General features: G+C 73.0%; 227 protein-coding genes, 2 tRNA genes, 4 pseudogenes and 1 riboswitch (2 of these 234 only partly in view). Of the genes and pseudogenes, 115 read left to right on the top strand and 118 right to left on the bottom strand.

Annotated features, from left to right (window positions below):
• From uvrA to Q0795_RS03160, 11 genes are all read left to right on the top strand, one after another.
• On the top strand, positions 1-301 hold the 3' end of the coding sequence (uvrA, locus tag Q0795_RS03210) for an excinuclease ABC subunit UvrA (protein ID WP_298886377.1). 2,651 nt of this gene lie to the left of the window's left edge; the window shows 301 of its 2,952 coding nt (coding positions 2,652-2,952); its start codon lies beyond the left edge, outside the window; its stop codon occupies positions 299-301.
• Positions 298-780 (top strand): Rieske (2Fe-2S) protein, encoded by a 483-nt coding sequence (locus Q0795_RS03205; protein ID WP_298886375.1) that lies wholly within the window; start codon positions 298-300, stop codon positions 778-780. Before uvrA ends, Q0795_RS03205 begins: the two co-directional genes overlap by 4 nt.
• Positions 773-2,686 (top strand): excinuclease ABC subunit UvrC, encoded by a 1,914-nt coding sequence (gene uvrC, locus Q0795_RS03200; protein WP_298886372.1) that lies wholly within the window; start codon positions 773-775, stop codon positions 2,684-2,686. Before Q0795_RS03205 ends, uvrC begins: the two co-directional genes overlap by 8 nt.
• Before the next feature lie 52 nt (positions 2,687-2,738).
• Positions 2,739-3,662, top strand: coding sequence for an RNase adapter RapZ (gene rapZ / locus Q0795_RS03195; protein ID WP_298886369.1), 924 nt, complete (start codon positions 2,739-2,741; stop codon positions 3,660-3,662).
• Positions 3,659-4,621, top strand: a complete 963-nt coding sequence (gene yvcK, locus Q0795_RS03190) for a uridine diphosphate-N-acetylglucosamine-binding protein YvcK (protein ID WP_298886366.1) — start codon at positions 3,659-3,661, stop codon at positions 4,619-4,621. Before rapZ ends, yvcK begins: the two co-directional genes overlap by 4 nt.
• A gap of 92 nt (positions 4,622-4,713) precedes the next feature.
• Entirely contained in the window at positions 4,714-5,694 is a 981-nt protein-coding gene (gene whiA, locus Q0795_RS03185) for a DNA-binding protein WhiA (protein ID WP_298886363.1), read from the top strand.
• Positions 5,695-5,822: 128 nt separating this feature from the next.
• Complete coding sequence (gene gap / locus Q0795_RS03180; protein WP_298886360.1) at positions 5,823-6,827, top strand: type I glyceraldehyde-3-phosphate dehydrogenase; 1,005 nt, start codon at positions 5,823-5,825, stop codon at positions 6,825-6,827.
• Complete coding sequence (locus tag Q0795_RS03175; protein ID WP_298886357.1) at positions 6,827-8,050, top strand: phosphoglycerate kinase; 1,224 nt, start codon at positions 6,827-6,829, stop codon at positions 8,048-8,050. Before gap ends, Q0795_RS03175 begins: the two co-directional genes overlap by 1 nt.
• On the top strand, positions 8,050-8,859 hold the full coding sequence (gene tpiA / locus Q0795_RS03170; RefSeq protein WP_298886354.1) for a triose-phosphate isomerase: 810 nt from the start codon (positions 8,050-8,052) through the stop codon (positions 8,857-8,859). Before Q0795_RS03175 ends, tpiA begins: the two co-directional genes overlap by 1 nt.
• Before the next feature lie 113 nt (positions 8,860-8,972).
• Positions 8,973-9,215, top strand: a complete 243-nt coding sequence (gene secG, locus Q0795_RS03165; protein WP_058891036.1) for a preprotein translocase subunit SecG — start codon at positions 8,973-8,975, stop codon at positions 9,213-9,215.
• 126 nt (positions 9,216-9,341) lie between these two features.
• Entirely contained in the window at positions 9,342-9,704 is a 363-nt protein-coding gene (locus Q0795_RS03160) for an RNA polymerase-binding protein RbpA (protein ID WP_298886352.1), read from the top strand.
• An 8-nt stretch (positions 9,705-9,712) separates the two neighbouring features.
• Here Q0795_RS03160 and Q0795_RS03155 read toward each other — a convergent pair whose 3' ends face one another.
• From Q0795_RS03155 to tkt, 5 genes are read right to left on the bottom strand one after another with little or no spacing between them, the layout of a single operon-like run.
• A complete protein-coding gene (locus tag Q0795_RS03155; protein ID WP_298886350.1) occupies positions 9,713-10,843 on the bottom strand; it encodes a glucose-6-phosphate dehydrogenase assembly protein OpcA in 1,131 nt (376 codons plus the stop codon).
• On the bottom strand, positions 10,840-12,393 hold the full coding sequence (gene zwf / locus Q0795_RS03150) for a glucose-6-phosphate dehydrogenase (protein WP_298886348.1): 1,554 nt from the start codon (positions 12,391-12,393) through the stop codon (positions 10,840-10,842). Before zwf ends, Q0795_RS03155 begins: the two co-directional genes overlap by 4 nt.
• Positions 12,390-14,027: a glucose-6-phosphate isomerase gene (locus Q0795_RS03145; protein WP_298886347.1), complete on the bottom strand. Its 1,638-nt coding sequence runs from the start codon at positions 14,025-14,027 to the stop codon at positions 12,390-12,392. Before Q0795_RS03145 ends, zwf begins: the two co-directional genes overlap by 4 nt.
• The gene (gene tal / locus Q0795_RS03140) at positions 14,024-15,175 is read right to left on the bottom strand and encodes a transaldolase (RefSeq protein ID WP_298886344.1); all 1,152 of its coding nucleotides are present in this window, start codon (positions 15,173-15,175) and stop codon (positions 14,024-14,026) included. The genes Q0795_RS03145 and tal overlap by 4 nt, the downstream gene beginning before the upstream one ends.
• A 40-nt stretch (positions 15,176-15,215) precedes the next feature.
• Positions 15,216-17,417: a transketolase gene (gene tkt, locus Q0795_RS03135; protein WP_298886341.1), complete on the bottom strand. Its 2,202-nt coding sequence runs from the start codon at positions 17,415-17,417 to the stop codon at positions 15,216-15,218.
• Between the two features lie 219 nt (positions 17,418-17,636).
• Between tkt and Q0795_RS03130 the strand changes: the two genes are divergently transcribed.
• The 13 genes from Q0795_RS03130 to Q0795_RS03070 all read left to right on the top strand — a co-directional run bounded on the left by Q0795_RS03130 (position 17,637) and on the right by Q0795_RS03070 (position 28,732).
• Positions 17,637-18,611, top strand: a complete 975-nt coding sequence (locus tag Q0795_RS03130; RefSeq protein WP_298886339.1) for a heme o synthase — start codon at positions 17,637-17,639, stop codon at positions 18,609-18,611.
• Complete coding sequence (locus Q0795_RS03125; protein ID WP_298886336.1) at positions 18,608-19,660, top strand: COX15/CtaA family protein; 1,053 nt, start codon at positions 18,608-18,610, stop codon at positions 19,658-19,660. Before Q0795_RS03130 ends, Q0795_RS03125 begins: the two co-directional genes overlap by 4 nt.
• Positions 19,657-20,394, top strand: a complete 738-nt coding sequence (locus Q0795_RS03120) for an ABC transporter ATP-binding protein (protein WP_298886334.1) — start codon at positions 19,657-19,659, stop codon at positions 20,392-20,394. The genes Q0795_RS03125 and Q0795_RS03120 overlap by 4 nt, the downstream gene beginning before the upstream one ends.
• Positions 20,391-21,170, top strand: coding sequence for an ABC transporter permease (locus tag Q0795_RS03115; RefSeq protein WP_298886331.1), 780 nt, complete (start codon positions 20,391-20,393; stop codon positions 21,168-21,170). The genes Q0795_RS03120 and Q0795_RS03115 overlap by 4 nt, the downstream gene beginning before the upstream one ends.
• A gap of 67 nt (positions 21,171-21,237) precedes the next feature.
• Complete coding sequence (locus Q0795_RS03110) at positions 21,238-22,059, top strand: helix-turn-helix domain-containing protein (protein ID WP_298886328.1); 822 nt, start codon at positions 21,238-21,240, stop codon at positions 22,057-22,059.
• A gap of 1 nt (position 22,060) precedes the next feature.
• Entirely contained in the window at positions 22,061-23,482 is a 1,422-nt protein-coding gene (sufB, locus tag Q0795_RS03105) for a Fe-S cluster assembly protein SufB (RefSeq protein WP_298886326.1), read from the top strand.
• Positions 23,482-24,696 (top strand): Fe-S cluster assembly protein SufD, encoded by a 1,215-nt coding sequence (sufD, locus tag Q0795_RS03100; RefSeq protein WP_298886324.1) that lies wholly within the window; start codon positions 23,482-23,484, stop codon positions 24,694-24,696. Before sufB ends, sufD begins: the two co-directional genes overlap by 1 nt.
• Positions 24,693-25,031 (top strand): non-heme iron oxygenase ferredoxin subunit, encoded by a 339-nt coding sequence (locus tag Q0795_RS03095; protein WP_298886322.1) that lies wholly within the window; start codon positions 24,693-24,695, stop codon positions 25,029-25,031. Before sufD ends, Q0795_RS03095 begins: the two co-directional genes overlap by 4 nt.
• Positions 25,032-25,078: 47 nt before the next feature.
• Positions 25,079-25,837, top strand: a complete 759-nt coding sequence (gene sufC / locus Q0795_RS03090; protein WP_298886320.1) for a Fe-S cluster assembly ATPase SufC — start codon at positions 25,079-25,081, stop codon at positions 25,835-25,837.
• Between the two features lie 19 nt (positions 25,838-25,856).
• Positions 25,857-27,194: a SufS family cysteine desulfurase gene (locus Q0795_RS03085; protein WP_298886318.1), complete on the top strand. Its 1,338-nt coding sequence runs from the start codon at positions 25,857-25,859 to the stop codon at positions 27,192-27,194.
• A gap of 16 nt (positions 27,195-27,210) precedes the next feature.
• Entirely contained in the window at positions 27,211-27,699 is a 489-nt protein-coding gene (gene sufU, locus Q0795_RS03080) for a Fe-S cluster assembly sulfur transfer protein SufU (protein ID WP_298886316.1), read from the top strand.
• Positions 27,700-27,735: 36 nt separating this feature from the next.
• On the top strand, positions 27,736-28,059 hold the full coding sequence (locus Q0795_RS03075) for a metal-sulfur cluster assembly factor (RefSeq protein ID WP_010148516.1): 324 nt from the start codon (positions 27,736-27,738) through the stop codon (positions 28,057-28,059).
• 16 nt (positions 28,060-28,075) lie between these two features.
• Positions 28,076-28,732, top strand: coding sequence for an acVLRF1 family peptidyl-tRNA hydrolase (locus tag Q0795_RS03070; RefSeq protein ID WP_298886314.1), 657 nt, complete (start codon positions 28,076-28,078; stop codon positions 28,730-28,732).
• A 108-nt stretch (positions 28,733-28,840) separates the two neighbouring features.
• Here the strand turns inward: Q0795_RS03070 and Q0795_RS03065 are convergent, their stop codons facing one another.
• Entirely contained in the window at positions 28,841-30,196 is a 1,356-nt protein-coding gene (locus Q0795_RS03065; protein WP_298886312.1) for a dicarboxylate/amino acid:cation symporter, read from the bottom strand.
• A gap of 94 nt (positions 30,197-30,290) precedes the next feature.
• Positions 30,291-31,169 carry a neutral zinc metallopeptidase gene (locus Q0795_RS03060; RefSeq protein WP_298886309.1) on the bottom strand — a complete coding sequence of 293 codons (879 nt, stop codon included), beginning with the start codon at positions 31,167-31,169 and terminating at the stop codon, positions 30,291-30,293.
• A 167-nt stretch (positions 31,170-31,336) separates the two neighbouring features.
• On the opposite strand from Q0795_RS03060, the gene Q0795_RS03055 reads away from it, so the two are divergent.
• Complete coding sequence (locus Q0795_RS03055; RefSeq protein WP_298886307.1) at positions 31,337-32,935, top strand: ABC-F family ATP-binding cassette domain-containing protein; 1,599 nt, start codon at positions 31,337-31,339, stop codon at positions 32,933-32,935.
• 33 nt (positions 32,936-32,968) lie between these two features.
• A complete protein-coding gene (locus Q0795_RS03050; protein WP_298886304.1) occupies positions 32,969-34,816 on the top strand; it encodes an ABC transporter ATP-binding protein in 1,848 nt (615 codons plus the stop codon).
• A gap of 49 nt (positions 34,817-34,865) precedes the next feature.
• On the opposite strand, the gene Q0795_RS03045 is transcribed toward Q0795_RS03050, so the two are convergent.
• The 3 genes from Q0795_RS03045 to Q0795_RS03035 are packed head-to-tail and all read right to left on the bottom strand — an operon-like array spanning position 34,866 to position 36,344.
• Complete coding sequence (locus tag Q0795_RS03045; RefSeq protein ID WP_298886301.1) at positions 34,866-35,711, bottom strand: SURF1 family protein; 846 nt, start codon at positions 35,709-35,711, stop codon at positions 34,866-34,868.
• Position 35,712: 1 nt separating this feature from the next.
• Positions 35,713-35,934 carry a hypothetical protein gene (locus Q0795_RS03040; RefSeq protein WP_298886299.1) on the bottom strand — a complete coding sequence of 74 codons (222 nt, stop codon included), beginning with the start codon at positions 35,932-35,934 and terminating at the stop codon, positions 35,713-35,715.
• A complete protein-coding gene (locus Q0795_RS03035; protein WP_298886298.1) occupies positions 35,931-36,344 on the bottom strand; it encodes a DUF3099 domain-containing protein in 414 nt (137 codons plus the stop codon). Before Q0795_RS03035 ends, Q0795_RS03040 begins: the two co-directional genes overlap by 4 nt.
• A 28-nt stretch (positions 36,345-36,372) precedes the next feature.
• Here Q0795_RS03035 and fabG point away from each other — a divergent pair, with 28 nt between their 5' ends.
• Both fabG and fabI read left to right on the top strand, forming a co-directional pair.
• Positions 36,373-37,104: a 3-oxoacyl-ACP reductase FabG gene (gene fabG, locus Q0795_RS03030; RefSeq protein ID WP_298886296.1), complete on the top strand. Its 732-nt coding sequence runs from the start codon at positions 36,373-36,375 to the stop codon at positions 37,102-37,104.
• Positions 37,105-37,169: 65 nt separating this feature from the next.
• Positions 37,170-37,925, top strand: a complete 756-nt coding sequence (fabI, locus tag Q0795_RS03025; RefSeq protein WP_298886294.1) for an enoyl-ACP reductase FabI — start codon at positions 37,170-37,172, stop codon at positions 37,923-37,925.
• 64 nt (positions 37,926-37,989) lie between these two features.
• Here fabI and glgC read toward each other — a convergent pair whose 3' ends face one another.
• Positions 37,990-39,246 carry a glucose-1-phosphate adenylyltransferase gene (glgC, locus tag Q0795_RS03020; protein WP_298886291.1) on the bottom strand — a complete coding sequence of 419 codons (1,257 nt, stop codon included), beginning with the start codon at positions 39,244-39,246 and terminating at the stop codon, positions 37,990-37,992.
• A 64-nt stretch (positions 39,247-39,310) separates the two neighbouring features.
• On the opposite strand from glgC, the gene glgA reads away from it, so the two are divergent.
• Complete coding sequence (gene glgA, locus Q0795_RS03015) at positions 39,311-40,558, top strand: glycogen synthase (protein ID WP_298886288.1); 1,248 nt, start codon at positions 39,311-39,313, stop codon at positions 40,556-40,558.
• A gap of 7 nt (positions 40,559-40,565) precedes the next feature.
• Here glgA and Q0795_RS03010 read toward each other — a convergent pair whose 3' ends face one another.
• Positions 40,566-41,330 carry a hypothetical protein gene (locus tag Q0795_RS03010; RefSeq protein ID WP_298886285.1) on the bottom strand — a complete coding sequence of 255 codons (765 nt, stop codon included), beginning with the start codon at positions 41,328-41,330 and terminating at the stop codon, positions 40,566-40,568.
• A gap of 44 nt (positions 41,331-41,374) precedes the next feature.
• On the opposite strand from Q0795_RS03010, the gene Q0795_RS03005 reads away from it, so the two are divergent.
• The 3 genes from Q0795_RS03005 to Q0795_RS02995 are packed head-to-tail and all read left to right on the top strand — an operon-like array spanning position 41,375 to position 43,823.
• Positions 41,375-42,226: an ABC transporter ATP-binding protein gene (locus tag Q0795_RS03005; protein ID WP_298886282.1), complete on the top strand. Its 852-nt coding sequence runs from the start codon at positions 41,375-41,377 to the stop codon at positions 42,224-42,226.
• On the top strand, positions 42,223-42,987 hold the full coding sequence (locus tag Q0795_RS03000) for a sulfite exporter TauE/SafE family protein (RefSeq protein ID WP_298886278.1): 765 nt from the start codon (positions 42,223-42,225) through the stop codon (positions 42,985-42,987). Before Q0795_RS03005 ends, Q0795_RS03000 begins: the two co-directional genes overlap by 4 nt.
• Entirely contained in the window at positions 42,984-43,823 is an 840-nt protein-coding gene (locus Q0795_RS02995; RefSeq protein WP_298886276.1) for an RNA methyltransferase, read from the top strand. The genes Q0795_RS03000 and Q0795_RS02995 overlap by 4 nt, the downstream gene beginning before the upstream one ends.
• A gap of 203 nt (positions 43,824-44,026) precedes the next feature.
• Here the strand turns inward: Q0795_RS02995 and Q0795_RS02990 are convergent, their stop codons facing one another.
• Genes Q0795_RS02990 through Q0795_RS02980 form a run of 3 tightly spaced genes read right to left on the bottom strand, consistent with a single transcriptional unit; the run spans position 44,027 to position 46,099 of the window.
• The gene (locus Q0795_RS02990; RefSeq protein ID WP_298886274.1) at positions 44,027-45,007 is read right to left on the bottom strand and encodes a bile acid:sodium symporter family protein; all 981 of its coding nucleotides are present in this window, start codon (positions 45,005-45,007) and stop codon (positions 44,027-44,029) included.
• Between the two features lie 16 nt (positions 45,008-45,023).
• Positions 45,024-45,572, bottom strand: a complete 549-nt coding sequence (locus tag Q0795_RS02985) for a YbaK/EbsC family protein (RefSeq protein ID WP_298886272.1) — start codon at positions 45,570-45,572, stop codon at positions 45,024-45,026.
• Positions 45,569-46,099, bottom strand: a complete 531-nt coding sequence (locus Q0795_RS02980; protein WP_298886270.1) for a YbhB/YbcL family Raf kinase inhibitor-like protein — start codon at positions 46,097-46,099, stop codon at positions 45,569-45,571. Before Q0795_RS02980 ends, Q0795_RS02985 begins: the two co-directional genes overlap by 4 nt.
• 78 nt (positions 46,100-46,177) lie before the next feature.
• Here Q0795_RS02980 and Q0795_RS02975 point away from each other — a divergent pair, with 78 nt between their 5' ends.
• The 5 genes from Q0795_RS02975 to Q0795_RS02955 all read left to right on the top strand — a co-directional run bounded on the left by Q0795_RS02975 (position 46,178) and on the right by Q0795_RS02955 (position 52,151).
• Complete coding sequence (locus tag Q0795_RS02975; protein ID WP_298886268.1) at positions 46,178-47,593, top strand: DNA polymerase IV; 1,416 nt, start codon at positions 46,178-46,180, stop codon at positions 47,591-47,593.
• A 93-nt stretch (positions 47,594-47,686) separates the two neighbouring features.
• A tRNA-Leu gene (locus Q0795_RS02970) sits at positions 47,687-47,770 on the top strand.
• A 250-nt stretch (positions 47,771-48,020) separates the two neighbouring features.
• Positions 48,021-49,715, top strand: a complete 1,695-nt coding sequence (locus Q0795_RS02965; protein WP_298886267.1) for an AarF/UbiB family protein — start codon at positions 48,021-48,023, stop codon at positions 49,713-49,715.
• A 136-nt stretch (positions 49,716-49,851) separates the two neighbouring features.
• Positions 49,852-51,057: a hypothetical protein gene (locus Q0795_RS02960; RefSeq protein WP_298886265.1), complete on the top strand. Its 1,206-nt coding sequence runs from the start codon at positions 49,852-49,854 to the stop codon at positions 51,055-51,057.
• A 20-nt stretch (positions 51,058-51,077) separates the two neighbouring features.
• Positions 51,078-52,151: an AI-2E family transporter gene (locus tag Q0795_RS02955; protein ID WP_298886263.1), complete on the top strand. Its 1,074-nt coding sequence runs from the start codon at positions 51,078-51,080 to the stop codon at positions 52,149-52,151.
• Here the strand turns inward: Q0795_RS02955 and Q0795_RS02950 are convergent.
• The 4 genes and pseudogenes from Q0795_RS02950 to Q0795_RS02935 form a co-directional block, all read right to left on the bottom strand.
• Positions 52,101-53,119, bottom strand: a pseudogene (locus Q0795_RS02950) (M17 family metallopeptidase). The gene Q0795_RS02955 and the pseudogene Q0795_RS02950 sit on opposite strands and share 51 nt — an antisense overlap.
• A gap of 864 nt (positions 53,120-53,983) precedes the next feature.
• Positions 53,984-54,766, bottom strand: a complete 783-nt coding sequence (locus Q0795_RS02945; RefSeq protein ID WP_298886260.1) for an alpha/beta hydrolase family protein — start codon at positions 54,764-54,766, stop codon at positions 53,984-53,986.
• Positions 54,767-54,850: 84 nt separating this feature from the next.
• On the bottom strand, positions 54,851-55,456 hold the full coding sequence (locus Q0795_RS02940) for a pentapeptide repeat-containing protein (RefSeq protein ID WP_298886258.1): 606 nt from the start codon (positions 55,454-55,456) through the stop codon (positions 54,851-54,853).
• A complete protein-coding gene (locus Q0795_RS02935; protein WP_298886257.1) occupies positions 55,453-55,821 on the bottom strand; it encodes a hypothetical protein in 369 nt (122 codons plus the stop codon). The genes Q0795_RS02940 and Q0795_RS02935 overlap by 4 nt, the downstream gene beginning before the upstream one ends.
• Before the next feature lie 39 nt (positions 55,822-55,860).
• Here Q0795_RS02935 and Q0795_RS02930 point away from each other — a divergent pair, with 39 nt between their 5' ends.
• Positions 55,861-56,469, top strand: coding sequence for a nucleotidyltransferase family protein (locus Q0795_RS02930; protein WP_298886255.1), 609 nt, complete (start codon positions 55,861-55,863; stop codon positions 56,467-56,469).
• A gap of 63 nt (positions 56,470-56,532) precedes the next feature.
• Here Q0795_RS02930 and Q0795_RS02925 read toward each other — a convergent pair whose 3' ends face one another.
• Entirely contained in the window at positions 56,533-56,919 is a 387-nt protein-coding gene (locus tag Q0795_RS02925) for a GntR family transcriptional regulator (protein WP_298886253.1), read from the bottom strand.
• A gap of 69 nt (positions 56,920-56,988) precedes the next feature.
• On the opposite strand from Q0795_RS02925, the gene Q0795_RS02920 reads away from it, so the two are divergent.
• Together Q0795_RS02920 and Q0795_RS02915 are read left to right on the top strand one after the other, a co-directional pair.
• Positions 56,989-57,885, top strand: a complete 897-nt coding sequence (locus tag Q0795_RS02920) for a MoxR family ATPase (protein WP_298886251.1) — start codon at positions 56,989-56,991, stop codon at positions 57,883-57,885.
• Positions 57,886-57,895: 10 nt separating this feature from the next.
• Positions 57,896-59,041, top strand: a complete 1,146-nt coding sequence (locus tag Q0795_RS02915; RefSeq protein ID WP_298886249.1) for a VWA domain-containing protein — start codon at positions 57,896-57,898, stop codon at positions 59,039-59,041.
• Between the two features lies 1 nt (position 59,042).
• On the opposite strand, the gene Q0795_RS02910 is transcribed toward Q0795_RS02915, so the two are convergent.
• Complete coding sequence (locus Q0795_RS02910) at positions 59,043-60,737, bottom strand: M48 family metalloprotease (RefSeq protein ID WP_298886246.1); 1,695 nt, start codon at positions 60,735-60,737, stop codon at positions 59,043-59,045.
• A gap of 213 nt (positions 60,738-60,950) precedes the next feature.
• Between Q0795_RS02910 and Q0795_RS02905 the strand changes: the two genes are divergently transcribed.
• The 8 genes from Q0795_RS02905 to Q0795_RS02870 all read left to right on the top strand — a co-directional run bounded on the left by Q0795_RS02905 (position 60,951) and on the right by Q0795_RS02870 (position 68,810).
• Positions 60,951-61,487 (top strand): DUF6328 family protein, encoded by a 537-nt coding sequence (locus Q0795_RS02905; RefSeq protein WP_298886243.1) that lies wholly within the window; start codon positions 60,951-60,953, stop codon positions 61,485-61,487.
• A 33-nt stretch (positions 61,488-61,520) separates the two neighbouring features.
• Complete coding sequence (locus tag Q0795_RS02900; RefSeq protein WP_298886240.1) at positions 61,521-62,657, top strand: XdhC/CoxI family protein; 1,137 nt, start codon at positions 61,521-61,523, stop codon at positions 62,655-62,657.
• Between the two features lie 110 nt (positions 62,658-62,767).
• A complete protein-coding gene (locus Q0795_RS02895) occupies positions 62,768-63,250 on the top strand; it encodes a (2Fe-2S)-binding protein (RefSeq protein WP_298886237.1) in 483 nt (160 codons plus the stop codon).
• Entirely contained in the window at positions 63,247-65,763 is a 2,517-nt protein-coding gene (locus tag Q0795_RS02890) for a xanthine dehydrogenase family protein molybdopterin-binding subunit (RefSeq protein WP_298886234.1), read from the top strand. Before Q0795_RS02895 ends, Q0795_RS02890 begins: the two co-directional genes overlap by 4 nt.
• Entirely contained in the window at positions 65,760-66,614 is an 855-nt protein-coding gene (locus tag Q0795_RS02885) for a xanthine dehydrogenase family protein subunit M (protein ID WP_298886231.1), read from the top strand. Before Q0795_RS02890 ends, Q0795_RS02885 begins: the two co-directional genes overlap by 4 nt.
• A gap of 4 nt (positions 66,615-66,618) precedes the next feature.
• A complete protein-coding gene (locus tag Q0795_RS02880; protein ID WP_298886228.1) occupies positions 66,619-67,068 on the top strand; it encodes an SRPBCC family protein in 450 nt (149 codons plus the stop codon).
• A gap of 7 nt (positions 67,069-67,075) precedes the next feature.
• A complete protein-coding gene (locus Q0795_RS02875) occupies positions 67,076-67,387 on the top strand; it encodes a hypothetical protein (protein WP_298886225.1) in 312 nt (103 codons plus the stop codon).
• 70 nt (positions 67,388-67,457) lie between these two features.
• Positions 67,458-68,810 carry a M20/M25/M40 family metallo-hydrolase gene (locus tag Q0795_RS02870; protein ID WP_298886222.1) on the top strand — a complete coding sequence of 451 codons (1,353 nt, stop codon included), beginning with the start codon at positions 67,458-67,460 and terminating at the stop codon, positions 68,808-68,810.
• A gap of 29 nt (positions 68,811-68,839) precedes the next feature.
• Here Q0795_RS02870 and Q0795_RS02865 read toward each other — a convergent pair whose 3' ends face one another.
• Entirely contained in the window at positions 68,840-69,025 is a 186-nt protein-coding gene (locus Q0795_RS02865) for a DUF5703 family protein (RefSeq protein WP_058891083.1), read from the bottom strand.
• Positions 69,026-69,105: 80 nt separating this feature from the next.
• Here Q0795_RS02865 and Q0795_RS02860 point away from each other — a divergent pair, with 80 nt between their 5' ends.
• From Q0795_RS02860 to mshC, 6 genes are all read left to right on the top strand, one after another.
• Complete coding sequence (locus tag Q0795_RS02860; RefSeq protein ID WP_298886217.1) at positions 69,106-69,510, top strand: hypothetical protein; 405 nt, start codon at positions 69,106-69,108, stop codon at positions 69,508-69,510.
• Positions 69,511-69,513: 3 nt separating this feature from the next.
• Positions 69,514-70,563: an LLM class F420-dependent oxidoreductase gene (locus Q0795_RS02855; protein WP_298886214.1), complete on the top strand. Its 1,050-nt coding sequence runs from the start codon at positions 69,514-69,516 to the stop codon at positions 70,561-70,563.
• Positions 70,563-71,300, top strand: a complete 738-nt coding sequence (locus Q0795_RS02850; RefSeq protein ID WP_298886213.1) for an MSMEG_4193 family putative phosphomutase — start codon at positions 70,563-70,565, stop codon at positions 71,298-71,300. Before Q0795_RS02855 ends, Q0795_RS02850 begins: the two co-directional genes overlap by 1 nt.
• Before the next feature lie 5 nt (positions 71,301-71,305).
• Positions 71,306-71,866 carry a DUF3090 family protein gene (locus tag Q0795_RS02845; protein WP_298886211.1) on the top strand — a complete coding sequence of 187 codons (561 nt, stop codon included), beginning with the start codon at positions 71,306-71,308 and terminating at the stop codon, positions 71,864-71,866.
• 1 nt (position 71,867) lies between these two features.
• Entirely contained in the window at positions 71,868-72,692 is an 825-nt protein-coding gene (locus tag Q0795_RS02840; RefSeq protein WP_298886209.1) for an SCO1664 family protein, read from the top strand.
• Between the two features lie 61 nt (positions 72,693-72,753).
• Positions 72,754-74,031 (top strand): cysteine--1-D-myo-inosityl 2-amino-2-deoxy-alpha-D-glucopyranoside ligase, encoded by a 1,278-nt coding sequence (gene mshC / locus Q0795_RS02835; protein WP_298886207.1) that lies wholly within the window; start codon positions 72,754-72,756, stop codon positions 74,029-74,031.
• On the opposite strand, the gene Q0795_RS02830 is transcribed toward mshC, so the two are convergent.
• Positions 73,981-74,721: an HAD family phosphatase gene (locus tag Q0795_RS02830; protein WP_298886205.1), complete on the bottom strand. Its 741-nt coding sequence runs from the start codon at positions 74,719-74,721 to the stop codon at positions 73,981-73,983. The genes mshC and Q0795_RS02830 overlap by 51 nt on opposite strands.
• A gap of 88 nt (positions 74,722-74,809) precedes the next feature.
• Between Q0795_RS02830 and Q0795_RS02825 the strand changes: the two genes are divergently transcribed.
• Positions 74,810-75,667, top strand: a complete 858-nt coding sequence (locus tag Q0795_RS02825) for a PAC2 family protein (protein WP_298886201.1) — start codon at positions 74,810-74,812, stop codon at positions 75,665-75,667.
• On the opposite strand, the gene Q0795_RS02820 is transcribed toward Q0795_RS02825, so the two are convergent.
• Positions 75,653-76,477, bottom strand: coding sequence for a PD-(D/E)XK nuclease family protein (locus Q0795_RS02820; protein WP_298886198.1), 825 nt, complete (start codon positions 76,475-76,477; stop codon positions 75,653-75,655). The two genes, Q0795_RS02825 and Q0795_RS02820, sit on opposite strands and share 15 nt — an antisense overlap.
• Positions 76,478-76,500: 23 nt before the next feature.
• Between Q0795_RS02820 and Q0795_RS02815 the strand changes: the two genes are divergently transcribed.
• The 10 genes from Q0795_RS02815 to Q0795_RS02770 all read left to right on the top strand — a co-directional run bounded on the left by Q0795_RS02815 (position 76,501) and on the right by Q0795_RS02770 (position 87,582).
• Complete coding sequence (locus Q0795_RS02815; RefSeq protein WP_298886195.1) at positions 76,501-77,601, top strand: site-2 protease family protein; 1,101 nt, start codon at positions 76,501-76,503, stop codon at positions 77,599-77,601.
• A 9-nt stretch (positions 77,602-77,610) separates the two neighbouring features.
• Positions 77,611-78,633, top strand: a complete 1,023-nt coding sequence (locus Q0795_RS02810) for a tRNA (adenine-N1)-methyltransferase (RefSeq protein ID WP_298886192.1) — start codon at positions 77,611-77,613, stop codon at positions 78,631-78,633.
• Positions 78,630-80,270, top strand: coding sequence for a proteasome ATPase (gene arc / locus Q0795_RS02805; protein ID WP_298886189.1), 1,641 nt, complete (start codon positions 78,630-78,632; stop codon positions 80,268-80,270). Before Q0795_RS02810 ends, arc begins: the two co-directional genes overlap by 4 nt.
• 5 nt (positions 80,271-80,275) lie before the next feature.
• The gene (locus tag Q0795_RS02800) at positions 80,276-80,617 is read left to right on the top strand and encodes a DUF3054 domain-containing protein (protein WP_298886186.1); all 342 of its coding nucleotides are present in this window, start codon (positions 80,276-80,278) and stop codon (positions 80,615-80,617) included.
• 3 nt (positions 80,618-80,620) lie between these two features.
• Positions 80,621-82,648 carry an MFS transporter gene (locus tag Q0795_RS02795; protein ID WP_298886183.1) on the top strand — a complete coding sequence of 676 codons (2,028 nt, stop codon included), beginning with the start codon at positions 80,621-80,623 and terminating at the stop codon, positions 82,646-82,648.
• A 12-nt stretch (positions 82,649-82,660) separates the two neighbouring features.
• Positions 82,661-84,214, top strand: coding sequence for a depupylase/deamidase Dop (dop, locus tag Q0795_RS02790; protein WP_298886180.1), 1,554 nt, complete (start codon positions 82,661-82,663; stop codon positions 84,212-84,214).
• A gap of 51 nt (positions 84,215-84,265) precedes the next feature.
• Positions 84,266-84,472 carry a ubiquitin-like protein Pup gene (locus Q0795_RS02785; protein WP_298886177.1) on the top strand — a complete coding sequence of 69 codons (207 nt, stop codon included), beginning with the start codon at positions 84,266-84,268 and terminating at the stop codon, positions 84,470-84,472.
• A 10-nt stretch (positions 84,473-84,482) separates the two neighbouring features.
• Positions 84,483-85,889 carry a Pup--protein ligase gene (gene pafA, locus Q0795_RS02780; protein WP_298886173.1) on the top strand — a complete coding sequence of 469 codons (1,407 nt, stop codon included), beginning with the start codon at positions 84,483-84,485 and terminating at the stop codon, positions 85,887-85,889.
• 40 nt (positions 85,890-85,929) lie between these two features.
• Positions 85,930-86,973: an FKBP-type peptidyl-prolyl cis-trans isomerase gene (locus Q0795_RS02775; RefSeq protein WP_298886170.1), complete on the top strand. Its 1,044-nt coding sequence runs from the start codon at positions 85,930-85,932 to the stop codon at positions 86,971-86,973.
• A 210-nt stretch (positions 86,974-87,183) separates the two neighbouring features.
• Positions 87,184-87,582 (top strand): FKBP-type peptidyl-prolyl cis-trans isomerase, encoded by a 399-nt coding sequence (locus Q0795_RS02770; RefSeq protein WP_298886167.1) that lies wholly within the window; start codon positions 87,184-87,186, stop codon positions 87,580-87,582.
• A gap of 144 nt (positions 87,583-87,726) precedes the next feature.
• On the opposite strand, the gene Q0795_RS02765 is transcribed toward Q0795_RS02770, so the two are convergent.
• The 3 genes from Q0795_RS02765 to Q0795_RS02755 all read right to left on the bottom strand — a co-directional run bounded on the left by Q0795_RS02765 (position 87,727) and on the right by Q0795_RS02755 (position 90,634).
• A complete protein-coding gene (locus tag Q0795_RS02765) occupies positions 87,727-89,079 on the bottom strand; it encodes a cation:proton antiporter (RefSeq protein ID WP_298886165.1) in 1,353 nt (450 codons plus the stop codon).
• Between the two features lie 9 nt (positions 89,080-89,088).
• Positions 89,089-89,235, bottom strand: coding sequence for a hypothetical protein (locus Q0795_RS02760; protein WP_298886162.1), 147 nt, complete (start codon positions 89,233-89,235; stop codon positions 89,089-89,091).
• A gap of 226 nt (positions 89,236-89,461) precedes the next feature.
• Complete coding sequence (locus tag Q0795_RS02755; protein WP_298886618.1) at positions 89,462-90,634, bottom strand: DUF3866 family protein; 1,173 nt, start codon at positions 90,632-90,634, stop codon at positions 89,462-89,464.
• 90 nt (positions 90,635-90,724) lie between these two features.
• On the opposite strand from Q0795_RS02755, the gene Q0795_RS02750 reads away from it, so the two are divergent.
• The 7 genes from Q0795_RS02750 to Q0795_RS02720 all read left to right on the top strand — a co-directional run bounded on the left by Q0795_RS02750 (position 90,725) and on the right by Q0795_RS02720 (position 99,038).
• Positions 90,725-91,741, top strand: coding sequence for a WYL domain-containing protein (locus Q0795_RS02750; RefSeq protein ID WP_298886158.1), 1,017 nt, complete (start codon positions 90,725-90,727; stop codon positions 91,739-91,741).
• Positions 91,741-92,724, top strand: coding sequence for a YafY family protein (locus Q0795_RS02745; protein WP_298886155.1), 984 nt, complete (start codon positions 91,741-91,743; stop codon positions 92,722-92,724). The genes Q0795_RS02750 and Q0795_RS02745 overlap by 1 nt, the downstream gene beginning before the upstream one ends.
• 61 nt (positions 92,725-92,785) lie before the next feature.
• On the top strand, positions 92,786-93,076 hold the full coding sequence (tatA, locus tag Q0795_RS02740) for a Sec-independent protein translocase subunit TatA (protein ID WP_298886152.1): 291 nt from the start codon (positions 92,786-92,788) through the stop codon (positions 93,074-93,076).
• 76 nt (positions 93,077-93,152) lie between these two features.
• On the top strand, positions 93,153-93,929 hold the full coding sequence (gene tatC, locus Q0795_RS02735) for a twin-arginine translocase subunit TatC (RefSeq protein WP_298886149.1): 777 nt from the start codon (positions 93,153-93,155) through the stop codon (positions 93,927-93,929).
• Positions 93,926-94,813 (top strand): diacylglycerol kinase family protein, encoded by an 888-nt coding sequence (locus tag Q0795_RS02730; RefSeq protein ID WP_298886146.1) that lies wholly within the window; start codon positions 93,926-93,928, stop codon positions 94,811-94,813. Before tatC ends, Q0795_RS02730 begins: the two co-directional genes overlap by 4 nt.
• A gap of 15 nt (positions 94,814-94,828) precedes the next feature.
• Positions 94,829-97,780: a DEAD/DEAH box helicase gene (locus Q0795_RS02725; RefSeq protein ID WP_298886143.1), complete on the top strand. Its 2,952-nt coding sequence runs from the start codon at positions 94,829-94,831 to the stop codon at positions 97,778-97,780.
• 49 nt (positions 97,781-97,829) lie between these two features.
• On the top strand, positions 97,830-99,038 hold the full coding sequence (locus Q0795_RS02720) for an acetyl-CoA C-acetyltransferase (protein WP_298886141.1): 1,209 nt from the start codon (positions 97,830-97,832) through the stop codon (positions 99,036-99,038).
• A 16-nt stretch (positions 99,039-99,054) separates the two neighbouring features.
• On the opposite strand, the gene Q0795_RS02715 is transcribed toward Q0795_RS02720, so the two are convergent.
• Both Q0795_RS02715 and Q0795_RS02710 read right to left on the bottom strand, forming a co-directional pair.
• Entirely contained in the window at positions 99,055-99,708 is a 654-nt protein-coding gene (locus Q0795_RS02715) for a phosphatase PAP2 family protein (RefSeq protein ID WP_298886138.1), read from the bottom strand.
• A gap of 49 nt (positions 99,709-99,757) precedes the next feature.
• Positions 99,758-100,726 (bottom strand): 5'-3' exonuclease, encoded by a 969-nt coding sequence (locus Q0795_RS02710; protein ID WP_298886135.1) that lies wholly within the window; start codon positions 100,724-100,726, stop codon positions 99,758-99,760.
• Positions 100,727-100,761: 35 nt separating this feature from the next.
• Here Q0795_RS02710 and Q0795_RS02705 point away from each other — a divergent pair, with 35 nt between their 5' ends.
• Entirely contained in the window at positions 100,762-101,007 is a 246-nt protein-coding gene (locus tag Q0795_RS02705; RefSeq protein WP_298886132.1) for a hypothetical protein, read from the top strand.
• 10 nt (positions 101,008-101,017) lie between these two features.
• Complete coding sequence (locus Q0795_RS02700; protein ID WP_058891111.1) at positions 101,018-101,482, top strand: Lrp/AsnC family transcriptional regulator; 465 nt, start codon at positions 101,018-101,020, stop codon at positions 101,480-101,482.
• A 46-nt stretch (positions 101,483-101,528) separates the two neighbouring features.
• Here the strand turns inward: Q0795_RS02700 and ybaK are convergent, their stop codons facing one another.
• Positions 101,529-102,026: a Cys-tRNA(Pro) deacylase gene (ybaK, locus tag Q0795_RS02695; RefSeq protein ID WP_298886129.1), complete on the bottom strand. Its 498-nt coding sequence runs from the start codon at positions 102,024-102,026 to the stop codon at positions 101,529-101,531.
• A 147-nt stretch (positions 102,027-102,173) separates the two neighbouring features.
• Positions 102,174-103,646 (bottom strand): lysine 2,3-aminomutase, encoded by a 1,473-nt coding sequence (locus Q0795_RS02690; RefSeq protein ID WP_298886127.1) that lies wholly within the window; start codon positions 103,644-103,646, stop codon positions 102,174-102,176.
• Between the two features lie 443 nt (positions 103,647-104,089).
• Between Q0795_RS02690 and lnt the strand changes: the two genes are divergently transcribed.
• The 4 genes from lnt to Q0795_RS02670 all read left to right on the top strand — a co-directional run bounded on the left by lnt (position 104,090) and on the right by Q0795_RS02670 (position 107,556).
• A complete protein-coding gene (gene lnt / locus Q0795_RS02685; protein ID WP_298886124.1) occupies positions 104,090-105,610 on the top strand; it encodes an apolipoprotein N-acyltransferase in 1,521 nt (506 codons plus the stop codon).
• 9 nt (positions 105,611-105,619) lie between these two features.
• Positions 105,620-106,420: a polyprenol monophosphomannose synthase gene (locus Q0795_RS02680; protein WP_298886121.1), complete on the top strand. Its 801-nt coding sequence runs from the start codon at positions 105,620-105,622 to the stop codon at positions 106,418-106,420.
• Complete coding sequence (locus tag Q0795_RS02675; RefSeq protein ID WP_298886119.1) at positions 106,417-106,965, top strand: FxsA family protein; 549 nt, start codon at positions 106,417-106,419, stop codon at positions 106,963-106,965. Before Q0795_RS02680 ends, Q0795_RS02675 begins: the two co-directional genes overlap by 4 nt.
• Before the next feature lie 231 nt (positions 106,966-107,196).
• Positions 107,197-107,556 carry an RNA polymerase-binding protein RbpA gene (locus Q0795_RS02670; RefSeq protein WP_058891117.1) on the top strand — a complete coding sequence of 120 codons (360 nt, stop codon included), beginning with the start codon at positions 107,197-107,199 and terminating at the stop codon, positions 107,554-107,556.
• A gap of 69 nt (positions 107,557-107,625) precedes the next feature.
• Here the strand turns inward: Q0795_RS02670 and Q0795_RS02665 are convergent, their stop codons facing one another.
• On the bottom strand, positions 107,626-109,014 hold the full coding sequence (locus Q0795_RS02665) for an MFS transporter (RefSeq protein WP_298886116.1): 1,389 nt from the start codon (positions 109,012-109,014) through the stop codon (positions 107,626-107,628).
• A 118-nt stretch (positions 109,015-109,132) separates the two neighbouring features.
• On the opposite strand from Q0795_RS02665, the gene Q0795_RS02660 reads away from it, so the two are divergent.
• A complete protein-coding gene (locus Q0795_RS02660) occupies positions 109,133-109,315 on the top strand; it encodes a CsbD family protein (RefSeq protein ID WP_298886113.1) in 183 nt (60 codons plus the stop codon).
• 68 nt (positions 109,316-109,383) lie between these two features.
• Here the strand turns inward: Q0795_RS02660 and Q0795_RS02655 are convergent, their stop codons facing one another.
• Both Q0795_RS02655 and Q0795_RS02650 read right to left on the bottom strand, forming a co-directional pair.
• Positions 109,384-110,856 (bottom strand): AI-2E family transporter, encoded by a 1,473-nt coding sequence (locus Q0795_RS02655; RefSeq protein ID WP_298886111.1) that lies wholly within the window; start codon positions 110,854-110,856, stop codon positions 109,384-109,386.
• Positions 110,856-111,725 carry a D-hexose-6-phosphate mutarotase gene (locus Q0795_RS02650; RefSeq protein ID WP_298886108.1) on the bottom strand — a complete coding sequence of 290 codons (870 nt, stop codon included), beginning with the start codon at positions 111,723-111,725 and terminating at the stop codon, positions 110,856-110,858. Before Q0795_RS02650 ends, Q0795_RS02655 begins: the two co-directional genes overlap by 1 nt.
• Positions 111,726-111,803: 78 nt before the next feature.
• Between Q0795_RS02650 and Q0795_RS02645 the strand changes: the two genes are divergently transcribed.
• The gene (locus tag Q0795_RS02645; protein ID WP_298886105.1) at positions 111,804-112,862 is read left to right on the top strand and encodes an acyltransferase; all 1,059 of its coding nucleotides are present in this window, start codon (positions 111,804-111,806) and stop codon (positions 112,860-112,862) included.
• 1 nt (position 112,863) lies between these two features.
• Here Q0795_RS02645 and Q0795_RS02640 read toward each other — a convergent pair whose 3' ends face one another.
• From Q0795_RS02640 to Q0795_RS02625, 4 genes are all read right to left on the bottom strand, one after another.
• On the bottom strand, positions 112,864-113,226 hold the full coding sequence (locus tag Q0795_RS02640) for a single-stranded DNA-binding protein (protein WP_298886102.1): 363 nt from the start codon (positions 113,224-113,226) through the stop codon (positions 112,864-112,866).
• A 108-nt stretch (positions 113,227-113,334) separates the two neighbouring features.
• Entirely contained in the window at positions 113,335-114,159 is an 825-nt protein-coding gene (locus Q0795_RS02635; protein ID WP_298886099.1) for an aldo/keto reductase, read from the bottom strand.
• Between the two features lie 77 nt (positions 114,160-114,236).
• Positions 114,237-115,715: a cardiolipin synthase gene (gene cls / locus Q0795_RS02630; protein ID WP_298886097.1), complete on the bottom strand. Its 1,479-nt coding sequence runs from the start codon at positions 115,713-115,715 to the stop codon at positions 114,237-114,239.
• Positions 115,716-115,724: 9 nt separating this feature from the next.
• Entirely contained in the window at positions 115,725-116,816 is a 1,092-nt protein-coding gene (locus tag Q0795_RS02625; RefSeq protein ID WP_298886094.1) for a YhjD/YihY/BrkB family envelope integrity protein, read from the bottom strand.
• 147 nt (positions 116,817-116,963) lie between these two features.
• Between Q0795_RS02625 and Q0795_RS02620 the strand changes: the two genes are divergently transcribed.
• Positions 116,964-117,374, top strand: coding sequence for a cupin domain-containing protein (locus tag Q0795_RS02620; RefSeq protein ID WP_298886091.1), 411 nt, complete (start codon positions 116,964-116,966; stop codon positions 117,372-117,374).
• A 53-nt stretch (positions 117,375-117,427) separates the two neighbouring features.
• Complete coding sequence (locus Q0795_RS02615) at positions 117,428-117,670, top strand: hypothetical protein (protein ID WP_298886089.1); 243 nt, start codon at positions 117,428-117,430, stop codon at positions 117,668-117,670.
• A 151-nt stretch (positions 117,671-117,821) separates the two neighbouring features.
• Here the strand turns inward: Q0795_RS02615 and Q0795_RS02610 are convergent, their stop codons facing one another.
• Together Q0795_RS02610 and Q0795_RS02605 are read right to left on the bottom strand one after the other, a co-directional pair.
• Entirely contained in the window at positions 117,822-118,412 is a 591-nt protein-coding gene (locus tag Q0795_RS02610; RefSeq protein WP_298886086.1) for a hypothetical protein, read from the bottom strand.
• Between the two features lie 119 nt (positions 118,413-118,531).
• Positions 118,532-119,236, bottom strand: a complete 705-nt coding sequence (locus Q0795_RS02605) for an alpha/beta fold hydrolase (RefSeq protein WP_298886083.1) — start codon at positions 119,234-119,236, stop codon at positions 118,532-118,534.
• A 58-nt stretch (positions 119,237-119,294) separates the two neighbouring features.
• Between Q0795_RS02605 and Q0795_RS02600 the strand changes: the two genes are divergently transcribed.
• The 4 genes from Q0795_RS02600 (at position 119,295) to Q0795_RS02585 (ending at position 121,822) form a co-directional block, all read left to right on the top strand.
• Complete coding sequence (locus Q0795_RS02600; RefSeq protein WP_298886081.1) at positions 119,295-119,693, top strand: HIT family protein; 399 nt, start codon at positions 119,295-119,297, stop codon at positions 119,691-119,693.
• Positions 119,690-120,199 (top strand): DoxX family protein, encoded by a 510-nt coding sequence (locus Q0795_RS02595; RefSeq protein ID WP_298886080.1) that lies wholly within the window; start codon positions 119,690-119,692, stop codon positions 120,197-120,199. Before Q0795_RS02600 ends, Q0795_RS02595 begins: the two co-directional genes overlap by 4 nt.
• A gap of 44 nt (positions 120,200-120,243) precedes the next feature.
• Positions 120,244-121,404 (top strand): methyltransferase domain-containing protein, encoded by a 1,161-nt coding sequence (locus Q0795_RS02590; protein ID WP_298886078.1) that lies wholly within the window; start codon positions 120,244-120,246, stop codon positions 121,402-121,404.
• Positions 121,405-121,495: 91 nt separating this feature from the next.
• Entirely contained in the window at positions 121,496-121,822 is a 327-nt protein-coding gene (locus Q0795_RS02585; protein WP_298886076.1) for a hypothetical protein, read from the top strand.
• A 33-nt stretch (positions 121,823-121,855) separates the two neighbouring features.
• Here the strand turns inward: Q0795_RS02585 and Q0795_RS02580 are convergent, their stop codons facing one another.
• Together Q0795_RS02580 and Q0795_RS02575 are read right to left on the bottom strand one after the other, a co-directional pair.
• Positions 121,856-122,458: a rhodanese-like domain-containing protein gene (locus Q0795_RS02580; RefSeq protein ID WP_298886074.1), complete on the bottom strand. Its 603-nt coding sequence runs from the start codon at positions 122,456-122,458 to the stop codon at positions 121,856-121,858.
• 146 nt (positions 122,459-122,604) lie between these two features.
• A complete protein-coding gene (locus tag Q0795_RS02575) occupies positions 122,605-123,966 on the bottom strand; it encodes an MBL fold metallo-hydrolase (RefSeq protein ID WP_298886073.1) in 1,362 nt (453 codons plus the stop codon).
• Positions 123,967-124,070: 104 nt separating this feature from the next.
• Between Q0795_RS02575 and Q0795_RS02570 the strand changes: the two genes are divergently transcribed.
• Positions 124,071-124,328: a metal-sensitive transcriptional regulator gene (locus Q0795_RS02570; protein WP_298749287.1), complete on the top strand. Its 258-nt coding sequence runs from the start codon at positions 124,071-124,073 to the stop codon at positions 124,326-124,328.
• A gap of 53 nt (positions 124,329-124,381) precedes the next feature.
• Here the strand turns inward: Q0795_RS02570 and Q0795_RS02565 are convergent, their stop codons facing one another.
• From Q0795_RS02565 to Q0795_RS02555, 3 genes are all read right to left on the bottom strand, one after another.
• Positions 124,382-125,002, bottom strand: a complete 621-nt coding sequence (locus Q0795_RS02565; protein ID WP_298886071.1) for an L-threonylcarbamoyladenylate synthase — start codon at positions 125,000-125,002, stop codon at positions 124,382-124,384.
• A gap of 65 nt (positions 125,003-125,067) precedes the next feature.
• Positions 125,068-125,880 (bottom strand): alpha/beta fold hydrolase, encoded by an 813-nt coding sequence (locus tag Q0795_RS02560; RefSeq protein ID WP_298886069.1) that lies wholly within the window; start codon positions 125,878-125,880, stop codon positions 125,068-125,070.
• 9 nt (positions 125,881-125,889) lie between these two features.
• Positions 125,890-126,879 (bottom strand): GNAT family N-acetyltransferase, encoded by a 990-nt coding sequence (locus Q0795_RS02555; RefSeq protein WP_298886067.1) that lies wholly within the window; start codon positions 126,877-126,879, stop codon positions 125,890-125,892.
• A 72-nt stretch (positions 126,880-126,951) separates the two neighbouring features.
• Between Q0795_RS02555 and Q0795_RS02550 the strand changes: the two genes are divergently transcribed.
• Positions 126,952-127,671, top strand: a complete 720-nt coding sequence (locus Q0795_RS02550; protein WP_298886065.1) for a DUF421 domain-containing protein — start codon at positions 126,952-126,954, stop codon at positions 127,669-127,671.
• Here the strand turns inward: Q0795_RS02550 and Q0795_RS02545 are convergent.
• Together Q0795_RS02545 and Q0795_RS02540 are read right to left on the bottom strand one after the other, a co-directional pair.
• The gene (locus tag Q0795_RS02545) at positions 127,579-128,859 is read right to left on the bottom strand and encodes an APC family permease (RefSeq protein ID WP_298886063.1); all 1,281 of its coding nucleotides are present in this window, start codon (positions 128,857-128,859) and stop codon (positions 127,579-127,581) included. The two genes, Q0795_RS02550 and Q0795_RS02545, sit on opposite strands and share 93 nt — an antisense overlap.
• A gap of 14 nt (positions 128,860-128,873) precedes the next feature.
• Complete coding sequence (locus Q0795_RS02540; protein ID WP_298886061.1) at positions 128,874-129,305, bottom strand: OsmC family protein; 432 nt, start codon at positions 129,303-129,305, stop codon at positions 128,874-128,876.
• A gap of 18 nt (positions 129,306-129,323) precedes the next feature.
• Between Q0795_RS02540 and Q0795_RS02535 the strand changes: the two genes are divergently transcribed.
• On the top strand, positions 129,324-129,947 hold the full coding sequence (locus tag Q0795_RS02535) for a histidine phosphatase family protein (RefSeq protein ID WP_298886060.1): 624 nt from the start codon (positions 129,324-129,326) through the stop codon (positions 129,945-129,947).
• Here Q0795_RS02535 and Q0795_RS02530 read toward each other — a convergent pair.
• The 12 genes from Q0795_RS02530 to Q0795_RS02475 form a co-directional block, all read right to left on the bottom strand.
• Positions 129,944-131,491: a glutamate--cysteine ligase gene (locus Q0795_RS02530; RefSeq protein WP_298886053.1), complete on the bottom strand. Its 1,548-nt coding sequence runs from the start codon at positions 131,489-131,491 to the stop codon at positions 129,944-129,946. The two genes, Q0795_RS02535 and Q0795_RS02530, sit on opposite strands and share 4 nt — an antisense overlap.
• Positions 131,492-131,564: 73 nt before the next feature.
• Positions 131,565-134,471, bottom strand: a complete 2,907-nt coding sequence (gene gcvP, locus Q0795_RS02525; RefSeq protein ID WP_298886051.1) for an aminomethyl-transferring glycine dehydrogenase — start codon at positions 134,469-134,471, stop codon at positions 131,565-131,567.
• Positions 134,472-134,553: 82 nt separating this feature from the next.
• Positions 134,554-134,650: riboswitch (glycine riboswitch) on the bottom strand.
• Positions 134,651-134,709: 59 nt separating this feature from the next.
• Positions 134,710-135,258 (bottom strand): MerR family transcriptional regulator, encoded by a 549-nt coding sequence (locus Q0795_RS02520; protein WP_298886615.1) that lies wholly within the window; start codon positions 135,256-135,258, stop codon positions 134,710-134,712.
• Positions 135,259-135,406: 148 nt separating this feature from the next.
• Positions 135,407-135,904: a bifunctional nuclease family protein gene (locus tag Q0795_RS02515; protein ID WP_298886048.1), complete on the bottom strand. Its 498-nt coding sequence runs from the start codon at positions 135,902-135,904 to the stop codon at positions 135,407-135,409.
• Positions 135,905-135,968: 64 nt separating this feature from the next.
• On the bottom strand, positions 135,969-136,685 hold the full coding sequence (locus Q0795_RS02510) for a MerR family transcriptional regulator (protein ID WP_298886045.1): 717 nt from the start codon (positions 136,683-136,685) through the stop codon (positions 135,969-135,971).
• A gap of 59 nt (positions 136,686-136,744) precedes the next feature.
• Positions 136,745-137,206, bottom strand: a complete 462-nt coding sequence (locus Q0795_RS02505) for an FHA domain-containing protein (RefSeq protein ID WP_139721371.1) — start codon at positions 137,204-137,206, stop codon at positions 136,745-136,747.
• A 92-nt stretch (positions 137,207-137,298) separates the two neighbouring features.
• On the bottom strand, positions 137,299-137,688 hold the full coding sequence (gene gcvH / locus Q0795_RS02500; protein WP_298886039.1) for a glycine cleavage system protein GcvH: 390 nt from the start codon (positions 137,686-137,688) through the stop codon (positions 137,299-137,301).
• Between the two features lie 64 nt (positions 137,689-137,752).
• Positions 137,753-138,595 (bottom strand): DUF881 domain-containing protein, encoded by an 843-nt coding sequence (locus Q0795_RS02495; protein WP_298886037.1) that lies wholly within the window; start codon positions 138,593-138,595, stop codon positions 137,753-137,755.
• Positions 138,596-138,928 (bottom strand): small basic family protein, encoded by a 333-nt coding sequence (locus Q0795_RS02490; RefSeq protein ID WP_058891147.1) that lies wholly within the window; start codon positions 138,926-138,928, stop codon positions 138,596-138,598.
• The gene (locus Q0795_RS02485) at positions 138,925-139,854 is read right to left on the bottom strand and encodes a DUF881 domain-containing protein (protein WP_298886030.1); all 930 of its coding nucleotides are present in this window, start codon (positions 139,852-139,854) and stop codon (positions 138,925-138,927) included. The genes Q0795_RS02490 and Q0795_RS02485 overlap by 4 nt, the downstream gene beginning before the upstream one ends.
• Positions 139,854-140,486 carry a CDP-alcohol phosphatidyltransferase family protein gene (locus Q0795_RS02480; protein WP_298886027.1) on the bottom strand — a complete coding sequence of 211 codons (633 nt, stop codon included), beginning with the start codon at positions 140,484-140,486 and terminating at the stop codon, positions 139,854-139,856. The genes Q0795_RS02485 and Q0795_RS02480 overlap by 1 nt, the downstream gene beginning before the upstream one ends.
• A gap of 246 nt (positions 140,487-140,732) precedes the next feature.
• The gene (locus Q0795_RS02475) at positions 140,733-141,173 is read right to left on the bottom strand and encodes a hypothetical protein (protein WP_298886026.1); all 441 of its coding nucleotides are present in this window, start codon (positions 141,171-141,173) and stop codon (positions 140,733-140,735) included.
• Here Q0795_RS02475 and Q0795_RS02470 point away from each other — a divergent pair.
• Positions 141,172-141,774: a VOC family protein gene (locus Q0795_RS02470; RefSeq protein ID WP_298886024.1), complete on the top strand. Its 603-nt coding sequence runs from the start codon at positions 141,172-141,174 to the stop codon at positions 141,772-141,774. The genes Q0795_RS02475 and Q0795_RS02470 overlap by 2 nt on opposite strands.
• 39 nt (positions 141,775-141,813) lie before the next feature.
• Here the strand turns inward: Q0795_RS02470 and Q0795_RS02465 are convergent, their stop codons facing one another.
• The 3 genes from Q0795_RS02465 to Q0795_RS02455 are packed head-to-tail and all read right to left on the bottom strand — an operon-like array spanning position 141,814 to position 144,784.
• Positions 141,814-142,320 carry a DUF3830 family protein gene (locus Q0795_RS02465; RefSeq protein WP_298886021.1) on the bottom strand — a complete coding sequence of 169 codons (507 nt, stop codon included), beginning with the start codon at positions 142,318-142,320 and terminating at the stop codon, positions 141,814-141,816.
• Positions 142,317-143,789, bottom strand: a complete 1,473-nt coding sequence (locus Q0795_RS02460; protein WP_298886019.1) for an amidase — start codon at positions 143,787-143,789, stop codon at positions 142,317-142,319. The genes Q0795_RS02465 and Q0795_RS02460 overlap by 4 nt, the downstream gene beginning before the upstream one ends.
• Positions 143,786-144,784: a D-2-hydroxyacid dehydrogenase gene (locus tag Q0795_RS02455; protein ID WP_298886015.1), complete on the bottom strand. Its 999-nt coding sequence runs from the start codon at positions 144,782-144,784 to the stop codon at positions 143,786-143,788. The genes Q0795_RS02460 and Q0795_RS02455 overlap by 4 nt, the downstream gene beginning before the upstream one ends.
• Before the next feature lie 65 nt (positions 144,785-144,849).
• On the opposite strand from Q0795_RS02455, the gene Q0795_RS02450 reads away from it, so the two are divergent.
• From Q0795_RS02450 to Q0795_RS02435, 4 genes are read left to right on the top strand one after another with little or no spacing between them, the layout of a single operon-like run.
• Positions 144,850-145,623: an Asp/Glu racemase gene (locus Q0795_RS02450; protein ID WP_298886012.1), complete on the top strand. Its 774-nt coding sequence runs from the start codon at positions 144,850-144,852 to the stop codon at positions 145,621-145,623.
• Positions 145,620-146,840, top strand: coding sequence for a M24 family metallopeptidase (locus tag Q0795_RS02445; RefSeq protein ID WP_298886009.1), 1,221 nt, complete (start codon positions 145,620-145,622; stop codon positions 146,838-146,840). Before Q0795_RS02450 ends, Q0795_RS02445 begins: the two co-directional genes overlap by 4 nt.
• Positions 146,837-148,048: a PLP-dependent aminotransferase family protein gene (locus Q0795_RS02440; protein ID WP_298886006.1), complete on the top strand. Its 1,212-nt coding sequence runs from the start codon at positions 146,837-146,839 to the stop codon at positions 148,046-148,048. Before Q0795_RS02445 ends, Q0795_RS02440 begins: the two co-directional genes overlap by 4 nt.
• On the top strand, positions 148,045-149,259 hold the full coding sequence (locus Q0795_RS02435; RefSeq protein WP_298886003.1) for a M20 family metallopeptidase: 1,215 nt from the start codon (positions 148,045-148,047) through the stop codon (positions 149,257-149,259). Before Q0795_RS02440 ends, Q0795_RS02435 begins: the two co-directional genes overlap by 4 nt.
• A 42-nt stretch (positions 149,260-149,301) precedes the next feature.
• On the opposite strand, the gene Q0795_RS02430 is transcribed toward Q0795_RS02435, so the two are convergent.
• The gene (locus Q0795_RS02430) at positions 149,302-152,196 is read right to left on the bottom strand and encodes an FAD-binding and (Fe-S)-binding domain-containing protein (protein WP_298886001.1); all 2,895 of its coding nucleotides are present in this window, start codon (positions 152,194-152,196) and stop codon (positions 149,302-149,304) included.
• A gap of 78 nt (positions 152,197-152,274) precedes the next feature.
• On the opposite strand from Q0795_RS02430, the gene Q0795_RS02425 reads away from it, so the two are divergent.
• Together Q0795_RS02425 and Q0795_RS02420 are read left to right on the top strand one after the other, a co-directional pair.
• Positions 152,275-153,036, top strand: a complete 762-nt coding sequence (locus tag Q0795_RS02425) for a maleate cis-trans isomerase (RefSeq protein WP_298885999.1) — start codon at positions 152,275-152,277, stop codon at positions 153,034-153,036.
• Positions 153,033-153,755 (top strand): GntR family transcriptional regulator, encoded by a 723-nt coding sequence (locus tag Q0795_RS02420; protein WP_298885997.1) that lies wholly within the window; start codon positions 153,033-153,035, stop codon positions 153,753-153,755. The genes Q0795_RS02425 and Q0795_RS02420 overlap by 4 nt, the downstream gene beginning before the upstream one ends.
• Here the strand turns inward: Q0795_RS02420 and Q0795_RS02415 are convergent.
• Positions 153,743-155,260, bottom strand: coding sequence for an NAD-dependent succinate-semialdehyde dehydrogenase (locus tag Q0795_RS02415; RefSeq protein WP_298885995.1), 1,518 nt, complete (start codon positions 155,258-155,260; stop codon positions 153,743-153,745). The genes Q0795_RS02420 and Q0795_RS02415 overlap by 13 nt on opposite strands.
• Positions 155,261-155,324: 64 nt before the next feature.
• On the opposite strand from Q0795_RS02415, the gene Q0795_RS02410 reads away from it, so the two are divergent.
• Positions 155,325-156,575, top strand: a complete 1,251-nt coding sequence (locus tag Q0795_RS02410; protein ID WP_298885993.1) for an aminotransferase class III-fold pyridoxal phosphate-dependent enzyme — start codon at positions 155,325-155,327, stop codon at positions 156,573-156,575.
• A gap of 186 nt (positions 156,576-156,761) precedes the next feature.
• Here Q0795_RS02410 and Q0795_RS02405 read toward each other — a convergent pair whose 3' ends face one another.
• The gene (locus tag Q0795_RS02405; RefSeq protein ID WP_298885992.1) at positions 156,762-158,507 is read right to left on the bottom strand and encodes a BCCT family transporter; all 1,746 of its coding nucleotides are present in this window, start codon (positions 158,505-158,507) and stop codon (positions 156,762-156,764) included.
• Between the two features lie 131 nt (positions 158,508-158,638).
• Positions 158,639-160,189, bottom strand: coding sequence for a choline-sulfatase (betC, locus tag Q0795_RS02400; RefSeq protein WP_298885989.1), 1,551 nt, complete (start codon positions 160,187-160,189; stop codon positions 158,639-158,641).
• Between the two features lie 83 nt (positions 160,190-160,272).
• Between betC and Q0795_RS02395 the strand changes: the two are divergent.
• Positions 160,273-161,082: pseudogene (locus Q0795_RS02395) on the top strand (SUMF1/EgtB/PvdO family nonheme iron enzyme); the annotation flags it as partial.
• A gap of 38 nt (positions 161,083-161,120) precedes the next feature.
• Here Q0795_RS02395 and Q0795_RS02390 read toward each other — a convergent pair.
• From Q0795_RS02390 to xerD, 11 genes are all read right to left on the bottom strand, one after another.
• Positions 161,121-163,130 carry a BCCT family transporter gene (locus Q0795_RS02390; RefSeq protein ID WP_298885987.1) on the bottom strand — a complete coding sequence of 670 codons (2,010 nt, stop codon included), beginning with the start codon at positions 163,128-163,130 and terminating at the stop codon, positions 161,121-161,123.
• 192 nt (positions 163,131-163,322) lie between these two features.
• Positions 163,323-163,396, bottom strand: a tRNA-Pro gene (locus tag Q0795_RS02385).
• A 76-nt stretch (positions 163,397-163,472) separates the two neighbouring features.
• The gene (der, locus tag Q0795_RS02380) at positions 163,473-165,002 is read right to left on the bottom strand and encodes a ribosome biogenesis GTPase Der (protein ID WP_298885985.1); all 1,530 of its coding nucleotides are present in this window, start codon (positions 165,000-165,002) and stop codon (positions 163,473-163,475) included.
• Positions 164,999-165,487, bottom strand: coding sequence for a SufE family protein (locus Q0795_RS02375; protein ID WP_298885983.1), 489 nt, complete (start codon positions 165,485-165,487; stop codon positions 164,999-165,001). The genes der and Q0795_RS02375 overlap by 4 nt, the downstream gene beginning before the upstream one ends.
• Before the next feature lie 3 nt (positions 165,488-165,490).
• Positions 165,491-166,354 (bottom strand): sulfurtransferase, encoded by an 864-nt coding sequence (locus tag Q0795_RS02370; RefSeq protein WP_298885981.1) that lies wholly within the window; start codon positions 166,352-166,354, stop codon positions 165,491-165,493.
• A 9-nt stretch (positions 166,355-166,363) separates the two neighbouring features.
• Positions 166,364-167,098, bottom strand: a complete 735-nt coding sequence (gene cmk / locus Q0795_RS02365; RefSeq protein ID WP_298885979.1) for a (d)CMP kinase — start codon at positions 167,096-167,098, stop codon at positions 166,364-166,366.
• A 36-nt stretch (positions 167,099-167,134) separates the two neighbouring features.
• A complete protein-coding gene (locus Q0795_RS02360; protein ID WP_298885977.1) occupies positions 167,135-168,097 on the bottom strand; it encodes a pseudouridine synthase in 963 nt (320 codons plus the stop codon).
• Entirely contained in the window at positions 168,094-168,696 is a 603-nt protein-coding gene (scpB, locus tag Q0795_RS02355; RefSeq protein ID WP_298885975.1) for an SMC-Scp complex subunit ScpB, read from the bottom strand. The genes Q0795_RS02360 and scpB overlap by 4 nt, the downstream gene beginning before the upstream one ends.
• Entirely contained in the window at positions 168,680-169,501 is an 822-nt protein-coding gene (locus Q0795_RS02350; RefSeq protein ID WP_298886612.1) for a segregation/condensation protein A, read from the bottom strand. The genes scpB and Q0795_RS02350 overlap by 17 nt, the downstream gene beginning before the upstream one ends.
• Before the next feature lie 56 nt (positions 169,502-169,557).
• Positions 169,558-170,442 carry an AAA family ATPase gene (locus tag Q0795_RS02345; RefSeq protein ID WP_298885973.1) on the bottom strand — a complete coding sequence of 295 codons (885 nt, stop codon included), beginning with the start codon at positions 170,440-170,442 and terminating at the stop codon, positions 169,558-169,560.
• A gap of 56 nt (positions 170,443-170,498) precedes the next feature.
• Positions 170,499-171,542, bottom strand: a complete 1,044-nt coding sequence (gene xerD, locus Q0795_RS02340) for a site-specific tyrosine recombinase XerD (RefSeq protein WP_298885971.1) — start codon at positions 171,540-171,542, stop codon at positions 170,499-170,501.
• Here xerD and Q0795_RS02335 point away from each other — a divergent pair.
• A complete protein-coding gene (locus Q0795_RS02335; RefSeq protein ID WP_298885969.1) occupies positions 171,535-172,257 on the top strand; it encodes a hypothetical protein in 723 nt (240 codons plus the stop codon). The genes xerD and Q0795_RS02335 overlap by 8 nt on opposite strands.
• Before the next feature lie 9 nt (positions 172,258-172,266).
• On the opposite strand, the gene hisIE is transcribed toward Q0795_RS02335, so the two are convergent.
• The 9 genes from hisIE to Q0795_RS02290 form a co-directional block, all read right to left on the bottom strand.
• A complete protein-coding gene (gene hisIE / locus Q0795_RS02330) occupies positions 172,267-173,058 on the bottom strand; it encodes a bifunctional phosphoribosyl-AMP cyclohydrolase/phosphoribosyl-ATP diphosphatase HisIE (protein WP_298885967.1) in 792 nt (263 codons plus the stop codon).
• Positions 173,055-173,861 (bottom strand): imidazole glycerol phosphate synthase subunit HisF, encoded by an 807-nt coding sequence (hisF, locus tag Q0795_RS02325; RefSeq protein WP_298885965.1) that lies wholly within the window; start codon positions 173,859-173,861, stop codon positions 173,055-173,057. Before hisF ends, hisIE begins: the two co-directional genes overlap by 4 nt.
• Complete coding sequence (hisA, locus tag Q0795_RS02320; RefSeq protein WP_298885962.1) at positions 173,858-174,613, bottom strand: 1-(5-phosphoribosyl)-5-[(5-phosphoribosylamino)methylideneamino]imidazole-4-carboxamide isomerase; 756 nt, start codon at positions 174,611-174,613, stop codon at positions 173,858-173,860. Before hisA ends, hisF begins: the two co-directional genes overlap by 4 nt.
• Positions 174,614-174,653: 40 nt before the next feature.
• Positions 174,654-175,256: an imidazole glycerol phosphate synthase subunit HisH gene (hisH, locus tag Q0795_RS02315; protein WP_298885960.1), complete on the bottom strand. Its 603-nt coding sequence runs from the start codon at positions 175,254-175,256 to the stop codon at positions 174,654-174,656.
• Positions 175,253-176,323, bottom strand: a complete 1,071-nt coding sequence (gene hisB, locus Q0795_RS02310) for a bifunctional histidinol-phosphatase/imidazoleglycerol-phosphate dehydratase HisB (RefSeq protein ID WP_298885958.1) — start codon at positions 176,321-176,323, stop codon at positions 175,253-175,255. Before hisB ends, hisH begins: the two co-directional genes overlap by 4 nt.
• Positions 176,320-177,459: a histidinol-phosphate transaminase gene (gene hisC, locus Q0795_RS02305; protein WP_298885956.1), complete on the bottom strand. Its 1,140-nt coding sequence runs from the start codon at positions 177,457-177,459 to the stop codon at positions 176,320-176,322. Before hisC ends, hisB begins: the two co-directional genes overlap by 4 nt.
• Complete coding sequence (gene hisD / locus Q0795_RS02300) at positions 177,456-178,769, bottom strand: histidinol dehydrogenase (RefSeq protein ID WP_298885954.1); 1,314 nt, start codon at positions 178,767-178,769, stop codon at positions 177,456-177,458. The genes hisC and hisD overlap by 4 nt, the downstream gene beginning before the upstream one ends.
• Positions 178,766-179,674 (bottom strand): ATP phosphoribosyltransferase, encoded by a 909-nt coding sequence (hisG, locus tag Q0795_RS02295; protein WP_298885952.1) that lies wholly within the window; start codon positions 179,672-179,674, stop codon positions 178,766-178,768. The genes hisD and hisG overlap by 4 nt, the downstream gene beginning before the upstream one ends.
• 90 nt (positions 179,675-179,764) lie before the next feature.
• Positions 179,765-180,100: a YerC/YecD family TrpR-related protein gene (locus Q0795_RS02290; RefSeq protein ID WP_298885950.1), complete on the bottom strand. Its 336-nt coding sequence runs from the start codon at positions 180,098-180,100 to the stop codon at positions 179,765-179,767.
• Between the two features lie 115 nt (positions 180,101-180,215).
• On the opposite strand from Q0795_RS02290, the gene Q0795_RS02285 reads away from it, so the two are divergent.
• A complete protein-coding gene (locus Q0795_RS02285) occupies positions 180,216-180,905 on the top strand; it encodes a peptidylprolyl isomerase (RefSeq protein ID WP_298885948.1) in 690 nt (229 codons plus the stop codon).
• 31 nt (positions 180,906-180,936) lie between these two features.
• On the opposite strand, the gene hisS is transcribed toward Q0795_RS02285, so the two are convergent.
• On the bottom strand, positions 180,937-182,334 hold the full coding sequence (hisS, locus tag Q0795_RS02280) for a histidine--tRNA ligase (RefSeq protein ID WP_298885946.1): 1,398 nt from the start codon (positions 182,332-182,334) through the stop codon (positions 180,937-180,939).
• A 94-nt stretch (positions 182,335-182,428) separates the two neighbouring features.
• Here hisS and Q0795_RS02275 point away from each other — a divergent pair, with 94 nt between their 5' ends.
• Positions 182,429-183,127 carry a GTP pyrophosphokinase family protein gene (locus Q0795_RS02275; protein WP_298885944.1) on the top strand — a complete coding sequence of 233 codons (699 nt, stop codon included), beginning with the start codon at positions 182,429-182,431 and terminating at the stop codon, positions 183,125-183,127.
• 3 nt (positions 183,128-183,130) lie between these two features.
• Here Q0795_RS02275 and Q0795_RS02270 read toward each other — a convergent pair whose 3' ends face one another.
• A complete protein-coding gene (locus tag Q0795_RS02270; RefSeq protein ID WP_298885942.1) occupies positions 183,131-183,841 on the bottom strand; it encodes an MBL fold metallo-hydrolase in 711 nt (236 codons plus the stop codon).
• 100 nt (positions 183,842-183,941) lie between these two features.
• Between Q0795_RS02270 and Q0795_RS02265 the strand changes: the two genes are divergently transcribed.
• Positions 183,942-185,612 carry a DUF349 domain-containing protein gene (locus Q0795_RS02265; protein WP_298885940.1) on the top strand — a complete coding sequence of 557 codons (1,671 nt, stop codon included), beginning with the start codon at positions 183,942-183,944 and terminating at the stop codon, positions 185,610-185,612.
• A complete protein-coding gene (locus Q0795_RS02260) occupies positions 185,609-186,949 on the top strand; it encodes a M18 family aminopeptidase (protein ID WP_298885938.1) in 1,341 nt (446 codons plus the stop codon). The genes Q0795_RS02265 and Q0795_RS02260 overlap by 4 nt, the downstream gene beginning before the upstream one ends.
• Positions 186,950-187,006: 57 nt before the next feature.
• On the opposite strand, the gene Q0795_RS02255 is transcribed toward Q0795_RS02260, so the two are convergent.
• The 9 genes from Q0795_RS02255 to Q0795_RS02215 all read right to left on the bottom strand — a co-directional run bounded on the left by Q0795_RS02255 (position 187,007) and on the right by Q0795_RS02215 (position 197,236).
• The gene (locus tag Q0795_RS02255) at positions 187,007-189,325 is read right to left on the bottom strand and encodes a bifunctional (p)ppGpp synthetase/guanosine-3',5'-bis(diphosphate) 3'-pyrophosphohydrolase (RefSeq protein ID WP_298885936.1); all 2,319 of its coding nucleotides are present in this window, start codon (positions 189,323-189,325) and stop codon (positions 187,007-187,009) included.
• Between the two features lie 63 nt (positions 189,326-189,388).
• Positions 189,389-189,952, bottom strand: coding sequence for an adenine phosphoribosyltransferase (locus Q0795_RS02250; protein ID WP_298885934.1), 564 nt, complete (start codon positions 189,950-189,952; stop codon positions 189,389-189,391).
• Positions 189,942-191,144: a protein translocase subunit SecF gene (gene secF / locus Q0795_RS02245; RefSeq protein ID WP_298885932.1), complete on the bottom strand. Its 1,203-nt coding sequence runs from the start codon at positions 191,142-191,144 to the stop codon at positions 189,942-189,944. Before secF ends, Q0795_RS02250 begins: the two co-directional genes overlap by 11 nt.
• Positions 191,144-193,192, bottom strand: coding sequence for a protein translocase subunit SecD (gene secD, locus Q0795_RS02240; RefSeq protein ID WP_298885930.1), 2,049 nt, complete (start codon positions 193,190-193,192; stop codon positions 191,144-191,146). The genes secF and secD overlap by 1 nt, the downstream gene beginning before the upstream one ends.
• Positions 193,189-193,554: a preprotein translocase subunit YajC gene (locus Q0795_RS02235; RefSeq protein ID WP_298885928.1), complete on the bottom strand. Its 366-nt coding sequence runs from the start codon at positions 193,552-193,554 to the stop codon at positions 193,189-193,191. The genes secD and Q0795_RS02235 overlap by 4 nt, the downstream gene beginning before the upstream one ends.
• 303 nt (positions 193,555-193,857) lie before the next feature.
• Positions 193,858-194,964: a Holliday junction branch migration DNA helicase RuvB gene (gene ruvB, locus Q0795_RS02230; protein ID WP_298886609.1), complete on the bottom strand. Its 1,107-nt coding sequence runs from the start codon at positions 194,962-194,964 to the stop codon at positions 193,858-193,860.
• A gap of 44 nt (positions 194,965-195,008) precedes the next feature.
• Positions 195,009-195,626 carry a Holliday junction branch migration protein RuvA gene (gene ruvA / locus Q0795_RS02225; RefSeq protein WP_298885926.1) on the bottom strand — a complete coding sequence of 206 codons (618 nt, stop codon included), beginning with the start codon at positions 195,624-195,626 and terminating at the stop codon, positions 195,009-195,011.
• Positions 195,623-196,291 carry a crossover junction endodeoxyribonuclease RuvC gene (ruvC, locus tag Q0795_RS02220; protein ID WP_298885924.1) on the bottom strand — a complete coding sequence of 223 codons (669 nt, stop codon included), beginning with the start codon at positions 196,289-196,291 and terminating at the stop codon, positions 195,623-195,625. The genes ruvA and ruvC overlap by 4 nt, the downstream gene beginning before the upstream one ends.
• A 174-nt stretch (positions 196,292-196,465) precedes the next feature.
• Positions 196,466-197,236 carry a YebC/PmpR family DNA-binding transcriptional regulator gene (locus tag Q0795_RS02215; protein WP_298885922.1) on the bottom strand — a complete coding sequence of 257 codons (771 nt, stop codon included), beginning with the start codon at positions 197,234-197,236 and terminating at the stop codon, positions 196,466-196,468.
• Positions 197,237-197,495: 259 nt separating this feature from the next.
• On the opposite strand from Q0795_RS02215, the gene Q0795_RS02210 reads away from it, so the two are divergent.
• A complete protein-coding gene (locus Q0795_RS02210; protein WP_298885920.1) occupies positions 197,496-199,826 on the top strand; it encodes a cell wall-binding repeat-containing protein in 2,331 nt (776 codons plus the stop codon).
• 72 nt (positions 199,827-199,898) lie between these two features.
• Positions 199,899-200,432 (top strand): GNAT family N-acetyltransferase, encoded by a 534-nt coding sequence (locus Q0795_RS02205; protein WP_298885918.1) that lies wholly within the window; start codon positions 199,899-199,901, stop codon positions 200,430-200,432.
• Here Q0795_RS02205 and pdxT read toward each other — a convergent pair.
• From pdxT to Q0795_RS02190, 3 genes are all read right to left on the bottom strand, one after another.
• Positions 200,424-201,125 carry a pyridoxal 5'-phosphate synthase glutaminase subunit PdxT gene (gene pdxT, locus Q0795_RS02200; protein WP_298885915.1) on the bottom strand — a complete coding sequence of 234 codons (702 nt, stop codon included), beginning with the start codon at positions 201,123-201,125 and terminating at the stop codon, positions 200,424-200,426. The genes Q0795_RS02205 and pdxT overlap by 9 nt on opposite strands.
• Positions 201,122-202,021, bottom strand: a complete 900-nt coding sequence (gene pdxS / locus Q0795_RS02195; protein ID WP_298749140.1) for a pyridoxal 5'-phosphate synthase lyase subunit PdxS — start codon at positions 202,019-202,021, stop codon at positions 201,122-201,124. The genes pdxT and pdxS overlap by 4 nt, the downstream gene beginning before the upstream one ends.
• A gap of 656 nt (positions 202,022-202,677) precedes the next feature.
• Positions 202,678-203,226, bottom strand: a complete 549-nt coding sequence (locus tag Q0795_RS02190) for an HIT domain-containing protein (RefSeq protein WP_298885913.1) — start codon at positions 203,224-203,226, stop codon at positions 202,678-202,680.
• A gap of 81 nt (positions 203,227-203,307) precedes the next feature.
• On the opposite strand from Q0795_RS02190, the gene Q0795_RS02185 reads away from it, so the two are divergent.
• Together Q0795_RS02185 and Q0795_RS02180 are read left to right on the top strand one after the other, a co-directional pair.
• Entirely contained in the window at positions 203,308-204,126 is an 819-nt protein-coding gene (locus tag Q0795_RS02185; RefSeq protein WP_298885911.1) for a hypothetical protein, read from the top strand.
• 21 nt (positions 204,127-204,147) lie between these two features.
• Complete coding sequence (locus Q0795_RS02180) at positions 204,148-204,630, top strand: nitroreductase family deazaflavin-dependent oxidoreductase (RefSeq protein WP_298885909.1); 483 nt, start codon at positions 204,148-204,150, stop codon at positions 204,628-204,630.
• Here Q0795_RS02180 and Q0795_RS02175 read toward each other — a convergent pair.
• Positions 204,627-205,157, bottom strand: a complete 531-nt coding sequence (locus tag Q0795_RS02175) for a hypothetical protein (protein ID WP_298885907.1) — start codon at positions 205,155-205,157, stop codon at positions 204,627-204,629. The genes Q0795_RS02180 and Q0795_RS02175 overlap by 4 nt on opposite strands.
• A gap of 69 nt (positions 205,158-205,226) precedes the next feature.
• Positions 205,227-207,212, bottom strand: a complete 1,986-nt coding sequence (thrS, locus tag Q0795_RS02170; RefSeq protein WP_298885905.1) for a threonine--tRNA ligase — start codon at positions 207,210-207,212, stop codon at positions 205,227-205,229.
• A gap of 152 nt (positions 207,213-207,364) precedes the next feature.
• Here thrS and Q0795_RS02165 point away from each other — a divergent pair, with 152 nt between their 5' ends.
• Both Q0795_RS02165 and Q0795_RS02160 read left to right on the top strand, forming a co-directional pair.
• Positions 207,365-207,865, top strand: coding sequence for an NUDIX domain-containing protein (locus Q0795_RS02165; protein ID WP_298885903.1), 501 nt, complete (start codon positions 207,365-207,367; stop codon positions 207,863-207,865).
• Positions 207,866-207,912: 47 nt separating this feature from the next.
• Positions 207,913-208,455, top strand: a complete 543-nt coding sequence (locus Q0795_RS02160; protein ID WP_298885901.1) for a hypothetical protein — start codon at positions 207,913-207,915, stop codon at positions 208,453-208,455.
• A 78-nt stretch (positions 208,456-208,533) separates the two neighbouring features.
• Here Q0795_RS02160 and Q0795_RS02155 read toward each other — a convergent pair whose 3' ends face one another.
• The 4 genes and pseudogenes from Q0795_RS02155 to Q0795_RS02140 form a co-directional block, all read right to left on the bottom strand.
• Positions 208,534-209,073, bottom strand: a complete 540-nt coding sequence (locus Q0795_RS02155; RefSeq protein WP_298885897.1) for a DUF1697 domain-containing protein — start codon at positions 209,071-209,073, stop codon at positions 208,534-208,536.
• 33 nt (positions 209,074-209,106) lie between these two features.
• A complete protein-coding gene (locus Q0795_RS02150; RefSeq protein WP_298886607.1) occupies positions 209,107-209,607 on the bottom strand; it encodes a metallophosphoesterase in 501 nt (166 codons plus the stop codon).
• Between the two features lie 8 nt (positions 209,608-209,615).
• Entirely contained in the window at positions 209,616-209,855 is a 240-nt protein-coding gene (locus Q0795_RS02145; protein WP_298885895.1) for a hypothetical protein, read from the bottom strand.
• Between the two features lie 96 nt (positions 209,856-209,951).
• Positions 209,952-210,011 (bottom strand): annotated as a pseudogene (locus Q0795_RS02140) (hypothetical protein); the annotation flags it as partial.
• Between the two features lie 264 nt (positions 210,012-210,275).
• On the opposite strand from Q0795_RS02140, the gene Q0795_RS02135 reads away from it, so the two are divergent.
• A complete protein-coding gene (locus tag Q0795_RS02135) occupies positions 210,276-210,773 on the top strand; it encodes a carbonic anhydrase (RefSeq protein ID WP_298885893.1) in 498 nt (165 codons plus the stop codon).
• Between the two features lie 66 nt (positions 210,774-210,839).
• Here the strand turns inward: Q0795_RS02135 and Q0795_RS02130 are convergent, their stop codons facing one another.
• A complete protein-coding gene (locus Q0795_RS02130) occupies positions 210,840-211,271 on the bottom strand; it encodes a DUF6653 family protein (RefSeq protein ID WP_298885891.1) in 432 nt (143 codons plus the stop codon).
• 353 nt (positions 211,272-211,624) lie between these two features.
• Complete coding sequence (locus Q0795_RS02125; protein ID WP_298885889.1) at positions 211,625-212,257, bottom strand: maleylpyruvate isomerase family mycothiol-dependent enzyme; 633 nt, start codon at positions 212,255-212,257, stop codon at positions 211,625-211,627.
• A 76-nt stretch (positions 212,258-212,333) separates the two neighbouring features.
• Between Q0795_RS02125 and Q0795_RS02120 the strand changes: the two genes are divergently transcribed.
• Complete coding sequence (locus Q0795_RS02120) at positions 212,334-212,783, top strand: MarR family transcriptional regulator (protein ID WP_298885887.1); 450 nt, start codon at positions 212,334-212,336, stop codon at positions 212,781-212,783.
• A 317-nt stretch (positions 212,784-213,100) separates the two neighbouring features.
• Positions 213,101-214,351: a multidrug effflux MFS transporter gene (locus tag Q0795_RS02115; protein WP_298885885.1), complete on the top strand. Its 1,251-nt coding sequence runs from the start codon at positions 213,101-213,103 to the stop codon at positions 214,349-214,351.
• A 35-nt stretch (positions 214,352-214,386) separates the two neighbouring features.
• On the opposite strand, the gene Q0795_RS02110 is transcribed toward Q0795_RS02115, so the two are convergent.
• The 4 genes and pseudogenes from Q0795_RS02110 to Q0795_RS02095 form a co-directional block, all read right to left on the bottom strand.
• Complete coding sequence (locus Q0795_RS02110; protein ID WP_298885883.1) at positions 214,387-214,686, bottom strand: DUF4260 family protein; 300 nt, start codon at positions 214,684-214,686, stop codon at positions 214,387-214,389.
• A gap of 5 nt (positions 214,687-214,691) precedes the next feature.
• Positions 214,692-215,324, bottom strand: coding sequence for a maleylpyruvate isomerase family mycothiol-dependent enzyme (locus Q0795_RS02105; RefSeq protein ID WP_298885881.1), 633 nt, complete (start codon positions 215,322-215,324; stop codon positions 214,692-214,694).
• 130 nt (positions 215,325-215,454) lie between these two features.
• Positions 215,455-215,577: pseudogene (locus tag Q0795_RS02100) on the bottom strand (NAD(+)--rifampin ADP-ribosyltransferase); the annotation flags it as partial.
• A gap of 60 nt (positions 215,578-215,637) precedes the next feature.
• Positions 215,638-216,192: a MarR family transcriptional regulator gene (locus tag Q0795_RS02095; protein WP_298886604.1), complete on the bottom strand. Its 555-nt coding sequence runs from the start codon at positions 216,190-216,192 to the stop codon at positions 215,638-215,640.
• Positions 216,193-216,421: 229 nt separating this feature from the next.
• Between Q0795_RS02095 and Q0795_RS02090 the strand changes: the two genes are divergently transcribed.
• The 3 genes from Q0795_RS02090 (at position 216,422) to moaA (ending at position 219,061) form a co-directional block, all read left to right on the top strand.
• Positions 216,422-217,279 (top strand): VOC family protein, encoded by an 858-nt coding sequence (locus tag Q0795_RS02090; protein ID WP_298886601.1) that lies wholly within the window; start codon positions 216,422-216,424, stop codon positions 217,277-217,279.
• 229 nt (positions 217,280-217,508) lie between these two features.
• Positions 217,509-218,033: a MogA/MoaB family molybdenum cofactor biosynthesis protein gene (locus Q0795_RS02085; protein WP_298885877.1), complete on the top strand. Its 525-nt coding sequence runs from the start codon at positions 217,509-217,511 to the stop codon at positions 218,031-218,033.
• On the top strand, positions 218,033-219,061 hold the full coding sequence (moaA, locus tag Q0795_RS02080; protein ID WP_298885875.1) for a GTP 3',8-cyclase MoaA: 1,029 nt from the start codon (positions 218,033-218,035) through the stop codon (positions 219,059-219,061). The genes Q0795_RS02085 and moaA overlap by 1 nt, the downstream gene beginning before the upstream one ends.
• Before the next feature lie 6 nt (positions 219,062-219,067).
• Here the strand turns inward: moaA and Q0795_RS02075 are convergent, their stop codons facing one another.
• The 6 genes in view from Q0795_RS02075 to narH are tightly spaced (at most 12 nt apart) and all read right to left on the bottom strand, a layout consistent with a single transcriptional unit that may run on beyond the window.
• Positions 219,068-219,298 (bottom strand): MoaD/ThiS family protein, encoded by a 231-nt coding sequence (locus tag Q0795_RS02075; RefSeq protein ID WP_366942445.1) that lies wholly within the window; start codon positions 219,296-219,298, stop codon positions 219,068-219,070.
• Between the two features lie 12 nt (positions 219,299-219,310).
• Positions 219,311-219,991 carry an NTP transferase domain-containing protein gene (locus Q0795_RS02070; protein WP_298885873.1) on the bottom strand — a complete coding sequence of 227 codons (681 nt, stop codon included), beginning with the start codon at positions 219,989-219,991 and terminating at the stop codon, positions 219,311-219,313.
• Positions 219,992-219,993: 2 nt separating this feature from the next.
• Positions 219,994-220,377, bottom strand: coding sequence for a LuxR family transcriptional regulator (locus Q0795_RS02065; RefSeq protein ID WP_298885871.1), 384 nt, complete (start codon positions 220,375-220,377; stop codon positions 219,994-219,996).
• A complete protein-coding gene (narI, locus tag Q0795_RS02060; protein ID WP_298885870.1) occupies positions 220,374-221,120 on the bottom strand; it encodes a respiratory nitrate reductase subunit gamma in 747 nt (248 codons plus the stop codon). Before narI ends, Q0795_RS02065 begins: the two co-directional genes overlap by 4 nt.
• The gene (gene narJ, locus Q0795_RS02055; RefSeq protein WP_298885868.1) at positions 221,117-221,878 is read right to left on the bottom strand and encodes a nitrate reductase molybdenum cofactor assembly chaperone; all 762 of its coding nucleotides are present in this window, start codon (positions 221,876-221,878) and stop codon (positions 221,117-221,119) included. Before narJ ends, narI begins: the two co-directional genes overlap by 4 nt.
• A protein-coding gene (gene narH / locus Q0795_RS02050; protein ID WP_298885867.1) for a nitrate reductase subunit beta crosses the window boundary here: on the bottom strand, positions 221,875-223,300 show its 3' portion. The gene runs 353 nt beyond the window's last position; only the last 1,426 of its 1,779 coding nucleotides appear in the window; its start codon lies off the right edge, out of view — the gene reads right to left on this strand; the stop codon is at positions 221,875-221,877. Before narH ends, narJ begins: the two co-directional genes overlap by 4 nt.

Below are 223,300 nucleotides of genomic sequence, written 5' to 3'. Positions count from 1 at the left end.
GGGTCGCACCATCTACGTCCTGGACGAGCCGACCACCGGTCTGCACTTCGAGGACATCCGCCGCCTGCTGGGGGTGCTGCAAGGTCTGGTGGACAAGGGCAACACCGTCCTCGTCATCGAGCACAACCTGGACGTCATCAAGTCCGCCGACTGGGTCGTCGACCTCGGACCAGAGGGTGGCCGGGGCGGCGGAAAGGTGGTGGCAGAGGGCACACCCGAGCAGGTCGCCGGGGTCGCCGCGAGTCATACTGGTCGTTTCCTCGCACCCGTCCTCGGCCTGGAACGGAGGTCCAGCGCATGACCCGGACACCTCGTGGTCGCCACCCGGACGCGGCCTGCACCTCGGCCTGCGCGCACGGACCCGCCCGGCGTCGGCTGCTCGCCGGCGGCGGCGGGCTGGCGGTGGTCGGCTCGCTGGCCGCCTGCGGGGGCGGCCAGGACGATGCGCCGGGGCAGTCCGGAGCAGGCGACCCGGGCGCGTCCGGTTCAGGGACGAGGGTGCCGCTGGCGGACGTGCCGGTCGGCGGCAGCCGCTACCTCGAGGACGCCGACGTCGTGGTCGCGCAGCCCACGGAGGGTGAGCTTGTCGCCTACGACGCCACCTGTCCGCACCAGGGGTGCATGGTCTCCACCACGGGTGCGGGCGGCACGCTCGTGTGCCCCTGCCACGGAAGCGCCTTCGCCCTGGCCGACGGTGCCGTCGTGCAGGGTCCGGCGACCGAAGGGCTGGCCACCCTGACGGCCACGGTGGACGGCGCCGACGTCGTCATCAGTGGCTGACCCGCGCAGCTACCGGCCCCGACCCGGCGAGATCCCCACGGACCCCGGGGTCTACCGGTTCCGGGACCAGCACGGCCGGGTCATCTACGTCGGCAAGGCACGGTCGCTGCGCCCGCGGCTCTCGTCCTACTTCCAGGACCTCCGGGCGTTGCACCCGCGGACCGCGCAGATGGTCACCACCGGAGCGAGCGTGGAGTGGACGGTCGTCCGCAACGAGGTCGAGGCCCTGCAGCTGGAGTACTCCTGGATCAAGGAGTTCGACCCCCGGTTCAACGTCAAGTACCGCGACGACAAGTCCTATCCCTACCTCGCCGTCACCATGGGCGAGGAGGTCCCTCGCGCCCAGGTCATGCGCGGCAAGAAGCGTCCGGGCACCCGCTACTTCGGTCCCTACACGCACGCCTGGGCGATCCGGGAGACGATGGACACCCTCCTGCGCGTCTTCCCGGTCCGCACCTGCTCGGCGGGGGTCTTCCGCCGGGCGGAGCAGGTCGGGCGCCCCTGTCTGCTGGGCTACATCGACAAGTGTTCTGCCCCCTGCGTCGGTCGGGTCGACCCGGAGGAGCACCGCGCCATCGCCGAGGACTTCTGCGCCTTCATGGCCGGTGACAGCGCCCGCTTCGTGCGGGACCTCGAGGAACGCATGCGCCGGGCGTCGGCCGACCTCGACTTCGAGACCGCCGCCCGGTTGCGGGACGACCTGGGGGCCCTGCGCAAAGCCCTCGAGCGCTCGGCGGTCGTGCTGTCGGACGCGACCGATGCGGACGTCTACGCCCTCGCCGAGGACGAGCTGGAGGTGGCGGTGCAGGTCTTCCACGTCCGCGGCGGCCGGATCCGGGGTCAGCGGGGCTGGGTGAGCGAGAAGGGCGCCGAGTCCACCCCCGAGGTGGTCGAGCACCTGCTCCAGCAGGTCTACGGCGCCGAGCGCGGCGAGGACGTGCCGCGGGAGGTCCTGGTCCCGATGCTGCCGGACGGGCACGAGGAGGTGCAGGAGTGGCTCACCGGGCTGCGCGGCGCCCGGGTGGGCGTGCGGGTGCCCCAGCGGGGGGACAAGCGCACCCTCATGCAGACGGTCGCCCGCAACGCCGAGCAGGCGCTGGCGCGGCACAAGGTGGCCCGGTCCGGGGACCTCACGCTGCGCTCGCAGGCGCTGCAGGAGCTGCAGGAGGTCCTGGAGCTGGACGACGCGCCGCTGCGGATCGAGTCCTTCGACATCAGCCACGTCCAGGGCAGCGACGTGGTCGGGTCCATGGTCGTCTTCGAGGACGGGCTGGCGCGCAAGGGGGAGTACCGTCGGTTCATCGTGCGGTCGGGCACCGGTGACGACACGGCCGCCATGCACGAGGTGCTGACCCGCCGCTTCCGGCACCTCGCCGCCGCGCCCACCCCCGGGGCCGACGAGGAGGGCAGGCCGACGAAGTTCGCCTACCCTCCCAACCTCGTCGTCGTGGACGGCGGGCGCCCGCAGGTCCGGGCCGCGCAGAGCGCCCTGGCCGAGGTGGGGGTGGCCGACGTCGCCGTCATCGGGCTCGCCAAGCGGCTCGAGGAGGTGTGGAACGCCGACCAGGACTACCCGGTCGTGCTCCCCCGCACCAGCGAGGCGCTCTACCTCCTGCAGCGCGTGCGGGACGAGGCGCACCGCTTCGCCAACACCTTCCACCGGCAGCGTCGCTCCCGCAGCATGACGACGAGCGCCCTGGACGGCATCCCCGGTCTCGGCCCTGCGCGCCAGCAGGCCCTGCTCCGACACCTCGGCTCGGTCAAGGCGGTGCGCACCGCCAGCGTGGAGCAGCTCCAGGAGGTCCCCGGGGTCGGTCCGGCCCTCGCCGCCGTGGTGCACGAGCGGCTGTCCGGCGAGCAGCCCGCGCCTGCGGTTAACCTGAGCACGGGAGAGGTGCTCGAGTGACCCGGCGCCGTGCCGGACAGCTCTCCCGGCACGACCGACGGGAGGAGAGATCGTGACCTCACGCCGATCCGATCTGGGGGAGCAGCCGCCGACCCCTCCGGAGGCGACCGGCCGCTCCGACGTCGTCATCCTCACCGGGATGTCCGGTGCCGGCCGCACCACGGCGGGGGACGTCCTGGAGGACCGCGGCTGGTACGTCGTGGACAACCTTCCGCCCTCGATGATGGTCCACCTCATGGATGCCACGGCCGACGACCCGCAGCGCCAGCGGGTCGCGGTCGTCGTCGACGTGCGCAGCCGCGACTTCACCAGCGAGCTCTCGGTGGCGCTGGAGATCCTGGGCGAACGCGGGTGGCGCCCCCGGGTCGTCTTCGTCGACTCCTCCGACGAGACGTTGGTACGCCGCTTCGAGGCGGTCCGTCGGCCTCACCCCCTGCAGGGGGAGGGGCTGCTCCTGGACGGCATCCGCCGGGAGCGACGGATGCTCGGCGACCTGCGCTCGGACGCCGACCTCGTCCTGGACACCTCGAGCTACAACGTGCACGAGCTGTCCTCCAAGATCGACGCGCTGCTGAACGTCGACGCCGACGTGCGACTACGCCTGGCGGTCATGGCCTTCGGCTTCAAGTACGGCATACCCCTGGATGCCGACGTGGTGCTCGACCTGCGCTTCCTGCCCAACCCCTACTGGGTCCCCGAGCTGCGGCCGCACACCGGGAAGGAGGCCGCCGTGCGCGACTTCGTGCTCGGGAGCGACCTGGCGCAGAGCTTCATCGAGCACGCGGCCCAGATGCTCCGGACGGCGATGCAGGGCTACCTCGCCGAGGGGCGGCGCTACGTCACGGTCGCGGTCGGCTGCACCGGGGGCAAGCACCGGTCGGTGGCGACGGCGGAGGAGCTCACGCGGCGGCTGGCCGACCTGGAGGAGTCCGGCGTACAGCTGTCGACCTTCCACCGGGACCTGGGGCGCGAGTGAGCGGGCCGCGCGTCGTGGCCCTGGGGGGCGGCCACGGCCTGGCCGCGTCACTGCGCGCCCTGCGCCACCTCACCGAGGCCATCACCGCCGTGGTGACGGTCGCCGACGACGGCGGGTCGAGCGGGCGGCTGCGGCAGGAGTTCGACATCCTGCCCCCGGGGGACCTGCGGATGGCGCTGGCGGCCCTGTGCGAGGACACGACGTGGGGGCACCAGTGGTCCTCGGTCCTGCAGCACCGGTTCGGAGGGCACGGCGAGCTGTCCGGACATGCGCTCGGCAACCTGCTCATCATGGCGCTGTGGGAGCTCCGGCCGGAGGAGCAGGTCCGGGGGCTGGACCTCGTCGGGCGGTTGCTCAACACCCGCGGGCGGGTCCTGCCGATGGCGTTGGAGCCGTTGGACATCGAGGCGGTGATCGAGGCGGAGACGCCGGCGGGCACCGTGGCCCGGAGCACGGTCCGGGGCCAGTCGACGGTGGCCCGCCAGCCGGGTGTGGTGCGTTCGGTGCGGCTCATCCCGGAAGCGCCGCAGGCCTGCCCGCAGGCCCTCGAGTCCATCAAGCTCGCCGACCTCGTGGTCCTCGGGCCGGGGTCCTGGTTCACCTCGGTCATGCCGCACCTGCTCGTGCCCGAGCTGCGCCAGGCGCTCTGCGACACCCCCGCACGCCGGATCCTCACCCTCAACGTCAGCCTCAGCGACGACGAGGCGAACGGCTACAGCCTGGCCGAGCACGTCGTGGCCATCGCCGCCCACGCACCGGAGCTGACCTTCGACCACGTGATCGCCGACCCCCAGGTGGTGCGCTCGTCCGCGGAGCGGACGGCCCTGGACACAGCGGTCGAGCGGGTCGGCGCCAGCCTCGTGCTGACCTCCGTGGGCAGCCCGGGCCGACCCGGGGTCCACGACACGCTGCGGCTCGCGGCGGCCTACCGCGACGTGATCTCGGAGCAGGGTCTGTGAGCGCCGCACCGCCCCCAGCAGATAGCCTGCCGGGGTTGTCCCGGGGCACCGACCCGGCGCCCGCGACCGGCCGAGCGAGGAGGATGAGTGCTGTGGCGATGACCGCGAGGGTCAAGGACGAGCTCAGCCGGCTGCCCGTCACCAAGACCTGCTGCCGCAAGGCGGAGGTCTCGACCATGCTGCGTTTCGCCGGGGGATTGCACATCGTCGGGGGACGCATCGTCATCGAGGCGGAGCTGGACACCGCGCAGAGCGCCCGCCGCCTGCGGACCTTCATGGCGGAGGTCTACGGCTCCAGCAGCGAGCTGGTCGTCATGAGCCCCGGAGGGCTGCGCAAGCAGACGAGGTATGTCGTGCGCGCCACCTCCGACGGCGAGGCGCTGGCGCGGCAGACCGGGCTCATCGACCATCGCGGGCGCCCGGTGCGCGGACTGCCCCCCCGGGTGGTGGGCGCGGCCGCGTGCGACTCGGAGGCCGCGTGGCGAGGCGCCTTCATCGCCCACGGCTCCATCACCGAGCCCGGGCGCTCCTCGGCGCTGGAGGTCACCTGCCCGGGCCCCGAGGCCGCCCTCGCCCTGGTCGGCGCGGCGCGGCGCCTACGGGTCCAGGCCAAGGCGCGCGAGGTGCGGGGCGTGGACCGCGTCGTCATCCGCGACGGGGACGCCATCGGGGCCATGCTGACCCGGTTGGGGGCCCACGACGCGGTCCTGGCGTGGGAGGAGCGCCGGATGCGGCGTGAGGTCCGGGCGACGGCCAACCGGCTCGCGAACTTCGACGACGCCAACCTGCGCCGGTCGGCACGGGCGGCCGTCGCTGCCGGAGCCCGGGTCGAGAGGGCCATGGAGATCCTGGCCGCCGACGTCCCCGACCACCTCCGGGTGGCCGGGGAGCTGCGCCTGGAGCACAAGCAGGCCAGCCTGGAGGAGCTCGGCCAGCTGGCCGACCCTCCGATGACCAAGGACGCGGTCGCCGGGCGGATACGTCGGCTGCTCGCTCTGGCCGACAAGCGGGCGGAGGAGCTCGGTGTCGACGGCACCGAGGCCAACATCACGCCGGACATGCTGGAGGACTGACGTCGGGTCCGGCCGGTGTGGTGCGCCACGGTCGGGGCCGATAGGTTGGGAGGCGGACGACGGCGTCTGACCGACGAGCGGCAGGCACCCACCTGCCGCCGACCAACCAACGAAGAAGGGTGTCCTCCATGACCGTCCGCGTAGGGATCAACGGCTTCGGTCGCATCGGCCGCAACTTCATGCGGGCCGTGCTGGCCTCGGGGGCCGACATCGAGATCGTCGCTGTCAACGACCTCACCGACAACGCGACCCTGGCCCACCTGCTGAAGTACGACTCCATCCTGGGCCGGCTGGGCGGCGAGGTGACCAGCACCGAGGACGAGATCAGCGTCGACGGCAAGGCCGTCAAGGCGTTCGCCGAGAAGGACCCCGCAGCGCTGCCCTGGGGTGAGCTGGGGGTGGACGTGGTCGTGGAGTCCACCGGCATCTTCACCGACGCGACCAAGGCGAAGGCGCATCTGGACGGCGGGGCGAAGAAGGTCATCATCTCCGCGCCGGCCAAGAACGAGGACATCACGGTCGTCATGGGCGTCAACGAGAAGGACTACGACCCGACCGCCCACACGATCATCTCGAACGCGTCCTGCACCACCAACTGCCTGGCCCCGATGGCCAAGGTCCTCAACGACGAGTTCGGCATCGTCAAGGGTCTGATGACGACCATCCACGCCTACACCGCCGACCAGAACCTCCAGGACGGCCCGCACAGCGACCTGCGGCGCGCCCGTGCCGCGGCCCTCAACATCGTGCCCACCAAGACGGGCGCCGCCCAGGCCGTCGCCCTCGTGCTCCCCGAGCTCAAGGGCAAGTTCGACGGCTACGCCCTGCGCGTGCCCACCCCCACCGGGTCGGCGACGGACCTCACCTTCCAGGCCTCGCGCGAGGTCACGGTCGAGGAGGTCAACGCCGCCGTGAAGAAGGCCGCGGAGGGCGAGCTCAAGGGGATCCTCACCTACACCGAGGACCCGATCGTGTCGAAGGACATCGAGACCGACCCGGCCTCGTGCATCTTCGACTCCGGCCTCACCAAGGTGATCGGTGACCAGGTGAAGGTGGTCGGCTGGTACGACAACGAGTGGGGCTACTCCAACCGCCTCGTCGACCTCGTCGCGCTGGTGGGCAGCTCGCTCTGATGCGGACCATCGAGCAGCTCAGCGAGGAGCTCGGAGGCCTGGGCGGCAGAACGGTCCTGGTCCGCAGCGACCTGAACGTCCCCCTGGACGGGTCGACCATCACCGACGACGGCCGGGTGCGGGCATCGGTGCCCACGATCAGCCGGCTGCGCGAGCAGGGCGCCCGGGTCGTGGTCTGCGCCCACCTGGGTCGTCCGAAGGGCTCGCCCGACCCGCAGTACTCCCTCGCCCCGGTGGCGACGCGGCTGCGCGAGCTGTTGGAGGGCGAGGGCGAGGGTGGCGTGTCGTTCGTCGAGGAGACGGTGGGCGAGCGTGCCGCGGCAGCGGTGGCGGAGCTCGGGGACGGCGACGTCCTCGTCCTCGAGAACCTTCGCTTCCACCCGGGCGAGACCGCGAAGAACGACGAGGACCGGGCCGACTTCGCCCGGCAGCTCGCGGACCTGGCGGACGCCTTCGTCTCGGACGGGTTCGGTGTCGTCCACCGGGCCCAGGCGTCGGTCTACGACGTCGCGCGTCTGCTCCCGCACGCCGCCGGAGGTCTGGTCCGGTCCGAGGTCGAGGTCATGCGCGCCCTGCGGGAGGACCCGCAGCGTCCGTACGCCGTCGTCCTCGGCGGGGCCAAGGTGAGCGACAAGCTGGGCGTCATCGAGTCGCTGATCTCGGTCGCCGACCGGCTGCTCATCGGCGGTGGGATGGTCTTCACCTTCCTCAAGGCCCAGGGCCACGAAGTGGGCACCAGCCTGCTCGAGCAGGACCAGGTGGACACCGTGAAGGGCTACCTCGACACCGCTGCGGAGCGGGGCGTGGAGATCGTCCTGCCCACCGACATCGTCGTGGCCGACGCCTTCTCCGCCGACGCCGCCCACGACGTCGTGCCGGCGGACTCGATACCCGCCGACCGGATGGGCCTGGACATCGGGCCGCAGGCGCAGCGCCACTTCGCCGAGCGCCTCGCGGACGCGCGCACCATCTTCTGGAACGGCCCCATGGGGGCCTTCGAGATGGAGCCATTCGCCGCGGGCACCCAAGCCGTGGCGGCGGTTCTGGTGGAGCGCACCCGGGCCGGGGCCATGACGGTCGTGGGCGGGGGTGACTCCGCTGCCGCCGTCCGCGAGTTCGGCCACGCCGACGACGACTTCACCCACATCTCGACCGGGGGCGGGGCCAGTCTGGAGTATCTCGAGGGCAAGGACCTGCCCGGACTATCGGTGCTGGAGGACTGATGAGCGACACGCGACCCACCCGCACGCCGTTGATGGCGGGCAACTGGAAGATGAACCTCGACCACCTGCAGGCGACGCATCTGGTCCAGAAGCTGGACTGGACCCTGCGCGACGCCCGGCACGACCCCGCCGACGTCGAGGTCGTGGTGCTCCCTCCGTTCACCGACCTGCGCTCGGTGCAGACCCTCGTCCAGGGCGACCAGCTCTTCCTCCGGTACGGCGGGCAGGACCTGAGCCCGCATGACGAGGGCGCCTACACCGGCGACATCTCCGGTGCCTTCCTCGCCAAGCTGGGTTGCACCTACGTGACCGTCGGGCACAGCGAGCGGCGGGACGGCCACCAGGAGTCGGACGAGCTCGTCGGCGCCAAGGTGCGGGCCGCGCTGCGGCACGGCCTGGTGCCGATCCTGTGCGTCGGGGAGCCGTTGGAGGTCCGCCGCTCCGGTGACCACGTCGACCACGTGGTGTCCCAGCTGCGAGCCGCCCTCGACGGCCTGGACGCCGGGCAGGTCTCGCGCGTCGTCGTCGCCTACGAGCCGGTCTGGGCGATCGGCACGGGCGAGGTGGCCACCCCCGACGACGCCCAGGAGGTGTGTGCGGCGATCCGGGCCGCCGTCGGGGAGCTGGCCGACGAGGCGACGGCAGCCGCCGTGCGGGTGCTCTACGGCGGGTCGGTAAAGCCGGGCAACGTCGCCGAGCTCATGCAGCGCCCGGACGTCGACGGTGCCCTGGTGGGTGGTGCCTCGCTCTCGGTGGAGGACTTCGCCTCGATCTGTCGCTACCGCGCCCACGCAGGCTCCGCCGGCTGACGCGCGGCGGTTCGTCCTGCCGACACCCCGTCGGCTAGGCTGTCTGGTGCTCTGGGCCTCCGCGGCCCGGAGCCCCAGACCGCTGCCCCTCTCGACGACAAGGTTGTGCCCACGTGGAGTTCGTCCGATGGTTCCTGGACGCCCTGCTGGTGATCACCAGCTGCTTCCTGGTGCTGCTCATCCTCATGCACAAGGGCCGCGGCGGGGGCATGTCGGACATGTTCGGTGGGGGCATGAGCAGCAGCCTCGGGGGGAGCTCGGTCGCCGAGCGCAACCTCAACCGAATCACCGTGGCGATGGCGCTCGTCTGGGTCGCGGTCATCGTGGGCCTCGGCGTGCTGGTGCGCTTCAGCTGACGGCAGGAGTCTCGGCGCCGGCCCGCCCGCGGCGGGACGCGTCGACGCACCCTGGCCACGTCCTCCTCGGACGCCCGCGAAGGGCGTAGGGTGACCCTGACGTAGCGTCCGGCGAAACGAGGCACCATGGTCAACACCAACGCCATCCGCGGCTCGCGGGTGGGTTCGGGTCCGATGGGCGAGAGCGAGCGGGGTGACACCGCGCCCCGCGTGCGCATCAGCTACTGGTGCGCGCACGGGCACGAGACACGCCCGAGCTTCGCGGACAACGGCGAGGTCGCCATCCCTGACACCTGGGACTGCCCGCGGTGCGGTTTGCCCGCCGGCCGTGACCGGGGCACCCCACCCGAGGCACCGCGGACCGAGCCCTACAAGACCCATCTGGCGTACGTCAAGGAGCGTCGCAGCGACTCCGACGGGGCCGCCCTGCTGGACGAGGCCCTCACCAGGATGCGCGAGCGCGGCGTCGGCGGCGGAGCCAGGACCTAGCAGCCGTCTCAGCCGTCGTGCGCGACGCCGTCCTCGGTCTGCGCCAGGCCCTCCTGCACCGCTTCCTCGACCGCGTCCGTGCCGGGGGACTCCTCCGGCTCGTCGGCCCGCTCGAGGGCACGGCTGGCCACGGCGGCACGCCCTGACCCCTTCATCTGGGCCGGGCCGGCAGGAGACGTCCCGGCCCGCGCGGCCGCGGAACGGGTACCGCCCCGGCGGACCGCCGGCAGACCCGTGCAGAGGGCCCGGGAGTAGACCTCGTCGGCGTCCAGCCGCCGCAGCTCGGCGGTGAGCGCCTCGAAGGTCGACGGGGAGTGCAGGGCGACCAGCCGGGGCTGGCTCCCGGGGACCGACAGCGTCGCGGTGTCCTTGCCGTCGTCGGTGCGGACGAGGTCGATCGGGCCGGAGGCCCGGTCCAGCCGCACGCTCTGCAGCCCCGAACCGACCGGGGTCCTCACCACCTCCACCGGGCAGCGCAGGGAAGCGGCCAGCCATCCGGCCAGCAGGTCGCAGCTCGGGTGGTGTGCCTCGGCGGCCACGGTCACGGACAGGACCGGCTCGAACGGCTCGCTCTCCAGCGCTGCGGCGAGCAGCGCCCGCCACCGCGTCACGCGGGTCCAGGCCAGGTCGGTGTCGCCAGGCCGGTAGTGCTTGCCCCGGCGACGCAGCTGGGTGCCGGCCTCCACGTCGGGGGAGGCTGCCGCATCGGTGATGCGTCGGTGCGCCATCTGCCCCAGGGGGGATCCTGCGACGTCCGCCTCGACCCGGCCCGGCCACCACGCGACGACGGGGGAGTCGGGCAGCAGGAGCGGGGTCACCACCGAGCTGCCGTGGCGGGTGAGCTCCCCGTAGAGGCGCAGCACGACGATCTCGGAGGCACCGGCGTCGCCGCCGACCCGGATCTGGGCGTCCAGCCTGCCGCGTCCACGCGCGTTGGCGGAGACGACCACGAGGATGCGCGCAGGGTGCTGGCGGGTCGCGCGGGTGGCGACCTCCACCGCCTCGTCGGCCTGCTCCTCGTCGACCACGACGATGAGCGTCAGCACCCGGCCCATGGCCATGGCCCCGACGTCGTTGCGCAGCCGGACGAGGTTCTTGGCGACGTCGGCGGCGGTGCAGCTGGGAAGGTCGACGATCATGGGAGCCTCCACTCGCGTCCGTCACGCCGCATGAGGTCGTCGGCGTCGGCAGGTCCCCACGTGCCCGCCGCGTAGTCCTGGGGTGAGGTGTCCTGCCGGTGCCAGTGGTCGATGACCGGATCGAGGATCCGCCAGGACTGCTCGACCTCGGCGTGCCGGGGGAAGAGCGGGGGCTCGCCCAGCAGCACGTCGAGGATGAGCCGCTCGTAGGCCTCCGGGCTGGACTCGGTGAAGGAGGAGCCGTAGCCGAAGTCCATCGACACGTCACGCACCTCCATCTGGCTCCCGGGCACCTTCGAGCCGAAGCGCATGGTCATGCCCTCGTCGGGCTGCACCCGGATGACGATCGCGTTGGCGCCCAGCTCCTCCGTCGCGGTCGAGCTGAAGGGCAGGTGCGGTGCCTTCCGGAAGACGACCGCGATCTCGGTCACCCGCTTGCCCAGGCGTTTGCCGGTGCGCAGGTAGAACGGCACACCCGCCCACCGGCGCGTGCGCACGTCGACCTTGAGGGCGGCGTAGGTCTCTGTGTGGTGGCCCTCGTCGACGCCGTCCTCGTCGAGGTAGCCGGACACCTTCTCGGTTCCCTGCCAGCCCTCGGCATACCGTCCCCGTGCGGTCGCCGCGTCGAGATCATCCGGGAGACGGACCGCCGCGAGCACCTTCTCCTTCTCGGCCCGCACGGCGTCGGCGGTGAACGACACCGGTTCCTCCATCGCGGTCAGGGCGAGCAGCTGGAGGAGGTGGTTCTGGATGACGTCGCGGGCCGCGCCCACCTCGTCGTAGTAGCCGGCCCGGCCCCCGATGCCGATGTCCTCGGCCATGGTGATCTGCACGTGGTCGACGTAGTTGGCATTCCAGACCGGCTCGAACAGCTGGTTGGCGAAGCGCAGCGCCAGGATGTTCTGGACGGTCTCCTTGCCGAGGTAGTGGTCGATGCGGAAGACCGAGTCGGGCGGGAAGACCCCCTCGACGATCTCGTTGAGCTCCTGCGCGCTCTCCAGGTCGTGGCCGAACGGCTTCTCGATGACCACGCGACGCCAGGTGCCGGGGCTCGGGTCGGACAGACCCGACTCCTGCAGCCGCGTGCACACCGCCGCGAACCACGAGGGCGGGATCGAGAGGTAGAACGCGTGGTTGCCGCCGGTGCCCCGCTCCTCGTCGAGCGCGCGCACCGTGCGGGCGAGCAGCTCGAAGGCGTCGGGGTCGTCGAAGGCGCCGGGGACGAACCGGAAACCCTCGGCGAGGGAGCGCCACACCTCCTCCCGGAACTCCGTGCGCGCGTGCTGACGCACCGAGTCGTGCACCACCTTGGCGAAGTCCTGGTCCGCCCAGTCCCGGCGGGCGAAGCCCACCAGGGAGAAACCGGGCGGGAGCAGTCCCCGGTTGGCCAGGTCGTAGATGGCCGGCATGAGCTTCTTGCGGGCGAGGTCGCCCGTCACGCCGAACATGACCATGCTGCACGGCCCGGCGATGCGCGGCAGGCGCTTGTCGTCGGGGTCGCGCAGGGGGTTGGAGTCGGCGGTGACGGGGGCGGGTCTGGAGCCGCTCACCGGGCGAGCACGGTACGCAGCTGGGCCAGTCCCTGGTCCTGGTCGGTGAGGTGCACGCGCAGGACGGGGCGCCCGTGGTCGGCCAGGACGCCGGCGTCACCCGCGGCCTGGGCCGAGATGAACTCCCCGAAGGTGTAGTCCTTGCCCGGTACCGGCAGGTCCTGGCCGGGCGCACCGGTCACCTGGAGGTAGACGCCCTGGGCCGGGCCGCCCTTGTGGTACTGCCCGGTGGAGTGCAGGAAACGGGGGCCCCAGCCGAAGGTGACGGGCCGCCCGGTCCGCCGGACCAGGTCGCCCTGCACCTCGGCGAGGTCGGCGTGCTCCACGCGGTCGAGGTAGACCATGAGGGACAGGTAGCCGGTGCCGGGGTCGAGCTCACCCAGCAACGCGTCGACCGCTCCCTCCAGCGTGCTGACGCCCTCGGGCAACCACCCGCCGCCCGCGGCGCGGATCTCCACGGCATCGTCGACGAGGTCGGGGCGGCCCGCGCCGTCGGCGCCGTCCTCCATGATGTCCCGAGCCGCCTGCTTGGCGCTCTCGACGTCGGGCTGGTCGAAGGGGTTGATCCCCAGCAGACGCCCGGCCACGGCGGTGGCGACCTCCCACAGCAGCAGCTGTGCGCCGAGCGACCCGGACACCGCGACCAGCGACCCGACGCCCTCGACGGCGGGGACCTCCTCGTCGTCCCCGTCCTCGGGGGCCAGGACCACGACGGTGCAGTCGTCGGTCGAGCCCAGACCGGCGGTCGGGGAGTCGCCCGCGGGCGCGACGACGGGGAGGACCCCCGTGCCCTGCTTGCCGGTCGACTCGGCGATGAGCTGCTCGGCCCAGTCGGCGAGCCCGGCGATGCCCGAGCCGGCGTCGGTGAAGAGCAGCTTGTCGCGCAGCGGACGGGTGCCGGCCAGGGCGGCGCCCAGCCGCAGCCCGGGGTTGGCCTCGTCGTCCTCGGCGAGGAGGTCGGCGACCACCTCCGCCTCGTCGAGGAGGGCCCCGATGTCGGCACCGGCCAGGCCGGAGGGGACGAGCCCGAAGGCGGTCAGTGCCGAGTAGCGGCCACCGACCTCGGGGTCGGCGTTCACCACGCGGTACCCGTCGGCCCGCGACTGCTCGTCGAGCGGGCTGCCGGGGTCGGTCACGACCACGATCCGCTCGGTCGGGTCGATGCCGGCCTCGCTGAAGGCGTGCACGAAGGCGCGCCGCTGGCTGTCCGTCTCCAGGGTCGACCCGGACTTGGAGGAGACCACCACGGCGCTCCCGGCGAGGTCCTCCTGCAGGGCCGACCGCACCATGTCGGGGTCGGAGCTGTCGAGGACCACCAGCTCGACGCCAGCGGTGCCCGTGATGACCTCCGGCGCCAAGGACGAGCCACCCATACCGCAGAGCACGATGCGCCGGACCCCCCGCTCGCGCAGCTCCTCGCGCAGGGCCTCGACCTCGCCCACGAGCGGGCGCGAGCTGCGGTGCAGTCCGACCCAGGACAGCCTGATGGCCGCCTCGGACTCCGCGTCGGGCCCCCAGAGCGTGGCGTCACGGGCGAACAGCCGCGACGCCACCGCGTCCTGGACCAGGTCGGGCAGGTGGCGCTCGACCGCCTCGGCGGCGGCGCCCACGGCCTGGACCGCCAGGGCGCTCACCGGGCCTCCTCGCTGTTCTTGCCGCTCCCGCCCTGGCCGGCCTTGTCCAGCTCGTCCTGCACGGTCCCGAGCAGCTCGGACCACGACTTCTCGAACTTGTCCACGCCCTCGACCTCGAGCTGCTCGACGACCTCCGCGTAGGACACGCCGACCCGCTCGAGGTCGTCGAGCACCTGCTGCGCCTCGTCGTAGGTCCCGGTGATTGTGTCACCGCGGAGCTCGGCATGGTCGACGGTGGCCTCCAGGGTCTTGCCCGGCATGGTGTTGACGGTGTGCGGGGCGACGAGCCCGGTGACGTACATCGTGTCCTCGTAGTCCGGGTTCTTCACCCCGGTGGAGGCCCACAGCGGACGCTGAAGGTGGGCGCCGTCGTCCGCGAGGTTCTGCCAGCGCGGGGTGGCGAAGACCTCCTCGAAGGCCTGGTAGGCCAACCGGGCGTTGGCCAGGCCCGCCCGTCCCCGCAGGGCGAGGGCCTCGTCGGTGCCGATCTCCTCGAGCTGGGAGTCGATCTCGCCGTCCACGCGGGAGACGAAGAAGCTCGCCACCGAGTGGATGGAGGACAGGTCGCGACCCTGCTCGCGGGCCTGCTCGAGACCGGTGAGGTAGGCGTTCATGACCCCGCGGTAGCGGTCCAGCGAGAAGATCAGGGTGACGTTGACGCTGATACCGCTGGCCAGGGTCTGCGTGATCGCCGGAAGACCCTCGACGGTGGCGGGGATCTTGACGAAGAGGTTGGGCCGGTCGATCGTCGACCACAGCTGCTGCGCGATCTGCACGGTGCGCTCGGTGTCCTTGGCCGCGCCCGGGTCCACCTCGATGGACACCCGCCCGTCGACCCCGCCGGTGCTCTCGTAGACCGGGAGCAGCACGTCGCAGGCGTTGCGGACGTCGTCGGTGGTGAGCGCGAACACCGCGTCGTCCACGTCCGCGCCGTCGCCGGCGAGGGCGCGGACCTGGTCGGAGTAGGCGTCGCCCTCGGCCAGGGCCGACGCGAAGATGGTCGGGTTGGTGGTGACCCCCAGGACGCCGCGGTCCACGTAGGACTGCAGCTCCCCGGAGGAGATCATCGGTCGGTTCAGGTCGTCCAGCCAGACGGAGACCCCGGCGTCGGCCAGGTCGTGGAGGGTGGTGCGGGCGTGGTCAGTCATCTCGCTCCTCAGGTGGTGGTGGGAAGGCGGTGGGTGGGGCTCAGGCCCCGACGGTCTCGGTGCCGCCGTCGTCCGGGACCTCGACCCCGCCGGGCACCGGGTCGCGGGTGGTGTCGGTGAGGGAGTCCCGGGCGGCGGCGACCACGGCGTCGGTGGTGATGCCGAACTCGTCGAAGAGCCGCTGGTAGTCGGCCGAGGCGCCGTAGTGCTCCAGGCTCACGAGCCGGCCGGCGTCACCGACGACCTCTCGCCAGCCCTGACCCACGGCTGCCTCGACGCTCACCCTGGCCCGCACCCGCGGCGGCAGCACCTGCTCGCGGTAGGCGCGGTCCTGCTGGGCGAACCACTCGCGGCAGGGCATGGACACGACCCGGGTGGCGACGCCGTCGGCCTCGAGGCGCTCACGCGCTTGGACGGCGAGCTGCACCTCGGACCCGGTGGCCACGAGGATCACCTCGGGCTCACCGTTGCCCGCCTCCTGAAGCACGTAGGCGCCGCGCGCCGTCCCCTCGGCCGGCTCCATGACGTCCCGGTCGAAGGTCGGGAGGTTCTGCCGGCTCAGGACCAGCGCTGCGGGGTGGTCCTGGATACCGAGGACGGTGCGCCACGCCACAGCCGTCTCGTTGGCGTCCGCCGGACGGATGACGTCCAGCCCGGGGATGGCCCGCAGGGCCGCGAGGTGCTCCACCGGCTGGTGGGTCGGTCCGTCCTCGCCGAGCCCGATGCTGTCGTGGGTCCACACGTAGACCGGGTTGGCCTGCTGGATGGCGGCCAGCCGCAGCGACGGGCGCATGTAGTCCGAAAAGGTGAGGAAGGTCCCGCCGTAGGGCCGGGTGAGACCCTCGAGGCAGATGCCGTTGAGGATCATCCCCATGGCGTTCTCGCGGATGCCGAAGTGCAGGGTGCGGCCGTACTCGTCACCGGGGAACATCTCCGTGGCCTTGCCGCTGGGCACGAAGGAGGGGACGCCGGACATCGTCGTGTTGTTGGAGCCGGCGAGGTCGGCGGAGCCTCCCCACAGCTCCGGCATCACGTCGGCGAGGGCGCTGAGCACCTCTCCGGACGCCTTCCTCGTCGCCATGCCCTTCTCGTCCGCCGGGAAGGTCGGGATGGCGCCGTCCAGGCCGTCGGGAAGCTCGTGCCGCTGCAGGCGGTCGAGGAGGGCGGCGTTCTCCGGGTGCGCCGAGCGCCACGTCTGGTAGCGGTCCTCCCACGCGGAGTGGGCCTGCGCCCCGCGCTCGCCCACCCGTCGGGCGTGCTCCAGCACCTCGTCCTCGACGGCGAACGTGCGCCGGGCGTCGAAGCCCAGCAGCTGCTTGGTCGCCGAGACCTCCTCGGCCCCGAGCGCGGAGCCATGGGCGGCGCCGGTGTCCCGCGCCTCCGGTGCCGGCCAGGCGATGATGGTGCGCAGCAGGACCAGGGTCGGGCGGTCGGTCCGGGCCCGCGCGGCCTGCAGCGCGGCATACAGCTCGTCGATGTTCTCGGTGTAGGGGGCCTGGTCGCGCCAGTCGACCACCTCGGTGGCCCACCCGTACGCCTCGTAGCGCCGGGCCACGTCCTCGCTGAACGAGATGTCGGTGTCGTCCTCGATGGAGATGAAGTTCTGGTCGTAGATGACCGTGAGGTTGGACAGCTCCTGGTGCCCGGCCAGCGAGCTCGCCTCGGACGTGACGCCCTCCATGATGTCGCCGTCGGAGGCGATGACCCAGATCTGGTGGTCGAAGGGGGACTCCCCGGGGGCGGCGTCCGGGTCGAGCATCCCCCGCTGCCGGCGCTGCGCCATGGCCAGGCCGACGGCCGAGGCGAGCCCGGACCCCAGCGGTCCGGTGGTCATCTCGACGCCGGTGGTGTGGTGCACCTCGGGGTGCCCAGGGGTGGCGGACCCCCACGTGCGCAGCTGCTGCAGGTCCTCCAGCTGCAGGCCGTACCCGGACAGGTAGAGCTGGATGTACTGGGTCAGGCAGGAGTGCCCGGCCGAGAGCACGAACCGGTCTCGGCCCAGCCAGTGCGGGTCGGAGGGGTCGTGCACCATGACGTTCTGGTAGAGCAGGTAGGCCAACGGCGCGAGGCTCATGGCGGTGCCGGGGTGCCCGCTGCCGCACTTCTCCACGGCGTCGGCGGCGAGCACGCGGGCGGTGTCCACCGCGCGCACGTCCGCATCGGTCCAGCCGACCTGGGAGCAGACGGGGTGGGGCAGGGAGCTGTCCCGGCCGGCGGTGAGGTTCTCGGTGGAGGTGGTCACTGGTTCATCTCCTGACGGTGCGTGGGCACGTGGCGTCGGAGCGGCGCGATGACGCCCCGGTACACCCCGACCTTAGTCCCTGTGCGGCGGCGCGCGAGCCGGGCGGGCCCCCGCCGATCCCGGGCGCAGGGCGCTGGGGCGGGCGGCTACGATGGAGGACGCGTCGAGAGCCCCAGCGGCTCCACGCCCGACCTGCACCGCGACCCCCCGAAGGATGCCGTGACCACGCTCGACCCCCGTCCTGGCCGTCCCGGACGGACGCGGCCCGGGACCACGGGCGAGGGCCAGGGGGGTAGAGGCTGGCGGCAGGTCGTCGGCGACTACGTCGCACTGACCAAGCCGCGGATCATCGAGCTGCTGCTGGTCACGACCTTCCCCGTCATGTTCCTCGCCGAGCGCGGGGTCCCTCCCGTCTGGCTCATCGTCGCGACCCTCGTCGGGGGCACCCTCGCGGCCGCGTCGGCCAACGTCCTCAACTGCTTCCTCGACCGCGACATCGACGCCCGCATGCACCGCACCTCGACGCGTCCCCTGGTCACCGGGGCCGTCTCGCCCCGTGCAGCCCTGGTCTTCGGTGGCGTGCTCGGCGTGGCCTCGGTCCTGTGGCTGGGCCTGGTCGTCAACGCGCTGTCGGCGGCGCTGGCGCTCGGGGCGATCCTGCTCTACGTCGTGTTCTACACGATCGTGCTGAAGCGGCGCACCAGCCAGAACATCGTCTGGGGCGGCGTGGCCGGGTGCATGCCGGTCCTGATCGGGTGGTCGGCGGTGACCGGCAGCCTCTCCTGGGCGGCCCTCGTGCTCTTCCTCGTGGTCTTCTTCTGGACCCCGCCGCACTACTGGCCGCTGTCCATGCGGTTCAAGGAGGACTACGCCGCTGCCGGGGTACCGATGCTGCCCGTGGTCGCCGAGGACATCGCCGTGGGCCGGCAGGTCGTGCTCTACGCGTGGGTCACCGTCCTCACCTCGCTCGTCCTCGTCCCCGTCGCCCCGATGGGGTGGATCTACACCGTGGTGGCGGTGGTCGCCGGCGCGGTCTTCGTCATCGAGTCGCACCGGCTCCTCGCCCGCGCCCGGGCCGGGGTCACCGGGGCACCGCTGGGCGCGATGCGGCTGTTCCACTTCTCCATCAGCTACCTCACCCTCCTCTTCCTCGCGGTGGCGGTCGACCCGCTGCTGCACCTGCCGCTGTCATGACAACCTCCCTCGACCGCAGGCACGAGCCGGCCGCTCCCGCGTCGTCGCTGCTCGGTCGGCTGCTGCCGCGCACGCCCGGTCGTTGGCTGCGCGGCATGGCGCTGGCCTCGCTGCTCGCCAACTCCCTGCTCGTCCTGACCGGAGGTCTGGTGCGCCTGACCGGGAGCGGGCTGGGCTGCCCGACGTGGCCCCGCTGCACGGACGCGTCGTGGACCAACACGCCGGAGATGGGGGTGCACGGTGTCATCGAGTTCGGCAACCGGGTCCTCACCTTCCTCCTGGCCGCCATCGCGATCCTCACCTTCCTGGCCGTCTGGCGGCTGCGGCGCGAGCACCGCGACCTGTTCGTCCTCGCCCTGGTCATGGGGCTGGGCATCCCGCTGCAGGCGGTCCTCGGCGGGATCACCGTCCTCACCGGCCTCAACCCGTGGGTGGTCGGGGTCCACTTCCTGGTCTCGGGCGTGCTCATCGCGCTCGGGTCCCTGCTGGTCGTGCGGGCGCGCCGGGCGAGCCTGCCGCAGGCGGCGCACGCGCAGCGCCCCGGCCAGGTCGGCGCCGGGCGCCGGGCGATCCGGGCGCTCGCGGTCGTCATCGCGCTGAGCGCGGCCCTCGCCGTCTACCTCGGGACCCTCGTCACCGGCACCGGCCCGCACTCGGGGGACTCCGGCGAGGTGGCCCGGCACACCTTTGACGCCTACCTCGTCACGAGGGCCCACGTCGTCCCGGTCTACGTCCTGGTGCTGACCACCGGGGCGGCCGTGCTGAGTGCCTTCGCCCTGGGCTGGCCGCCGGTCGTGCGCCGGATGCTCCTCGTGCTGTCCGCCGTCCTGCTGGGCCAGGCCGCCGTCGGCTACTACCAGTTCTTCACCGGGCTGCCGGTCGCCGCCGTGGCCCTGCACCTCGTCGGGGCGGCGGCCCTCATCGCGGTCACCGCGATGACGGTCCACGTCATGTATGCCGTCAGCGCGCCCGGACCGGGCGCGACCACCGACGTCTCGGAGCCGGACGCGCCCGCGGCCGCGACGAGGGAACGCGAGCGGCAGCGGTGAGCGAGGGCGACCCCCGCCCGTACGCCGTCGAGCTGCGCGACCTGACCCGGAGCTTCGGGGCGACCACCGCGCTGCGGGGACTGACGCTGTCGGCGCGCCACGGCGAGGTCACCTGCGTGCTGGGGCCCAATGGCGCGGGCAAGACGACCGCCGTCGAGATCGCCGTGGGCCTGCAGCGGCCGGACGGCGGGCAGGTGCGGGTGCTGGGCCGCCGTCCCTACGGTGCGGGTGCCGACCACCGGGACCGCGTGGGCGTCATGCTGCAGGACGGTGGGCTGCCGCAGGCGGTCACCCCGCGTGCCCTGCTGCCGCACCTTGCCCGCCTGTACTCCACCCCGGTCGACGTCGCCGAGCTGGCCGGCCGCCTCGGCATCCCCGCCTTCGAGCGCACGACGGTCCGTCGGCTCTCCGGCGGCCAGCGGCAGCGGGTCGCGCTGGCCGCCGCGCTCGTGGGGTCGCCGGAGGTGGTGTTCCTCGACGAGCCCACCGCCGGCCTGGACCCGCACGCCCGCCGCGAGGTGCACGTGCTGCTGCGCGAGGTGGCCGCACGCGGGACGGCCACGGTGGTGACGACGCACTCCTTCGAGGAGGCCGAGCGGCTGGCCGACCGGGTGGCGGTCGTGGTCGGTGGCCGGGTGGCGGCGGCGGGAAGTGTCGACGAGGTCTGCTCCGGTGCCGGGGCCGCGGGCCTCGAAGAAGCCTACTTCGCGCTGACCGACGGGGTGTCGCTGTGACCGCCGCCGGGACGACCGACACGCGGCGGGAGGCGCCGGCGGTCCGTCGGGTCCTGGCCCAGGCGAGGTTCGAGGCGCTCGGGCTCCTGCGCCACGGCGAGCAGTTGCTGGTCTCGGTGGTGCTGCCCGTCCTCGCCCTCGTCGGGCTGAGCCTCGTGAGCTCCCCCCAGCTGGCGGTCGAACGGTGGTCCGACGCCGCTCGCATCGACGTCCTCGCCCCTGGCGTCCTCGCCCTCACCGTGCTCTCCACCGCCTTCACCGGCCAGGCCATCCTGCTGGGCTTCGAACGTCGCTGGGGCGTCCTCCGCCTGCTGGGCACCACCCCGCTCGGTCGCGGTGGCCTGCTCCTCGCGAAGACGACGGCCGTCCTCGCCGTGCTGGCCCTGCAGCTGCTCCTCCTCGGTGGGGTCGCGGGCGCCCTCGGCTGGCGTCCGGACGTGGCCGGCCTGCTCCCGGCGGTCGTGGCCGTCGTCCTGGGGGCCCTGGCCCTGGTGTCGCTCGCCGCGTGCCTGGGCGGCGCGCTGCGCGCGGAGGCCGTCCTCGCGCTGGCCAACCTCGTCTGGGTGCTGCTGGCCGGGTTCGGTGGGACCGTGCTCCCGGCGGTCGCGCTCCCCGGCGAGCCGCTGCTCTCCCTGCTGCCGACCGCGGCCCTCGGGGACGCCCTGCGCGACGCCTTCGTCCTGGGCGCCTGGAACGTCCGCGCGCTCCTGGTCCTGCTGGTCTGGGGGCTGCTGGCGGGACTGCTCGCGCGTCGGCTGCTGCGCTGGTCGGACTGACCGGCCCCGCCGTCCAGGGTGAGGGTGCCCTACCTTGGCACCGGTCACGCGAATACGTCACACTGTCATGGTGAATATCACGCAGGTGCCCGACGCCATGGCGGAGGTGCACGACGAGTCCCGGACCCGGGACCGCGTGCGTCGCGCCGTGGGGGAGCGGGCGCCGGTGACGGCGAGCGCACTGGCCAAGGAGCTGGGGCTGACCCCGGCGGCTGTGCGCCGCCATCTGGACGCCCTCGACGAGGCCGGGCTCATCGCCGAGCACGACGGCCCGCTGCCCGGCCGCCGGGGCCGTGGCCGCCCCGCGCGGGCCTATGTCCTGACCTCGCTGGGGCAGGAGCAGTTCCGCACCAGCTACGACGGGGTGGCGAACGCCGCACTGCACTACCTCGCCGACCGGGTCGGGGTCGCCGCGGTCGAGTCCTTCGCCGAGGCCCAGATCGCGCAGCTCGAGCAGCGCCTGCGCGCCTCCGTCGACCGCGCCGTCGCCGACGCCGGGAGCGACGACCTCCAGACGCGCACGGCCGCCCTGGCCAAGGCGCTCTCGCACGAGGGGTATGCCGCCTCCGCCCGGCCCGTGGGGGAGGGGACCGGGCTTGCCGGCCTGCAGCTGTGCCAGGGCCACTGCCCGGTGCGCGAGGTCGCGACCGAGTTCCCCCAGTTCTGCGAGGCCGAGACCAAGGCCATCGCCCGCATCCTCGACGTGCACGTCCAGCGGCTGGCCACGCTGGCCGGGGGCGAGCACGTCTGCACGACCTTCGTGCCGATCGGCGCCCTCGGGACCGCTCCGCCGAGTGCGGAAGAAAGAGCGAGTGCGCCACCGTTCGTCATACCGAGGACCCCGACACCACCTGACCCCACCGACCGCACCGCCGACGAGAGGACGTGACATGAGCACCAACATCGAGGAGCTCAACCCGGGCCTGAAGGACCTGGGCAAGTACGAGTACGGCTGGGCCGACCGCGACGAGGCCGGAGCCTCGGCACGGCGCGGGCTCTCCGAGGCCGTCGTGCGCGACATCTCGGACCGCAAGAGCGAGCCCCAGTGGATGCTCGACCAGCGGCTCAAGGCTCTGCGCCTGTTCGGCAAGAAGCCGATGCCCCACTGGGGCGCGGACCTGTCGGACATCGACTTCGACAACATCAAGTACTTCGTGAAGTCCACCGAGAAGCAGGCCACCAGCTGGGAGGACCTGCCGGAGGACATCCGCAACACCTACGACCGTCTCGGCATCCCCGAGGCCGAGAAGCAGCGGCTCGTCGCCGGTGTCGCCGCGCAGTACGAGTCCGAGGTCGTCTACCACCAGATCCGCGAGGACCTGGAGGAGAAGGGTGTCCTCTTCCTGGACACCGACACCGCCCTGCGCGAGCACGGCGACCTGTTCCGGGAGTACTTCGGGTCGGTCATCCCCGCCGGCGACAACAAGTTCTCCGCGCTCAACACCGCCGTCTGGTCCGGTGGCTCGTTCATCTACGTGCCCAAGGGTGTCCACGTCGACATCCCGCTGCAGGCCTACTTCCGGATCAACACCGAGAACATGGGCCAGTTCGAGCGCACCCTCATCATCGCCGACGAAGGGTCGTCGGTGCACTACGTCGAGGGCTGCACGGCGCCGATCTACAAGACCGACAGCCTGCACAGCGCGGTCGTCGAGATCGTGGTGAAGAAGAACGCCAAGGTCCGCTACACCACCATCCAGAACTGGTCGAACAACGTCTACAACCTCGTCACCAAGCGCGCGACCTGCGACGAGGGCGCGACGATGGAGTGGATCGACGGCAACATCGGGTCCAAGGTCACGATGAAGTACCCGGCCGTCTTCCTCCTCGGCGAGCACGCCAAGGGCGAGACGCTGTCCGTCGCCTTCGCGGGCGAGGGTCAGCACCAGGACGCCGGCTCCAAGATGGTGCACGCCGCCCCGCACACCTCCTCGACCATCGTGTCGAAGTCGGTGGCCCGCGGCGGCGGCCGGTCCTCCTACCGCGGTCTGGTGCAGATCAACGAGGGCGCGCACCACAGCAGGTCCTCGGTGGTCTGTGACGCGCTGCTGGTCGACCAGATCTCCCGGTCCGACACCTACCCCTACGTCGACGTCCGCGAGGACGACGTGCAGATGGGCCACGAGGCCACCGTGTCCAAGGTGTCCGAGGACCAGATGTTCTACCTCATGTCCCGAGGCATGTCCGAGACCGAGGCCATGGCCATGATCGTGCGCGGCTTCGTGGAGCCGATCGCCCGCGAGCTGCCCATGGAGTACGCCCTCGAGCTCAACCGCCTCATCGAGCTGCAGATGGAAGGAGCCGTCGGCTGATGTCTCTTCTTGTCGACGACAAGACTCATCAGGACCCGCAGGCCCAGATCGGCGGGGACCACCGCATCCCCGACCAGTCCCGGGCCGCCCGCACCAGGTCCTTCGACGTGGACGCCTTCGGTGTCCCCACCGGGCGCGAGGAGGAGTGGCGGTTCACCCCGGTCGACCGGCTGGCCGGCCTGTTCTCCGACACCGCGACCGACGACCGTGCCGGCGACGCCGCCGCGGAGTTCGCCGTCCGCGCCTCCGAGGAGGTGAGCGTCGCCACGCTGGCCCCGGGCCAGGCGCCCCGTGGCACCGTGCTGGTGCCCGAGGACCGTGGTGCGGCCGTCGCCTCGGCCAACACGCCGGAGGCGCTGCACCTCGCGATCGCTGCCGACGCCGAGCTCGCGCAGCCGGTGCGGGTCGACGTCGCGGGTCGCGGCGCGGGGCGCCGCTCCAACGCGCACGTGGTCCTGGAGGCGGGCGCGCACAGCAAGGCGCTCGTCATCCTCGACCACACCGGTGCCGCGGACCACACCGGCAACCTCGAGGTGCTCGTGGGTGACGGGGCCGACGTCACCGTCGTGTCCCTGCAGCGCTGGGACGACGAGGCGCTGCACCTCGCCCAGCACGAGGCGCTCGTGGGCCGGGATGCGAAGTACAAGCACATCGCGGTCTCCATCGGCGGCGGCATCGTCCGGATGAACTCCAACGTCCGGTATGCCGGCCCCGGCGGCGACGCGACCCTGCTCGGCGTCTACTTCGCGGACGCGGGACAGCATCTGGAGCACCGCTCCTTCGTCGACCACAACGCTCCCCGGTGCACCTCGCTGGTGACCTACAAGGGTGCGCTGCAGGGCGACACCGCCCGGACCGTCTGGGTGGGCGACGTGCTCATCCGCGCCGAGGCCGAGGGCATCGACACCTACGAGCTCAACCGCAACCTGGTGCTCACCGACGGCGCCCGCGCCGACTCGGTCCCCAACCTGGAGATCGAGACCGGTGACATCGCGGGTGCTGGTCACGCGAGCTCGACCGGCCGGTTCGACGACGAGCAGCTGTTCTACCTCATGTCGCGCGGCATCACCGAGGACGAGGCCCGGCGCCTGGTCGTGCGGGGCTTCTTCGCCGACATCGTGGCCAAGATCGGGGTCCCCGAGGTCGTCGAGACGCTCATGACCGCGATCGAGGAGGAGCTCTCGCTCACCATGGGGAGGACCCCCGCCGCATGAGCCAGCCCGTCCGCGTCTGCTCGGTCGACGAGCTGCCCTCCGAGGTGGGGGCGGTCGTCGCCGAGATCGAGGGTCGCCGCGTGGCCATCGCCCGTGACTCGGCGGGGCGTCTGCACGCCTTCGACGACACCTGCAGCCACGCCAACGTGAGCCTGGCCGAGGGCGAGGTCGAGGGCCAGCACATCGAGTGCTGGTTGCACGGCTCGCAGTTCAACATGACCACCGGGGCCCCGGAGCAGCTGCCCGCGACCATCCCGATCGCCGTGCACGAGCTGCAGGTGGACGAGGACGGCAGCGTCCTCGTCACCCTGCGGACCACCACGGCAGGCGTCTGAGACCGCCCCGCCCCGAGACCTACCCACCTGTTGCAGCAAGGAGAAGCATGACCACCCTGGAGATCAAGAACCTGCAGGTCAGCGTCGAGACCGAGGACTCCGCCAAGGAGATCCTCAAGGGCGTCGACCTCACCATCAACTCCGGCGAGACGCACGCCATCATGGGCCCCAACGGCTCGGGCAAGTCGACCCTGGCCTACGCGATCGCCGGCCACCCGAAGTACACCGTGACCGGCGGCCAGGTGCTGCTGGACGGCGAGGACGTCCTGGCGATGGGCGTCGACGAGCGGGCGCAGGCGGGGCTCTTCCTCGCGATGCAGTACCCCGTCGAGGTGCCGGGCGTCACCGTGTCCAACTTCCTGCGGACGGCCAAGACCTCGATCGACGGCGAGGCCCCCAAGCTGCGCCACTGGGTCAAGGACGTCAAGGTCGCCATGGAGTCGCTGCGCATGGACCCGGCGTTCGCCGAGCGCAACGTCAACGAGGGCTTCTCCGGTGGCGAGAAGAAGCGCCACGAGATCCTCCAGATGGAGCTCATCGAGCCCAAGATCGCCATCCTCGACGAGACCGACTCCGGTCTGGACGTCGACGCGCTCAAGGTGGTCTCCGAGGGCGTCAACCGGGTCAAGGACAAGACGGGGCTGGGCGTCATGCTCATCACCCACTACACGCGCATCCTGCGCTACATCCAGCCCGACTACGTGCACGTCTTCGTCAACGGCCGGGTGGCCGAGTCCGGTGGTCGCGACCTGGCCGACCGGCTCGAGGAGGAGGGCTACGACCGCTTCCTCACCGCCGGCGTCTGAGGACGGGAGGCACCGAGGTATGACGACGGGACAGCTGGCGGCGCAGCCGCTGAGCGAGGTGGAGATCGGCCGGATCCGTGCCGACTTCCCCCTGCTGCGCCGCACGGTGCGCGGCGGCCGTCCCCTCGTCTACCTCGACAGCGGCGCCACCTCGCAGAAGCCCCGGGTGGTGCTCGACGCCGAGCGCGAGTTCTACGAGCGGCACAACGCCGCCGTCCACCGGGGTGCCCACCAGCTGGCCGAGGAGGCCACCGACGCCTTCGAGGGCGCGCGGGCGACCGTCGCGCGCTTCCTCGGAGCCGACCCCGGCGAGGTCGTCTTCACCAAGAACGGCACCGAGGGCCTGAACCTGCTGGCCTATGCCTTCTCCAACGCGGGCGCGCCCGGCGCCCTCGACGGTGTGGACGAGTCCTGGGCGCAGCGGCTGCGGCTGGGCCCCGGTGACGAGGTCGTGGTGACCGAGATGGAGCACCACGCCAACCTCGTGCCGTGGCAGGAGCTGTGCCGGCGCACCGGGGCCACCCTGCGCTGGATCGGGGTGGACGACGACGGCGAGCTCGATGTCGCCCGGCTCGACGAGGTCGTGGGGGAGCGGACCCGCGTGGTCGCCCTCACCCACGTCTCCAACGTGCTCGGCACCGTCAACGACCTCGGCCCCGGGTCCCCGGTGGTCGCCGCCGCCCGCGCGGTCGGCGCGCTCGTCGTGGTGGACGCCTGCCAGTCCGCGCCGCACCTCGACATCCGCCCGCTCACCGCGGCGGACTCCGGGGTGGACGCCCTGGTGTTCACCGGCCACAAGACCCTGGGCCCCAGCGGGGTCGGGGTGCTCTGGGCGCGGCGGCGTCTGCTGGAGGCCATGCCCCCCTTCCTCACCGGCGGCTCGATGATCGAGGTCGTCCGGATGGAGGGGTCCACGTACGCCCCGCCGCCCGCCAAGTTCGAGGCGGGGGTGCCCATGGCCGCACAGGCCGTCGGTCTCGCCGCCGGGCTCGACTACCTCACCGAGGTGGGGCTGGACCGGGTGCACGCGCACGACCAGCAGCTCATGCGGCATACCCTCGACGTCATGGCCGACCGGCCCTGGCTCCGGGTGCTCGGCCCGCAGGACCCGCAGCGCCGGATCGGTGCGGTCGCCTTCGTCGCCGACGGGGTGCACCCGCACGACGTCGGCCAGGTGCTCGACGACTCCGGTGTCGCGGTGCGTACGGGTCACCACTGCGCGTGGCCGCTGCACCGCCGGCTGCGGGTGCCCGCCTCGACCCGGGCGAGCTTCGGGATCTACACCAGCCTGGGGGAGATCGAGGCCCTCGCCGAGGCCCTCGACCGGGTGCCCGACATCTTCGGACTGGCGGGATGAGAGGAGCGCGACGCTGATGGACCTGTACGGCGAGCTCATCCTCGACCACGCGAAGCGGCCGCAGCACGCCGGTCTGCGGGAGCCCTACGACGTCGAGGTCAACCACGTGAACCCCACCTGCGGCGACGAGATCAGCCTGCGGGTGCACCTCGACACCGTCGCCGGGGGCGCCCAGGACGGCGCCGCCGTGCTGCGCGACGTGTCCTACGACGCGCTGGGCTGCTCGATCTCCGTGGCGTCCGCCTCGGTGCTCGCCGAGGAGACCCTGGGTCGGCCGGTCGCGCAGACCTTGCAGACCTACCGGCACCTGCACGCCATGCTGACCAGCCGCGGGGCCGACCCCGGCGACGCCGAGCAGATCGGCGACGCCGTGGCCTTCGCGGGCGTCGCCAAGTACCCTGCTCGCGTCAAGTGCGCCCTGCTGCCCTGGACCGCCTACCTCGACGCCCTCGCGCGCGCCGGCGCGGACATCTCCGCCGCCAGCGAGCGACCCGAGGGCGCCTGACCGACCACCGACCCGACGCCCCCTCTGGAGGAACGCATGACCACCACCACCCCGCCCAACGTCGCCGACGTCGAGGAGGCCCTGCGCGACGTCGTGGACCCCGAGCTCGGCATCAACGTCGTCGACCTCGGCCTCGTCTACGGCGTCACCGTGGACGCGGCCAGCCACGCCGTCATCGACATGACCCTCACCTCGGCCGCCTGCCCGCTGACCGACGTCATCGAGGACCAGGTCGCGCAGAGCCTGGAGGGCCTGGTCACGAGCCACCGGATCAACTGGGTCTGGATGCCCCCGTGGGGCCCGGACAAGATCACCGAGGACGGGCGCGAGCAGCTGCGCGCGCTCGGCTTCAACGTCTGAGGCGCGAGCCGCGCCGATGGCCTCGACCCACCTCGTCGACGTCGCTCCCGAGCGGCTCGCGGGGTGGGTCGAGCGGTTCACGGACTCCCACGGGCCGCTGACCTGGTCGGTCGCGACCGACGACACGGGCGAGGCGTGGGAGGCGCGTGCCCAGGACGGGTCGTGGGCGCGGCTGCGGTCGTGGCGCGCCCCGCGGGCCGACGAGTCGGCGGGGCCGGCGCCGGGGTGGGAGCGGCCGCCGCCCCTGCTCGTGGTGCTGGTCCGGCGCGGAGGGTATGCCGTCGCCCTGGTCGGTCCGGACGGGTCCCTGGAGCAGCACAAGGTGGGCACCCGGCACGTGCAGTCGCGCACGGCGGCCGGGGGATGGAGCCAGCAGCGCTTCGCCCGGCGCCGGGGGAACCAGGCGGACGTGCTCGTCGAGGCGGTGGCGGGGCACACCGCACGGGTGCTGGGGGAGGAGCTGGCGGACCGGGGGGCCGTGCCCGAGGGCCTGGTCCTGGGCGGTGACCGCGGCCTGGCCGACGCCGTCCTGCGGGGGCTGCCGACAGCGACGGCCGGCGTGCGCGGGCTCCCGCGGCGCACGCTGTGGGACGTCCCGGACCCACGCCGCTCCGTCCTCGACGACGCGGTGCGGCGCGGGCGCGCGGTGCGGGTGCAGGTCCACAACGCCTGACCCACCGGACGCCGCGGATGGTTGCCCCGGACACGACGGGACGCCGCCCGTGGTGGCTGACCACCACGGGCGGCGCTCGGTCGGTGTCGGGTGTGCTGCGGCCGAGGGTCAGGCGGGGGAGGTGCTGGCTGCCGGCCCCGCCGGGGCCGGCTCCTCCGGCTGCTCCTGGGCCCAGGGCAGGCCGCGACGGTCGCCGTCGTAGACGTCCTGGTCCAGGATGCCCTCCCGCTTGGCCACGATCGTGGGGACGAGCGCCTGGCCGGTGACGTTGGTGGCCGTGCGCCCCATGTCCAGGATCGGGTCGACCGCGAGGAGCAGACCCACGCCCTCCAGCGGCAGCCCCAGCGTGGACAGCGTCAGCGTGAGCATGACGGTCGCGCCGGTGACACCCGCGGTGGCGGCCGAGCCGAGCACCGAGACGAAGGCGATGAGGAGGTACTCCGTCACGCCGAGGTCGACGCCGAAGAACTGGGCGACGAAGATCGCGGCGATGGCCGGGTAGACCGCGGCGCAGCCGTCCATCTTGGTCGTCGCGCCCAGCGGCACGGCGAAGGCGGCGTAGGCGCGAGGCACCCCGAGGTTGCGCTCAGTGACCGACTGGGTGACCGGCAGGGTGCCGATCGAGGAGCGCGACACGAAGCCCAGCTGCATGGCCGGCCACACGCCGGTGAAGAACTGCTTGACGGACAGGCCGTGCAGACGCAGCAGGACGGGGTAGAGGACGCCGACGACGAGCAGCAGGCCGGCGTAGATGGCCAGGGTGAACCGGCCCAGTGAGCCGATGGTCTCCCAGCCGTAGGACACGATGGCGTTGCCGAGCAGGCCGACGGTCGCGAGCGGGGCGAGCAGGATGACCCACCACAGGACCTTCTGCACGACGCTCAGGGCCGAGCGGGTGAAGGCCAGGAAGGGGTCGGCGTCCTTGCCGACCTTGACCACCGCGACCCCGACGGCGATGGCCAGGATGAGGATCTGCAGGACGTTGAACGACAGGTTGACGCCGTCCTCACCCTCGCTGGCGTAGATCCCGAGGCTGTTGGCCGGGATGAGACCGGTGAGGAAGTCCAGCCAGCCGCCGGTGCTGGAGGGGGCGGCCGCGTCCGCCGTGGTGACCCCGGCACCCTGGGCGGGGTCGACGACCCAGCCGAGGACCATACCGATGGACACCGAGGCCAGGGCGGTGATGGCGAACCACAGCAGCGTCTGCCACGCCAGGCGGGCCGCGTTGGTCACCTGTCGCAGGTTGGCGATCGAGGAGACGATCGCGAGGAAGACCAGCGGCGGCACGATGGTGCGCAGCAGGGTGACGAACGAGGAGCCGATGATGGACAACGTCTCGGACAGCCAGGTGGGGTTGTCGGCGCTGGCGCCGGTGGACCGGGCCACGAGGCCCAGCACGACACCCAGCACGAGGCCGATGAGCACCTGGGTGCCGAAGGACACCCGGCGAAGACGGGACAGCACGGCGGAACCTTCCGGTGGGGGATGAGGTGGTGCAACCCTCGTCCCAACAGGACGTTATGGCCCGGCTATTCCGTCCCTCCGGCTGTGACCTCGCTCACCCGTCGTAGTCGTCGACGCTGGCCGCGTTGAGGGTGTCGCACCGGTTGGCGTCCCCCGACTCGTAGCCCCGCATGAACCAGCCCATGCGCTGCTCGGAGCTGCCGTGGCTCCAGGTGTGCGGGGTGACCTGGCCCTGCACCCGCTCCTGGATGGAGTCGTCACCGACGGCCGAGGCGGCTGACAGCGCGGACTCGACGTCCTCCCGGGTCAGCTCCTCGAGCAGGGCGTTGCCCTCGTCGTCCTCGGTGCGGGTGGCGTTGCCCGCCCAGGCCCCAGCGAAGCAGTCGGCCTGCAGCTCGACCCGCACCGCCCCGGACTCCGGGCCGCGCGGGTCCTGCTGGGAGTACTGCAGCGCCCCGGTCCAGTTCTGGACGTGGTGGCCGTACTCGTGGGCCAGGACGTACATCTGGCTGAAGCTGCCGCCGTCCGAGCCCAGCTGCCCTTCCAGCTGGTCGAAGAAGCCGGTGTCGAGGTAGATCCGCCGGTCCAACGGGCAGTAGAACGGGCCGACCGCGCTCGAGGCGGACCCGCACTGCGTCTGGACGGAGCCGGAGAAGAGGATCGCGGTGGTGGCATCGGCATCGGGCAGCACGGCCGTCCAGTAGTCCTCCAGCGAGACCATCGTGGCCTTCATCCGGCAGTCGACGTCGGCGTTGGCGTCGGCGCCCGTCTGGCACTCCGCCAGGTCGACATTCTCCGCCTGCGGTGCCGCCTCCTGCTGCGAGCCGAGCACCTGGCCCGGGTCACCGCCCATGAGCATGACCACCAGCGCCAGCACGAGGGCACCCAGTCCGCCGCCGACCGCCACCTTGCCGCCACCGCCGGCGCGGCGGGCTCGCCCGCCGCCGATGTTGGCGTTCTCCCTGAAGGTCATGGGTGCTCCGTCCCCGTTCGTCCGCGCCGGTCGGGGGACCGGAGCCTCACCGCGTAGACTAGCCACCAGCCCCCCAGGACGCGACGCATCCCGATGCCGTCCGGGAGGCGTGACCCCTCCCGCAGCGCCGTTCCCGTGCTGCCCGCCGCCCGTGAAGGAGCCCGTCCGTGATCAGCGCAGCCGGTGTCGAGATCCGCGTGGGCTCCCGCCTGCTCATGGAGGACGTCACCTTCCGCGTCGGCCCGGGGGACCGGGTCGGGCTCGTGGGTCGCAACGGAGCGGGCAAGACGACCCTCACCCGGATGCTCTCCGGTGAGGGGCAGCCGGCGGGCGGCACCATCACCCGCACGGGGCAGATCGGCTACCTCCCGCAGGACCCCCGCACCGGGGACCTGGAGGTGCTCGGACGCGACCGCATCCTGTCCGCGCGCGGCCTGGACGAGATCATCCGCGGGTTGCGTCGGGCCGAGGAGACCATGGCCAGCGCCGACGGCGAGGAGCGCGAGCGGGCGATGGCGCGCTACACCCGGCTGGACGCGGAGTTCAGCAGCCGGGGTGGGTATGCCGCCGAGTCCGAGGCCGCCTCGATCGCCAGCAGCCTGGGCCTGCCGGACCGGGTGCTGGAGCAGCCCCTGCGCACCCTCTCCGGTGGGCAGCGACGCCGCATCGAGCTGGCGCGCATCCTCTTCTCCGGCGCCGACACCCTCCTGCTCGACGAGCCGACCAACCACCTGGACGCCGACTCCGTCGCCTGGCTGCGCGAGCACCTCAAGAGCCACACCGGCGGGCTCATGGTGATCTCGCACGACGTCGACCTCATCGAGACCGTCGTGACCAAGGTGTTCTACCTCGACGCCAACCGGCAGGTCCTGGACGTCTACAACATGGGGTGGAAGGCCTATCTCGCCCAGCGCGAGGCCGACGAGCGGCGACGCCACCGGGAGCGGGCCAACACCGAGAAGAAGGCGACCGCGCTGCTGGCGCAGGCCGACAAGATGCGGGCCAAGGCGACCAAGGCGGTCGCCGCCCAGAACATGGCCCGCCGGGCCGAGCGGATGATGGCCGGGCTCGAGGGGGAGCGGCAGAGCGACCGGGTGGCCAAGCTGCGCTTCCCGACCCCCGCGTCGTGCGGGCGCACCCCGCTCACCGCGGAGGGACTGTCCCGGTCCTACGGCAGCCTGGAGATCTTCACCGATGTCGACCTGGCGATCGACCGGGGGTCCAAGGTGGTGGTGCTGGGGCTGAACGGCGCCGGCAAGACCACGCTGCTGCGCCTGCTCGCCGGCATCGACGACCCGGACACCGGGGAGGTCCAGCCCGGGCACGGGCTCAAGCTCGGCTACTACGCCCAGGAGCACGAGACCCTGGACGTGCAGCGCAGCGTGCTGGACAACATGAAGTCGGCCGCCCCGGACCTCGACGAGACCGAGACCCGCAAGGTCCTGGGCTCCTTCCTCTTCTCCGGTGACGACGTCGACAAGCCGGCCGGCGTGCTGTCCGGCGGGGAGAAGACGCGGCTGGCCCTGGCGACCCTCGTCGTGTCCGCCGCCAACGTGCTGCTCCTGGACGAGCCGACCAACAACCTGGATCCCGCCTCCCGGGAAGAGGTGCTGTCCGCGTTGCGTTCCTACGAGGGTGCCGTCGTCCTGGTCAGCCACGACGAGGGCGCGGTGCAGGCGCTCGAGCCCGAGCGGGTCCTGCTTCTCCCGGACGGGGTCGAGGACCTGTGGGGACGTGACTACGAAGATCTCATCGCCCTGGCCTGAGGGCGTCAGGAAGGTGGCCCAGTGACGGTCGGTATGCGCGGCGGCACGTTCCGCAGCTTCGCCAAGGACCGCAGCGTCCAGGACCGCCGCATCGGGCGGGACACCGCGCGCCGGGTCGCGTCCTACGGACGCCCGTTCCTCGGCAAGATCGCGGCCTACCTGGCGCTGACGATCCTGGCCGGGGCCCTGGTGACGGCAGTCCCGCTGCTGCTGGGGCGGATCATCGACGACGGCACCGAGGTGGGGGACCGCGAGGTCGTCATCCGGCTCTCCCTCCTGGTCGCGGGCCTGGCGGTCCTCGAGGCCGCGGTGACCATCGTGACGCGCTGGTTCGGCTCGCGGATCGGTGAGGGCCTCATCTACCACCTGCGGCGCCAGGTCTTCGCGCACGTCCTGCGGCAGCCGATCGCCTTCTTCACCCGCGCCCAGACCGGGGCCCTCGTCTCCCGGCTCAACACCGACGTCATCGGGGCGCAGACCGCCTTCACCTCGATCCTGTCCGGCTTCGTCAGCAGCCTCGTCCAGCTGGTGCTCATCCTGGTCGCGCTGTTCTCCATGAGCTGGCAGATCACCCTGCTGGCCCTGCTTCTGGTACCGCTCTTCATCATCCCGGCGCGCTTCGTGGGCGCCCGGCTCTCCGCCCTCACCCGCCGCCAGATGGGGCTCAACGCCGACATGCAGGCGCGGATGACCGAGCGCTTCAACGTGGGTGGAGCCCTGCTCGTGCGGCTCTTCGGGAGGCCGGCGACCGAGGACGAGGAGTATGCCGAGCGTGCCGCCGGCGTGCGTGACTCCGGGATCGCCATCGCGGTGAACCGGGTGTTCTTCATGGCGGCGCTGGGCCTGGTGGCGGCGCTGGCCACCGCGCTCGTCTACGGCTTGGGCGGCCTCATGGTCGTCGCGGGGTCTTTGACCACTGGCACGCTGGTCGCGATGTCCACGCTGCTCACCCGGATGTACGGCCCCCTGACCTCGCTGTCCAACGTGCGGGTGGACATCATGACCGCCCTGGTGAGCTTCGAGCGGATCTTCGAGGTGCTCGACCTGCGCCCGCTGGTGGCGGAGGTCGACCGGCCCCGCGTCATACCCTCCGGTCCGGTGTCGGTCGACCTCGACGGGGTCAGCTTCGCCTACCCCTCCGCGGACGAGGTGTCCATCGCCTCGCTCGAGCAGCGGCCCGAGGCCGAGACCCAGGACGGGCACCGGGTGCTCGAGGGCGTGACCGCGACCGTGCCCGCCGGGTCCATGGTGGCGCTCGTCGGGCCCTCCGGTGCCGGCAAGACCACGCTCACCACCCTCGTGGCGCGCCTCTACGACCCCACGGCCGGCCGGGTGCGGATCGGAGGCGTGGACCTGAGGGAGGCGTCCTTCGACTCCCTGCGCCAGACCGTGGGCGTGGTGACCCAGGAGGCGCACATGTTCAACGACACGGTGCGCGCCAACCTGCTCTACGCCCGGCCCGAGGCCCAGGACACCGAGATCTGGCACGCGCTGGAGGGGGCCCGGATCGCCGACCTCGTGCGGCGGCTCCCGGACGGCCTCGACACCGTGGTCGGTGACCGCGGGCACCGGCTCTCGGGCGGGGAGAAGCAGCGCCTGGCCATCGCCCGCCTGCTGCTGAAGTCACCCGCCGTGGTGGTGCTGGACGAGGCGACCGCACACCTGGACAGCGAGTCCGAGGCGGCCGTCCAGCGGGCCCTGGACGAGGCGCTGCACGGGCGCACCTCGCTCGTCATCGCCCACCGCCTCTCCACGGTGCGCGACGCCGACCAGATCCTCGTGCTCGAGCACGGGCGCGTCGTCCAGCGCGGCACCCACGACCAGCTCCTCGCCGAGGGCGGCCTCTACGCCGCGCTCTACCGCACCCAGTTCCGCGACTGACCCGGCCACCCCGCACCGGACGCGCGGCAGGACCGCACGGGACGCGCACTCAGGCGTCCTCCTCGTCCCAGATCCGCACCTTGTGCCGGCGGGGCGGGCGGCGTCGCGCGGGGGAGGACGGCCGGGGTCGGGACCCCACCGGCACCGGCGGGTCGCCCGGCTCGGGCGCGAACTCGTCCTCGTCCTGCGCCTCGCGGCGCGCCATGACGAGGACGAGCAGGAGCCCCACCGGCACGGTGAGCCACCACTGCAGGGCGTAGGCCAGGTGGGACCCCAGGCCGGTGTCCGGCGCCGCCAGCGGCTCCGGCCGGGTGGCCGCGGCCGGCTGCTCCTCGTCCAGGACGAGGTATGCCGAGCGCAGGTCGAGGCCGGTCGCCGCCCCCAGGGCGCCCAGGTCGATCGAGGCGAGCTGTCCCTGGACCGGCTCCCGGCCCAGGTCACGCTCGGACGGCAGCAACCACCCGGTCACCGTGACCTGCCCGGCGGGGGCGTCCGGCACGTCCGGCAGCTGCTGCGCGGTGGGCGCGTTGGGTACCCACCCGCGGTCGACCGCGAGCGCGGTCCCGTCCGGCAGGGCCAGGGGCACCAGCACCTCGTAGCCGAAGACGCCCTCGTAGGGGCGGTTGCGCACGAGGTGCTGCTGGTCGGGGAGGTAGCGACCGGTCACCTCGACCCGGGTCCACCGCTGCGCGCCCGCGAGCTCGTCCTGCCGCCCCAGGGCCTCGTCGAGGGGCACCGGGGTCTGGTCGTAGTTGGCCTCGACGACCGCGCGGTCCTCGACCCTGGCCTCGTGACGGTTCCACTGCCAGGTCCCCAGGCCGGCGGTGATGACGGCGAAGAGGACGGCGAGCGCGAGGTAGCCGAGCCAGCGGGGGCGACGCAGGACCTGCCACACCTCAGCCGTCCGCCTCGGTGAGCTCGTCCACGCCGACGACCTCGAGGAGGAAGCCGCGCAGCTGCAGGAAGCCGCGCAGGTGCTCCTCGTGTCCCGGGCAGGCCAGCCAGACCTTGCGCCGCTCGGCGGTGTGCAGTGCGGGGTTGCGCCACACGACGGCTCGCTCGGCCTGCTGACGGCAGCCCTTGGCGCTGCAGACGAGCCCGGGTCCCGCCGGCGTCACGACGCGTCGGGGCCGCGTGGGGTATGCCGGTCGCTCACGACCGTGCCGGTGATGACGGCTCCGCTGCGGGCGCGGTCGGCGGCGCCCGGGTCCGGCGCGGGAGCGGTACCGAGCCCCCGGGTCGGGGCCTCGGGCGCCGACGCCGGGCCGCGTCTCTGGTCGACCGCGTTGGCGACCATGACCGCGAAGGCGGGGATGACCACGGCGAGGAAGACGGCGACCCAGGCGAGGGCATACCGCTGGGTGGTGAACGCCCAGACCGCGACGGGGAAGGACACCGTCCGGATGCCCATCGCCGTGAGGTACTGCCACATCCGGCGCTTGCGGTCCTCCTCGACGGAGCGTCGGGCGCTCGTCACCCCTTGTGCGCGACGTCGTGCTCCGGCGCGCGGGGCGGAGGAGGTGGGCACATCTCCACGATACGACTACGGTGGCCCCGTGACGAATCCCAGCGCCCCCTCCGCCCCCTCGGCAGTCCTCGTGACCGGTGGCAACCGCGGCATCGGCCTGGCCATCGCCCGCGCGTTCGCCGAGGCCGGCGACGACGTCGTCATCACCCACCGCAGCGGCGAGCCCCCCGAGGGGCTGCGCGGCGTGCGCTGCGACGTCACCGACGCAGCAAGCGTGGACGCCGCCTTCACCGGGGCGGAGCAGCTGCTCGGACGCCCGGTGGAGGTGCTCGTCGCGAACGCCGGCATCACCAAGGACACCCTGCTCATGCGGATGAGCGACGAGGACTTCGACGCGGTGCTCGACACCAACCTCGCCGGCGCGTTCCGGTGCGCGCGCCGGGCCTCCACGGGCATGATCAGGGCCCGGTCGGGGCGGATCATCTTCATCTCTTCCGTGGTCGGGCTCTACGGCTCTCCCGGACAGACCAACTACGCCGCGTCCAAGGCGGGGCTGGTCGGGCTCGCCCGCTCGATCACCCGCGAGCTGGGGGGCCGGGGCATCACCGCCAACGTCGTCGCCCCCGGCTTCATCGAGACCGAGATGACCGAGCAGCTGACCGCGGACCGGCGCGCGACCTACCTGGCCGGGATCCCCGCCGGGAGGTTCGCCCGCCCCGAGGAGGTGGCCGGGGCCGTGCGCTTCCTCGCCGGTCCGGACGCGGCCTACATCAGCGGCTCGGTGATTCCCGTCGACGGCGGGCTGGGGATGGGCCACTGAACCGGACCGGGCGACACGGGCCACGAGGCGCCGGATCCCGGCGGGGGACGCACTAGAGTTCCCCCATGCTCCTCGAGGGAAAGAAGCTCCTGATCACCGGTGTCCTCATGGACACCTCCATCGCCTTCCACGTGGCCCGGCTCGCCCAGGAGCAGGGAGCCGAGGTGGTGCTCACCTCCTTCGGCCGGACGATGAGGATCACCCAGGCCATCAGCCGCCGGCTGCCGCAGCCCGCGGCGGTGGTCGAGCTCGACGTGCAGAACACCGAGCACCTGGAGACGCTCGCGGACCGGGTGGGAGAGCACGTCGACCACCTCGACGGGGTGCTGCACTCCATCGGCTTCGCCCCGCAGGGCGCCTTCGACTTCCTCGGGGCGGACTGGGAGGACGTCGCGACGGCCATGCAGGTCAGCGCCTTCTCGCTCAAGGCGCTGGCGGTGGCGGCGCTGCCGCGCATGGGTGAGGGGGGCGCGGTCGTCGGGCTCACCTTCGACGCGCAGTACGCCTGGCCGGTCTACGACTGGATGGGGGTCTCCAAGGCGGCGTTCGAGGCGACCAGCCGCTACCTCGCCCGAGACCTGGGGCCGAAGGGGATCCGCTCCAACCTCGTCTCCGCAGGGCCCATCGCGACGACCGCGGCCAAGTCGATCCCGGAGTTCGACCAGTTCGCCCGGTGGGGCGAGCACTCACCGCTCGGGTGGGACGTCAGGGACCCGGTGCCGGCCGCCCAGGCCTGCGTGGCCCTGCTCTCGGACTGGTTCCCGGCGACCACCGGCGAGATCGTGCACGTGGACGGCGGCTTCCACGCCACCGGCTTCTGAGCCGAGGTCCCCTCCGGGCCGTCCTGCTCCGGGCCCCTCTCCTCCGAGGCCCTCCTGCGCCGTCCTACTCCGAGATCACGGTGCCCTTGCCGACGACGACGATGCCCGAGTCGGTGACGGTGAAGCCCCGGCGCCGGTCGTGCTCGTGGTCCACGCCGATGTGCACCCCGGCCGGGACCCGGATGCCCTTGTCGATGATCGCCCGGTGGATCTGGCAGGAACGCCCGACCTCGACCCGGTCCAGGAGCACCGAGCCGGTCACGTGGCTGAAGCTGTGCACCGTGACCCGGGGCGAGAGGACGCTGTCGGTGACGGTCGCCCCGGAGATGACGCACCCCGGGGACACCGCCGAGTTGACGGCGTGGCCCACCCGGTCCCCGGACCCGTGCACGAACTTCGCCGGCGGGTGCGGGCCGTAGTTGGTGAAGATCGGCCACTCCTCGTTGTAGAGGTTGAACACCGGGTGCACCGACACCAGGTCCAGGTGCGACTCGTAGTAGGAGTCGATGGTCCCGACGTCGCGCCAGTAGCCGCGGTCGCGGTCGGTCGCGCCGGCGATCTCGTTGTCCTTGAAGTCGTAGACCCAGGCGTCGCCCTTGTCGACGAACGCGGGCACGATGTCGCCGCCCATGTCGTGCTTGGACCCCTCGTTGAGGGCGTCCATCCGCACCGCCGCCTCCAGCGCCTCGGTGGTGAAGACGTAGTTGCCCATGGAGGCCAGCACCTCGTCGGGGGCGTCCGGCAGGCCGCGCGGGTCGGTGGGCTTCTCCAGGAACTCCCGGATCTGGCGGGGGTCCTCGCGCTGGACGTCGATGACCCCGAACTGGTCGGCCAGGCTGATGGGCTGGCGGATCGCCGCCACCGTGCAGCCCGCGCCGGTCTCGACGTGCTGCTCGACCATCTGGGCGAAGTCCATGCGGTAGACGTGGTCGGCGCCCACGACGACGACGATGTCCGGTCGCTCGTCGTGCACGAGGTTGAGGCTCTGGTAGATGGCGTCGGCCGAGCCGGCGAACCAGCTCTTGCCGAGCCGCTGCTGGGCGGGGACCGGCGCGACGTAGTTGCCGAGCAGCGTCGACATGCGCCATGTCTTGGTGATGTGGGCGTCGAGGCTGTGCGACTTGTACTGGGTCAGCACGACGATCTTGAGGTAGCCGGAGTTGACAATGTTGGAGAGGGCGAAGTCGATGAGCCGGTAGATCCCCCCGAACGGGACCGCGGGCTTGGCCCGGTCCGCGGTCAGCGGCATCAGCCTCTTGCCCTCCCCACCCGCCAGGACGATCGCCAGGACCTTGAGCCGACTGCCTCGTTGCGCTGCCATGGGACCAACCTAGACGTACCGTCAACCCCTGGCCAGGGGGAGGGCCAGGGGCTACGTTGAGGGCGTGCGCATCGACATCCTCACCCGCGAGTACCCCCCCAACGTCTACGGCGGAGCCGGCGTCCACGTCGCCGAGCTGACCCGCGCCCTGCGCGCCGTCGACGGGACCCAGGTCCAGGTCAGAGCCTTCGACGAGCCAGCGGACGAGCCCGGCACGACCGGGTATGCCGTGCCCGAGGACCTCGCGGACGCCAACGGTGCGCTGCGCACCCTCGGCGTCGACCTGCTCATGGCGCGCGACGTCGCCACCGGCGGTGCCGACCTCGTGCACAGCCACACCTGGTACGCCAACATGGGCGGGCACCTGGGTGGTGCGCTGGCGCAGATCCCGCACGTCGTCAGCGCGCACAGCCTGGAGCCCCTGCGCCCGTGGAAGGCCGAGCAGCTGGCCGGCGGGTATGCCGTCTCCTCCATGGTCGAGAAGGTCGCCTACGAGGGTGCGGCCGGCGTCATCGCCGTCTCCGCAGGAATGCGCCGGGACATCCTGGCGGCCTACCCCGGGGTGGACCCGGACCGGGTCCACGTCGTGCACAACGGCATCGACGCCGAGCTGTGGCAGCGGGACACCTCCGACGCCGCGGCCGAGTTCGTGCGGTCCAAGGGGGTGGACCCGCACGCGCGCAGCGTGGTCTTCCTCGGCCGCATCACCCGGCAGAAGGGGCTGCCGTTCCTGCTCAAGGCCCTGCGCGCCCTCGACGACGACGTCCAGGTCGTGCTCCTGGCGGGGGCACCGGACACCGAGGAGATCAAGGCCGAGGTCATCGCCCTCGTGGACCAGCTGCGCACCGAGCGCGGTGAGCAGGCGGCGCCCGTGGTGTGGATCGACGACATGCTGCCGCGCCACCAGGTCATCGCGGTGCTCTCGCACGCCACCGTCTTCGTGTGCCCCTCGGTCTACGAGCCGCTGGGCATCGTCAACCTCGAGGCGATGGCCTGCGGTGCGGCCGTGGTCGCGACCGCGACGGGCGGGATCCCCGAGGTGGTCGTCGACGGCGAGACCGGCTGGCTGGTGCCCATCGAGCAGGTCCAGGACGGCACCGGCACGCCCGTCGACGAGGACGCCTTCGTCGACGACCTGGGCAGGGCCCTCGTCGAGGCCTGCTCGGACGCCGAGGAGGCGCGCCGCCGCGGCGAGGCCGGTCGCGCGCGGGCGGTGGAGCAGTTCAGCTGGACCACGGTCGCCGAGCGTACGGTCGAGGTCTACCGCGCGGTCCTGGAGGGCCGGGCCCCCGACCTGCCCGAGCTCGGCTGAGGGCCCCTCAGCGCCAGCCGGCCAGGTGCAGGACGGCGGTGTTGGTCGCGTCGGCCAACGCGGTGGCGGCCACCGCCTGCAGTCGCCGCAGCGTCTGACCCCGCGAGGCCGTGGTCGCCAGATCGACCGAGTCCAGGGCGGGGTCCAGCCCGGCGTCGGTGAGCGTCAGGACGCCGGCAGCGAGGGCGATGAGCCGCTCGGCCCGGCCCGGCAGGCCGGCCGGCAGCCCCCACGGCTGGGCCTGCGACGTGCGCCGCAGCCCCGCGAGCCGCTCCTGCGCCGCGTCACCGAAGGGCACGCCCCCGGCGGCGAGGAGCGCCTCGGTGTGCGTGGCGAGCTCGGTCCGCAGGCCCAGCTCGACCTGACCGAGGTCGAGCGCCTGCGTGCGGTGGGTGGGGAAGGGCTCGGCGTCGTGCAGGGTCCAGCGCGCGGACCAGCCCTGGTCACCCGCCGGCCCGAACGGCGCGATCTCCGGCACCAGCGCCCCACCGAGGCCCGGGATGAAGACGCACTCGGCCGCCTCGCTCGCCGCCGCGAGGAGGTCGGCCGAGCCGCGCGGCATACCGGTCAGGTCACCGGGCCGGGGGAGGGCCACGAGCACGGCCCGCTCGCCCAGGCCCTGCCACATGCCCAGGGGCTCGGTCAGGCCCTCCACGTGGTCGAGGTCCGGCAGGGCGCGGTCGACGACCGTGGACACGTCGGCACGCCCGGCGAAGGCCGCGGTGGCCCACAGAGCCACCCGCACGCTCGCCGGCAGCTCGTGATCAGGCATGGGGGCGATGGTAGACACCTCGCTCCCGACTAGAGTGGCCCGCCATGAGCGATGTCCTCGAATTCGCCGGTGTCGGCGTCCGGCGTGGCACGACCGACCTGCTCAACGGGGTGGACTGGTCGGTCGAGGAGGGGGAGCGCTGGGTGGTCATCGGGCCCAACGGGGCCGGCAAGACCACGCTGCTGCAGCTCGCCTCCGGCCGCATGCACCCCACCACCGGCGTCGCCGGCGTCCTGGGCGAGGTGCTGGGGGCCGTCGACGTCTTCGAGCTGCGCCCCCGGATCGGGGTCTCCAGCGCCGCCGTCGCCGACCGGATCCCCGACGAGGAGCGGGTCAGCGACGTCGTCGTCACCGCGGCCTACGGGGTGGTCGGCCGCTGGCGCGAGCAGTACGACGAGACCGACGACCAGCGCGCCGCCGAGCTGCTCGAGGCGCTCGGGGTGGCGCACCTGGCCGCCCGCCGGTTCGGCACCCTCTCCGAGGGAGAGCGCAAGCGGGTGCAGATCGCCCGGGCGCTCATGACCGACCCCGAGCTCATGCTGCTCGACGAGCCGGCTGCCGGTCTGGACCTGCGCGGCCGGGAGGACCTCGTGGGACGCCTCAGCGTGCTCGCCGCGGACCTCGACGCCCCGGCCCTGGTGCTGGTGACGCACCACGTCGAGGAGATCCCGCCCGGCTTCACCGACATCCTCATGCTGCGGGAGGGCTCGGTGATCGCCGCCGGCCCGATCGAGCTCACGCTGACGGCGGAGAACCTCTCGGCCACCTTCGGCATACCGCTCGTGGTCGACCGGCACGGGGACCGCTGGTCGGCCCGCGCCGCGACGACGGTGGTGGCGGAGACTTCTGCGTCCGGCACGGCCGCGGCAGACACTGCGCCCCGCACCACCGCGTGAGCGTCCTCGAGGTCTGCGCCATCGTCCTGGCCGGGCTGGCGGCGGGCACCATCAACACGATCGTCGGGTCCGGCACGCTGGTGACCTTCCCGGTGCTGCTGCTCTTCGGGTACGCCCCGGTGTCGGCCAACGTGTCCAACTCCCTCGGCCTGGTGCCCGGTGGGCTGGCGGGCACCTGGGGCTACCGTCACGAGCTGCGCACGCTGGGGCCCATGCTGTGGCGCCTGGGACCGGCGAGCCTGGTGGGGTCGGTCATCGGCGCCCTCCTCCTGCTCGTGCTGCCGCCCGAGGCGTTCGAGACGATCGTCCCCGTCCTCATCCTCATCGCGCTGCTGCTCGTGGTCTTCGGCCCCAGGCTGCAGCGCTGGGCCGCCCGCCAGCACGCCGACCGCATCACCCCGGGGCGGTGGGTCGCCCTCATCGTGGGGATCCTGCTGTCCGGGGTCTACGGCGGCTACTTCGGCGCGGCACAGGGGGTGCTGCTGCTGGGCATCATGAGCATCCTGCTGCCGCTGGGACTGCAGCAGATCAACGGCATCAAGAACGTCCTGGCCACGATCGCCAACCTCGTGGCGGCACTCGTCTTCCTCGTGGTCGCCCCGGACCTCGTCGACTGGACGGTGGTCCTGCTCATCGGGGTCGGGTCCATCCTCGGCGGCGTCCTGGGGGCCCGGGTGGGACGCCGGCTGCCGCCAGCCGTGCTGCGGGCGGTCATCGTCGTCATCGGCACGGTGGCGATCGTCAACCTGCTGCTGACATGAGCGCGGCCCCGGCTGACCTGCCACCGGGAGCGGTGTGGGTCGAGGACCCCCGCGACCCACGGGTGCGCGACTACTTCCAGCTCACCGACGTGGCGCTGCGCCGGGTGCTGGAGCCGCAGGAGGGCCTCTACCTCGCCGAGTCCGACAAGGTCATCCGGCGCGCGCTGGCCTCGGGGCACCGGATGCGCTCCCTGCTCCTCACACCGCGCTGGGCGACCGAGCTCACCGAGCTGGTCCGCCCCGCCCTGGCGGACGGCATACCGGTGTATGTCGGGAGTCCGGGCGTCATCGAGGAGATGACCGGCTTCCACCTGCACCGGGGGGCCATCGCGGCCATGCACCGGCCCACCCTGCCCGGTGTGGGCGAGGTGGTGGCCGGGGCGCGCAGGGTCGCCGTCCTGGAGGACGTCGTGGACCACACCAACGTGGGCGCCGCCTTCCGGTCCGCCGCGGCCCTCGGGGTGGACGCCGTGCTGGTGACGCCGCGCTGCGCGGACCCGCTCTACCGCAGGGCGGTCCGGGTCTCGATGGGCACCGTCTTCCAGGTGCCCTGGACGCGTATCGACCCGTGGCCCGGGGGCGTGGGTGTGCTCCGGGAGGCCGGCTTCACCGTGGCGGCGCTGGCGCTCGCCCAGGACGCCGTCGACCTCGACGAGCTGGAGGCCCGGCCGCCGCAGCGCCTCGCGCTGGTGCTGGGCACCGAGGGCGACGGCCTGTCCCGCCGGACCGTCGAGGCGGCCGACCTGGTCGTCCGGATCCCCATGGGCGGGGGCGTCGACAGCCTCAACGTCGCGGCCGCCTCGGCCGTGGCGTTCTGGGCGGTCCGGCCACGCTGAGGTGGACGTGGCGGCCAGTTCGTGTGCAGTCGTGGCCCTCCAGGGGCCATAGCTGCCCACGGTGGCGGCCCGCTCGTGCAGATTCCCGTCGTGAGGCCGAAGACTGTGCGCGGGTGTGGCCCTCCAGGGGCCACGACCGCGCACAGCCGCGCTCAGGACCGCCTGTCGGTGCGGCAGGCCTCCTGTCACCGGGCCCCCCGCGCTCAGCCGTCCTGCTGGACGTCCTGCCGTGCGTCGCGGCGCCGGAACAGCCCCGCGAGGACAGCGCCGGAGAGGTTGTGCCACACCGAGAACACCGCACCCGGCAGCGCCGCCACCGGCGTGAAGAAGGTGGCCGCCAGGCCCGAGGCGAGCCCCGAGTTCTGCATCCCCACCTCGATCGCCATGGTGCGCGCCGACCGCTCGCCGACCCCGGTGACGCGGCCGACGGCATACCCGATGCTCAGGCCGAGCAGGTTGTGCAGGACCACGGCCGCGGCGACGAGCAGGCCCGCCTCGAGGAGCTGGTCGGCCGAGAGGGAGACCACGAGCGCGACGACCACGCAGATGACGAGGACCGAGAACCACGGCATCAGTGGGAGCACCCGCCGCACCAGTGACGGCAGGAGCAGGCGGACGAGCAGGCCCAGGACCACCGGCACGAGCACGATGACGACGATGGTGCGGGCCATGCCCCAGCCGTCCACCGGCAGCCGCTCGCCGACCAGCCAGAGCGTCAGGAGGGGCGTCAGCAGCGGAGACAGCAGGGTCGACACCGAGGTCATGGTGACCGACAGGGCCGTGTCGGCCCGGGCGAGGTAGGCCACGACGTTGCTGGCGGTGCCGCCGGGCACGCAGCCCACGAGGATGACGCCCGCGGCGATCTCGTCCGGGAGCCGCAGCAGGGTGACGACGAGCAGGCCCACGAGGGGCATCACCGCGTACTGCGCCGCGACCCCGAGCAGCACCGGCAGCGGGCGGCGCACGACGAGGGCGAAGTCGGGCAGGGTCAGGGTGAGCCCCATCCCGAACATGATGACGCCCAGCAGCGGGGTGATGAGTCCGGCGCCGCCGGAGACCGGGCCGGCGAAGGCATACCCGATCCCACCGGCGAGCAGGACCAGGAGCGGGAAGATGGTGACCGCGCGGTAGGCGCTGCGGTCCTCGGCCCGGGAGGTCGGCGTCGCGCCGTCGACGATGCTCATCGCGTCAGGGTGGCGCTCAGGCGGCGATCTCCAGGGCCAGGTCCGCCACGACCTCGGCACCCGGCAGCTCGGCCACCATCGCCCCGGGCAGCCGCAGCTTGCTGCGCCGCAGGCCCGACCCGACGACGACCTGCTCGCGCTGCACGACGCGGGCGTCGACGAGCACCGGCCAGTCCTCCGGTACACCGAGGGGCGTGATGCCGCCGTACTCCATGCCGCTGCGCTGCACGGCGTCCTCCATCGTCATGAAGGAGCACTTGCGCACGTCGAGACGCTTGCGCACGGTCTTGTTGACATCGGCCCGGGTATGCCCGAGCACCAGGGCCGCGCACACGCGCTCCTCCCCGGCGCGCGCCCCGGCGATGACGATGCAGTTGGCCATGTCGCGCAGGTCCCACCCCGTGGCCTCCACCAGCACGGCCGTGTCGGCGTGGTCGGGATCGATCTCGGTCACCTCGACGGCGGTGACGTCGTGACCGTCAGCCGCCATCGCCTCCAGCGCCTGCCGGACCGGCTCGGCGAGCAGGTCGGGACGGTCCAGGGCGGGGGTCCAGGTGAGGCTCACAGCTGGTAGGTGCCGGTGATCGACCCGCGGGCCAGCACGTTGCCGAGCGTCATGAACTGGGCCTTGGCGAGCGAGCTCGAGGCGTCGAGCCCGGTGTCGTCGGTGTCCAGCGCCCAGACGGTGAAGACGTAGCGGTGCGGCACGTCGCCCTCGGGCGGGGCGCAGCCGGCCCAGTCGTGGGTGCCGAAGTCGTTGGCGAGCGTCATGGCGCCCTCGCCGAGGTCGTGCCCCTCCTGCCCGGCACCGGTGGGCAGGGAGGTGACGTCTGCGGGAAGGCCGAGGACCGCCCAGTGCGAGAAGCCACCGACGACCGGGGCGTCCGGGTCGTGGCAGACGAGCAGGAAGGACCGGGTGCCCTCCGGGGCCCCGGACCAGGCCAGCTGCGGGGAGGTGTTGCCCTGGGCGTAGCCCGCGGACTCCGGCAACGGGGACCCCTCGGTGAAGTCCGTGCTGGTCACCTGCAGCTCGGCCGGCGCGGCCGGGAGGGTGTCGACGGGGTGGGGGGCAAGGGTGCGCTCCAGACTCATGCCCACGAACCTAACGCGAGCGCCGTGGGCCCGCACGTGGTGGTCAGGGTGTCGGGGGTGCGTGGCACAGTGGGCGCCATGGCGAGCGAGGGACGTCGGTGCATCATGCACCTCGACCTCGACGCGTTCTTCGCCGCCGTCGAGCAGCGCGACAAGCCCTCGCTGCGGGGCCGCCCGGTCATCGTCGGCGGTCTCGGCGGCCGGGGCGTGGTCGCCACGGCGTCGTACGAGGCGCGCCGTTACGGCGCCCGCTCCGCGATGCCCACCATCGAGGCCCGGCGCCGCTGCCCGCCCGGCACGGCCTTCCTCTCCGGCCGGTTCCCGGCATACCGCGCGACGTCGGAGGTCGTCATGGGCCTCCTGCGGGAGCGGTCAGCGCTGGTCGAGCAGGTGTCGGTGGACGAGGCGTATGTCGACCTCACCCCGCCCGAGGGTCCGCTCGGCTGGGACGACGCCTACCTCGAGCGGTGGTGCCGGGACCTGCTCGCCGAGATCACCGCGGCGACCGGCGGGCTGACCGCGTCGGTCGGCCTGGCGCCGAGCAAGATGATGGCCAAGCTGGCCAGCGAGATGGACAAGCCCGCCGGCGTGACGGTGGTGCGGCCGGGTGAGGAGCTCGAGGTGCTGCACGCCCTGTCGGTGCGGGCGATCCCGGGCATCGGGCCGGCGACGGGGGCTCGCCTGCACAGCTTCGGCGTCGACACCGTCGCCGACCTAGCCCGGATGTCCGAGCCCGACCTCGTCTCGATCTTCGGCACCGCCCAGGGCAGCGCCCTGCACCGGCTCGCGCGGGCCGAGGACGACCGCCCGGTGGTCGTCGAACGGGAGGCGAAGTCGATCTCCGTGGAGGAGACCTTCGAGACCGACGTGGTCGACCGGGGTCGTCTGGAGTCCGAGCTGGGGCGCATGTCGCAGGGTCTCGCGCGGCGGCTGGAGAAGTCCGGGGTCTTCGCCCGCACCATCACGGTCAAGGCGCGTCAGCACGACTTCACCACCCAGACACGGTCGGGGACGCTGCCCTTCGCCACGGGTGACGCCGGGATCATCCTGCGCGAGGGCCGGCGGCTCCTCGGCTCCGTCGACGTCACCAGCGGGCTGCGGCTGCTCGGGCTCGGCGTGGCCGGGCTGACCGCGCACGCCCAGGAGGAGCTCACGCTGGACACGGCCTACCCCGTGGCGGGGGCCGTGGAGCTACCCGACGTGGACGGGTCGACGGTCCTCGAGGACGGGGTCGCTGAGGCGTCCTCCGGCGTCGCGGAGGAGCCGCGGGCGGTCCCAGGACGCCTGCTGTCGGGGTGGCGCACCGGGCAGGACGTGCATCACGACCAGCACGGGGCCGGCTGGGTCTGGGGCAGCGGCAGGGGTGTGGTGACGGTGCGCTTCGAGGGCCCGCGCACCGGCCCCGGGCCGGTGCGGACCTTCGCGGACGACGACCTGGCGCTGCAGCAGGCGGACCCGCCGGAGTGGCGTGACGACCCGCGCGGGCCAGGGTGACGCCGCCCCACCGGAGTGGCGAGATGCACCCTCGGAGCGTGCTAGCCTTGACGGTCGTTGCGCACTTCCCACAGGTGTCGCAGCAACACCCTTGTCCGGGTGGCGGAATGGCAGACGCGCTAGCTTGAGGTGCTAGTGCCCTTAACGGGCGTGGGGGTTCAAGTCCCCCTCCGGACACGTCGTCCTCGTGAGGACGTGAAGGCCCCCGGACCACCGGTCCGGGGGCCTTCGTCGTGCGGCTCACACCCGCAGGTGCGTCCTCCTGCGCAGGTCCTGGTGACGCAGGCGTTCCCCAGGGCACGCACGCTCCGTGCCGGCGGGGAGCGCCCGTCGGCCCCGTCCGACCCTCTCCTACGATATGAGGTGACAGTTCGGTCACGTCCGGTCGGAGGACCATGGCTCTGGGCAGCACGACCCGCCGGACCCGATGAGGTCCGCCGACCTCCGCGTCCGTTACTGGCGCATCGTCCTCTTCTTCGGGCGGGTCACGGCTGGCTTCATCTGGTGGGAGATCGTGCTGCGCCGCCTGGGTCTGCGCCGGCTGACCGAGAGAACCCGGACCGAGCGGGCGCGGCGCACGGCCGTACGGTTCCGGGCACTGGCCGTGTCCATGGGCGGCTTGATGATCAAGGTCGGCCAGTTCCTCTCCGCCCGCCTGGACGTGCTGCCGCCGGAGGTCACCCAGGAGCTGGCCGGGCTCCAGGACGAGGTGCCGGCCGAGGACGTGGCCGCCATCCGGGCCGTCGCGGCGGCCGAGCTCAACCGACCGGTGGACCAGCGCTTCGCCTGGTTCGAGGAGACGCCGCTCGCGGCGGCCTCGTTGGGACAGGTCCACCGCGCCCGGCTGCGCCCGGCCGAGGCGGAGGAGCTGGGTTTCGCGGACGTCGTGGTGAAGGTGCAGCGCCCGCACATCCAGCAGGTCATCGAGGTCGACCTGGCGGCGCTGCGGCGCGTCGGTGGCTGGATGGAGCGCTACCGGCCCATCCGGCAGCGGGCCGACGTGCGGGCCTTGGTCGAGGAGTTCGCCACCACCACCCTGCAGGAGGTCGACTATGTCGCCGAGGCGGTCAACGCGGAGACCTTCGCGGAGAACTTCGCGGACGACCCGAGGGTGGGCGTGCCCGTTGTGGTGTGGGAGCTCAGCAGCCGTCGGGTGCTGACCCTGGAGGACGTCTCGGCCATCAAGATGGCGGATACCGCTGCGATCTCCGCCGCCGGGATCGACCGCGGCGAGGTCGCCCAGGTCCTGGCGCAGACCTTCCTGCAGCAGATCTTCACCGACGCCTTCTTCCATGCCGACCCGCACCCCGGCAACCTCTTCGTCACCCCACGACGCGGCACCGGGCCGGACGCCCCGGACACCCCGGACTGGACCCTGACGTTCATCGACTTCGGCATGGTCGGCCACATCCCTGACGAGCTGCGGGCCGGTCTGCGCGAGATCCTGGTCGCGGTGGGCCTGCGGGACGCGAACCGCTTCGTCGACGGGCTGACCCGGCTGGACCTGCTGCTCCCCGGAGCCGACCTCTCGCTGATCGAGTCCGCGGCCGAGCAGGTGTTCGACCGCTTCGGCGGCCTGCGGATGGACGAGCTCCAGGAGATCCCTCCCGAGGACCTGGTGCGCTTCGGCCTGCAGTTCCGTGAGCTGCTGCGCGACCTGCCGTTCCAGGTGCCGGAGAACCTGCTCCTGCTGGGTCGCTCGATGGGCATCCTCTCTGGCATCTGCACCGGCCTGGACCCCGAGTTCGACGCCTGGGGGACGATCACCCCCTACGCGCGTCGGCTGCTGGACGAGGAACGGCAGGGACTGCCTCGGACCGTGGCCGAGGAGGCCATGGCCCTCGGCCGACTCGCGCTGGTGCTGCCGGGCCGGGCGGACCGGGTCCTCACCCAGGCGGAGCGGGGCGAGCTGGTGGTCCGGACCCCCACCCTGAACGCCCAGGTGGCGCGGGTGGAGCGGTCGGTGGCACGGCTGACCTCGGTGCTGGTCTTCGCCGCCCTGCTGCTGTCCGGGGCCGTCCTGCACTCCTCGGACGAGGTGCTCGGTCGGCTCCTGATGGCGGCGTCGCTGCTGCCCCTCGGCTGGTCGTTCGTGAGCGGCATCCGTCGCGGGCTGTCCTGACCCAGAGGTGGCCGCAGGTGGAGCCGTAGCCTGCGACGGCCCAGACCGGGCCGGGCCACCCGAAGCGGGTGGTGCCGACCTCCTCCACCAGGGTGACGCTGTTCATGACCTGTCACCGCTCTCGAGGGGAGGACCGATGAACCCCGTCCTGGCCTTCGTCGTCGTCATGCTGGTCTGGACCGTGAGCGACCTCGTCGCGAAGAGGACCCAGTCGCTGCTGTCGTCACTGTTCGTCGCCTCGATCATCTTCCTGGTGGGCTTCCTCACCGACATCTTCCCCGAGGACCTGCTCACCAGCTCCTCGCTGCTCGGGCTGGCTGGGGTGGTGGTCGGCTTCATCATCGTGCACCTCGGCACGATGATCAGCCTCGAGGACTTCACCAAGCAGTGGAAGACGTTCCTCGTCGGGGTGGCCACGGTGCTGGGGATCGGGGTGTCCCTGCTGGTCGCGGGTCTCGTCTTCGGCCCCCGGATCAGCGGCACCGCCGCGGACGGGTATGCCCAGGCTCTCGACTTCATCGTCGCCGGCACCGGCTCGCTCAGCGGCGGGACCATCTCGGTGCTCATCGTGCAGGAGGCCGCCCTCGGGGTCGGGCTGACCAGCATCGCGATCTTCCCGGTCCTCATCGCCGCCCTGCAGGGGCTCGTCGGGTTCCCGCTCACCTCGCTCATCCTGCGCAAGGAGGCCGGGCGGCTGCGGGAGGAGTACCGCGCCGGTCGTCTCGCCGCGCCCGCGGTCGCGGATGAGGCCGAGGTCGCGACCTCACGCCTGCCGGCCGCGCTGCAGACCACCCCCGGCACCCTGGTGGTCGTCGGGGTCGTCGTCCTCGCCAGCCTCGGGGTCGACAACCTCACCGACGGCATCCTCAACACCTTCGTGGTGGCGCTGCTGCTCGGCATCGCGCTGCGCACCACTGGCGTCCTGCGTCCCTCGGTGCTCTCCGGCATCGACGCGCTCGGCCTGATGATGCTGGCCATCATGATCCTCGTCTTCGCCCCGCTGGCGACGGTCGAGCCCTCCGACGACGCGGCCCTGGCGCTCCCGCTGCTGCTGGCCTTCCTCTTCGGGGTGGTGGGGATCGCCGGTTTCGCGGCTCTGGTGGGCACGCTGGTGGGCTACAGCGTGCCGATGTCGGTGGCGATCGGCCTGACCTCGCTGTACGGCTTCCCCGGCACGATGATCCTGTCCCAGGAAGCGGCCAAGGGCGCGGGGGAGAGCCCCGAGGAGGTCGCCGCGATCGAGGGTGAGATCCTGCCGAAGATGATCGTCGCCGGGTTCTCCACGGTCACCATCACCTCGGTGGTCGTGACGAGCATCCTCGCCGGCGCCATCGGCCGCTGAGAATCACGGAGCCCTCGCGCATGGTCACCTCGACTCCGGCGGAGCGGCCCTCCCGGCTGCACCTGTGGGGGATCCGCGGCTGGCTGCTCGGTGGTGTCGCGGTGGGGGCGTCGGTCGTCGTCGCCGTCCTGGGCCAGGTCTCCGGACTGGCGGTGCCCCTGGTGATCGCCGTGGTGCTGGGCGCGTTGTTCGCACCGGCCGTCGACCTGCTGGCCCGGTACCGGGTGCCCCGGTCGGTCGGAGGGCTGCTGGTCATCACCTTCCTCGGCGGGGTGCTGACCCTGTCCGGCTGGCTGATGGTGGTCGGTGTCGCGGAGCAGGCGCCGCAGATCGGCGCGTCCATGGCGGCCGGCCTCGACGCGGTCGAGGAGTGGCTGGGGACGCGCGGCGTCCCCGTGGTCGAGGGGTCCCTGCGCGAGCAGGCCGCCGAGCTGGTCTCGGCCTCCCTCGGGGGCGCGTCCGCCTACCTCCCGGGCCTGCTCACCGGGACCGCATCCTTCGCCCTCGGCACCGCGGTCGGCACCTTCCTCGTCTACTACGTGATCACCGACTGGCACGCGCTGACCGCCTGGGTGGCCCGGCACCTGGGTCCGGACCCGGAGCTGGGGTCCGGGATCGTGCTGGACACGATCGGCGCGGTCCGCACCTACTTCGGCAGCCTGACCCTGTCCGCCCTGCTGACCGCGGTCCTCATCGGTGGCGCCGCGCTGGTGCTGGACGTGCCGCTGGCACTGACCATCGCCGTCATCACCCTGGTCACCTCCTACGTCCCCTACCTGGGGGCCATCTTCTCCGGCGCCTTCGCCACCCTCATCGCCCTGGGCGCCACCGACGCCCGCACCGCGCTGCTCATGCTGCTGGTCGTGCTCGTCGTGCAGAACGTGGTGCAGACGATCGTGCTGACCCGCCTCACCAGCACCGCACTCCGGCTGCATCCCATCGTCACCCTCGGGGCCACGATCGTCGGGGCGGCGCTGGCCGGTGCGCTGGGCGCGATGCTGTCCTCACCCGCGGTCGCCGTCTGGGTGCTCGTCCTGGGACGGCTACGGCGCTACGAGGAACAGGCTCAGGAACGCCGGACCGGCGGTGCGTAGAGCAAGGGCCACGGCGCGAGCGCCGCCAGCAGCAGCATCACCAGGGTCAGCGTCACCGGGCTCATGGCTGCCCGGCGTCGAAGCCCGTCGCCAGCTCCACCAGCAGTCGCGCACCGAATCCGGTCGGCCCCTTCGGCAGCCACCGGGTGCCGGCCTCGACCTGCGCCGTCCCGGCGATGTCGATGTGCACCCAGGGGTGCCGTCGACGAAGTGCTCGAGGTACAGCCCGGCCGTGATGGAACCGGCATACGGGCCACCGAGGTTGGTCATGTCGGCGACGGTGGAGTCCAGCTGTGAGCGGTAGCGGCGGATGAGCGGCAGCTCCCAGACGGGTTCGTCGGTCGCCTCGCCCGCGGACCGGACCAGGTCCACCAGCCGCGGGGAGTTCCCGAGCACGCGGGCGACCTCGGTGCCGAGCGCGCGCAGGCACGCCCCGGTCAGGGTGGCGATGTCGACGATGGCGTCCACCCCGTCCTCCACGCACAGCGCCAGGGCGTCGCACATGACCAGCCGCCCCTCGGCGTCGGTGTTCATCACCTCGACGGTGGTGCCGTTGCGGGTGACGAGCACGTCCCCGAGCTGGACGGCCGACCCCGAGGGCATGTTGTCCGTGCACATCAGGTATGCCGTCACCCGGCTCCGGCAGCCGACCTCACGCAGCGCCGTCATCGCCGCCAGCACGGCCCCCGCGCCCGACATGTCGTTCTTCATCTGGGAGTGCGAGGCGTCGCTGGGCTTGAGGTTGATCCCCCCGGGGTCGTACATGTGCCCTTGCCGACGAGACCGAGGTGGCCCTCGGACCCACCGCCCTCGGGCACGTACGACAACCGGATCATCCTGGGCGGCTGGACGCTTCCCCGGTTCACCCCGAGCAGGCCCCCGCAGCCCATCTCCTGCAGCTCTTCCGTGCCGGACACCTCCACCTCCAGGCCGGCGCCCGGACCCAGGGCCAGGGCCAGGTCGGCCATCGCGGTGGCGGTGAGCATCCCTGCCGGGCAGGTGGCCAGGTCACGGCTCAGCATCGCCACCCGGGCCATCAGCCGGCCACGGTCGGCACCCTCGCGGACCGCGGCCTCCTCGCCGGCCGGTGCCACGAGGGTCAGCGTGGCGACGTCGACCACCTCGGTCGCGCTGCTGCGCAGGCTGAACCGGTAGCGCGCGAGCAGCACCCCCTCGACGACCGCCGCTGCGGCAGCAGCCGGGCCGAGGCGTTCCGACACCGGGACCCGCGTCGCCAGCTGGGCGTCGAAGGGCACCGCCGAGGCGAAGGCCGCGGCCGCGTCCCGGACGCCGGCCGCGTCCAGCTCGTCGAGATCGCCCACCCCCACGGCGACAGGGACGGGCATACCGCCACCCGGGAACGGCAGCGCGTGTCCGACCGTGGGCCGGAACCCGGCCCGGCGCAGGCCCTCGTGGTCCACCCCCAGGAGCGGTGGCACCGGGTGCGTGCTGGTGACCGGCACGCTGACGGCCTCGATGCCGTCGAGCGGGTCGTCGTGGGCCACCACCCGGACCTGGACGGGATGCTGCAGGGAGGGGGCGACGGCGCTCACGCCGGTGAGGGTGTCCATGATGGCCAGCGTCCTCCGCCCCGCAGCAGCGGTGCCTACCCGTTTCGGGTGGTCCGCGGCGGCCGGGACCTGGTCAGCATGGGGCCGCGAGGGTAAGGTGCCCGCCGCCCGGCGGCGCAGCGTCCTGGGCGATCCGTCCTGAGTGCCGCCGGTCACACTCCGAACACGGACGCCACGTCATCACCGTCGACAGCGCGAGCACGCACGCCGTTGTCGCCCGCCCACGTCCGAGCCCTGCCCTGGCCGTGGTCCAGACGTGGCTCAGCCTGCAGAGCGGGGGTCGAGCGGCAGCCAGGCGAGGACCTCCTGGATCACCTCGTCCCAGTAGGCCCAGGTGTGGTCGGCGGGTGCGTAGCTCTCGGTGACGTCGAGGCCGCGTGCCCGGGCCTGCGCGACGAACCGCTCGGAGTGCCCCAGCAGGACGTCCTGGGTCCCGGAGGCCACGAACAGCTGCGGCAGCGCGTCGACCTCGGCCTCGGCGAGGAGGTGGAGGAGGTCGCCCGGGGTGCCCGTGACCGGCTCGTCGCCCAGCACGAGCCGCAGCGTCTCGTCGCGGTCGCCTCGGCGCACGAGGTCCCCCAGGTCGAGCGCGCCCGACAGCGAGGCGGCGGCGGCGAACCGCCCGGGCTGGCGCAGCGCCAGCTGCAGCGCGCCGTAGCCGCCCATCGAGAGCCCGGCCACGAAGGTCCGTTCGCGCGCGGTCGACACCCGGAAGAGCCGGGCGACGATCTCCGGCAGCTCCTCGGAGACGAAGGTCCAGTAGCGCCCGCCGTGCCGCATGTCGGTGTAGAAGCTGCGGTGCACCGCGGGCATGACGACCGCCAGCCCGAGCGCCTCGGCATACCGCTCGATCGAGGTGCGTCGCGACCAGATGGTGTCGTCGTCGCTCAGCCCGTGCAGGAGGTAGAGCACCGGCGGCGGCTCGTCCGAGGGTGGCGGCTCGTCGGTGCCGATCCGGGTCTGCACCCGTTGCGGCAGGACCACCGTCATCGAGGTCGACAGCTCGAGCGCGTCGGAGAAGAAGTCGCACCGGATGAGGGCCATGGGTGTCTCCTGGGTCTGGATCTGGTCCGGGTCTGGATCTGGGTCGGGGTATGCCGAGGGGTCAGGTCCGAGGGTAGGCGCCGGTCAGGTCTGGACGACCGCACCGAGGGACTCGGCCACGGCGAGCGCGCCGGCCAGGTCCAGGATGGTGCCGCGCAGGGCCGCGTCGGACAGGTCGGCGCCGCCGAGGCTCGCCCCGCGCAGGTCGGCACCCTCGGCGCGGACACCCCGCAGGACCGCGCCGGACAGGTCGGCGCCCTCCAGCGAGGCCTTGCGCAGGTCGGCACCGGCCAGGTCGGCCTCGGTCAGGCGCAGCCGTGAGAGGTCCTGGTCGCGCAGGTCGGCGCCCCGCAGCGACACGCCCCACCACGACCCGCCGGTCACGGTGATCGGGCGGAGGTCGCAGCCGGAGAAGCTGCTGCCGTCGAACCGGCAGCCCTCGAGGGTGGCGTCGAAGAAGGAGGTGTCGGTGAAGGTGCAGGCGGTGAACGCGGTCTGCCGGTGGACCGACGCGTTGAGCCGGCAGCGGTCGAAGGTGCAGCCGACGAAGCGGCAGCCGGAGGTCACCGCCTCGGTCAGGTCGACCTCGCGGAAGAGACAGTCCGTCCACGCCCGGCCGGTGAGCTCGACGGCATACCAGTCCTCGTCGAGGACGGTCTCACCCACGACCTCGGGGTTGCCGGCGCTCACGACAACGGCTGGCAGTCGTTGCCGCACCCCGTCGCCGAGGGCGGGGAGCCGGGGCGCGGGCGCCGGTGCAGCACGGCGTGGCTGGGCTCGACGTGGAGCTCCTCGCCGACCAGGCTGGCCTCGCCGTCCACGACCAGGGCGTAGCCACCCGGCTCGGCGGGGGGCAGCAGCAGCGTGACGGCGGGTCGCTGGGGGACCACGCGACGCGCCGTGCGCCCCGGGGTCGACAGGACCACCACGTCGCCGCGCATCGACACCTCGACCTCGCCGACGTGCGGCCGCCCGTCGCCGGGCAGCAGCAGGTAGGCCGTCGGGTGCCTCGTCAGGGCCTGCTCCAGCTCGGCCAGGTCGACCACGATGCTCATGAGCCCATCATGCCCGCCTCCCCTGACACACTGTCGGCCATGGGCACGACGTCGGCACGCACCACCGGTCTGCTGCTCGCGGCGGGCGCCGGGCGGAGGTTCGGCGGCCCCAAGGCGCTGGCGACCACCGCGGGGGTGCCGTGGGTGGTGAGCTCGGCGCAGGTGCTGCTCGACGGCGGGTGCGGTGACGTCCTCGTGGTCACGGGCGCGCAGGCGCAGCAGGTCGAGAGCCGGCTCGCGGAGGCGTTCCCGGGGGACCCGAGGGTGGCGACGACCTTCTGCGGCACCTGGGAGGAGGGGATGGGGGAGTCGCTGCGAGCGGGGCTCGTGTCGCTGGTCGCGCGCGGGCGCACCGTGCCGCTGGTCGCGGTCGCGCACCTCGTCGACCTGCCGGACGTCGGTGCGGACGTCGTCGCCCGCCTCCTGGACCGGTCGGGAGCAGGACCCGCGGACCTGGCGCGGGCGGCATACCGAGGCGTGGCCGGTCACCCGGTGCTGCTCGGGCAGGACCACTGGCAGGGGGTGCTCGCGGAGGCGCGCGGCGACCAGGGGGCCCGGGCCTACCTGCGCCGCGCCCGGCCCGAGCTGGTCGAGTGCGGCGACCTCGCCCGGGGCAGCGACGTCGACCGACAGGAGGAACGGACCTGAACAGCCGTCCCCGACGGACGTCCGCCACCCTGCGCGAGCGCCGGTGCCTGGTCGGGCGAGACCTCAGTCGGCAGGCCCGGCCGGACCGCTGACCGGCGACCAGCTGCGCCGCAGCAGGCCGATCGCCTGCGGCAGGTCCAGGCCCGATGCCCGGGCGGCGCGCACGAACTCCTCGGCGGCCACCCGGCCGGGCTGCGTCGGTGCCAGCTCGTCACGCACGAGGGTGCCCCCGCGGCCGCGGGTCTCGACGTGACCCTCCTCCTCGAGCTGCCGGTAGGCCTTGGCCACCGTGTTGGTCGCGATCCCCAGGTCGGCAGCCAGCCGGCGCACCGGGGGCAGCCGGTCGCCCGGCATCAGCGCACCGTCCTGGATCCCCTGCACGACCTGGTCGACGACCTGCTCGAAGACCGTGGTGGACGAACCGGGGTCGACCGCGAAGCTGAGGCTCACGCCTGCAGGGTACGCCCGCGGCGAGGCCCCGCCGTGGACAACGACTGGCCGGTCGGCGATGCTGCCGGTATGCCGAACCCCGCCCTGGCCAGCCCGGACACCCTGCGCGCCGCCCTGGCGGAGACGGCATACCTCGCCGACGACGGGCTCGCGACGGTGACCTGGCTCGCGCACGCCCTGCAACGGCCGCTGCTGCTCGAGGGGGAGCCCGGGACCGGGAAGACGGCGCTGGCCGAGGCGATGGCGCAGCTGCAGGGCGTGCCGCTGATCCGGCTGCAGTGCTACGAGGGGATCGAGGCCAGCCAGGCGCTCTACGACTGGGACTTCCCGCGGCAGATCCTGCACCTGCGCGCCGTCGAGGCCCTGGCACGGGACACCTCGGACGGGTCCGGGGTGGGTGAGCTGGAGGCCGAGCTGTTCGACGAGCGCTTCCTGCAGGCCAGGCCCGTCCTGCAGGCGCTGCGCGCCTCGCCGTGCGTGCTGCTCGTCGACGAGATCGACCGGGCGGACGACGAGTTCGAGGCGTTCCTGCTCGAGGTGCTCTCGACCTGGTCGGTGAGCATCCCCGAGCTGGGGGTGGTGGCCGCGGACACCCCGCCCTTCGTCGTGCTCACGTCCAACCGCACCCGAGAGCTGCACGACGCGCTCAAGCGTCGCTGCCTCTACCACTGGATCGAGCACCCCGGGCTCGACCGTGAGCTGGAGATCGTCCGGGCCCGGCTGCCGGAGGTGGAGCAGACCTTGGCCCGCGAGGTGGTGACGCTGGTCCAGCAGCTGCGCGCCGACGACACCATGGTCAAGCCTCCCGGGGTGGCCGAGACGCTGGACTGGGCGCGGGCGCTGACCGCGCTCGGTCAGAGCCGTCTGGACCCCGAGGTGGCCGCCACGACGATGGGCGCCGCGGTGAAGTACCGCGAGGACGCCGAGCGGGTCCGCGTCGCCCTGGACCGCATGCTCACCCGCTGAGAGGTATGCCGTGACGCACGTCGAGGGTCGGGGCGCGGGGCCGAGGGTGGTCGAGGGGTGGGGCCCCGGGCAGACGCTGGGCGGGTTCGCCCGGGCCTGCCGGGCGGCCGGGCTCCCGGTCACCGCCGACCGGGAGCGGACCTTCCTGCGCGCCTGCGCCGCCACGGGTCTGCGGGACCGCGCGGGGGTCTACTGGGCCGGGCGGGCGACGCTGACCGCGTCGCCGGCCGACCTGGAGCCCTACGACCGGGTCTTCACCGGCTGGTTCGGCGGGCGGCCCATGCACGCGGTCAGCCGCGACGAACCGCCGGCACCCACCACCGTGCAGGCATCGCTCGAGGAGCCGACGGCGCAGGGGGAGGGGGAGACGCAGGACGACGTCGTGCGGGTCACCGCGTCGGCGCAGGAGGTCCTGCGCCACCGCGACGTCGCCGGGCTGTCGCCGGCGGACCGAGCCGCCCTGCGCCGGCAGTTCGCGACGCTCACGGTGCGCCCGCCCACCCGGCCGGCGCGGCGGCATACCCGGTCGCGGCGGGGGGAGGTCGACGGGCGGGCGACCGTCCGGGCACACCTGCGCAACCTCGGGGAGCCGACCCGGATCCGGTTGCGCGACAAGACCATCCGCCGTCGTCGGGTGGTCCTCCTCGTCGACGTGTCGGGGTCGATGAGCTCCTACGCCGACAGCCTGCTGCGCCTCGCCCACCGGATGGTGCAGGCGGCACCGCACACCACCGAGGTCTTCACCGTCGGGACGCGCCTCACCCACGTCACCCGGGCGCTGCGCGAGCGCGACCCCGACCGGGCCCTGCTCGCGGCCGGGGAGGCGGTGCCGGACTGGTCCGGCGGGACCCGCCTGGGCGAGGCCCTCGACGTCTTCCTGCGGCGGTGGGGACGTCGGGGGATGGCGCGTGGGGCCGTCGTGGTCGTGCTGAGCGACGGGTGGGAGCGCCAGGCCCCCGAGCTCCTCGGCGAGCAGCTGCGCCGGCTGCGCTCGCTGGCGCACCGGGTCGTCTGGGTCAACCCGCACCGCGGCAAGGACGGGTATGCGCCGGTGCAGGCGGGCATCGTCGCCGCCCTGCCGCACGTCGACGACCTGGTCGCCGGCCACTCGCTCGCGACCTTCCAGGAGCTGCTGGACCTGCTGGCAGAGGCCTGACTCAGCGGGTGGCGTGCTCCCGGCTCGGTGAGGTGCGCAGGCGCTGGATGCGGCCCTCCAGGCCGGGGTGCTGCTGCAGCAGGTTCCACAGCCACCCGGTGCGGCGCTTCACCACGTTGGCTTCCGCCAGGGTCTCCAGCGCAGCCGCCAGCCGGTCGGCCCCCACGGTCCGGACCGCGTAGTCGTCGGCCCGTTTCTCCAGGGCGATCCCCACGACGCCCTGGAGGACGAGCACCAGCACCGGCAGGACCGCGAGCAGCACCGTGAGCACCGCCCACAGCGGGACGGCCGCGACCACGTCCTCGAGCTGGTCGCGACCCAGCCACGCCGCCCCCAGCAGCAGGACGACCGGGAGCACGACCACCCCGGCCTTGACGAGGAGGTGGTGGCCCTTCCCGTGACCGGCCTCGTGGGCGATCACCGCTTCGAGCTCGTCGTCGCTCATGACCTGCAGCGCGTGGTCCGTGATGAAGACGTAGCGCAGCTGCGGGAGCACGCCGCTGATGGCGGCGTTGACGACCTTGCCGCCGCGGGTGTCGATGAGGCGTAGGTCCCGCACCCGCAGGTCGTGCTCCTGGAGGGCGTCGAGCAGCCTGGACCGGTGCGGCTCGGGCAGCGCGCGGGTGCGCATCATCCGGCTCATGAGCATCGGCCCCAGGACCGCGAGCAGCAGCATCACCAGCGGCAGGAAGACGAGGTAGGCACGGGTGTCCCACGCCATCGCGGCCCCACCTCCGGCGCCCACGAGGAGACCGATCAGCCCGAAGACCAAGAGGGCGCGGCCGGTCTCGCGGAACGCGCCGCCGGTGGTCTGCTCCGTCTCGCGCAGCTCGCGGTCCGCCGGCACGACGGCGAGCAGGAGCGCCGCGATCACCAGCCAGAACGGCAGCAGCGCGAGCCCGAGGCCAGCCACCGTCTGTAGCCAGGCCGGCGCGTCCGGGACGGTCAGGAGGAGCAACGTCTCTGCTCCGTCGCGGCCGCCCAGCAGCGCCCCCGCGACGACCCCGCCCATCGCGACCAGCATGGCGACCATGGCCGCGACACGGAGCCGGTGCACGCGGACGGCGGGGTCCTCCGGGCTCGCCACCTGCCGACGGGCGAACGCACGGAGGACCAGGAAGACGAGCACCGGGAGCGCCACCAGCAGGACGAGGGGGAGCGCCATCGGCCACCAGGGCTGGTTCCACGAGACGTCCTCGCCATCCAGGACGATGTCCCCGTCGTGCCGATCCACCTCCCCGACCGCCGTGGCCCATCGGGGCAGCGACAGGTGCACCTCGCCGCTGTCGGAGAGGGCGCCCCACTCCTCCGCGACGCCGGCCGACACGGTGGAGCGCAGGCCGGTCCCCTCGCCGACCAGCGTGGTCACCCGGACCCGGACCGTGTCCGGCCCGGAGTTGTCCACGACCTCGACGTCCTCGACCGGCAGGTCCCGGGCGGAGGCGTGCTCGCGCACCCGCGCCTCGGCATCGGCGTGGGAGACGTCCTCCGGGAAGACCACCGTCACCCGGTCCCGAGACCCGAGCTCGTCGTGGAGGACGACCGCACCCGGTCCGTAGTCGTCGTGCGTGGCGTGCGCCGCTCCGGCGGGGTGAAGGACCACCAGGGCCAGCGCCAGGGCGAGGGCCCGGACCACGGTGGGGAGGACGGGCGAGGGCGGGGCGGGTCGCAGGCGCGCACGGCGGTGTCTCGGCATACCGGAGAGATATCAGGTCTGACCTGCGGCGTCGCGGTCAAGCGCGCCGCCCGGGCACGCCATCCGCGCCGAGCGTCCCGGGAGAGTCGGGGAGGGCGCCGACTCCCACGGGACCTTCGCTGGGCGGGAGTGGCCGCCGAGGTCGCAGAGCGTCCCCGTATGCCCTACGGTCCTGCCCATGCACGAGGTCCACTCCGGCGGGGCCGAGCCGGGATGAGCACGCCCCGCCCCGACGCGGAGGACGACGACGCGCCCCCGCCCGGCGCGGGGGACAACGAGCGGCTCGGCCGCACGGAGACCACCGACGAGCGGATGGACCGCAACTTCGTCGACCTCCTGCAGGAGCTGCGGGTGCTGCAGACCGGCACCCAGATCCTCGCCGGGTTCCTGCTCACCCTGCCTTTCCAGGCGAGGTTCGCCGACCTGGGCGCCTACCAGCGCGGCCTCTTCCTGGTGGCCGTGTGCCTGGCGGTCGCGACCACGGCTGTGCTGGTCGCGCCGGTCAGTGCGCACCGTGTGCTCTTCCGGCACCACCTCAAGGAGCAGCTGGTCCTGGTCTCGCACCGGCTCACGCGCGTGGGTCTGGTGCTCATGGGTCTGACCATGGCCACGGTGCTGTGTCTCGTCGTCAGCATCGTCGTCGGGGACGTCGCCGGCGTGGTCGCCGCCCTCGTGGCCGTCGCTCTCTTCGGCGGGGTCTGGGGCGCGGTGCCCTACGCCGTGCGTCGCGCAGCGGGCGGGCGCAGCTGATGCCGGCGGCCCGGATCGTGGCACGATCAGCACATGCGTGACGTCCTGGACCGGCTGCTCCCGTGGTGGGAGGACGACGAGCAGGTCGCGCTCGCCACCGTGGTGGGCACCTGGAAGTCGGCGCCGCGCCAGCCGGGTGCGGCCATGCTCGTCGGGGTGGACGGGGAGGCGGTCGGCTCGGTGTCCGGCGGATGCGTGGAGGGCGCGGTCTACGAGCTGGGCCAGGAGGTCATGGCCACCGGGACACCCGTGCTGCAGCGCTACGGCGTGTCCGACGACGAGGCGATGGGGGTCGGGCTCACCTGCGGCGGGATCCTCGACATCTACGTCGAGCGGGTCTCCCGCGCGGACTTCCCCGAGCTGGGGGACATCACGGCCGACATCGCGGCCGGCCGCCCGGTCGCGGTGGCCACCGTCGTCGCCCACCCTGACGGGACGCACCTGGGCCGGCGGCTCGTGGTCCGCCCCGAGCCGGAGCCGGTGGTGGGCAGCCTGGGCAGCTCCCGCGCGGACGCCGCCGTCGTCGACGACGCCCGCGGCATGCTGGCGCAGGGCCGGACGGCCACGCTCGAGTACGGCCCCGACGGCGAGCGCCGCGGCGAGGGCATGCGGGTCTTCGTCGCCTCCTACGCACCGCGACCCCGGATGCTCGTCTTCGGGGCCATCGACTTCGCGTCCGCGGTCGCCCGGATGGGCAGCTTCCTCGGCTACCGCGTCACGGTGTGCGACGCGCGGCCCGTCTTCGCGACCCGCAGCCGCTTCCCGGACGCCGACGAGGTCGTCGTCTCCTGGCCGCACCGGTATGTGGAGGCGCAGGTCGCCCAGGACGCCCTCGACGCGCGCACGGTCGCCTGCGTCCTCACCCACGACCCGAAGTTCGACGTCCCCCTGCTCGAGGTCCTGCTGGGCGAGGACGCGCCGGACCTCGCCTACATCGGTGCCATGGGCTCGCGCCGCACCCACGAGGACCGCCTGGCCCGGCTGCGGGAGGTCGGGCTGGGGGAGGACCAGCTCGCCCGGCTGCGCAGCCCGATCGGCCTGGACCTGGGAGCCCGCACCCCGGAGGAGACCGCGGTGAGCATCGCCAGCGAGATCATCGCGCTGCGCTGGGGCGGGCGTGGCGAGCCGTTGCGCGAGACCGAGGGCGCGATCCACCGACACCAGGGCTGAGGCGCCCGAGCGCACCGCCTGACCTCCTCGTATCGGTTGCGCGGCACCCCCCGCCACGGCAGGATCAGCAGGGACAACGATGTCCCCTCATCCTCCGGACGGAGAGCCGTATGAAGATCACCGTGACCGTGGACGGCACCACCTACACCGACGAGGTCGAGCCCCGCACCCTGCTCGTCTACCACCTGCGCGAGACGCTCGGCAAGACCGGCACCGTCGTCGGCTGCGACACCAGCAACTGCGGCGCCTGCACGGTGCTCATGGACGGGCGCAGCGTGAAGTCCTGCAACGTGCTCGCCGTCCAGGCCGACGGTCGCGAGGTGACCACCATCGAGGGGCTCGCCGACGGTGAGACGCTCACCCCGGTGCAGGAGGCCTTCCGCGACTGCCACGCCCTGCAGTGCGGCTTCTGCACACCGGGCATGATCATGCAGGCCACCGACCTGCTCAGCAGCAACCCGAGTCCCACCGAGGACGAGGTCCGGCACGGCATGGAGGGCAACCTCTGCCGGTGCACGGGCTACCACAACATCGTCAAGGCGGTCCTGCAGGCCTCGGGCCAGTCCGCCACCAGCGGAGGTGAGCAGTCGTGACCGCCGTCGACGACCGGCCCCAGGCAGCGTCCACGCACGAGGTCGGCCGTGACCGGAGGCGCAAGGAGGACCAGCGCCTCATCACCGGTCGGACGAAGTGGACCGACAACCACGTGCTGCCGGGCATGCTGCACCTGGCCATGGTGCGCAGCCCGCTGGCGCACGCCCGCATCACGGGCATCGACACGACCGCCGCCCGGCAGGCGCCGGGCGTCATCGCGGTCCTCACCGGTGAGGACGTCAAGGACCTGCAGGGCTCGCTGCCCTGCGCCTGGCCCATCACCGAGGACCAGAAGGCGCCGCCGCACCCGGCGATCGCCGTGGACCGCGTGGCCTTCTCCGGGGAGGTCGTCGCCGTCGTGGCCGCGCGCTCCTCCGCCGCGGCCCGCGACGCCGCCGAGCTGGTCGACGTCGACTACGAGGACCTGCCGGCGGCCCTGGACCTGCGGGCCTCCGCGAAGGACGACATCCTCGCCCACCCCGACCTCGGCACCAACCGCTCGGCCACCTGGGTCTTCGACTCCGCCGAGGCGGGCACCGGGTCCAGCGTCGAGGACGCCATCGCCGCGGCCGACGTCGTGGTCGAGCGCGAGTTCCGCCAGCAGCGGCTCATCCCCGCCTTCATGGAGCCCCGCTCCACGGTGGTGGACCCGACCGGCGAGCAGTTCGTCATGTGGTCGGCCACCCAGGTGCCGCACATCCTGCGCCTCATGCTGGCCATGACCCTGGGCGTCGACGAGGGCAAGATCCGCGTCATCGCCCCGGACGTCGGCGGCGGTTTCGGCGGCAAGCTGCAGGTCACCCCGGAGGAGATCATCACCTTCCTGGTGGCACGGCATACCGGCAAGCCGTGCAAGTGGACCGAGACCCGCAGCGAGTCGCTGCTCTCGGCGCACCACGGCCGAGACCAGTGGCAGAAGCTCACCCTGGCGGCCCAGGCCGACGGCACCGTCACCGGGCTGAAGGTCGAGCTGCTCGCCGACATGGGCGCCTACCTCGGGCTGGTCACGCCGGGCGTGCCGATCCTCGGGGCGTTCATGTACAACTCCATCTACAAGTTCCCCGCCTACCACTTCTCCTGCACCAACGTCTTCACCAACAAGACGTGGACCGACGCCTACCGCGGCGCCGGCCGCCCGGAGGCGACCTTCGCCATCGAGCGGATCATGGACGAGCTCGCCCTGGAGCTGGGGCGCGACCCGATGGAGGTGCGCGAGCAGAACTGGATCACCCACGAGGAGTTCCCGTTCACCACCGTCTGCGGGCTGGAGTACGACTCGGGCAACTACGAGGCCGCCACCGAGCGGGCCAAGGAGCTCTTCGGGTATGACGAGCTGCGGGCCGAGCAGCAGCGGCGCCGGGAGAGCGGCGACCGGGTGCAGCTGGGCCTGGGCATCTCCACCTTCACCGAGATGTGCGGGCTGGCACCCTCCCGGGTCCTCGGCTCGCTCAACTACGGCGCGGGTGGCTGGGAGCACGCCTCGGTCCGGATGCTGCCCACCGGCAAGGTCGAGGTCATCACCGGCTCCTCGGCGCACGGCCAGGGCCACGAGACGGCCTGGAGCCAGATCGTGGCCGACCAGCTGGGCGTGCCCTTCGAGGACGTCGAGGTGCTCCACGGCGACACCCAGATCAGCCACAAGGGCCTGGACACCTACGGCTCGCGCTCGCTGGTGGTCGGCGGCCAGGCGGTCATCAACGCGGCCAAGAAGGTCATCGAGAAGGCGCGGCCGCTCGCGGCCTACCAGCTCGAGGCCAACCCGGACGACCTGGAGTTCCGCGACGGGAAGTTCACCGTCAAGGGCGCCGGCGCCGACCAGGAGGGTGTCGGGCTCGCCGGCCTGGCACTCGCGGTCTTCGCCGCCCACGACCTGCCCGAGGGGATGGAGCCGAGCCTGGACGCCGACGCGACCTTCGACCCGGTGAACTTCTCCTTCCCGCACGGCACCCACCTGTGCGCGATGGAGGTCGACACCGAGACCGGTGCCACGACGATGCGCTCCTACGTCTGCGTCGACGACATCGGCAACGTCGTCAACCCGCTCATCGTCGAGGGGCAGGTGCACGGCGGGCTGGTCCAGGGCATCGCCCAGGCGCTGTGGGAGGAGGCGGTCTACGACGACCAGGGCACGCTGGTGTCCGGCTCGTTCGTCGACTACACGCTCCCGACCACCGCGGACACGATCAACTTCGTCACCGACCGGACCACCTCACCGGCCACCTCCAACGACCTCGGGGTCAAGGGGGTCGGCGAGGCCGGCTGCATCGCGTCGACCCCGGCCGTCGTCAACGCGGTCCTCGACGCGATCCGGCAGTTCGGCGTCAAGGACATCGTCATGCCCTGCACCCCGGAACGCGTGTGGCGGGCCATCCAGGACGGCACCGCCGGGGCCATGAGCGAGACGGCGGGGGCGGCCGCGGGCCACTTCGCCGAGGGTGAGCCCAACCAGGACCCACCCGGAGCCGGGGCGGCACCCGCCGCCGGCACGACCCAGGAAGGCGGCCAGGCATGATCCCCCCGGAGTTCGACTACGCCGCCCCGGCCACGGTGGCCGAGGCGCTGGAGCTGCTCGCCGAGCACGGCGACGAGGCCAAGGTCCTCTCCGGCGGGCAGTCGCTGCTGCCGGTCCTGCGGATGCGGCTCAACGCGCCGGGCATCATCGTCGACATCTCCCGCATCGAGGAGCTCAAGGGCGTCACCGAGGTCGGTGACGCGATCCGCATCGGTGCGGGCGCGACCTACCAGGACGTCCTCGACTCCGCGCTCGTCCAGGAGCACCTCGCGCTGCTGCACACCGCGCTCAAGGAGGTCGCCGACGAGCAGATCCGGCACCGGGGCACCGTCTGCGGGGCCCTGGCGCACGCCGACCCCGCCGGCGACGTGGGCGCCCCGGTGCTGGCGCTGGAGGGTCGCATGGTCATCCAGGGCCCGGACGGCGAGCGGACGGTGGACGGCGCGGACTTCTTCGTCGACCTCTTCGAGACCGCCGTCGGCGAGGGCGAGCTGCTCACCGCCGTGGAGATCCCCAAGCACACCGGCTGGGGCGCTCGCTACGAGAAGTTCGTGCGGGTCTCCCACCAGTGGGCGATCATCGGCATCGCCGCCGCGGTGCGCACCGAGGGCGGCACCATCGCCGAGGCCCGGGTGGGCCTGACCAACATGGGCTCGACCCCGCTGCGGGCGCGTGCCGTCGAGGAGGCGTTGGTGGGTCAGGAGGCCACCGAGGAGGCCGTCGCGCAGGCGTGCGCCCAGGTCGCCGAGGGCACCGACCCGCCGTCGGACCTCAACGGGCAGGCGGACTACCGCAAGCACGTCGCCGGGGTGCTGACCCGGCGGGCCGTGCTCGCGGCGGCAGGAGCCTGACCCGATGGCGATGGAGCTGCACCACACCTTCACCGTCGACGCCCCGCCGGAGGCCACGTGGGCCCTGCTGACCGACCTCGAGCAGGTGGGCGGCTGCTTCCCGGGCGCGACCGTCACCTCGGCCACCGAGGAGGAGTTCACCGGCAACGTCAAGGTCAAGCTCGGTCCGATCGGCGTGACCTACCAGGGCGAGGGCAGGTTCGTCGAGCGCGACGACGAGGCCCACCGCGCCGTCATCGAGGGGATCGGCAAGGGCCTGCGCGGCCTCGGCAACGCCTCGGCCAGGGTCGTCCTGCAGCTCGAGCCGGAAGGTAGCGGCACCCAGGCCGACGTGGTGACGTCGCTCACCATCACCGGCAAGCCGGCGCAGTTCGGCCGCGGGGTCATGCAGACGGTGTCGGACAAGCTGCTCGGCCAGTTCGTCGAGTGCATCGAGGGCAAGCTCACGTCATGAGGTCCCGGTGAGCGACCAGCCGGGTTCCGGGCCGGTGCGTGCTGACGGCATGCACCGGCTCGGCCCGTCGTCGTCCGGCGACCGGTGGCAGCAGGCCCGCTCGACCTGCACCGCGTGCGGTAGCCAGGGCCTGCTCGACGAGGGCTACCTGTCCGACACCGGTGAGGGCGCCAAGGGCTTCGTGCGCTGGGTGCTCGGCGCCCGGGACACCAGCTTCTTCGGCGGTCTGAGCTCCCTCGGTGCCGAGCGCTTCCTCGTCCGCGCGTTCCGGTGCCGCGAGTGCCGCCACCTCGAGCTCTTCGCGGAGGAGCACGAGTAGGCGAGGCGAGCTCCGCTGCCGGGGGGATCCTCTCCGCGCCGGTCGGTCGGGCCGTGGCTAGGGTGGCGGTATGACGTCCACCCCTGAGGACCTAGGCCCGTCCAGCACCGCCGAGGAGGAGGCGGTCCGGATCTGCAAGGAGCTCATCCGGATCGACACGAGCAACTACGGCGACGGCAGCGGGCCGGGGGAGCGGGCCGCCGCGGAGTATGTCGTGGAGCTGCTCCGCGAGGTCGGGCTCGACCCGCAGGTCACGGCGCCGGCGGACCAGCCGGAGCGCACGAGCGTGGTGGTCCGCACCCCGGGCCGCGACAGCTCGCGTCCCGGCCTGGTGCTGCACGGCCACCTCGACGTCGTGCCCGCCGAGGCCGCGGACTGGTCGGTCGACCCGTTCGCCGCGGAGGAGAAGGACGGCATGATCTGGGGTCGCGGCGCGGTCGACATGAAGGACATGGACGCCATGCTCCTGGCCACCCTGCGCCAGCTCGCCCGCTCCGGAGAGGTGCCCCCGCGCGACATCGTCTGGGCGTTCTTCGCCGACGAGGAGGCCGGGGGCACCCAGGGCGCGGGCCACGTCGTGGCCGAGCACCCCGAGTGGTTCGAGGGGTGCACCGAGGCCATCAGCGAGGTCGGCGGCTTCTCCATCACCCTCCCCGACAAGGCGACCGGGGCGCCCACCCGCGCCTACCTGCTGCAGACCGCGGAGAAGGGCATCGCCTGGCTGCGCCTGCACGCGCGCGGCCGGGCCGGCCACGGCTCGGTCCCCAACGAGGAGAACGCCATCGTCCGACTGGCGGAGGCCATCGCCCGGATCGACGCCCACCCGTGGCCGAGGACCTACATCGCCTCGGTCCGTGAGCTCTTCGACGGCGTCTCTCAGGTCACGGGAGAGTCCTGGGACGAGGAGGGCGTCGAGGACATGCTGGCGCGGCTCGGCGGGGCACGCCGTTTCGTCGAGGGCACCCTGCAGGACACCTCGAACTTCTCCATGCTCTCCTCGGGCTACAAGATGAACGTCATCCCCCAGAGCGCCTCGGCCTCGCTAGACTGCCGCTTCCTGCCCGGGCACGAGGACGAGCTGCTCGACACCATCCGGGAGCTCGCGGGCGAGCACGTCGAGGTGGAGATCGAGCACAAGGACGTCGCCCTCGAGGCGCCGAGCAGCGGTGAGCTCGTCGACTCGATGAAGCGGGCCCTGCTCAAGGAGGACCCCGGCGCCCACGTGCTGCCCTACTGCCTGTCCGGCGGCACCGACAACAAGCACCTGTCCCGCCTGGGGATCACCGGCTACGGCTTCGCCCCGCTGCGGCTGCCGGAGGAGCTGGACTTCGTCGGGATGTTCCACGGGGTCGACGAGCGGGTGCCGGTGGACGCCCTGCGCTTCGGCACCCGGGTGCTGGGTCAGCTCATCGCCGACTGCTGAACCGCCGCCGGGCGGCACCCGCCCGGGCCTCAGGCGGTGCGGCGCACGCGGATGATCTTGCGGCGCAGCAGCACCCGCCGGGCGCCCCCGAGGTAGACGCGTACCCGCGCCAGCTCCCAGGCGCCGTACTCGGCGTGCTCGGTCAGCGTCTGCCGCACCTCGCCGCGGCCCTGGTCGCGGTGGAAGGTGAGCTCTCGGTACTCGTACTCGACCATCGCGACCCAGCATAGGCACCCCGGGCCGGGGCGGACGGCATACCCGCCCGTCAGCAGTGATTTCGCGCTACCGTCACCCCATGACCGCTGACCCGCGCGCCGCCCTGACCGCACTCGTCGCCGCCCTCGAGACGCACCTGGAGACCGCAGCCGTCAGCCGCGGTGACGACGACCCGGCGGTGGTCGAGGCCTACGAGCGGGTGGCCGAGGCGTTCACCGCCTACGACGACGCCCTCATGGACGCCTACGGCGAGGTCACCCCGCTGGAGGTCTACGACGACGACCTCGCGAGCGACGACGACGATGACCGGGATGACGACGACTTCGACGACGACGACGATGACGACGATGACGACGATGACGACGACGACGACGAGGATGAGGACGACGACGAGCTCGAGGAGCCCGGGGCCGACGAGGATGACGAGAAGTACTCCGGGCTCGACGACGAGGCCTACGACGTCGACGAGACGTCGCGGGGCTGACGGGTGCGTCTCGGGCTGAGCTGCGGGTTCTGGGGGCAGGGTCGCGACGAGGACCACCTCGCGCTGGTGCAGCGGGCCGACGAGCTCGGGGTGGACGTCGCCTGGGTGGCGGAGGTCTACGGACCGGACGCCGTGAGCATCCTGTCCTTCCTGGCCGCCCGCACCTCCCGGATCGGGCTGGGCGCCGGGGTCATGCAGATCCCCGCCCGCACTCCCGCGGCCACCGCCATGGCGGCGGTGAGCCTGGACAGCCTGTCCGGAGGCCGCTTCCGCCTCGGCCTGGGGGTGAGCGGACCACAGGTGTCGGAAGGCTGGCACGGCGTCCGCTTCGCCAAGCCGCTCGCCCGGACCAGGGAGTATGTCGAGGTCGTCCGGACCGCGCTCGCGCACCGGACGGTGACCCATGAGGGGGAGTTCTTCACCCTTCCGCTGCCCGACGGCCCGGGCAAGGCGCTGCGGCTGACGCACCTGCACCGTCCGAGCATCCCGATCTACCTCGCCGCGGTCGGACCCAAGAACCTCGAGCTGGCGGGCGAGATCGCCGACGGATGGCTCGGCGTGTTCGTCGCCCCGGACTTCTTCCCCGAGCAGCGGGCCCAGCTGCAGGCCGGCCTCGACCGGCGCGACACCCCGCCCGAGCACCCCTTCCAGACCGACGCCACGGTCGCGCTGGCCGTCGGCGACGACCTCGAGGCCTGCGCCCGGACCGTCAGCCCCTACCCGGCGCTCTACGTCGGGGGGATGGGCAGCCGGGAGCAGAACTTCTACCACCAGCTCGCCAGCCGCATGGGCTACGAGGCCGAGGCCGACCGGGTGCAGGAGCTCTACCTCGCGCGACGCTACGGCGAGGCAGCCCGGGCGCTGCCGGCCCAGTTCGTGGACGACACCAGCCTGCTCGGGGACGTCGACCGGATCACCGAGCGCATGCGCCGCTACCAGCGCGCCGGGATCACGACGCTGACCGTCGCGCCCTGGGGCGCCGACCTCCGGGCCCGGATGGACGCCCTCGAGGCCGCCGTCGAGGCCCATGCGCGGCTGGAGGCCGAGCTCTGATGGCCATCTGCATCCTGCTCCGGCACGGCCGCACCCAGGCCAACGCCGACGGCATCCTCGCCGGCTGGACGCCGGGCCTCGGGCTGGACGAGACCGGAGCCGACCAGGCCCGGGACGCCGGTTCACGGCTGGCCGCCACCCCGCTGGCGGCGGTCGTCGCCAGCCCCCTGCAGCGGTGCCAGGAGACGGCCGCGGCGGTGCTGGCCGCGCAGCCGGCGGACCGGCCGGTGCAGCGGCATACCGAGGAGCGGCTGGGCGAGGCGAGGTACGGCGCGTGGACTGGCCGACCGCTCAAGGAGCTGGCCGAGGAGCCGCTGTGGCGGCAGGTGCAGGACCAGCCCTCCGCCGTGACCTTCCCCGCGGACGAGGCGTTCGCCCACGAGTCGATGGCGCAGATGGCGGCCCGGGCCGTCGAGGCCGTCACCGAGTGGGACGCCCGGGTCGAGGCCGACCACGGCCCCGGCGCCGTCTGGGTGGCGGTGAGCCACGGCGACGTCATCAAGTCGATCCTCGCCGACGCGCTCGCGACCGCGCTGGACGACTTCCAACGCATCGTCGTCGACCCGGCCTCGCTGAGCCTCGTGCACCGCACGCCGGGCCGGCCGTTCGTGCTGCGCACCAACGACACCGGCAGCGACCCGGTGGACCTGTCCGGTCTGGTGGCGCGCCTCGCCACGGTCGGCGCGACCGGCGACGCCGAGGTGGGTGGGGGCGCCGGGAGCGAGGACGTAGGCTGACCCTCATGGCTGAGCACGTCTTCGACCCGCCTGAGCGCTGCGTCGCCGGCAGCGTCGGACCGCCCGGAGGGCGCACCTTCTTCCTGCAGGCCAGCGACTCCCAGCGGGTCATGACCGTCTCCCTGGAGAAGGAGCAGGTCCGGCTGCTGGGGGAGTCGCTGGCGGAGATGCTGGACGACGTCGCCGGCCCGGAGGGCACCGAGGAGGCCGGGCGTGCCTTCGTCGACAACGCCCCCCTGGACACCCCCATCGAGGACGACTTCCGCGTCCAAAGGCTCTCGGTCGCCTGGGAGGCCGGCCGGCGGCGAGTGGTCCTCGAGGCCTACGACCGGCCCGGCGCCGAGGACGTCGCCGAGCTGGAGGCTGACGACGAGGGCCCGGACGTGCCCTGGGCGGGTCTGCCGCCCCAGTCCATCAAGGTCGTGCTCGAGCCCGGCCGTGCCCGGGCCTTCTCGATGCGCTGCACGGCCTCCATCGAGGGGGGCCGACCGTCCTGCCCCTTCTGCGGGCAGCCCTTGGACCCCACCGGACACATCTGCCCCCGCGCCAACGGCTACCGCCGCTGACGTGGACGACGATGCGGCCCTGGAGCTGCTGCATACCTCGACCGTCGAGCCGGTCGGGGTGCTCACCCAGGCGTCGAACCTGACCCTGCTGGTCGACCTCACCGACGCCCAGGGGGAGCCCAGCGGCCACCGCGCCGTCTACAAGCCGGTCAAGGGGGAGCGACCGTTGCACGACTTCCCGCCCGCGTCCCTGGGGCAGCGCGAGGTGGCGGCCTACCTCATCTCCCGGGCCGCGGGCTTCGACCTCGTCCCGCCGACCGTGCTGCGCGACGGCCCGCTCGGCCCGGGCTCGGTCCAGTGGTGGGTCGAGCAGGATCCGCAGCGGCTGGCCGACCCGGCGGCCGGGCTGGTCGACGTGGTCGTCCCCGAGGACCTGCCGGACGGATGGTGCCCGGTCGTCCAGGCCGAGGACGAGCACGGTCGAGCCCTCGTCGTCGCGCACGCCGACGACCCGGGCCTGCGGTCGATGACGGTGCTGGACCTCGTGCTCAACAACGCCGACCGCAAGGCCGCCCACCTGACCCGCGACACCCAGGGCCGGCTGCGCGGCTTCGACCACGGGGTCAGCCTGCACGAGGAGGACAAGCTGCGCACCGTCCTCTGGGGCTTCGCCGACGAACCGCTCCCGTCGACGGACCTCGCGCGGCTGGAGGCGCTCGCGCACGCCCTGGCCGACGCGGACGGGAGCCTCGCCACCCAGCTCACCGCCCTGCTGTCCGACGTCGAGCGGGAGGCGCTGGCGGCCCGGGTCCGCCGGGTGCGCGACGAAGCCACCTTCCCCGCGGCACCCACGGACCGCTACCCGCTTCCCTGGCCCCTCTGGTAGGCCGGGGCGCACGACCCGGCCGGTGGCTGCGACGTCGGCGCGGACGGTTAGGCTCCCGCAGGTGAAGACCTGGTCGCCCACCGCCCTGCCCCGGCTGCCGATCGAGCACGACGGGACCCCCGTGCGCGTGCACGACACCGCGGGCGACCGCCGCGTCGAGGTCGCCGGCTCCGAGGGGCGGGCGCGGCTCTACGTGTGCGGCATCACGCCCTACGACGCCACCCACCTCGGGCATGCCGCGACCTACGTGACCTTCGACGTCCTGCAGCGTGCCTGGCGGGACGCCGGGCTGGAGGTCACCTACGTCCAGAACGTCACCGACGTCGACGAGCCGCTGCTGGAGCGGGCCGAGCGCGACGGGGTCGAGTGGCAGGAGCTGGCGCGTCGCGAGATCGACCTCTTCTTCGCCGACATGGAGGCGCTGCGGGTGCTGCCCCCGGACCACTACGTCGGGGCCGTCGAGGGGATCCCGGACGACGTGCGCGCCGTCGAGCAGCTGCTCGGCGACGGCACCGCCTACCAGGTGCCCGTGTCGCAGGACCAGGCGCTGGCCGAGGGGGCCGGCGGGGCCGACGTCTACCTCGACCTCTCCACCCAGCCCAGCTTCGGTGCCGTGTCCGGATGGTCCCGCGAGGAGATGATGGAGGTCTTCGCCGACCGTGGGGGTGACCCGGACCGGGTCGGCAAGCGCGACCCGCTCGACCCGCTGCTGTGGCGTGCGGGCCGGCAGGGCGAGCCGCACTGGGACGGAGGCTCGCTCGGGCGGGGCCGCCCGGGCTGGCACATCGAGTGCTCCACCATCGCCCAGCGCTACCTCGGCCCGGGCTTCGACGTCCAGGGCGGCGGCACCGACCTCGTCTTCCCGCACCACGAGATGAGCGCGGTCCAGGCGGCCGCCCTGTGCGGCGACGACTGCTTCGCCCGCGCCTACGTGCACCAGGCCATGGTCGGGCTGGACGGGGAGAAGATGAGCAAGAGCCGGGGCAACCTCGTCCTGGTCTCCGCGCTGCGCACCGCCGGGGTCGACCCGATGGCGATCCGGCTGGCGCTGCTCGGGCAGCACTACCGGACGGAGTGGGGGTGGACCGACCAGATCCTCCGGGAGGCGAGCGAGCGCCTCGACCTGTGGCGTCGGGCCGGCGACATGGCCGCCCACGAGTCGGTCACCGAGCTCGGGGTCACGACCGTGCGCCGCCTGCGTGAGCGGCTGGCCGACGACCTCGACACGCCGGGAGCCCTGGACGCCGTGGACGACTGGGCCACGACCGTGGTCGCGGGCGAGCCTGTCTCAGGCCTGGTCGTGGAGGCGGTCGACGCGCTGCTCGGGGTGCAGCTCTGAGCGCAGCGAGCGCGCCAGTCTGCCCAGGTCGGCCGGGCTGAGGCCCTCCAGGCTCGGCAGCTGCACGGCTCCCGGCAGGGGCGGCACGGCGACGGTGTGCGGCACCACGAGGGTGGGCACGCCCGCGGCCGTCGACGCCGTGGCGCCGGTCGGGGAGTCCTCGACCGCGAGCGCCCGCTCCGGGGCCACGCCCAGGCGGGCCAGCGCCTCGAGGTAGGCCTCCGGGTGCGGCTTGCCCCGGCTCACCTGGTCCCCGGTGACCACGGCGTCGAAGGTCCCGGCCGGCAGCTGCTCCACCAGCACGTCCGCCAGCTCGGTCCAGGACATGGTGACCAGGGCGCACGGCACGCCCCGCTCCCGCAGGGACGCCAGCAGCTCCCGCGCCCCGGGCCGCCAGGGCACGTGGGCGCGGGTGCGCTCCACGACGCCGTCGAGCAGGCGGCGCACCACCTGCTCGGGCTCACCGCGGACCGGCGTCCGCTCGAGGATGATGCCCGCCGAGGTGAGCAGGTCCTGGCCGACGAGGTCGTGGGCGTCGGCGTCGGTCCACGTGCCGCCAGCCTCCTCGACCAGGACGTACTCCTCGGCGATCCACGAGGGCTCGGTGTCGACGATGGTGCCGTCCATGTCCCACAGCACGGCGGCGGGCAGGTCCTCGGGTCGGCTCGGGCGGGCGGGGTGGCGCGTCACCCGCACCACGCTAGTCGAGGCGGTCTAGGGTGGACCAACGGCGCTTCCGAGCGAGGGCGCGATGCTTCCGAGCGAGAGGGTGAGGCCCGTGATCGAGCTGCAGGACACCGGTGAGCTGCGTGACCCGATCGTCATCGCCGCCTTCGAGGGCTGGAACGACGCCGGCGAGAGCGCCTCGAGCGTGGTGGAGCACCTGGCGCAGGTGTGGGACGCCGAGGTGGTGGCCGCCGTCGACCCGGAGGACTACTACGACTTCCAGGTCAACCGGCCCCAGGTCCTCAGCGTCGACGGGCGGCGGATGATCCGCTGGCCGACCACCCGGGTCCTGCTGGCCCGCAACACCCCGCTGGGGCGAGACGTCCTGCTGGTCCTGGGCATCGAGCCGTCCGTGCGGTGGCGCACCTTCGCCGGGGACCTGCTCGACTACCTCCTGGCCCGGGACGTCCAGCTGCTCGTCGTCCTGGGCGGGCTGCTCGCGGACGTGCCCCACACCCGGCCCATACCGGTGAGCATCAGCTCCGAGGACGACGAGCTGCTCGAGGGCAGCGAGGAGATCGAGCGCAGCACCTACGAGGGCCCGACGGGCATCGTGGGCGTCCTGGTGGACGAGGGGCGGCAGCAGGACCTGCCGGCGCTGTCCTGCTGGGCGGCGGTGCCGCACTACGCCGGTGGCCCACCCTCACCCAAGGCCTCCCTGGCGCTGCTGGGCCAGCTCGAGGAGCTGCTCGACTGCGTCATCGACGACACCGCGCTCGCCGAGGCCGCCCGGGCCTGGGAGCGCGGGGTGGACGACCTGGCCTCGACCGACGACGAGGTGGCCGACTACGTGCGCCAGCTGGAGGAGGCCCAGGACACCGCCGAGCTGCCGGAGGCGTCCGGCGACGCGATCGCCAAGGAGTTCGAGCGCTACCTGCGGCGACGCGACGACGGCTCACCCCGCGGCTGACCGCGGGTCCAGCGCCAGCGCCGTGGCGCCCGCCGGCAGCGGCGGGGGCGTGCCGCCCCAGGCGGGGCAGACGGCTCGGTGCGCGCACCAGGAGCAGGCCCGTGAGGGTCGGGCGCGCCAGTCGCCGGTCCTCGCCACCTGCTCGATCGCGGCCCAGAGCGCCCGGACCTTGCGCTCGGTGGCGAGCAGGTCCGCCTCGCTGGGGTCGATCCACAGGACCGTGCGGTCGCGCAGGTAGACGAGCTGGAGCCGGCTCGGCAGGACGCCGCGGCTGCGCCACAGCGCCAGCGCGTAGAACTTGAGCTGGAACAGCGCCCGGCCCTCGAAGGTCTCTGAGGGAGAGCGCCCGGTCTTGTAGTCCACCACCCGCAGCCGGCCGTCCGGCGCCTCGTCCAGCCGGTCGACGTAGCCGCGGATGACGAGGCCGTCGAGGTCGGCCTCGACGTAGAGCTCACGCTCGGCCGGCTGCAGCCGGGTGGGGTCCTCGAGGGCGAACCAGCTGCGCAGCAGCTCCTCCGTCCCGCCGCAGGCGTCCTCGGCCAGCTCGGCCAGCACCGGGTCGGCGAGCAGCAGCCGCTCCCACTCGCCGGGCACCAGGTCGGTGGCCGCCTCGAGGGTGCGGTGCCCGGGCGGCAGGTCGAAGAGGCGGTCCAGCACGGCGTGCACCAGGCTGCCGCGTGCGGCGGCGGCGCTCGGCGGTTCCGGCAGCCGGTCGACGACGCGGAAGCGGTAGAGCAGCGGGCACTGCATGAAGTCGGTGGCGCGCGAGGGGGACAGGGCCCGGGCAAGGTGCTCGGTGACCGCCTCCATGGTCGGCACTCTACGCTCGGGGGATGGAGCGAGCACCCGGCTGGCGTGTCGGCACCCTGTCCGGCATCCCGATCTACCTCGGCCGCAGCTGGGTGCTGGTGGCGGTGCTCATGATCGCGCTCTTCGGCCCCACGGTGGAGCGCACGCTGCCCGGTCTGGGCGCCTGGAGCTACGCGGTGGCGTTCGCCTTCGTCGTGCTGCTGCTGGTGTCCGTGCTCGTGCACGAGGCCGCGCACGCGCTGGTCGCGCAGGGCGTCGGCTTCGGGGTCTCCCGCATCGTCGCGGACTTCTGGGGCGGTCACACCGCCCACGACGGCGCCGGCGGCACCCCCGCGCGGAGCGCGGCGGTCGCGGTCGTCGGGCCGCTGGCCAACGGGGTGCTCGCGCTGCTCGGCTGGTGGGCCATGGGCGTGCTCGACACCACGGGGGTGCCGTTGCTCCTGGCGTATGCCTTCACCTGGGCCAACTCCTTCGTGGCCGTCTTCAACCTCGTCCCGGGGCTGCCCCTGGACGGCGGGTTCCTGCTGGAGTCGCTGGTCTGGGGCGTCACCGGCAACCGCCATCTCGGCACCATGGTGGCCGGGTGGTCCGGCCGGCTCGTCGTGGTCCTGGTGGCGGTCGTGCTCCTGGTGCCGCCGCTGCTGAACGGCGACCGGGTGCCCTGGACCCGGGTCGCCTGGGTGGCCCTCATCGGCGTGTTCCTCTGGCAGGGCGCGAGCCAGGCGATCCGGCTCGGCCGGCAGGGGATGCGCGCCTCGCGACGCACCCTCGCCGAGACCGCGCACCGGCCCGGGGTCGTGGCCGCGGACGCGCTGCTGCACACCGTGCCGTGGGCCGAGCACCCGCTCTGGGTCGTCGTCGACGGCGAGGGCCGCCCGGACGGTCTGGTCGACCCGCCGGCGCTGCAGCAGGTGCCCCGGGAGGCGTGGCCGAGCACGCCCGCCGCCGCCGTCGCCGTCCGGCTCCCCGCCGGATGGGCGGTGCCCCTGCCGCCGCAGACCCGGCTCGACGCGGTCATCGAGGTGATGCGCCGCTCCGGATCGGGGGTGGTCGCGCTGCTCGACGAGCAGGGGCGGCCCTGGGGTGTGGTGAGCACCCACGACGTCACCGGCAGCCGCTCGTAGACTGACCCGATGACCAGGCCGACGGGCGCCGACATGCGGCGTGGACCCTTCCGGGCGGGCGACCGCGTCCAGCTGACCGACCCCAAGGGGCGTCTGCACACCATCACCCTGGAGCCGGGCAAGGAGTTCCACACCCACCGGGGCCACCTGCGCCACGACGACGTCATCGGTGCGCCCGACGGCACGGTGGTCCGGCACACCTCGGGCGCCGACTACCTCGCGCTGCGGCCGCTGCTGTCCGACTTCGTCCTGTCGATGCCCCGTGGGGCCCAGGTCGTCTACCCCAAGGACGCCGGGCAGATCGTCACGTATGCCGACATCTTCCCGGGCGCGACCGTCGTCGAGGCGGGCGTCGGCTCGGGCGCGCTGTCGCTGTCCCTGCTGCGTGCGGTGGGGGAGTCGGGCCGGCTGCTGAGCTTCGAGCGCCGGGAGGACTTCGCCGACATCGCCCGCGCCAACGCCCGGGCGTTCTTCGGCCTGGACCACCCGGCCTGGACGGTCACCGTCGGTGACCTCGTCGACGAGCTGCCCCGAGCGGTGGACCCCGGCACCGTGGACCGGGTCGTCCTCGACATGCTGGCGCCCTGGGACTGCCTCGGGGTGGTCGCCGACGCGCTCGCCCCGGGCGGCGTCCTCATCTGCTACGTCGCCACCACCACCCAGCTGTCGCGGGTGGCGGAGGCGGCCAAGGCGGCCGGCGGCTGGACGCCGCCGCAGGCCTGGGAGTCGATGAACCGCGGCTGGCACCTCGAGGGGCTGGCCGTGCGCCCCCAGCACCGGATGCACGGGCATACCGGCTTCCTGGTGACGCTGCGCCGGCTCGCGCCCGACACCGAGGCCCACCTGCGGCGCACCCGCCCCGCCCCCGGCGCCTACGGCGAGGACTACGTGCCCGCCACCGGTGAGTGGAGCGCCGCCGACGTCGGTGAGCGCCCGGTCTCGGACAAGAAGCTGCGGCGCACCCGCCGCGACGCGCAGAGCACCGCCGACCGGGTGACCGGCGACGGGACCGACGGGGAGGAGCAGGCATGACCGAGGCGTCCTCGCGCGAGCGCCACCTCGAGCAGCAGGTGCAGTCGCTCAGCAGCCGGGTGAGCGAGCTCAAGGGGCAGAACGACGCGCTCACGACCACCCTGAAGAGTGCCAAGCAGCAGATCGTCGGGCTGCGCGAGGACCTCGACGCCCTCGCCTCCCCGCCGCTCGCGATGGGACAGGTGCTGCGCCTGGTCGGCGACGGCACCGCGGACGTCTCGCTGTCCGGGCGGCGCATCCGCACCCAGATCTCCTCCGAGGTCGACACCGGCGACCTGCGGCCCGGCCGGGAGGTGCTGCTCAACGAGGCGCAGGCCATCGTCGGGGTGGCCGACTACGAGCGGGCCGGCGACGTCGTCACCTGCAAGGAGGTGCTCGAGGACGGGCGCCTCAGCGTGCTCGTCCGCGGCGAGGACGAGCGGGTCGCCCGGCGCGCCGGCTCGCTCGCCGAGGCCACCGTGCGGGTGGGCGACGCGCTGCTGCTGGACCCGCGCAGCGGCTTCGTCACCGAGCGCATCGAGCGTCCCGAGGTCACCGAGCTGATGCTCGAGGAGGTGCCGGACATCTCCTACGCCGACATCGGCGGCCTCGCAGGGCAGATCGAGCAGATCCGCGACGCCGTCGAGCTGCCGTTCCTGCACGCCGACCTCTACGCGGCCCACGACCTGCGGCCGCCCAAGGGGGTGCTGCTCTACGGCCCGCCGGGGTGCGGCAAGACGCTCATCGCCAAGGCGGTCGCCGCCTCGCTGGCCCGGCAGGCGGCCGAGCAGCGGGGGCTGGCCCCGGGCAGCGCGCGCAGCTACTTCCTCAACATCAAGGGCCCCGAGCTGCTCAACAAGTACGTCGGGGAGACCGAGCGGCACATCCGGCTCATCTTCCAGCGGGCGCGGGAGAAGTCGGCCGAGGGCGACCCGGTGGTGGTGTTCTTCGACGAGATGGAGTCGCTGTTCCGCACTCGCGGCTCCGGGGTGTCCTCCGACGTGGAGACGACGATCGTGCCGCAGCTGCTCGCCGAGATCGACGGGGTGGAGCGGCTGGACAACGTCATCGTCATCGGCGCCTCCAACCGCGAGGACATGATCGACCCGGCGATCCTGCGACCCGGCCGCCTCGACGTGAAGATCAAGATCGAGCGGCCGGACGCGCAGGGCGCTCGCGACATCTTCTCCAAGTACCTCACCCCCGGCATACCGCTGCACGACACGGCGCTGCAGGCGCACGGCGGGGACCGGGAGGCGACGGTCGCCGCGCTCATCGACGGCGTCGTCGACCGGATGTATGCCGTGTCCCCCGCCAACGCCTTCCTCGAGGTGACCTACGCCGGGGGTGACCGGGAGGTGCTCTACTTCCGCGACTTCGCCTCCGGCGCGATGGTGCACAACATCGTCGACCGGGCCAAGAAGCTCGCGATCAAGGACTCCCTCACGCTCGGGGAGCGGGGGCTGCGCGAGCGGCACCTGGAGCAGGCCTACCTCGATGAGTTCAGGGAGAACGAGGACCTGCCCAACACCACCAACCCGGACGACTGGGCACGGGTGTCGGGCAAGAAGGGCGAGCGGATCACCTACATCCGCACCCTCGTCGGTGACGCCTCCGGCACCCAGCCCGGCCGCTCGGTCGACCTCGGCGAGCGCTGAGCACGGTGCGCCGCCTCGGGGACGTGCTGCTGCTCCTCGTCTTCGCCGTCGCCGGGCGGTCCAGCCACGAGCTGGGCCTCACCCCGCTGGGCGTCCTCGCGACCGCGTGGCCCTTCGGGGTGGGCATGGCCGTGGGGTGGATGCTCACCTGGCGCGCGCGACGCTGGTGGGTGGAGGGCCTGGCGGTCGGCGGGATGGCGCTGGCCGTCGGGATGCTGCTGCGGGTCCTCACCGGGGCCGGCACCGCGCCCGCCTTCGTGATCGTCGCCGCCGTGGTGCTCGTGGGGGGTGCGCTGGGTTGGCGGGCGGTCGTGCAAGCGCTGTCGGTGCGCAGGCGTAGGGTCTGAGACATGACGGCGGGTGCGGACGAGAAGGCCACGACGGCCTCCGCACCCAGCACCCCCACCACGGCGATCATCGTCGTCCTGTCGTTGTGCGGGACCCTGGTCTCGCTGCAGCAGACGCTGGTCCTGCCGCTGCTGCCGGTCTTCCCGGAGATCCTGGACACGACCAGCGACAACGCGTCCTGGCTGGTCACCGTCACGCTGCTCACCGCCGCCGTCGGTACCCCCATCGTGTCCCGCCTGGCCGACATGTTCGGCAAGCGACTGCTGCTCATCGTCTGTATGTGGGCGGTCATCGCCGGGTCGGTCGTCTCGGCGCTCAGCTCCGAGTTCGCGCTGGTCGTGCTCGGCCGCGGCCTCAGCGGGCTGGGCGCCTGCCTGGTGCCCGTGGGGATCAGCATCATGCGCGACCACCTCCCGGCGGACCGGGTCGGCTCGGGCGTGGCGCTCATGTCGGCGACGCTGGGCATCGGCGGCGCGATCGGTATGCCGCTGGCCGGCGTCATCTACGACAACCTCGACTGGCACGCCCTGTTCTACGTCTCCGGCGGCTTCGCCGTCGTCATGCTCGTCGCGGTCTACCTCGTCGTCCCCGAGTCGACGGTCAAGACCCGGGGGCGCTTCGACTACCTGGGGGCCGCCCTGCTCTCGGTGGCGCTGACCTGCTTCCTGCTGGCGGTGAGCAAGGCCGGCACCTGGGGCTGGGCCTCGCCGTTGACCCTGAGCCTGCTGGCCGGTGCGGGCCTGGTCCTGGCTGCGTGGGTGCCGTGGGAGCTGCGCGCCGGCCAGCCGCTGGTCGACATCCGCACCTCGATGCGCCGCACGGTGCTGCTCACCAACGCCGCCTCGGTCCTCATCGGCTTCGCGATGTTCGCCAACTTCCTCACCTCGGCCCAGCAGGTGCAGATGCCGGCCGACACCGGCTACGGCTTCGGGCTCTCCGCGGTCTCCACCGGTCTGGTCCTGCTGCCCAGCGGGCTGCTCATGGTGGCCATGGCGCCGGTGTCCGCCGGGCTCATCCGCCGCTACGGCGCCCGGTCGGTGCTCATCGCCGGAGCCGTGACCATCGCCCTGGGCTTCATCGGCCGCTCGCTGCTGCACCGCAGCGTGCTCGAGGTGGTCATCACCTCGAGCATCGCCTCGCTCGGCACCGCCCTGGCCTTCGCGGCCATGCCCACGCTCATCATGCGGGCCGTGCCGATCACCGAGACCGCGTCGGCCAACGGGCTCAACACCCTCCTGCGCTCCATCGGCACGTCCTCGGCCTCCGCGCTCGTGGCCGCCGTCTTCGCCGCCTCGATGACCGCCACCGCCAGCGGCGTCCCGGCGCCCTCGTTCGCGGCATACCAGCTCATCTTCTGGGCCGGCGCCGCGGCCTCCCTCGGGGGCGGCCTCATCGCGGCCTTCATCCGGCGCCCGCAACGGGTGAGCGTCGAGGAGCCGGGCTCAGCCCCGGCCCCGACGGGGGAGCGGACCGAGGTCAAGCACGCGGGGATGGGTGACCTGCCCGAGCTGCTCGTGCGCGGGCGGGTCGTGGGGCCCCGCGGCGGCCCGCTGCGGCAGGCGGTCACCACGGTGCTGCGCCCCGACGGCACCCACATCGACTGGGGGCGCACCGACAACGACGGGCGCTACACCCTCGCGCTGCCCGAGCCGGGGGCCTACCTGCTCGTCGTGTCCGCGGACGGCTGGGCGCCGCAGTCGTGCCTCGTCGACCTGGCCGTCGGGCACGAGGAGGACGTGACGATGACGCGACGGCTGCTGCTCTCCGGGCACGTGCTCGACGACGGCCGCCCGCTGGGCGGCGTGCTCGTCTCGCTCATCAAGCACTCCGGGGAGTACGTCGCCACCGCCCACACCGACCCCGACGGCTACTACGAGGTCGGGCTGCCGCCCCCGGGCCGCTACGTCCTCACCGCCGTCGACCACGACAACGGCCGCACCCGCTCCCGGGCGCTCACGGTCCTGGCCACCTCCACGACCCTCGACCTCGACCTGGTCACCGGCGTCCCCCGGCCGCGGGTCGACGCCTGAGGAGGGAGCGACATGGGCGTGGGCAGGGTCATGGGGATCGAGACCGAGCTCGGCATCACCAGCACGCAGCGGGACCCCGCCGGGCAGCCGGTGACCCCGATGGTGCTCTCCGGGCAGGTGGTGCGGGCGTATGCCGCGGGCGCGCCCGCCGGGGCGGCGCTGCCCGCGGCCGCGGGGTGGGACTACGCCGACGAGACGCCGCTGCGGGACGCGCGCGGCTTCGAGATGGCCCGGGCGCTGGCGCACCGCTCGCAGCTCACCGATGTCGAGGACCCGACGATCGCCACCTCGGTGCTGTCCAACGGGGCCCGGTTCTACGTCGACCACGCCCACCCGGAGTACTCCAGCCCCGAGGTCACCGGCCCGCTCGCCGCGGTGCGCTGGGACCGGGCGGGGGAGGAGGTCGCCCTCGCGGCGGTCCGCACCCTCGCGCAGGAGGGCCTGGACGTCCGGCTCTACAAGAACAACGTCGACGGCAAGGGCGCCTCCTACGGCACCCACGAGAACTACCTCGTGCCCCGGTCGGTCCCCTTCGACCGGCTGGCCGCCCACCTCATCCCCTTCCTCGTCGCCCGGCCGGTGATCGCCGGCGCCGGGCGGGTGGGGCTGGGCCAGGCCAGCGAGCGCCCGGGCTTCCAGCTCTCCCAGCGGGCCGACTACCTCGAGGCCGAGATCGGGCTGGAGACCACGCTGCGCCGGCCCATCGTCAACACCCGCGACGAGCCGCACGCCACCCCGCACCTGCACCGTCGTCTGCACGTCATCGTCGGGGACGCGACGATGGCCGACGTCACCACCTACCTCGCGCTCGGGTCGCTGTCGGCGGTGCTGCGGGTGGTCGAGACCCACCCGCACCTGCTCGACGGGCTGGCCCTGGCGCGCCCCGTGGCCGCGGCCCAGCAGGTCAGCCACGACCCGACGCTGCGGGCGACCGTCGAGCTGGCCGACGGCCGCCACCTCACCGGGCTGGACCTGCTCGAGGCGCACCTGGACGCCGCCGAGCAGGCCGCGGCGTCCGGGCACGAGGCCTGGGCCGAGACGGGCGAGGCACAGACCGGGCCGCTGCTGCGCCGGTGGGGGGAGGTGCTGGACACCCTGCGCCGGGACCCCACCGGGGCGGCCGGGCAGGTCGAGTGGGTGGCCAAGCAGCAGCTGCTCCAGCGGTTCGCCGAGCGTGCGGGGACGGGCTGGGAGGACAATCGGCTGGCGGCCATGGACATCCAGTGGCACGACCTGGACCCCGACCGCGGCCTGGCCCGCAAGCTGCGGGCCGCGGGGCGCCTGGAGCGCCTCGTCGGCGAGGAGGAGATCGCGCACGCCGTCACCCACCCGCCCGAGGACACGAGGGCCTGGTTCCGCGGAGAGGTGGTCCGGCGCTACGGCGCTGGCGGAGGAGTGCGGGCCGCCTCCTGGGACTCGGTCGTGCTCGCCGACGAGCGGGGCCGGCTGCGGCGGGTGCGGATCGAGGAGCCGACCGGCGGGCGCCGGGACCGGGTCGCCGACCTGCTGGACCGGCATACCGACGCCGCCGGGCTGCTCTCCGAGCTGGTCAGCGAGGACGTCTGAGCCGCGACCGGCCTCCATGCCGGCGACGACGCTCTGCCCTAGGATCGAGGTATGTCGCAGCAGCAGTTCGACCGCCGACGGGACAGCGGTGCCGGGGACGGCCCGGACCCGGACGCCACCCCGGCCCCCGCCGCACCGGCGGCGCAGAGCGCCGAGCGGGACGAGGCGCTGGACTCCCTGCTCGACGAGATCGACGGGGTCCTGGAGACCAACGCGACCGAGTTCGTGCACGGCTTCGTGCAGAAGGGCGGCCAGTGACGGTGCCGCCATGCTGAGCCGCATCATGGGCGTCGAGACCGAGTTCGGCGTCAACGCGACCTTCGCCGGCCCCTCGCGGCTCTCCCCGGAGGAGGTCTCCCGTTACCTCTTCCGCAAGGTCGTGGCCTGGGGCCGCTCCTCCAACGTCTTCCTGGGCAACGGCTCGCGGCTCTACCTCGACGTCGGCTCGCACCCGGAGTACGCCACCGCCGAGTGCACCGACCTGCTCGACCTCGTCGCCCACGACCGGGCGGGCGAGCTCGTGGTGCAGGACCTCGCGGAGGACGCCGAGCAGCGGCTCGCGGCCGAGGGCCTGGACGCGACCGTCTACGTGCTCAAGAACAACGTGGACTCCCGGGGCAACTCCTACGGCTCGCACGAGAACTACCTCATCGAGCGGCGTACCCGCATGGAGCGCCTCACCGACACCCTCGTGCCGTTCCTCGTGACCCGCCAGCTGGTCACCGGCGCCGGGCGGCTGCACGTCGTCGAGCAGCGGGCGACCTACCTCGTCTCCCAGCGCGCCGACCACATGTGGGAGGACCTGTCGTCGGCGACGACCCGCTCGCGGCCCATCATCAACACCCGCGACGAGCCGCACGCCGACCCCGAGAAGCACCGGCGCCTGCACGTCATCGTCGGCGACTCCACGATGAGCCAGACCACGACGATGCTGCGCCTGGGCACCACCGACCTCGTGCTCAAGATGCTGGAGGCCGGCACCGTCGTGCCCGACCTCGTCCTCGCCAACCCCATGCAGGCGATCCGCGAGGTCAGCCGCGACCGGACCGGGCGGACCCCGCTGGCGCTGCGCCGCGGCGGCACCATCACCGCCCTGGAGCTGCAGCGCGAGCTGCTCGACCTGACCACCGGGTATGCCCGGGGTGCCGGCCTAGATGAGCACCCGGTGCACCGCGACGTCCTGGAGCTGTGGGAGCGCGGGCTCGAGGCGATCGAGACCGACCGGCTGGACCTCGTCGACACCGAGATCGAGTGGGTCATGAAGAAGAAGCTGCTGGACTCCTACGCGCAGCGGCACGACCTCGAGCCGTGGGACCCGCGGCTGCAGCAGCTCGACCTGGCCTGGCACGACATCCACCCGCGGCGCGGGCTCTCCCGCATTCTCGAGCGCTCGGGCGCCGCGCGGACCGTGGTCGACGAGGCCCGGATCCGGACCGCCACGACCGTGCCCCCGGACACCCGGGCGCGGCTGCGCGGCGACTTCGTCCGGACCGCCGCCGAGCACCGCCGCGACTTCACCGTGGACTGGGTGCACCTCAAGCTCAACGACGCCGCGCAGCGAACGGTGATCTGCAAGGACCCGTTCGCGGCGCAGGACGAGCGGGTCGACGCCCTGCTCGAGCACATCCGCGCCACCAGCGGTGCTCCCACGAAAGGTTCAGGGTCACCGGGTTAGGCTGGCCCGGACGCTTCCCCGATCTGCAAAGGACGCACCTGTGCGCTCTTCCCGCCTGCGCTACCTCGCGGCTGCCGCCGCACCCCTGATCTTCCTCGCGGGGTGCAGCCCCGAGTCGGCCGACGAGGGCTCGGACGACGCCGCGACGAGCAGCGCACCCGGCGACGACGCCGCCGCGACCTCGGCCGCACCCAACGGCGACCTGGCCGATGTCGGCGTCGACACCGAGGGCGAGGCCCCCGCCCTGACCTGGGACGGCGAGCCCTTCGCCGAGGGCGACCTGCCGTTCGTGGCCGGATCCACCGAGGCCCGCACCCTCACCGAGGGCGACGGCGACGAGGTCGAAGACACCCACGAGGTGCGGGTGAGGTACCTCACCGTCAACGGCACCACCGGCGAGCAGCTGGTGTCGACCTTCGAGAACGACGAGGCGGTCACCCTCGACCTCACCGACGAGACGCTTTTCCCGGCCTTCCGCGACCAGCTGCCCGGCACCATGGTCGGCGACGAGCTGCTCCTGGCGATCCCGGCGGCCGACGCGTTCGGCGAGGCCGGCAACGAGCAGCTCGGCGTGGGCCCGACCGACACCATGCTCTTCTACATGGTCGTCGAGGACACCGGCGAGCCGCTCACCGAGGCGCAGGGCGAGGAGGTCGAGCCCGAGGAGGGCCTGCCCACCGTCACCATGGGCGACGCCGGGCCGGAGATCGACGTCGAGGGCGTCGAGGCACCCGACCAGCTCATCACCCAGCCGCTCATCCGCGGCGAGGGCCCCGAGGTCGTGGCCGGGCAGACCATCCGGGTCCACTACACCGGGGTGAAGCTCTCCGACGGCGAGGTCTTCGACAGCTCCTGGGAGCGTGGCGAGCCGACCGAGTTCCCCATCGGCGTCGGACAGGTCATCACCGGGTGGGACGAGGGGCTCGTCGGCCAGACCGTCGGCTCCCGGGTGCTGCTCGTCATCCCGGCCGAGGAGGCCTACGGCCCGGCGCCGGAGGAGACCGAGGGCGAGACCGCGGCCCCCGGCAACGAGCTGGCCGGCGAGGACCTCGTCTTCGTCGTCGACATCCTCGGCGCCTCCTGACCGGCACCGCTACACCCCACCGAGCGCCGCACCTGGTTGGCTGACGCCCCACCGAGCGCCGCAGATGGTTGGCTGACGCCCCACCGAGCGCCGCACATGGTTGGCTGACGGCCCACCGGGCGTCGCACCTGGTTGGCTGACGGCCCACCGAGCGCCGCACCTGGTTGCCGGCGCACGGCATACCCGACCTCGAACGAGAAGGAGCACATCATGACCGAGTCCGCTTTCGGCCGCGTCCAGAAGGCCAAGCCCGAGATCGACTTCCCCGGCGACGAGCCGCCCGCCGACCTACAGGTCGAGGACCTCGAGGTCGGCAAGGGCGCGGAGGCCACGCCCGGCTCGACGATCTCCGCGCACTACGTGGGCGTGTCCTGGTCGACCGGCGAGGAGTTCGACGCCTCGTGGAACCGCGGCGAGCCGCTCACCTTCACCGCCGGCGTCGGCCAGGTCATCCAGGGCTGGGACCAGGGCCTGCTCGGGATGAAGGTCGGCGGTCGCCGCAAGATCGTCATCCCGCCGCACCTCGGGTATGGCGACCGCGGCGCTGGCGCTGCCATCAAGGGTGGCGAGACGCTCATCTTCGTCGTCGACCTCATGGACGTGCGCTGACGCGTCCACCGGCGCCACCCGGCGCACCGCCCTCGGCCCAGGCGTTCATGTGAACGCCTGGGCCGACGGCTGTCGGCGTGTCGTCGGCTCAGGCGTTCACGTGAACGGCTGAGCCGATCAGGACGGGGGTGTCGTCAACCCGCTTCAGGTCGAGCGGATGAGCCGCTCCCGGTCGCGCTCCAGCTTCGTCATGATGGGCGTCACGAGCACGCCGTGCAGGACGACGGAGAAGACGATCGTGAAGACGCAGGTGGCCCACAGCCAGCGCTCCCCGGTCCAGGTCGTCTCGGAGAGGGCGTAGGCGATGTAGAAGAGCGTGCCCACGCCGCGGATGCCGAAGAAGGCGGTGATGAGCCGCTCGCGCCGGGCCAGGGGGCGCAGCTTCTCGTCGCACATGCGCCAGCGCCCGGGGCGCAGCGCGATCCACCCGGCCAGCGGCCGGATGACCAGGACCAGGGCGACGCCCACGAGGACGCCGCGCCAGTCGAGGGACTCCAGCGCGCCGTCGGTGAGCGCGATGCCCACGAAGAGCAGGACGAGGAGGGTCAGCAGCCGCTCCAGCCGCTCGACGACGCCGTGCATGTGCTCGTGGAACTCGTGCCGCCGCGCCTGGGCCCGCATCGTCATGGCGCAGACGAAGACGGCGAGGAAGCCGTAGCCCTGGGCGACCTCGGCCACGCCGTAGGCCAGCAGCATCGCCGCGAGGGCCAGCAGCGACTCACCCTGCTCGGCCAGCCGCAGCGCCTGCTGCCGGGTGCGGAACGCGAGGTAGGCCATGACCCAGCCCACGGCGATCCCGACGAGCAGGCCGATGGTGATCTTGCCCACGAGCTCCCACGCCAGCCAGCGCAGCCCCCACTCCGCTGCCGACCCCATGGTCATGAGGAAGATCGCCGCGTAGACGAAGGGGAAGGCCAGGGCGTCGTTGAGCCCGGCCTCGGAGGTCAGGGCAAAACGGACCTCGTCGTCGTCGCTGATCTCGTCGTCGTGCAACTGCTCGGCCATCGACTCATCGCTGTCCGCCTCACGCCTCGTGATGACCGGGCCGCCGACCTGCACGTCCCCGGCGAGGACCGGGTCGGTGGGCGCGAGCACGGCGCCGAGCAGCAGGGCCGGTGCGGCACCCAGTCCGAGTCCCCACCAGCCGAGCAGGAAGACGCCGGCGATGGTCAGCGGCATGGCGATGCCGAGCAGCCTCCAGGTCGGCGACCAGGTGCGCCAGGAGCCGCGGTTGCGGAAGGACAGCGGCCGGTCCAGCGCCAGCCCGACCCCCATGAGGGCCACCAGGACGGTGATCTCGGTGACGTGCTCGATGGTGTCGCGCTGGTCGGTGGGGTCGAAGGCGAAGCTCGAGCCGAAGGGGAGCAGCCCCACCAGCATGCCTACGAGGATGAGGATGACCGGCGCGGACAGCCAGGCACGGGTGAGCAGGCTCGGCAGCGCGACCGCGAGCAGCAGCACCCCGCCGCCCAGGAGGAAGACCAGGTCGGAGGTCATGCCGGTGCCTCAGTCGGCCCGGGGTGCGGCGCCGGGGGTGGAGCCCGGGGTGGGGGCGCTCGGTCGCCGGGGTGCGTCCCGCGGGCCGCGGTCGCGGGTCCCGTGGGGAGGATGCGCCGTGACGTCGAGGTATGCCGTGGGCGCGGGCAGGGTCATGGCCCTCAGCCTAGGTGACCGGCGGGCGAGCGGCGCTCACCGCTCCCTCTGGTCCCGCGCGTCACTGAGTGCGGAGACGTGCACCCGGGCCGGGGTTATTTCCGTGTCCGCCGGGTCTTTCCCCGCAGTGTGGGAGCCGTGGTGCTGAGGTGACGGGCGGGCTCGGGACGGTCGACGACGAACGGGCGGTATGACGACGAGCGGGCGGTCTACCGTCGGCCCGGGTTCAAGCCGTGCCGTCGAGGAGCCGGGCGGCGTGGCGGCCGGCAGCCGCGGCGGCCAGGAAGGCGGCCGGGTCGTCCTCCAGGCCACGGCCCATCGTCGACAGGGGGACCGGTACCTGCGCGAGCGCGTCCGGCAGGCCCTCGGTGGCAAGCTCGACCAGGCGCAGGTGCGGCGCGGCCGCGACCAGGTCGCGCGCCTGCCGGTGGACGAGCCCGAGGCACTCGCGCAGCGCGGGTGCCCCTGCCGGGTCTCCGGTGCCGGGGAAGGACCTGTCCCGGGGGGATCCGGTACCCGCGAAAGAGGTCTCCGCCGCACCTGCGTCACCCGTTGGCGGTGCCAGCACGGGGACGGGCAGGTCGGCGGGGTGGGTGAGGACCCGGCCGAAGGCGGTGGCGCTGTGGTGGGACAGCCCGCGGTGCCGCTCGCGGGCGTCGGCCTGGGAGACCCGCAGGCCGGCCACCGGGCGGCCGCCGAGCACGGCGGCGGCATTGAGCGCCTCGCCCGCGGCCACGCCGGAGAAGCCCCACCGGGTGTCGGTGCCGAGGTTGCCCGGTCCCTGGATCACGACGGCCAGGTCGGCCCCGACGACGTGCCGGGCCGCGAGCAGCGCGGTGTGCACCGTCACCGCCTCCAGGTCACCGCCGAAGGCCTGCCCCGCGGTGATCGTGCTGGCCAGCCACCCCGCCTCGCGCAGGCCGGCGACGGTCCGCGACCAGGCCAGCGGCAGCGCGGCCCCGTCGGTCATGACGTACGCGACCCGGGCCGCGGGCCGCTGCGCCCGGACCCCCGCGAGCACCGCCGGGAGCGCCGAGTGCAGGTCGGTGGCGAGCACCGGCATACCCTCCAGGTCGTCCGCCTGGGCGAGGGTGGCGTGGTGCTCGCCCTCGGGGTCGTCCACCCCCAGCACCATCGGCTGCAGCGGGGCGTAGCGGCCCTTGACCAGGTGGCCCGGCTCACCTGCCGCGCGGTCCGGCCAGGCGTCGGGACGGTCGGGGAGGGCGACGACGAGGGCATACCCTCCCGTGCCGAGGCCGCGCTCCAGCGCGGTGACGTTGAGCAGGACCCGGTCACCCGTCGCGGCGCTCCCGACGAGGTCGGGGTAGCCCAGCGCCCGCACCCGCTCGCCCCCGACGTCGACGCCGAGCACCTGCACGCCGGTCCACCCCGGCAGCAGCTCGTGCACCTCACCCTCGCGCCACGTGATCACGACAACCGAGCCTATCGATGCCCGGGTCGCGGGAGGTCGGACGGTAGCCTGCGAGGCATGGCGAAGAGCACGAGCACCGGCCCCAGCCCGGCCGCGGCCAAGACCGAGCGGCTGCTCAACCTCGTCATCGCCCTGCTGCACACCCGCCAGCCGCTGAGCCGCGCCAAGCTGCGCCAGGCCGTCCCGGACTACGCGCGGAGCACCCCCGAGGCGTTCGAGCGGATGTTCGAGCGGGACAAGGACGAGCTGCGCGCCCTGGGCATCCCGCTGCGCACCGAGCCGATCGACGCCTTCTTCGACGACGAGCCGGGCTACCGCATCGACCAGCGCGAGTACGCCCTGCCCGAGATCGACTTCGCCCCCGACGAGCTCGCGGTGCTCGGGCTCGCGGCGCGCGCCTGGGGCCAGGCGAGCCTCGCCGGCCCGGCCGCGCAGGCGCTGCGCAAGCTGGACGCCGCCGGGGTGGTGCGCGACGAGTCCTCGGTCGCCGGGATCGAGCCGCTGCTGCACACCCCCGACCCCGCCTTCGAGCCGGTCCGCGACGCCGTGCTCGAGCACTGCCCGATCACCTTCGACTACCGCGGCGGCTCCGGCGACCTCGCGCGCCGCCACGTGCAGCCGTGGGGGCTGACGAGCTGGCACGGCCGCTGGTACCTCACCGCCCACGACCTCGACCGCGACGCGCCCCGGGTGTTCCGGCTGGACCGTGTCGTCGGCCTCCCGCAGCGCGCCGGCCGGCCCGGGGGGTATGCCGTGCCCGAGGACCTCGACGCGCTCGCCATGATCCGGCGCAGCGCGGGGGAGGACGGCGAGCGGTCCACGACCGTCCGCCTGCTGGTGCGCGACGGGGCGGCCGCCTCGCTGCGGCGGCGCGCCCGCGAGAGCGCTGCTGGCGGCGACGTGCCTGAGGGCTGGTCGCGGCTGGAGCTCGACGTGGGGTCGCTGACGCCGCTGGCGCGCGAGGTCACCGCGGCCGGGCCGCACGTGCACGTAGAGGCACCGGCCGAGCTGGCCGAGCAGGTCGCCGAACGACTGCGCGCGGTGCTCGCCGCGCACGGGGGAGGAGCGGCCTGATGGCGACCTACGAGAGCGCCACCTCCCGGGTGGCCCGGATGCTGACGATGGTGCCGTGGTTGCTGCACCGGCAGGGCATCGACCTCGCGACGGCGGCAGCCGAGCTCGGGGTGAGTGAGAGCCAGGTCGTCGAGGACCTGCAGGTCCTCTTCCTGTGCGGGCTGCCCGGTCACTACCCCGACGACCTCATCGAGGCCTCCTGGGAGGGTGGGCGCGTCTTCGTCGGCAACGCCGACACCATCGCCCGCCCCCTGCGCCTCGGCCGGGACGAGGCCCTGGCCCTCATCGTGGCGCTGCGGGCGCTCGCCGACACCCCGGGCCTCGCGGAGCGGGACGCCATCGACCGGGCGCTCGCCAAGCTGGAGTCCGCCGCCGGGGAGACCGCGCGGGCGGCGGCCGCCGTGCGCGTCGACCTCGAGCAGCCGGCCGACGACGGGATCGCCGCGGCCGTCCGGGCCGGGCTGACCGAGCGGCGCCGGCTGCACCTGCGCTACACCTCCGGCAGCCGGGACGAGACCACCGAGCGCGACGTCGACCCGCTCCGGGCGCTGTCGGTGGACGGCCGGTGGTACCTCGAGGGCTGGTGCCACCGCGCCCGGGGCGTGCGCCTGTTCCGGCTCGACCGGATCGAGGCCGCGCAGGTGCTGGACGTGCCGGCCACCCCGCCCGAGGACCTGCCCGAGCGGGCCGTCGGCAGCGGGGTCTACCGGCCCGACCCCGACGACCAGGCCGTCACCCTCGACCTCGACCCCGGCTCGGCGTGGGTCGCCGAGCAGGTCCCGGCCGAGGAGGTCGAGCCCCGTGGCGACGGCTCGGTCCGGATGGTGCTGCGGGTCGCCGACCCCCGCTGGCTCATCCGGCTCGTGCTGCGCGAGGGCGGGGGAGTGCGGGTCGTCGAGCCGGCGGCGCTCGTGGACGCCGTGCAGGAGGCCGCGCGCACGGCCCTGTCGGGGAACCTGTCGCCAGGCCCGGCGTTAGACTGACCACGCACCCCGGTGCGCCGCCACGGCGGCGACACCTCTACCGAGAGCGAGTGAGCCCACCATGCGTCTCCAGGCCTGGCACATCGTCGTCCTCGTCGTCGCCTTCCTCCTGCTCTTCGGGTGGAAGAACCTGCCCAACATGGCCCGCTCCATGGGTGAGTCGATGCGTGTCTTCAAGTCCGAGGTCGACCAGATGAAGGACGAGGGCGAGGCGCGCAAGACCGAGAAGGACGCCGAGCGGCCCGCCCTCGACGACCGCAAGGACCACGACGCCGACACCGCCCGCGAGGAGTACGACGCGATGAAGCGGCGTGAGGGCGGGGCCGGCACCACCGGCACGACCGGCGCCTGAGCGACCGCGCGACACGGCATACCCGACGGTGACCCGAGCGGCCCGCGCCCGACGCGCGAAGGACCCCGAGGGGCGGATGTCTCTCGGGGACCACTTCCGTGAGCTGCGCAACCGGCTGACGATCAGCGTGCTGGCGATCGGGGTGCTCTCGGTCGTCGGGTGGTACTGGTACGACGAGATCATCTCGGTCGTCACCGCCCCCATCGACGCCGTCGCCGCCGAGCGCGGGGACGAGGCCGTCTCGCTGCGCTTCCAGAACATCACCGAGCCGTTCGCGATGCAGCTGCGGGTGGCGATCTTCAGCGGCATCCTGCTCGCCAGCCCGATCTGGCTGTGGAACATCTGGGGCTTCCTGCTGCCCGGGCTCACCCGCGCGGAGAAGAAGATCGCGCTGTCCTACTTCTTCATCTCGATCCCGCTGTTCTTCGCCGGGGCGGCGCTGGCGGCCTTCACCTTCCCGCGCCTCGTCGCGATCCTGCTCGGCTTCACCCCGGAGGGCATCGCCAACCTGCCCGGGGCCAGCGAGTTCCTCACCCTGTGGCTCTACTTCATGCTCGCCTTCGGCCTGGCCTTCCTGCTCCCGGTCGTGCTCGTCGCGCTCAACCAGATCGGCATCCTGTCCGCCCGGCTCATGCTGCGCAGCTGGCGGGTCGTGCTCTTCGGGATCCTCGTCTTCTCCGCCTTCATGACGCCGGACCCCAGCGCCTGGACGATGCTGGCGATGGCCAGCCCGGTCTTCGCGCTCTACTGGTGCGCGGTCGGCGTCGCCTTCCTCATGGAGCGGCGGCGGGAGAAGAAGAACCCCGGCCGGTATGCCGGTCTCTCGCCGGACGAGGCGACCCCGCTGACATGAGGTATGCCCTCGTGCACGGCCGCCGGTCCGGCCGTGGCGGGGCGGCCGCGGTGGGGGAGGCCGCGACCGGCGCCCTGCGCGCGGCCGGGCACGACGTCGTCCAGGTGACAGCGGGCACGCTGGAGCAGGCCCGGGCCGCGAGCGCCGCCCTCGTGGCCGACGGGGTCGACGTGCTGGTGGTCGCCGGCGGGGACGGGCTGGTCAGCCTGGGGGCGGACGTCTGCTCGGGGACGGGTACGGCGCTGGGCATCCTGCCGGCCGGGACCGGCAACGACAACGCGCGCAGCCTGGGGCTGCCGCCGGACGGTGCGGGCTGCGTCCAGGTGCTGCTGGCGGGGCGGACCCGCACCGTCGACACCCTGCTCCTGCCCGAGCTGGACCGCCGGGTGCTGGGCTCGGTCTGCGGCGCGCTCGAGGCGCGGATCAACGCGCGGGCCAACCGGATGCCCCGGCGGCTGGGTGCGACGTCCTACACCCTGTCCGCGCTGGTCGAGATCGCGCTGCTGCGCCGACAGCCGCCGCTGCACTACCGGCTCACGGTGGACGGGCGGCCCCGCGAGCTGGACGCGCTCGTCGTGGTCGCCGCGTCGATGCCGTTCTTCGGCGGCGGACTGCCCATCGCCCCCGCGGCGGACCCGGCCGACGGCGCGCTCGACCTCGTCCTCGTCCGCCCCGTCTCCCCGGCCCAGGCCCTGGGCGTGCTGCGCGCGCTGCGGGCGGGACGGCATACCGGGCATCCGGCGGTCGAGGTGCACCGCGCCCGAGAGGTGCGCGTCGAGGGACCGGACGACGTCGTCGCGCACGGAGACGGCGAGCCGCTGGGGCCCCTCCCGCTCACCGTGCGCGTGGACGCCGCGAGCCTTCGGGTGGTCGTCCCGGGCTGACGTAGCCTGGGTGGTATGCCCAGCCCCGCCGAACGCTACGCCGCCTCGCGCGCCCGGGCCTCGCGTGCCGCCACCCCTGCGGGGCGGTTCACCGAGACCCTGGGCCTGGAGCTCGACGACTTCCAGCGCGAGGCCATCGACGCCGTGCAGGAGGGCGCCGGGGTGCTCGTCGCGGCGCCGACCGGTGCCGGCAAGACCGTGGTCGGCGAGTTCGCGGTCGCGCTCGCCCTGGAGACCGGGCGCAAGGCGTTCTACACGACCCCCATCAAGGCGCTGTCGAACCAGAAGTACCACGACCTCGTGGCACGGCACGGGTCCGCCAACGTCGGGCTGCTCACCGGGGACGCGTCGATCAACGGCGAGGCACCGGTGGTCGTCATGACCACCGAGGTGCTGCGCAACATGATGTATGCCGCGTCCCCCACCCTGACCGGGCTCGGCTTCGTCATCATGGACGAGGTGCACTACCTCGCCGACCGGTGGCGCGGCGCGGTCTGGGAGGAGGTCATCATCCACCTGCCCGAGTCGGTGCAGGTCATCTCGCTGTCGGCGACGGTCAGCAACGCCGAGGAGTTCGGCGACTGGCTGCGGCAGGTGCGGGGGCGGGGCGATGCGGACTCGCTGCGGGTCATCGTCTCCGAGCACCGGCCGGTGCCGCTGTGGCAGCACATGATGGTCGGCCAGCGGCTCTACGACCTCTTCGTCACCGACGGGCTGCGGGCCGTCCCCGGGGTCGACGGGACGACCCGGGTCAACCCCGAGCTGCTGCAGGGCATCTCCGCCGCCGAGCGCTCGGCCCGGGCCGACGGCGGCTGGCGGCGCGACGACGCCGGTGGCCCCCGGGGCCGGCGGGGCGACCCACGTGGCCGCGGTCGCTCGGGCGGGGGGCGCTCGGGTGGCGGGCGCGGGGGCGGCGGACGCGAGCAGCGGGGGTCACGGCATACCGGGCGGTCCCGTCGCTACGACGACGCCCGGGGCGCGGGCGGCGGGGGCACCGGCGGTGTGGGAGACGCGGGCTTCTCCCGCGGGTCGCTGCCCGGGGGCGTGGCGAGCCGCGCGCAGGTCATCGACCGGCTCGACCGCGACGGGCTGCTGCCGGCCATCACCTTCATCTTCAGCCGGGCCGGGTGCGACGGCGCCGTCCAGCAGCTGCTGGGCCGTGGCACCCGACTCATCCCCGAGGAGCAGGGCCAGACGATCCGGGCCCTGGTCGCCGAACGGGTCGCCGAGGTCGACCCGGCCGACCTGGGGGTGCTGGGCTACCACGACTTCGTGGAGGGGCTCTCCCGCGGCTACGCCGCGCACCATGCCGGCATGCTGCCGCTCTTCCGCGAGGTCGTCGAGGAGCTCTTCACCGCCGGGCAGGTGCGCTCGGTCTTCGCGACCGAGACGCTCGCGCTCGGCATCAACATGCCGGCCCGCACGGTGGTGCTGGAGAAGCTGGTGAAGTTCAACGGCGAGGAGCACGCCCCGGTCACCCCGGCGGAGTACACCCAGCTCACCGGCCGGGCCGGGCGCCGCGGCATCGACGTCGAGGGCCACGCCGTGGTGCTGTGGCGCCGCGGGACAGACCCGATGGACGTCGCCGGGCTGGCCTCGACCCGGACCTACCCGCTGCGCAGCTCCTTCCGGCCCAGCTCCAACATGGCGGTCAACCTCGTCGCGCAGTACGGTCGCGACCGCGCCCACGAGCTGCTCCAGGCGAGCTTCGCGCAGTTCCAGGCCGACCGGTCCGTCGTCGGGCTCACCACCCAGATCCGCTACAACACCGAGGCGCTGGAGGGGTATGCCGAGTCCATGGTCTGCGACCGTGGGGACTTCCGGGAGTACGGCCGCCTGCGTCACCAGCTCTCCGAGGTCGAGAAGAAGGCCGCCCGCACCCGGCAGGCCCAGCGGCGCAGCGACATCGGTCAGGCGCTGGAGGAGCTCGAGCGCGGTCAGGTCATCCAGCTCGACGGCGGGCGGCACGGCACGATGGCGGTGGTCGTCCGGGGCGCCCGGGGCGCCGGCCCGGAGCCGACGGTCGTCACGTCCAGCGGTCGGGTGCAGCGGCTGACCATCCCGGGCTTCCGGGACGTCCCCGAGGTCATCGGCACTCTCACGGTGCCCAAGCACTTCAACGAGCGCAGTCCCAAGGCGCGCAAGGACCTCGCCGCGGCGCTGCGCTCCACCGTCCACGAGCCGGTGCCCGGGCGGACGTCGTCCGGGCGCGGGCGGGACGGCATACCCGAGGGGACGGCGGCACAGGTCGACGAGCTGCGGGCCGCGCTGGCCGCGCACCCCTGCCACAGCTGCCCGGAGCGCGAAGACCACGCCCGGTGGGCGGCGCGGTGGTGGACGCTGCGCAAGGAGACCGACGACCTGCAGCGGCGGGTGACCCACCGCACGAACACCCTGGCGGCGACCTTCGAGCGGATCTGCGACCTGCTCTCGGCGATGGGCTACCTCAGCGAGGACGGTCAGGAGGTGACCGGGGAGGGCCAGCGGCTGCGCCGGATCTACACCGAGCTCGACCTCGTCGCCGCCGAGGCGCTGCGCCGCGGGACGTGGCGCCGGCTCACCCCGGCGGACCTCGCGTCGGTGGTCTCCGCGCTCGTGCACGAGTCGCGCGGCGACGAGCCGGGCGACCCGCCGACGCCGAGCGTCGAGGTGGCCGAGGCGCTGGGCGAGATGGGCTCGATCTGGACCGAGGTGCAGGCCGGCAAGCTCGCGCACAACCTCACCGGCGACCGCGAGCTGGACCCCGGGATCACCTGGATGGTCCACCGGTGGGCCTCCGGCCGCGGCCTGGAGGAGGTGCTGCGCTCGGGCGACCTGTCGGCCGGTGACTTCGTGCGCCGGGCCAAGCAGGTCGTCGACCTGCTCGGCCAGATCACCCACGCGGCCGACGAGGACGTCGCCGCCACGGCCCGCCGCGCCTCCGCCGCGATGCTGCGCGGCGTCGTCGCCGCCGACCGCCTCGACTGAGCCCATCCCTGCACCGGACGCGCGTCCGGTGCGCGGTTAGAGTGCGGCCATGCCCGAGATCGTCATCTGCTCCCCGTTGCGCACCCCCGTCGGGGGCTTCCTCGGCAGCCTGGCCCCGTTGTCCGCCGCGGACCTCGGCACCCAGCTGCTGAGCGCTCTCCTCGAGCGGACCGGTCTGCAGGACGGCCAGGTCGACGACGTGATCGTCGGCAACGCGAACCCCTCCGGGGAGATCCCCGCGCTCGGGCGCATCCTCGCGCTCAACGCAGGCCTCGACTCCGCACCGGGTATGCAGCTCGACCGGCGGTGCGGGTCCGGCCTGCAGGCGGTCCTCACCGCGGCCGCGCAGGTCGCCGGCGGCGGGAGCCGGCTCGTCGTCGCCGGGGGAGCGGAGTCGATGAGCCAGGTCGAGCACTACGCGCTGCTGCGGCAAGGGGTGCGGGCGGACGTCCAGCTTGCCGACCGGCTCGCCCGCGCCCGGGCCACCGCCGGCGGCGAGCACCACCCCATCCCGGGCGGGATGATCGAGACGGCCGAGAACCTGCGGCGCGAGCACGGCATCTCCCGGGAGGCCCAGGACGAGCTGGCCCACCGCTCCCACCAGGTGGCCGCCGCGGCGCAGCGCGAGGGCCGTTTCGCCGACGAGATCGTGCCGGTGCAGGTCCCCGGGCGACGAGGCGCCACCACCACCGTGGACGCCGACGAGCACATCCGCCCCGACACGACACCCGACACCCTCGCCGGGCTGCGCCCGATCATGGGCCGCCAGGACCCGGAGGCCACGGTGACCGCCGGCAACGCCAGCGGACAGAACGACGCCGCCGCCCTGTGCGTCGTCACCACCCGCGAGCGGGCCGACGAGCTGGGCCTGACCCCGATGCTGGCCCTGCGGTCGTGGGCCGTCGCCGGCGTCGCCCCGGAGACGATGGGCATCGGCCCGGTCCCGGCCAGCGCCGCGGCGCTCGAGCGGGCCGGCCTCACGCTCGCCGACCTCGACCTCGTCGAGCTCAACGAGGCGTTCGCCGCGCAGGCGCTCGCCGTGCTGAAGGCCTGGGGGATGGAGGACCCGACCAGCTGGGAGCGGCTCAACGTCAACGGGTCGGGCATCTCGCTCGGCCACCCGGTCGGCGCGACCGGCGCCCGGATCCTCGCCACCCTGGCGCACGAGCTGCGGCGACGCGAGGGCCGTTACGCCCTCGAGACGATGTGCATCGGCGGCGGCCAGGGGCTGGCTGCCGTCTTCGAGCGGGTCGGCTGACCAGCCGCGATCGTCCTCACCCGGGAAGGCGCCGGGTCATCGAGCCGGGCGCACGCCCCCGGACCAGCAGGCCCAGACCACCTGCTCCGACGGCGAGGAACGCCGAGGCCAGCACGTCGCTGGGCCGGTGGAAGCCCAGCAGCACGACCAGCGCCCCCATCCAGAGGCTGACCACGGTGCCGACGAGTGCCGCCACGGGCCGCAGGCGGCGCGGACTGACCAGCAGCAGCGCGAGCGCGAGCGCGAGGGCCGCACCGGTGTGGCCGCTGGGCAGGGAGTTGGCCATGGCCCACGCGTCGGCGAGCTGCGGGCGCGGCAGCACGTCCTTGAGCACCTGGGTGGAGGCCACCAGCAGCGGCACCGCGACGAGCACCGCGAGCCCGGTCCGCACGTGGCGCAGCAGCGCGAGGGCACCGAGCCCGAGCGCCAGGGCGAGGAGCAGGTAGGGGTTGGGCAGGAGACTGCTGAGCAGGTCGTGCCGGGATCCGGTCACCGTCACGGCGTCCATGACCCCGCTGTCGATGCTCTGACCCCGGGTGCTGAGCACCGCGACGACGTAGACGGACACGAAGCCGAGGCCGCCGAGCAGCATCAGCCCCGCGGGCCACCCGACCGGGCGCGGGTCGTCGGCCACGAGCGGCACCGGGTCTGGCCTCGTGCTGGTCCTCACCCGACCACGGTAGGGCGCGCACCTGGGTGGCCCCTGGGTCGCGGCGCCCTCAGGGAGCGATGCTCAGGGCGGCCAGCAGGCGCGCGACCGGGTTGCCCAGGTCGTAGGTCTCGACGAGCTGGTGCAGGGTCCCGGGGTCGGCCAGCTCTCGTGGGAGGGTGAGCGGCACGTCGGCCACGGGGGCGTCGTGGGCGACGAGGACCACCCGGGGCGCGGCGTCGAGGTAGGCCGCGCCCGCCTCGAGGTTGGTCCGCCGCGCTCCCTTGATCGCCGGGTCTCCGGAGTCGACCGCCTCGCGCAGCGCGGCCAGGGTGCCGTACTGCTCGATGAGCGCAGCAGCGGTCTTCTCGCCGATCCCTTTGACCCCGGGGAGCCCGTCGGAGGTGTCCCCGCGCAGCATCGACATCTCGGCGTACGCGCGCCCGGTCGGTACGGCATACCGTCGCCGCAGGTCGGCCTGATGGATCTCCTCGGCGTCGCGCACGCCCTGCTTGGCGGTGTAGACCACCGTGACGCCGGCCCCGTCGTCCACGAGCTGGAAGAGGTCGCGGTCCCCGGTCACGACGCCCACCGGCAGGCGGCCGTGGTGCCGTGCCGTGAGCGTGCCGATGACGTCGTCGGCCTCGTAGCCCGGCGCCCCCAGCACCGGGAAGCCGACCGCCTCGAGCACCTGCCGCAGGATGGGCACCTGGACCTCGAGCTCAGGTGGAGCCTCCTCCTTGTCCCCCGAACCCTCGACCAGACGGTGAGACTTGTAGGACGGGATGGCCTGCACGCGGAAGTCCGGACGCCAGTCGTCGTCCCAGCAGCAGGCCAGGTGGGTGGGGGAGAAGCGCCCCACCAGCGTGGCGACCATGTCGAGCAGCCCGCGGACCGCGTTGGTCGGGGTCCCGTCGGGCGCCTCGCGCAGGTCCTTCATCCCGTAGAACGCCCGGAAGTACAGCGAGGCGGTGTCGAGGAGCAGCAGCTGCGGCGGTGCGACGTCGACGTCCGCGGTCGCCTCGGAGGAGGTCGTCATGGGCCTCACCCTAGTGGTGTGGGTTAGCGTGAGGTATGCCTCGCAGACGCCCGCTGCTGCTCCTCGCCGGGGTGCTGCTGGTCTCGGCGGTCCTGCTCTTCGGGCCGTGGTGGGAGACGGCGGCCGGCGACAACCCGCTCACCCGGCCGCCCGGACCCGACTACGCGACGGTGCTGCGGCTGAGCCTGCCCACCCTCGTGCTCGCGGCGACGGTGGTGGCGCTGCTCATGACCTCGCGCGGCGAGCGCGGGGAGGGACGAGGGCGGGGCGCCCGGCACTAGGGTTGCCCCCATGGAGCCGCTAGATCGCCACATCGTCACCGTCCTGGCCCAGGACGGTCGGATCAGCTTCGCCGACCTCGGTCGGCAGGTGGGGCTGTCCACGTCGGCGGTGCACCAGCGGGTCAAGCGGCTGGAGGAGCGCGGCATCATCACCGGCTACCGGGCCGTCGTCGACTACGCCTCGGTCGGGCTGCCCCTCACGGCCCTCATGTCGGTCACCCCCTTCGACCCCTCCGACGACGACGACATCCCCGAGCGGCTGGCCCACATCGAGGAGATCGTGGCGTGCTGGTCGGTCGCCGGCGACGAGAACTACGTCCTGCTCATCCGGGTGCCCCGCCCCCAGGACCTCGAGGAGCTGCTCGGCCGGATCCGGCAGGAGGGCTCCTGCTCCACCAACACCACGATCGTGCTGTCCACGCCGTGGGAGGACCGCCTCGGCGCCCTGCCGCACGAGCTCCCCACGACTCCCTGACCCGGCCCCGGTGCCCCGGGCCCCGCGTGCCTGACCGAGGGCGCTGTCAGCGGCCCGGACGCGCGATCCGCGCGACCGAGGCGTGCGTCAGTCGCTGCAGGTCCGCCGGCGCCAGCTCGAGGTCCAGGCCGCGCCGGCCCCCGCTGACCAGCACGGAGGCATACCCCGTCGCGGAGGCGTCCAGGACGGTGGGCAGCGCTCGCTTCTGCCCCAGCGGGCTGATGCCCCCGACGACGTAGCCGGTCACGCGCTCGGCCACCCGCGGGTCGGCCATGGTGACCTTCTTCGTCGCCAGCGCGCCCGCCATCGCCTTGAGGTCGAGCTGGGCGACGACGGGGACGATCCCGACGGCCAGGCCGCCGTCCACGGCGACCAGCAGCGTCTTGAAGACCCGCTCCGGCTCGACGCCCAGGGCCTGCGCCGCCTCCAGCCCGAAGGACTCGGCCGAGGGGTCGTGCTCGTAGGCCCGCACGGCATACCGGACCCCGGCACGGTCGAGCGCGACCGTCGCCGGAGTGCCCCCGGACTGCTTCTTCGTCGCCACGACGTCAGGGTATGCCGACGCTCACCACCGAGCGTCGCGAAGGGTTGCCCTGCGACCCACCGAGCGTCGCGAATGGTTGCCCTGCGGGCCACCGAGCGTCGCGAATGGTTGCCCTGCGACCCACCGAGCGTCGCGAATGGTTGCCGCTCAGGCGAGCTGGTCGACCGAGGCCCGGCGGGAGGCCGCGGCGGCCTCCTGCGCCTTCTCCTGCTGGCCGGCCTCGTCGGTGCCGTGCACCTCGGCGGCCTCGCGACGCCACCAGTCCTGGCCGCTGGTCGGCAGGGTGTCGATGGGGTCGTAGTAGACGTACTCGGCGCTGGTGACGTCGACGTCCTCACCCTCGATGGAGGTGCGGTAGTTCTTGCGCCAGTAGGAGATGCCGCGCTCGGTGTCGTAGGTGTCGACCTGGTGGACCCAGCGCTTGCCGACGAAGGGCACGTCGCAGACGATGCGCGGGGTGGCGAAGCCCGGGAGGTAGCCCAGCATCGAGTGCTGCAGGTGCTGGGCGTGGGCCAGGGAGACCCGCCAGTGCTCGCTGAACGGGATCATGTCGCACATGTAGAAGTAGTACGGCGTGATCATCGCCTCGTCGGACATGGCGAAGCACAGGTCCAGCAGCTGCGCGGACGTGTCGTTGACCCCGCGCATGAGCACGCCCTGGTTGCGGACGTCGCGGATCCCCGCCTCCAGCATGACCTTGCTCGCCTCGGCCACCAGCGGGGTCACCGACTGGGCGGCGTTGATGTGGGTGTGGATGGCCAGCCCGACACCGCGCTCGCGGGCCTTGCGGGCGACCCGACCGACGCCCTCGACGGTGTCCGGGGCGAGCCAGTGCTGCGGCATACCCATGAGCGCCTTGGTCGCGAGCCGGACGTCGCGGATGGAGTCGATGTCGAGCAGCTGGTCGAGCCAGGACTCGAGGTTCTTCCACGGCATGTTCGCGACGTCCCCGCCGGAGACGACGACGTCGCGCACCCCCGGGGTGGCGCGCAGGTAGTCCAGGATCGCGGTGTGCCGGTCCACCGGCTTGCCGGCCAGCTTGAGCTTGGTGACGGTCGGGGTCGAGTTGCCCACCAGGTCCATCCGGGTGCAGTGACCGCAGTACTGCGGGCAGGTGGGGAGCATCTCCGCGAGCACCTTGGTGGGGTAGCGGTGGGTCAGCCCCTCGGCGACCCACATGTCGTGCTCGTGCAGGCTGTCCCGGGTGGCGTAGGGGTGGCTGGACCAGTCGGTGCGCCGGTCGGAGAAGACCGGCAGCATGTAGCGGCGCACGGGGTCGGCCAGGAACGCGGCGGTGAAGTCGGCCCCCGCGGCCGGCATCCGACCGTCGACCCACGTGGGCTCGCTGACCATGGTGTTGAGCATCTGGGGCGGCAGCAGCATGGACATGGTCGCGCGCTGCTCCTGGTCGCGCTGCAGGTCGGCGTAGAACTCCTCGGCGAGCAGTGGCCCCATGACCGTCCGCAGCTGCCCGATGTTCTTGACGCAGTTGACCCGTTGCCACTGCACGTCGGCCCACTGCTGCGGCGTGACGTCGGCCCAGCCGGGGAAGCGGGTCCAGTCCGGCTCCACCAGCTCGCGGCGACGGTAGATGTAGGGCTGCTCGATCTGTGCGCTCATGGCGCCATGCTACGGATGATTTACGGCGTATGCGAGCACCAACAGGATGATTTCTTGCCGAAACCCCGATCGGCCGGATGATGTGGTGGTCTCACCCACCCGCGGCCGATCCCGCTCGGCGGCGCCCTCACCAGCACGGTCGTGGGCGGCGTGTCGTCGCCGACACGCCGAGGTGGGGTAAAGATCTCCCCAAGCCCGATCGCAGAGGACGGCCGACTGACCTGCGAACTCTCGTATCATCGCAGGTCACAGCGATGTTGACACTCGTCGCGCGGCCACCTACGTTCTAGTGCTGTCCCTCGGGCGTCGACGCGCCCGTCGGGGGAGCCAGGGCCCCGAGCACCGAGTAGACAACGGGACCGTGCCGGCCGCCAGCCGCGTACGGACCGGCCCCAAAGGTGCCGGGGTCCGGCTATGTCCGGAGGGGTCCGTACGCTGGAGGCGTGCCTTGGCCGCTCCGACTCCTGCTCGCGCTCCTGGGCGGCGTGGCCCTCTGGCTCGCCTTCCCCGACCACGACCTCTGGCCGCTGGCCATGGTGGGGGTCGGGGCGCTGGCGTCCGCCACGGCAGGGGTGCGGGTCCGGACCGGGCTGGCTGCGGGGCTCCTGCTCGGCCTGGCGTGGTACACCCCGATGTTCGTCTGGGCCAGCACCTACGCGGGCATCATGCCCTGGGTGGCCATGAGCATCGCCTCGGCGCTCTACCCGGCCGCGCTGGGCGGTTTGCTCGCGCTGCTCCAGCGCTCGGGCGCCGTCCGGCCGGTCGTGGGCGCGGCGGCCTGGGTGCTCATGGAGTATGCCCGCTCGGTCACGCCGTTCGGCGGGTTCCCCTGGGCGCGGCTCGGGTTCAGCCAGGCGGACAGCCCCCTGCTGGGCGCCGCGAGCCTGGTCGCCGTCACCGGCCTCGGTTTCCTGGTGGCCCTCGTCGGCGGTCTGCTCGCCCGCGCGGTCCAGTTCGCGGTCGGCGCTGGCGCTTCCCGGAGCCTGCCCCGCGCAGGGGTGCTCGCGGTCGTCGCGGTGGCCCTGGCCCTGGCCCCGGCCGCCTTGCCGCGGCCCACCGACGGGGAGCCGCTGGACGTGGCGGCCGTGCAGGGTGACCTCCCGCCCGACTTCACCCGGACGCTGAGCGCCGAGCGCGGCACCATGCTCGAGCGCTACACGTCGATGACCGAGGACCTGGCGGCCGAGGTGTCCACCGGGGCGGGGGGACCACCCGACCTCGTGCTGTGGCCCGAGGGCGCGAGCGACCTCGACCCCTTCTCCCCGAGCGAGGGGGACGCCGCGGTGCAGCGGATGATGACCGGCGTCGACGCCCTGGGTGCCCCGGTGGTGCTCGGGGCGGTGTCCTACGGCACGGGGGAGGCGCCACGCAACATGGTCCTCGAGCTGCAGCCGGGCGAGGGCGTGGACGACACCTACCAGAAGGTCTACCTCGCCCCGTTCGGCGAGCGGATGCCGCTGCGCCCGCTCGTGCGGCACCTGTCCGAGTGGGTGGACCGCATCCCGGACTGGGAGGCGGGCACCGAGCCCGGGCTCATGGACGTCGAGCTCGCCGACGGCCGGAGCGTCCGGTTGGGGTTGGGCATCTGCTTCGAGGTCGTCGTCGACCCCGCGGTGCGCGACGTGGTCGCCGGGGGAGCCGAGCTGCTCGTGGTCCCCACCAGCAACGCGTGGTTCGGGGAGGGCGACCAGTCCGCCCAGCACCTCGCCACCTCCCGCGTCCGTGCGGTCGAGTACGGCCGCTCCGTGGTCCACATCAGCAACGTCGGGATCTCCGGGCTCATCAGCCCGGACGGGGTGGTCCACGAGCCGACCGAGCTCTTCACCCAGGCGGTGCTGCGCGACGAGCTGCCGCTGCGCACCGCCCGCACCCCGGCCTTCACCACCGGCCCCTGGGTGGTGCCCGCCGCCGCCGTCCTCGTGGTGCTCGGACTGCTGGTCAGGCGCCGTCACCGCGCCGATTAGGCTGCTCGGATGACCTCTCGTGGCCCGCTGCACCGCGTCTGCGTGTGCATCCCGACCTACCAGGAGCGCGCCTCCCTCCCCGAGGTGCTGCGCCGGGTCCGCGGGGCCGTCCCCGACGCCGAGGTCCTGGTCGTGGACGACGCCAGCCCGGACGGCACCGGTGAGCTGGCCGACCGGATCGCCGCCTCCGACCCCTACGTCCACGTGCTGCACCGACCCGGCAAGGAGGGCCTCGGGCCGGCCTACCTGGCGGCCTTCGACTGGGCAGCCCAGCGAGGCTTCGACGCCGTGGTGGAGATGGACGCCGACGGCTCGCACCAGCCGGAGGAGCTGCCCGCCCTGCTCGCCGCCGCCGAGCACGGACCGGGCGCCGACGTGGTCATCGGCTCGCGCTGGGTCGAGGGGGGCTCGGTGCACCGCTGGCCCTGGCACCGCCGGCTCCTCTCGGTCGGCGCCAACACGTATACCCGGCTCGCGCTGGGTCTGCACGTCCACGACGCCACGGCGGGGTTCCGGGTGTACCGGCTGCCGCAGCTGACCGAGCTGGTCGCCGGTCCCGTGGCCTCCCAGGGCTACTGCTTCCAGGTGGACCTCACCCGCCGTGCCGTGGAGGCGGGTCTGCGCGTCGTGGAGGTGCCGATCGCCTTCGTCGAGCGCGTCGAGGGCTCCTCCAAGATGACCGGCGACATCGTCCGGGAGGCCGTGGTGCTGGTGGGCGTGTGGGCGTGGCAGCGCCGGACGGGTCAGCTCAGGGAACACCTGGCCGGGCGGGACCGTTCTCGATGGCACCACCTCGAGGAGGCCACGTGAGCACGACCGCACCTTCTGGCAGCAGCGCCCGACGCCGTCCGGTGCTGAGATGGGTCCTGCTCGCCTTCGTCCTGCTCCCGCTCGTCGAGATCGCCGTCCTGGTGGCGGTCGGACGCAGCATCGGCCTGTGGTGGACCCTCTTCCTCGTCGTGGCGGTGGCCGTCCTCGGCACCTGGCTGGCCCGGCGCGAGAGCAGCCGCACCTACCGTGCGCTGCAGCAGGCGCTGAGCTCGGGCCGGATGCCGGCGGACGAGGTCACCGACGCGATCCTCCTCACGGTCGGCGGGCTCCTGCTGCTCCTGCCGGGGTTCGTCAGCGACGTCCTGGCGCTGATCCTCGTGCTGCCCTTCACCAGGCCGGCGGCACGTCGTCTGTTGCAGGCCCTGGTGGCCAGCCGGGCCCTGACCGTGGTCGGGGGACCGGTCGGACCCGGAGGTCGTCGCCCCGGCCGCCCACCCGGGGCCGGCACGGTCATCGACGGCGAGATCGTGGACGAGCACCCGCCACCGTGGGACGACGACACGCGTCCGTCCCTCGGTCGGTGAGGCGCTGACTGGTCAGCGCCTCACCGGGAGCGCTATCATGAGATGTTCCCCCCGCACACCGACCACCGCACCACGCTGCATCCGGGACGGCGGACGGACAGGGAACACGGGGCGGTCGGTCGACGTTGACACCAGTCAACAGGGCGGTCACAGGTCCAGGTCTGTCGGCCGTCCACCGAACGCGACAGCGAACGATCACGCGTGTCCGATGACACGATGGGAGTGGAACACATGGCAGAGAGGTCCCTGCGCGGCACCAACCTCAGCTGGCTCTCCTTCGAGAGCGACGAGGGCGTCACCTTCAGCGACCGAGAGATCAGCCGCTACGTCTGCCCGGACGGGCACGTCAGCGAGCTGCCGTTCTCGGTGGAGGCGGAGATCCCGCCGATCTGGGAGTGCCGTTGCGGTCTCGACGCCAAGCTGGAGAACGGCCCCGAGCCCGAGCTGAAGGCGACCAAGCCGCAGCGCACCCACTGGGACATGCTGCTCGAGCGGCGCTCGGTGCCCGAGCTCGAGGAGCTCCTGGAGGAGCGGCTGGCCCTGCTGCGCGAGATGCGCGGCGAGAAGCCCCGGCGCAAGCGCAGCGCCTGAGGCACGACATACCCGTCCGGTGAGGGCGTGGCCCGCGAGGTGCGGGTCACGCCCTCTCCGCGTCCGCCCTCACACCTTGCGCGGCTGCTCGTTGCCGGCCATCGCGATGCCCTTGCGCATATCGACGCGGGTGAGGATGAGACCCCCGACGACGAAGAAGGCGATGGTGACCAGGATCGCCGGGCGGTAGGACCCGGTGAGCTGGTAGGTCAGGCCGAAGGCGAGGGTCCCGAACCAGCTGGTGCCGCGCTCCATCGCCTGGTAGAAGCTGAAGTACTCCGACTCCTTGCCCGTGGGGACGAGCTGGGAGTAGAGCGAGCGGGACAGCGCCTGGGTCCCGCCCATGACGGTGCCGATGAAGACGGCGCAGACGAGCCAGATCGTGAACGCGCCGGTGGGCACGAAGTAGGCGAAGGCCACCACCAGCGTCCACATGACCAGGCCGGCCAGCACGGTGCGCTTGGCTCCGACCCGGCCGGCGATGACCCCGAAGACCAAGGCACCGCCGAAGGCGACGAACTGGACGAGCAGGATCGTGATGATGAGCTGGCTGGTGTCGAAGCCCAGGGCCTCGCTGCCGTAGAGGCTCGCCGAGGAGATGACCGTCTGGATGCCGTCGTTGAAGAACAGGTAGGCGAGCAGGAAGAGCAGGGTGTGCGGGTAGCCGCGCAGGTCGCCGAAGGTGTCCCGCAGCTGGGTGACCGTGCCGCCGAGCACCCCGGCCGAGCGCTCCACCGGGGCTGCCGTGGTGCCCCGGATGCGACGCAGCCCGATGACGGGGATGAGCGTGAAGACCGCCCACCACAGGCCGGCCGACAGCAGGTTGAGGCGCACGGCCATCGTGTAGGAGATGCCGAGGGACTCGTGGACCGTCATGAGGCCGAGGTTGAGGGCCAGCAGGATGCCGCCGCCGAGGTACCCCAGCGCCCAGGCTCTCGACGACACCCGGTCGCGGTCGTCGGGGGAGGCGACCCGCACGAGCAGGGCGTCGTAGACGACGGTCGAGGCCCCCAGGCACAGGTTGGCCACGACGATGAGCAGCACCCCGAGCTCCCAGTTGCTGCCCTCGAGGAAGAACATCGAGGCGGCCGCGGCGGCGCCGACCCAGGCCAGGCCGCCGAGGAGCCAGGTCGGGCGGGGGTGGCGGTCCGCGACGGCCCCGACGAAGAGCAGCACCACCGCCGACACGAGGGTCGCCACGGTGATGGTGTAGGGCGCCACCGACCCGACCGCCACGGGGACCCCGAGCACGGACAGCATCTGCTCGCAGGTCTGGCCCTCGGCCAGGTCCGGGCAGGCGTCGGCCCGGGCCAGGGCGGTGAGGTAGGGCGCGATGAGGACGGTGCCGGTGGTCGTGACGTAGGCGGAGTTGGCCCAGTCGTACCACCCGAAGGCGCGCTGGTGGGAGCGGGTGCGCTCGGACGCGGGGTCGGCCCGGGCCACCGGGGGAGCTGTCATGGCGCCCATCGTAGGGACCTCACGGCGCAGAGCGAGGAGGCTCGAGGGGGGCGGTTCGGGTTGCGCCGACCCGGTGAGGGGGTGAGGCTGAGGGGGTTGCCGAGGAAAGGAGCAGACCATGGGTCTCGGAGACAAGGTCTCGAACAAGGCCGAAGAGCTCAAGGGCAAGGCCAAGGAGGGCGTCGGCGACGCCACCGACAACGAGCAGATGCAGGCGGAGGGCCAGGCCGACCAGACCGGCGCCAACGTCAAGCAGGCCGGCGAGAACGCCAAGGACGCCTGGAAGGACGCCACCAGGTAGTCGCGGCTTCCTGCGGCGCCACGCGCCCTCCATGACGACGCCCCCGGCCCGATGGTCGGGGGCGTCCGTCACGTCTGGGGTCGACCGTCCTGGTCACCGTCCTCCCGGTCCCGGCGCAGGATCGGCGGCAGCAGCCGGTCGCGCAGCGAGGCGGCGAGCTCGCTGGTCCGGTCCAGCAGCGCGACCCGTGCTGCGCCCTGCTCCCCCTGGGCCTGGAGGTAGGCCCGGCGCGCGCGCAGCTGGAAGATGGGGGCTGCGCTCTCGGCCCGCTCCGCGGCCCGCCGTCCCTCGGCGGTGACGTTGCGCAGGTCGTCGGTGTGCAGCTCGCCGGTGCGCAGGTCCAGGTGCTCGCTGCCGAACCGCAGGAGGGTGAGCGCCGAGGCGAGCACGGGTACGGCGAGGAACGCGCCGAGAACGCCCCACAGGGTGCCGCCCGCCGCGACCCCCAAGAGCACCACGACGGGGTGCATCGACATGACGCGGCTGTGCATGAGGGGCGCGACGAAGGTGCTCTCGGCTTGCTGGACCACCACGACGATGACGAGCACCCAGAGGGCGGTGACCCAGCCCTGCGACACCAGCGCGACGAGCACGGCGAGGCCACCGGCGACGAAGGCACCGACGATGGGGATGAACGCCAGGAAGAAGGTGATGACGGCCAGCGCGAAGGCCAGGGGCACCTGGAGCAGGACCAGCCCGAGGCCGATGAAGACCGAGTCGACGGCGGCCACGACGGCCTGCGCCCGCAGGAAGCCACCGAGCGTCACCCACACCCGCGCCAGCGCCTCGGTGAGGTACAGACCGGCGGTGCGGCCCACGGACTTGCGCAGCCAGGGCAGGAAGCGGTGCCCGTCCTTGAGGAAGAAGAAGGTGAGCACGAGCACGAGCACGGTGGTCACCAGGATGGATCCGACGGTGGTCAGCGTCGACAGGGCGCCCTCGGCCAGCACGCTGGCCCGGGACTCCAGCCACTCGGTGGCGCGGTTGACGTAGTCGTCGAGCTGCTCGCTCTGCAGGTTCGCCGGGGGACCGGAGAGCCACTCCAGCACGATGTCGGCGCCCTCGGTGACGTTGTCGGCCACCTGGCGCAGCTGGCTTCCCACCCCCGGGGCGATGGCGGCGACGATCCCGCTGAAGATGCCGAGCGCCGACACCAGCACCGTGGCGGCGGCGAGCCCGGCCGGCCAGCGGTGCCGACGGAGCCAGCGCACGAAGGGCCACAGCACCGAGCTGACGATGAGCGCGAGAATGATCGGGAGCACCCCGACCCAGACCCGCCCCACCAGGTAGAGCACGACCGCGACCGCGGCGACGACGAGCAGGAAGCGCCACGACCAGGCAGCCGCGCTGCGCAGTCCCTGGAGGATGAGGTCACCGCGGTCGACGGTGGGCGGCACTGCGGGAGCGTCCTCGTTTGGCTCCGCCGGCGGCTGGTCCTGCGGGGACGTGTCCGCGGGCTCGGCGTGCAGCGGCTGCAGGTCGGGGTCGGTGTCCAGGGAGGGCGCGTCCTCGGCCTGGCCCGGCTGCTCGTGCGTGCTCATCATCCCCTCCGGCCCGGGGTGTCGTGGACCGTGATGGTGCACCCCACGGTATGCGTCGCGCCGGGCGGGACACGCAGGCCCCGGTCGCCGGTGGCCGCGGTCTCCACGCACAGGAACCCGGGCCAGGCGTCGTCCTGCAGGTCGCTCATCTCGGCGGCCTGCTCGGGCCCGGGGTTCCACACGACCGTCTGCGTGCTGCCCTGCGTCTCCAGGACGAGCCGCCGGTCCCCGTCGACCACCTCGACGTGCGGCTGGCCGGGGGAGTCCACCACGGCGTCGGTCGGGCCTTGGATCCGCAGCGGCCCCTGCAGGCGGCCGCGCCGGCCGGTGGTCTTGTCGAGGTAGCCCGCGCCCTCCAGACCGAGGACCTGGGTCTGGAGCACGTCGTGGACCGCGAGGTAGGTGTGCAGCGCGACCTCGACCGGCAGCACCTCTGCGCCCGGGTTCGTGACCTCCAGGTCCAGCCGTAGGGACGGGTGCTCGGCCGGGGTCGGCAGCGAGACGGCGTACCGCAGCCGGAACGGGCCGGGCAGGTGCTCGACGCCGGGCGAGCCGGCGACGTCCTCGTCGGTGACCGTCCAGGCCCACACCTCCGTGTCGCGTGCCGCGGCGCGGTGCCACGACGTGGTCCGGACGAGGCCGTGGCTGGGGGAGAGGGAGCCGTCGGGGCCGGCGGCGAACCAGGGGAAGCAGACGGGCACCCCGCCCCGGATGGCCTTGCTCCCGTCCAGCACGGCCGCCTCGCTGCACCAGACCACCGGCCGGCCGTCCAGCTCCCAGCTGCTCAGGTGAGCCCCGAAGTCGTAGGCGACGAGGCGCGAGGAACCGTGCACGACGGTCCGCGGGGTCGGCGACGTGGCGGAAGGCATACCGCACAGGCTACGGCGCTCCACCCAGGCCCTGCCCGGCGATCCGTCGGTGCACCCGGCCGGTGAGAGGCTGGGCCCATGCGAGGCACGGCATGGATCAGCTGGCTGCGGTGCCTCGCGGTCTACGGCGTGGTCCTCATCCACACCGTCGGGGCGACGGCGACCGCGGGGACGCAGGGGGAGACGGACCCGGTGGACGGCTGGGTCGCCCGGGCGTTGGACCTGCCCCTGCTCTGGGTCGTCCCGGTCTTCGTCATGGTGTCGGGCGCGCTGGCGCTCGACCCGGCGCGCTACCCCGGGGCGGGGGAGTTCCTGCGCCGGCGCGTCGGGCGGTTGCTGCCCGCCGTCGTGCTCTGGAACCTCGTCTACCTGCTCTACCTCTCGCTGACCCGGTCCGGTGCGTGGGCGGGCCCGGCCGACGCCCTGCAGCGGGTCCTCGTCGGCCAGGTCGCCCCGCACCTCTACTTCCTCTGGATCGTCCTCGGGCTGTCCCTGCTGACCCCGCTGCTCCTGCCGTGGTTGGCCGGGACCGGCCGCCGTGCCTGGCTGGTGGCCGCCGCGGGGGCGTATGCCGTTCCGGTCCTGTCGCTGTGGCCCCTGGGGCCGGGCGGGGAACCGGTCGGCGTCACGCACGCCGCGTGGACGTGGTGGTTGCCCTACCTCGGCGCCTACCTGACCGGCTGGGCGCTGCGCGGCGTGCGGGCGCCCGACCGCCTCCTGCCCCTCCTGGTGCTCGTCGTCGCCGGGCTGTCGGTCCTGCTGACCTGGCAGTGGAACAACCCGGCCGCCCCCAGCTGGCTGCAGGACTGGGCAGGGGCGCACTACTACTCGCCCACGGTCGCGGCGCTGTCCGTCGCGGTCTACCTGCTGGCCCAGGCGCTGCTGGCGCCCGGAGGCGCCCTGTCGGTGCTGACCTCGGACCGCGTGATGGCCGTGGTGGACCCGGTCGGGCGGGCCACCCTGGGCATCTTCGCCCTGCACTTCCTCGTCCTGCTCGTCGGCACGGACACCGGCCTGCTCGGCGCCCCGGTGGCGCCGTGGCCGGTCCTGCTGGCGCGCTTCGTCGTGGTGGCGGCCGTGACGACGGGCCTGGTGCTGGTGGGGCAGCGGGTCCCGGGGGTGCGGCGGGTGCTGTGAGTCACGGCACGGGCGCCGGCACGGCGCGCAACGAGGTCGCCTCGACGTCGTAGCGGGAGGCGGACCCGGCCCCGGTCCGGAAGAAGCGCCGACGTAGGGCGCCGGTGACCTCCACGCCGCTGCCGTCCTCGAGGCGCAGCGCGGCTGCCCTCGCCCGCGCGGTCCAGCACGAGACGTCGATGGTGTCCACGCGCTGCCCCGACCCGGACGCCGCGGCGCCGCGTCTGCGCTGCCGCGGCCGCGGCACGACCACCCGCAGCTGGACGAGGACGTCACCGCTGGGCAGCTCGCGCTGCGTCGGGGCACCGCTCACCCGTCCGCGCAGGTGCACCTCGTTGGCCGGTGCCGCCGTCGTGCTCCTCATGGGTCCACGATGACCAGTGGGCGCGGCGTGGGGGAGGGGGTGCGGCAGATCTGTGGACGGACCCCGACCTGGTGGGGAGGGTGTGGACGGACGGGGGAACCCCGTGCCTCACATCTCCTCGTGCGTCTCCGGGTCCCCGTCGAAGAGCCGGCCGTCCGGCCGGCCCAGGGCGGTGATGGCCGCGACCTCCTGGTCGGTGAGCTCGAGGTCGAGCACGTCGAGGTTGGCCCGCTGCCGCTCCGGCGTCGCGGACTTCGGCAGCGGCATCACCGCCCGCTGCAGGTGCCAGCGCAGGATCACCTGGGCGGGGGAGACGCCGTGGCGCTCGGCGGGGCCGGCCACCGCCGCGGCGTCGTACTGCGCCTGCCGCTTGCCCAGCGGGCTCCACGCCTGGGTGAGCACGCCGAGCTCCTGGTGCACCTCCAGCAGGTCCGACTGCGGGAAGAGGGGGTGGCACTCGACCTGGTTGAGCACCGGTGCCTCACCGGTCGCGCGGATGACCTCGTGCAGGTGGGCCGCGGTGTAGTTGCTGGTGCCGACCCACCGGACGAGCCCCCGGTCCCGGCACTCCAGCAGGGCCTGGACCGCCTCGACGTAGCGGCCCTGCGAGGGGTTGGGCCAGTGCACCAGCGCGACGTCCACCTGCTCCAGGCCGAGCCGCTCCAACGACTCCTCCACGGTCTCGATCGCGACGCCGCGCGCGTGCGCCCGCCCCGGGATCTTGGTGGCGACCAGCACCTCGGCGCGGGGGACCCCGCTGCGGCGCAGCGCCTCACCGACCTCGCGCTCGTTCTCGTAGTTGACCGCCGTGTCGAGGTAGCGGTAGCCCGCCTCGAGGGCGGACACCATGGCCCGGACGCCCTCCTCGTCGCGCAGGGGGTAGGTGCCGAAGCCGACGTGGGGGAGCGTGCTGCCGTCTGGAAGGGTGTGCATGTCCTCACGCTAGGGCGCCGGCCGCCGGACCGCAGCCGGTGGGTCCACCCGGGCGGACCCACCGACGTCGGGCGGGGTCACATGAGCGCCGAGGTGAGCCGGCAGACGTTGTCCAGGTAGCGCTGGCGCCACGGCCGCCCGGCCCACTCCTGCAGGGTCAGCACCCGGGACGCCCGCCGGTAGGCCTCGTCGTTCTCCTGCAGCCGGGCGACCAGGTCGCCGCCGAAGGCCAGCAGCATGATCTCGTAGGTCAGGGCGAAGGAGCGGAAGTCCATGTTGCTGGACCCGATGACCGCCACCCGGTCATCGATCGTGAGGTACTTGCCGTGCAGCACGGTGGGGGCCGGGTAGAGGTGGATGACGACACCGGCCTCGAGCAGCACCTGGTAGTAGGAGCGCTGCGCGTGCCCCACCAGGAACTGGTCGGCCTCCTCGCCGACGAACAGCTCGACCTGCACCCCCCGGTAGACGGCGCTGGTGATCGCCGCCAGCAGGGCCTCGTCGGGGACGAAGTAGGGGCTGGTGATGGCGACCCGTTCGCGCGCCAGGTGGACGAGGGCGACGAACTGCCGCCAGTTGGGCTCGGTGGGGAAGCCCGGCCCGGAGGGCACCAGCTGCATGGCGTGGGCGGCGCCGCCGGGCACGAGGTCGGGCTGGTCGGGCAGGTAGCGCTCCTGGTCCAGGCTGAGGTTCTCCGCGGTCTCGGTGAACCAGTCGGTGATGAAGACGGCCGAGAGCTGCCCGACGACGTCCCCGCTGACCTGCACGGACACGTCGCTCCACGCCCGGCCGATGCGGGCGTTCTTGGCGCTGCCGTAGGCGGGGTCGATGAGGTTGTGCGAGCCGGCGAAGCCGACCCGGCCGTCGACGACCAGCAGCTTGCGGTGATTGCGCAGGTCCGGTCGCTGCCACTGCCCGCGCCACAGGTTCAACGGCATCATGTAGTGCCACCTGATCCCGGCCGCCTCCATCCGCGCGCCCAGCTGGCGACGGCCCGGGTACTTGCGGGAGCCGAGCTGGTCGAGCAGCAGGCGCACCTCGACCCCGCGCCCGGCGGCGCGCTCCAGGGCGGAGAAGAGGACGTCGGTGCTCTCGTCCCACGCGACGATGTAGAACTCCACGAAGACGAAGTCCTCGGCCTCGTCGACCGCGGCCGCCATCGCCGTGAAGAAGTCCGTGGTGTCCGGGTAGACCCCGTCGCACGACCCGCTCACGCAGGACAGCCCGGTGAGCCGGCGGTTCATCCGCAGGACCGAGGCCAGGTCCTCCTCGGGCTGGATCTGCGGCAGGTCGGGCAGCGTGTCCGCGTGGTCGGCGAGCAGCTGGTTGGCCCGGTGCTGGATGTCGTGCCGGCGCCCGGCGACGAACTTGCTGCCGATGAGGAAGTAGAGCGGGAACCCCAGCACCGGGATGAAGAGGATGAGCAGCAGCCAGGCCGAGGACGCCCCTGGTCGCCGGTTCTCCGGAACCGTCCCGATGGCCCAGATCTTCAGGCCGTACTCGACGGCGAGCACCACCCCGGAGATCACGTAGGCGGTGGCGGTAGGCCCGTCCATGGCCGGAGTCTAGGGTGCTGCAGGGTCCTCGCGCTGCTGCGTGCTCGGCGCGTCCGCGGGGGCACCCGCCTCGACCGCGTCGCCGGCGATGCCGTTGTGCGGGATGAGGGTGCCGGTGACCTCGTGGTGCGGCCAGTCCAGGGTGTGCGGCACCGTCTGGGTCACGTAGTTCGGGGTCTCCCGCGCGTGCACCTCGGTGGGGACGACCGGCAGGTTGGTGTGCGGGGGGTTGGCGGTCCAGGCCGCGGTGAACATCACCCACCGCAGCCCCAGGTTGATCCACACGATGAGCGTGACCAGGACCGCGAACGAGGCGAAGACCGGGTTGTCCCAGGCACCGATGACCTGCGTCCCGGCCAGCCGCAGCAACCCCCATCCGGCCGCCCCCAGCAGCGCGCCCTTCCACCAGTCGGGGGAGGGCATGCGCACCTTGGCGGTCACCCGGAAGAGCAGGTAGAACACCACGGCGTCGACGACGAAGGCGGCGACGACCGCCGCGAGCCGGATGAGCAGGCCGCTCGTGCCCCGGCTCACCTCGAGCTCGCCGAGCACCGCGCGGGCCAGCACGGCGGACCCGCTGAGCAGCGCGGAGGAGAGCAGCACCGCGAGGCTGAGCAGCAGGATGCCCACGGCGTCCCAGCCCTTGCCCCGGAAGGGCCGCATCGGCGCCCCGGTGAGCCCGAACATCGACCGGATGCTGTTGCGCAGCCCGGTCATGACGTTGGTGGCCGTCCACAACAGGACCGGGATCGAGACGAGGGTGGCCAGGGTCAGCGAGCGCTCCAGGACGAGCAGGTCGGGATCGATGATGCCGCCGTTGCTGCCGTCGTCCACCAGCCCCGGGAAGGCGGTGTTGATCGCCCGGACCACCCGGTCGAAGAGCTCGGGCTGGCGGCCCAGGACCGCGCGGAACCCGTTGACGCCGATCGTCATGAGGGCGATGAGGGAGACCAGGGCCGAGATGGTGACGCCCCCGGCCGACAGGTTGCCGCGCACCAGCAGGTAGCGCACGAAGGCCCGGACCGGGCGCGAGGTGTCCACGCGGTGGATGGCGCGCCAGAAGAGGTTGCGCTCGACCCCGTCCTCCTGGACCTCCGCCACCCGTCGTCCTCCTTCGCTGACCGTCCGCACCTGCGGCACCACACGGTATACCGCGCGGCGGGCGGCGCCGCGCCCGTTCCGGTCCACGCCGGGCACCGCGGGCGCGCCGTGCTGGACAGCGCGGGTCACCGGGGGTCGAATGGCGGCATGGACGCAGCAGAGCGGGACCAGCGGGCGGCGCAGCCGTGCCGACGGATCGTCGACGGCTCGCTGCAGGCGGCCGACCCCACACCCGGGATGAGCCGGCGGGTGGCCGAGCACGCGGCCGGCATGTGGACCGGCACCGTGGACACCGAGCCGGGGGCGGTCACCGGTTGGCACCACCACGGTGAGCACGAGACCACGCTGTATATCGTCTCCGGCACGTTCCGGCTGGAGTCCGGTCCCGGTGGCGGCGAGGTCGTCGAGGCCGGGCCGGGCGACTTCGTGCGGGTGCCCGCCGGGGCGGTGCACCGGGAGTCCAACCCCGGGGACCAGACCTCCCGGGCGGTGGTCGTGCGCTGCGGCAGCGGTGCACCCACGGTCAACGTGGACGGCCCGGCCACCGCCGCGGACTGAGCCCGAGAGCCGGCCCCCGTTGAGCCTGCGACCCGCTGACCGCGGAGGCCCTGGTGGATCTGGTCACCGGGCAGGACGGGGACGAGGCCCGGGACGCGCTGGGTCGCTCCGCCACCGCCGGGGTGGCCGAGGTCGTCGCCGGGCTGATCTCCGCGGCGCCGGGCTTCCGGGGGTTCGCGAGCTCGCCGGAGGCCCGACACATCGGCGTGCCGGACCCGGACGGGCAGATCGCCCGGCGGCGTCCACGGGCAGAGCCGCCGTACCTGCCGGGGACGACGGCCGGCACCCGACGCTGAGGCGTCGTGCGCACCGGGCGAGGTCGCCACTCCCGGAGGCGTCGTTACAACGCCGATAAGTCACATTATGTCAAGTGACGGTGAGAGCGGGCCTCCCCTTCCGACCAGGAGGACGCGGGACCCAAGGCCATGGCAGCCACGCCGCCGCAGCTCAAGAGGTGGCGGCGGTGGCGAAGTCGTCGGCGAAGGTCACCAGGAGGTCCAGCGCGGCGGCATCACCGGTCATGGTGATCACGCCGCCCTCGATCTGCTGGTAGCAGACCGCCGACGTCCCGCCGGAGTTCAGCCCACAGCTCCCGGTGCCCGCCTCGGTGTTGTCGGTCTCGATCTCGGCGACGAGGTCCTCGTAGGGCGAGCCGAGCACGTTGGAGTCGACGGTGACGTACTCCCCCGTCTCCATCTCGTAGATCACCGCGGGTCCGCTGTCGTCGGCGAGGGTGAACTCCCCCACCGTCTCCGGCGGGGCGTCCGTGACGCCGGCGGGCAGGGTGTCGACCGACACGTCCTCTCCGGAGTCCTCGGAGTCGGCGGGCGTCGTCTCCGCCGCGGTGTCCTCGGTGGTCTCCTCTGCCGTCTCCTCGGTGGTCGTGTCCTCGGTGGGCTCCTCCGCCGGGGCCTCCTCTGCGGAGGACTCCGCCGTCGCCGTGTCGTCCGTAGCCGGGTCCTCACCCCCGCACGCCGACAGCATCAACGCCACAGCGGCGGCGACCGCAGCACCAGGTCCGTACCTACGCATACCCATGATCTGACATCCTCCCCACTAGGAATACCTCCCGTGACCGTTGCGGCCACCCCGTCACCCTAGGCACAAGCAGTCGCGGGAGCGACACGACGATGCACGTCACCTACCCCGTGGGGGCATCAGTCGGTAGCCGCTGCCGCCAGGAGGGAGGCGAGATCCTCGGGCCTGGACCACATCGGCCAGTGGCCGGTGGGCAGGTCGACGTAGGTGAGCGCGCGGTAGTCCGGCAGCGCCTTGAGGAAGGCCACGCCCTGCTCGGCGTAGGACCGGAAGTCGCTGGCCGGGAAGGACGTGCAGATGACCGTCCCAGGGACGTCGTGGCGGGCGTCGTCGGTCAACCGCACCGGGGTGCTCACCACGAGGCCCGGCTCGGGCACGGCGCGCTCCCGGAAGGTCGCGAGCTGCTCCTCGGTGAGGTCGCGCATCGACCCGCCGGCGAGCTCGTCCTCCCACCGGTCCTCCAGCACGAGCACGTCGGCGGAGAAGTCGGGGTCCATCGCCGTGCCGTCCGCCGAGGGCGCGGTGTCCACCCAGACCATGTGGTCCACGAGGTCGGGCCTCTGGTCCAGGACCAGCGTCCCCGGGATGGCCGCGCCGCTGTGCACGGCCAGCACGCGCCGGTCCGCCGACGGGTCGAGCGCCGCGAGGATGGCGTCGGCCTGGTCCTGCGGGCTCACGACGGCGCGGTTCGGGTCGTCGTGACCCAGACCGGGCAGGGTGAGCGCGTCCACGGCATACCCCCGCTGCGCGAGCGAGCGGGACACCTCTTCCCACGCCCACTCCCCCAACCAGAACCCCGGAACCAGCACCATCTGCGTCCTCATGGCAGCGAGTATGCCGCGCCCCCCGGACATCTGCCGTCCGCGACCCTAGGGTGGGGTCATGAGCACGATCTTCACCAGGATCATCGAGGGCGAGATCCCCGGGCACGTCGTCTGGACCGACGAGGTCTGCGCCGTCTTCCTCGACATCGAGCCGCTCACGCCCGGCCACGCGCTCGTCGTGCCCCGGGCGGAGGTGGACCACTGGGTCGACCTGCCGGAGGACACCACCGCCCACCTCATGCTGGTCGCGGCCCGGGTCGGCCGGGCCCAGCTGGAGGTCTTCGCGGCCGACCGGGTGGGGGTCATCGTGCAGGGATTCGAGGTCCCGCATGCCCACGTGCACGTCTTCCCCACCTCCGACCCCGCCGACTTCGACCTGGGCCGCAAGGGCCCGCGGGACGAGCACGACCTGGCCGCCGACGCGGCGGCGCTGCGCGAGGCGCTGAGCCGCCGGTGAGCCCGCCCGAGGACGGCGGGGACTTTCATCGCGAGGTCGACGACCCCTGGGACGAGGGGTATGCCTTCACCGGCCCGGTGGAGGCGCACGGCAGGGGCCTGGACTTCGGCCTGCTGCTGCTGCGCCTGGCAGCCCTGCCCCTCGTGGTCCAGGGGGCCCGCGCGGCGACCGACATGTCGACCTTCACCGCACAGGTGTCGCAGACGACACTCGGCTCGGCCGCACCAGACGTCGTCGCCTGGGGGGTCATGGTCGGCCTCGTCGCGCTCCCGGTCCTCGTCGCGGTCGGTCTGTTCACCCGCCCGGCCGGCTTCCTCCTGGCCGCGCTCATGGCCGCCGTCTGGTCGGTGGCCGTCCTCCTCGGTGAGGACGACACGCTGCTCGTCGATGCCGGCGGGTTCAGCGCGCAGAGCGCCCTGCTGCTGCTGGGGATCACCCTGCCCCTGGCCTTCACCGGGGCCGGCCGGTTGTCGGTGGACAGCCTGCGCACCGCCGGTCGTCCCTGAGCGGACCTCCCCCGCCCACCGCGGCCGCCCGTAGGCTGGCGCTCGTGCAGTGCGACTACTTCGACGCGGGGGTCTGCCGCTCCTGCACGCTCATGGGCGAGCCCTACCCCGCCCAGCTGGCCGGGAAGCAGTCGTCGGTGGCCACCACCCTGGCGTCGTGGGTCTCCCCCGGCGCGTGGTCCGCGCCGGCACCGAGCCCCGAGTCCGGGTTCCGCAACAAGGCCAAGCTGGTCGTCGCGGGCCGCAAGGGCGCCCCCACCGTCGGCATCCTGGACCGGGCGGGCCGGGGGGTTGACCTGCGCGGGTGCGGCCTGTACGAGCCGGGGCTGCACACCGCTGTCCTCGACCTGGCCGAGCGGCTGCCGACCACCGGCCTGACCCCCTACGACGTGCCCACCCGCCAGGGCGAGCTCAAGCACGTCCTGCTGACCCACTCCCCCGCCGGCGAGCTCATGGCCCGCTTCGTGCTGCGCTCCCCCGGCCAGCGCCGACGGGTCGTCGAGCTGGTCGACGACCTGCGCGCGGGTGTCGGCCCGGCGGGTCCGCGGCTGCGGGTGGCGAGCCTCAACCTGCAGCCGGAGCACAAGGCCGTGCTCGAGGGCGAGGCCGAGGAGGTGCTCACCCCCGACCGGACGCTCCCGGTGCAGGTCGCCGGTCTCACCCTGCACCTCGGCACCCGCAGCTTCTTCCAGACCAACACCGGTGTCGCCGCCGCGCTCTACCGTCAGGTGGCCGCCTGGGTCGACGAGCTGGGCCCCGGGCGCGTCTGGGACCTCTACTGCGGCGTCGGCGGGTTCGCGCTGCACACCTCGGCGCCGGGCCGCGAGGTCGTCGGGGTCGAGCGCTCCGCGGAGGCGGTCCGCAGCGCGCTGCGCAGCCGCGAGGACCCTGCCCTGCGGGGTCGCGCCGCGGACACCACCTTCGTGGCCGGTGACGCCACCGCCCACGCCCGCAGCGCCCGCCCGGCCGACCGGCCCGACGTGCTCGTGGTCAACCCGCCGCGACGGGGCGTCGGCGCCGAGCTGGCCGACTGGGTGGAGACCTCCGGCGTCCCGCACGTGGTGTACTCCAGCTGCGCCGCGACCAGCCTGGCGCGCGACCTCGCCCGGATGCCGTCCTACACGGTCCGGCACGCCCGGCTGTTCGACATGTTCCCCCAGACCGGTCATCACGAGGTCGCGCTGCTGCTCGACCGGCACGCCTGAGGGTGTCCAGGCCGCGGTCGTCGACCTCGCGCCGGGCTCTGCCATGATGGTGACCCCGCGACATCCCCGACGACGAGGAAGTGCCAGACCGATGCCGAACACCTTTGAGGCCGTCCCCTCCGCCGGCCACGAGCGCAGCACGGCCTTCCTGGCGGTCGAGCAGCCCGAGCAGCGGCTCGAGGACTACATGGAGCGCTCGCAGATGCACCGCGGCTCGCTGCGGGAGCAGGACGGCTACACCGTCCCCTTCCGCGACGGCGGGCAGGTCCGCATCACCGTGCGCGGGGAGGACGCGGAGTCGGCCGGGCTGCTGTTCGAGGTCGATGCACCCACCGAGGAGCGGCGGACCTACATCGAGGGCGAGGTCGAGAACGAGCTCGGCGACGGGAGCGACAGCCTCACCTGGGAGCGCGACTGAGCCCCTGGGGCGCGGCCGACGGCCCCGGCCTCCTCAGCCCTGGGCCCGCCCGGCGAGTCCGCTGAGCGCGTCCTTCAGCTGACGTCCGCCACCGCGGTTCCACGGCATCCGCATGAGCGCCTGCCCCATGGCGCAGGTGTTGCTGAGCGCCGCGAAGGTCAGCCCGCCGCCGATCCCGGCGGCCACCCACTTGGCGCCCGGTGCCACGGTGCTCGCCAGGACCGAGGTCAGGACGACGCCCCCGGCGACCAGGCGGACCTGCCGTTCCAGCTCCCACGGCCCCGCGGTCTCGCGGACCTCGCCGCCGGTGCCGGACCAGGACTGGATCCCCCCGGTGAGCACGTGCATGCCGGTGCCGCCGGTGCCCGCCAACACCTGGGCGGCGGCGCTGGCCCGGGTCCCGGACCGGCACACGAGCACGACCTCCTGATCGAGGTGGTCGGCGACCGAGCGGGCGTGCTCGGTCAGCGTGGCCAGGGGGATGTTGTAGGAACCGGGCACGTGCCCGGCGGCGTACTCGCCGGGCGTGCGCACGTCGAGGACGCGGGGGGCGGCGTCGCCGGCCAGCCACGTGCGCAGCTCACCAGCGCTGACCTCGACGGGGTGGGCGGGGGTGGGCGTGGGGGCAGTGCTCATGCTGGAGGAACTCCTCGTGATGGTGGGGCGGTGTTCGGACCGGCGCCGGGTTCGACGGGCCGGACGGACGGGACAGGGACGGGCGGGGACGGGCGGGGACGGGGACCGGTGGGCAGGGACGAGGCCGTGCGGGGCCCGCGGAGGGCTCAGGCGTCGTCCGCGACGACCGGCAGCCCGCAGGAGCGGGCCTGGTCGAAGCTGTCGTCGACCGCCACCGCGTTCCGCCCGGAGGCGGAGACCACGGAGGCGCCCACCGACGCACGGTACCCACCGGCGCAGTGCACCCAGACCTCGCCCTCCGGCACCTCCGCGACCCTCCGGGCGAGCTGGCCCAGGGGGATGTTGAGGGCCCCCTCGACGTGCCCGGCGGCATACTCGTGCGGGTTGCGGACGTCGAGCACGCGGACCGGGCGGTGGTGGCGCACCTGGGCGAGGTCGGCGAAGGTCGCCTGGCGCAGGGTGGCGAGCGGGGCGTCGGTCCAGTCGCCGGGTGCCCCGGTGCTCTGCCCGGCCAGCTCGTCGATGCCGATCCGGACCAGCTCGCGCTGGGCCTGGCTCACCTGCTCCGGGTCCTCGCCGAGCAGGGTGAGCGGGGTTCCCCAGGGGATCATCCACCCGAGCCAGGTGGAGAACTGCCCGTCGAGGCCGATGTTGAGCGTCCCGGGGACGTGGCCGGCCGAGAAGGCCCGGCGATGGCGCAGGTCGACGACCCACTCACCCGCCTCGAGGCGCTGGCGGAGCACGTCCTTGTCGGCCCGCTCGGGCAGCTCGAGACTGACCTCCTCGGGGCCCTTGGCGTTGGCCGGGCCCATGTGGGCGTAGTAGGCGGGGAAGAGGTCGAGGCCGTCGAGGACCTCGCGCACGTAGTCCTCCACGTCCTGGCGCAGCACGGGGTTCTGGGTCAGCTCCTGGCCGATCGTGGACGCGTCGCCCTCGGTCTGGGTGGCCGAGCAGAAGGACCCGAAGCCGTGCGTGGGCATGATCTGGGCCTGCTCGGGCAGCTCCTCCGCCAGGCGGTGCGCGGAGGCGTGCTGGTGCCGCGCCAGGGTCTCGGTGTGGGCCTCACCCAGCAGGTCCGGCCGCCCGGTGGAGCCGAACAGCAGCGAGCCGCCGGTGAAGACGTAGGGGTCCTCGCCCTCGAGCGCGTAGGACAGGTGGGTGAAGGTGTGCCCGGGGGTGTGGATGGCCCGGACCCGCAGCGACGGGGACACCTCGACCAGGTCGCCGTCGCTGATCGCCGCGCGCTCGAAGCCGACCGGGTCGTCCGCGTTGACGTGGTAGTCGGCGCCGGTCCGCCGGGCGAGCTGGTAGCCACCGGTGACGTAGTCGTTGTGGATGTGCGTCTCGAAGACGTGGGTGATCCGGACCCCCTCCTGCTCGGCGAGGGCCAGGACACGGTCGATGTCGCGCTGCGGGTCGACGACGAAGGCCACCTCGCCGTCGTGCACGAGGTAGCTGCGGTCACCGAGGGAGGCGGTCTCGATCGGCAGAACCGTGGGGGTGGTCATCGGTACTCCTTGCTGACGGGTCACGTTCGCTGCTCCGGCGTCACCGGATACCCCCCAGGGTATACCACGTGACGACGATATGCCCCCCGGGGTACCCTGGTGGGGTGGAACTCGCCCCGGAGACCGTCAAGCCCTCGATCACCCGACTGCGCCGCGCCCACGGACAGCTGGCGGCCGTCATCCGCATGCTCGAGGAGGGTCGGGACTGCGAGGACGTCGTCACCCAGCTCGCCGCGGTGAGCAAGGCCCTGGACCGCGCCGGCTACACCATCATCGCCAGCGGTCTGCGCCAGTGCCTGATGGAGGAGGACGGCGAGGTCGACACCCAGAAGATGGAGAAGCTCTTCCTGTCCCTCGCCTGAGGTCCGTCGTCCCCGGCGGGTCCCCGGGCCCGGGCGCCACGGCGCCGGACCCGTCACTGGAAGGGCGCGGGATCCCCCGAACCCACCCGCAGCACCTCGGCATACCCCTGGGAGAGATCGACCACCGTCGTGGGCTCGCAGCCCGTCTGGTCCCCGTCGACGACGACGTCCACCTGGTGGTCCAGGCGCTCCTTGACCTCCCAGCCGTAGCCCAGCGGCTCGTCCTCACCGGGCATGAGCAGCGTGCTGGTCAGCAGCGGCTCCCCCATCTCGGAGAGCAGCTGGCGGCAGATCGGTGCCTGGGGGATGCGGACGCCCACCGTCTTCTTCTTGGGGTGCAGGAGACGTCGCGGCACCTCCTTGGTCGCCGGGAGGATGAAGGTGTAGCAGCCGGGGGTGGCGGCCTTGACCGTCCGGAACACCGCGGTGTCGAGCTGCACGAACTGACCGAGCTGGGAGAAGTCGGCGCACATGAGGGTGAAGTGGTGCCGTTCGTCGAGCTGGCGGATGGAAAGGATCCGCGCCTTGGCGTCCGGGTCGTCCAGCCGCGCACCCAGGCTGTAGCAGGCGTCGGTGGGGAAGGCCACCAGCCCGCCCTCGCCGAGGACCTGCGCCACCTGCCGGACGAGCCGGGGCTGGGGGTCGACCGGGTGGATGTCGAGGAAGCGTGCCATCGTCCGACTCTAGCCATCCGGCGAGGCCCGGAACAGGGGCAGGACGGTCGGCCGCCGGGCTGCGGTCAGCCGGCCGGCAGGAAGTGGCGCAGCGTCGCCGTGAACGCCTCCGGCTGCTCGGAGTGCACCCAGTGCCCGGCACCCTTGATGGTGACCTGGACGGTGCGGGGGAAGAGCGCCCGCATCGGGCCCTCCTGCTCGGGCGTGATGTAGTCCGACTCGCTCCCACCGACCCACAGGACCGGCTCCTCGAAGGTCCGCCCGCCGTGCGGGACGTCCCCGGTGATGGTGCCGAGGTCGCGCAGCAGCACCTCGAGGTTCGGCTGCCAGCCGAAGGTGTGCGTCTCGGGGTCGCGACGCAGGTTCTGCAGCAGGAAGCCGCGCAGCATGCGCGAGTCCACGGCACCGGCCAGCTCGGCGTCGGCCTGGCCGTGCGAGCTGATCGCCTCGAGGTCGATCGCGAGCATCGCGGAGATGAGGTGCTCGAACTCCCCCACCTGCCCAGCCCCCGTGGGGCTGACGTCGACCACGACCAGCCGGTCGACGAGCTCCGGTGCCGTGAGGGCGGCGGTCATGGCGGTCTTGCCGCCCATCGAGTGTCCGACGAGGTGCACGGGTCCGTCGGCCGCGAGGACCCGCAGCTGCTCGACGAGCAGCCCTGCGGCGGTCGAGTAGTCGATGCGCTCGGTCCACGGGGACCCGCCGTGGTCGGGCATGTCGAGCAGGACGCACCGCAGGTCCGGCTGCAGGGCCTTGGCGATGCCGGTGAAGTTGCGGCCCCGGCCCAGCAGGCCGTGGCAGAAGACCACCGTGGGTCCGTCGTCACCGATGACGGTCTGGGCGAGCGGGCCTGTCGGGGCGTCGGGTGCGGAGGTCACCCGACCAGCCTAGGACGACGGCGGGAGCGGCCGACGCATGGCCGACGTCGCGTGCTTGTGCGCGAAGCCGAGTCGCTCGTAGAGCCGGGTCGCCCCGGTGAGGCTGGCGGAGTCCACGTCCAGCTCGATGACGTCGAAGTCGCCGCTGCGCTGCGCCTCGTCGATGGTCCGGGCCAGGGCGGCGGCGGCGATCCCGCGCCCCCGCGCCTCCGGGACCGTGCCGAGGATGGTGACGTAGGCCTCGCGGTCGACCCACTGGCCGACCATGACGTAGGCCAGGACCTGCCCGGCCAGCTCACCGTCCCGGGCCCACGCCAGGGTGGACACCCCGGGCCGGGAGCTGCGCGAGGCCCAGTGCTCGTGCCAGTGCTCGGGTGACTGCTGCCCGGACCCCCAGTGGTCGCGGAAGGCCGCGTTGTGGGCCAGACGCACGGCCTCCTCGTCCTCCGGCCGGGGCGCGCGCAGCTCGACACCCTCGACCGGCCCGATCGCCGGGGCGTCGGTCACCGGGCGCGTCAGCAGGTTGAACCAGCGCGCCACGGCATACCCACGATCGGTCAGCAGCTGCTGCGCCGAGGAGTCCTTCCGGCCGCCGCCCGCGGACAGGTAGCCAGGGACCCCGGGATGGCGCTGCGCCACGAGCTCGGTGGCCCGCGGCTCGAGCCGGTCCAGCAGCTCGGTGCCCAGGCCGCGCCCCCGGTGGTCGGCGTGCACGCCGCCCCCGAGGTAGCCCCGGGCCTGGCCCTCGTGGTCCGTCGACGGCGGGGCGAGCGCGAGGCCGTAGCCGACCATGGTCTCGCCCTCCCAGACGGCCCAGGAGTCCTGGGCGGGGTCGTGCCCGGGGGTGCGCAGCTCCTCCGCCAGGTCCTCGGCGGACAGGAACTCCTCGGTCCCGTCGACGACGGCCAGGTGGTTGACCAGCTCGGCCCAGGCCGAGACGTGCGCGTCCTGCAGCCTGCTCCACCGGTATGCCGTGCCCGGCGCCTTGTCCTCGTCCATGGTCCTAGCCTGCCCGACGGCACCGACGGACCTCCACCGGTTTGTCCGGTGACGTCTGCGACCATGGGGGCCATGCGTGACCTGTGGCACTACATCGGGATCACCCCGGCCGGGGCGATCGCCGTGGTGCTCAGCACGGTCACCATCTACTTCGTCTTCGGCGCCGTGCTGCGGCTGTGGGGACAGCGCCTCTACTCCAGCCCGCGCAGCCTCGACCTCGCCATCGTCACCGTGCTCGGCGCCATCGTCGGCCGGTCCACGATGGGCCACGTGCCGACCCTGACCGGAGGGCTCATCGCGCTGGGCACCCTGGCCACCCTGGAGGTGCTCTTCCGCAACCTGCGCCGGCTGCCGCTGCCCCAGCTGGACGAGCAGTCGCGCGCCCGTGCAGCCGTGCTGGTGGTGGCGGGGAAGGTGCAGACCGACACGATGCGGACCTACGGACTGACGACGCCCATGCTGTGGAGCGCCCTGCGCCAGGCCGGCGTCAGCCACCTCGCCCAGGTGGCCCTCGTGGTCCTGGAGCCGAACGGCCAGATCTCCGTGGTCCGGGCAGGTCAGCCGATCCACCCGCGGGCCCTGCTGGGGGTCAAGGGGGCGCACCGCGTGCAGGAGCACCTGCGCGGCGCCGGCCACCTGCACACCGGGCACGCCGAGCAGCCCCGCGCCGCCCACCCCTCGGAGCCGACGCCCGGCTCCTCACCCCGCAGCGTCCCGGCGCCCGGTCAGGGCGTAGCCGACCAACCCCAGGGCGAGGACGGCCAGACCTCCGGCGACGGCGGGCCCCGGTAGGGCGAGGGCCAGCGTCAGGCATCCGGCCAGGCCGAGCACCGGCACCCAGGGGGCGCCGCGCCACTGGCCCCGCAGGGTCAGGGCGCTGGCGTTGGCGACCGCGTAGTAGAGCAGCACCCCGAAGCTGGAGAAGGCGATGGCGCCGCGCAGGTCCGCGAGGAGGACCACCAGGAGGAGCACCGCCCCCACCACCAGCTCGGCCGTCCGCGGCACCCGGCGGGGCCCGGAGAGGGCGGCCCACGACCTCGGCAGGTGGCCGTCCCTGGCCATGGCGACGGTCGTCCGCGAGATGCCGAGCAGCAGGTTGAGCAGGGCACCGAGCGCTGCGAGCCCGGCCACCACCCGGACCACCCCCTCCCCCGGACCCGGGAGGGCGACCGCCGCGAGGTCGGCCACCGGGGCCGACGAGCCCGCCACGGACTCCACCCCCAGGCCCCGCAGCAGCCCCACGGCCAGGAGCAGGTAGACCACGAGGACCACCGTCAGCGAGACGACCACCGCGCGAGGGATCGTCCGCTCCGGGTCCCGGACCTCCTCGCCGAGGGTGGCGATCCGGGCGTAGCCCGCGAAGGCGAAGAAGAACAGGCCCGCACCCTGCAGCAGGCCGAGGACGTCGTCACCGACCGTCACCGGGACGGTCCCCTCGGTCGGCGCTCCGGGCAGGCTGGCCGCGACGAGGACCCCTAGGAGGGTGGCGAGGACGACCCCGACCACCACCCTGGTGACCCCGGCGGACCGCTGCACCCCGGCGAGGTTGAGCGCGGTCACCGCGACCACGGCGACGACGGCCGCGACCCTCTCCCGGCCTGGTGCCAGGTAGGCGGCCGCCGTCATCGCCATGGCGGCGCACGAGGCGGTCTTGCCGACGACGAAGGTCCAGCCGGCGAGGTAGCCCCAGAGCGGGCCCAGCCGCTCGCGCCCGTAGACGTAGGCACCGCCGGCCGCGGGGTGGCGCGCCGCCAGCGCCGCGGAGGACAGGGCGTTGCAGGTGGCGACCGCCCCGGCGAGGAGCACCGCGACCAGGACCGACACGCCGGCGGCCTGCGTGGCCGGGCCCCAGACCGCGAACACGCCGGCCCCCAGCATGGCCCCCAGCCCGACCCCCACGGCGTCGCGCAGGGTGAGGGTGCGCAGCAGGCCACCACCCACGTCACCCGTGCCGCCCGGGAACCGGCCATCCGACGGCATACCGGTGCCCTGGGTCAGCGGATCTCGAAGTCGACCTGCGTCGGCAGGGCGACCGTCCGGGACACGGTGCACAGCCGGTCGCGGGACTTGGCGACGGCGTCCGGCAGCCGGTCGCGCGCCTCCTGGCCGCCCTCTCCGTCCGGGAAGTCCACCTGGACGGTCACCGTGACCGGCCCGAGGTGGTTGCCGTCGGCGTCCCGCAGCTTCTCGGCCCCGGCCGAGATCTCGAAGGACGACGGCTCGGCCTTGCGCGAGGTGAGCAGGTCGACGTCGATGCCGGAGCAGCCGGCCACCGCCACGAGCAGGAGCTCGACCGGGGAGAAGGCCGTCCCGTCCTCGCCGGCGCCCATCCCCACCGGGATCGACCCGCCCCGGGCGTTCACCGCCTCGAACTGGCCGGGCCCGGTGCGGGTCAGGGACACGGAGCGGTAGCTGTCATCAGGCATGTGGGTAGTGTGCCAGGAATGGATGACCCCACCAGCGAGATCCCCGGCCCTGCCATCCCCCCGCACCACCTCGTCCTGATCCGGCACGGCGAGACCGAGTGGTCGCGCTCCGGCCAGCACACCGGCCTCACCGACCTCCCCCTGCTCCCCGAGGGCGAGCGGGCCGCCAGCGGGCTGCAGAAGGTGCTGGCGGGGCGGACCTTCGCCCACGTGCGCTGCTCGCCGCTGCAGCGCGCCCGCAACACCGCGCAGCTCGCGGGCCTGCAGGTCGACGAGATCGACGAGGACCTGAGGGAGTGGGACTACGGTGGCTACGAGGGGCGCAGCACCCCGGACATCCGCCGCGAGCTCGGCTACCGGTGGAACGTCTTCCACCACGGGGTCGTCCCCGGCGACACCCCGGGCGAGACCGTCGAGCAGGTCGCCGGGCGCGCCAGCGTCGTGCTCGAGCGGTTGTGGCCGCATCTCTTCGAGGGTGACGTGGCCCTCGTGGGCCACGGGCACGCGCTGCGCATCCTCACCAGCGTCTACCTGCGGCAGGCGCCGCGGTTCGGCCAGCACCTGACCTTCGAGGTCGGCTCCGTGGCCATCCTGGGCCACCACCGCGAGCAGCCCACGGTGGAGGCCTGGAACCACCGTTAGGCCGAGCGCTCCGCGGCCGGGGCCGCGCCCTGGCGGTCCCCGCCGGCCAGGGCCTGGACGTCCGGCACCTCCCACAGGTGCACGGGAGTGTTGTCCTCGGAGTGGTCGAGGTAGTGCCCGAACATGGCCCGCAGCGCCTCCGGGCGGGAGTAGCCGGCCGCCTCGTAGGCCTCGGTGACCGCCACCTGCCAGCTCGCCCCGTTGGTGCGCGCCCGGCAGCGGCCCTCGATGACGGACAGGTAGTGGCTGCGGACCTCGCGCCGCAGGCCCAGCGCGGCCAGACCGTCGTCGGCGACCGACAGCAGGTGGTCCGCCACCAGGTCGACGGCCGGCAGGGTGCCGACGCCCGGCCAGACCTGGGTCGCCGCGATGCCGTGCTTGGCGGCCTCCCGGAAGTTGCGGTCCGCGTCCGCGAAGGACATCTTGGTCCAGATCGGGCGACCGCTGGTCGTGAAGGACTCCAGCAGCCCGTAGTAGAAGCAGGCGTTGGCGACCGTGTCGACGGCGGTCGGGCCCGCGGGCAGCACGCGGTTCTCCACCCGCAGGTGCGGGACACCCTGGGTGGTGTCGTAGATCGGGCGGTTCCAGCGCCATACCGTGCCGTTGTGCAGCTTGAGGTCGAGCAGGTGCGGCACCCCGCCGGCCGCGAGCACCGCCTTGGCGTCCTCGTCCGAGGTCTCCGGCAGCAGCGCCGGGAAGGACCGGACGTTCTCCTCGAAGAGGTCGAAGATCGAGGTGATCCAGGTGCGGCCGAAGTAGGCGCGCGGGCGGACGCCCTGGTGCTTGAGCTCGATCGAGCGGGTGTCCGTCATCTGCGTGAAGAGGGGGATGCGGGTCTCGGCCCACAGTCGCTTGCCGAAGAGGTAGGGCGAGTTGGCGCCGACGGCGATCTGCAGGCTGGAGATCACCGTCGCGGCGTTCCAGTAGACCGGGAAGTCCAGCGGTGTGACCTGCTGGTGCAGCTGGACCGAGGTGCACCCCGACAGCGGCCCGATGGTGTCGTGGTAGCTCTCGACCCGCTCCCCCGTCGGCCCCTCGATCTCCAGCTCCAGCCCTTCGCCGCGCTCCCGGATGAGGGAGTCGTTGAGCGCGGTGTAGCGCACCCCGTCGGACAGCCACGGCTCATCGAAGAGCTCGGCCTGCAGGGTCGGGACGACCCCCACCGAGGCGACCCGGCAGTCGTGGCCGCGGGCCGCGTCACCGGCGCGCCGCAGCGACTGGGACAGCCAGCGCTCGAGCCGCACGGCCTGGTCGCCGGCCATCGGCCGCGGGGGCACGTTGAGCTCGATGTTGTAGCGCCCGACCTCGGTCTGGAAGTCGCCCTCACCGATGTCGGCCAGCACCTCACGGTTGCGCAGCGCCGGGTCCAGGGTCTCCTCGTCGACGAGGTTGAGCTCGATCTCCAGACCCATCTGCGGCCGGGTGAAGTCGAACCGGCTCCCCTCGAGCATCTGCTCGAAGCAGTCGAGGTCGTCGCGGACCTTGGCGCGGAACGCCAGCCGCTGCTCCCGCGTGAACTCGCTGTGACTCACCTCTTGGCCCATGCGCTGAATCCTCACACACTGTGGCGTCCACCACCACCACCAGCGCTGGGCGCGGGGGCACCGCCCCCGCGGGTCAGGACTCGAAGTCCTCCGGCGGGGGGCAGGAGCAGACGAGGTTGCGGTCGCCGTAGACGCCGTCGATCCGGCGCACCGGAGGCCAGTACTTCCGGTCCGGGTCGACACCCTGGGGGTAGGCCGCGCTCATCCGGTCGTAGGACGCGTCCCACTCCCCCGCGAGGGAGAGCGCGGTGTGCGGCGCCCCGCGCAGCGCGCTCGCCTCGACGCCGCCCTCGGACTGCGCCGCCTCGTCCATCTCGCCGCGGATGGCGATCATCGCGTCGATGAAGCGGTCGATCTCGGCGAGGTCCTCGGACTCGGTGGGCTCGACCATGAGGGTCCCCGCCACCGGGAAGGACATGGTGGGGGCGTGGAAGCCGTAGTCGATGAGCCGCTTGGCGACGTCGTCGACGCTCACGCCGGTGGCCTTGGTCAGGCCGCGCAGGTCGAGGATGCACTCGTGCGCCACGAGTCCGTGGTCCCCGGTGTAGAGCACCGGGAAGTGCTCGTGCAGCCGTCGGGCGACGTAGTTGGCCGACAGCACGGCGACCTGCCCGGAGCGGGTGAGCCCCTCCCCGCCCATGAGCCGGATGTAGGCCCACGGGATCTGCAGGATGCCGGCCGAGCCGAAGGGGGCCGCGGAGATCGGTCCGGGACCGCTCGCCGGGCCGGCCTGCTCGTCGAAGGGGTGGTTGGGCAGGTAGGGCGCGAGGTGCTCGCGCACGGCGACCGGACCGACCCCGGGGCCGCCGCCGCCGTGCGGGATGGTGAAGGTCTTGTGCAGGTTGAGGTGGCTGACGTCCCCGCCGAACTCGCCGGGCTTGGCGATCCCGAGCAGGGCGTTGAGGTTGGCGCCGTCGACGTAGACCTGGCCGCCGGCCTCGTGCACCAGCTCGCAGAGCTCGGTGATGGTGTCCTCGTAGACGCCGTGCGTCGACGGGTAGGTCACCATGATCGCCGCGAGCTGCTCCCGGTGGGTGTCGATCTTGGCGCGCAGGTCCTCGAGGTCGACCTCCCCGGTGCCGGTGCTCTTGACGACGACCACCTTGAGGCCGGCCATCACCGCGCTCGCGGCGTTGGTGCCGTGGGCGCTGGCGGGGATGAGGCAGACGGTCCGCTGCTCGTCGCCATGGGCCAGGTGGTACCTGCGGATGGCGAGGAGCCCCGCGAACTCCCCCTGGGCGCCGGCGTTGGGCTGCAGGGACACCCGGTCGTAGCCGGTGATCTCCTCGAGCCAGCCGCACAGCTGGTCGATGAGCTCGCGGTAGCCCGCGCTCTGGTCGGCGGGCGCGAAGGGGTGGATCGAGCCGAACTCCGGCCAGGTGACCGACTCCATGGCCGTGGTGGGGTTGAGCTTCATGGTGCACGAGCCCAAGGGGATCATGCCCCGGTCCAGGGCGTAGTCCTTGTCCGAGAGCGTGCGCAGGTAGCGCAGCATCGCCGTCTCGCTGCGGTGGCTGGAGAACACCGGGTGGGTGAGGTATGCCTCGTCCCCGGCGCGGGAGAGGTCGCCGAACAGGGCGGAAAGGTCCTCCCCGGAGGTCGGCTCCCCGGTCCCGTCGTGGGCGGACAGCCCGTCGGGGTCGGCCCCGAACGCCTCCGCGACGGCCCGCAGGTCCGCCGTCGTCGTCAGCTCGTCGACCGACAGCAGCACCGTGTCGTCGTCGACCCGCCACAGGTTGATGCCGCGCTCGAGCGCCGCGGCGAGCACCTCCTCGGCCCGGCCGGGGACCCGCACCTGCAGGGTGTCGAAGAAGCGGTCGCCGGCGAGCTCGAGGCCGGCCCCGGTGAGCACCTCGGCGAGGGCGGACGCCTGGTCGTGCACCCGCCGCGCGATCCGGCGCAGCCCCTCGGGACCGTGCCAGACGGCATACATCGAGGCCATGACGGCGAGGAGGACCTGTGCCGTGCAGATGTTGGACGTCGCCTTCTCCCGCCGGATGTGCTGCTCCCGGGTCTGCAGCGCCAGGCGGTAGGCCTGCTTGCCGTCGACGTCCTTGGAGACCCCGACGAGGCGACCCGGCAGGGTGCGCTCCAGGCCGTCGCGCACCGCGAGGTAGCCCGCGTGCGGGCCGCCGAAGCCGAGCGGCACCCCGAGGCGCTGGGTGCTGCCGACGGCGACGTCGGCGCCCCAGCGGGAGGGCGGCGCGAGCAGGGTGAGCGCCAGCAGGTCCGCGGCGGCCGCGACGAGGGCGCCGGCCTCGTGCGCCGCGGCGCTCAGGTCGGCGAAGTCGCGGACCTGGCCGTCGGCGCCGGGGTACTGCACCAGGACACCGAAGACCTCGCGGTCCCCCGCCGCGGCGCGCAGGCCCTCCGCGTCGGTGACCCCGCCGAGGTCGGCGGTCACGACCTGCCACCCGATGGCCTCGGCCCGCGCCCGCACGACCGCCTCGGTCTGCGGGAAGACGTGCTCGTCGAGCAGCAGCACCGCGTCCTGGGCGACCTTGCTGGAGCGTCGCATCAGCGCCATCGCCTCGGCGGCCGCCGTGCCCTCGTCGAGCATGGACGCGCCGGCGACGGCCAGGCCGGTGAGGTCGGTGACGACCGTCTGGAAGTTGAGCAGCGCCTCGAGGCGGCCCTGGGAGATCTCCGGCTGGTAGGGCGTGTAGGCGGTGTACCACGCCGGGTTCTCGAGGATGTTGCGCAGGACCACCGGCGGCGTCTGGGTGCCGTAGTAGCCCAGGCCGATCATGGGGGTGACGACGGTGTTGCGACCGGCGAGCTCGCGCAGCTCGGCGATGACCGCCTGCTCGCTGGCCGCGGCCTCGATCGCCAGCGGCGCCGCGCCGCGGATCCCCTCGGGGGTGGCCGCCTCGACCAGGCCCTCGAGGCTGTCGTAGCCGACGACCTCGAGCATGCGCTCGACGTCCTCGGGACGGGGACCGACGTGACGGGCGACGAAGTCGGGTGAGTGGTGGCTCATGGACGGAGGGCTCCTTCGGGCTCGGGCCTGCGCTGGCACCTCCCCCTCTGCCGGTCCCGCGCACGGGACGTTCCAGAGTTGCCTGCTTCGCGTGGTCCCGGGCGCCTGAGAGCTTGGTGGGGAGTATGCCCCTTCGGCGCCTCACCGCTGCAGGGAGAGGACTCTCCCACGCGACGTCGTCGGCGTGCCCAATCTAGCATCGGTCCCGCCGAGGTCGACGCCCCGGCGGGCCCGCGGGTCAGGAGGTCTTGCGGGCGCGGCGGCGGGCGGACAGCTCGTCCCCCGGGTGCTCTCCGACCGGGGCGTCGGCGCGCTCGCTGGGCAGCTGGGCGAGCTGCCCCTCGACCTCGCGCCAGACGCTGCCGACGGCGATGCCGAACACGCCCTGACCCCCGCGCACCAGGTCGATGACCTCGTCGTCGCTGGTGCACTCGTAGACGCTCGCCCCGTCGCTCATGAGGGTGATGTGCGCCAGGTCCTGGACTCCACGCTCGCGCAGCGCCGTCACCGCCACCCGGATCTGCTGCAGCGACACCCCGGTGTCGAGCAGCCGCTTGATGATCTTGAGCACGAGGATGTCGCGGAAGCTGTAGAGCCGCTGCGTGCCCGAGCCGGAGGGGTTGCGGACCGACGGCTCCAGCAGGCCGGTGCGGGCCCAGTAGTCGAGCTGGCGGTAGGTGACGCCGGCCGCGCCGCAGACCGTGGGGCCGCGGTAGCCGATGCCGTCGTCCAGCGCAGCGGTGTCCTCGGTGAAGAGCAGCCCCTGCGAGGCGGCCGCCTGCTCCACCGGGCGTCCGCTCGACCCGCCCGGCGCGTCTGCTCCAGCGTTCACCGGTCCTCCTCGCAGTTGTGACTCGTGTGACTGGGGTGCCGCATGGGCACGGGTCGACGGTATGCGCAGGGGCACCCCTGGTCAACGACGCCACGCCGGGACATCAGGGGCGGTCCTCGTCGGTGCCGGGTTCCCCGGGCGACTCGAAGTCCTCAGCAGAGACCTCGTCGAGGAACTCCCGGAAGCGCTCCACCTCGTCCTCCTCCTCGACCGCCATCGTCACGCCGACGTCGTCGAGCAGCTCCTCCGTGGTGCGGATCGGGGTGGCCGCCCGCAGCGCGAGCGCGATGGCGTCCGAGGGCCGGGCCGACAGGACGGTCCCGCCGTCGAAGTGCAGCTCGGCGTGGAAGATGCCGTCCTGGAGGCCGGTGATGCGCACCTCCTCCAACGTCCGTCCCAGCGCCCCGATCATCGTGACCATGAGGTCATGGGTGAGGGGTCGCGGTGGCTCGACGCCCTGCTGGGCGTAGGCGATCGCGGTGGCCTCCGGGGCACCGATCCAGATGGGGACGTACCGCTGCCCGTCGCGTTCGCGCAGCAGGACGATCGGGCTGTTGTTCGGCATCTCGACCCGGACACCGAGCACGTCGAGCTCTCTCACCCCGCCACGGTACCGCTCCCGGCCCGCGCGCGCCGGGCCGGAGGTGCCCGGCGGGTCCGCGCGATCAGCGCTGCGCGAGCCCGGAGCGCACGAGGGCGACGTGCAGCGAGAGCGTGTGCGCCAGCAGCTCGGCCTCCCGGTCGGCCGGGTCCGGGCCGGAGGCGCCTCGGGCGCGCCGACGACGCAGCGGCTCCAGGAGCTGCTGGGTCAGGCCGATCTCGCGGTCCGCCGCCACCCGGAAGAGCCGCAGGTGCCGGGCCTCCAGCCCGTAGCGGGACAGCGCCACCGCGGCCTCGGCCACGTCGACGTCGTCGGCCTGGTGCTTGCCCCCCGAGTCGGTGCGCAGCAGACCGAAGGCCTTGAGCTGGGCGTAGGCCGCGGCGTCGAGGCCGGTGCGCTCGCGCAGCTCCAGCGGGGACAGGCGGACCGCCCGCCGCCGGCGCAGCGCCCCGGCGCTCAGGTCGGCCATCGGGACGCCGGTCGAGACCTCGGCGGGCGGGGCCGGCGCCGGGGTGGCCGGGGTCGCGGCAGGCGCGGGTGTGGTCAGGCCCGGCACGTCCAGCCCGCGGTCCAGCCGGTCGAGGGCGTCCTTGATGACCTTGAGCGGCCAGAACCGGTCGCGCTGGGCGGTGAGGACGAAGCGCAGACGGGCGATGTCGGCCTCGGTGAAGTGGCGGTAGCCGGAAGCGCGGCGCTCGGGGCTGATGAGCCCCTCCTGCTCGAGATAGCGGATCTTGGAGTCGGTGAGGTCGGGGAAGTCGCCGTGCAGCTGCTTGAGCACAGCACCGATCGAGACCCCCCTCGAAGGTCCGGCCGGAACGTCGTCGTGGGCCGCCGAGCTCACGACCGACCGCGGTAGTAGACCAGCCGGAACTTGCCGATCTGCACCTCGTCGCCCTGGTTGAGCGGCATCTCCTCGATCCGCTGCCGGTTGACGTAGGTGCCGTTGAGCGACCCGACGTCACGCACGGCATACCCGTCCTGCTCCTTGACGAACTGCGCGTGCCGACGGGAGACGGTGACGTCGTCGAGGAAGATGTCGCTGTGCGGGTGACGCCCGGAGCTCACCTCGTCGGCGTCCAGCAGGAAGCGCGCCCCGGAGTTGGGCCCGCGCAGCACGATGAGCAGGGCCGTGCCCGGCCGCAGTGCGTCCACCGTGCGCTGGTCGTCGGCGGAGAGCCGGGGCGCCTCGTCGTCGAAGGAGTACTCGGCGGCGGGGAGGTCCACGCCACCGGGCAGGCGGGCCGTCGTCGGGTCGGCACCCAGGTCGTGATGCTCGCGGTCACGATCGTCGCCACTCATGGTGCGGACCTCCTCGTCGGTGGGGTGGGCGTGCTGACCGTCGACCGGTGGTCGACGGTGGTGGCCCAACTCTACGTCAGGCCACAGACACCTCAGTCGAGCTGGCTCTGGTAGGCCTCGGCGTCCATCAGCCCGTCCAGGACGGAGGGGTCGGCGAGCTTCAGCTCGTACATCCAGCCGTCACCGTAGCTGTCGGTGTTGACCAGCTCGGGGGTGGCGTCCAGCAGCTCGTTGACCGCCGCGACCTCGCCCGCGAGAGGGGCGTAGATGTCGCTGACCGACTTGGTCGACTCCACCTCCCCGCACGAGTCCCCGGGGGCCACGTCCTCGCCCACGGTGGGCAGCGAGACGTAGACGACGTCGCCGAGCGCGTCCTGGGCGTAGGCGGTGATGCCGACCCGCACCACCCCGTCCCCCACGTCGCGGACCCACTCGTGGTCGGTCGTGTAACGCAGGTCATCGGGGTACTGCAAGGTGCTCATCGCTCTCCTCGGACGGACGTACCGGTCGCCGTGCGTGTCTCGGACGGCAGTGGCCTGCCGCGACCTAGGGGGCCTGGGTCGGCGGCACAGGCTGAGCGTAACGAGGCTCGCTCGGCTCGTGCAACGCATCGATGAGCACCGTGTCCGCCTCCACCACGGTCACGTCGGCGCCGGCCCCGCGCAGGGAGTCGGAGAAGCCGCCGGGGATGGCCATGGCTCCGGCGAGGGTATGGGCGTCCCCCACCGCGGTGATGGTGTAGGGGGTGCTCAGTGCCTGGCCGTCCAGCAGCACCTCGCCCTGCTCGCCGGTCCCGACGTAGGAGGAGGCGACCACCCGCACCGTGCCCACCTGGATCGCCTCGGCGCCCGCGTCGCGCAGCTCCTGGATGCCGTCCAGCAGCATCGTCTGCGTGATCACCCCGCCCTCGTCCTGCACGAGCACGGTGATCCCGGGTCCCTCGACCGGGACGGTGCCGGCCAGGATCTGGTAGGACTGCAGCCGCTGCCGCGCCGCCTCGCGGGCGGCCTCGTCGCCCTCCGCGCCCAGCAGCCGGGACCGGTCGTCCTCCAGCTGGGCCACCTCCACGCCGAGCTCCTGGGCCCGGGTGGTGACGTCGTCGAGCAGCGCCACCAGCTCGGTCTCCCGCAGCTGCTGCAGCCCGGCCTCCTCGGTGACCCGGGCCTGGGCGACGAGCGCGACGCCGAGCGAGGCGGTCAGCAGGGCGGCGACCAGCTGGCCCCGCGTGGGATGGAACCGGCCGAAGGCGCGCAGCCGGCGCCGCGCCTCCTCGCGGCTGGGCAGCGGGCGGCGGCGCAGCCGCGAGAGCCGGCGCCCCGGCCGGCCCGTCGGAGGGCTCTGGTCGGGGGGCGCAGGGTCGGGGGGCGCAGGCTCGGGGTCGTCGGCCACTCAGGCCCCCAGCAGGTGGCGTCGGATGGCGGCGACGTTGGAGAAGATCCGCAGGCCCAGCACGACCACCACACCGGTGGACAGCTGCGCCCCCACACCCAGCTGGTTGCCGAGGAAGACGATGAGCGCCGCCACGACGACGTTGGAGAGGAAGGAGATGACGAAGATGCGGTCGTTGAAGATGCCCTCCAGGGAGGCCCGGGCCGCGCCGAAGACCGCGTCCAGCGCGGCGATGACGGCGATGGGGAGGTAGGGCTGCAGCCAGGACGGGACCTCGGGGCTGACGACCAGCCCCAGGACGATGCCGACCATCAGGCCGAGGACGGGGATCACCGGGGCTCCTCACGGGTCGGGGTCGAGCTCGGCAGGTCGCCCTGCTCGGGGGTCTGGGGCGCGAGCTCGGTGGGGATGCGACCCTCGCGGGTGCTGAGCCGCGCTCCGGCCCCGACCACCACCTGCTCCTGGGGCACGACCTCGGAGCGGAGGCCGAACTGCCGGTCCAGCTCCCGGAGGTAGGCGCCGGTCATCCCGGAGGTCAGCTCCTCCTGCAGGGCCTGCGGGTCGCCGATCGCGCGGACGACGTAGGGGGGCGTGAGGCCGCGGAAGTCGACGATGATGGCCTGGCCGGCGAACCGGATCGCGGAGGTGCTGGTCAGCCGGTGCTCGTTGATGGCGATCGCCTCGGCGCCCGCGCTCCACAGCCCGTTGACGACGAGCTGCAGGTCGCGCGAGGTGACCCGCTCCAGGTCGCCCTCGTCCCCCGGTGCCGCGTCGGTCGCGCGGTCGGCGTCCCGCAGGGTGACCTCGACCCCGGGCCCCTGGAGGGCCACGCCCCCGGCCCGTAGCTCTGCGGCCGCCAGCCGGGACCCGCTGCCGGTGGTCTGCAGCGACTGCTCCTCGGCGCCCCGGATGTCGGCCCGCAGGCTCGCGACCTGCTCGCTGCGCTCGTCGCCCAGGGCCTGCGCGGCCTCGATCCGCTCGATCAGCTGGTCACGACCGGCCGCCTCGGCCGGGTCGGGCGTGCGGAGGGTGGCGGCCGTCACGCTGAACAGCAGACCCAGCGCCACGGCGGTCCCGAACATCAGCCACGTCCGCGTGCCGGAGGAGGGCGCCAGACCCGAGGCGAGCCGGTCCTGCGCCGCGGAGGAGTAGCCAGGGCCGACCGGCGGGTCGAGGACCTGCTCCAGGAGTGCCATCGAGGCCGCCGGGTCGCGCTCGACCGGCGGGTCTGCCGGGGCCTCGGGCCCGAGCCGGCGCATCAGCCGGTCACCCCGGCCCGGCGGCGCTGACGCACCATCCCCGCGACCTGCCAGCCGTAGACGAGGCCGGTCACCCAGTAGAGGACGGTGCCCCACCACAGGAGGGCCCAGCCGGAGGCCAGGCTGAGCACGCTCCACCAGCCCGGCACGTGGCCCAGCAGCACCAGCGGGAAGCCGCCGAGGAGGTTGAAGGTGGCCGCCTTGCCGATGAAGGTCACCTCGGGGATCGGGAGGTGGTAGTGGCGGACCACGGGATACATGAGCACGATGAACAGCTCCCGGGCGAAGAGCACGGCGACCAGCCACCAGGGGATGACCCCGACGGCGGCCAGCCCCAGCAGCGTGGCCGCGATGTAGAGCCGGTCGGCGATCGGGTCGAGGACCTGGCCCAGCCTGCTGGTCAGCCCGTAGCGGCGGGCGATCTTGCCGTCCGCGAAGTCGGACACGCCGGCCACCACGAGCACCAGCGCCGCCCACCCCAGCTCGCGCTCCACCAGCGCCCAGACGAAGACGGGCACCAGCGCCAGCCGGACCATCGACAGGAGGTTGGGCACCGTCCACAGCCGGTCGGTGACCGGCAGCACCCGCTGTCGGCCGGCCCCTCCGGAGCTGTCCCCCTGGACGTCGGTCATGGCCCGAGTGTAGGCGCTGCGGGGCCATCCCCCCGAGGCGCGACCCGCCCGTCCGCAGGGGTGTGACTGGTCTGACACCGGCGGCGTCGCAGGCGGTGACGCCGGCGTCAGGGCGCCGAGCAGTTGAGGCGCGACTGCACCGGGTATGTCGTCACATCGCCCTGGCGCGCGACATCACCGCTGCAGTCGCGCACCACCGGACGCAGGATCGGGACGCACCGGACGTCCGGACGAACCAGAGGTGCGTCAACGGCGCCTCGCACGCGGTGACGGCGGCGCCAGACGGCCGAGGAGCCATACCCCCAGCAGCGCGATGCCGACACCATGGAGCACGGCGGCGGCGCTCCCCACGACCAGCGCCGGGGGGCCGAGCTGGTCGACGTAGCCCTGGAGCACCTGCAGGACGACGGCCGCCGCCACGAACAGGGCGCCGACGCCGGCGGCTCGTCCTGCCGGCGCACCCGTCGGCAGCCGGACCAGGTCCCAGCGGACGGCGAGAGCGAGCGCCGCCAGGACGGCGCCCAGGCCGAGCAGCAGCGAGGAGAGCAGGACGGTCAACCCGGCCACCGCGAACAGCCCCTCCCGCAGCGGGGTGGACGGGGTGGGCCGCCAGAGGGCCACCGAGGGCAGGCTCAGCAGGAACCCCACCACCAGGATCGCCCCGACCCACACCCATACCCTGCGCATGAACCCCACCCTAGGGGCCACCCCGTCCGCCGGGCGCGGCGATGAGTCCCGGGGGCGGCCACGGTCATACCACCACCAGCGCGCCATCCCGGTGCGCGGAGAGCGGAGGGAGACCCCCATGATCCACCTCGGGCACTGCCTGTGGTTCGACGACCAGGCGCAGGAGGCGGCCGAGTTCTACTGCTCCGTCGTGCCGGGCTCACGCGTCCTGGAGGTGAGCCGGTACGCCGCGGACACGCCCTCGGACAAGCCGCTCGGCTCGGTGATGACGGTCGAGTTCGAGCTCGCCGGCGTGCGGTACACCGGCCTCAACGGCGGGCCGCACTTCACCCCCGACGAGGCCTTCTCCATCGTGCTGCGCACGGACACCCAGGAGGAGACCGACCACTACTGGGCGGCGCTGCTCGAGGGTGGCGGGCAGGAGAGCCAGTGCGGCTGGCTCAAGGACCGCTACGGCATCTCGTGGCAGGTCTACCCGACCGAGCTGGACGAGCTGACCACCCACGAGGACCCCGAGGTCGCCCGCCGGGCGACCGAGGTGATGCTCACCCAGCGCAAGATCGAGATGGGCCCGATCCGCGCGGCCGCGCTCGGCGGGTGAGGACCGGCCGGCGCGGGGTCGGTGTCGTGGTGCCGGTGGTCAACCCTCGGCGCGCGCCAGCGTCAGGGTCTCGCCGCGGGCGCCGCCCATCCAGACGTCCTGGCAGGCGCGCGCCATCTCCGGCAGACCCTCGACGATCTCGCCGAACACGTTGCCGGGCACCCAGCCCTGGTCGCCGTTGATGAGCAGGTTGTTGCGCCCGTAGAACACGGCGAGGTCGACGATTCCGCCCTCCCCCGCCGCGCGGTGCTCACGCTCGGTCTCGTAGCCGTAGGCGGGGTTGCCGAGGTCGGCGCCGTCGAAGGTGAACCAGCACACGTCACCGGGGATGGGGGTGATGGTGGTGTTCTCCTTGCCGGGGTCGTCCCCCAGCCGCGGCACCAGGGTGTAGATCTCGTTGCGGGCGTACTTGCCGTGGAACACCGGTGCGCTGAGCGGCAGGGCGTCCCAGACCGCCGCGCAGGTCCGGGGCGCCTCGTCCTCCAGCAGCCGCGCCCGGCAGGTGACGGCGCGGGTGTCCAGGGTGATGGTGATGAAGCGGCTCATGGGTGCTCCTCGGTCCGGTCCAGCAACGGGGGTATGACGTCGCGCCAGCGGGTGCGCTCCTCCAGCGTGCGTCCCACCCGGAGGGCGAGGGCGTCGGCGTGCCGGGCGGTCACCAGCTGCACCCCGACGGGCCGGCCGTCGTCGGTCAGCCCGGCGGGCACCGACAACGCCGGCTGCTGGGTCATGTTGAAGGGGTAGGTGTAGGGGGTCCACGACGTCCACAGCTGGTCGGGGGCCTCGGGCCCCTGCTGGCTGCGGTCGAAGGCGGGACCCGGCACGGTCGGCGTGAGGAGCACGTCGTGCTGCTGGTGGAACCGGCCCATCCGACGCCCCAGCTCCATCCGCACGGCGGTGGCGTCGAGGTAGTCCGCGGCGCTCACCCCCTGTCCGTAGGTGCGGATCGCCCGCCGGAGGCCGGGGTCGACCTGCTCGAGGGCTCCGTCCCCGTAGGCCTGGACGACCTTGTCGGCGCCGGTGAACCACAGCGTGTGGAACGCCTCCAGGCAGCCGGTGCCGGCCAGCTCGGGGTCCACCTCCTCGACCATGGCCCCGGCGGCGGCCAGCACCTCCGCGGCCTCGCGCACGGCCCGGTCCACCGCGGGGTGGTTGACGACGTCGTCCCCCAGCCCGAGCCGCGGGGACACCGCCACCCGCACCCCCTCGACCCCGTCCTCGAGCCCGTCCAGGAAGGAGCGCGGCGGCTCCGGCAGCGCGGACCAGTCGCGGGGGTCCGGCACCCCGATGAGGTCGAGCATGAGGGCGGCGTCGGCGACCGAGGTGGTCATCGGACCGGCGTGGGCGAGGGTGCCGTAGGGGCTGGCCGGGTGCAGCGGCACGCGGCCGTAGGTGGGCTTGATCGCGACGGTCCCGGTGAAGGCGGCCGGGATCCGCACCGATCCCCCGCCGTCGGTGCCGACCGACCAGGCGCCCATCCCGAGGCCGACCGCCGCGGCCGCTCCCCCGCTGGACCCGCCGGCGGTGAGCGCCGGGTCCCACGGGTTGCCCGTCGCACCGTGCCGCAGCGAGTCGGTGGTGCCCTTCCAGGCGAACTCGGGCGTGGCGTTCTTGCCGAGCAGCACGCAGCCGGCCGCGCGCAGCCGGGCGACCGCGGGTGCGTCCTCGGGCCAGTCCGACCCGGTCCCGGGGTCGATGAGCAGGCTTCCCCGCAGCGTCGGCCAGCCGCGGGTGAGCAGGATGTCCTTGATCGTCGTCGGTATGCCGTCCGCCGGACCGAGGGGACATCCGCTCTCCCAGCGGCGGGTCGACTCGCGGGCCGCACGCATCGCCCCCTCGGCGTCGACGAGCACCATCGCCCGCACGAGCGGGTCGAGGGCCTCGATCGCGGCCAGGGCCGCCTCGGTGGCCCGCTCCGGCGTGGTGGTGCCCGCGGCGTAGCCGGCCGAGAGCTCGAGGGCCGTGGGGCGGGACGGGTGGCGCGGACCGGACCCGTCCCGGGGTGCGGACGTCATACCGTGTCCTGCCCGGTCCGGGAGCGGGGCACGTAGCCCAGCTCCTTGTCGACGACCCCGGTCAGCGGCTCGCCGGCCAGGAAGCGGCGCGCGTTGGCGACGAACTGGTCGGCGAGAGTGTCCCGCCAGCCGACGACGTCGCCGGACAGGTGGGCCGACAGCACGAGACCGGGCGTGTCCCAGACCGGTGACCCCGCCGGCGGGGGCTCCTCCTCCAGCACGTCCAGCGAGGCGCCGCCCAGGTGTCCCTGACGCAGCGCGGCGAGGAGGTCCTCCTGCACGACGCTCGCCCCGCGGCCGATGTTGACGACGTGCGCGCCCGGTCGCATCGCCGCGAACACCGCGGCGTCGAGGAGGCCGGTCGTGGCGGGGGTCAGGGGTGCGGCGTTGACGACGTGGTCGGCCCAGCCGACGTGCTCGGTGAGCGAGCTGCTCGCCACCACCTCCCCCAGCTCGGGGTCGTCCGCGACGGCGCGTCGACCCACCGCCCGGACCTCGCACCCCACCGCGCGCAGCAGCGTGACGGTCGCCCGGCCGATGCCGCCGGTGCCGATGACCATCACCCGCTGGCCGGCCAGCAGCGTGGTCTCCCGGTGCTGCCAGCGGTGCTGCCGCTGCAGCTCCCGGCTCTCGTGGAGCCGTTTGGCGTGCGCGAGCACGCTGGCCAGGACGAACTCGGCGATGGGCCGGTCGAAGACCCCCTGCGCGTTGGTGACCGTGACCGGCGAGCGCACGAGCGCGGGGAAGAGCAGGCTGTCGACACCGGCCGCCGCGACGTGGATCCACTCCAGGGCGTCGGCGGCGTCCCAGGCCTGCGCGACGGCCGGGGAGAAGAAGTCCCAGAGGAAGAGGACTTTCGCCCCGCCGAGCGCCGGCGCGAGGCCGTCGGCGTCCACGACCTCGAGCTCGAGGTCGTCCTCCAGGTCGGCGAGCTGGGGCGGCGGGTCCAGACCCGGCGCCGTCAGCACCACGGCTCGTGCGCGAGATCCCGTCACACGGTGACGGTAGAAAGGCCGTGTCGGATTGTCAACAATCCTGATCGTCAGGCAGGGTGGGGCAGGTGCGTGAGATCCGCGAGGACGGGATCGGCGTGATCGTGCCCTACGACTTCGCCCTGGACCGTGAGCTGTGGCGGTGGTGCCCCGTGGGCGCCACCCTCCACCTGACCCGCACGCCCCACCTGCCGCTGCCGGTGAGCATGGCCCAGGCGCGGGCGGTCCGGGCGCCCGGGGCGGTCAACCAGGCGACGCATGACCTGTCGGCCGTGCTGCCGGGTGTCGTGGCGTACGCCTGCACGTCGGGCAGCTTCGTCGCCGGGACGCAGGGCGAGCAGGCGCTGCGCGAGACCGTCCTCGAGGCCGGTGCCCCCGCGGCCGTGACGACCAGCGGCGCCGCGGTCGGCGCCCTGCGGGCGCTCGGCGTCGACCGGGTCAGCGTCGTGACCCCCTACGACGAGGACGTCACCGAGAGCCTGGGACGCTTCCTCACCGCCGCCGGGATCCAGGTGGTCTCCGCCGGGCACCTCGGGCTCAGCGGGGAGATCTGGACGGTCCCCGAGGAGGTCACCGCCGACCTCGTGCGGCGCACGGTGTCCCCGGACGCCGGGGCCGTCTTCGTCTCCTGCACCAACCTGCGGACCTACGACCTGCTCGCCGACCTCGGAGCCGAGCTCGGCATACCCGTCCTCAGCGCCAACCAGGTCACCCTGTGGCTCGCCCTGGCGGTGCTGGGCCGCGCGGCCGTGGGCCCCGGGCAGGCGCTGCTCGACCGGCGCCCCGACCTCGGGGACAGCGGCATCCTCAGCACCACCGAGACCTGGCAGGGAGCACCGTGAGCGAGCTGACCGAGATCACCACGGCCGAGCAGACGGCCCACCCGCACACGCTGCGGGCCGAGCACGAGGAGCGGCTGGCGCGGGTGCAGGACGTGCTGGCCGGCCGTGGCCAGGACGCGCTGGTCGTGACCGACCCGGCCAACCTCTACTACCTCACCGGCTACAACGCCTGGTCGTTCTACATGCCGCAGGCCCTGCTGGTCCCGGCGCGGGGCGAGGCGCACCTGGTGCTCCGCGCGATGGACGCCAAGGGCGGGCACCACACCGCCACCCTGCCGCCCGAGCAGATCCACGGCTACCCCGAGCACTACGTCCACCGGCACGACATCCACCCCTGGGAGTGGATCGCCCGGCGTGGACGCGAGGTCGGCGCGCTGCCCACCGGACCGGCGGTCCTCGCCCTCGAGCTGGACGCCCACTACTTCAGCCCGCGCGCCTACCTCGCCCTCGGTGCGTGCCTGCCGCAGGCGCAGCTGGTCGACAGCCTGGAGCTGGTCAACTGGCTCCGGGTGGTCAAGTCGGAGACCGAGATCGCGCTCATGCGGGCGGCCGGGGAGGTGACCGTGCGGGCGATGACCGTCGCCATCGACAGCCTGCGGGCGGGGGCCCGCCAGTGCGACGTGGTCGCCCAGATCCAGCAGGCGCAGGCCCACGGCACCGAGGCGCTCGGCGGCGACTACCCCGCCATCGTGCCGATGCTGCCCAGCGGTGAGACCGCCGGCACCCCGCACCTGACCTGGGTGGAGGAACCGCTGCGCCACGGCGAGGCCACGACGGTGGAGCTGGCCGGCGTGCACCGCCGCTACCACGTGCCGCTGGCGCGCACGGTGAGCCTGGGGCCTCCCCCGGCCCGGCTGGCGCAGACCGCCGAGGCCACCGGCCTCGGGCTGGAGCAGGCGCTCGCCGCGATGCGGCCCGGCAGCACCACGGCCGACGTGCACGCCGCCTTCACCCGCACCATCTCCCGGTACGGCCTGTCCAAGGAGTCGCGCATCGGCTACTCCATCGGGATCGGCTACCCGCCCGACTGGGGCGAGCGCACGGTCAGCCTGCGCGCCGAGGACCACACCGTGCTGACCCCCGGCATGTGCTTCCACGTCATCCTCGGGATGTGGATGGACAGCTGGGGTTATGAGACCTCCGAGTCGGTGCTCGTCACCGACGGCCCGCCCGAACTGCTCGCCCCCCTCGACCAAGGACTGGTGACCCACCCATGACCTCCGCCGCCACGACCCGCCTCCCGCTGGCCTCCCGGACCGACCTGCTGGTCGGCTCGGTCATCGACTCCAGCACCTCGCTGCTGGCCCGGCAGACCCACGACATCGTCCGCTTCGCCATGGGCAGCCCGGCGGCCGAGGCGATCCCCACCGAGGCGCTCGCCGAGGCGGCCCGGACCGAGCTCGGCACGCCCGCGTCCTACGACTACGCGGCCACCGAGGGCGACCCGGGGCTGCGCGCGGCCCTGCTGCAGATGCTGGAGGGGACGACCGACGCCACCACGGACGAACGCCTCACCATCACCGCCGGCGGCATGCAGGGGCTCGACCTGGCCGCCAAGCTCTTCATCGACCCGGGCGACCTCGTCACCGTGGAGTCGCCCACGTACACCAACGGCAGCGCGACCGCCCTGGCCTACCAGGCCGAGCTCGCCGAGATCGAGGTCGACGAGGACGGGATGTCCATCGACGCCCTGCGCGCCGCCGTCGACCGGGCGGGCCGCTCGCCCAAGGTCATCTACACCGTGCCGACCTTCCAGAACCCCTCCGGCACCTCGATGTCGCTGGACCGCCGCCACGAGCTGCTGGAGCTGGCGCGCTCCTGGGGCAGCGTCGTCCTCGACGACGACCCCTACGGCATGCTGCGCTTCGCGGGGGACCCGGTGCCGAGCCTGCACGAGCTCGCCGACGGCGACCCGCTGGTCTTCTCGGTGAGGACCTTCTCCAAGATCGTCGCCCCCGGGCTGCGGGTGGGCTGGGTGGACGCCGACCCCTCGCTGGCCCAGCTGCTCATCCACGCCAAGCAGTCCATGGACACGTGCACCAACCTGCCCGCGCAGCGGCTCGTCGCTGCCTTCCTGCGCTCGGGTCGGCTGGAGGAGCACCTGGCCGTGCAGCGGGAGGAGTACCGCCGGCGCAAGGACGCCATGCAGCAGGCGCTCACCGAGCACTTCTCCGGCCGGGCGACGTGGACCGACCCCGAGGGAGGCTTCTTCCTCTGGGTGTCCTTCGACGAGGAGGTGGACACCGAGGCGCTCTTCGAGACCGCCCTGGCGGAGGGGGTCGCCTACATCCCGGGCAACGCCTTCTCGCCCGCCCGCCGCTTCCCGCACGACCTGAGGCTGTGCTTCGCCTCGACCCCGACGGACCGCATCCACGAGGGCGTGGCGCGGCTGGCGCGCGCGGTGGACCTCGCCACCGGCCGATGACGGGCGCTCCGCCCGCCGGCACCGAGCAGGAGGTGCTCGCCCGGATCACCCCCGACCGTCTGGTGACCCTGGCGCAGGAGCTCGTGCGGGCCCCCGGCGCCAACCCTCCGGGTGAGGAGGCCGCGACGGCGGAGGAGCTGACCCGCCTCGCCGGAGGTCTGGGGCTGCAGGCCGTGCTGGAGGAGGTCGAGCCGGGCCGGCCCAACGTCGGCGTGCGCCTCGACGGCGGCGACGGACCCGGCCTGCTCTTCCTGGGGCACACGGACGTCGTCCCGCCCGGCCCCCTGGAGGAGTGGGGCGTCGACCCGTATGCCGGGACCCTCGCCGAGGGCCGGATCGTCGGCCGCGGCAGCGCCGACATGAAGGGCGGGCTCGCGGCGGTCCTGGTCGCGATGGCGGCCGTCCGCGAGAGCGGGGTCCGGCTCAGCGGCCCGGTCCGGCTGGACGCGCTGTGCGACGAGGAGCAGAACGGCATCGGCATCCGCCGCTACGTGCAGCAGCCGGCCCCGCCGCTGCTGGGGTGCGTCGTGGCCGAACCCACCGACCTGGCGACGGTCGTGGCCGCGCGAGGTGCGTCATACCTGCACATCGAGGTGCGCGGGGTCGCCGCCCACGCGGGGCGGCCCGCGGACGGGCGCAACGCGATCAGCGGCGCGGCGCTGGTCGTCGCGGACCTGGACCGGTGGCAAGAGGAGCTGGCGGCGACCGCGCACGCCCTGGTCGGCCCGGCCACCGTCAACGTCGGCGTCATCCAGGGCGGCACGTCGGGCTCGGCGGTGCCCGACCTGTGCCGCGTCGAGGTGGACCGCCGGCTGCTGCCCGGGGAGCCGATGGAGACGGTGGTCGAGACGGTCAGGGAGAGGCTCGGCGCCCTCGACCTGGAGTCGCGCGGGCTGAGCTGGTCGGTGAGCTCACCGATGGACATGCCCGGCTTCGAGACGGCGCCGTCCGAGGAGGTCGTGCGGGTGGTCGACGCGGCGATGGACGGGGCCGGGCGCGGCCCGGTGCCGCTGCAGGGGTGGACGGCCGCCTGCGACGGCGGCTTCGTGGCGCGCGAGTGGGGCATCCCGGTGGTGGTCCAGGGCCCCGGCTCGGTGCACGAGCAGGCCCACCGGCCCGACGAGTCGGTCGCGGTCGCTGAGCTCGTGGTCGCCGCCCGCGGCTACGCCCGCACGATCCTCCACCTCCTCGCACCCGACCCTCGTGGGTGACGTACCGGACGCGCCGTGGGCACGGCGCGTCCGGTACGGCTTCTACCGAGCGTCCGCAGCGGGGGGTATGCCGTCGGCCAGCAGCTCGGCCAGGTGGCGGCCGCGGCGGGGGGTGAGGTCGGCGATCTGGGTGCGGCAGGAGAAGCCGTCGGCGAGGACCTCGGTGGAGGCGTCCGCCGCACGGACCTCGGGGGCCAGCACCCGCTCCCCGATCTGCCGCGAGAGGTCCGCGTGCCCGTCCTCGAAGCCGAAGTTGCCGGCGAGCCCGCAGCACCCCGAGTCGGGCACCCGCGCCCGGACCCCGGCCCGCTCCATGAGCGCCCGGTCGGCGTCGAAGCCCAGGACCGCGTGCTGGTGGCAGTGGACCTGGACGAGGGCCTCCCCGCCGACCTGCGGCGGCTCCCACCCGGGGGCCACCTCGGCGAGGGTCTCGGCCAGCGTGCGCACCTGGCCCCTCGCGAGCCTCGCCAGCTCGTCGTCGGGCAGCAGGTCCACCGCCTCGTGCCGGAAGAGCGCGGTGCAGCTGGGCTCGAGCACGACGACCACCGCCCCTGCCCGCAGGGCCGGGCCGATAGTCGCCAGGGACCTCCGCAGGACCCGCTGGGCCACCCCGAGCTGGCCGGTCGAGACCCAGGTGAGGCCGCAGCACACCGGCCCGCGCGGCAGGTGCACCTCCATCCCGGCGTCCTCGAGCACGGCCACCGCCGCCCGGCCCACCTCGGGCGCGAGGTAGGTGGTGAAGGTGTCCGGCCAGAGCAGGACCGGGGTCCGTCCCTCCCCCCGCGCCGGCGTGTGCTCCCTGGCGAACCAGGACGTGAAGCTCCGGGCGGCGAAGGTCGGCAGCTCCCGGTCGGCGGCGACGCCCCCGGCGCGCCGCACCAGACCGGCCAGGCGCGAGCCGGTCAGCGCGTTCGTCGCCCGGGGGGCGAGCGCCGCACCACGGGCGAGCGCCGGCAGCCACCCCATCGACCAGTGCGAGCGCGGCCGCGCCCAGGGCCGCCCACGGTAGAACTGGTGGGTGAACTCGGCCTTGTAGGTCGCCATGTCGACGTTGACCGGGCAGTCGCCCACGCACCCCTTGCAGGACAGGCACAGGTCGAGTGCGTCGTGGACCTCCTGGGCCCGCCACCCGTCGGTGATGACGTCGCCCTCCATCATCTCGAAGAGCACGCGCGCCCGGCCCCGGGTGGAGTCCTTCTCCTCCCGGGTCACCTGGTAGCTCGGGCACATCACCCCACCGGAGGTCTGCACGCACTTGCCCACCCCGACGCACCGTCGCTGCGCCTGGGCGAAGCTCCCGCCGTCGGCCGTGAAGGCCAGGGTGGTGCGCTGCGGGAAGCCCTGGGCGTGGCCGTGCTGGCGCAGCGACGCGTCGACCGGGGGCGGGTCCACGATGACGCCGGGGTTGAGCCGGCCCTGCGGGTCCCAGACCCGCTTGACCTGCGCGAACAGCGCGGTCGCATCCGCGCCGTACATCCGCTCCAGCAGGCCGCCGCGCGCCCGCCCGTCGCCGTGCTCGCCCGAGACCGACCCGCCCAGGGAGACGACCAGGTCGGTCGCCTGCTCGACGAAGCCGCGGTAGTCCCGCACCCCGGCATCCGTGACCAGGTCGAAGTCGATGCGCAGGTGCATGCAGCCCTCGCCGAAGTGTCCGTAGGACGCCCCCGAGTAGCCGTAGCGCGCCATGAGCTCGTCCAGCGAGGTGAGGTAGTCGCCCAGCCGCTGCGGCGGGACGGCGGCGTCCTCCCAGCCCGCCCACGCCTCGGCGCCGTCGGCGCGCCGCGTCGCCAGCCCGGTGCCGTCGCGCCGGCAGCGCCACAGCACCGCCTGCGCGCCGGGGTCGGTGACGACGGCCGCCGTGCTGCCGGGTATGCCGTCGCGCACCGCCTCCGCCACGTCCCCCGCCCGGGAGCGCGCCTCGGTCTCGTCCGCGCCGCCGATCTCGACGAGCAGCCACATGCGCCCCTCCGGCAGGCCGGCGCGCTGGGCGGCGCGGCGGGTGTCGTCCGGCAGCCGCTCGACGAGCGTGGCGTTGATCGACTCCATCGTCAGCGGACCGTGCGGCAGCACGGTGGGAACGCTGCGCGCGGCCGACACCGCGTCCGGGAAGCCCAGCGTGAGCAGGACCACCGCCGGCGGCGGCTCGGCGAGCGCGACGGTCGCCTCCAGCGTGGTGGCCAGGGTGCCCTCGCTGCCGCACAGGAGCCGCGCCAGGTCGACGCCGTGGTCGGGGTGCAGGTGCTGGAGGGCATACCCCGAGATCTGCCGGGAGAAGGTCCCGAAGCGGCGGCCGATGAGCGTCGCGTTCTCCTGCCCGATGCGGCCGAGCTCGGCGTGCACACCGGCCAGGGCCGGGTCGGGCGGGGTGGACTCCCTCGGCCCGGACCCGCCCGGGCCGAGGGAGTCCACGCGGGCCTGCTCCCCCGCCGCGGTGAGCACCCGCAGGCTGCGCACGTTGTCGGCCGTGGTGCCCCACGCGACCGAGTGGGCGCCGCAGGCGTTGTTGGCGATCATCCCGCCGAGGGTGCACCGGCTCGCCGACGACGGGTCGGCGCCGAAGGTCAGGCCGTGCCGCTTCGTCGCCGCGACGAGGTGGCCGAGCACGACCCCGGGCTGGACGGTCGCCGTCCGGGCTCCCGGGTCGATGTCGAGCACGCGGTTCAGGTGGCGCGAGACGTCGACGACCACGCCGCCGAGCGCGTTGCCGGCCATCGAGGTGCCGCCCCCGCGCAGGGCGACCGGCGCCCCCGCCTCCCGGGCCAGCGTCAGGGCCGTGAGGAGGTCCTGCTCGTCCCGCGGCACGACGACGACGTCGGGCACCACGCGGTAGTTCGACGCGTCGGTGGCGTAGAGCGCCCGCGAGAGCGCGTCCGCCCCGACCGACCCCCGCACCTGGGCCTCGAGGGTCCGGGCGAGCCGGGCGACGTCATACTCCATCTGTCCTCCTGACGATGATTGTCTACAATCTACGCACCAGCCGGCCGAGGACGACGGCCGCCGTCGACAGGGGTGAGCGTGAGCACGATCGGGATCCTCTACCCCGGGCACAGCGCGGAGGACGACTACCCCTGGGTGGAAGGGGTCCTGCGAGGGGCCGGGTGTGTCGTCCGCCTGCCGGTCGCGCACACCAGCGTCGGGGAGGACGCGCACCGCGTCGACGCGCTGCTCGACCTGGGCGGCGCGGCACGGCTGGCCGAGGGCGCCGACCGGCTGACGCGCCACACCCCCTGCGACGCGCTGGTGTGGGCGTGCACGTCGGGCAGCTTCGTCTTCGGCTGGGAGGGGGCGCACGACCAGGTGGCCGGGCTCGCCGCCCGCACCGGGCTGCCGACGACCTCGACGTCGCTCGCCTTCGTCCGGGCCGCGCACCGGTTGGGCCTGACGCGGGTCGCGGTCGCGGCGTCCTACCCGCACGACGTCGCCTCGGCCTTCGTGACCTTCCTGGCCCGCGCCGGCGTCGAGGTGACCTCCCTGGGCAGCCACGACATCCTCACCGCCGCCGAGGTCGGCACCCTGGGCCGCGAGCAGGTGCTCGCCCTCGCCGACGGCGTCGACCGCACGGGGGCGCAGGCCGTGCTGGTCCCGGACACCGCCCTGCACACCCTGCCGTGGCTGGAGGCCCTGGAGGCCCACCTCGGGACCGTCGTGCTCACCGCCAACCAGGTGAGCCTGCACGACGGTCTGGCGCTGCTGGGCGAGGTGCCGGCGGTGCCGGGGCTGGGACGGCTGTTCGCCGAGCCCCGTCGCCCCGGACCGCAGGACGGGGCAGCGAGGTGAGCGACCCCCGGACCGACCTCGGCGCCCCGGCACTGCGCCCGGTGCCGCGGGAGTCGACGCCGAGCATCGTCGCGGCGCGGGTCCGCGAGGCCATCGCCAGCGGCGAGATCGCCCCCGGCAGCCAGCTCGGTGAGGTGGAGTACGCCGCGCGCCTCGGCGTGAGCCGCGGCCCCCTGCGCGAGGGGCTGCAACGGCTCTCCCAGGAGGGCCTGCTGGTGGCCCACCGCAACCGCGGCCTGTTCGTCGTCGAGATGACCGACGACCGGGTCCGCGACCTCTACCTCGCCCGCGCCGCGGTCGAGCGGGCCGCGGGCGACCGGATCCACGAGACCGACCCGCATCAGGCGAGCCAGGCCCTGCTCGCCGTCGTGGACGACATGGCCGCCGCCGCGGCCACCGGTGACGTGCGCCAGGTGAGCACGGTCGACATCCGCTTCCACCAGGTGCTGGTCGACCGGGCACGGAGCCCGCAGCTGTCCCGCTTCCACGCCACTCTGCTCACCGAGACGCGGATGTGCATCCACCTGCTGGAGCCGACCTACGCGGTCGACGAGGAGCGCGTCGGTGAGCACCGGGAGATCGCCCGGTCCTTCGCCCGGGGCGGGGCGCGCCGCACCGACGCCCTCCTCGTCCGGCACATGCGGGACGCCATGCACCGGCTCACCGGCTCACCCCGGGGCAGCCTCGGCCCCGAGGTGGCCGGGGCTCAGCCCTCCTGAGCGGACCGCGGCCCGGCGATCCCGACGTACTTCAGCTCGAGGAACTCCTCGATCCCCACGGCGCCGCCCTCGCGGCCCAGCCCGGACTCCTTGATGCCCCCGAAGGGCGCGGCGGGGTTGGACACCACGCCCTGGTTGAGACCGACCATGCCGGCCTCCAGCGCCTCGGCCATCCGCAGCGCCCGGTCCAGGTCCCGCGTGTAGACGTAGGACACCAGCCCGAACGGCGTGTCGTTGGCCAGCCCCACGACCTCCTCCTCGGTCGTGAACGGGGTGAGCGGGGCGACCGGACCGAAGATCTCCTCGCTGCCCATCCGGGCCTGCGGGGAGACGTCGGTCAGCACCGTGGGCGGGTAGAACCAGCCGTCGCCGTCCGGGGCCTCGCCACCGGTGAGCACCTGGGCACCGCGGTCGACCGCGTCCTGCACGAGCTCGCGCACCTTGTCCAGGGCGGCCTGGTCGATGAGCGGGCCGACGGTGACGCCCTCCTGGGTGCCCGGGCCCATCGTGCGCCGCGACATCTCCTCCGCGAGCCGCTCCCCGAAGGCCTGCACCACCGACTCCTGCACGTAGATCCGGTTGGCGGCCGTGCACGCCTCACCCATGTTGCGCATCTTGGCGGCCATCGCCCCGGCGACGGCGTCGTCGAGGTCGGCGTCCTCGAAGACGATGAAGGGAGCGTTGCCCCCCAGCTCCATCGAGGTGCGCAGGACCCGCTCGGCCGCCTGCTCGAGCAGGACCTTGCCGACCTTGGTCGAGCCGGTGAAGGACAGCTTGCGGGCGAGCCCGGAGCGGATCATCGGCTCCATGACCTCGCCGGCACGGGTGGTGGTGACCACGTTGACGGCACCGGAGGGCACCCCCACCTCGGCGAGGATGTCGACCAGGGCCAGCATCGACAGCGGCGTCTGGTGGGCCGGCTTGATGACGCTGGTGCAGCCGGCGGCGATGGCCGGCCCGATCTTGCGGGTGCCCATCGCCATGGGGAAGTTCCACGGGGTGATGAGCAGCGAGGGCCCGACCGGCTGACGGAGCAGCAGGAAGCGTCCGTCACCCGCGGGGGACCTCTGGTAGCCCCCCTCGATGCGCAACGCCTCCCCGGCGAAGTGGCGCAGGAACTCCGCGGCGTAGGTCACCTCGCCCTTGGCCTCGGCCAGCGGCTTGCCCATCTCCAGGGTCATGACCAGGGCCAGCTCGTCGGCGCGGTCCATCACCGCCTGGTAGGCCGCGTTCAGCCAGTCCGCCCGCTGCCGGGGCGAGCTCGCGGCGAGCTCGGACTGCGCCTGCGCGGCGGCCTCGAGCGCGCGCATACCGTCCTCGGCTCCGGCGTCGGCGACGCTCGCGAGGGTGTGGCCGGTCGCGGGGTCGAGCACGTCGAAGCGTTCCCCCGACGTGGCCGGTTCCCACCGGCCCCCGATGAAGAGGTCGGTCGGGACGCGGTCGAGGGCGGGGTCGTGGTCCTGCCTGTCCTGCGACGTCTGGTCGGGTGATCCTGCGGCGCTCACGACGGCCTCCTGGTGATGCGGTACGTTCGGATTGTCAACAATCTATCAATCGCAGGAGTCGACCGTGGCGCACCTCAGCCCGATGCTCAAGCAAGCCACTCCCGTCATCGCCGACCGCGGCGAGGGGGCCGTGATCTTCGACGAGCAGGACCGCCGGTACCTGGACTTCACCGCCGGCATCGGCGTGACCAGCACCGGTCACGCCCACCCCGACGTGGTGGCGGCCGCGCAGGAGCAGGTCGCCAAGATCATCCACGCGCAGTACACCACGGTCATGCACCGTCCGCTGCTCGACCTGGTCGAGCGCATGTCCGAGGTGCTCCCCGAGGGCCTGGACTCGATGTTCTTCGCCAACAGCGGCTCCGAGGCGGTCGAGGCCGCCCTGCGCCTCGCCCGGCAGGCGACCGGCCGGCCCAACATCGTCGCCTTCCACGGGGGGTTCCACGGGCGCACCGTGGCGGCCGCGTCGCTGACGACCTCGGGCACCAAGTTCCGCTCCGGCTTCGCCCCGCTGATGCCGGGCGTCGCGGTCTCCCCGTTCCCGAACCCGACGCACTACGGCTGGAGCCAGGAGCAGGCCACCGACTTCGCGCTGCGCGAGCTGGACCACCTGCTGCAGACGGTGACCGCACCCCAGGACACCGCGGCCTTCCTCGTCGAGCCGGTCCTGGGCGAGGGCGGCTACGTCCCCGCCTCGGCAGAGTTCCTCGCCGGGCTGCGCGAGCGGGCCGACCGGCACGGCATCCTGCTCGTCGTCGACGAGGTGCAGACCGGGTGGGGCCGCACCGGCCGCTTCTGGGGGCACGACCACTTCGGCGTCTCCCCCGACGTGCTCATCACCGCCAAGGGCATCGCCTCCGGCTTCCCGCTGTCCGGGATCGCCGCGTCCCAGGAGCTCATGGGTCGGGCCTGGCCCGGCTCCCAGGGCGGCACCTACGGCGCCAACGCGGTGGCCTGCGCCGCGGCGCTGGCGACCCTGGACGTGATGAAGCGCGAGGACCTCGTCGGCAACGCCGCGGCGCGAGGTGAGCAGCTGCGGGGGCGCCTGCGCTCCGCGGCCGACGGCTATGCCGCGATCACCGACGTGCGCGGCCTGGGCCTCATGCTCGGCTCCGAGTTCCGCACCGCGGACGGCGAGCCCGACGGCGCCACGGCGACCCGGGCCCAGCAGGCCGCGGCCGAGCACGGCCTGCTGCTGCTGACCTGCGGCGCCTGGGGGCAGGTGGTGCGCTTCATCCCCGCCCTGGTCGTCACCGAGGAGCAGGTGGACGAGGCCGGTGACCTCTGGCAGAAGGCGCTCGCCTCGGCCCTCTGACGCCCTGCGTCCCCCGGCCCGGAACGACTCGAAGGACGCGACTGCACCGGGTATGTCGTGGAGTCGCCCTGGCGGGCGACATGTCCGCTGCAGTCGTGCACCGACAGGTCGGGTCGGCACGACCGGAGCCCGTGACCACCTCAGGGTGGTCACGGGCTCCGGTCGTGGGTCAGGACCCGGTCGTGGTCAGGACCCGGTCGTGGGCTGCTTGCTCTGGGCCTCGGCGTCGTCCTGCTGCGCCGCGGGGACGCCGTTCTCGGCCTCCTCGCGCTGCCGCGCCGCCTCCTGACGCTGCCGCTCGTCCTCCTCCTCGACGATCGCGATCTGCTCCTGCGGGGTGACCGTCGGGTCGCCGCGTTCCACCCGCTTCTTCTCGGCCCGCAGCCCGGCGAAGAGGGCCGGGATCATCGCGAAGACGAGGATGAAGATCGGCAGCCCGACGACGGTGATGACCTCCTGGAGCGCCGGGATCGCCTCGTCCCCGCCCAGGACGATGAGCAGCGCGGCCAGGGCGCCGAGGCAGACCGCCCAGAACACCCGCTGCCCGACCGGCCCCTCGTCGTTGTCACCGCTGCACAGCATGTCGATGACCAGGGCCGCGGAGTCGGCCGAGGTGGCGAAGAACAGCGCGACGATGACGACCACCAGGCCCTGCAGGAGGGTAGTCAGCGGGAAGTTCTCGAAGAAGGTGAACATCGCCAGCGGCACGCTCTCGGCGACCGCGGCCGAGATCGGGCCGCCGTCCCCACCGATCCCGTCGATGTCCATGGCCGACCAGCCGAAGATGACGAACCAGACGAGCGTGAACAGCGAGGGCGCGACGAGCACGCCGGCGACGAACTCACGGACCGTGCGGCCGCGGGAGATGCGGGCCAGGAAGACGCCCATGAAGGGTGCCCAGGTGACCGTCCAGGCCCAGTAGAAGACGGTCCACCCGGCCTGCCAGCCCCAGCCGTCGGCCTGGGTGGCGTTGGCCAGCGCGTCGTTCCAGAAGGCCAGCGAGGGCAGGGCCGCCAGGTAGTTGCCGGCGCTCTCGATGAGCGAGCGGAGCAGGAAGACGGTCGCGCCACCGGTGAAGAGGACGAAGAGCATCATGCCGACGGCCATGCCGATGTTGAGGTTGGACAGCCGCTTGATCCCCTTGTCGAGGCCGACGGCCACCGACACGGTCGCCACCGCGGTGAGCACCGTGATGACGAGGACCCGGACGAGGACGCTGTCACCGACCCCCGTCAGCTCGGACAGGCCGGCGCTGATCTGCGAGGTGCCCAGGCCCAGGCTGACGGCGAGGCCGAAGAGCGTGCCGAGGACGGCGAAGACGTCGATGGTCTTGCCGATCGGGCCGTGGATGCGCTCCTTGAGGAAGGGGTAGAAGACCGAGCTCACGCGCATCGGGAGGTCGTAGCGGTAGATGAAGAAGCCGAAGGCCAGCCCGGGCAGCGTGAAGATCGCCCAGGTGTGCAGCCCGAGGTGGTAGAGCGCGACGTTCATCGCGTCCTCCGCGGCCTGCGCGCTGTAGGGCTCCACCCCCGGGAAGGGCGGCGTGCTGAAGTGCGAGATCGGCTCCGCGACGCCCCAGAACATGAGGATGGTGCCGATACCGCCGGCGAAGAGCATGGTGAACCAGGAGACCTTGGTGTAGGCCGGGACCTCGTCCCCCTTGCCCAGCCGGAGGTCGCCGTACTTGCTGCTGGCGATCCAGATGAGGAAGATGAGCCACACGGTGACGCCGAAGATGAAGAACCAGCCGAGGTTGGTCGTCACCCACGTGCGGGCTGCGGCGAAGCCGTCCCCGATACTGGCGGGGAAGATGAGCAGCAGGGCCAGGATGAGAACCATCAACCCGGCTGAGGTGAAGAAGATCTGAGGGTTGGTCTTCAGACCCAACCGGCGTGCGAGGTCGTCCACGGTCGTCTCCTTGGGGTCGCGCACGGGACAGCGCAGTATGCTGATTGTCTAGTTGTCGACAACGCGACCTTAGCGAGAAGGTCACGCCGTGGCTACCTCCGCGCCCGACCGGACGGCAACGAATCGGCAACGATGTGCGGCCTGCGGGTGCCCTCTCACGCCTCGTCGTCGGCCAGCTTGGCGTAGCGGAACGCCGCCCAGAAGTCGCCGCGCACGTAGCGCTCCTCCTCTTGCACGACCAGGTCCCAGGGCCGGGTGCGCCCCTGGGACAGGGCGTGGGCGACGAGGCTGCGCCGATGTTGGCTCGCCAGGACCTCGGCCTCGAGCGCCCCGAGGTCGTAGCGGCTCTCGAGCTCGGCCCGCATGGCCGCCGCGTCCCCGGCATACCCCTCCTCCTCGACGACGTTGCGCAGCTCGTGCGGGTCGGCGTCGAGGTCGTAGAGCTGGTCCGGGTCCCCCGGGCAGAGCACCAGCTTGAGCCCACCGCGGACCAGGGTGACCTGCGGGTGGTGGGTCCCCTCCGCGAGATACTCCACGACGACGTCCCGGTCCTGCGGCGCGGCCCCCGCCGCCTCCCGCCGCGCGCTCTCCAGCAACGAGACCCCCGCCCGGGCGCCGCCGGCCGGGGAGCCGCCCGCGCCCGAGAGCTCGACCAGCGTGGGCAGCACGTCGAGCAGGCTCACCGGGTTGGCGTACCGCCCCGGCCGGACCAGGTCGGACGGGCCGCGCAGGACGAGCGGCACCCGGCTGCTCCGCTCGTAGGGCGACATCTTGTACCAGAGGCCCCGCTCGCCCAGCATGTCCCCGTGGTCGCTGGTGAGCACGACCACGGTGCTGTCCGCCAGCCCGAGGACCTCCAGGCGTGCGAGGAGGGCGCCGACCATGTCGTCGACGTAGCTCACAGCGGCGTAGTAGGCACGCCGGGCCCGGGCCACCGCCTGCCGGTCGGGGTCCTGACGGTCGAAGCCGCTCATGGTCCGGAGCCGGTGCGTGTGCGGGTCCTGGGCGACGTCCGGCGCCTGGGGGTGGGCCGGGTCGGGGAGGGACACCCCCGCGAAGCGCTCCCAGTGCTCCCGCGGCGGCTCGTAGGGGTCGTGCGGGTGGATGAACGAGGTGACCATGAGGAAGGGCTGCGGACGGTCGCCGGCCCGACGCGCCGCCTGGTGGGCTCGGGCCCGGTCGTCGAGGTGCCGCAGGCTGCGGAAGAGCACCTCGTCGTCGAAGTCCTGCTGCACGGTGGCGGCAGCGGCGCCGGCGGTGAAGACCGGGTCGGCGGCGTGGTACCACTGCAGCCGCTGGTCCAGCGGACGGCCCCAGTCGGGGACCATGTCGAGGTCCGCCGGGTAGACGTCCGTGGTCAGGCGCTGCTCGAAACCGTGGTGCTGGTCCGGCCCGATGAAGTGCATGCGCCCCACGAGCGCCGTGTGGTAGCCGGCCGACCGCAGCAGGTGGGCGAAGGTCGGCACCGAGGCCGGGAAGTCGTCGCCGTTGTCGAAACACCCGAGCTCGGAGGGCATGAGCCCGGTCATCATCGAGGCCCGGGAGGGCGCGCAGAGCGGGGTCGTGCAGTAGGCGCGGTCGAAGACCGCACCCTGCTCGGCCAGCGCGTCCATGTGCGGGGTCAGCGCCGCCTCGTCGCCGTAGGCGCCCAGCGCCTGCGGGGCGAGCTGGTCGGCCTGGATGACGACGATGTTCGGTACGGTCATCGGTGCGTCGTTCCTGTCGGTCGTCCGGTCCTGGAGGTGGTTCGGTGGGTGCCTGCTGCGGTCCCGGCCGCCCGGACCCCGGTATGCCGTCGCCCCGGCCCGCGACGTCGTCGCCCGGGAGGGCGGACCCGACGGTGGTCGCCCGGCTGGCCCGGCAGGCCCCCGTCCGGCTCACCCTCGTCGGGCTGGCCGGCGGGACCTTCCGGATGGGCAGCGAGGACACCCTGGCCTACCCCGAGGACGGGGAGTCGCCGGTCCGCGACGTGCACGTGGACCCGTTCGCGCTCTCCCCCACCACCGTCACCGTGGCGGCGTTCGCGGCCTTCGTGCAGGAGACCGGGCACCGCACGGACGCCGAGCGGTACGGCAGCTCCTTCGTCTTCGTCGGCCTGCTTTCCCCGGGGCACCGCGAGTCCGCCCCCGCCGTGCGCGCCGCCCCGTGGTGGCGGCAGGTGGCGGGAGCGACCTGGCTGGCGCCGGAAGGACCCGGGTCCAGCGCCGAGGACCGTCCGGACCACCCCGTCACCCACGTCTCGCTGGCGGACGGCCTGGCCTACGCCCGGTGGGTGGGTGCCCGCCTGCCCACCGAGGCGGAGTGGGAGCTCGCGGCGCGCGCGGGCCTCGACCAGGAGCCCTACCCCTGGGGCGCCGTCCGGGAGCCCGGTGGACGGCCCCGGATGAACACCTTCGAAGGCACGTTCCCGGACCGGCCCACCGCCCCGGTAGGGACGGTGCCCGTCGACGCCTACCCCGCGAACGGCTACGGCCTGCACAACATGACCGGCAACGTCTGGGAGTGGACGGCCAGCCCCTTCGGCGCCGGCAGCGAGGACCCCGTGCTGCGCGGAGGGTCCTACCTGTGCCACGCGTCCTACTGCCGCCGCTACCGCACCTCCGCCCGCACCGCGGCCACCGCGGACAGCTCGCTCGGTCACACCGGGTTCCGGTTGGCGGCGTCGTCCCGGGCCGCGCCCTCGGCGTCCGGGGACTGCTCCGGCTCGGCGTCGTCCTCGGGCTCGGCACCCTCCGGCACGGACCCGGCGGTCCATCCGTCGCCCCACTCGCCGGTCTCGTAGTCGTAGTCGACCGGGTCACCGTTCTCGTCCGTGCGGCGGTACCACTCCGTGTAGTTCTCGTGCTCGGAGTCGACCTCGGCCCCGGCGCCACCCCCGGGGCGGGCGTGCACGACCTCGAGCGCGAAGTCGTCGCCGTACTGGTCGACGCCCTCGACGACCGCGTTGCGCACGGCGTTCTCGGCATACAGGTGGCGCAGCGTCAACGGGTCGGTGCGCAGGTCCCGGAACCAGGCCACGATGATCAGCAGCATCACCAGCGCGAACGGCACCGCGGTGACGATGACCAGCTGCTGCAGCCCCTCCAACGCGGTCGCGTCCCCGAGCGAGAGCATCACCACGGCGATCCCCGACATGACCAGACCCCAGAACACCACCACCCAGCGGCGGGGGTTCTGGTCGCCGTTGCTGGCGAGCATGCCCATGACCACCGAGGCCGAGTCGGCCGAGGTGATGAAGAAGATCGAGAGCACCACGATGACGACGAAGGGCAGCCACCCGACATAGGGGAGGTTGTCGAGCACCGCGAAGAAGACCTCTGCGGGCGCCAGGTCGGCGCTCATGCCCGGCAGGCCCTCGCGGTACATCCAGATCGAGGTGCCGCCCATGATGCCGTAGGCGATGAACAGCAGGGACGAGGGGATGAGGATGGTCCCCAGGAGGAACTGCCGGATGGTCCGTCCCCGCGAGATGCGGGCGATGAAGATCCCGACGAAGGGCGACCAGGAGATCCACCACGCCCAGTAGTACACGGTCCACGCGGACTGGTAGGCGGCGGTCTCCTCTCCCCAGGACAGCGAGCGCCCCATCATGTCGAACATGGAGCCGAGGTACTCCATCATCGCCGAGGGCAGCAGGTTCATGAGGAACAACGTCGGCCCCAGGAAGAGCACGATCCCGACGATGCCGACCGTGAGCACGATGTTGATGCTGGACAGGTAGCGGATGCCGCGGGCCACCCCGGAGACCGCGGAGATGATGAAGCCCACCGTGAGGACCAGGATGATGACGACCAGGACGGTGTTGGTCAGCTCGTCGACGCCGGAGACGATGCTCACGCCCGCCCCGATCTGCATGGCGGCGATGCCGAGGGCGGCGGCGGTACCGAAGAGGGTCGCGATGATCGCGAAGATGTCCACCAGCTTGCCGGCGAAGCCGTCGGCGTGCCGGGCGCCGAAGAGGCTGCGGAAGATGGAGGACATGAGCAGGCTGCGCCCGCGCCGGTATGCCGCGTACGCCACCGCTCCCCCGACGAGGGCGTACATCGCCCACGCGTGGAAGCCCCAGTGGAAGTAGGTCTGCGCCATGGCCCGGTGCAGCGCCTCGGTCGACTCCGCCTCGTTCGTCAGCGGGGGCGGGGTGACGAAGTAGGTGAGCGGCTCGGAGGGGCCGAAGAAGAGCACCCCGATCCCGATGCCGGCCGCGAAGAGCATCGCGACCCAGGCGAAGGTGCTGAACTCCGGCGTCTCACCGTCCTTGCCCAGCGGGATCCGGCCGTAGGGCGAGAAGGCGATGATGAGCAGGGCCACCAGGATGATGATCGCCACGCTGTTGAACAGCCAGCCCAGGTTGGTCGTCGCCCAGGAGAAGGCTGCCGCGGAGACCCGGGCGACGCCCTCGGAGTCCGCCACGCCCCAGATGACGAAGGCGACGGTGAGCACACCGGCCAGCGCGAAGACGGTCTTGCTCAGGCTGTAGCGACGCCGCTGCTCGTCCACCGAGATCCCGGGCACGAGGGCGGGGTGGATGTCGTGCGGGTACGTCGGGCGCTGGTAGTCCAGCTTGCCCAGGGAGGCGCCGGCGCGGCGGCCGGCGCGCCTGGCGTCCTCGGCGATCGTCGTGCGGGGCGGTCGTCGGTCCTCTGACATGAGGGTGGCCTTCTCGGGGTTCGTCGCGGTGTCGAGACCCAGACGCACAGGTGGCGCGCCGGGCGGAGGTCGACCGCCCGGGGGACGGCGTGGGCCGAACCTTAACAGCGGCTCTCGGGGCTGTCACCCGTCCGAGGGGCCCCGGACACGACGAAGCCCTGGCGAGAGAAGGCCTCTCACCAGGGCTTTTCGTCGGGATGACAGGATTTGAACCTGCGACCCCTTGACCCCCAGTCAAGTGCGCTACCAAGCTGCGCCACATCCCGTTGTTCTGTTGTCCGCCCGGCTGGGCGAGGATCAGGTTAGCCCATCGGTGCCCGGCTGACCCAATCCCCGGGTAGGTCAGCGGCGGCGCTTCTCCCGCACCCGCACCGAGATCTCGATCGGGGTCCCGGCGAAGCCGAACTGCTCGCGCAGCCGACGCTCCAGGAACCGCCGGTAGCCCGCCTCGATGAAGCCCGAGGCGAAGATGACGAACTTCGGCGGGCGGGTGTCGGCCTGCGTCGCGAAGAGCACCCGCGGCTGCTTGCCGCTGCGCACCGGGTGCGGGTGCCCGGCCACGACCTCCCCGAGGAAGGCGTTGAGCCGGGCCGTGGGGATGCGGCGGTCCCAGGAGGCCAGCGCGGTGTCCAGGGCGGGCACCAGCTTGGCGACGTTGCGCCCGGTGGTCGCGGAGATGTTGACCCGTGGGGCCCAGGTGATCTGGACCAGCTCGCGCTCGATCTCGCGCTCGAGGTAGTAGCGCCGCTCCTCGTCCAGGGTGTCCCACTTGTTGTAGGCCACGACCAGCGCCCGCCCGGCGTCCACGACCTGCTGGATCACCCGGATGTCCTGCTCGGCGATCGGCTCGGACACGTCCACCAGGACGACGGCCACCTCGGCCTTCTCCAGCGCGGCCTGGGTGCGCAGCGAGGCGTAGAAGTCGGCGCCCCGCGTCTGGTGCACCCGCCGGCGGATGCCCGCGGTGTCGACGAAACGCCATACCCTCCCGTCGTCACCGAGCTCGATCAGCTCATCGACCGGGTCGCGGGTGGTCCCGGCCACGTCGTCGACGACGACCCGGTCGGTCCCGGCGAGCTTGTTGAGCAGGGAGGACTTGCCGACGTTGGGGCGCCCGACGAGAGCGACCCGCCGCGGTCCCCCGCGCTCGCCGACCCCGGCCACCGCCGAGGTCTCCGGCAGCACGTCGAGCAGCGCGTCGAGGACGTCGCCCGAGCCGCGCCCGTGCAGGGCGGACACCGGCCACGGCTGCCCCAGGCCCAGGCTCCAGAGCATCGCCGCGTCCGCCTCGAAGCGCTGGTCGTCGACCTTGTTGGCGACCAGGACGACCGGCTTGCCCGAACGCCTCAGCAGCCGGACCACCTGCTCGTCGGTGTCAGTCGCCCCGACCGTGGCGTCGACGACGAACATCACCGCGTCGGCCAGCTCCACGGCGACCTCGGCCTGCTCGGCGACCCGCAGGTGGATGCCCCGGGCATCGACCTCCCAGCCGCCGGTGTCCACGACGGTGAACCGGCGACCAGACCACTCCGCGTCGTAGGCGACCCGGTCGCGGGTCACGCCGGGCACGTCCTCGACGACCGCCTCGCGGCGCCCGAGGATGCGGTTGACCAGGCTGGACTTGCCGACGTTGGGCCGGCCGACGATCGCGACGACCGGGCGGCCACCCGCGGCGGCCTCCTCGTCGAACGGCAGCTCGCCGCGCTCGACCAGCGCCTGGTCCTCCGCGGAGAGCTCGAAGTCGACGAGCCCCGCCCGCAGCGCCTGCTCCAGCGCCTCGTCCTGCTCGCTGGGCTCGAGGTCGGGCAGCGCGTCGGGGTCACCGCCGGTCCACTCGACCTCGACGTCCCCGTCGTCGTGCGGCCCGCTCATGCGCTCTCCTGCCCGGCCTCGGCGGTGCGGGCGTCGTCGCGCAGCCGCACCTGTCGCTTGATGCGGCCCAGCATGCCGACCATGCCCCGCATGCGCAGCGGGGACACCGCCTCGGCCAGGCCGAACCGGTAGGGAGCGTCGTCCGGGACCTCGAGGACCTGCCGGGCCGACAGCCCGTCCAGGCTCTCGTGCAGGATCCCCGCGAAGCCGCGGGTGGTGGGCGCCTCGGGCGGGGCGTCGAAGAACAACCGGACGGTGTGCTCCGGGTCGTCCTCGACCTCGACCGCGAGGAAGAGGGGCGACTGGCACTCGTCGACCCGCTCCATGGTGTCCAGGCTGCCGTCGTAGCGCTCGGGCAGGGCCGGCAGCTCGCGCGAGAGCTCCAGCAGCAGCTGCAGCCGCTCGGGCTGGCTCACCGCGTGGAAGTCCTCGGCGAGCTCGGCCATCGCCTCGGGCAGATCGGTGCGCTCGGTCTCCTCAGGCATCCCTCACCGCTCCACGGGCACGCCGACGGAGTTGCCCCACTCGGTCCAGCTGCCGTCGTAGTTGCGCACCTTCTCGAAGCCCAGGAGGTGGGTGAGCACGAACCAGGTGTGGCTCGAGCGCTCACCGATCCGGCAGTAGGCGACCACGTCGTCGGACGCGGAGAGCCCCTGCTCCTCGAGGTAGAGCGCCTCGAGCTCCTCGCGGGAGCGGAAGGTGCCGTCCTCGTTGGCCGCGCGGGCCCACGGCACGGACGCGGCCCCCGGAATGTGCCCGCCCCGCATGGCGCCCTCCTGCGGGTAGTCCGGCATGTGCAGGAGCTCACCGGAGTACTCACCCGGCGAGCGCACGTCGACCAGGGGTGAGCCCAGGTGGTCGAGCACGTCGGCCTTGAACGCCCGGACGGCGCTGTCGTCGCGGTCGACGACGGGGTAGTCGGCGGGGGTGACCTCAGGCACGTCGGTGGTGAGCTCGCGGCCCTCCTCGACCCACTTCGCCCGGCCGCCGTCGAGCAGCCGCACGTCCTCATGACCGAACAGGGTCATCACCCATAGCGCGTACGCCGCCCACCAGTTGGACTTGTCGCCGTAGATGACGACCGTGGTGTCGCGGGCGATGCCTCGCTCGGACATCACCTGCGCGAACCGCTCGCCGTCGACGTAGTCCCGGGTCAGGGGGTCGTTGAGGTCGGTGTGCCAGTCCAGCTTGCGGGCGCCGGGGACGTGCCCGGTGTCGTAGAGCAGGACGTCCTCGTCGGACTCCAGGACGACGACGTCCTCGTCGTCCAGGTGCTCGGCCAGCCACGCGGTGGTGACCAGGCGCTCGGGGTGGGCGTAGGCCTCGATCTTGTCGCTCGTGCTCGTGCTCATGGGTGCTCCTCAGGCGTCGGGGTCAGGGGTATGTGGTGCCTGCGGCTCGGCGCGCGGCGTGACCTCGCCCCGGACCAGGGCGAGCACGGCCGCGACGACCTCGTCGAAGGTCAGGTCTGAGGTGTCCAACGTCACGACCCCGTCCGCGGCTTCCATGAAGGCGCTGACGGTGGAGTCCTGCTCGTCGCGGCGGACGATCTGGTCGCGGGTGGCGGCGACCTGGTGGGCGTCGGCGCCGCCGTGCAGCTCGGTGGCCCGTCGGGCCAGACGGGCCTCCTCCGAGGCCGTCAGCAGCACCCGGTGCTCGGCGTCCGGGGCCACGACGGTGGTGATGTCACGGCCCTCGGCCACGATGCCGCCGCGGGCCTCGCGCTGGGCGCCGATGACCTCCCGCTGCCGCCGGCGCAGCTCGGCGCGCACGTCGAGGTTGGTCGCGACGGCGGACACCTGCTCGGTGACCCGCTGCTCACGGATCGCGCCGGTGACGTCCGTGCCGGCCACCGTGACGCTCTGGTCGTCGGGGTCGGTCGGCACCGCGAGCGGCAGGTCGCGCGCCGCCTGGGCCACGGCCTCCCCGTCGTCCAGGTCCAGGCCCTGTTCGAGGCAGTGCCACGCCAGCGCGCGGTACATCGCCCCGGTGTCGAGGTAGGCCAGGCCGAGCTCTCGGGCGACCGCCCGAGACACGGAGGACTTCCCGGACCCTGAGGGCCCGTCGATGGCGACGGTGAGAGGCGGTGCGGACACGCCGCCACCCTACCCGCCGGGGGACCCTCGCCCGCCCTACTCCCCCGCCGAGCGGTAGAGCTGGGCGACCTCCTCGGCGGAGAGCGCGCGGTACTTGCCCGGACGCAGCTCGGCGAGCCGGACCGGCCCGATCTGGACCCGGGAGAGGGCCTCGACGGGGTAGCCGACCTCCTCCATCATCCGACGCACGATGTGCTTGCGGCCCTCGTGCAGCACGACCTCGACGATGGAGTGGCCCGGGATGTCGTCGACGAGGCGGAAGCTGTCGGCCTTCGCCAGCCCGTCCTCGAGCTGGACGCCGTCACGCAGCTGCTTGCCGACACCGGGTCCGACGACGCCGTGCACCTGGGCGACGTAGGTCTTGGGGACGCCGAAGGCCGGGTGCTGCAGCTTGTGCGCGAGGTCGCCGTCGTTGGTGAGCAGCAGCAGCCCCTCGGTGTCGACGTCGAGGCGGCCGACGTGGAAGAGCCGCTGGGACAGGTGCCCGACGTAGTCGGTCAGGCAGGGACGGCCCTCGTCGTCCTCCATCGTGGAGACGACGCCGGCCGGCTTGTTGAAGGCGAGGTAGACCTTGTCCGTGTCCACGACGACACGGTCGCCGTCGACGTGCACGGTCTGCCTCGACGGGTCGACGCGGACCCCCAGCTCGACCACGACCTGCCCGTCGACCTCGACGCGGCCCTCCTCGATGAGCTTCTCGCAGGCCCGGCGGCTACCGAAGCCGGCGCCCGCCAGCAGCTTCTGCAGGCGCACGCCCTCCGGGCTGTGGACGTCGCGGGACGCCGGGTCCGGCGGGGTGCTGGGCCGCCGGCGGCGCGGAGGGCGGCTGCCCCCGGCCCGGCGGGGGCCCGCGCCGCCCCCCTGGGAGGGCACGCCGGGGCCGCCGCGGGCGCCCCCGGAGCGCCCACCGCCGGAGCGGCCACCCCCTCGGGATGCACCCGCGCCGTGGCCCTTGCCACCGCCGCGGGATCCGGGTCGCTGCTGCTTGCCGTTGCTCATGCGAGTCCTTCCGATGCGAGCTCCTCGAGCACCTCGGCCGAGGGGAGATAGGGGGCCAGGGCCGGCAGGTCGTCCAGGCTGTCCAGGCCCATCCGCTGCAGGAACAGGTCCGTCGTGCCATACAGCACCGCGCCGCCGGTCGGGTCCTGCCCGGCCTCGGTCACCATGCCGCGGGCCAGCAGGGTCCGCACGACGCCGTCCACGTTGACCCCGCGGATGGCGCCGATACGGGCGCGGCTGATGGGCTGCCGGTAGGCGATGACCGCCAAGGTCTCCAGGGCGGCCTGGGTCAGCCTCGCCTGTTGGCCTCCCAGGAGGAACTGCTCGACCACCGCTGCGTATTCCGGACGGCTGTAGACCCGCCAGCCCCCACCCAGCCGGCGCAGCATGAACCCGCGCTGACCCTCGGCATACTCCTGGGCGAGCGCGTCGAGCGCCGCACCGACCTCCTCCAGCGACAGCTCGAGGGCGCCGGCCAGCGCCTCCTCGGTGACCGGCTCGTCGACGACCATGAGGACGGCCTCGATGGCCGAGCGCACGCCGCCGGGCAGGCTGCGCACGTCGATGCCGGGCTGGTCCTGCTCATCGGGCCGGCTCATCGGCCACCTCCTCGTCGAACTCCGCCCCCACCGGGGCGACGTCGCCGCCCTCCGGGCCGGTCCAGCGCACCGTTAGCTCCCCCAGCGCCTCGTCCTGCTCCAGCGCCACGACGGTGTCGCGGAAGAGCTCCAGGAGGGCCAGGAAGCGGGCCACGATCACCAGCGTCGAGTCGGCGTCGGCGACCAGGTCGCGGAAGCTGGCGCTGCCGCGTCCGCGGAGCCGGGACACGACGATCGAGGCCTGCTCGCGCACCGACACCTGCGCGGCGTGCAGGTGCTCCACACCGACGGTCGGCGGTGGCTTGGGGATCATGGCACGGCCCGCGATCATCGCCAGCTGCTCCGGCGTGATCGTCAGCACGAGCTCGGGCAGCAGCGAGGCGAAGCGCTCCTCGATCCCGACGTCCCGGGCGAAGATGCGTCCCTTGCCCTCCATCTGCAGGCGCAGCTCGTCGGCGACCTGCTTGAAGGCGCGGTACTGCAGCAGCCGGGCGAAGAGCAGGTCGCGGGCCTCGATGAGGGCAAGGTCCTCCTCGTCGTCCTCGCGGGCGCCGGGCAGCAGCCGGGCCGCCTTGAGGTCGAGCAGGGTCGCGGCGATGAGCACGAACTCGCTGGCCTGCGACAGGTCCCACTCCCCCTCCCCCTCCTGGGCCGCCCGGAGGTAGGCGACGAACTCGTCGGTGACCCGGGCCAGGGCGATCTCGGTGACGTCCAGCTTGTGCTTGGCGATGAGGCCGAGCAGCAGCTCGAACGGGCCGGAGAAGACGTCGAGGTGCACCTCGAACCCGGCCCTGCCCGACACCAGGACCCCGCCCGGCGTCTCGGGCCCGGTGCTGGTGGCGGGGGGCGTACCCACCTCGCTCAGGGTGCGCCGCCGCGGGAGACGAGCTCGCGAGCGAGCTGGCGGTAGGCCTCCGCGCCCGAGTGCGTGCTGGCGTAGGTCGTGATCGGCTCGGCGGCGAGCGTGGCGTCCGGGAACTTCACCGTGCGGCTGATGACCGTGTGGAAGACGGTGTCGCCGAAGTGGTCGACCACGCTGCGGACGACCTCGCGCGAGTGCAGGGTGCGACCGTCGTACATCGTCGCGAGGATGCCGTCGACCTCCAGGCGCGGGTTGAGCCGGTCGGTGATCTTCTCGATCGTCTCGATGAGCAGGGCCACCCCTCGCATGGCGAAGAACTCCGTCTCGAGCGGGATGACGACGCCGTGCGCAGCGGTGAGGGCGTTGACGGTCAGCAGGCCCAGCGAGGGCTGGCAGTCGATGAACACCACGTCGTAGTCGTCGAGCACCGGGCGCAGGACGCGGGCCAGGACCTGCTCGCGCGCGACCTCGCCCACGAGCTGCACCTCGGCGGCCGACAGGTCGATGTTGGTCGGCAGGATGTCGATGCCGGGGACCCGGGTGGGCTGGATGACGTCGCGCACGTCGTGGCCACGCTCGACGAGCAGGTTGTAGATGGTGACGTCGAGGTCGTGCGCCCGGACCCCGAAACCGACCGAGAGCGCGCCCTGCGGGTCGAAGTCGACCATGAGCACCTTGCGGCCGTACTCCGCCAGCGCGGCGCCCAGGTTGATGGTCGTGGTCGTCTTGCCGACGCCGCCCTTCTGGTTGCACATCGCGATGACGCGGGCCGGGCCGTGGCTGGCCAGCGGCGGTGGCACGGCGAAGTCGGGCAACGGGCGGCCGGTGGGGCCTGTCTGCCCCACGCCCGAGGTCTCGGTACCGGGCAGCCGGTCGTGGGTCACGTGGTGTCTCCAGGTGCGTGGTGGTCGTGGTCGGCGTCCCGCCGATCGATCCGACCCTAATCCACGCCTCCAGGAGAGGGCCATCTGCCTGCACCTCGACCTGAGGTTGAGACTCCCGCCCCCGGACGCGCGCCCCGAGCACGGGGATGGGCCTGGGCGTACACCTCTCGCAGGTGCTGCGTCGACACGTGGGTGTAGATCTGGGTCGTCGCGACCGAGGCGTGGCCGAGGAGCTCCTGCACGACGCGCACGTCCGCGCCGCCGTCGAGCAGGTGCGTGGCGAAGGAGTGGCGGAGGGTGTGCGGCGAGATCTCGCCGCGCAGGTCCGCCCGGTCGGCGGCGGCCTTGATCGCGGTCCACGCCGACTGCCGGGAGAGCCGTCCGCCACGGGCGTTGACGAAGACAGCCGGTGTGCCGGCGCCGCGCCGAGCCAGTGCGGGCCTGCCCCGGACCAGCCAGGCGTCGAGGGCGTCCCGCGCGTAGCGCCCCATCGGCACGATCCGTTCCTTGCGTCCCTTGCCGAACAGCCGCACCACCCCATCGCCGCCCTCGTCCCCCCGCCCGAGCTCCAGGTCGTCCACATCGAGGGCGATCGCCTCGCTCACCCGGGCGCCGCACCCGTAGAGCATCTCCAGCAGCGCGCGGTCCCGCAGCGCGGCGGGCGTGTCCCCCAGGGCGGCCGCCTGCAGCAGCCGCTCCACGTCATGCACGGTCAGCGCCTTGGGCAGCCGGCGGGGCGGCGTCGGCGGGGTGACCTCGCGGGCGGGGTCTGCCGGCGCCTGCCCCTCGACCGCGAGGAAGGTGTGCAGGCCGCGCACCGCCACGACGGCCCGTGCCGCCGATGTCGCCGCCAGGGGCTGGTGCTCCTGGTCGCCGGAGCGCAGGTGGGCCAGAAAACCGGTCACGTGCTGCTCGCGCACCTCGCTCGGAGTCCGCACGTCCAGCCCGTCGAGGTAGCGCAGGTAGCGGTCCAGGTCCCGCCGGTAGGCCCGCAGCGTGTGCTCGGACCGCCCGCGCTCCACCCTCAGGTGGTCCAGCCAGTCGCCGACCGCGCGCGCCAACGGGGTGCGGGGGGTGCTCTCGGAGGCGGACGTGGTCACGGACGAGATCTTCTCAGGTCACGGCATACCGGCGGGTGCCTGCCGCGCGTCCGGTGCGGTCCTGCCGCGCTGCCGGTGCGGGCGGGGGGAGACTGCCCTCATGCGCTGGTATGCCGAAGCTCCCGCCCGCCGTTCCCGCCAGGTCGTCGCCGACCTGCTCGTCCTCGGCTGGGTGGTCGCCTGGGTGTTCGTCGGCCGCCTCGTCTTCGACCTCGTCATGACGCTGGCCGCGCCGGCGGTCCCGCTGCGGGCGGCGGGGACCGGCCTCCAGAGCCGGATGGAGGAGGTGGCGGGCCGGGTGACCGAGATCCCCCTGGTCGGCGACGAGCTGGACACGCCCTTCATCGGCGCCGCCGGGGTGGGGACCGACCTGGTCAGCGCCGCGGAGCGGCTGGAGTCGGGGGTGCGCACGGTCGCCTGGCTGGTCAGCGTGCTCTCGACCCTGACGCCCGTCCTCATCGTCCTCCTGCTCTGGCTGGTCGTCCGCCTCTCCTGGGTGCGCCGCGCCCGGTCCCTCGGCCGGGACCTGCACGACCCGCGGTCCCAGGAGCTGCTCGCCCTGCGGGCCCTCGTGCACCAGCGCCCGCGCCGCCTGCAGCAGGTCCTCGACGACCCGGTCGCCGCGTGGCGCTCGGGCGACCCGGTGGCGCTGCGCACCCTGGCCGACCTCGAGCTCGCCGAGGTCGGGCTCCGGGGCGGCCCCCGCACCGAGTAGCGGCCCGGCTCAGCCGTGCCGTCGCCGCAGCACCCGCTCGACGTCGGCCAACCCCAGGTCGCGCGAGCGCAGGAGCACCAGCAGGTGGTAGACGAGGTCGGCGGACTCCCCCAGCAGCGCGTCGTCGTCCTGCGCGACCGCCGCCAGCGCGGTCTCGACGCCCTCCTCCCCCACCTTCTGCGCGATCCGGCGCACGCCGCCGGTGAACAGCGTGGTGGTGTAGGACCCCTCGGGCAGCTCGAGCTGCCGCCCCCGCACGACCTCGTCCAGCTCGTGCACGAACGACCCGGGTCGCGCCCCGGGGTCGAAGCACGTCTGCTCGCCCGTGTGGCACGTCGGACCGGAGGGGATGGCGTGCAGCAGCAGGGTATCCCGGTCGCAGTCGAGCTCGACCGCCTCGACCCGCAGGACGTTGCCGCTGGACTCCCCCTTCGTCCAGAGCGCCCCGCGGCTGCGGCTGTGGAAGGTCGCGAGGCCGGTGTCGAGGGTCACCCTCAGCGCCTGCTCGTCGAGGAAGCCCACCATGAGCACCTGACCGGTGCGGGCGTGCTGGACCACCCCGGGCACGAGGCCGCCGGCCTTGGCGAAGTCCACGTCCGTGACCCCGAAGCCCACCATTCCCGGCGCTCGGTCGGTCTCGGGGCCCACCATTCTCGGCGCTCGGTCGGTCTCGGGGCCCACCATTCTCGACGCTCGGTCGGTCCCGGGGCCAACCATTCCCGGCGCTCGGTCGGTGGGGATGCCCTCGTCCGGGGCGCCGGCGCCGTCGGCGCCGTCGGCGGCGTGCGGGGAGTCGCTCACGAGGCCTCCTGCGTGGGGGTGGGGGACGCGTCCAGGCGCACCTCGACACCGGCCTGCGCCAGGGTCCGCTTGAGCGCGGGGATCGGGATGGACCCGTCGTGGAAGACCGTGGCCGCCAGGGCCCCGTCGACGTCGGCCTCGCGGAAGACGTCGACGAAGTGCGCAGGCGCCCCCGCACCGCCGCTGGCGACGAGCGGCACCGGGCACACCTCCCGGACCGCTGCCAGCTGCTCGAGGTCGTAGCCGTCCCGGACGCCGTCGGAGCCCATGCAGTTGAGCACCACCTCGCCCGCCCCGAGGTCGACGACGCGGCGCACCCAGTCCAGGGTCGTCACCTCCAGCGCCCGCGTGGCGTCCGGGCTGCCGGTGAACTGCCGGATCCGCCACTGCCCGTCCTCGTCCCGCAGGCTGTCGACGCCGACGACGACGCACTGCACCCCGAAGGCCTCAGCGAGCTCGCCGACCAGCTCGGGGCGCTGCGTGGCGGGGGTGTTGACCGACACCTTGTCGGCCCCGGCGTGCAGGACGGCCCGGGCGGTGGCCACCGAGCGGATCCCGCCGGCGACGCAGAACGGGATGTCGATGCTGCGGGCGACGCGCTCCACCCAGCCGACGTCCACGCCGCGCCCCTCGGGGCTGGCGGTGATGTCGTAGAACACGAGCTCGTCGGCGCCCGAGGCGGCGTACCGCTGGGCGAGCTCGACGATGTCCCCCATGTCCCGGTGGTCGCGGAAGCGGGTGCCCTTGACCACCCGGCCCGCACGGACGTCGAGGCAGGGGATGATGCGGCGGGCCAGCGTCATACCTGCTCCTCCTGGACCGCGTCGCCGACGGTGAGCCGGCCCTCGAGCAGCGCCTTGCCGAGGATGATCCCGGAGCACCCGTGCTTCTTGGCCGCCCGGACGTCGTCCACGGACCGCGCCCCGCCCGAGGCCTGGAGCTCCAGCGCCGGGTTGGACCGGGTGAGCATCGTGTAGAGGTGGAAGTTGGGCCCCGAGAGGGTGCCGTCGCGGCCGATGTCGGTGCACAGGACGTGGCGCAGACCCGAGCCCTGGTAGTGGTGCAGGGTGGTCGTGAGGTCCTGCTCCCCCACCGAGGTCCAGCCCGAGGTGGGCAGCACCCAGCGTCCGTCCTCGCCGATCCTGGTGTCGAGGGCGACGGTGATCCGGTCCGGCCCGACGCGGTCCAGCCAGTGCGCGACCGTCTCCGGCTCACGCACCGCCAGCGAGCCGACGACGACCCGCTCGGCACCGGCGTCGAGCAGCTGCTGCACGTCCTCGAGGCTGCGCACCCCTCCCCCGGTCTGCACCCGCAGCCCGGTGGTCTCCACGATGGTGGTGAGCGTCTCGCCGAGGGTGTAGCCCCCGGCCCGCGCCGCGTCGAGGTCGACGAGGTGCAGCCAGGCGGCGCCGGAGCGGGCGTAGTTCTCGGCCACCGCCACCGGGTTGTCGGTATAGCGGGTCTCCTGGTCGTAGTCGCCCCGCAGGAGGCGGACCACGGCCCCTCCGCGCACGTCGATCGCGGGGTAGACGGTGAACGGTCCGGTGTGGGTCACGTGGATCTCTCCGGTGTCGGTGCGGGGGCGATGCGTCGTGTCATCCTTCGACCTCGTGCAGGAAGTTTCGCAGAAACCTCGCCCCGAGCGCGGAGGAGCGCTCCGGGTGGAACTGCGCGCCCCACCGCCGGCCCGAGCGCACGACGGCGCTCCACCGGCCCCCGTGCTCGGTCGCGGCCAGCGTGGACGCCCCCGACGGGGCGGCGTAGGAGTGGACGAAGTAGGCCCGCTCGCCCTCCTCGATACCGGTGAGCAGCGGGTCCTCGACGAGGTCGACGAGGGAGTTCCAGCCCATGTGCGGCACGCGGACGCCGGGACGGGGAGGTATGCCGCGCACCTCGCCCGGGACCAGGCCGAGGGTCTCGACCCCGCCGTCCTCGGCGGAGCGCTCGAAGAGCAGCTGCATCCCCAGGCACACGCCGAGCAGCGGCGCCTCCACCTGGTGGAGCACGTCGACGAGCCCGAGCTCGCGCAGCCGGCGCATGCCCGCCCCGGCGGCGCCGACACCGGGGAGGATGACCCGGTCCGCGGCCAGGATGTCGCCGGGGTCGGCGGTGAGCCGGCTCGTCGCGCCGAGCCGTTCGAGGGCGTAGCTCACCGAGCCGATGTTGGTGCCGCCGCCGTCGACGAGCGCGACCCTCACAGGACGCCCTTGGTCGAGGGCAGCTCGGCCGAGTCCCCCTGCCGGGCGATGCCCATCCGCAACGCGCGGGCGACCGCCTTGAAGCCGACCTCGATCATGTGGTGGGTGTTGCTGCCGGTGACCGACAGGTGCAGGGTGCAGCGCATGGCGTCGGCGAAGGAGCGCCAGAAGTGCTCGACCATCTCGGTGGAGAAGTCACCGACGCTCTCCCGCTCGAAGCTGCCCTCGTAGGCGAAGTAGGGCCGCCCGGACAGGTCGAGGGCAGCGGTGGCCTGCGCCTCGTCCATCGGCAGGGTGAAGCCGTAGCGGCCGATGCCGCGCTTGTCCCCCAGGGCCGTCCGGATCGCCTCGCCGACCGCGAGCGCGACGTCCTCGACGGTGTGGTGGTCGTCGATGTGCAGGTCGCCCGCGCAGGCGACCCGCATCCGGAAGCCGCCGTGCTTGGCCAGCTGGTCGAGCATGTGGTCGTAGAAGCCGATCCCGGTGGAGATCTTGCTGCCCCCGGTGGCGTCGAGGTCGACCTCGACCGTGATGCTGGTCTCGGAGGTGGCCCGCTCGACCCGGGCGGTGCGCGGGGCGTCGACGAGCTCGTGCGCGATCTGCGCCCACCCGACCTCGGGCAGCAGGTAGCTGCGGATGCCGAGGTTGTCGCCGAACTCCCGGTCGGTCGGCCGGTCGCCGACCATGACCGAGCGGTCCCAGTCCACACCGCGGTCCTTGAGCAGGTGCACGACCATGCCGATGCCGGGCTTGCGGGTCCACGGCGCCTCCGGCCCCCCGTGGTGCGGGTCGATGTAGACGTCCCGGAAGGTGACGCCCTGGCTGGTGAGGACCTGCGTGACCAGGCCGTGCGCGGCGTCGAAGTCGGCCTGCGGGAACGACTCCGTCCCCAGGCCGTCCTGGTTGCTCACCATGACGAGGTCGAAGCCTGCGTCCTGGATCCGCAGCAGCGCCGGGATGACCCCGTCGACGAAGGCCACCTTCTCGAGCGCGTCCACCTGCTGGTCGTGCGGCTCGGTGATGATCGTCCCGTCGCGGTCGACGAAGCAGATCGGGCGGGGGCTCATGCGGGGGTCTCCTCGGTCGGGGTGGGTCGGGGGGTGGTGAGGTCGGCCAGGGCGCTGCGCAGGGCGGTCATCTCCGGGCCGGTGCCGATGGTGATCCGCAGCGCGTCGTCCAGGCCGGGGAGGTGGCGCATGTCGCGGACCACGATCCCGGCGGCCTCCAGGGTATGCAGCAGCGCGTCCGGGGCGTCACACCGCACCAGGAAGAAGTTGGCCTCGCTGGCGTAGACGGTGCGGACCTCGTCCAGGTCGCGCAGCCACCGCCCGACCTCGTCCCGCAGGCGCAGGACGTCGCCGACGTGCTCACCGGTCGCCTGCCGGGCCTGTGGCGCCAGGGCCCGCAGCGCGAGCGCGGTCACCGGCTCCGGCATCGGGTACGGGGCCTGCACCCGGCGCAGCACCGCCGTGAGGTCGGGGTGCGCCAGCGCGATGCCGACCCGGGCGCCGGCCAGGGCGTGCGCCTTGGACAGGGTGCGGAGCACGACCAGCGTCGGGTGCTCCTCCAGGAGTGTCACGGCCGAGCGCTGGGCGGCGAACTCGCCGTAGGCCTCGTCGACGACGACGACGGCCTGGTCGGCGAGCTCCTCGGCGAGCCGGACCACGTCGCGCAACGGCACCACCGACCCCGTCGGGTTGCCCGGCGAGGCGAGGAAGACCACGCGGGCGCCCCGCTCCCGGGCGGCCCGGGCGACGGCGGCGGTGTCGACGTGCCAGCGCAGCCCGTCGTCCACCTGCGGCACGTCGACCACGGGCACGCCGTGCAGGCGGGCGGACACGGCATACATCCCGAAGGTCGGGGAGGTGATGACGACGCCGTCCCCGCCCGGGCGGCACAGGCTGCGCACCAGCAGCTCGATGGCCTCGTCGCTGCCGCGGCCGACGACCACCCGGTCGGGGGTGGTGGCCCAGAGGTCGGCGAACGCCTCCACGAGCTCGGCGGGCTGCGGGTCCGGGTAGCGCCGCGAGGCGCCCGAGGCGTCGGCGGGGTTGCTCACCCCGGACTCGTTGGCGTTGAGCCAGATGCGGTCCGCCGTGCCCGTGGGGGTGCTGGTGCGGGCCGAGGAGTAGCCGGCGAAGCCGCGAAGGTCCGGCCGCAGGAGGTCGACGGGGAAGGCGAGCTCCTCGCGCGCCGGGCTCACGTCGCCGCCCCCTCGGACAGACGGGCGAGGCGACGGGTCACCGCGCGCTGGTGGGCGTGCAGCGCCTCGGCCTCGGCGAGGGTCACCGCGCAGGGCCCGACCGCAGCCAGGCCCTGCGCCGTGGCCTGCTGGACGGTCATGGCGATCTGGAAGGCCGAGACGTTGACCCCGCCGGTGAAGCGCGCGGCGCCGGCCGTCGGGAGGACGTGGTTGGTGCCCGAGCAGTAGTCGCCCAGCGTCTCCGGCGTGTGGTCCCCGAGGAAGACCGACCCGGCCCGGTCGATGCGGTCCACCCAGTCCTCGGCGTCGCGCAGGGCGAGGATGAGGTGCTCGGGGGCGTAGTCGTTGGAGACCTCCACCGCCTGGTCGAGGTCGGCGGTGACGACCAGGCGCGAGGACGCCAGCGCCTTGCGGGCGATGTCGGCCCGCGGCAGCGACTCGACCTGCTCGGCCACCTGGGCGGCCACCTCGGACGCGAGCTGCGGGCTGTCGGTGAGCAGGACGACCTGGCTGTCCGGGCCGTGCTCGGCCTGCGAGAGCAGGTCGGCCGCGACGAACTCGGGGTCGGCTCCCGCGTCGGCGATGACGAGCACCTCGGAGGGCCCGGCCGGCATGTCGATCCCGGGACCCCCCTCGGCGGTGCTCACCTGCCGCTTGGCCTCGGTCACCCAGGCGTTGCCGGGCCCGAAGAGCTTGTCGCAGGCCGGGACCGACGCGGTGCCGTGGGCCATCGCGGCGATCGCCTGGGCTCCCCCGACGACGAAGACGTCCTCGATGCCGCACTCGGCCGCAGCCGCCAGCACGGCCGGGTCGGCGGTGCCGTCGGGCCGCGGCGGCGTGCAGAGCACGACCTCGGGGCAGCCGGCGAGCTGGGCCGGCACGCCCAGCATGAGCGCGGTGCTGGGCAGCGGGGCCGACCCCGCCGGGACGTAGAGGCCGACCCGGCGGATCGGGCGGACCACCCGGCGGCAGACGACGCCGGGGGCGGTCTCCACGGCATACCCCTGCTGCACACCGGCCTCGTGGAAGGTGCGGATCCGGCCGGCGGCCTCGGCGATCGCAGCGCGCAGCAGCGGGTCCAGGGCGGCGACCGCGGCGTCCCGGTCGGCCACGGGGACGCGGAGCGCGGCCGGCCGGGCGCCGTCCAGGCGGGCGGTGAGCTCGCGCAGCGCCTCGTCGCCACCCTCGCGCACCTGCTGGAGGATCTGCGCGACGCCGGCGGTGACCTCCGGCCCGGCGGCAGCGGTCCCGCGCCGCAGCGCCTCGCGCCGCTGGGTCTCGTCGAGCTCGGCCCAGGTGAGGATGTTCATGCCAGCATCCCCTCCACCGGCAGCACCATGAGGTTGTGCGCCCCGCAGCGCTTGAGGTCCTCCAGCCGGGCCCACGAGACCGGGCCGTGCACGAGCATCTGCAGCGCCACCTCGTCGCGCCCCTCCACGGCCATGACCGTCGGCTCGTGGCCCTCCGGCAGCAGCCCGAGGACGGTGTCGAGACCGCTGCGCGCGGTGCGCAGCATGAGGAGGCGGGACTCCTTGAGCTGCACGGCCCCGTCGAGCCGGCGCAGCAGCAGGTCGGCGATCTCCTGGCGCCCGTCGTCCAGGGTCCGCCCCGGCCCGGCGATGACGGCCTCGCTGTGCAGGATCGTCGTCACCGGGGTGAGCTGGTTGGCCCGGAGGGTGCCGCCGGTGGAGACGAGGTCGCACACGACGTCGGCCTGGCCCAGCCGCGGGGCGATCTCGACCGAGCCGTTGAGCACGATCGGCTCGGCCTGCACGCCCTGCTCGGCCAGCCAGCGGCCCAGGGTGTGCGGGTAGGACGTGGCGATCCGCAGCCCGGCCAGCTGCTCCGGCCCGGTCCACTCCTGCTCCTCGTCGATGGCGATGTCGAGGCGGCAGGTGCCCCACCCCAGCTGGCGCCACTCGGTGAGCTCCACCCCGCGGCCCTGCGCCTCCCGGGCCAGGCCGTGCTCGACGAGCACGTTGCGCCCCACGATCCCCAGGTCGCACACGCCGTCGGCGATGAGCCCGGGGATGTCGTCGTCGCGCACCAGGAGCAGGTCGACCGGCAGGCTCTCGCCGTAGCAGAACAGCCGGTCCCGGCTCTCCCGCCAGGTGAGCCCGCAGGAGGCGAGCAGCTCGCGGGCCGGGTCGCCCAGGCGGCCGGACTTCTGGATCGCCACGCGCAGGCGCTCGCGGGGCTGGGCAGGCGGGGTCATCAGGGCCTTTCGGGAGGATCAGGGCTCCCGCACCGTCTGGGTGCTCGGGAGGTGGGGCTGGTGCCGGGGCGGCGCACGCCGTCGGGCGCCTCAGGCGGGAGGGGCGGACGCCGGATGCGGGCGGCGATGCTCCAGAGCGGCACGGTAGCCGCCGGCGCCACCCTCCACACAGCGGGCGATCCGCCCGACCGTCGTCACGCTCACGCCCGTGACGTCGTGGATCTGGCGGTACGACATACCCTCGGCGAGCAGGGGGACGACCGACCAGCGGTCGGCCAGGGCCTCGATCTCGGCCGGGGTGCACAGGTCGTCGAGAAAGGCGTCCACGGACGCAGGGTCACGCAGGGCCGCGAGGACCTCGGCGAGGTCGGCCCGCACCCGCGCACGGGTCGCGACGGCCGCGCCGTGGGTGTCCCGCTGCTTCATGCGCGTCCTTCCGATCTCGACCTGCCGGGGCTCCGAACCACCCCGGGTGTATCAACGTGTTATCACGCTAACACGCACTGGCTCCCTCCCCAAAGCGCCGTGCGAGGATGCCCGGGTGCACCGCCGACTCGCGCCCCTCGCCGCCAGCCTCCTCCTGCTCACCGCCTGCGGGGGCGAGTCGTCCCCGGGCCTCCAGCCGGAGGGCGAGACGTCCGACGCCTCCCCGGCGCCCCTGTCGTGCGACGAGGCTCCGGAGCCGGCGGCCGACGTGACGACCTACGGCCCGCAGGACCTCCCCGAGCCGCTGAGCGGGACCGAGACGGTGACGGCGACGCTGGAGACCACGTGCGGCGAGGTGGAGCTGGAGCTGTATGCCGAGCAGGCGCCGCAGACGGTCGCGTCCTTCGCCTTCCTCGCGGAGGAGGGCTACTGGCAGGACAGCCCGTGCCACCGGCTCACGACGAGCGGGATCTTCGTGCTGCAGTGCGGTGACCCGACGGGCACCGGTCAGGGCAGCCCCGGCTACGGCTACGGCATCGAGAACGCCCCGGAGACCGGGATGTACCCGCCCGGCACCCTCGCGATGGCCCGCACCCAGGACCCGGAGAGCAACGGCGGCCAGTTCTTCGTCGTCTACGACGACACCCAGCTGCCCGTGGAGGGCGGTGGCTACAGCATCTTCGGGCGGGTCACCGAGGGCCTGGACATCGTGCAGGGCGTCGCCGCCGAGGGCACCGACACCGGCGGCGGCGACGGGGCGCCCGCCCAGCCGATCAGCATCCTGTCCGTCACGCTCGACGGCTGACCGCACCGGACGCGCGGGAGGACTGTCCGGCTCAGACCAGGGGCTGCGCCAGCTCGACCCGCAGGGCGCTGACGACCTCCTCGCGCGGCACGGTGAACTGGTCCTGGCGGCGTAGGTCCTTGAGGGTCACCGTGCCGTCGGCGACCTCCTGCGCCCCCAGCAGGGCGACGAAGCGGATGCCGGCGCGGTCGGCATACCGCAGCTGCTTGCCGAGCTTGCCGCCGTCGAGGACGGCCTCGGTGTTGATGCCGCCGTGCCGCAGCTGGGAGGCGAGGGCGAGCTGGTCGTCGAGGAGCTCGGGGTCGACCTGGGGCACCAGGACCTGCACGGTCGACTCCCCCGCCGAGGCGTCGATGAGGCCCGCCTCCCGCAGCTGCCAGAAGAGCCGCGACAGCCCGATGGAGATGCCGACCCCGGGCAGCCGGGACCTGGTGTACTGCCCGGCGAGGTCGTCGTAGCGTCCGCCGGAGCAGATCGAGCCCAGCTCCGGGTGCTCGTCGAGGGTCGTCTCGTAGACGGTGCCGGTGTAGTAGTCCAGCCCGCGCGCGATGGAGAAGTTGAGGCAGTAGTTGCTCTCCGGGACACCGAGGGCGCGGACCAGGGCGAGCACCTCGCGCAGCTCGGTGACCCCCTCGGCCAGCGCGCTGCTGCCGGTGGATCCCGCCTCGACCTCCGCCAGCCGGGCCAGGGCGTCCTCGTGCCCCGTGGAGCGGGTCTGCACGAAGGACAGGATCCGCTCCACGACCGACTCGGCGAGCCCGAAGTCCTCCCCGGTGAGGGTGGTCCTCAGGTAGTCCGCGCCCCGCTTGTCGAGCTTGTCGACCTCGCGCAGGACCGCCGCCTGGACGTCGCCGTCGGTGATGCCGAGGTCCTCGTAGAACCCCCGGAGCAGGCGGCGGTTGTTGATCTGGATGGTGAAGGTGCCGATCGCCAGGTCGGTGAAGATCGCGTTGATGATCGCGGGCGCCTCGGCGTCGTGGCGGACCGACAGCTCGCCGGAGCCGATGATGTCGACGTCGCACTGGTAGAACTCGCGGAACCGCCCCCGCTGCGGCCGCTCACCACGGTAGACGCGCTGCATCTGGTAGCGCCGGAACGGGAAGGTCAGCTGGTGCTCGTGCTCGGCGACGTAGCGCGCCAGCGGCACGGTCAGGTCGAAGCGCAGCGCCAGGTCCGGGAGCCCCTCGTCGCCGTCCTGCGCCCGCGACTTCTCCAGCGCCCCGGTGGACTGCACGAAGTAGACCTGCCGCTCGGTCTCCCCGCCGGTCTTGGTGAGCAGCACGTCGGAGCGTTCGAAGACCGGCGTCTCGATCGGCAGGAAGCCGAAGCGCTCGTAGCCGGAGCGGATCGCGTCCAGCATCCTCTGGAAGGCGACCTGCTCGGGCGGCAGCAGCTCGAGGACACCGGAGGGAGTGCGCGGGGAGATCACCGCAGGAGTCTATCGAGCGGTATGCCGTGCCCCCGCCGCCCGGGCACGACACGGGCACGGGCGCGTCCGGCCGACGCGAGGCATAGTGGAGGCCATGAGCACCGCTGCCGCCGCCGAGCCGCCCTCCCTCGCCCTGGCCACGGAGGGCGGCATCACGCCCGCCCAGCTGCGGGAGGTGGGCAGCCAGCTCCAGCGCTTCCTGCTGGAGTACGAGTTCGGGCTGCGCGAGGTCGAGACCAAGATCGAGATCCTCCGCGACGAGTTCGCGCACATGCACGACTACAACCCCATCGAGCACGTCTCCAGCCGGGTGAAGTCGCCGGACAGCCTGCGGGAGAAGGTGCTGCGGCGCGGGTTGAGCCTGGACCTCGAGACCATCCGGCGCGAGATCACCGACATCGCGGGCATCCGGGTGTCGTGCAGCTTCGTCACCGACGCCTACCGCATCTTCGACCTGCTGACGCAGCAGGACGACCTGACGATCCGGCGGGTGTCGGACTACATCGCCGAGCCGAAGGAGAACGGCTACGCGAGCCTCCACGCGATCGTCGAGATCCCGGTCTTCCTGTCCACCGGACGGGTCGACGTGCCCGTCGAGGTCCAGCTGCGCACGATCGCCATGGACTTCTGGGCCAGCACCGAGCACAAGATCCACTACAAGTACGACGGCAACGTGCCGGAGGGCCTGCTGACCGAGCTCAAGGACGCCGCGACCAGCGCTGCCGAGCTGGACGCCCGGATGCAGCGGTTGCACCGCGAGCTGCACGGCACCGGCCCCGACGCGCAGGCGTAGTCCTCAGCTGCGGGGCGAGAGCCCGGCGAGGTGGGGGTTGGTGGCCCGCTCCCGCGCCATCGTCGTGGCCGGTCCGTGGCCTGGGAGCACGAGCGAGGAGTCGGCCAGCGGCAGCACGACGTCGCGCAGGCTGCGCCGCATCGCGGCCCCGTCGCCGCCCGGCAGGTCGGTCCGACCGATCGAGCCGGCGAAGAGGACGTCGCCGGAGATCACCGTCCGGTCCAGCTCCTGCGCGGGTATGCCGTCGGGCACCCCCGTGGTGGTGAACAGGACCGAGCCCTCGGTGTGCCCCGGTGCGTGCACCACCCCGATCCGCAGACCGGCGATCTCGAGGTCCTGCGCGTCGGCCAGCTCGACCACGTCCTCGGGCTCGGTCCAGGTCGCGCGGCGGCCGAACTGCTGCTCCATGGCCAGGACCAGCTCCGGACCCAGGGAGGACAGCGGGTCGCGGAGACGATAGCGGTCGTCCGCGTGGATGTAGGGGCTGACCGCGGTGGTGCCCGCGCAGACCGGGGTCACGGCATACACGTGGTCCAGGTGCCCGTGCGTGAGGAGGACGGCGGCCGGCCGCAACCGGTGCTCGGCGAGGAGGTCCTGGACCGCTCGCTCGACCCCGATGCCGGGGTCGACGACCACGCACTCCTCCCCCTCGGCGGGGGCCACGACGTAGCAGTTGGTGGCGAAGGCGTCGGCGACGATGCTGCGGACGAACATGGCACCGACCCTACGCACCGTCACCGCCCGACCTCGTCCCGGCCGCGGACCGGTGCGTTGGGTAGGGTCGAGGCGTCAACGCCATGTCGAGGCGGCCCCGATGGCCGCGCTCGCGGTCCCTATCCGAGAGGCCACCACCGTGTCCGAGCAGACGCCCTCCCCCACCGAGCCCGACGACCAGGGTGCCGAGCCCGAGGTGGCGGCGACCCAGGACGTCGAGCCCACCGGTGCGCCGGACACCGAGCAGCCTGAGGCGGCGGCTGAGCCCGACGCGCCCGTCGAGCCTGAGGCACCCGTCGAGCCCGAGGCACCCGCCGAGCCTGCGGCACCCGCCGAGCCCGAGGCGCCCGTCGAGCCCGAGGTGCCCGCCGAGCCGGAGCCGGCCGCACCCGCCGAGCCCACCCCAGCGCCCCCGCGGCCGGCGGCGCCCTCGCCGGCCATGTTCGCCGCGCGGAGGCCGGCCGCCCCACGGCCGGCCGGTAGCGCTGCGGCCGCGTCCCCCCAAGCCCACCCGGACCCCACCGAGTCCATGAAGCACGGGCGGGTGGCCGAGGACGGCACGGTCTTCGTCACCCTCGCCGACGGCACCGAGCGCGAGGTCGGCTCCTACCCCGGCGCCAGCGCGCAGGAGGCGTTGGCCTACTTCGCCCGGAAGTACGACGAGATGCTCGCCTCCGCAGACCTGCTCAAGGCGCGCCTCGCCGGCACCGAGGTGTCGGCGCACGACGCGCGCCAGTCCCTGGCCCACCTCAAGGAGCAGATCGGCGAGGCGCACGTCGTCGGGGACCTGGCCGCCCTCGAGTCCGTCGTCAAGGAGCTCGAGGCCGAGGTGAAGACCCGCTCGCGCACCGAGCAGGAGGAGCGGCTCAAGGCCAAGGCCCAGGCCGCGCAGGAGCGGGAGGAGCTCGTGGCCGAGGCAGAGCAGCTCGCGGCGACCGACCCGGGCCGCATCCAGTGGAAGCAGAGCAGCGCCCGCGTCCGCGAGCTGCTCGACGAGTGGAAGGCCCACCAGCGCTCCGGGCCCCGCCTGGACAAGGAGGCCGAGAACGCCCTCTGGCAGCGCTTCAGCCACGCCCGGTCGGCCTTCGACAAGATGCGCAAGACCTGGTTCGCCCAGCTGGACGAGGAGCACGGCCAGGCCAAGGCCACCAAGGAACGGCTGGTCCGCGAGGCCGAGGCCCTGTCGGCGAGCAAGGACTGGGGGGCGACGGCGGGAGCCTTTAAGCGGCTCATGCAGGACTGGAAGCGGGCCGGCCGGGCCTCCCGCGCCGACGACGACGCCCTGTGGGTGCGGTTCAAGGCCGCCCAGGACTCCTTCTTCGACGCCAAGGACGAGGTGGTGGCCGCCGAGGAGGCGGAGTTCTCCGAGAACCTCAAGGTCAAGGAGGCCCTGCTGGTGGAGGCCGAGGCCATCACCGTCGACGAGGCCCACCTCGACCAGGCCAAGGCCGAGCTGCGCCGGGTCCAGGACCGCTGGGACGCGGCCGGCAAGGTGCCGCGCGGCGACATCAAGCGGGTGGAGAACCGGTTGCGCGCCGTGGAGCAGAAGGTCCGCGACATCGAGGACTCGCAGTGGCGGCGCAGCGACCCCGAGCTCGACGCACGGGCCAGGTCGATGGTGGACCAGCTCGAGCGGGCCGTGCAGGGTCTGGAGTCGGACCTCGAGGCTGCCCGGGCGGCCGGGGACGACCGCAGGATCAGCGCCCTGGAGTCCGAGCTGGCCACCAAGCAGCTCTGGCTGGACTCGGCCCGCGGGGGTCTGAGCCGGTGAGCTCCCTCACCCGCCTGGCGACCGAGGTCGCCGAGGTCGCCGACGGCCTGTGCGCCTACCTCGACGCCTCTCCCTCACCCTTCCACGCCGTGCAGACCGCGGCCGGGCTGCTGACTGCCGCCGGTTTCGCCGAGGTCGACGAGGTCGACCCGACCCCCACGGCGCCGGGGCACTACGTGGTCCGCCGCGGCGGGTCGCTGATCGCCTGGTCGACGGCGCACCTGCCGGCCGACCGGCCGGCGCACACGGCATACCGGGTCGTCGGCGCCCACACCGACTCCCCGAACCTGCGGGTCAAACCGCACCCGGACTGGACCCGGGCCGGATGGCGGATGCTGGGCGTCGAGGTCTACGGCGGTGCGTTGACCAACTCGTGGCTGGACCGCGACCTCGGGCTCTCCGGGAGGGTCGCCGTGCGGGACGCCGCCGCCCCCGGTGGCGTCCGCCAGCACCTCTGGCGCTGCGACGACCCGCTGCTGCGTGTCTCCCAGCTGGCCATCCACCTCGACCGGACGGTGCGCACCGAGGGGCTGCGGCTCAACGACCAGCAGCACCTGGCGCCCCACTGGAGCCCCGGGGGTGGGGCCGAGGGCGGGTTCAGCGACTGGCTGGCCGCGCGGGTCGAGGTCCGCCCCGAGGACCTGCTGGGCTTCGACGCCATGACCCACGACCTCACCCCGGCCCGGCGCATCGGTGGTGACGGCGAGCTCATCGCCTCGGCGCGCCTGGACAACCTGGCGACGTCCTACGCCGCCGTCCGGGCGCTGCTGCAGGCGGTCGCCGAGCCGGGCGAGGCGACGACGCCCACCGTGCCGGTCATCGTGCTCTTCGACCACGAGGAGGTCGGCAGCACCTCCGAGCGGGGCGCCCAGTCCACCCTCCTGCCCGCCTGGCTCGAGCGGATCGTCCTGGCGGCGGGCGGCACCAGGGAGGACTACTGGCGGGCGCTCGCGGGCACCGTCGTGGCCTCCGGCGACATGGCGCACGCCACGCACCCCAACTACCCCGAGCGGCACGAGCCCGAGCACCCGATCCTCATGAACGGCGGGCCGGTGCTCAAGGTCAACACCAACCTGCGCTACGCCACCGACTCGCCCGGCGCGGCCGCCTTCGCCCTCGCCTGCGAACGGGCGGGGGTGCCGATGCAGACCTTCGTCACTCGCTCGGACCTCCCGTGCGGGTCCACCGTCGGGCCGACGACCTCGGCGCTGACCGGCGCCACCACGGTCGACTTCGGGGCCCCGGTCCTGTCGATGCACTCCACCCGCGAGATCTGCGGCTCCCTCGACCAGGCCGGGTATGCCGCGGCCCTGGCCGCCTTCCTCACCCCCGCCTGACCTCCGCCCCGCCCGCCCTACCTGCCTCCTGTCCCCGTGGTGTGGCGGGGGCGGGGCTCAGGCGTGGCTGCGCCGGTGCGGGTCCGTGCTCGTCGTGCCCGTGACCCGGTAGGCGTCGAGCACGGCCGGGATACGCCGCACCGCCCGCAGGACGGACTCGAGGTGCGACGGGTCGGCCATCTCGAAGGTGAACTTCGACAGGGCCACCCGGTCGCGGCTCGTCTGCACCGAGGCGGACAGGATGTTGACGTGCTGCTCGGAGAGCACCCGGGTGATGTCGGAGAGCAGCGCCGAGCGGTCCAGGGCCTCGACCTGCATGTTGACGAGGAACAGGCTGCTGGCGGTCGGCGCCCAGGCGACCCGGATGATGCGCTCGGCCGACTTCTCCTGCAGGTCGGCGGCGTTGGTGCAGTCGGTCCGGTGGACCGAGACCCCCTTGCCGTGGGTGACGAAGCCGAGGATCGGGTCGCCCGGCACCGGCGTGCAGCACTTGGCGATCTTGACCCAGACGTCGTCCGCCCCGACGACGGTCACCCCGGGGTCGGCGTGGGCCACCCGACCGCGCCGCGGGCGCGTCGCCTCCGCGAGGTCCTCCTCGGTGCCGTCCTCCCCGCCCAGCGTGGAGGTCAGCTGCTTGACGACGTGCTGGGCCGAGACGTGGCCCTCCCCCACCGCCGCGAAGAGCCCGTCGATGTCCTTGTAGTTGAGCCCCTGCGCCACCGCGGTGAGCGTGTCGTGGCTCATGAGCCGCTGCAGCGGGGCGTTCTGCTTGCGCAGCACCTTGGCGATCTCGTCCTTGCCGGAGTCGACCATCTCCTCGCGCCGCTCGCGGGTGAACCACTGCCGGATCTTGTTGCGGGCGCGGGCGCTCTTGACGAAGCTCAGCCAGTCCCGGCTCGGCCCGGCGTCCTGCGCCTTGCTGGTGATGATCTCGCAGACGTCGCCGTTGCTGAGCTCGGAGTCCAGCGACACCAGCTTGCCGTTGACCCGGCCGCCGACGCAGCGGTGCCCGACCTCGGTGTGGACGGCGTAGGCGAAGTCGACCGGCGTCGCACCCGCCGGCAGCGCCATGACGTCCCCGTCCGGGGTGAAGACGTAGACCTCGGCCGCGCCCATCTCGAAGCGCAGCGAGTCCAGGAACTCGCCAGGGTCGGAGGTCTCCTGCTGCCAGTCGATGAGCTGGCGCAGCCACTGCATACCCTCCAGGGCGCCCGGCGCGCCGTCCGCGCCGGCGGTGGCGCGGGAGCCGTCCGGCCCCTCCTCCTTGTACTTCCAGTGGGCCGCCACGCCGTACTCCGCCCGCCGGTGCATCTGGAAGGTGCGAATCTGGATCTCGACCGGCTTGCCGCCGGGGCCGATGACCGTCGTGTGCAGCGACTGGTACATGTTGAACTTCGGCATCGCGATGTAGTCCTTGAAGCGCCCCGGCACCGGGTTCCACCGGTTGTGCAGCGCGCCGAGCACCGCGTAGCAGTCCTGGATGGACTCGACGAGCACCCGCACCCCGACCAGGTCGTAGATCTTCTCGAAGTCGTGGCCCCGCACGATCATCTTCTGGTAGACCGAGTAGTAGTGCTTGGGTCGGCCGGTGACCGTTGCCCGGATCTTCGCGGTGCGCAGCTCCTCGGAGATCTCCCCGCGGATCCGCGACAGCATCTCCTCGCGGGCGGGGGCGCGGTCCGCGACCATCCGCACGATCTCGTCGTAGACCTTGGGGTAGAGCTGGGCGAAGGACAGGTCCTCCAGCTCCCACTTGATGGTGTTCATCCCCAGCCGGTGCGCCAGCGGCGCATAGATCTCCAGCGTCTCGGAGGCCTTGCGGGCGGCGCTCTCGGCCGACACGTAGCGCCAGGTCCGGGCGTTGTGCAGCCGGTCGGCGAGCTTGATGACGAGGACCCGGATGTCGCGCGCCATCGCGACGACCATCTTGCGTACCGTCTCCGCCTGCGCCGCGTCGCCGTAGGTCACCTTGTCGAGCTTGGTGACCCCGTCCACCATCATCGCGATCTCGTCACCGAAGTCGCGGCGCAGCTGCGGCAGCGAGTATGGAGTGTCCTCCACCGTGTCGTGGAGCAGCGCCGCCGCGATGGTCGAGGGCGTCATCCCCAGCTCGGCGAGGATCGTCGCCACCGCCAGGGGGTGGGTGATGTAGGCGTCACCGCTCTTGCGCTGCTGGCCCTTGTGCATCTCCTCGGCGACCGCGTAGGCCCGCTCGATGAGCGCGAGGTCGGCCTTGGGGTGGGTGGCCCGCACCGAGCGCAGCAGCGGCTCCAGCGCCGGGTTGGCCGTGGTGCGGGTCCCGCCCAGCCGGGCCCACCGGGGCCGCAGCCCGCCACCCGCCCGTGCGGGCGGTGTGGTGGCTGCGGGCTCGCTCATGCACAGATCATAGGCGCTGGCCGGAGCGCACCAGCAGCCCGGTGAGGCGCGTGGGCCGTGCGCTCAGACGCTGGTGAGGCAGTGCAGGTCGTAGCCGCCCAGCCGACCCCGGCCGCCCAGCGCCTCGATCTCCAGCACCAGCTCGATGGCCGCCACACTGGCCCCGCACCGCTCGATGAGCTCGCAGGTCGCGGCCAGCGTGCCCCCGGTGGCGAGCACGTCGTCGACCACCAGCACCCGCTCGTGGTGGGAGACGGCGTCCTGGTGGATCTCGAGGGTCGCCGTGCCGTACTCCAGCGTGTAGGACTGGCTGTGCACGGCCGCCGGCAGCTTGCCGCCCTTGCGCACCGGCACGAAGCCGACGCCGAGGGCGTGGGCCACCATCGAGCCGAGGATGAACCCCCGCGCCTCGATGCCGGCGACGACGTCGACCTGGCCGCGTCGCCGGTCGACCGTGTCGGTGACGATCCGGTCGCGCAGCCCGCGGTCGAGCAGCACGGGGGTGAAGTCCTTGAAGACCACCCCCTCCTCCGGGAAGTCGGGGATGTCCCGCATCCCGGCGAGGACGTCCCTCGCCAGCTGCGCGTCCGGGGTCGCCACCTGACCGGCCACGGCCTCAGCGTCCACGGCGCTTGCGCTTCGGCTGGTTGCGCGGTCCGCGCTGGGCGTACGGGTGCAGCTGGCGCCCGGGCGCCTGCTCCCCCCGCGCGGCGGTGGCCGCGCCGGAGGGCGCCGGGTCCTGGGGTGCGCCCGCCGGGGCGCCGACCAGCGCGCCCTCCGCGTCCTCACCCTCCAGCAACTCGTCGTCGGCGTGCGTGGAGGAGCGCTCCTCGCGACGCTCGCGCCGGCGGGTCACCTGCGCGTCGTGCCGGCGGACCACCAGCTCGCCCTCCCGCAGCTGCACGAGCAGCGGGGTGGCGATGAAGATCGAGGAGAACGTGCCGACCGCGATCCCGATGAAGAGCGCCCACGACAGGTCGACCAGCGTCCCGGGCCCGATGAGGGTGACCCCGACGACGAGGATGACCGCCACCGGCAGCAGCGCGACCACGGAGGTGTTGATGGAGCGGACGAGGGTCTGGTTGACCGCCTGGTTGGCGGCCTCGGCATACGTCTGCCGCTTGGTGTCGAAGGCGTGGTCGGTGTTCTCCCGGACCTTGTCGAAGACGACGATGGTGTCGTAGATGGAGTAGCCGAGGATGGTGAGGAAGCCGATGACCGAGGCCGGCGACACCTCGATGCCCACCAGCGCGTAGATCCCCACGGTGAAGAGCACGTCGTGCACCAGCGCGACGAGGGCGGCGACGGCCATCTTCCAGGTGTGGAAGTAGAACGTCAGGACCAGCGTGACGAGGGCGAGGAAGACCGCCAGGGCGATGGCCGCCCGCTGGGTGACCGTCTCCCCCCACGACGGGCCGACGAACGAGCTCGTCACGGCGGACGTGTCGACGCCGAAGGCCTCGGCGAGGTCCGCTCGGGCCGTCTCGGCCTCGGTGTTGTCCAGCTCGCCGGTCTGCACCCGGACGGTGTCGTCGCCGATGCGGGTGATCGTGGTCGTGCCGCCGGGGTCGACCGCCTCGAGGGCGTCGTCGGCGGTCTGCTCGTAGTCCTCCATCTGGGCGGTGCTGACCCCGCTCACCCGCAGCTCGGAGCCGCCGCTGAACTCGATGCCGAAGTTCAGCCCGCGGCCGACCAGGCCCACGAGCGAGATGATCATGAGCACGGCCGACAGGGAGTACCAGAAGCGGCGACGACCGACGATGTCGAAGGACCGGGCGCCCGAGTAGAGGTCGTTGCCCATCCGGGAGAAGCGCGACATCAGACCACACCACCTTCCAGCTCTTCGCGGGTATGCCGTCTGCGCCCGGGGGCGATGACGTCCGGCTCACGCACCCGGCCGCGTCCGAGGTAGGCCGAGCGCTTGGCTCCGAGCCGCTCGGGCTCCATCCCGGACCACTTGCGGCCCTCGCCGAAGAAGCGGGTGTTGGCCAGGATGCTCACCAGCGGGTGGGTGAACATGAAGACGACCAGGAGGTCGATGACCGTGGTCAGCCCCAGCGCGAAGGCGAACGCCCGCACGCCGGACTCGGACAGCAGGTAGAGGACCGCCGCGGCCAGCAGGTTGACGACGTCGGAGATGATGAGCGTCCGGCGGGCGCGCTCCCACCCGGTGTCCACGGCATACCGCAGCGGACGACCGGCTCGGACCTCGTCACGGATGCGTTCGAAGTAGACGATGAAGCTGTCCGCCGTGATGCCGATGGCCACGATGAGGCCGGTGACCCCGGCCATGGTGAGCCGGAAGTTGTTGGCCCACCCCAGCAGGGTCACCGAGCCGTAGGCGAGCAGCGCGGCGATGATGAGCGAGCCGATGGCGACCAGGCCCAGCGCGTGGTACTGGACCAGCATGTAGGCGAACACCAGCAGCAGACCGATGATCCCGGCGACCACGCCCCAGCGCAGCTGCTCGCCACCCAGGGTGGGGCTGATCTGCTCGGAGGTCTGGACCTCGAAGCTCAGCGGCAGGGCGCCGAACTCGAGCTGGTTGGCCAGCGCCTGCGACTCCTCCGGGGTGAAGTCACCCGAGATGGTCGCGGTTCCGCCGGAGATGACGCCGTTGACGGTCGGGGCGGTGATGACCTCGCCGTCGAGGATCGTGGCGAAGCGGTTCTGGGCCTGACCCTGCGGGTAGCCGTAGAGCCGGGAGGTGATCTCCGCGAAGGTCTGGCCGCCCTCGCCGTCGAAGGTGAGGTTGACCTGCCAGCGGCCGGTCACCGCGCCGCCCTGGACGGTCTCGGGGCTGGCGTTGGCGGTGGTGACGGCGCTGCCGGTGAGCTCCACCGGGCCGAGGATGAACTTCTCGTCACCCTCGGCGGAGCAGGCGACGGTCGGCTCGTCGGCCGGGGCCGCCGCGACCTCGCCGGCGACACCGGGGGCCGAGCAGTCGAGCGCGGTGAACTCCTCGGACAGCTCGGGCGTGATCTGCTCCAGGCTGGAGGGGTCGGCGGGCGGGGCCGTCTCGTCCGCCGGCGGGGCCGTGCTGTCGGCGTCGTCGCCGGCCGGCACGCCGGGCGCCTGCGTGGCCGCGTCGTCGGTGTCCCCCGCGGAGACCGGCTGGCCGGCGAGCGGGTCGTCGGCCGCGCTGACCCCGGCGGCACCGTCGAGCCGGGTGCCGCCACGGTTGCCCTCGGTCTGCTCGGCCTCGTCTCCCGACCCGTCCCCGGAGGACCCGTCGTCGACGCTGTCCTCGCCGCCCTCGGACTGCTGAGCCTCCTGCTCGGCCTCCTCGAGCTGCTCCTGCAGCAGGCTCGGGGGGAGCGGGAGGGTGCGCTGCGGGGGCACCTCGGCCTGCGGCCCGGTCGGCTGGGCGACCAGCACCGGGCGGAACTGCAGCTGGGAGGACCGGCTGAGCGCCTCGACCTGCTCGGCCGAGGGGTTGCCGGGGATGGCCACGGAGACGTTCTGTCCGCTGCGGGTCACCTCCGCCTCGGTGACGCCGCCGCCGTCGACGCGACGGCGGATGATGTCGATGGCCTGCTCGAGCTGCTCGGCCGAGACCGACGCGCCCTCCTCGGTCAGCGGCTCCATGACGATCTGGCGGCCGCCGGCGAGGTCCAGGCCCAGCTGGGGGGTGAGCGAGGCGGCCGGCTCGGCCCACAGCCGGGCACCGCCGATGCTGGCGAAGAGCAGCAGCGTGATGAGCAGCAGGCTCATGAGCGTGCGGAACGGACCGCGCAGCCGGGCGTTGCGGCGGCGGGGCGTGCCGCCGCGGCCGCGGCCGGAGCCGCCCCGCTGCCGGCGTCCGCCGCCGTCGGCGTCGCCCGCGAGGTCCTCGTCCCGGCGCGGGGCCGGGGTGGACGTCGTCATCGCTGCGGGCCCGCGTCGCCGTCGCCGTCCTCGGCCCCCGACTCGGCCGCACCACCCCGGGCCGTGCCGCCGCCACCCACCATGGAGATGGGCAGGATCGCCCGGCGCTGGAAGCGGAACACCGAGCCCCCGGCCTCCAGGTGGACCACGTCACCCTCGATGGCGCGCACGACGCCATACATGCCGGAGGTCGTCATGACCTCCTGGCCCGGCTGCAGCTGCCCCTGCGCGTCGGTGACGGCCCTGGCCCGACGACGCTGGTTGAACATGAGGAACAGCAGGAAGAGGATCGGCAGTGCCAGGATGAGCAGCGTGAAGCCGGAGCCTCCCGCGCCCGCAGCGGCGCCGGTCGCCAGTGTCATGGAGTGACCCTTCAGAAAGCGTGTCTCGTGGGGCGCCGGTGCGACGCCGTCGTCCCGCTGCGCACGCTGACGCGCGCGGCAGGCACCCGGGGCAGTCTAGGTGAGTCTTCTGGGGCGGCCAAAGAGGCCGGTATGCCGTGTCGGCCTCCCTCGTTTCCCGCGCGACCGGGAAAGTCCCGCCCCGGCGGCAGAAACACGGTCACCGTTCTCCGCCCGACCGGGAAAGTGCCGCCCGGGCAGCAGAAGCACGGTCACCGTTCTCCGCCCGACCGGGAAAGTGCCGCCCGGGCAGCAGAAGCACGGTCACCCCCCGAGCGGGAGCGTGCCTGCGTCGGGGTCCTCTCCGCCGAACCGGCCCGGCGAACCGTGGCCGGGCACGGCTCCCCCGGCCTCCGGCGGTGCGGTGAGGCCGAGGTGCTGCCACGCGGCGGGGCTGGCGGCGCGTCCGCGGGGGGTGCGGATCATGAACCCCTCGCGGACGAGGTAGGGCTCGGCCACGGTCTCCACGGTGTCGGGCTCCTCGCCCACGGCCACCGCGAGCGTCGACAACCCGACCGGGCCGCCGCGGAAGCGGGTGCACAGCGCCTCCAGCACCGCCCGGTCGAGCCGGTCGAGCCCCAGCTCGTCGACGTCGAAGAGCGCCAGCGCCTCGTGGGCGGCCGCCTCGTCAACGACGTGCTGTCCGTGGACCTGCGCCCAGTCACGGACGCGGCGCAGCAGCCGGTTCGCGATGCGTGGGGTGCCGCGCGACCGGGAGGCGATCTGGGTGATGCCCGCCTCGTCGGCCTCGATCTCCAGCAGCGCCGCGTTGCGGTGCAGGATGGTCACGAGGTCCTCGGTGGCGTAGTAGTCGAGGTGCCCGGTGAAGCCGAAGCGGTCGCGCAGCGGCGCGGGCAGCAGCCCCGCGCGGGTCGTGGCCCCGACGACGGTGAACGGCGGCAGCTCCAGGGGGATGGCGGTGGCGCCCGGGCCCTTCCCGACGATGACGTCGACCCGGAAGTCCTCCATCGCGAGGTAGAGCATCTCCTCGGCCGGCCGCGACATCCGGTGGATCTCGTCGAGGAAGAGCACCTCGCCCTCCACCAGCGAGGACAGCACGGCGGCCAGGTCACCGGCGTGCTGGATGGCGGGGCCGCTGGTGATGCGGATGGGCTGCTCCAGCTCACCGGCGATGATCATGGCCAGGGTGGTCTTGCCCAGCCCGGGCGGGCCGGAGAGCAGGACGTGGTCGGGCGGGCTGCCGCGTCGCCGGGCCGCCTCGAGGACGAGACCGAGCTGGTCGCGCACCCGGCGCTGGCCGGGGAACTCCGACAGCCGGCGGGGGCGCAGGGCCGCCTCGATCCGGCGCTCCTCGTCGGTGCCCGAGGGGTCGACGACCCGTCCGCCGTCGGGGTGGGCCTCCGGCGGCACGTCGACCTCGTAGGACCCGTCGCTCGCCCCCTCCTCGGCGCCGGTCACCGGCCGAGCTCCCGCAACGTCGCACGCAGCAGGGCGGCCACGTCGGTGGGCGCGTCGTCCCCCTTGGTCACGGCGCTGAGGGCGCCGTCCGCCTGCCGGGTGGTCCATCCCAGCCCCTGCAGGGCCTCACGCACCTGGGTGTGCACCGCGTCCTCGCCGGACCCACCGCCGGGTGCCGCACCCGCCCCGCCGGCCAGACCAGGCTCGACGCCCATCGCCAGGATCTTGTCCTTGAGCTCCAGGACCAGTCGCTCGGCCGACTTGCGCCCGATGCCCGGGACCTTGGTGAGGGCCACGAGGTCCCCCTGGGCCAGCGCGGCCCGGACGTCCCCGGGCGAGTGGACGGACAGCATGGCCAGCGCCAGCCGGGGACCGACGCCGCTCACCGTCTGCACCTGCTCGAAGAGGGCCTTGGCGTCGGCACCGGCGAAGCCGTACAGCGTGAGCGACTCCTCCCGGACCACGAGGGTGGTCTCCAGGGTCAGCTCCTGGCCGGTCCGGCAGCCGGCGGCGGTCTCCGGGGTCGTGTGCACGAGCAGGCCCACCCCCCCGACCTCGACGACGACGTGGTCGAGGCCGACGTGGCGGACGGGTCCGCGGACCGAGGCGATCACCGGGGGTTCCTCCTGCTGACGGTGGTGGGACGGCCGCCCGCGCGCGCCGAGGCGCGGGCGTTGGCCGAGCGGGCTGCGGTGCGGTGCTCGGCGTGCAGCTGGGCGAGCCGGTTGGGAGCCGCCCGGGACGCCTGGTCCTCGGCGTCCTGGAGGCGGTTGCGGTCCCCGGCGCCGTCGTCGGCCCGGACCCGGGCCGCCCCTCGCCAGAGGTGACAGATCGCCAGCGCCAGCGCGTCCGCGGCGTCGGCCGGTCGGGGCGCCTGCTCGAGGGTGAGGATACGCGTCACCATGTGGGTGACCTGGGCCTTGTCCGCGCGGCCGTTGCCGGTGACGGCGGCCTTGACCTCCGAGGGCGTGTGCAGCACCAGGGGCAGCCCGAGCCGGGCGGCGGCCAGCATCGGCACGGCCGACGCCTGCGCCACGCCCATGATGCTGCTGTTGCGGGTGCTGGCGAAGACCCGCTCCACGGCCACCGCGTCGGGCCGCGTACGCGCCAGCCACTCGTCGATCTCGGTCTGCAGGGTGAGCAGGCGCTCGGCCGGCTCGTCACCGGGTGGGGTACGGACGACGCCCACCTCGACCAGCCGCAGCGAGCGACCCGGGAGCCCCTCGACGACCCCCAGACCGCAGCGGGTGAGACCGGGGTCGACGCCGAGCACGCGCATACCGCTCCCGTTCGCTGGTGTGGACAGATGTTCGGACACCACGCTACAAGTCCGGACGCCCCGGCCCGCGCGCGACACACCCACCGAGCAGAGCTCGAGAGCACGGCGTGGGCCTCGCTCCGCTCGGGCGACCTGCGTGCCTCGAGCAGTCAGGCTCGCTGCGCTCGCGACTCCTCAGTCCTCGGCGTCGAGCTCGGCGAGGACCTCGTCGGGGATGTCGGCGTTGGAGTAGACGTTCTGGACGTCGTCGCAGTCCTCCAGCGCGTCGACGACCCGGATGACCTTCTTGGCGCCGTCGGCGTCCAGGGGCACCTGCATGCTGGGGACGAAGGTCACCTCGGCCGAGTCGTAGTCCATGCCGGCGTCCTGCAGCGCCGTCCGCACGGCCACGACGTCACCGGCCTCGGAGATGACCTCGAAGGACTCGCCCACGTCCTCGACCTCCTCGGCGCCCGACTCGAGCACGATCTCGAGCAGCGAGTCCTCGCTGGCCTCCCCGCTCTCCTGCTCCTTGGGCACGACGACCTGGCCCTTGCGCTCGAAGAGGTAGGCCACCGAGCCGCTGTCGGCCATCGACCCGCCGTTGCGGGTCAGGGCGGTGCGCACCTCCATCACCGCGCGGTTCTTGTTGTCGGTGAGGCACTCGATGTAGAGCGCGACGCCCCCCGGGGCATACCCCTCGTAGACCAGGGCCTCGTAGCTCGCGCCGCCCGCCTCCGCGCCGCTGCCGCGCTTGACGGCGCGGTCGATGTTGTCGTTGGGCACCGAGCTCTTCTTGGCCTTCTGGATGGCGTCGTAGAGGGTCGGGTTGCCGGCCGGGTCTCCCCCACCCATCCGGGCAGCGACCTCGATGTTCTTGATGAGCTTGGCGAAGAGGTTGGCCCGCTTGGCGTCGATCGCGGCCTTCTTGTGCTTGGTCGTCGCCCACTTGGAGTGGCCACTCATCGTTGCTCCTCGATCTGTCGACGTGCGGGTCAGGTATGCCGTGCCCGTCCCGGTCGGCGCGGCACAGCTCCTCAGGCTACCTGCCGGGGCGGGCCGCCCCGACGGACCCGACCGACCCGGCGGGAGCCTCGGGAGTCGGCCCGGGGCCGGTGACGAGATCACCCGCCACTCTTGCCCCAGGCACATCGCGTACCGCATAGTAATGAGCGCCGGAGCAACGTCCCTGCTCAGGCACCCCTCCCATCCTCCTGGAGTCATCGTGCGACGACCGTCCCTCGTCGGCCTCACCCTCGCTCTCGTCCTCTCCCTCACCGGTGCGCCGGCCACGGCCGCCCCGCAGGAGCAGGACGCGGCGCAGGACGCCCTCCCCCACGCCCAGCAGGCCGAGTCGGCCGAGCCCGTGCAGACGCCCGAGGAGCTCGGGGAGACCACGGTGGTCACGGACAGCTCCGTGCTCCCGGCCCCCGTGCCCGGTTCCGAGGTCTACCCGGTGCCGGCCGACGGCAGCTACGACATCACCGGCGGCGGCTTCGGCCACCGGATCGGCATGTCGCAGTGGGGGGCCCACGGTGCCGGTCTGCAGGGCCTGTCGCACGATCGGATCCTCTCCTTCTACTACCCCGGTACCCGCCTGGAGACCTGGGCGGCCTCGGACATCTCCGTGGGCATCACCATCGACCACGACGGGATCACCCAGGTGGCGCACCGCAGCGGGCTGCGCGTCGGCGCCGCGGCGGGCGGCACGACCTACGCCCTGCCGTCCGGACGCAGCCAGTGGCGGGTCCGCGCGACCGGCGGCTCGGCGACCTCCTGCGTCCTGCAGGGGTATGACGGTTCCTCCTGGTCGACCTGGTGGCCCTCGGGCATGTCCCGGCGCTGCCCGGTGACCTTCAGCTCCCCCTCCGAGAAGACGGTCGACCTCGTCCTCCCGGACGGCTCCCGGCGCATCTACCGCGGGGCCGTCACGGCCACCCACCGCGGCAGCACCGCGCTGGCGACCGTCAACCACCTGCCGCTGGAGCACTACCTGCGCTCGGTGGTCGCCGCGGAGATGGGCCCCTCCTTCCACCCCGAGGCGCTGCAGGCCCAGTCGGTCGCTGCCCGCACCTACGCCGAGCGCAGCGCCAGCACCAGCTACTACGACATCTGCGACACGACCGCGTGCCAGGCATACCGGGGCCGTGGGGTGCGTCGCGGCGACGGCAGCATCACCTCCTACGAGTACTCCGCCAACACGAGCGCGGTGAACGCGACGTCGGGGCAGGTGCTGACCTTCGCCTTCCCGAACGGACGCCGGCTGGCGACGACGATGTACTCCGCCTCCACCGGCGGTCAGACGATCGCCTCGGGCAACGGCCACGACTACCTCACCGCCCAGCGGGACCCCTACGACGCGGTGGCGGCCAACCCGCGGCACCGCTGGAGCGCCTCGCTGCCCCGCACCGCGCTGCAGCAGCGCTACGGCATCCACCGGGTGGAGCGCATCCAGGTGCTGACCCGCGACGGGGTGGGCGCCTGGGGTGGTCGGGTCCTCACCGCCCGGGTGGAGGGCTTCACCGCCGCCGGGCAGTACACCTGGGCCCACGCCACCGGCACGGGTCTCATGCTCGCCCGCTACTGGCCGACGTGGTCCGACGGCCTGTCCTCGGACTACTTCACCTTCGCCTCGCCCGCCCCGGCGCCGACCGGACCGGTCCGGCTCGGCGGCACCGACCGCTACGGCACCGCGGCGACCGTGGCCGAGCAGTGGTCCCCCGGCCTCGAGGTGGTCTACGTGGTGTCCGGCCAGGACTACCCCGACGCCCTGGCCGCCTCGGCCCGGGCCGGGGTCTACGACGCCCCGATCCTGCTCAGCCGGGCGGACGACCTGCCCGGCGCCACGCGACGCGCGCTGACCCGGCTGCGCCCGGACCGGCTCGTCGTCCTCGGTGGCACCGGGGCCGTGAGCGGAACGGTCCTCACCGAGCTGCGCTCCTACGCCCGTACCGGCCGGGTGGACCGGGTGGCCGGGACCGACCGGTACGCCACCGCGGCCGCGCTCTCGGACTACTACCCCTCCCGCGTCGACCGGGTGCTGCTCGCCAGCGGGCAGGCGTTCCCGGACGCGCTGGCCGGGGCCGCGGTCGCCAACGGCGAGCAGGTGCCGCTGCTCCTGACGCGGGGGGACGAGCTGCACCCCAGCACGCGACGCGCGCTGGAGCGGCTGCGTCCGCGCGAGGTGGTCGTCCTGGGCGGCGACGGTGCCGTCTCGGCGTCGGTCCTGCGCGAGGCGGGTCGCTACGCCTCCGCCGGGGCCCAGCGCTGGGCAGGCACGGATCGCTACCGCACGGCGGCCAAGATCGCGGCGACTTTCCCCCGGAGCACCGAGCCCTCGTTCGTCGCGCTCGGCACCGACTTCCCGGACGCCCTCGTCGCGGCCGCCCTGGCCGGTCGGCACGACGCCCCGTTGGTGCTGACGCGCGGCGACCGGGTGGTGCGCGGTGCCGACCTGGCGCTCACCCACCTGCGGCCGGGCTCGATGTACGTCCTCGGCGGCGACGGCGGGATCACCGACACCACGATGACCGCCCTGGGGCGCTACCTGCGCTGAGATCGCCGGCCGAGGCGACCCTCGCCGGCGGGCACCACGGCATACCGTCGCCACCACGCCTAGGCTCGGGTCGTGCCCTCCTCCCCCGACGGCGTCCTGCTCCGCCCGCGAGCGGACGAGGACGTCCGCGAGCTGGCGCGGCTGCTGCTCGCCCAGCAGCCGACGACCGGCTACCCCATGCGGAACCCGCTGCCGGTGCCGGCCGAGCAGTTCGTGGCCCGGCCCCGCGATCTGGCCGCGTGGGTGGTGGAGGTCGACGGGGCGCTCGCCGGGCACGTCGCGGTCGACCGGGTCGAGGACGGTGAGATCGGCCGGGGCTTCCTCGCCGCGACCGGTATGCCGCTCGCCCGGCTCGGCTCCGTGTCCACGCTCTTCGTCGGGCCGGGTCGGGCGGGGCTCGGCCTGGGCGGCCGGCTGCTGGACACCGCCGTCGACTGGGCCCGCCGGCAGGGGTTGATGCCGGTGCTCGACGTCTTCCCCGGCCACGCGGCCGCGCGGGCGCTCTACCTGCGCCGGGGCTGGCGGGACGTCGCCACGCTGCGGCCGGGCTGGGTGCCCGACCATGCGGACGACCTGGTCCTCATGATCCTGCCGGACTCAGCCTGAGCAGAGCCGGACGAAGAGCGCGTGCACCCGGTGGTCGCCGGTGACCTCCGGGTGGAAGCTCGTGGCGAGCAGGTGGCCCTGCCGGACGGCGACGGGGTGGCCCTCCACCGCGGCGAGGACCTCGACCTCGTCGCCGAGCCGCTCCACCCACGGCGCGCGGATGAACACGGCGGGGAAGAGGCGGTCGGGGTCGGGGAGCCCGGCGATCTGCAGGTCGGTCTCGAAGCTGTCGACCTGGCGCCCGAAGGCGTTGCGTCGCACGGTCATGTCGATGCCGCCGAAGGTCTGCTGCTCGGGATGCCCGTCGAGGATCTCGTCGGCGAGCTGGATCATCCCCGCGCAGGAGCCGTAGACCGGCAGCCCCTCGACGACGAGGCGCCGGATCGGCTCGTGCAGCCCGAAGATCCGGCACAGCCGGTCGATGGTCGTCGACTCGCCGCCGGGGATCACGAGGCCGTCCAGGCCCCCCAGCTCGCGGGGCCGGCGGACCAGGCGCGGGTCGGCCCCGCAGGCGTCCAGCGCGGCGACATGCTCGCGCACGTCCCCCTGGACCGCGAGGACACCGACGACGGGGCGGCGGCCGTTGGTCTGCTGGTCGCCGGCCTGCTGCTCGGGCCCTTCGTGCGACTGGTGCTCGTCGCCGGCCTGCTGGCCGGGCTCTCGGCCCGACTGCTCCTGGTCGGCCTCGCTCACCAGCCGCGCTCGGCGAGCCGGTGCGGCTGCGGGATGTCGTCGACGTTGATCCCGACCATGGCCTCGCCGAGACCGCGGGAGACCTCGGCCAGCGTGTCGGGGTCGTCGTGGAAAGTCGTGGCCTTGACGATGGCCGCGGCCCGCTGCGCGGGGTTGCCGGCCTTGAAGATGCCGGAGCCGACGAAGACCCCCTCGGCTCCGAGCTGCATCATCATCGCGGCGTCGGCGGGGGTGGCGATGCCGCCCGCGGTGAAGAGCACCACCGGGAGCTTCCCGGCCCGCGCGACCTCCTTGACGAGCTCGTAGGGCGCCTGCAGCTCCTTGGCCGCGACGTAGAGCTCGTCGTCGGCCAGCGACGAGAGCCGGTTGATCTCGCCGCGGATCGAGCGCATGTGGGTGGTGGCGTTGGAGACGTCGCCGGTGCCGGCCTCGCCCTTGGAGCGGATCATCGCCGCCCCCTCGGTGATCCGGCGCAGCGCCTCGCCCAGGTTGGTCGCGCCGCAGACGAAGGGCACGGTGAAGGCCCACTTGTCGATGTGGTGGGCGTAGTCGGCCGGGGTGAGCACCTCGGACTCGTCGACGTAGTCGACCCCGAGGCTCTGCAGCACCTGGGCCTCGACGAAGTGGCCGATCCGGGCCTTGGCCATGACCGGGATCGACACCGCCTCGATGATGCCGTCGATCATGTCCGGGTCGCTCATCCGGGAGACCCCGCCCTGCGCCCGGATGTCGGCCGGCACCCGCTCCAGCGCCATGACGGCGACGGCCCCCGCGTCCTCGGCGATCTTGGCCTGCTCGGGGGTGACGACGTCCATGATGACGCCGCCCTTGAGCATGTCGGCCATGCCGCGCTTGACGCGGGTGGTGCCGGTGGTGGGCTGGGTGGGCTCGGACATGCCTGGGGGGCCTCTCGTGCTCGGTCGGGTGGGTGGGTGCGGAGTGCGGTGCAGTGGCGTCGGGGTGCGGTGCGGGTGGGGGCGCCCGCCCGCTCAGTCTACGGACCGCTGGCGCGCCCCCGGACCAGGTATGCCGCCCCCCGCTCCCCGCTCCCCGCTCCCCGCTCGCCGCTCCCCCGCCCCGCACTCCCCGTCCGCGTCCTGAGCAGAGGAAGGCTCCCGAGGCAGGGGTTCCAGCGCCTGCTCAGGGAGCCTTTCTCTGCTCAGGTCCGGCTGGTCGGGCCCAGCGCCTGCTCAGGGAGCCTTTCTCTGCTCAGGTCCGGCTGGTCGGGCCCAGCCCGACGCCGGGAGCGCTTCACTGCTGAGGCGGGCCGAGCGGTGGTGAGCCCCGGCATACCCCTGTGCGTGTCGTCGTGCACATGCGTGCCCAGGGGCCCGTTCCCAGCCTCGGTCCGCAGCCTGAGCAGAGAAAGGCTCCCGAGGCAGGGGTTCCAGCGCCTGCTCAGGGAGCCTTTCTCTGCTCAGGTCCGGCTGGTCGGGCCCAGCGCCTGCTCAGGGAGCCCTTCTCTGCTCAGATCCGGCTCGCCCAGCGGGCGGCGGAGGCTCGCCGGTATGCCGTGGACACCGGCGCGACCCGTGGGTGCGCCGGCGGGCGCTCAACCCGGCCAGGCGGCGGCGAGCTGGTCGCGGACGTCGGCGAGCAGCTGCGGCAGCGCCTTGGTCTGCCCGACGATCGGCAGGAAGTTGGCGTCGCCCATCCAGCGCGGGACGACGTGCTGGTGCAGGTGGGCCGCCACGCCAGCCCCCGCGACCTCCCCCTGGTTCATCCCCAGGTTGAAGCCGGCCGGGTTGCTCGCCGCCTGGATCGCTTGGAGGGCCGCCTTGGTCAGCGCGGTGAACTCGGCCGTCTCCTCGTCGGTGAGGTCGAGGTAGAGCGGGACGTGCCGGTAGGGGCAGACCAGCAGGTGGCCGGGGTTGTAGGGGAAGAGGTTGAGGATGACGTAGCAGTGCTCCCCGCGGTGCACGATGAGGTCATCCCCGCCCGCGCCCGTCGTCGCCGCGCAGAACGGACACCCGTCGCCCGCGTCGGCACTGGGGCGCTCGCCGCGCACGTAGGCCATCCGGTGCGGCGTCCAGAGCCGCTCGAACCCGTCCTGCGACCCGGCGAAGGAGGTCGCGTCCTCCGGCTGCAGCTGCCCCGTCATGGCACGCAGTCTAGGGCCGCTCTCATCGCCCCCTCACCTGCGTCCGCGAGGCTGGGCGCGACCGTCGCCCGAGGAGGACGTATGGCCGACCCCCGCACCGATCGCGGTCCGCTCGCCCTCTTCGTGCTCGGCAAGCCGCCGTCGTCCTCGAGCATCTTCCCGGAGGTGTTCGCCCTGCTCGGGCACCGCGGCGTGCGGGTGGAGGTATGCCTGCCGCACGACGGGCAGGCACCCCCACCTCCCGAGCAGGTGTCGTTGGTGGTCCACCGGGGTCTGCGGCCGGGCGCCCTGGGGGTCGTCGAGGACCTGGCGGCCGCCGGCGTGCCCGCCGTCGACCCGGTGCCCGCGGTCCGGCTGCTGCAGCGGCACCAACGGCTGGAGGAGCGGCTGGCGCGGGCCGGGCTCCCGGTCCCCCGCTCGCGCTCCGTGCTGACCTGGGCCGACGTCCTCGCAGATGCCCGTGAGGAGCAGCGGGTGGTGAAACGGCGCCGTCGCGGTCGAGGCCGTGGCGCGGAGGTGCTGGCCGGCCGCGCGGGCGACCTCCCGCCCGAGCCGCCCTTCCCCGGGCCCTACATCACCCAACCCTTCGTCCCGAACGACGGGCTGGACCGCAAGCTCTACGTCATCGGTGACCGCGTCGCCGGACTCCTCAAACCGTCCCCGCTGGTGGGTGGGCACGTGGAGACCGGCCGGCCCTTCCAGGTGCCCGCCCCCCTCGAGGCGCTGGCCCTGGCCGCCGCCCGCACCTGCCGCCTGGACCTCGCCGGCGTCGACGTGGTGCTCGGGCCCGCCGGGCCGGTGCTCGTCGACGTCAACGCCTTCCCCGGCTACCGCGGGGTGCCCGGGGCTCCGCAGGCCCTGACCGACCTCGTCGCCGACCGGGTGGGAACAAGCCGGTGACCGCCGTGAGTTGGCCCCAGCATGGACGACAACCAGCCCCAGCACGACCTGCGCGACGCCGCGATCGGTGACCCCACGGCATACCTGCCGGAGAAGAGCGAGTGGGTGGCCAGCCAGCTGCGCGACATCGACGCGGCGGGCGACACCGCGGCCGCCACCATCCAGGACCGGCCGGTGATGGTCATCACCATGCGGGGTGCCCGCAGCGGCCTGCTGCGCCGGGTGCCGCTGATGCGGGTCGAGCACGACGGGGCCTACCTCGCGGTGGCCAGCAAGGGCGGGGCCCCGGAGCACCCGGCGTGGTACTACAACCTCGCCAAGAACCCGGACGTCCTGGTCCAGGACGGCACGAGCCAGCAGGCGCTGCGGGCGCGGGAGCTGGCGGACGGGCCCGAGCGGGACGCGTGGTGGGAGCGGGCCGTGGCGGCGTTCCCCAGCTACGCCGACTACCAGGAGAAGACGGACCGGCTCATCCCGGTCTTCGTGCTCGAGCCGCTCGCCTAGGCCTGCGTCGGTAGCGAGACCGAGCGCACCTGCCGCACGCTCGCGCGCACCGCGTCCAGCACGGGGGCGGGCAGGGTGACGTCGTCGGCGACCTCGACCCGGTCCGCGCCCCGCTGCCGGGCCCAGCCGACGACCTGCCGGACCAGCGCGAGGCATACCGCCTCCTCACCCGCCCCGGTGGCCGGGCCCAGCGCAGAGAGCACCAGCAGCCGCGGGGCGGTGCCGGGCAGGTGCGGCAGCATGGTGCGGCGCACGAGCGCCATCCCCACGTGCTCGCCGTCGTGCTCGGCGACCCAGGCCGGCAGGTCCGCCGCGCGCGGGTGCCAGGCGCTGGCGAAGGCGCGCACGTGCTGCGGCCGGTCGGGGTCGGGGTCGGTCCCGGCGCGCAGCAGGACCTGCTTGTGCAACGCGCCCAGGAGCAGTGCCTCGTCGTCGTTCACGACCCGCACCCGGACGACGTCGGCCAGCTCGCCCAGCGTCGGCATACCGCCCTCCTCATCCCTGGGGTATGCCGTGATCCTAGCCATCCCCGACCGTGCCGGTCGGCGTCCGGCCCAGGTCAGACGGGGTCGGGTCGGGCGGGACGGCGCCGCGACTCAGACCTGCACGCGGTCGCGGACGGCGGCGGCGATCCGCTCGACCGCCTCGTCGACCGGCACGGAGTTCTCCTGCGATCCGTCACGGAAGCGGAAGGACACCGCGCCGGCGTCCCGGTCCTCTCCCCCCGCGATGAGGATGAACGGCGCCTTGGACCGGCTGGCGTTGCGGATCTTCTTGGGGAAGCGGTCGTCGCCGCGGTCCACCTCGACCCGGATGCCGTGCTCCCGCAGCCGCCCGGCCACCTCGTCCAGGTAGCCCTCGAACTCTTCGGCCACCGGCACCCCGACCACCTGGACCGGCGCCAGCCACGGGGGCAGCTGCCCGGCGTAGTGCTCGATGAGCACCCCCATGAAGCGCTCGACCGAGCCGAGCTTGGCTGAGTGGATCATCACCGGCTGCTGCCGGGACCCGTCTGCGGCGGAGTACTCCAGCCCGAAACGCTCCGGCTGGTTGAAGTCGTACTGCACGGTCGACATCTGCCAGGTCCGGCCGATCGCATCCCGGGCCTGCACCGAGATCTTCGGCCCGTAGAAGGCGGCACCACCCGGGTCGGGCACGAGCTCCAGTCCGGAGTCGCGGGCGACCTCCTCCAGCACGGCGGTCGCCTCGGCCCACTGCTCGTCGGTCCCGATGAACTTGTCCTTCTTCTCCCCCACCTCGTCACGGGTGGACAGCTCGAGGTAGAAGTCGTCCAGGCCGAAGTCGCGCAGGACCCCGAGCACGAAGGTCAGCAGGTGCCGGATCTCGCCGGGTGCCTGGTCGCGGGTGACGTAGGAGTGCGAGTCGTCCATCTCCAGGCCGCGCACCCGGGTCAGGCCGTGCACCACCCCGGACTTCTCGTAGCGGTAGACGTGCCCGAACTCGAAGAGCCGCAACGGCAGGTCGCGGTAGGACCGCTGCTGGCTCTTGTAGATGAGGTTGTGCATGGGGCAGTTCATCGCCTTGAGGAAGTAGCGCTGCCCGTCCTCCTCCATCGGCGGGAACATCGTGTCCTCGTAGTACGGCAGGTGGCCCGAGGTGTGGAACAGCCCTTCCTTGGCCACGTGCGGGGTCCCGACGTACTCGAAGCCCTCGTCGATGTGCCGCTGGCGCAGGTAGTCCTCCATGACCCGCTTGAGCACGCCGCCCTTGGGGTGGAAGACGGGCAGGCCGGCGCCCAGCTCCTCGGGGAAGGAGTAGAGGTCCATCTCCGCGCCCAGGCGGCGGTGGTCGCGCTTCTCGGCCTCGGCGAGACGGTCGAGGTAGGCCTTGAGCTCGTCCTTGGACGGCCAGGCGGTGCCGTAGATCCGCTGCAGCTGCGGGTTCTTCTCGCTGCCCCGCCAGTAGGCCGCGGCGCTGCGCATGAGCTTGAAGGCGTTGCCGATGATCTTGGTGCTCGGCAGGTGCGGGCCGCGGCACAGGTCGCCCCAGACCGTCTCGCCGGTCCGGTCGAGGTTGTCGTAGATCGTGAGCTGGCTGCCGCCGACCTCGACGCTCGCGCCCTCGGCGGCGTCCTCGGAGGCGCCGCCCTTGAGCCCGATGAGCTCGAGCTTGTAGGGCTCGGCGGCCAGCTCCTCGCGGGCGGCTTCGTCGTCGACCTCGCGGCGGGCGAAGGTCTGCCCGGTGTTGATGATGCGCTGCATCGTCTTCTCGAGGCGCTTGAGGTCGTCCGGGGTGAACGGCTCGGCGACGTCGAAGTCGTAGTAGAAGCCGTCGCGCACCGGCGGCCCGATGCCCAGACGGGCCTCGGGCCAGGTCTGCTGCACGGCCTGCGCGAGCACGTGCGCGCAGGAGTGGCGCAGTACGTCCAGCCCGTCCGGCTCGGTGACGAGCACCGGCTCGACGACGTCGCCGTCGGCCAGCTCGTGGTGCAGGTCGCGCAGCTCGCCGCCGATGCGCGCGACGACCACCTGCCGGTCGTCGGCGAAGAGGTCACCCGCCGTCGTGCCCTGGTCGACCGCTCGCTCGCTGCCTGCGACACTGACGGTGATCTGGGTGGACACGCTGGGGCTCCTCGGAGGTGGGGGTATGACGTGCGCCGCGCGCGCCCGTCGGTCGCCCAACCCTACCCGCCGGATCGCGGCTGCCGGCACCGGATATCGGGGCGCGCACGGCGCGAAGAGGGGCCCGGGCCGCAGCACCTAGGGTGCTGGTCGTGGGCGCAGTCGAGGACCGGGAGCCGCCGGACGGCATCACCAAGCACTTCACCGTGGCCGTCTTCGTCGTCCACGCCAGGCACGTCCTGCTGCACCCGCACCCCAAGGTCGGTCTGTGGCTGCCGCCCGGTGGGCACATCGAGCCGCACGAGCTGCCGGACGACGCGGCGCGGCGCGAGACCCACGAGGAGACGGGACTGGAGGTCGAGCTCGTCGGCTCCCCCGGCATACCGCACGACGCTCCGGGCTCCCCCCGCCAGCTCGTGCGCCCCGAGGGCATCCAGGTGGAGGACATCTCGCGGGACCCGCCGCACCAGCACATCGACCTCATCTACTTCGCCGTCCCCCGACCGGGCTGGTGGCCCGGGCCGGACGGCCTGCCCCAGGTGTCGGACACCTACGGGATGCTCTGGCTGACCGCAGACGCGATCTCGCGGCTGCCCCTCACCGCGGAGGTCTCAGCCTGGGTGCAGCGAGCCCTACACGTTGTCGTGGACTAACTGCTACAGTATGTAGTACCAAGTTGGACACGTCGAAAGTAGGCATCATGAGCTCCGCCACAGCTTCGGCCACCACCACGGCCACCCCCCTCACGGCACGGGGCGAGACGCCCCTCCCCGCGGCAGGTGCCTGGATGCTGGCCATCACCCGCATCGCCTTCGGCTTCTACTTCCTGTGGGCGTTCCTGGACAAGACCTTCGGCCTGGGCTACGCGACCCCCGGTGAGAACGCCTGGGTCAGCGGCGGCAGCCCCACCACCGGCTACCTCAGCGGTGTCGAGGGTCCGCTCGCCGGCTTCTACAACGGCATGGCCGGCATGGTCGTCATCGACTGGCTCTTCATGCTCGGTCTGCTGGGGATCGGCGTCACCCTCATCACCGGCGCCGGAGCCCGCGTAGGCGCCCTGGCGGGAGCGCTGATGTACCTGTTCATGTACGGGGCGGCCATCCCGACCGTGAACAACCCGTTCCTCGACGACCACCTCACCGGCGCCCTGGTGCTGCTCACCGTCGCCGCCATCCCGGCCGCGTGGAGCACGTTCGGTCTCGGCGACTGGTGGGCGCGGACCGCCCCTTCCGCCCTCCGCTGACCAGCGCGAGCGCACCACGACAGCCTCGGCCACCGGCCGGGGCTGTCGTGTGCCGCCTGGCACCCTCGCGGGAGCGGGTCAGGCTCTGGTGGGGGCTGACAGCTCGACCAGCCGGCGTACGGTCCGGAGGTTGCGGGCGGTGCCCGACACTCCGAGGGCGCGCCCGACGGCCGCGTCACTCATCTGCGGCCGACCCGCGCCCCGCGCATACCGCAGGTGCATCTCCCGGCCGATGACGTCCCACCGGTCCTCGCCCGTCGGGAGCTCCCGGGCAGTCGCGACGGCCTCCGGGGCGGGCTCCTCACCGAGGAAGCACACGTAGGAGAACGCGGGGTCGACCACCTCGAACGGGTGCCCACCCAGGGCCGCGGAGACCTCGTCGTGCGATCGGCTGATGACATCGCGGAAGAAGCCGCAGTGCTCCTGGACGGCCTGCTCGAGGGCGCGGTCGAAGGCTTGCGCCTCCCCCGAGACGGTGCACACCATGTTTCCCGACGCGATGTAGGTCACGACGTCCGACGCCCCCAGGGATGCCGCAAGCTCGCGCCATCGGGCCATGGGCAGCTTCGCGGTGCCGCCGACGTTGACCGCTCGCACCAGGACCACCCGTCGCTCCACGCCCTGAACGTACCTCCCCGCCCCGGTGTCGCGTCAGCCCCGCGCCTCGATCCGGTGAAGCGCCACCTCGCTCAGCGCACCCTCAGCGACGGTGCAGGTCAGATAGGTGCAGTACGGCATACGCCGCCGGTCCGTGGGCGATCCCGGGTTGAGCAGGCGCAGACCCTCGTGCTCGGTGTCCCACGGGATGTGGCTGTGCCCGAAGACCAGGACGTCCAGGTCGGGGTATGCCGCGCGCATCCGTTCCTCGCGCCGCTGCTTGGCGCCGGTCTCGTGCACCACGCCCCACCGCATACCCCCCAGCTCCACCCGGGCCACCTCGGGCAGTCGGCGGCGCAGCTCCGGGCCGTCGTTGTTGCCCCACACGGCGACGAGCCGGGTGGAGCGCCTCTCGAACTCCTCCAGCAGGTCAGGGGTGACCCAGTCCCCGGCGTGGACCACGACGTCGGCGGCGGCCACCTGCTCCCACACCTGGGCCGGCAGAGCCTTCGCGCGCTTCGGCACGTGGGTGTCGGCGAGGAGAAGGAGGCGCAGGCCCTGACTCACCCGACCTCGGGGGTGCCGGTGCTGCCCTCGTCGTGGATCTCGTGGGCCATCTGCTCCAGGTCGCCGTCGTCGACCTCCACCTGGGCCTGCTCCATCCCCTCCTCGAGGTCCTCCCGGATCGTCTCGGGCTGGGCACCCTCGTCCCAGCTCTCGACCCGCTCCACGACGTGCTCCGCGGCCTCCTGCCGCGCCTCGGACTCCTCGGACCCGGCGTTGCTGCTCTGCTGCTCAGTCATGCCGCCACCGTAGCCACTGCCGAGCCGGTCCGCCCTCCGACGGGTCCCGCGTGACGATCGCCAGCGCCGGCAGACGAGGCGCACCCGGGCATCGCTCGACGCCGCCGGGTCGTTGACGGTCACGTCGCCGTTGCTGTCGAACCCACGGACGACGATGACGTGCCCTGGCTGGAGGGGATGGGCATCCAGGCCGTGCGTGGACGCCCATCCCCTGTTGAACGTGCCGCCGACGGCATGGACGGTGGCGGCGACGCGGAGGCTACGACGATTGACCCAGGGGGCGGGCCTTCGGGCGCGACATAATCATCACTTATGCGAATGCCAAGACGATGTAGAGTTGGCGGGTGGGCGAGACGCTCTGCTCGCTCCACCGGATGAGCCCTGGACGCCGCGCCAGGACTCACACTCCCAGGAGAAGCGATGACCGTCACCGACACCCTGCTCGCTCACAACGAGGCGTATGCGTCACAGTTCAGCGGTCCGCTGCCGCTGCCTCCCTCGAAGCACGTGGCCGTTCTCGCCTGTATGGACGCACGGCTGGACGTCTACCGGGCGTTGGGGTTGAACGAAGGGGAAGCGCACGTCATCCGCAACGCCGGCGGTGTCGTCACCGAGGACGAGATCCGATCCCTGGCGATCAGCCAACGACTCCTGGGAACGAGGGAGATCATCCTCATCCACCACACCGACTGCGGGATGCTGACCTTCACCGACGACGAGTTCAAAGAATCCATCCGCGTGGAGACCGGCCTGCGCCCCCCGTGGGCGGCCGAGGCGTTCCCCGACGTGGAGGAGGATGTTCGCCAGTCGCTTGGCCGTGTCCAGTCCAGTCCCTTCATCCCCCACAAGGAGTCGGTTCGCGGTTTCGTCTTTGACGTCGCCACCGGGCGGCTCCACGAAGTGACGTCCCTGAGCTGACACACCACGAACTGCCGCATCGAGGATGCGTCCGGCACCGAGATCTCGTCGAGGACGGTCCCTCAGTCAGGCGGCCTTTCGAGTCTCGTGCGCGTACCTGTCCGCCCATAGCCTCCATTGCCACAGCGTCAGCGCCACGAAGCTCCCCGTGCCGGCGACCACGGCAGTCTTGCTGTGCTGGTAGCTGGCCACCATGGCTCCCACGAGCGATGAAGTGGACGCGGCCACCAGGAGCAGGACCTTCGGCTCAGACGTGGGATCCCGAGTCCAGGATTCCTCACCGAGGATGGCCCGGGTCGCGAACGAGGACGCGTCGTGAGCCGGCGGCGTCATGACCGGGTTGACCGCGAACCAGGCGCCGATGGGAAGGTACAACCACCATCTCCGGGTCCACGGTGGCACGAGAAGCAGAGGCGCGCTCAGCAACCTGGACCAGGCGCTGACGGGATGAGCGTGCCGCTGGAACACGCGCGCGTAGGGGCCGACCTCGGAAGCCACGACTCCAGCCTGACACCTGGTCACCGCCAGGTCACCTGGGCGCACGACTCTGTCGCGAGTAGTAGCCATGGGTGAGACAACCACGATCCGCATCAGCCGGGACACCCACGCCCGCGTGACTCAACTCGCTGCCCATCGACACGAGACCATCGACCAGACCGTGAGTAAGGCGATCCGAGCACCCCGTCAGGACGCCATGGCGCGAGACCTTGCGGCCGACCTCACCGACGCAGACCGCACGCGCCTAGATGCTGACACCGGGTGACGTCGTCGAGCTCGATCTTGGGACGCCCTCGGGCAGCGAGACGGGACTGCAACGGCCAGCATCGTGCAGGGGGTGTCAGTCGGCATGATCAGGCCGCGCTCGCGAGACCTCGGACACCGGGACCGTGCAGTTCATCGAGGACCGCCGTCGTCCGGCCGGTGGCGAGGAGCAACAAGGCCAGCGTTGAGCCGGTCACCTCGGGTCCAGTGCCGGCGGCCCAATGGGTGTCGGTGGCACGTAGCGACAGTCCGCCCAGACGGGTGCGTGCCCGGAAGCGCCACCCCATCGCCCATACCCGCTCCAACCCTTGCTGCGCCTGCGCAGCCGCGACCGGCAGGTCTCGACCCAGGGGACGAGCGACGTCCTGGCCATGAACGATGAGGTCAAAGAGCAGGTTGCGCGGGTCCGGCACGGGGCGGGAAGGTATCCGGTCAGCAGCGTGGCGCCTCAAGAGTGCCACGAGTTCCTGAGGGTCCCGTTGCCCCTCCTGGATCCCGATGAGCATGTTGATGCCGTTGATGTCGAACCTCGCTCGTGGGGCGACGGCGAGCATCTGTCGGGCTGTCACCCGGGGCACTACCGAGACGTGCCCGACCACATCGCGTACCCGCCAGCCGGCACAGAGCGAGGCAGCGTCCCATTGCTGCGCTGACAACGTGTCCAGGAAGTCCGCGAACTCCATGCGCATCGTTCTCACCGTCGACCAGTACTGATCGTCCATGGCAAACCATCCTCTAGAAGTCCGAGACTCGGACCAAGTGTAGTCCGGTTCTCGGACTATGTGCAAGGATGGTCCGATGACCGACACCACGGCAGCAGATGACGTCAACCTCGGTTTGCTGCTCTTCATCCCCTACCGCTTCATGGAGTCCGCGGTGATGACGGCCCTGAGGGAGCAGGGTCATGAGCTGACCCTTACCCAGGCCAGAGTCTTCCAGCGCATCGATCCGCAGGGGACTCGCATGGCAGATCTAGCCCGGGCTTCGCAGCTTCCCAAGCAGACGATCGGCTCGGTCGTGGACCAGCTGGAGAAGAGCGGATATGTACGCCGGGTCCCCGACCCGCACGACGCCCGGTCCCGGCAGGTCCAGATCACCGAGCGCGGCGACCAGCTCGTGGCGGCCAGCATCCCGACGGTCCGTCAGGTCGAGGCGGCATGGCGCGACCATCTGGGCCCTACGCGCTCCCAGCAACTCGTCGAAGCGCTGACCGAGCTGCGTCACATCACCGACACCCACCTGAGTTGAGTCCCGCATGGTGGTGTAGCGCGGTCGTTGTCCTCGTCCCGGTGCTGCACGTGGGTGCGGCCACCGCGTGATCCTTCCCGGGGAGGACGCACCGGTCGGCGGACGAAGACTGGTGCGCGGAGGGACCCCCGAGGCCGATCGCACCCTCGGCGCCATGGCCTGGCCCCACCTCATGCACCTCTTCGACTGCACAGCAACGCGGCGTCGGTGACCATCCTTGCGAGGGACAGACCTCGTACACGCGAGCGGGTCGACCGGGGGGAGGCCTGGCGCCCGACCCCGGGAATATCGCGGGGGACATCCCTCTTGCTCACGTGGTGAGATCAGCCCCCGTCGCAGCGCCCCCCGCCTCCTCCCGGCCCCGCACCGAACCCTCCCCGCTGGGCCGGCTGCTGCTGTTCGGGGCGCTCGTCGCGATCGGTCCCCTGACGATCGACATGTACCTCGCCGCCTTTCCGGCTGTCGTGGACGACCTGTCCACGACCGAGGCCACGGTCCAGCTGACGCTGACCGCGACCCTGGTCGGGCTTGCCACCGGCCAGTTGCTCATCGGAGCGTTGTCGGACTCCTTCGGCCGGCGCCGACCGTTGATCGCGTCGCTGAGCCTCTACGTCGTGGTCTCGGCGGCGATCGCGGTCTCCTCCTCGATCGAGGTGCTGCTGCTGCTGCGCTTCGTGCAGGGCTTGACCGGTGCGGCCGGGATGGTGCTGTCCCAGGCCATGGTCCGCGACCTCTACAGCGGCTCCCGGATGGCGACCTTCATCTCCCGGCTCTTCCTGGTGGTCGGCGTGGCCCCGATCCTGGCGCCCACGCTGGGCGCCCAGTTCCTGATCTTCGGCAGCTGGCGGACCATCTTCTGGGCGCTGGGAGCCTTCGGGCTGCTGCTGGCGGTACTGGCGCTGGTCCTCGTCAAGGAGACCCTGCCCCCCGAGCGACGCCGTCACTTCGGTCCGCGGACCCTGTGGGCGAGCTACCGGGTGCTGCTCTCGGACCGACGCTACGTCGGCCTGGTCCTGACGGCGTGCACCGCGATGGGCTGCCTGTTCGCCTACATCTCCAGCGCGACCTTCGTCTTCCAGGGGCTGTACGGGATGAGCACCCAGCAGTATGCCCTGGTCTTCGCCGCGGGCGCAGGAGCGCTCACCGTCACCAGCCAGGTCAACGGATCTCTGGTGCGCACGGTGCACCCGGCCGCGGTGCTGCGGGTGGCGCTGCCCTCGATGCTGGCCATCGCCCTGGCCCTGCTCACCGCCGCGCTGGTGGACCTGAGCGTGTGGGCCATCGTCGGCGGCATCGTCCTGCTGATGGGCTCGGTGGGCTTCGTCATGCCGAACAGCCCGAGCATCGCCCTGGCCGACCACGGGGAGCGGGCCGGAGCGGCTGCCGCTCTGCTCGGGGCGACGAACTTCGTCTTCGGCGCGCTCATCTCCCCCGTCACCGGGCTGTTCGGGGTCGACTCGGCGGTGCCGATGGCGGCCATCATGGTCGTCTGCGCCACGGCGTCGCTGTTCTTCTACACCGTCCTGGCCCGCCCGCAGGACATCCTGCGGGACATGCCCTGGGAGTGACCCGCACCCCATACCCCAGCGGGTGTGGCCGAGGGTCAGCGCCCCGTGCCGATCTCACCGAGGTGGGTGTGGGTGAAGCGGTCGGTGAACTTGAGCCCGTACCCCAGTAGACGATCGATGGCGATGTGGAAGGCCCACGACAACGCCACGAACTCGGCCCACCTGGCGTCGTCGGCCACCATCCAGGTGAGAGCAAGCAGCCCGACCGGCCCGAGGTAGCTGTGGCCCGCGTTGTACAGGATCGCCCCCAGTCTCGGCGACGCGAGGTAGCCCAGCATGGAGAGATCCCAGACCAGGAACACCGCGATGAGCCACCAGCTGCCGGCTGGTGGCAAAACCGTCAGTCTCGAGCGGCCAGGATCGGGACGCCATCACCTGTGAGCTCGCCGGGAGCGGTCGGTCGACCGGATACGGCGAGCAGCAGGGCGATGGCAGGGCCACGGACCTCCGGGCCGTCACCGATGTGTCGTCCTCCGGGATGCGAGCAGAGACGGAGGCCGCGGACGCGCTCTCTGCCCCCACCGAGACCAGCGCTGGCCCCCGCCATGTACTCCAGCGCGGTCGTCACGTGCTCGACCGGATAGGGGCGGCGGATGCCCAGGGGACGCCGGATGTCCTCGCCGTGCACGTAGGCCTCCACCAGCCTCGTCTCCACAGGTCCCGGTGGGCGGTCCCTGCGGTCCATTGCCGCGCGGAACGCGTCCAGCGTCTGGACGGGGTCGGGGGCCTTGCGCTTCGCCACTCCGTCGTCGTTCGCGCGGTCGAAGTCGAAGCGGGCGCGGACCATCTGACGCACGAATCCGAGTCGGGTCGTGCGTGCCGAGTCGGTGAGATGGGCGACGACGTCGTGCACCGACCACCCACGGCACAACGACGGCGTCTCCCACTGGTCCGGAGTGATGCCCTCCAGGTCGGTCACCAGCGTGCGTCGCTCCTCGTGCACGGCCTGCCAGATCACGGTTCGATGATCCACGTCGGTCTCCTCCAGCTAGGTTGCACGGCCGCCCTCTCGGGACGTCAGGATGCAGACTGCCCGGCCGGCCACGACTCATCACCACCCCTGCAGGCGCTGCCAGGGCCTGACCAACGGAACAGCGGCCCCCTCAGTCGTCGATCTGCGCCCTGCCCTCTCGCTGCAGGGCAGCCAGCCCGGCTCGCATGGCCTGCAGCGACTCCGGAGTGTGCCCGATCCACCCGACCACCTCGCCGACCACGCGCAGCGGCTCCCTCGCCTCGTTGACCCCACCCACGCTATCCCTCTGCTCTCCGACGGCGTCGCGGATGACCTACCGCTGACCCACCGGCGCATCGGGGTCATCTCGTGTCGAGGCACCCGGGTCGTCCTCGGCCGGTTCGTCGTACCGGCTGTAGATGGCAGCCATGGTCCGGTCGGGATCGATCCGCTCCAGGATCGCCGAGGTGATCGCCGTCAGCTGGTCGATCTGGGTGGTGGTCAGAGCATCGATGACGGCGCCGCGGACGGCGGCGGCATGGCCCGGAGCAGCTGCCTGGACCACACCCCACCCGGCGTCGGTCAGGCTCGCGTTGGTGGCGCGGGCATCCTCAGGACACGGCATACGGGCCACCAGGCCTCGACCCTCGAGACGCCTGACCACGTGCGAGAGCCGCGGCAGGGTGGCGTTGGTCTGGGCTGCGAGAGCGGTCATCCGCAGCGTGCTGCCCTCCGCCTCGGAGAGCATGGCCAGCGTGTAGTACTCGAAGTGGGTGAGCCCGCTGTCCCTGCGTAGCTGCGTGTCGAGCACGCCGGGGAGCCGCTCCAGCACGGCTGCCAGGCGGACCCATGCCGCCCGCTCCGGATCGGTCAACCAGGTCGTCGTCATCGCATCAGTATGGCCGATGGTTGACGGAACAACCTCCACGACCATGGAGACGCCTATCGGTTGTAGCAACAACTGTATGCTGCTACTCTCGATGTGTTAGTTGACACGACAACTTCTGAGGCCCGCCATGACCGCCGATTCCCGCACGACGCCAGCTCAGGGTGCGATCACCCCCTCTCCGGTGCGCACCGACCCCAGCAGCGACCTCCTCCTGCCCGACACCACCGCCATGGACGCCGTCACCCTGCACGTGGCTGACCTCCCGGGTATGAGCGCCTACTACCGTGACGCCCTCGGGCTCGAGGAGCTGCCCGGCGAGGCCAGCCGCACCACCGTGGACCGTGGCTCCCCCGCCGTCGGACCGGCTGCCACCAGCGTCCTCGGCCGCGGACGTGACGCGCTCGTCGTCCTCGTCCACACCCCCGGGCTCCCCGCCCCGGCGCCCGGCCAGGCGGGCCTGTTCCACACCGCTCTGCTCTTCCCCGACCGTGCCGCCCTCGCGGACGTCGTCGCCCGCGCAGCCCGACACCCCCGCTCGGTCTTCGTCGGCTCTGCCGACCACCTGGTGTCCGAGGCGTTCTACTTCACCGACCCCGAGGGCAACGGCATCGAGCTGTACTGGGACCGCCCCCGCGAGGAGTGGACCTGGCAGCAGGGCCGGGTGGTGATGGATGCCCTCCCCCTGGACCCGCAGGACTTCCTGCGGGACCACCGTGGGGGGCAGGCCCCCAGCACCGCCGAGGTGGGCCACGTGCACCTCAAGGTCGGGGACGTGCCCACCGCCCGAGCCTTCTACGTCGACGCCCTCGGCTTCGAGGTCACCGCGCAGTGGAACGGCGCGATCTTCGTGTCCGCCGGTGGCTACCACCACCACATGGCCATGAACAGCTGGGGCAGCCGCGGCGCAGGCGCCCGGGCCGCCACGATCGGACTCGGGCAGGTCTCCATCGTCGTCCCGACCACCCAGGACGTCGACGCCCTCGCCGAGCGACTCCGGCACCACGACATCCCCGCAAAGCACGACGGCCGCACCCTGCGCTTCGAGGACCCGTGGCGCAGCCTCCTCGAGGTCAGCGCCGCCGGGTGACGACCTCGGGGCGAGGCGTGCCAGCCACGCGGAAAGCCCCTCGTCCGCGTCGGCGCAGACCAGGGGCCTCATACCTCACCCCGAACCGGGTGGACGCGAAGGGACCCGAAATGGACGAGCGCGGAACTGCTGCACGATCTGGTGACACCGTCGCATGATCGTGCAGTAGTCATCGACCCATCTATTCAGGCGCGGCGACCCAGCAGTCGGGGGCGGCTAGGGTCGGGGAATGAGTTCACGCGATGCGCCACCAGCACGTCGGAAGGCAGCCGCGATCACGGTGTCGGACCGGTCCTCGGACGGGCTTCGCGACGACGAGTCGGGCCGCCGCCTCGTGGAGGCTCTTCGGGAGATCGGGTATGCCGTCGAGGCCCCTGTGGTCGTCCCCGATGGGGTGGAGTCGGTCGCGGGGGCAGTGCGGGCGGCCGTCGCCGACGGCGCCCGGCTCGTCGTCACGACCGGCGGCACCGGCATGGGCCCTCGCGACCTCACCCCCGAGGGGACCCGGCAGGTCATCACCCGGGAGAACCCGGGCATGGCCGAGCTGATGCGCCGGGAGGGATCCCGGCAGACCCCCTACGCCGCGGTGTCGCGCGGAGTGGTCGGGGTCGTCGACTGGCCGGCCGAGCGCGGTGTCGGCGGCACCCTCGTCATCAACCTCCCCGGCCGCCCGGCGGCCGTGACCCAGGGCATGCAGGTCATCGGGCCGCTGCTTGCTCACCTGGTCGATCAAGTAGTGGGGGGCGACCACTGATGATCCGGGACCCGCTGGTCGACAGCTACGGCCGGGTGCACCGGGACCTGCGCATCTCGGTGACCGACCGCTGCTCGCTGCGCTGCACCTACTGCATGCCCGAGGACGGCGTGCCCTGGCTGCCCCGGGCGACGATGCTCACCACCGAGGAGGTCGTGCGCCTCGCCGACGTGGCGGTGTCCATGGGCATCGAGGAGGTCCGGCTCACCGGCGGCGAGCCGCTGCTGCGCCGTGACCTCGTGGACGTCGTCGCCGGACTCGCCGCGCTGGACCCGGCGCCCGAGATCTCGATGACCACCAACGCCATCGGCCTGGCCAAGAACGCCGCCTCCCTGCGGGAGGCGGGCCTGACGAGGGTCAACGTCAGCCTGGACACGCTGCGGCGCGACGTCTTCATCGCCCTCGCCAAGCGGGACCGGCTCGCCGACACCCTCGCCGGGGTCCACGCCGCCGCCGCGGCCGGGCTGGTCCCGGTCAAGATCAACACCGTCCTCATGCGCGGGGTCAACGACGCCGACGAGGACGTCGTGGCGCTGCTGACCTTCGCCCTCGAGCACGGCTACGAGCTGCGCTTCATCGAGCAGATGCCGCTGGACGCCCAGCACGGGTGGGACCGCTCGCAGATGATCAGCGGCGCAGAGATCCTGGCCAAGCTGCGCACCGGTTACGACCTCACCGCGCAACCGGACGAGGCCCGCGGCAGCGCACCGGCCGAGCTCTTCGACGTCCGGCCCCTGGGCGCCGCGCCCGGCAGCGCACCGCTCGGCACCGTCGGCGCCATCGCGTCGGTGACGATGCCGTTCTGCGGCAGCTGCGACCGGGTCCGGCTGACCGCCGACGGCATGATCCGCAACTGCCTCTTCGCCGCCGGGGAGACCGATCTGCGGACCCCCCTGCGCGAGGGCGCCTCGGACGACGAGCTGGCCGCGCTGCTGCGGGCCTCGATCACCGCCAAGCTGCCCGGGCACGGCATCAACCAGCCCGACTTCCTGCAGCCGCCCCGGCCCATGAGCGCCATCGGCGGCTGAGGTCCGTCAGCCGCCGGCGAAGGGCGGCAGCACGTCCAGGACGGCGTCCTGGCCCAGGCGAAGCGATCGGTCGCTGACGTAGCGGCCTTCGATCAGCACCGTGCTGCGCGAGAGCACGCGGCCGAGCCCGGCGCCATGCAGCTCGGCGAGCTGGTCGAGCAGGCTGCCTAGGTCTTCGGCGGGCACCTGCTCGCTCTGGGTGCCGGCCGCTTCAGCCGCAGCGGCGAAGTACCTCACGGTCGCCACCATCTATCCCTTCGTTTGCGGTTCGTCCGTCGTCATCGGCCCACCCTGCAGGCGATGTTCCCAGTCCCGGGCGTCGGCCCAGGTGTCCACGTCCCCGAGGTACTCCCGCCCGGACTCCTCGTCCTGCCAGCGCAGGTCGGCGACGAGACGGCGGACCGAGAGGTCGCGTACCTGCCCCAGCTGGCCCAACGCCCTCTCCAGCGAGACCCGGCGGTAGACGGCCAGCAGCCACTGCCGGTAACCCTGAGCGTCCTGGTGACCGACAGCGTCGACGTGCTCCGCCGCGACGTCCACCGAGGCGCGCAGCGCGGCCAGCGCGACCGCGGCACCGGGCTGGTCGACCGCGACGACTGCCACCCAGTCGGCTGACCGGGCACCGGCCTGTCCTCCGCTCGGGCCGTGGACGCCCGCGTCGCCCTCGGCGCCGCCGCGCAGCGCCGCCAGTCCCGCGGCGATGCCGGCGACCGGGCCCCCGTCGGGGGGCTCCTCCACCGTCCGGAGCACACCCGCTGGCACAGGAGTGTCGCCCACGACCACCACCCCGCCCCCGAGCAGCGGCTGGGCGTCGAGCACCCGTGCCAGCAGCGACCGGCCGCCCACCTCCAGCGCCGCCTTGTCCCGGCCCCCGAGCCGCGTTCCGCGGCCGCCGGCCAGGACCAGGAGGTCCACGACCTGTCCGGGCACGGTCAGGAGTCCGGCAGCGAGAGCGTGAGGAGGCAGACGCTGTCCACGGCGGCGGTGACGTCGTGGCGCGAAGTGGGTATGACGCGCGCTGTGCCGGTGGGCAGGGCCCACGACGTCCCGTTGCTGGAGAGGACTACCCGGCCGGAGAGGCAGAGCAGGGAGGCCGGACCGGGCGCGTCGTGCTCGGGCAGACCGCCACCGGCGGGCAGGCCGAGCAGGACGAGGCTCTGGCCGGGCTGGCGCACGACCGCCCGCACCGCTCGGCCGCGACCGGTGGAGCGGGCTTCTTCCAGAAGCGCCTCACCCGCGGCGCGCAGGTCGACGACCGACGAGGGGTCCTGGGCGCGGGACTGATCGGGGTCGTCGAGCACGGGGTGCTCGTTCATTGGACCCGCTCCCAGCCGCGCTTCTGCGCGCGGGTTCCGGTCGCCGTCCCAGGCCGCTCGTCGCGGCTGCGGTAGACGATGTAGGGCCGGGTGACGTAGCCGATCGGCGCGGAGAAGACGTGCACCAGGCGGGTGAACGGCCACATCGCGAAGAGCAGGAAGGCCAGCAGGGCGTGCAGCTGGAAGCCGATGGGTGCGCCCTCCATGAGCGAGGCGTCGGGCTGGAACCAGAAGATCTGACGGAACCACGGCGAGACACCGTCGCGGTAGTTGTAGTGGTCGCCCGCGATGCCCAAGTTGAGCAGGGTGCCCGCGATGGTGTTCCACATGCCGAGCACGATGACCACGGCGAGCACGGCATACATCACTTTGTCGTTGACCGTCGTCGCGCGGAAGACCGGCCCGACCGTACGTCGCCGATAGACCAGGATGGCCAGGCCGACGAGGCAGGCGATGCCCGCCGGCAGCCCGCCGAGCAGCGCCACGACGTGGTAGAGCTCCTGGCTCATCCCGGCCCGCTCGGTCCAGCTCTGCGGCACCATCAGCCCCATGAAGTGCCCGACGGCCACGAAGAGGATGCCGAAGTGGAACAGCGGGCTGCCGATGCGCAGCAGCCTGTCCTCGTAGAGCTGGGAGCTGCGGGTGGTCCACCCGAACTTGTCGTAGCGGTAGCGCCAGAAGTGACCCACGACGAAGGTCGCCAGACAGATGTAAGGGAAGATCACCCAGAGGAAGGTGCTCATCGAGGGGCTCCTACGGGGATGGTCGGTCCGAGGGACTGGGTATGCGGCGCGCCGCCGGCGGGCGCGCACCCATCGGTCGGGGGCGTGCGAAGAACGTCGAGGGCGGGGTCCATCGCGTAGGGAGCGTCATCGATCCCGACGGTCTCCTGCGGCGGGCCCTGCGCGATGAGCCGGGCGAGCGCCTGCTCGTCGTCGCCGTCGAGCGCGGGCAGGGTGGCACGCACCGCGCCGACGACATCGAGCCACGGCGAGCCACGGCGGTCCAGCGCGCGGCGCAGCAGCTCGACGCCCACCCGGTGGTCGTTGAGCACCTTCCACGCTGTCTCTGGCGCGACCGTGGCACCGAACTCCAGGACGACGGGAAGGTAGTCAGGAAGCTCGCTGTCCGCATCGTCGAGCTCGACCCCGTGCTGGCGGTAGAGCTGCTTGAACTGCACCAGCGCCACGCCCCGGTTGCGGGTGTCCCCGTGCAGGAAGTAGGTCAGGTGCAGCGCGCACTTGCGGGTCACGTCGAAGGTGTCGACGTAGTCGCGCTGCAGCTCCGGTAGGCCGACGGCCTCCGCGTGGTCGAGGAACCGGCCCAGCGGCTCGCCCGCCGCCCGCGGGAGCCCAGCGACGACCTCCCGCAGCACGGTCAGACGCCCGGGCAGGTCCTCCCCCGGGTAGTCCAGCAGCAACGAGCACAGCTGCCAGGTATCGGCCTGGGCGCGCGCGTCGAACCGGGGGCTGGTCCGCCGGTGGCGCCGCCAGGGCATCATCGCTGCGGCCCTCCGTCGGCGCCGGCCACGTTGTCCGGCCGGGCCTGGCCACCATCCAGCAGCGACCGGTCGTCCATGGGCTGCTGCGAGGTGCCGCCACCCGCCGAGACCTCCACGCCCTCCTCGCGCTGGGGGAAGAGGCCCTCGGGCATGCCGCGGCCGTCCCAGTTGAGCAGGTTGACGCGCCCGCGCTTGGCACCGCCGGAGACGAGGGTGTCGGCGCCGGCGCGCTCCTGCAGCATCATGAGGTTCTCCACCGCGACCGGGGTGACGGCGCCGCGGCCCGAACCCTCCCCGAACGGGCCGGAGGAGTCGAGCAGCTCGTCGTCGAAAGAGGTCACCGGGCAGTCCGTGGCCAGCTCCTCCAGGGCGTGCGCCTGCTCCCCGTGCGCAGTCGGGATGACGTAGCGGTCGCCGTACTTGGCGATCGCGAGGAGACGGAACATCTCATACATCTCCTCCTCCTCCATACCGACGGCCTCGGCGATGTGCGCCTGGGGGTCGCGACCCAGGTTGATGTCGCGCATGTAGGACCGCATGGCGGCGAGGCGGCGCAGCACCGCCTCGACCGGCCGGGTGTCGCCGGCGGTGAAGAGGTTGGCGAGGTACTCCACCGGGATGCGCAGGGCGTCGATCGCCGCGAAGAGGTTGTCCTTGTCCTCGGCGTCGTAGCCGGTGTCCTTGATGACGTCGACGACCGGCGACAGCGGCGGGATGTACCAGACCATCGGCATCGTGCGGTACTCCGGGTGCAACGGCAGGGCGACCTTGTAGTCGGTGATGAGCTTGAGGACGGGCGAGCGCTTGGCCGCCTCGATCCAGTCACCGGGGATGCCCGCCCGCTCCGCCTCGCGCTCGACCGCCGGGTCGCGGGGGTCGAGGAAGACGCTGCGCTGGGCCTCGTAGAGGTCGTGCTCGTCCTCGACCGCAGCCGCCTCGAGCACCCTGTCCGCGTCGTAGAGCATGAGGCCGATGTAGCGCAGCCGGCCCACGCAGGTCTCGGCGCACACGGTCGGGATGCCGACCTCGACGCGCGGGTAGCAGAAGGTGCATTTCTCGGCCTTGCCGGTCTTGTGGTTGAAGTAGACCTTCTTGTAGGGGCAGCCGGTGACGCACATCCGCCAGCCGCGGCACTTGTCCTGGTCGACCAGCACGATGCCGTCCTCCTCGCGCTTGTAGATCGCGCCGGAGGGGCAGGAGGCCGCGCAGCTGGGGTTGAGGCAGTGCTCGCAGATCCGCGGCAGGTAGAACATGAAGGTCTGCTCGAACTCGAACTTCACCTTGTCCTCGATGCCTTTGAGCATCGGGTCCATGGCCGCGTGCTCGGTGGAGCCGCCGAGGTCGTCGTCCCAGTTGGCCGACCAGGCGATGTTGATGTGCTTGCCCGAGATCAGCGACGTGGGCCGCGCGACGGGGAAGGTG

It is taken from the genome of uncultured Serinicoccus sp. (assembly GCF_947487915.1).
Lineage (GTDB): Bacteria > Actinomycetota > Actinomycetes > Actinomycetales > Dermatophilaceae > Ornithinicoccus.
This window is presented reverse-complemented; position numbering and strand designations above follow the sequence as displayed.

Excerpts from the sequence above, each read along its gene's own strand:
- Q0795_RS02375 (WP_298885983.1), bottom strand. The coding sequence starts at position 165,487 with ATGCCTGAGGAGACCGAGCGCACCGATCTGCCCGAGGCGATGGCCGAG.
- Q0795_RS02555 (WP_298886067.1), bottom strand. The coding sequence starts at position 126,879 with ATGGACGAGGACAAGGCGCCGGGCACGGCATACCGGTGGAGCAGGCTG.
- glgC (WP_298886291.1), bottom strand. The coding sequence starts at position 39,246 with ATGGCAGCGCAACGAGGCAGTCGGCTCAAGGTCCTGGCGATCGTCCTG.
- Q0795_RS02955 (WP_298886263.1), top strand. The coding sequence starts at position 51,078 with ATGGTCACCTCGACTCCGGCGGAGCGGCCCTCCCGGCTGCACCTGTGG.
- Q0795_RS02725 (WP_298886143.1), top strand. The coding sequence starts at position 94,829 with ATGCCCAGCCCCGCCGAACGCTACGCCGCCTCGCGCGCCCGGGCCTCG.
- Q0795_RS03060 (WP_298886309.1), bottom strand. The coding sequence starts at position 31,169 with ATGACCTTCAGGGAGAACGCCAACATCGGCGGCGGGCGAGCCCGCCGC.
- Q0795_RS02905 (WP_298886243.1), top strand. The coding sequence starts at position 60,951 with ATGAGCACGCCCCGCCCCGACGCGGAGGACGACGACGCGCCCCCGCCC.
- secD (WP_298885930.1), bottom strand. The coding sequence starts at position 193,192 with ATGACGACGTCCACCCCGGCCCCGCGCCGGGACGAGGACCTCGCGGGC.
- Q0795_RS02505 (WP_139721371.1), bottom strand. The coding sequence starts at position 137,206 with ATGAGTGGCGACGATCGTGACCGCGAGCATCACGACCTGGGTGCCGAC.
- scpB (WP_298885975.1), bottom strand. The coding sequence starts at position 168,696 with ATGAGCCGGCCCGATGAGCAGGACCAGCCCGGCATCGACGTGCGCAGC.
- Q0795_RS02965 (WP_298886267.1), top strand. The coding sequence starts at position 48,021 with ATGAGGTCCGCCGACCTCCGCGTCCGTTACTGGCGCATCGTCCTCTTC.
- Q0795_RS02265 (WP_298885940.1), top strand. The coding sequence starts at position 183,942 with ATGGCCGCGCTCGCGGTCCCTATCCGAGAGGCCACCACCGTGTCCGAG.
- pdxS (WP_298749140.1), bottom strand. The coding sequence starts at position 202,021 with ATGTCCGAGCCCACCCAGCCCACCACCGGCACCACCCGCGTCAAGCGC.
- Q0795_RS03110 (WP_298886328.1), top strand. The coding sequence starts at position 21,238 with ATGGTGAATATCACGCAGGTGCCCGACGCCATGGCGGAGGTGCACGAC.
- Q0795_RS02660 (WP_298886113.1), top strand. The coding sequence starts at position 109,133 with ATGGGTCTCGGAGACAAGGTCTCGAACAAGGCCGAAGAGCTCAAGGGC.
- Q0795_RS02900 (WP_298886240.1), top strand. The coding sequence starts at position 61,521 with ATGCGTGACGTCCTGGACCGGCTGCTCCCGTGGTGGGAGGACGACGAG.
- Q0795_RS02275 (WP_298885944.1), top strand. The coding sequence starts at position 182,429 with ATGAGCACCGCTGCCGCCGCCGAGCCGCCCTCCCTCGCCCTGGCCACG.
- Q0795_RS02690 (WP_298886127.1), bottom strand. The coding sequence starts at position 103,646 with ATGAGCGCACAGATCGAGCAGCCCTACATCTACCGTCGCCGCGAGCTG.
- Q0795_RS02810 (WP_298886192.1), top strand. The coding sequence starts at position 77,611 with ATGACCAGGCCGACGGGCGCCGACATGCGGCGTGGACCCTTCCGGGCG.
- Q0795_RS02885 (WP_298886231.1), top strand. The coding sequence starts at position 65,760 with ATGATCCCCCCGGAGTTCGACTACGCCGCCCCGGCCACGGTGGCCGAG.
- Q0795_RS03075 (WP_010148516.1), top strand. The coding sequence starts at position 27,736 with ATGACCACCACCACCCCGCCCAACGTCGCCGACGTCGAGGAGGCCCTG.
- Q0795_RS02850 (WP_298886213.1), top strand. The coding sequence starts at position 70,563 with ATGGCCATCTGCATCCTGCTCCGGCACGGCCGCACCCAGGCCAACGCC.
- Q0795_RS02370 (WP_298885981.1), bottom strand. The coding sequence starts at position 166,354 with ATGAGCACGAGCACGAGCGACAAGATCGAGGCCTACGCCCACCCCGAG.
- moaA (WP_298885875.1), top strand. The coding sequence starts at position 218,033 with ATGATCCGGGACCCGCTGGTCGACAGCTACGGCCGGGTGCACCGGGAC.
- Q0795_RS02930 (WP_298886255.1), top strand. The coding sequence starts at position 55,861 with ATGGGCACGACGTCGGCACGCACCACCGGTCTGCTGCTCGCGGCGGGC.
- Q0795_RS02750 (WP_298886158.1), top strand. The coding sequence starts at position 90,725 with ATGGCGAAGAGCACGAGCACCGGCCCCAGCCCGGCCGCGGCCAAGACC.
- Q0795_RS02175 (WP_298885907.1), bottom strand. The coding sequence starts at position 205,157 with ATGGCTAGGATCACGGCATACCCCAGGGATGAGGAGGGCGGTATGCCG.
- Q0795_RS02845 (WP_298886211.1), top strand. The coding sequence starts at position 71,306 with ATGGCTGAGCACGTCTTCGACCCGCCTGAGCGCTGCGTCGCCGGCAGC.
- cls (WP_298886097.1), bottom strand. The coding sequence starts at position 115,715 with ATGGACGGGCCTACCGCCACCGCCTACGTGATCTCCGGGGTGGTGCTC.
- Q0795_RS02125 (WP_298885889.1), bottom strand. The coding sequence starts at position 212,257 with ATGGACGATCAGTACTGGTCGACGGTGAGAACGATGCGCATGGAGTTC.
- Q0795_RS02680 (WP_298886121.1), top strand. The coding sequence starts at position 105,620 with ATGACCTCTCGTGGCCCGCTGCACCGCGTCTGCGTGTGCATCCCGACC.
- sufC (WP_298886320.1), top strand. The coding sequence starts at position 25,079 with ATGACCACCCTGGAGATCAAGAACCTGCAGGTCAGCGTCGAGACCGAG.
- Q0795_RS02975 (WP_298886268.1), top strand. The coding sequence starts at position 46,178 with ATGGCGAGCGAGGGACGTCGGTGCATCATGCACCTCGACCTCGACGCG.
- Q0795_RS02540 (WP_298886061.1), bottom strand. The coding sequence starts at position 129,305 with ATGCCTGATGACAGCTACCGCTCCGTGTCCCTGACCCGCACCGGGCCC.
- Q0795_RS02180 (WP_298885909.1), top strand. The coding sequence starts at position 204,148 with ATGGACGACAACCAGCCCCAGCACGACCTGCGCGACGCCGCGATCGGT.
- gcvH (WP_298886039.1), bottom strand. The coding sequence starts at position 137,688 with ATGAGCACCTTGCAGTACCCCGATGACCTGCGTTACACGACCGACCAC.
- Q0795_RS02665 (WP_298886116.1), bottom strand. The coding sequence starts at position 109,014 with ATGACAGCTCCCCCGGTGGCCCGGGCCGACCCCGCGTCCGAGCGCACC.
- sufD (WP_298886324.1), top strand. The coding sequence starts at position 23,482 with ATGTCTCTTCTTGTCGACGACAAGACTCATCAGGACCCGCAGGCCCAG.
- Q0795_RS02090 (WP_298886601.1), top strand. The coding sequence starts at position 216,422 with ATGGACGCCGTCACCCTGCACGTGGCTGACCTCCCGGGTATGAGCGCC.
- tatC (WP_298886149.1), top strand. The coding sequence starts at position 93,153 with ATGTCTCTCGGGGACCACTTCCGTGAGCTGCGCAACCGGCTGACGATC.
- Q0795_RS02460 (WP_298886019.1), bottom strand. The coding sequence starts at position 143,789 with ATGACGTCCGCACCCCGGGACGGGTCCGGTCCGCGCCACCCGTCCCGC.
- Q0795_RS03175 (WP_298886357.1), top strand. The coding sequence starts at position 6,827 with ATGCGGACCATCGAGCAGCTCAGCGAGGAGCTCGGAGGCCTGGGCGGC.
- Q0795_RS02290 (WP_298885950.1), bottom strand. The coding sequence starts at position 180,100 with ATGAAGCAGCGGGACACCCACGGCGCGGCCGTCGCGACCCGTGCGCGG.
- Q0795_RS02815 (WP_298886195.1), top strand. The coding sequence starts at position 76,501 with ATGGAGCGAGCACCCGGCTGGCGTGTCGGCACCCTGTCCGGCATCCCG.
- Q0795_RS03160 (WP_298886352.1), top strand. The coding sequence starts at position 9,342 with ATGGTCAACACCAACGCCATCCGCGGCTCGCGGGTGGGTTCGGGTCCG.
- betC (WP_298885989.1), bottom strand. The coding sequence starts at position 160,189 with ATGACCGTACCGAACATCGTCGTCATCCAGGCCGACCAGCTCGCCCCG.
- Q0795_RS02480 (WP_298886027.1), bottom strand. The coding sequence starts at position 140,486 with ATGACCGACGTCCAGGGGGACAGCTCCGGAGGGGCCGGCCGACAGCGG.
- tpiA (WP_298886354.1), top strand. The coding sequence starts at position 8,050 with ATGAGCGACACGCGACCCACCCGCACGCCGTTGATGGCGGGCAACTGG.
- Q0795_RS02980 (WP_298886270.1), bottom strand. The coding sequence starts at position 46,099 with ATGAGTCTGGAGCGCACCCTTGCCCCCCACCCCGTCGACACCCTCCCG.
- Q0795_RS02190 (WP_298885913.1), bottom strand. The coding sequence starts at position 203,226 with ATGACGGGGCAGCTGCAGCCGGAGGACGCGACCTCCTTCGCCGGGTCG.
- Q0795_RS02745 (WP_298886155.1), top strand. The coding sequence starts at position 91,741 with ATGGCGACCTACGAGAGCGCCACCTCCCGGGTGGCCCGGATGCTGACG.
- Q0795_RS02620 (WP_298886091.1), top strand. The coding sequence starts at position 116,964 with ATGGACGCAGCAGAGCGGGACCAGCGGGCGGCGCAGCCGTGCCGACGG.
- Q0795_RS02475 (WP_298886026.1), bottom strand. The coding sequence starts at position 141,173 with ATGCGCAGGGTATGGGTGTGGGTCGGGGCGATCCTGGTGGTGGGGTTC.
- Q0795_RS02645 (WP_298886105.1), top strand. The coding sequence starts at position 111,804 with ATGCGAGGCACGGCATGGATCAGCTGGCTGCGGTGCCTCGCGGTCTAC.
- Q0795_RS02545 (WP_298886063.1), bottom strand. The coding sequence starts at position 128,859 with ATGCCGTCGGATGGCCGGTTCCCGGGCGGCACGGGTGACGTGGGTGGT.
- Q0795_RS02120 (WP_298885887.1), top strand. The coding sequence starts at position 212,334 with ATGACCGACACCACGGCAGCAGATGACGTCAACCTCGGTTTGCTGCTC.
- Q0795_RS02485 (WP_298886030.1), bottom strand. The coding sequence starts at position 139,854 with ATGCGCCGGCTCGGGCCCGAGGCCCCGGCAGACCCGCCGGTCGAGCGC.
- Q0795_RS02945 (WP_298886260.1), bottom strand. The coding sequence starts at position 54,766 with ATGGCCCTCATCCGGTGCGACTTCTTCTCCGACGCGCTCGAGCTGTCG.
- Q0795_RS02465 (WP_298886021.1), bottom strand. The coding sequence starts at position 142,320 with ATGAGCCGCTTCATCACCATCACCCTGGACACCCGCGCCGTCACCTGC.
- hisG (WP_298885952.1), bottom strand. The coding sequence starts at position 179,674 with ATGACCCCGCCTGCCCAGCCCCGCGAGCGCCTGCGCGTGGCGATCCAG.
- Q0795_RS02435 (WP_298886003.1), top strand. The coding sequence starts at position 148,045 with ATGACGGGCGCTCCGCCCGCCGGCACCGAGCAGGAGGTGCTCGCCCGG.
- Q0795_RS02880 (WP_298886228.1), top strand. The coding sequence starts at position 66,619 with ATGGCGATGGAGCTGCACCACACCTTCACCGTCGACGCCCCGCCGGAG.
- Q0795_RS02995 (WP_298886276.1), top strand. The coding sequence starts at position 42,984 with ATGAGCGCGGCCCCGGCTGACCTGCCACCGGGAGCGGTGTGGGTCGAG.
- Q0795_RS02765 (WP_298886165.1), bottom strand. The coding sequence starts at position 89,079 with ATGACCTCCGACCTGGTCTTCCTCCTGGGCGGCGGGGTGCTGCTGCTC.
- Q0795_RS02235 (WP_298885928.1), bottom strand. The coding sequence starts at position 193,554 with ATGACACTGGCGACCGGCGCCGCTGCGGGCGCGGGAGGCTCCGGCTTC.
- Q0795_RS03070 (WP_298886314.1), top strand. The coding sequence starts at position 28,076 with ATGGCCTCGACCCACCTCGTCGACGTCGCTCCCGAGCGGCTCGCGGGG.
- Q0795_RS02920 (WP_298886251.1), top strand. The coding sequence starts at position 56,989 with ATGCCGAACCCCGCCCTGGCCAGCCCGGACACCCTGCGCGCCGCCCTG.
- Q0795_RS02730 (WP_298886146.1), top strand. The coding sequence starts at position 93,926 with ATGAGGTATGCCCTCGTGCACGGCCGCCGGTCCGGCCGTGGCGGGGCG.
- ruvC (WP_298885924.1), bottom strand. The coding sequence starts at position 196,291 with ATGCGCGTGCTCGGCGTCGACCCCGGTCTCACCCGCTGCGGTCTGGGG.
- fabI (WP_298886294.1), top strand. The coding sequence starts at position 37,170 with ATGCTCCTCGAGGGAAAGAAGCTCCTGATCACCGGTGTCCTCATGGAC.
- Q0795_RS02960 (WP_298886265.1), top strand. The coding sequence starts at position 49,852 with ATGAACCCCGTCCTGGCCTTCGTCGTCGTCATGCTGGTCTGGACCGTG.
- Q0795_RS02770 (WP_298886167.1), top strand. The coding sequence starts at position 87,184 with ATGACCGAGTCCGCTTTCGGCCGCGTCCAGAAGGCCAAGCCCGAGATC.
- pafA (WP_298886173.1), top strand. The coding sequence starts at position 84,483 with ATGCTGAGCCGCATCATGGGCGTCGAGACCGAGTTCGGCGTCAACGCG.
- Q0795_RS02160 (WP_298885901.1), top strand. The coding sequence starts at position 207,913 with ATGAGCTCCGCCACAGCTTCGGCCACCACCACGGCCACCCCCCTCACG.
- narI (WP_298885870.1), bottom strand. The coding sequence starts at position 221,120 with ATGAGCACCTTCCTCTGGGTGATCTTCCCTTACATCTGTCTGGCGACC.
- Q0795_RS03085 (WP_298886318.1), top strand. The coding sequence starts at position 25,857 with ATGACGACGGGACAGCTGGCGGCGCAGCCGCTGAGCGAGGTGGAGATC.
- Q0795_RS02895 (WP_298886237.1), top strand. The coding sequence starts at position 62,768 with ATGAAGATCACCGTGACCGTGGACGGCACCACCTACACCGACGAGGTC.
- Q0795_RS02635 (WP_298886099.1), bottom strand. The coding sequence starts at position 114,159 with ATGCACACCCTTCCAGACGGCAGCACGCTCCCCCACGTCGGCTTCGGC.
- Q0795_RS02135 (WP_298885893.1), top strand. The coding sequence starts at position 210,276 with ATGACCGTCACCGACACCCTGCTCGCTCACAACGAGGCGTATGCGTCA.
- Q0795_RS02785 (WP_298886177.1), top strand. The coding sequence starts at position 84,266 with ATGTCGCAGCAGCAGTTCGACCGCCGACGGGACAGCGGTGCCGGGGAC.
- Q0795_RS02610 (WP_298886086.1), bottom strand. The coding sequence starts at position 118,412 with ATGGGTATGCGTAGGTACGGACCTGGTGCTGCGGTCGCCGCCGCTGTG.
- Q0795_RS02390 (WP_298885987.1), bottom strand. The coding sequence starts at position 163,130 with ATGTCAGAGGACCGACGACCGCCCCGCACGACGATCGCCGAGGACGCC.
- Q0795_RS02085 (WP_298885877.1), top strand. The coding sequence starts at position 217,509 with ATGAGTTCACGCGATGCGCCACCAGCACGTCGGAAGGCAGCCGCGATC.
- hisF (WP_298885965.1), bottom strand. The coding sequence starts at position 173,861 with ATGACGCTGGCCCGCCGCATCATCCCCTGCCTCGACGTCCGTGCGGGC.
- Q0795_RS02095 (WP_298886604.1), bottom strand. The coding sequence starts at position 216,192 with ATGACGACGACCTGGTTGACCGATCCGGAGCGGGCGGCATGGGTCCGC.
- hisD (WP_298885954.1), bottom strand. The coding sequence starts at position 178,769 with ATGAACATCCTCACCTGGGCCGAGCTCGACGAGACCCAGCGGCGCGAG.
- Q0795_RS02720 (WP_298886141.1), top strand. The coding sequence starts at position 97,830 with ATGCCCGAGATCGTCATCTGCTCCCCGTTGCGCACCCCCGTCGGGGGC.
- gcvP (WP_298886051.1), bottom strand. The coding sequence starts at position 134,471 with ATGAGCCACCACTCACCCGACTTCGTCGCCCGTCACGTCGGTCCCCGT.
- Q0795_RS02535 (WP_298886060.1), top strand. The coding sequence starts at position 129,324 with ATGGATGACCCCACCAGCGAGATCCCCGGCCCTGCCATCCCCCCGCAC.
- Q0795_RS03125 (WP_298886336.1), top strand. The coding sequence starts at position 18,608 with ATGACAACCTCCCTCGACCGCAGGCACGAGCCGGCCGCTCCCGCGTCG.
- Q0795_RS02795 (WP_298886183.1), top strand. The coding sequence starts at position 80,621 with ATGACGGCGGGTGCGGACGAGAAGGCCACGACGGCCTCCGCACCCAGC.
- Q0795_RS02650 (WP_298886108.1), bottom strand. The coding sequence starts at position 111,725 with ATGCCTTCCGCCACGTCGCCGACCCCGCGGACCGTCGTGCACGGTTCC.
- der (WP_298885985.1), bottom strand. The coding sequence starts at position 165,002 with ATGAGCGGGCCGCACGACGACGGGGACGTCGAGGTCGAGTGGACCGGC.
- Q0795_RS02705 (WP_298886132.1), top strand. The coding sequence starts at position 100,762 with ATGCCTCGCAGACGCCCGCTGCTGCTCCTCGCCGGGGTGCTGCTGGTC.
- Q0795_RS02215 (WP_298885922.1), bottom strand. The coding sequence starts at position 197,236 with ATGAGTGGCCACTCCAAGTGGGCGACGACCAAGCACAAGAAGGCCGCG.
- secF (WP_298885932.1), bottom strand. The coding sequence starts at position 191,144 with ATGTCGCGCTTCTCCCGGATGGGCAACGACCTCTACTCGGGCGCCCGG.
- Q0795_RS02670 (WP_058891117.1), top strand. The coding sequence starts at position 107,197 with ATGGCAGAGAGGTCCCTGCGCGGCACCAACCTCAGCTGGCTCTCCTTC.
- Q0795_RS02640 (WP_298886102.1), bottom strand. The coding sequence starts at position 113,226 with ATGAGGAGCACGACGGCGGCACCGGCCAACGAGGTGCACCTGCGCGGA.
- Q0795_RS02870 (WP_298886222.1), top strand. The coding sequence starts at position 67,458 with ATGACGTCCACCCCTGAGGACCTAGGCCCGTCCAGCACCGCCGAGGAG.
- Q0795_RS02700 (WP_058891111.1), top strand. The coding sequence starts at position 101,018 with ATGGAGCCGCTAGATCGCCACATCGTCACCGTCCTGGCCCAGGACGGT.
- Q0795_RS02935 (WP_298886257.1), bottom strand. The coding sequence starts at position 55,821 with ATGAGCATCGTGGTCGACCTGGCCGAGCTGGAGCAGGCCCTGACGAGG.
- Q0795_RS02990 (WP_298886274.1), bottom strand. The coding sequence starts at position 45,007 with ATGAGCATCGTCGACGGCGCGACGCCGACCTCCCGGGCCGAGGACCGC.
- Q0795_RS03095 (WP_298886322.1), top strand. The coding sequence starts at position 24,693 with ATGAGCCAGCCCGTCCGCGTCTGCTCGGTCGACGAGCTGCCCTCCGAG.
- Q0795_RS02865 (WP_058891083.1), bottom strand. The coding sequence starts at position 69,025 with ATGGTCGAGTACGAGTACCGAGAGCTCACCTTCCACCGCGACCAGGGC.
- Q0795_RS02255 (WP_298885936.1), bottom strand. The coding sequence starts at position 189,325 with ATGAGCGAGCCCGCAGCCACCACACCGCCCGCACGGGCGGGTGGCGGG.
- Q0795_RS02430 (WP_298886001.1), bottom strand. The coding sequence starts at position 152,196 with ATGGAGTATGACGTCGCCCGGCTCGCCCGGACCCTCGAGGCCCAGGTG.
- Q0795_RS03155 (WP_298886350.1), bottom strand. The coding sequence starts at position 10,843 with ATGATCGTCGACCTTCCCAGCTGCACCGCCGCCGACGTCGCCAAGAAC.
- tal (WP_298886344.1), bottom strand. The coding sequence starts at position 15,175 with ATGACTGACCACGCCCGCACCACCCTCCACGACCTGGCCGACGCCGGG.
- Q0795_RS02185 (WP_298885911.1), top strand. The coding sequence starts at position 203,308 with ATGGCCGACCCCCGCACCGATCGCGGTCCGCTCGCCCTCTTCGTGCTC.
- narJ (WP_298885868.1), bottom strand. The coding sequence starts at position 221,878 with ATGATGCCCTGGCGGCGCCACCGGCGGACCAGCCCCCGGTTCGACGCG.
- Q0795_RS02580 (WP_298886074.1), bottom strand. The coding sequence starts at position 122,458 with ATGAGCACTGCCCCCACGCCCACCCCCGCCCACCCCGTCGAGGTCAGC.
- Q0795_RS02585 (WP_298886076.1), top strand. The coding sequence starts at position 121,496 with ATGCCGAACACCTTTGAGGCCGTCCCCTCCGCCGGCCACGAGCGCAGC.
- Q0795_RS03205 (WP_298886375.1), top strand. The coding sequence starts at position 298 with ATGACCCGGACACCTCGTGGTCGCCACCCGGACGCGGCCTGCACCTCG.
- dop (WP_298886180.1), top strand. The coding sequence starts at position 82,661 with ATGGGCGTGGGCAGGGTCATGGGGATCGAGACCGAGCTCGGCATCACC.
- Q0795_RS02820 (WP_298886198.1), bottom strand. The coding sequence starts at position 76,477 with ATGGAGGCGGTCACCGAGCACCTTGCCCGGGCCCTGTCCCCCTCGCGC.
- Q0795_RS02565 (WP_298886071.1), bottom strand. The coding sequence starts at position 125,002 with ATGGCACGCTTCCTCGACATCCACCCGGTCGACCCCCAGCCCCGGCTC.
- sufB (WP_298886326.1), top strand. The coding sequence starts at position 22,061 with ATGAGCACCAACATCGAGGAGCTCAACCCGGGCCTGAAGGACCTGGGC.
- Q0795_RS02145 (WP_298885895.1), bottom strand. The coding sequence starts at position 209,855 with ATGACTGAGCAGCAGAGCAGCAACGCCGGGTCCGAGGAGTCCGAGGCG.
- Q0795_RS02550 (WP_298886065.1), top strand. The coding sequence starts at position 126,952 with ATGCGTGACCTGTGGCACTACATCGGGATCACCCCGGCCGGGGCGATC.
- gap (WP_298886360.1), top strand. The coding sequence starts at position 5,823 with ATGACCGTCCGCGTAGGGATCAACGGCTTCGGTCGCATCGGCCGCAAC.
- arc (WP_298886189.1), top strand. The coding sequence starts at position 78,630 with ATGACCGAGGCGTCCTCGCGCGAGCGCCACCTCGAGCAGCAGGTGCAG.
- tatA (WP_298886152.1), top strand. The coding sequence starts at position 92,786 with ATGCGTCTCCAGGCCTGGCACATCGTCGTCCTCGTCGTCGCCTTCCTC.
- Q0795_RS02360 (WP_298885977.1), bottom strand. The coding sequence starts at position 168,097 with ATGAGCAACGGCAAGCAGCAGCGACCCGGATCCCGCGGCGGTGGCAAG.
- hisB (WP_298885958.1), bottom strand. The coding sequence starts at position 176,323 with ATGAGCCCCCGCCCGATCTGCTTCGTCGACCGCGACGGGACGATCATC.
- Q0795_RS02655 (WP_298886111.1), bottom strand. The coding sequence starts at position 110,856 with ATGAGCACGCACGAGCAGCCGGGCCAGGCCGAGGACGCGCCCTCCCTG.
- Q0795_RS03010 (WP_298886285.1), bottom strand. The coding sequence starts at position 41,330 with ATGCCTGATCACGAGCTGCCGGCGAGCGTGCGGGTGGCTCTGTGGGCC.
- Q0795_RS03050 (WP_298886304.1), top strand. The coding sequence starts at position 32,969 with ATGCGCGGCGGCACGTTCCGCAGCTTCGCCAAGGACCGCAGCGTCCAG.
- Q0795_RS02760 (WP_298886162.1), bottom strand. The coding sequence starts at position 89,235 with ATGACCCTGCCCGCGCCCACGGCATACCTCGACGTCACGGCGCATCCT.
- Q0795_RS02065 (WP_298885871.1), bottom strand. The coding sequence starts at position 220,377 with ATGAACGAGCACCCCGTGCTCGACGACCCCGATCAGTCCCGCGCCCAG.
- Q0795_RS02270 (WP_298885942.1), bottom strand. The coding sequence starts at position 183,841 with ATGTTCGTCCGCAGCATCGTCGCCGACGCCTTCGCCACCAACTGCTAC.
- Q0795_RS02860 (WP_298886217.1), top strand. The coding sequence starts at position 69,106 with ATGACCGCTGACCCGCGCGCCGCCCTGACCGCACTCGTCGCCGCCCTC.
- Q0795_RS02575 (WP_298886073.1), bottom strand. The coding sequence starts at position 123,966 with ATGACCACCCCCACGGTTCTGCCGATCGAGACCGCCTCCCTCGGTGAC.
- Q0795_RS02710 (WP_298886135.1), bottom strand. The coding sequence starts at position 100,726 with ATGACGACCTCCTCCGAGGCGACCGCGGACGTCGACGTCGCACCGCCG.
- Q0795_RS02470 (WP_298886024.1), top strand. The coding sequence starts at position 141,172 with ATGAACCCCACCCTAGGGGCCACCCCGTCCGCCGGGCGCGGCGATGAG.
- Q0795_RS02910 (WP_298886246.1), bottom strand. The coding sequence starts at position 60,737 with ATGCCGAGACACCGCCGTGCGCGCCTGCGACCCGCCCCGCCCTCGCCC.
- Q0795_RS02530 (WP_298886053.1), bottom strand. The coding sequence starts at position 131,491 with ATGGGCCAAGAGGTGAGTCACAGCGAGTTCACGCGGGAGCAGCGGCTG.
- Q0795_RS02605 (WP_298886083.1), bottom strand. The coding sequence starts at position 119,236 with ATGAGGACGCAGATGGTGCTGGTTCCGGGGTTCTGGTTGGGGGAGTGG.
- Q0795_RS02440 (WP_298886006.1), top strand. The coding sequence starts at position 146,837 with ATGACCTCCGCCGCCACGACCCGCCTCCCGCTGGCCTCCCGGACCGAC.
- Q0795_RS03005 (WP_298886282.1), top strand. The coding sequence starts at position 41,375 with ATGAGCGATGTCCTCGAATTCGCCGGTGTCGGCGTCCGGCGTGGCACG.
- Q0795_RS02600 (WP_298886081.1), top strand. The coding sequence starts at position 119,295 with ATGAGCACGATCTTCACCAGGATCATCGAGGGCGAGATCCCCGGGCAC.
- sufU (WP_298886316.1), top strand. The coding sequence starts at position 27,211 with ATGGACCTGTACGGCGAGCTCATCCTCGACCACGCGAAGCGGCCGCAG.